This window comes from Algoriphagus halophilus, from assembly GCF_041729275.1.
In the GTDB taxonomy this organism is placed as follows: domain Bacteria; phylum Bacteroidota; class Bacteroidia; order Cytophagales; family Cyclobacteriaceae; genus Algoriphagus; species Algoriphagus halophilus_A.
In genome coordinates, this window is the sequence record NZ_CP146486.1 from 3561175 (window position 1) to 3770000 (window position 208826).

Sequence of the window (208826 nt, forward strand, 5' to 3'; positions counted from 1 at the left end):
AATACCCTCAAAAAAATAAGCGAAATATTTTGTTAAATATTGGCTTGGATCAAACTTTTGGCTACTTTTAAGATAAAGTGGGAAAAAGTGGGGCAAAGTGGTAGAATGTGTATATCATTTTATTACTTTTGTCTTTACTACATACTCAAGAAAATAAGAGCGAAATGTTCAATAGTCAATATGATTGCAAGCTAGATCCCAAAGGACGTCTGGTATTGCCTGCCAAAATCAAGGCGGCGATACCTGAGGCGAATGGGTCTGCGCTTATGCTTCGTATGGCAGAGGATAAATGTTTGGCTCTTTATCCCATGAATGAGTATAAAAAACTGGAAAGCCAGGTAAGATCCCTTTCGATCAACAATGCTGAACAAAGAAAGCTACAGCGTTCATTTTTCATTACCAGTGTAGAAGTGGAGTTAGATAGCTCAGGGCGTCTGTTGATTCCGAAGATATATCAGAGCTATGGTGAGTTGGAGAAAGAAGTGGTAGTCGTCGGAATGGGGAGTAGAATCGAGATTTGGAATCCGGACAAATACTTGCAGAACATCATTTCTGATCCTGCAGACTTGTCTCAATTAATGGAAAAATACCTCTCCTAATAATTATGACAGAGTCTGTTTACCATATCCCAGTGATGCTAGCCCAATGCACTGAAGGCTTGGCTATTAATCCCAATGGAATTTATGTCGACGTTACGTTTGGTGGAGGGGGGCATTCACGTGAAATCCTTAAACACTTGGATCAAGGTCATTTATATGGCTTCGATCAAGATATAGATGCGATGGCAAATATTCCGGAAAATGAGCGTTTCACCTTCGTGGAAGCGAATTTCCGGGACCTGAAACGTTATTTGAGGTTGCATGGCGTTAAGAAGGTGGATGGGATTCTTGCTGATTTGGGGATCAGCTCTCATCAAATTGATGAACCAAGTCGGGGATTTTCTACCCGATTCAGCGGGAGTTTGGATATGAGGATGAATCAATCTGCTGAGTTATCTGCCAAGGAGGTATTGAATACTTATGAAGAATCGAAGCTTCATAAGATTTTTGGCATTTATGGAGAGGTGAAAAATGCCAAGACCTTGGCACAAGCGATTGTTTCTGAGCGAGCTGCTCAGCCATTTGAAACGACAGAAGGCTTTACGTCTTTCTTGAAAAATATGCTCCTAGGGGCAAGGATTATAAATACTATGCTCAGGTTTTTCAAGCCTTGAGAATAGAGGTAAATGATGAAATGGGTGCATTGGAAGAGATGTTGCTTGATGCGGTAGATCTTTTGAACCCAGAAGGAAGGTTGGTAGTGATGAGTTATCATAGCCTGGAGGACCGGTTGGTCAAGAACTTGATCCAGAAAGGGAAATTTCAGGGTGAAGTAGAAAAAGATTTTTATGGCAATCTGCTCAGGCCATTGGACCCAGTGAGTAGGGGTGCTATCGTGGCAGATGAGGAAGAGATTGCTAGAAATCCCAGAGCTAGAAGTGCAAAACTGAGAGTTGCTAAAAAGAGAGGGAAATGAGTCAGAATACATTTAAAAAGAAACTCAAAAAGGAAATACTCCGAAAAGAGGCAATGGTCCTAGAAAAACCATTTTCACCTGGATTGAGGAGAAGTTGAATGTGACCGGATTGCTCGGGGAAGGTGTCCCTGTTCAACTGGTGCCTCCTGTTGGGTTTGTGGTATTATTGGCTTTGATCTATATCTGGAGTAATCACCGTGCTGAAAACATGGTAAGAAAAATAGAGAAAGTGCAGCAAGAAGTAGAAGATCTTCGAGCTGATGTGACTACCCTGGAGGCAGAGTACATGTTGAGTAGCATGCAGTCGGAGGTAGCCAAACGTGTGTCAGAAAAAGGAATAGAAGAATTAAATCAACCACCGATCAAAATCGAGGTAGATAAGTGAATATAAAACGATCCATATTACTCAGAGTGAGGGTGGTTTTCATCCTTGTTGCGCTGGTTGCAGCTGCAATACCTTACCGTATTGCCAAACTGCAATTGGAAGAGGGAGATAAATGGAGAGAAAAAGCAGAAACCATCAACTTCAAGTATAGGGAAGTTCCTGCTACCCGTGGGAATATTTATGCAGGAGATGGCAGCTTGATGGCGACTAGTCTACCTTTTTATAGGGTAGCGATTGATCCTACCATTGTGAAAGAGGATCGCTATAAGGCAAAAATTGACTCTTTGTCCCAAAAATTGTCCGCCTACTATAAAGACAAATCTGCCACTGCCTACAAGAGAATGATCACGGATGCCAGAAAGGACAATAAAAGATACTTGGTATTGAATAGACGTCAAATTGGCTATCAGGATATGCAGATGATGTCCACCTGGCCAATCTTCCGAGGCGGTCGTCTTGGTGGAGGTGTATTATTTGAAAAAGTTGAAAAAAGGTACCGACCGTTTAATTCTCTTGCTAGTAGGACAGTGGGCTTTCTGAATGAAGATGAATATGGTGCTGGAATTGAATACTCCTTTAATGAGTATTTGAAGGGCAAAGATGGAAAGGCTTTATTCCAAAGGCTAGCAGGTGGAAGTTGGAAGCCCGTATTTGATGCAGAAGATGTCAAGCCTGAAAACGGGTTTGATGTAATCACTACCCTGGATGTGAATATCCAAGATGTAGCTGAAACTGCTCTAAGAAGACAATTGGAAGATCGGGATGCAGAATTCGGGTCTGTCATCGTGATGGAAGTAAAGACCGGTCAAATTAAAGCCATTGCCAATCTTCAGAAGAATAAAAAAGGAGTGGGCTATGGTGAAAACTACAATTTCGCGGTAGGGGACCAAGGAAATACAGAGCCAGGTTCTACCTTCAAATTACTATCCATGTTGGCTTTATTGGAAGAAAATAAAATCAGCTTAAATGATAAAGTAGAGACTGGAAATGGAGCCCATAAGTTCTATGACCGCACCATGCGGGATGCGAAGTATGGAGGTTATGGAACCTTGACTATTCGGGAAGCATTTGAAAAATCCTCTAATGTGGCCATATCAAAATTAGTGGATGAATACTTTGGCTCCAGTCCTTCCAAGTTTATGTCCTATGTAGAGAAGGCAGGTTTGAAGGACCCGGTAGGATTCCAACTGGTAGGAGAAGGGAAGCCTTATTTCAAAAAGCCTGGAGATAAAAACTGGTATGGAACTTCCCTGCCTTGGATTTCCATTGGCTACGAAATCAAATTGAATCCGCTTCATACCCTATCCTTATATAATGCAGTGGCCAATGGAGGGAAAATGGTGAAACCTTTTATAGTAAAGGCTATTGCCAAAGGAAATACGATTCATGAGGAGTTTGAAACAGAAGTGATTCGGGATCAAATCGCCTCGGATAAGACTATTAAGCTTTTGCAAGAGCTGTTAGAAGGGGTGGTTGTAAGAGGGACTGCCCGAAATATCGCCAATGCTGATTATAAAATTGCCGGTAAAACCGGTACTGCTCAAAAGCTGATTGATGGTAGATATACCCAAAAATATTACACCAGTTTTGCGGGATATTTTCCAGCAGACAATCCGAAATATTCCATGATTGTGGTGATTGACAGTCCTAAAGGTTTTGCTGCGTATGGAGGTGACGTTTCAGCGCCTGTGTTTAAAGAAATTGCCGATCGAATCTATGCTTTAGACTTGGAGCTCAATCCCTCTAATCAAAATCAGATTTTTCAAGCTGAAAATGTAGCTTCCAAGACTCCATTTATCCGAGCGGGTAGAGGGGAGAGTTAAACGAGATTTTTGAAGAATTGGGGGTTCAAGCCTCTCCTGCCAATGCGGAGGAATGGGTTAGGTCGGTTTCCAACAATGAGAAAATTCAATGGGAAAATAATGAGACAGAAATGCCTCAGGTTCCTGATGTGTCAGGATTACCATTAAGAGATGCGCTTTTTATCCTGGAGAATAAGGGGTTAAAAGTCAATTATTCAGGGAAAGGAATAGTGAAGCAACAATCTATTTCTCCTGGTTCAGAATTAATTAAAAATGCCACGATAAATCTTGTATTAGGCTAAATGAAAGTACTGAAGGACATATTGTACAAAGTTTCTCTGATCAGCACGACCGGTGATATGGAAATGCGGATTCAAAATATTGTCTTTGATAGCCGGAAAGTGGTAGAAAGATCAGTTTTCGTAGCAATTCCAGGTACCCAGGTAGATGGGCATGACTTTATTGAAGTGGCCATTGAAAAAGGTGCCACCGTCATCATATGCGAAAAGCTTCCTGAGCAATTAAAAGACGGAATTGCCTATATCCAAGTCGTGAGCTCCGCTAAAGCAATGGGGATCATGGCTGCAAATTATTTTGATAATCCGTCCGAAAAAATGAAGGTGGTCGCAGTGACTGGCACCAATGGAAAAACCACCACGGTGACTTTACTCCATCAACTTTTTATGGAAATGGGATATAGTGTAGGGTTGCTTTCTACAGTCGAAAATAAAATCAATTCGGAAGTTATTCCTGCTACCCATACTACACCAGATTCGGTAAGTGTTCAAGCATTGCTTCGACAAATGTTGGATGCGGGATGTACCCATTGTTTTATGGAGGCAAGTTCCCATGCAATTGTTCAAGAGAGAATTGCGGGTCTCAAAATGGCTGGGGCGGTATTTACCAATATTTCACATGACCATCTGGATTACCATAAAACCTTTGATGAATACATCAAAGCAAAGAAGAAGCTTTTTGATGAGCTTCCAAAAGATGCATTTGCCTTGGTCAATGCGGATGATAAAAGAGGGATGGTCATGCTTCAAAACTGCAAAGGCACTCACCAAACCTTTGGCTTAAAAACACCGGCAGATTTTAAAGCCAAAATCATCTCCAATACGCTTGAAGGCCTGGAGCTTGAGATAAATAATAAACTGATTTGGTTCCGGATGATTGGGGCTTTCAATGCATACAATCTTCTAGGGGTCATGGGAACAGCAGTGTTGTTAGGCGAGGATGAGGAAGAAGTATTGCGTGAATTGTCTGGTATCAAAGGAGCGAAAGGAAGGTTTGATAGAATTTCAATAGGTGGGATTACGGCCATTGTAGATTATGCACATACACCAGATGCTTTAGACAATGTGTTGAAAACTATCAATGGGGTTCGCACGGGCAACGAGCAATTGATCACGGTGGTAGGTTGTGGGGAAATCGCGATAAGACCAAACGGCCGATCATGGCAAAAATCGCGGTTCAAGAAAGTGATAAAGCCATTTTGACTTCAGATAACCCAAGGTTTGAAAAACCAATGGACATTTTAAAAGACATGTTGGAGGGCGTTAGTCCAACGGAACTAAGAAAGACATTGACCATTGAGGATCGCAAAGAAGCCATTAAAACAGCGTGTATGCTTTCCAATAAGGGAGATATCATTCTTGTAGCTGGAAAAGGCCATGAAGATTATCAAGAAATAGAGGGAGTGAAGCATCACTTCGACGATGCGGAAGTAGTGAAAGAATTATTAACTCAATTTACCCAAAGCTGAGATGTTGTATCCCATTTTTGAATATTTAGATCAAGTCTTGGACATTCCTGGAACAGGTGTGTTTCGATATATCTCATTTCGGGCGGGGATGGCAGCACTCTTTTCTTTGATCATCACCATCACTTTTGGGCAAAATATCATCAACTGGATCAGAAGAAAACAAATTGGAGAAACGGTTCGGGATTTAGGTCTGGAAGGACAAAATCAGAAAAAGGTACTCCTACGATGGGAGGATTGATGATTATTGCAGCAATTCTGATCCCTACATTGTTGTTTGGTGATCTGAATAACATTTACATCATCCTTCTTTTGATTACGACCATTTGGTTGGGAGGAATTGGCTTTTGGATGATTATATCAAAGTCTTTAAAAAGAACAAAGAGGGACTTGCTGGTAAGTTTAAAATCGTTGGGCAAATCGGTATTGGAATAATAGTAGGAACCACACTTTTCTTCAATGAAGATGTGGTGATCCGGGAATTTCAAAATCCAGTTTCCATAGAAGAAGGGGTAGTAGAAACGCCAGCATTCAGAGATGTGAAGGTGGCAAAGACAACCATTCCTTTTGTAAAAAACAATGAGCTGAATTATGAAACGTTGTTGGGCTTCTTAGGCGAGGCAATGACTCCTATTTTATACATTTTTGTAGTGACTTTTATCATTACTGCCGTATCAAACGGTGCAAATATCACAGATGGAATTGATGGTTTGGCTGCGGGCACATCGGCAATAATAGGCTTAACCATAGCCATTTTTGCCTACATCTCAGGAAATGCCATTTTCTCTCAATACCTCAATATCATGTATATCCCTAACTCCGGTGAGTTGGTGATTTTTGCATCTGCATTTATAGGAGCATGCATTGGATTCCTTTGGTATAATGCCTACCCAGCACAGGTATTTATGGGTGATACCGGCAGCCTCATGCTTGGAGGAGTAATTGCCGTTTTGGCTCTGACTTTAAGAAAAGAATTATTGATTCCATTGATGTGTGGAATTTTCGTGGTTGAAAATGCGAGTGTGGTTTTGCAAGTCAGCTACTTCAAATACACGAAAAAGAAATATGGGGAGGGAAGGAGAATATTCCTGATGTCACCTTTGCATCATCATTATCAAAAGAAAAATATTCCTGAGCCAAAGATTGTGACCAGATTTTGGATTGTTGGAATCCTACTGGCAGTGATCACCTTGGCAACATTGAAATTGAGATAAAACGAATATGAAACAAATAGCCATACTTGGTGCAGGCGAAAGCGGATTGGGAGCAGCATTGCTCGCAAAACGGCAGGGCTATGCGGTATGGGTTTCAGATTCAGGCCGCATTAGTGAGGCACGAAAAGAGAAGTTGGAAGTCGAAGAGATTCCGTATGAAGAAGGTCTTCATTCCGAAGCCATCATATTGAATTCGGATTTGATTGTTAAATCTCCCGGTATTCCTGGCAATACCTATATCGTAATGAAAGCGATGGATGAAGGGATTGCAGTAATTGATGAATTGGAGTTTGCCAATCGATTCAGTGCAGGAAAAGTGATTGCTATTTCTGGCACAAATGGGAAAACGACGACGACACTACTGACTTATCATTTGTTGAAAACTGCAGGGTTTGATGTAGGGTTGGCTGGAAATGTAGGGAAGAGCTGGGCAGCACAATTACTGGAAGAAGATCATGATTGGTGGGTGATTGAATGTAGTAGTTTCCAAATCGATGGATTTTTCTGCTTTAGACCATCTATAGCCATTTTGACCAATATTACTCCTGATCACCTGGATCGCTATGATTATCAATTGCAGAATTATGTGCATTCCAAAATGGGGCTGTTCAAAAATATGGGGCCTAGAGATAAAGCTATTTTAAATCTAGACGATCCATTGACTGCTGAAGGTCTTGAAGGAGTAAAGTTCAGACCGGAAAAACTGTGGTTTTCTACCAAGATGCCTCAGAAGCATGGGGGTATTTTGATGGGGAAAATCTAGTGTTGAAAACTGATGAAAAGTCTGTTTCCATTCCTGTAAAAGAGTTTTCTCTTCAAGGGGAACACAATTATATGAATGCCTTAGGCGCAGGAACAGCTTGTTTATTGGCAGGAGTGAATGAAGTGCAATTGAAAGCTGGTTTATCCTCTTTCAAGAATGCCTCTCACCGTATGGAATTGATCAGAGTAATCGATGGAGTCAGCTTTATCAATGATAGTAAAGGAACCAATGTGGAAGCTACAGCCTATGCGTTGGATGCTTTTAAAAATCCATTGATTTGGATTGCTGGGGGAGTAGATAAAGGGAATGACTATCGGACCGTTCAGGGCATGGTAAAAGGGAAAGTGAAAACACTCATTTGCCTGGGTAAGGATAATGAAAAATTGAAAGATGCTTTTCAAAACAGCATTGAAGATATCCGAGAAACGCAGAGTATGAAAGAAGCGGTAAGCTGGGGCAAAATGTTGGCAAAAGCCGGAGACGTGGTACTACTGTCTCCTGCCTGTGCAAGTTTTGACTTGTTTAAAAATTATGAAGATAGGGGAGAACAATTTCGAACCGCAGTAAATGAACTCAAACCAGAAACCATCGCATGAATCAGTTTAAGGCATGGATAGATGAGCACTTTAAGGAGACCCTCTCATTTGGGGGATTGTGATCTTATTGTCTCTTTTCAGTATTCTGGTGGTGTATTCAGCCACGGGATCATTGGCCTATAAATATGCAGGAGGGAATACCGAGGTCTATTTATTCAGGCACTCGTTTTTGGTACTTGTCTCTTTGGTGGTGATGTGGTTTGCACATAAAATTCCATATAGGAATTATGCACTTTACGCCCGGTTGGCCATGTACCTCTCTATTCCATTGTTGTTGTTCACTTATATGTTTGGGTCCAACATCAATGAGGCAAATAGATGGTTGACCATTCCTTTGATTAATCAGGCTTTCCAGCCTTCTGACTTGGCGAAGTTGGCCCTGATTGCGGCCTTGGCAGCGATGCTAGCCAGTAAGCAGAACAATATCAAAGATTTTAAAAACACCTTTGTTCCCATCATTATTGCCATTGGGGTGATCTGTTTATTGATCGCATTGGCGAATATGTCAACGGCAATTCTTCTATTGTTGACTTGCCTGTTGATCATGTTTGTGGGTAGGGTTCCTGTAAAATACCTGGCCATGGTGGTCATGGTAGGAATGCTTGGATTGACGGCAGCAGTGTTCTTGGGACAAAGAGGAGAGACTTTCTTCTCCAGAATTGAAGCATTTATGGATGAGGAGGAAGTGCCTTTCCAAGCAGAACAATCTTATATCGCCATTGCTACTGGAGGAGTTACCGGGAAAGGTCCTGGAAATAGTGAACAGCGAAATTCTTTACCACACCCTTATTCAGATTTTATCTATGCGATCATTATCGAAGAGTATGGATTGGTAGGTGGAGCATCTGTACTGTTTCTGTACTTGGCTTTGCTGTACAGAGGAATGAGAATCGTTGCTAATTCCAATAAGGCATTTGGCGGCTTGTTGTCGGCAGGGCTCAGTTTTGCTTTGGTGATTCAAGCGCTGGTCAATATGGCCGTGGCAGTTGGATTGGGCCCGATTACAGGTTTACCCTTACCCTTACTGAGTATGGGAGGGACTTCATTGGTATTTACAGGGATTTCTCTGGGAATAATTCTGTCGGTAAGTAGAGGGGACCATCAAGATGAAGAAGTAGGTAGCGTGACTGCTACGAATAAATCAAGATTAAAAACAGCTTAGTATCGAAACGAATAGAACATATCGCATCATGATCAGTGGAGGAGGGACAGGGGGACATATCTACCCTGCGATCGCCATTGCCAATGCCTGGAAAGAAGAATTTCCAGACAGTGAGATTCTATTTGTTGGGGCGCTTGGCAAAATGGAAATGCAAAAAGTTCCAGAAGCTGGCTATCAAATTGAAGGTTTGCCAGTAGCAGGATTACAGAGGAGGTTGACTTTGGAAAATCTGAAGTTCCCATTCAAGCTTTTGAATAGCCTGATGCAAGCCAGAAAAATGGTAAAGGAGTTTAAGCCAGATGTGGTGGTAGGGGTAGGAGGATATGCCAGTGGTCCGGTACTATTTGCAGCGCAAAGAATGGGTATTCCCACCTTAGTGCAGGAACAAAATTCTTACGCAGGATTGACCAATAAATTATTGGCCAAAAAAGCCAATAAAATTTGTGTGGCTTACCCTGATATGGAGCGATTCTTTCCAGCTGAAAAAATTGCCTATACAGGAAACCCGGTGCGGAAGGATATTCTGGATTTATCTGGGAAAAAAGAGCAGGCGCTCAAACATTTTAAGCTAGAGGAAGGAAAGAAAACGGTGTTGGTTTTAGGTGGCTCCTTGGGAGCAAGAACTTTAAATCAGGCGGTTTTAAAAGATATGAAATCCTTGGATAAAGAGGGATACCAAGTGCTTTGGCAATCTGGTAAATACTATTTCAAGGACATGCTTGAAAAGACTGAAAAAGCAGGATTGAAAAATATTCATTTAAGGGAATTTATCCGAGAAATGGATTTGGCTTATGCGGTAGCGGATGTGATTGTCTCCAGAGCAGGAGCATTGTCCGTATCTGAATTGTCTTTAGTAGGAAAGCCAGTGATTTTCATTCCGTCTCCCAATGTGGCGGAGGATCATCAGACCAAAAATGCGATGGCTTATGTAAGTCATGATGCGGCTTGGTTACTAAAGGATCAAGAAGCTGTAGGGAAATTAAAATTGAAAGTAGATGAACTGATGGAAGACCCGGCTATTGGGCTTGCATTAGGAATGAATATAAAGAGTTTGGCAAAGCCGGATGCGGCCATTGCCATCAGAAAAGAAATGGAACAATTAGTAGCATGAGCTTCGAAGGAATACATAGGGTTTATTTCCTAGGGATCGGAGGCATTGGCATGAGTGCCCTTGCTCGATGGTTCAACCATGAAGGATATGCAGTGTCTGGATACGACCGTACGCCATCACCTTTAATAGAGAAATTGATTGGCGAAGGCATGACTGTGACATTTGATGACTCTTTAGATAGCATTCCTGAAGCGATCAAGAAGTCTCCAGAATCAAGTCTGATTGTGTGGACTCCGGCGATGCCAAAAGATAGTGTTCAGCTAGCCTATTTCAAGGAGAAAGGCTTCACTTTGAAAAAGAGATCTGAAGTGCTGGGGATGGTGACTGAGAATTTCTATACCATCGCGGTAGCTGGAACTCATGGGAAGACAACCACTTCTTCTTTGATTGCCCATTTGTTCAAGGATGCTGGAAAACCTATTGCTGCTTTCTTGGGAGGCATTACCCAAAACTATCAGAGTAATCTGATTTTGGGTAAAAAGAAATCCAAAAAGCAACGATTTGTTGTGGTGGAAGCTGATGAGTTTGACCGATCATTTATGAGACTTCATCCCAATGAAGCTGTGTTGACTAGTACGGATGCGGATCACCTGGATATTTATGGGGATGAAAGTACCATATTAGATGGCTTTGGGGACTTTGTAAAGCTGATTGACAAAAAGGGCAAACTGTTTATCCAGTTTAATGCCGCAGATAGACTAGGTGTAGATCGCTTACCAAAAGTGATCACCAGAAAATATGGTTTAAGATCCGAAGGAATAAGAGCAGAGAATATCCAAGCTCGACCTGGATCCTTCTTGTTTGATTATGTGGACGGTAAAAAAGTAATTCCTCATTTGGAATTGTATATCCCAGGTTTCCATAATGTGGAAAATGCTTTGGCGGCGATTGCCATTGCTACAGAACATGGAATCACGGATGAGCAAATAAAGAAAGGACTTGCATCTTTCAAAGGGGTGAAAAGGCGATTTGAAATTCATGTCAACCAGAAACACCTGGTTTATATTGATGATTACGCACATCATCCTGAGGAAATCAGAGCATGTTTAAGTTCTGTGATTGCCATGTACGCTACCAGTAAGCTTACCGTGGTGTTTCAACCTCACTTGTATTCAAGAACGAGGGATTTTGCAGATGGATTTTCTGAAAGTCTTTCATTGGCTGATGAAGTGATTTTATTGGATATCTATCCTGCAAGGGAATTGCCTATTGAGGGAGTAAGCTCTGCCATGCTTTTGGAGAAAATTGGGTCAAAAAAGAAGACCTTGGTTAGTAAGGTAGATCTGATGGGCTATTTGGAAAAATCTGCTCCCGAGGTTTTAGTGACCCTTGGAGCTGGAGATATAGATCGTTTGGTTCCGGAATCGCTTCTTGGATGGAGTCTAGACAAAAAATAAACACAGTATGAAAAAGATCAGGATCAAAAAGACGCTTGTTTTTCTGGTGCTATGCCTGGTGCTGGTCGGCTTCATCGGCTTTGTGGAGAAACAAACCTTGTATAAGACTTTTCAAGGTACTGAGATAAATATCGATGGAGTCAGCGGAGTCTACTTTGTGGAGGAGAAAGAAATACAGGAGATCATGCGATCCGCTTTTCCTGAATTAAAAGCAGGCTTAATGTTGGAAGAAGTGAGATTGGAAGAAGTGGAGAAAAGACTGGCAGGTCATCCTTTTATTAAATCAGTGGAAGCTTCCATTGGTCAAAAAGGCATATTGAATCTTAAGATTCAGCAGCACCAACCTATTGCAAGAATTGCGAGGTCCTATGCTGCGGATGGATATATCACGCTGGAGGGTAAAGTAATTCCTACTTCGCCTTCTTATACGAGTAGAGTATTGATTTTGCAAGGCAAACAAGCCGAGCAATTGATGGATAAGGGCGATGTAATGGAACAAATGCCCGAACTAATGGACCTGATCAATTTCATCGTTGAGGATGATTTTTGGTCTGCACAGATTCCGGAATTGGAAGTGAATTCCAAAACGGATATTCGATTGATGCAGCAAGTAGGAAAGCAGGTCATCGAATTCGGAGATGCTAAAGACATCGCTGAGAAATTTAAGAAAATAGAAGTCTTCTATAAGGAGATATTACCGCGAAAAGGCTGGAATGCCTATGAGCGTGTGAGCGTAAAGTTTAAAGATCAAATTGTTTGTGAATAATAGCTTGGGAATGGAAAATGACAGACTAATCGTCGGACTGGATATTGGAACCACCAAAATCTGTGCGATCATCGGCCGAAAAAATGAGTTTGGCAAACTCGAAGTACTCGGAATGGGAAAAGCCGTTTCTGACGGTGTCAATCGGGGTGTTGTCACCAACATCGACAAAACTGTGCATGCTATCCAAAAGGCGGTCGAAGATGCTTCTGAAATGGCTGATGTGGATATTGCAGAAGTCATTGTCGGGATAGCAGGACAGCACATTCAAAGCAAAATCGTGCATGGAAGCATCATGCGAACTCCAACAGAAGATGAGATTACGGTAGAGGACGTAAGGAGACTTTCCAGTGACATGGAGAATATTGTTGTTCCTCCGGGTAACAGCATCATCCATGTGATGCCTCAGGATTACACCGTCGATTATGAAGGCGGGATCAAAGATCCTGTAGGAATGTCCGGAACTCGTCTGGAGGCAGACTTCCATATTATCACCGCACAAACAACCGCTATTAATAATATCAATAGATGTGTTCGAAGAGCCAACCTCACTTCCAAGCAGTTGATTCTCGAGCCATTGGCAAGTTCCCTCTCCGTACTCAGTGATGAGGAAAAAGAAGCAGGGGTTTGCTTGGTGGATATTGGTGGAGGCACTACAGATATTGCCATTTTCTATGAAAATATTATCCGCCATACAGCAGTAATTCCATTGGGCGGAAACATCATTACTACTGATATCAAAGAGGGATGTATGGTGATGCAAAATCAAGCGGAGCTATTGAAAACCAGATTTGGAAAGGCCATTGCCAATGAAGCAAATCCAAATGAAATCGTCTCCATTCCAGGATTAAGAAATAGACCTCCTAAAGAGATATCTATTCGGAATCTGGCTTCGATTATTGAGGCAAGAATGGAAGAAATCATTGAGATCGTCCAGAACGAGATTATGCAATCTGGTCACTATAAGAAGCTTGCAGCAGGGATTGTGTTGACAGGAGGGGGTTCTCAATTACAATTCATCAGTCAGTTATTTGAATACATGACTGGATTGGATACCCGTATCGGTTACCCTAATGAGCATTTAGGAAAGTCAGTGGTAGAAGATGTAAAATCTCCTATGTATGCCACTTCTGTAGGACTTGTTTTAGCGGGCTTTAAATCCCTGGATGACCGGGAAGAAGGATACAAACAAAGACTTGCCAATTCGGGTCCGATCGTGAGGCAAGAAAATAAAGAATTGATTTCAAAAGATATTTTCCGAAGTATCGGTGCCAAGCTGAAAGGGTTGATTACCGATGATATTGGAGATGATATTACCTACTAGGGCTTATGATTGAGGGAGATACTTGGCTTTGCTTTTTATTTCCCCAATTAACCTTTTTACTAACAACTGAAAATAATTCACCAAATAAATAAATATGTCAGATAACATGAAAGATTACAGATTTGATCTTCCAAAAATCAAAAGTCGATTATCAAAGTGATTGGCGTTGGTGGAGGCGGTTCCAATGCCGTGAACCACATGTTCAGCCAAGGAATTAAAGATGTGGAGTTTGTCGTGGTCAACACAGATGCGCAAGCTTTGAAATCCAGTCCGGTTCCTTTGAGACTTCAATTGGGAGCAAACCTTACAGAAGGTTTAGGCGCAGGAGCAAATCCTGAGCAAGGTAAAAATGCAGCGATCGAATCCCAGGATGAGATTCGTGAGCTATTGGCTGATAATACCAAAATGGTATTTATTACAGCAGGAATGGGAGGAGGTACCGGAACAGGTGCAGCTCCAATCATTGCCAAAATTGCAAAAGAATTAAACATACTAACGGTAGGTATCGTAACTGCTCCGTTTATGTTTGAGGGTAAAGAAAATGAACGTTGCGCAGCAAGGGATTGAATCACTACGTGAAAATTGCGATACCGTGCTGGTGATTTTGAACGATAAGCTGAGAGAGATTTATGGAAATCTTGCGATCAGAACTGCTTTTGGAAAAGCGGATGATATCCTAACTACCGCTGCGAAATCAATTGCTGAAATTATTACCATCCATCAAGATGTCAATGTCGATTTTGAGGATGTGAAAACCGTCATGAAAGATGCGGGTGCAGCAGTGATGGGATCTTCCACTGAAGAAGGCGAAGGGAGAGCAATCCGAGCAGCGGGTGCAGCAATTTCTTCTCCACTGTTGAACAACGTGGATATCAAAGGAGCCGAGAAGATTCTTCTTTCCATCATGTCTGGTGAAGATGAAGAATTATCCATGGATGAGTTGAGTGAAATCACTGAATACATTCAAGAGAAAGCCGGAGATAATGCTGAAGTGATTTTTGGTCAGGGTATTGACGTGGAGCTAGGGAAGGCGATTCGTGTAACTGTGATTGCTACTGGTTTTGAAATGGATCGATTGGAAGGGGCAGCTAAAAAAGCAGAGATGAAGACGCCTTTGCCAACGCCTGTGATTGCTCCAAGTGTGGCAGATAAAACTCCAGAGCCTGAAGCTGTAAAGACAGTGATCAATTTGGATTCCGGAAAAAGTGAAAAAGTAAAAGAAGAAGCAGTAGGCAATGGTTCAACCTTCGTGTTTTCTTTCCCAAAAGCAGCTCCTGTGGCCAATAAACCAGCAGAAGAGAAGCCGGCTAAGAAAGTGGAAAATGAAGAAGTGGAACCAGAGTTCAACTTCGAAGTGAAGCCAAAACAAGATGAGAAATCAGAGTTTGAATTTGTGAAGCCTGAGCCAAAGAAAATCGTTCATGATTTATACGAGGAGCAGGAGAAAAGTGAGCCTCAGCCCGAAAAGAAAGAGGAAGAGCCAGAAGCTCCAATGTTCGCAAATGATTACTATGAGCAAATGAAACAAAAGGCGATTCAAAGAGCTCATGAGCGTTTCGAAAAATTAAGAGGTAATAGAACTTTCAATCCAACTCCGGAAGAATTAAAAGAGAAAATGGAAGTTCCTGCTTACCAGCGTAAGAATGTGAAATTGAATGAGCCTCAGCATAGTTCAGAGCAAAATATCAGTAAGTATAACCTGAACGATGATAATGAGATTCTAGGAAATAATAGATTCTTACACGATAATGTGGACTAAATGCTAAAACTCTAGCAGCATGTCTGCCTGGGAATGCAATAAGTCCATGTAAAGCCTGTTGGTGAGCAGGTTATCTGACATATTTTGCTCTATTTTGGCAAGTTTAGGCTTGAGAGCAAGGACATGCATCCCCAAATAATGGAATATATCGGTGAGGTGGCTCAAAGCGATGCCACCTCCCCGATTCCAGAAGAGATGCCCACTAGGGCACTTTTTTTATTTTGGAGAATATTGGGATAAGTCATCCCATCAATAAACGCTTTTAAAATACCTGGAAAGGAACCATTGTATTCCGGGATAATAAATACAAATTTTTCGCCTTCCTTGAATTTGTCATGGAAGAGATTGTAATCCTCATTTTTTCCATTGTTTTCATATAAAGCAGTTTCAATAAAATCAATGGGTAGGTTTTCCAATTCCAGAATTTCAGAGTCAGCTCCTTTTTCCTTTAGAATAGACTGATATAATTCGGCAATAATTTTGGAAATAGAGTTTTTACGGTTGGTTCCTACGATGATTTTGATCATTTCATTTGTTTTTAAGTCAAAACAACAGGCTATATCCATGAAGTGTTCACACAATGGTCAATTTTAATATCTTTACTAATTAAGAATTATGCAGACCATGAACTACTCAGATCAGATTAAAGAAGCTTTTCAATTTATACAAAACCTCCATTCTGAATCCGTGAATATCGGAATTATTCTGGGAACAGGTCTTGGTAAACTAGGAGAGAAAATTCATGTAGATATTGAAATCGATTACAGCGAAATTCCGTATTTCCCGGTTTCTACAGTGGAAAGCCATTCAGGTAAATTGATTTTCGGTACCATTCATGGGAAGAGAGTGGTAGCCATGAAAGGTAGATTTCATTATTATGAAGGCTATTCTATGAAAGAAGTGACTTTTCCGGTTCGAGTGATGAAGCTATTGGGAGTGAGTCAATTATTGGTCTCTAATGCTTCAGGGGATTAAACCCGTCGCAGCACGTAGGAGAGGTAATGATCATCAATGATCATATAGACCTGTTTCCTGAAAACCCTTTGCGGGGAAAGAATTTAGATGAATTTGGGGTACGATTTCCTGATATGAGTGATGCCTATTCAACGCGATTGATTCAATTGGCTGAAGAGATTGCCATTGAGAATAGATTTATGTTTCATACCGGAGTCTATGCAGGAGTACAGGGACCCAATTTGGAAACCCCAGCTGAATATAAATACTTAAGAACCATTGGTGCAGATGCAGTAGGGATGAGTACTGTACCTGAAGTAATTGTGGCAAGACAAATGGGAATAGAAGTATTTGGAATCTCAGCAATTACCGATTTGGGTGTGGAAGGAAAGATAAAAAGAGTAACCATAGCAGAGGTTTTGAAAGCAGCAGCGATGGCAGAGCCGATCATGGCAAAAATTATGGAAGAATTAGTGAAGAGAATGTAGGGATTTGCTGCTCATGTAATTTCAATAGTGAGGTAAACTATGCCACCTTGGTGCTTAGATCAATACTAAAAAAAGCCGCGACTTCTTGTGAAATCGCGGCCTCATTCTTTTAGGGATTTTTATTGCATTCCCATATAGTCTACGACAAAATAGCTCAATGCCCTTACTCCCAAGGTGAACCCACCCTCGTCTATATAGAATCCTGGTGTATGGTGAGAAGGGGTAGTGGTAGGATCTCCACCTTTTTTCATTCCACCCAAATTGATGAATAATCCAGGCTTTTCTCTTTGGAAAAAGCTGAAGTCCTCAGCTCCTGTTACAGGAGGCATTGAAATTACATTTCCTTCACCGGCTGCAGCCTGCAAGGTGGGCAACATAGTCGCAGTCAGGGCAGGATCATTAACTGTAGAAGGATAAAGTTTTTCAATTTTCAAATCAACTTCCGCGCCAGCACTTTCTGCTATATTGGTTACGATTTCTGTAATTCTTTTATGAACTAGCTGTTGTTGTTCATCTCCGAAAGTTCGGATAGTGCCGATCATTTCTACTTGTTCTGGAATGATGTTATGTCTGATTCCACCATGAATGGCGCCGACTGTAACTACCGCAGGATTTTCTGTAATATTAACACTTCTTGACAAGATAGTTTGTAGCCCCATTACGATTTGGGAAGATGTGACGATCGGATCAACACTAGACCAAGGTGAGGCTCCGTGAGCCTGACGACCCTTGAGAGTAATTTCAAGATTATCAACCGCGGCCATTGCAGGCCCAGATCGGTAACCGATTTTTCCTACTTCCATTTGAGAGGCAATGTGAAGACCGAATACGGCATCAACATCTTCCATGACTCCTTCTGCTACCATGAGTTCTGCACCTGCCATTCCCTGTCCATACACTCCCTCTTCAGCAGGTTGGAAAAAGAACTTTACATTTCCTTCTAATTCATCCTTCATACTGGCCAAAACTTCTGCAACACCCATTAAAATAGCCACGTGGGTATCGTGTCCGCAAGCATGCATGACACCGGTTTCCTGACCATTGTAAGTGGCGGTATTTACAGATTTGAATGGAAGATCATTTCTTTCAGTAACAGGAAGGGCATCCATATCGGCTCTTAACGCTACAGTTGGACCGGGTTTTCCTCCTTTTAAAAATCCTACAACACCAGTCACCGCAACCTCCTCAGTTACCTCAATTCCTAAGGACCTCAAATGATCGGCAACTTTTTTAGCAGTTCTAAATTCTTGATTTCCCAATTCGGGATGCATATGGATGTCTCTTCTCCACTCGATCACCTTAGATTCTATAGAGTTCGCCTTGGAGTCTATTTCTGGTCTAAGAGAGGACTGTGCCATGACAGTTCCTGCACCTAGAATTGGTGCCATAAGTAAGGGTAATATTATTTTTTTCATGATTGATGGTTAAATTCTATATGATCAAATTTAGAAAATTACTTGAAGGTTGAGTTTTTCTTTGAAAGAAATCCCATAAATGCTTCTATTTAAAGAACTATTTTCAATTCAAATGTTTTTAATGGTGAACTCAAGAAAATAACGATATGGAATTAAAAGGAAAAATAGCAGTAGTAACAGGAGTAAGTAAAGGAGTAGGTCTGGAAGTGGTGAAGCAATTAGTAGAAAAAGGAACAGTGGTAGCAGGATGGGGGAGAAATGCTCCAGATTTTAAACATGAAAACTTCCACTTTTTTTCTTGCGATGTGGCAAATGAAGAGGCTGTTGAAAATGCATTTCAATCTACCGTAGCAAAGCTTGGGAGTGATATTCGGATTTTGGTGAACAATGCTGGTTTTGGAGTGGCAGGTGACACAGAGACATTTTCTTCGGAGGATTGGAAGGCGATGTTTGATACCAATGTTCACGGAATTTTCTACACAACCAAACGTTTGATCCCTGCCATGAAGGCAGCTGATGAGGGGCACATTTTGAATGTTGCTTCCATCGCTGGATTAAATGGAGTGAACAAATTCGCTGGTTATGTTGGAACCAAGCATGCTGTTCGAGGGATTTCCCATTCCCTATACATGGAATTAAGAGACTTTGGTATCAAAGTTTCTACCATTTATCCAGGGTCCATTCAAACCAATTTCTTTGACGATATTCCGGGAGTGGATGCACATGAACATATGATGAGACCGGTTGATGTGGCTACCACCATGGTTCAAACCTTGGAAACCCACCCTAATTATTTTGTGACAGATGTAGAGTGCAGACCTTTAAGACCAAAAGGGAAAAAGTAAATTTTCTGGCAAGTTCTACAAGAGCCCATTCACCCACGATTTAATTTAATATTGTGGGTGTTTGTTTTTTTAACCAACCTATTTAAAACAAAAGCAAAAGATGCCTATTAGCAAGTGATTAAATTGCTTTCAGCGAGTTTAGTGTTTAATTTGAGCCCTCAATCATTTTGAAATCTTACCATGAAAAAAGTAAATCTGATCGTATTATTTACCTTACTTATGGGATGTACCGCCTATCTGGCATATTCCTCTGACAATGAAAATATCGAGGCATTACCAACCCTTTCTGCTCCGAAGGATTTACCGGATTTCACACTGAATGATATTTATGGAAAAGTAAACTCTATTCATCAACTAGCTCTGAATAAGCCTACGCTCTTTATTTATTTCAACTCTACGTGCCATTTATGTCAGGATGAGTTGGGTAAGATTTCTGAGCGAATAGATGAGTTTAAAGACTATAATCTCATTTTCACGACTGTGCAACCTAAAGAAGAAATGATTGGGTTTGTCGAGGAACTAGGAATCCAAGACAAAAGCTTTGTTCACTTTCTATTAGATGCTGACATGAATGTGGCCAGCTACTATCAAATTAAAAGTGTGCCATCTATTTTTTGTTATAATTCCAGAAAAGAATTGGTGGCAGAATACGTAGGCATCACAAAAATTGACCTGCTATTGGAAAATCTAGGCAGAGGAAAGTAAGTTTCACCCTTAGGTGAAATAAGTAAAGTTTGTTTCCAGTTTTATGCTTTTGGACCGAAAAGCTATCAAATCATGATGAACCTCGGAAACTATAATTTTTGCTTACTTTTGATCTTGTAAATTAAACTCATGTCCTTAGAAGTATCCCAATTATCTAAACTGTACGGAACTCAGAAAGCACTGGATCAAGTGTCTTTCAAAGCCATGCCTGGGAGAATTTTAGGATTTCTTGGTCCCAATGGAGCAGGTAAATCCACTACGATGAAAATCATCACTGGATTTATTCAAGCGGATGCCGGTCAAGTTCAGGTGATGGGGAAAAATGCATTACAAAATCCCAAAGAAGTAAGTCCTTTGATAGGGTATCTTCCAGAGCATAACCCGCTCTATCTGGATATGTATGTAAGGGAATTTCTGGAATTTTCTGCCGGGATTTATGGAGTAAAGGGAAAGAAAAGAACTGTTCGCATTGAGGAACTTCTAAAAAAGACAGGTTTATTACCTGAGCAGCACAAAAAAATAGGTCAGCTTTCCAAAGGATATAGACAGCGAGTGGGCCTGGCAAAAGCATTAATCCATGACCCCCAAGTCATTATTCTGGATGAGCCGACCACAGGTCTGGACCCCAACCAATTGGTAGAAATTAGAAATCTGATCTCTGAAATTGCCAAGGAAAAGACCTTGATCCTCTCTACTCATATCATGCAAGAGGTAGAAGCGATTTGTCATGATGTGGTAATCATCAATAAGGGTAAGATTCTTGCTGCGGAGCCATTGGAAAATTTAACCTCCAAGACATCAGAAGTTCAACTGGAATTAGAAACGGAGGAAGCACTTGAGTTGAGTTGGTTTGAATCCATTGGAACTCCGATCTATGGGAAAAAAGGAAATACTTCACTCTTGATTTCCTGCCAAGATCCTGCAGAGGCTAGGAAGTCAGTCATGAGAATCGTCCAAGAGAAGGACTTGAATTTGATGAGCCTGAACCAGAGTAAAAAGAATTTAGAACAAATTTTCAGAGAGATCACCAAATGAAATCAAGCATAATTAAGAATTTGAACATTGGAGTGGGTATTTGCTATGCGAGATTTTTGAGGACCTTTGATAAACAGTTATAAACCCAATGAAAAGTCTGTTCTTCAAAGAAATAAATGCATTTTTGGAAGTCTCCTAGGCTATCTTGTCCTGGCTTTGTTCCTTATCGCAATAGGGCTGATCGTATGGGTATTTCCAGAAAGTAGTGTGTTGGAATATGGATATGCTGACTTAGAAGCCCTATTTACTTATACTCCTTACGTATTTACATTTTTGGTTCCAGCCATAGCAATGCGGTCCATCGCAGATGAACGAAAAACCGGGACCTGGGAATTGCTTCGTACATCCCCTCTTTCCTTGTTGCAAATCGTGTTTGCCAAGTATTTTGCCTTACTGTTTTTGGTGGTGTTGGCCGTATTACCCACTTTACTCTATTTCTTTAGTATCGTTCAACTGGGAAACCCTGTAGGTAATTTGGACCAGGCAGGTTTCTTTGGATCTTGGATCGGCTTATTGATGATTGGGGCGGTCTTTGCAGCTGTAGGACTTTTTGCTAGTGCACTGACTTCTCAGCAAGTGCTGGCGTTTGTCTTGGGTGTATTCCTCTGTTTTGTCCTGTACTTTGGATTTTCTGCTTTAGCAGATCTTCAGGTAGGTGATTTTGCCTACTGGGTAGAAGAGCTGAGTTTGAGTTTCCACTATATCAATTTGAGTAGGGGAGTGGTCGATTCAAGCGATGTGTTTTTTATGCTAGGAATGGTTTGGTTATTTCTTGGATTGAGTGTTTTGACTTTGAAAAACAAATGAAAAAGTCATCATTAAATAGCGTCAAGTCTTGGCTACTCCTAGTTAGTGGTATTGTAATTTTTGCACTACTCGCTCAATTGCTCAGATTTAGAATTGACTTGACAGAGGAGAAGAGATATTCTTTGCACCCGGCAACGGAAGAGGTCCTTTCTGAGTTGACAGAACCTATTCACGTAGATATTCTTCTGGTGGGAGAAAATCTTCAGAATGAGGAGACTTCAAAAATCCGTAGAGGAGACTGTAAGAACCTTTAATGCCTATAGCCCTGAGAAAATCACCTACTCCTATTTTGACCCATTGACAGTTGCAGAATCGGAGCAAGAGGCTTTTATAGGTTCGCTTACAGCATATGGAATCAATCCTACCAACCTTTATTCACAACAAAATTCTGGACAACAGGTTCAGTTGATATTTCCTGGGATTTTGGTCAGTAATCTAGAGTATGAAACAGGAGCCTTGATTTTGAAAGGGGAACGAGGGATGTCTCCTGATGAGATATTGAATCAATCCATCGAGAATCTGGAGTTTGAGTTGAGTAATGCCATCAAGAAATTGGTGAGTCCGGAGGAATCAGCCATTGCTATGATCATGGGACATGGAGAAATGGCAGAGGATGAAGGGTACGGAATTGTGGAGGCATTGGATGGAGAATTTGAGTTGTTTAAAGTTCCATTGGAACAGGCCAAGTCGCCCGCTGATTTGGAGAATTTTAAAATCATTTTCATAGAAGGGCCAAGAGACATTTATTCTGATCGAGAGGTTTACCTCCTGGATCAATATGTCATGAATGGAGGTAACCTGGTAGTTATGGTGGATGGAGTGGCAGTAGATATTGCAGAAGCTGGTGGAGAGGGGACCTTGGCAATGCCAGTGGACTCAGGACTGGAAAACCTCCTTTTTAAGTATGGTATTCGGGTAAATAAGGACTTAATACAGGATTTGAATTTTGGTTATTTTCCGGTAATGGCCGGGAATTTTGGGAATCAGGATCAAATGGTTCCATTGCCTTGGCCATTTTTTATCCAGGCAGGTGTCATGCAAAGTCATCCGATTACCAAAGGATTGGATGTGGTTTATTATCGTTTTGCAAGTAGTTTGGATACTGTAATGGCAGAGGGAGTAAAAAAGACACCATTGATATTTTCCTCCAATAACTCACGGGTTTTGCCTGCTCCTGTCCGAGTAGCTTTCAGTGATATGGAACAAGAACCTCCGGTAGAGGCTTTCTCTGTTAAGAGTTTACCTTTGGCTTATTTGCTGGAAGGAGAGTTTACTTCCTTGTTTAAGAACAGATTTTTGCCTGAGGGTTTTTCTAAAAGAGATTTTAAAGAGTCTGGCATAGGGAAGGTAGTAGTTTTTGGAGATGGGGATGTATTTCAAAGTCAAAAAGCCTTCAAGATGGAAGCCCATTGGCCTTGGGAGAAGACCCATTCAGTCAAATGACCTTTGCCAATAAATTATTGTTGAGAAATATGGTCAAATACCTGGTAGATCCCGAGGGGATCATTGCCTCTAGGACCAGAACTTTTCAAATCCGACCATTGAATAAGGTAAAAGTTGCCCAACAAAAGACTTTTTGGCAATTAATCAACGTGGTGGCTCCTGTTGTCATTTTGCTTTTGATTGGAGCAATTGTATGGTGGATTCGTCATCAAAAATATTCTAAAAAAATAAACTAGGTAAAAAAGTACATTTTCTTGACATTAATTTCGAGTCTTTACGTTTCGGGTCAGTTCTAAATCAATTTTATTTATAAATTTACCCCATTGCGAGAATTAAAATTAATAAGCCCTTCGATATGAAATTTATTGTTTCCTCTTCTGCCTTACTCAAGCAGCTTTCTGCGATCAACGGTGTGGTGACTACCAACCCTGTTGTTCCAATTTTGGAAAACTTCCTTTTTGAGATAAAAGACAGTGTCTTGACCATTACTGCTTCGGATCTTCAAACTTCGATGATTACCGAAATCGCCGTAGAGGCAAAAGAAGATGGAAATATTGCTGTCCCCGCTCGTATTTTGATCGAAACTTTGAAAAACTTGCCTGAGCAGCCAGTTACTTTCAGTATTGATCATGATACTTATGCTGTTGAAATCAGCTCTGACAATGGTCGATATAGACTTGCGGGAGAAAATGCAACTGATTTCCCTAAGATCCCAACTGTAAGCAATGCTACTACTGTGGACATGTCCACTGAGGTGCTTGCGAGCGCAGTTTCCAATACAATTTTTGCTACCAGCTCAGACGAGTTGAGACCGGCAATGACAGGTGTTTACATTAACCTTAGCCCTACCAATACCACATTCGTGGCCACAGATGGTCATCGATTGGTACGATATAGAAGAGTAGATGTAGCTTCTTCGGATGCTGCAAGTTTGATTATCCCTCGAAAGGCTTTGAACTTACTTAAATCTACTTTACCATCTGAGAATGTGCCTGTATCTGTAGAGTTCAATCAGTCCAATGCCTATTTCAAGTTCAATAGCATCAAGATGATCTGTAGATTGATTGATGAGCGATTCCCGGATTATGAAAATGTAATCCCTGCTGAGAATCCAAACTTGATGACCATTGATCGTTCTGAATTATTAAGTTCTTTGAGACGTATTGCGATCTATGCCAATAAGACCACTCATCAGGTAAGATTGAAGTTGACAGGAAGTGAATTGATGATTTCAGCAGAAGATCTTGATTTCTCCAATGAAGCGAATGAAAGACTTTCTTGCGAACATGATGGAGAGGATATTGAAATCGGATTCAATGCGAAATTCTTGGTAGAAATGTTGAACAACCTTTCTTGCAAAGAAGTGACCTTGAAATTCTCTGCTCCAAATAGAGCTGGTTTGATTTTACCGGCAGAGCAAGACGAAAACGAAGACATCCTAATGCTGGTGATGCCAGTGATGTTAAATAATTACGTATAACAACCACAACCCATAAAGCGAAAAGCCCGGAGAATCCTTTGGGCTTTTTTTATTGGAATTGTATAGGTTATTTTTTCTTGGCATCCCTCAATGACTTGAGGTATAATCCTTCCACACGATCCCGGGCCCAGGGAGTTTTTCTTAAAAATTTTAAACTGGAATTGATCGATGGATCATGGGTAAAACATCGGATGGTAATTCGCTGCCCTAGCTCTTCCCAGCCATAGTAGTTTACCAAATGCTCTACCATATCAACCAGCTTAACGCCATGAAGTGGATTGTTGGGTTGAGATTCAGGGTTAGTAGAGTCGGACATGGATACAAATAATTTTCTTCCAAAAATACACTTTCAATCCGGAAACAAACCTTTCGCGGATCCCACTTTTTTGGGAATTATTCAAGTTTGACTAACTAGATAACGGGTTGAATGAAAAATATATTAGTTTACAGAATTGTTTATCTATTTAACTCGTAGAAATTTTGAAATACTTGGTTTTTTCACTCCTTTTCTTGGTGAATATTTCATGCAATACTAAAGAGTCCAATCAAACCATCCAATGGTCCTTGGTTTCTTCTCCAGATAATATCGCTATTCCATTAAATGATAGCACTGCAAATATCAGTGTGGGACTTCAACATTATTTGGGAGAAAAACCCTATTTATTCAACGCTAATTGGAATACCAATACTCTTCAAATATACGATTAGGAAAAAGAGGCTTTGATCAAGGAATTGACTTTTGAACAGGAGGGAGAGCAAGGATTGAGGATGGATTATTTTCATGTTCAAACCTTAGATAGCATCTTAATTTTTCCTTCCACTGGCAATGAGATTGTTCTTACGGATACTTCTGGTCATGTGAAAAATAAGATAAAAGTAAAGTCTCCTGAAGGCTATGCTGGGTTATTTCTTCATAACAGCTATTATTTATCTCCTCCTCAAATAAGCGGAAATAGATTAATAGGGCGTGTAAGGGGGATGGTTCGACCCAACGAAATAAATCAAGAACAATTGAACTCGATGTCCCTCTTAATGTCTGTTAATCTTAAAGATGAAAGTATAAGTTTATTACCCTTTGGTTTTCCTGAGGATTATTTAGAAAATGGACAAAAGCAGTTGGAATTCAGCATTCTTAAGAATGGCGATCAAACAGTAGTCTCATTCATGGGGGATCATAAAATTTACTTTAAAGGCTCAGAAGAAGAGACTTGGCAATCCAAAATCTGTAAAAGTTCTTTTTTGGATGAAAGTATGCCTACATTTCCCAAGGACATAGATAGTAGAGGCTACAATACCTATGCTTTGGCTACATCAAGGTACGAATCATTGGTTTTTGATCCTTTTAGGAAGGTGTATTACAGATTTGCATATCCCACGATTCAAATAGAAAGTGATGAAAAGTTAAGGTCATTGAGGACTAATCCAGGACCTTTTGTCATTATGGTTATGGATAGAGATTTTAACATCCTGACAGAAAGAAAATTTGATGCAGGAAGGTATTTTCCTAGCAATTACTTTGTAGGTGAAAAAGGATTGTATCTTTCAACCAATCATCCCGAAAACCCAGAGGCGAAAGAGGATTTTCTTAATTTTGAATTATTGGAATTGATTGAAGAATGATCTAAAGGGTTGTTATTATTGACCTAGTATTAGAATAAGTTACTTGCCCGCCATTCTAGCCTCCACTTCTACTTTGGCCCGTTTGGTCAATAGTATGTTTCCAACTGAATCATATTCCAGCTCTATTTTTTTCAAGGCTGGATCTCCACCCTTGCCAGGCAGATCCCAAGCCAAAGAAGTCATTCCATTGGTCAGCACTCCCACCCCTTTGGCATCATATTCTTTTTCTGTACCATCAGCCATAAAGACACGGACTTTTTCAGTTTTACCGTTCCCTGGATACATTTAATCCTGATTTTATCAACTTTCCTCTCTCCTGGCATGGGATTTACCACATCTTTTTCTGCTTTAAAATTGACTGTTTTTTCAGCAATCACCTTCCAGTCTTGACCCTTTACGCTTAAGCTGGCCAGACAGAAAAAGTAAGAAGTACAATGAATAGCTTTTTCATATTATTTTCTGGTTAGTCTCATAATCGCCATATCTCCCATGATCAAGTTCAGGGTATTTCCTTGTTCTGTGACAGAGTAAGAATTCACTTTATTCAAACTCTCTAGAAAAGTGTTTTCTCCCGACATATCTGGACACATTTTCCTGGTGACGGCCAAATTCTCTGGAATAGTAATTTTATTACCGTCCGTCGAAAACGATCCATTGAAATTGTTGCATCCTGCAAATCCCGAAATTGAATTTTCAACAGTTTGAAAGGTCACTGTGGGATTTCCATTTGGGAAGAGTTCCTGCATCCCTTTTGGGGTTCCCATGATGTAATTTGCTTCCCATTCTCCATCTAATAAGTTCGCTTTCATATTGGTGGACGGTTGAGTGGTTTTACATCCTTCTAAAACCATCAAAAAAATAAAAGTAGAACTGAGGTGTAGGATTTCAGCTTCATGATTCTGGTTTTTAAAATCTACTCCAATTTACTAAAAAATCGCTCAAGATCTTTGGGTTGGATAAAATCCCAAAGGTTTCCGTAGAGATCTTTGAATACTGAAACTATCCCAAAATTCTCATTCGAGGGTTCCCGAATAAACTCCACACCTCTGGCTGTATATTTTTTATAGTCCCTCCAAAAATCATCGGTATAAAGAAAGAGAAAAACCCGACCACCAGCTTGGAAGCCTACTTGTGCTTTTTGGGATTCATTTGCAGCCTTTGCTAGGAGCAGATGGCATGATGATCCGGGAGGGGAAACTCTTACCCATCGCTTGGTTTCATTGATTGGTGAGTCTTCCAACAATTCAAAATCCAGGGTTTTGGTATAATAAGCAATGGCTTCATCATAGTCATTGACTAAAAGTGAAATTTGTCCTAATAGTTGTGTCATCCCCTAAAGTTACTAGGTTGAGGGCATAAAAAAAGCCAGATTTTCTCTGGCTTTTTCAGTCTCAATTTTGGCTTAGTTTTCTATTTCCACCAATTCAGGAGCGATCGGAAAATCAATCTCAAAGCCAGTCAAATTATGGATGTAATTAGAAATGATTTTGTCCCCAATCACGATTACAACATCGATCAGATTGGCTTCCGTATAGCCTGCAGCAAAAAAAGCTTCTTTGGCTTTTTGGCTTGCTTTTCCTCTATTGATGGTAACGGATTGGGTAAATGCTGCCAATGCATCCAGCTTTGGATCAAATGTAGCAGAACCTCCTCTTATCTCTAAAATTTGATCTTCAGTGAATCCATTTAATTTCCCTAATGCAGTGTGCGCAGATTGGCAATATCTACATTCATTGACCTGGGAAACCACCAAGTTGATGATTTCTCTTTCTTTTGCTCTTAAGCTTGACTTGCGGTTTTGAAGGGTTAAATAATCCCCTAAGGCGGTTTCGTTTTTGGCAAAGTAAGCATAGAGGTTTGGCACAAATCCTAGACCTTTGTTTAGTTGGTCAAAAATAGACTGGTTAGCTGGGCTAACTTCTTCTCTAGTTGGAACGCTGTAATTTTTCATGTGGTACTGTTTTTTGTGGTTGAAATAAAATAACAGTACAAAGATGCAGGAAGATGAAAGGGCAGGGTTAGTCTATATTTCCCTAGAAGTTGGCAATTTTTCCCTGATTTAAAGATTCCTTGAATTCTGAGGGAGAAATTCCTTCGTTTTTTTGAAAAACCGGCTGAAAGCCTGGATATCTTCAAAACCTAATACATAACCGATTTCTTTGATGGATTTATCGGTATAGCCCAGCAGCCTTCTTGCTTCCAACATGGTTCTGTCATGAATGTAACTCAAAGGTGATTTTGCCCCAGGTTTAGAAAATAGGTTAGCGACAGTTTTGGGTGACTTATTCAATAAATCGGCATATTCAGCGACTGATTTTTTGGTTTTAAAGTGCTTTTCTACCAAGAAATTATACTCTCGAATCAAGTCAGAATGAGGCTGGTCCAATGCACTGAAATTTTTATGATTTTTGAAGATCCGGGTACACAGGATTAATAATCTCTTTAAAAGCATTTGAAGCATTTCAAGTTGAAGTGCATCTTCATTTTCTGATAGTTCCATCAAGAAAATGTTCCACAACGCGTTCAACTTCTCTTGATCCGGTTCAGCCAGTTGAATAATGGGGAGTTGTGAAGAACCAAAAAAAGAATGCCTTTACAACCTACTTCAGAGTCATGATCCAAAATACAGAAAAAGGGCCTGTTGAATCGGATCAACCTTGCTTTTGAAATGGATAGTATTTCCACTTGATGAAATTCTGTCAGACAAATGATTTCATCTTTTTGAAAGGAATATTTTTTTCCGTCTATTCTCAGTTCAGATTCTTCCAATATCCAAATTAGGGTTTGTGCAGAAGGAATTTGTTCTTTGACTAAGTCGCAGTTGTTGGAAGTGATGCATTCAATTCTAAGATACTCTTTGGAAGGGCCCTGGTATAGCATAGAAAAATGGTATTAAACCATTAAATACCAATTTTTAATTGGAAAAGTTCCGAAACGGATTAAACGTCCTCTACAAAAAAGATTGCATTGTTATTCAAATCATATAATCCGAATTCATGTGTTCCCCAGGGGGTATTCTTTCTTAATTTATCTTTTGGAACCACTCCTTTCGCGACCAATGAGTTGAAATAATTGTCAATATTTTTTACAAAAATTCGAACTACAGATCCTCCTAGTAAAGGGTCATCTTCGGTATCTGCATGCCATTGGAGATGTAGCCAAACTGTTTTGAAATGAATGCCTACATACATGGAGTCTCCAAAAATTTTCTTAAAACCTAAATTCTCCTCATACCAACGTAAATCTCTTTCAATATCACTAGAAGGTAGAACTGGAATGGTTGATAAAAATTCTGTTTTCATATTTGGGGTTTAAAAAAAGGATTCAATACCTAATACTGAATCCTTCCCTTTTAGGTTTTACCCTTCCGCTTCCAAGGTTCTTCTTACATCCTCCAAGCCCCTTCTTATTTCAAAAATACTATCCCATTCTCGGCCTTCCACTCCATGTTCTATTCCTACATAGCCATGGAAGTCATGGGCTAATACGATTTTTATCATTCTAGTATAGTCCAATGGATGTTCTCTTCCCTGATCATCCCATACTACTGGTTTGAGACTGACTCCTTTGGCATAGGGCATTAATTCATCTACTCCGCGATAAGAGTCGTAAGAAATATTTTTATCACCCTCAGAGGCAATTCTGAAATTCCCAAAGTCTGGCAAGGTGCCTGCACGGGGATGCCCTGTCTCTTTGATCATTTCCGCCAACCATTTGGCATTGCTTGAAAAGCCTCCATGATTTTCAATGATCACATTGATGTCAAAATCGTCTGCAAATTCACAGAGTTGTCTCAATCCTGAACTGGTAATGTCCATGGCAGTCTTTTCATCTGCAGGATTGGTACTCCATGGCACTGCTGAATAGGCATTGACACGGATGGCATGGCAACCAAGAAACTTGGCTGCTTCTACCCATTTCTTATGATTTTCTACTGTTTGTTTCCTTCCTTCGGAGGTGGCGGCTCCCAACATCCCCTCTCCATCACACATGATGAGGACTGAGGTCACTCCCTCACCATCTGCCCGGGTTTTCATTTCTCTCAAATAGGCCATGTCTTGGGCTTTGTCTTTAAAGAACTGATTTACATATTCCACCGCATCGATCTCATGTTGCTTCGCCAAAATCGGGAAATCCAAATGGTCGATTTTACCTGAAAACAATGCCTTGTTTAATGACCATTCGGCCAATGAGATTTTGAAAAGTGGGTCTGCTGCTTTTTTAGTGGTAAAGGCAAACTGGGGCAGTCCTAGCCCTACGGCAGCACTGGCAAGTCCTGCTGATTTTAAGAATTCTCTTCTGTTTTTCATGGTGTAGATTTTTTGGGTAAAATAAAAATTAAGTGGAAAGTATGATAGTTAAATTTCCCAGCCTTTTCTGTAGGCTCTGGTCATATATTGATTGGCGGATTCGTCATTGGTGATTTTAGGCTCACTGGCATCAAACTCCACTCTTTTGCCAGTTCTAAGCGCTATCGCCCCTAGATTTATGGTATCTGTAATCGTTTTGGCACGGATAAAACTTCCTGGAGTCTGGGTTTTTGATTTCACCGCTTCTACCCACATATCTGTTTTTCTATCTACTTCCCTGGAATTGATTTTTTCGGATGCTGGCCTTAAATCCATTCTGCTTTCAGGAAGTAAAACAGGGTTTTCACCTCTAAAACCTCCTAAGATTTTACCTTTTGTCCCTACTAGCATCAATCCTTCTTCAGGTGTGTCCTTTCCTTCCATTTCCAATTCTTCGGGTGCGAAAGGCTTCATCCCCCCATCGTACCAAAATAGGTCAAAGGAGGGAAGGCCTTTTTGTTTAGGGAATTTCCACTTAATCATACAGCTGGCAGGGAATGCCACATCATTTTCCACCCAATGGTAAACATGGTCGATCTCTTCCCGTGTGGAGGTCCCAAATGCTTTTGCTGCGACGGGGGACTGATCTATTCCCAAGGTTTCAAATAATGGGAAAAGGCTATAATGTCCCATGTCTGCTACTGATCCACCTCCGAAATCGTACCAGCCCCTAAATACATTATTGGTATAATGTGGATGGTAAGGCATGTCAGGAACTGGACCCAACCATAAGTCCCAATTAAATCCATTGGGGATGGGAGGAGTATCAGTGGGTCTTTTGGTCCATTGTTGCCAAACAGGTCGGTAGGACCAGTTATGAATTTCTTTCAAATCTCCAATCAAGCCCTCGTCCATCCAAGCTTTGATCTGACGGTATTCAGGTCGATCTGACCAAGCCAATAAATGCGTGGTTACCCCGGAAGATTTCGCTTGGTCTATGACTTTTCTTCCTTCTATCAATCGATTGGAAATGGGCTTGTGGGTCACCACATGAACCCCATTTTTCAATGCCTCTATGGCAATGGAGGCATGGGTATGATCTGGGGTCATGATTTTTACTACATCGATCCCTTTTTCCTTTGCAAATAGCTCTCTGAAATCCTCATAAGAGGCACAACCAGAATAGGTACCTCCGGGCGTATTCTTGGAATAGTACTTTTCTACATAGGCTTGACCTACTTCTCGACCTCCTGGTATTCCCTTGACATTATTCCACCAGGAATCGTCACCCAATACTTTTCTAATATCATTTCGAATCCCGAATGGAGACCAGTCTATGTAATCTTCCGTGTATTTATTGGAATCACAAACTGCTACCACCCGGATAGCTGGATTGAGTAGTAATCCACCCATCTCTCTTAGTCCCTGAGTGCCGCAACCAATATTGGCAACGGTAATTTGGTCAGATGGTGGGACTTTGCCAAGTCCGGCAATAACATGAGATGGAACAATGGAAAAAGAGGCTGCGATTGAGGCTGCAGTCCCTATAAATTCTCGGCGGTTAAGCTTATCGGTTGGGGACATGAAGAATTGGGTTTTGCGTTTGAATAGGAATTTAAGAAATTCCATTTAAAAAATCGGAATTCGGTACTTTACCTGGACTTGATCAATCTCCAAAACTCCTCTCTCATTTTATCTGCATCGATTTCTGTAAAGACTTGAACAACCCGAGGATTATTTTCCGGAGGGGTCATCACAGAAGAGGTTGTAGCCCACTCAGGGTGCATATAAGCCATTACCAAAGCTAAGTCCCACATGACTCTGGTTTTATCTTGGGGATTGTGGATTTGCCAACGATCCGCCAGGATTTTTTCTATCGTAACATGTTCATCCAGTCTTGAATATGTTTCATCCCGGTCAAACTTTAAGGCAAAGGAAGTGGTCGTGGTCATAATCGTGAAATCTAGTCCTTCCAGATTGAGTAAATAATCAAAGGCGTTGAGGTCGCATCGGATGTTGAATTCACTTTTGTTCCAGGCACGTGTCTGAGGTGTGTACCATGAGCCTAGGGAGAACAGGCGTATTTTATCTTTGATATCCGGAGCCAACATCAATGCGGTAGCGATATTGGTCATGGCACCGAGTGTAACCACATCCAGTTTTTCGTTTCCAACCATAGCTCGAGCAGCTGAAATGATAGCCTGAGCAGCGGGAGAATCTCTTGGGTCTTGCTGCCCCCAAGCCCGACCGATTTGCCGGTCTGCACCGAGTGGATGAGGGATGTCTGTCCGACCCATCGCAGCTAGGATTTCCTCATTGAGAAGTTGACTTTCTTCAACAGGCTTGAGGTTTGCAGTTTCGTATGCATTCCATTTTTCGAAGACATTCAGGTCGGCATTGTTGAAGTGGGCTGAGCTCAGGCCAATCAAGTTAATCCCCTCCACCTTAATCAAATAGGCAATGGCGTAAAGATCATCCATCTCATTACCGGTGTCTGAGTCGAGCCAGACTTTTTGTTGGGCGATGGAAAAGTGTTGAAACAGAAAAAAGAATGCTAAGAGAATGTAAAGAGGTTTTTTCATGGGTTTAAAGAGATTGGCTCCAAGATAAAAAAATCTTTCTTTTCGAGAGGGAGATTTTTAGGAGGTTATATGGAATTAAAGACAGAATGGTTCGACCATATATTACAAACTGCCCAAGGTTCCTAAATCATTTGGCTGAAAGATAAATTGGATTCAACAGGTGATTTAACCTTGCTTTATTTGCTTTTGAAGATTTTTGGAAAAATCCGGATATCCAAATTAAATGATTGTCCGAAATGATTCCAAGTCGTTTATTTTCTTTGGTTTACTAGCTAGAAAACCTCCCGATAGCTACGGGGGACAGGCGACCGAAGTAGTCATAAATTTAAAGTTGAGCTCATTTAATCTTGCATCAATTTCTTTCATGGTATGAAAGCGGATAATTAAATAAAATAATAAGCCAACTTAAATAAAACGGGAGTATGGATTCTTCTATTTCAGGATGGAATAGCCAAAATCCATTTTTGTGGTAGAAGAATTATTGGCTTTTCTTTTAAAAATCCTAACTTAACTTTTCCCTTGTAAAACGGAATCTCCCTATGAAACTATTGAATAGTAGCGCTCTTTTGGCATTTGTGTTGAGTTGTACTTTTTTATTTCCTGCACTGCTCCAGAAGAATCCCAATCTGATAAAAACTACCCTGATCGGCCCAATATCGTATGGATTGTAAATGAGGATATGTCTCCAGAACACTTGGGGGCATATGGAGGGACTGGGGGAAAAACACCGGTATTGGACCAATTCGCCAGCGAAAGTTTAAAGTACACCAATGCCTTTTCAACGGCTGGAGTTTGTGCACCCAGCAGAGCAGCCATCATCACAGGGGCCTATCAAACTTCGATTGGAGCCCATAATATGCGAACCTTGGGAATGTCTGCGAATGCATTAGAGGCCTACCCTGATGGCTTTAAGACCTATTCAACAGTTCTTCCAGATGGAATGCGTGGCTTTCCAGAATACCTTCGGATGATTGGGTATTATACTACCAATAACTCCAAGGAGGATTATCAGTTTGTCGCTCCCAAAACAATGTGGGATGAAAGCAGTAGAACTGCCCATTGGAAAAACAGACCTGATCCAAATCAACCTTTCTTTTCCATTTTTAATTTAACCATCTCCCATGAGTCCCAAGTTTGGGCCAGAGCGGATGAACCTCTATTGGTGGACCCGGATTCAGTGACCATTCCTCCGGTTTATCCCGATGATTCTATTTCAAGACATACCATGGCTCGGTTCATTACGAATGTGATGCGGATGGATACCCAAGTAGGAGAGATTATTCAAGAGTTAAAAGATGCAGGTCTCTATGAAAACACCATCATTTTCTATTACTCTGATCATGGAGATGGAATGCCGTATTTCAAAAGAGAAATTTACGATAGAGGTCTGAAGATTCCACTTTTTATCAAGGCACCTTTCCTTGAGCCTGGATCTGTGACCAATGAGTTGGTGAGTTTTGTGGATTTTGGACCAACCGTATTGTCCTTGGCAGGAGTGAAAATCCCTATTGCCATGCAAGGACAAGCATTTTTAGGACCTCAGAAATCTGCCCCTAGGAAATATGTGTATGCTGCACGAGATCGAATGGATTCCGAATATGATAGAGTTCGAGCGGTGAGCGATGGACGATATAAGTATATTAGAAATTATATGATTGATAGACCCAACTATCAAAACATCCAATATAGACTCAATAACCCTTTGATGATTCATCTATTGGAGCTTCATGAACAAGGGAAGTTAACTCCTGAGCAAGAGCGGTGGTTTAATGAAACAAAGCCCAAAGAGGAGCTTTACGATACACAAGTAGACCCGTGGGAATTCAACAATCTTGCGGGCAATCCGGAATATGATACCAAGTTGGAGGAGTTGCGAAAAGCGCATTTAGATTGGATCGATTACTATGGGGATTTAGGAGCGAAACCAGAAATGGAAATGGTCCGAGAATGGTGGGGAGGAATGGATCAGGCTCCAACCACAGAACCTGCGGCTATTTTATATGAAGATGGACTGGTAGCATTAAAGTCTCCTACACCTAGTGCTTCCATAGGTTATAGAAAATCCATCTCGGACGCTTGGCAGGTGTATACTAAACCATTTGAATGGAATGCCGGAGATTCATTGTATGTGCTGGCCCATCGAATTGGTTATGAACCGACCACCGAGGCAATCATCGTAAAATAAACTTATTGATCTAAGCAGGGGATGCCTCCTTTTGGATAGTTACCGAAGGGAGGCATGATTCTATATTCTTCAATCATTTTTTTGAAATCGTAATTTTCAAATTGATAGTCCGGAGTGTATCGCACTGTATCCCAATAAAGACTTCTGGGTTCTGTAGCTCTTAAATCGCCTGTTTTTTCCATCCAATTTTGGAGTTTCTCTCTCATGTTAGCTTTAACTTCGGAAAAGGTATTATCCTCTGCTAAGTTTATCAATTGGTAAGGATCGTTGACCACATCATACAACTCTTCTTCAGGTCTTTTCTCAAATGCCAATTTGAAATAATCTGGCTGTCCAGGAATGGGGTTTCCTTCCATATTCATGATCAAAAACTTGGTAATGGAGTTATCAATGTCCCCATATTGGCCCACTGATACATGCACACTCGGATCACCTGCCGGGTTTCTTTCAGGCATCATATTTCGGATGTATAAAAACTGATGATCCCTAACCGCTCTCATAGGATAGGATAGATCTCCTTTCCTTACATTAGCATGGCGTTCCCGCTCCAAGTACACTTGACCGCGGTCTTGCTGTTTCCCTGCCAAAAGAGGCCAAAGCGATTGGCCAGTCATGGTTTCCTGCTCTTGTCCGGCAGCTTCTATAAAACTGGGAGCGAAGTCTACAAAATTCACAAACTCGTCAATGACTGTTCCTGCATTTATTTTCTCAGGCCATCTTATCGCGAGCGGCATTCTGGTGCCATAATCATAAAGATTGGCTTTTGCTCTAGGGAAAGGCATTCCGTTGTCACTGGTCATGACAATGATGGTATTGTCCAAAATTCCGGCTTCTTCCAGCAGTTTGATCAAATGACCGCATTCTCTATCAAACCTTTCGACCTCAAAATAATAGTCCAGGATATCATTTCTAACGCAATCATTATCTGGGAAAAACCTGGAACAGTCACGTCTTCAAGATACATTCCTGTTTGGATTCCTGTATTCGGTTCATAGGTTCGGTGGGGGTCTGTACTTCCAAACCAAAAAGTGAATGGTTGATCTTTCGGCTTAGACTTTAAAAATGTCTCGAAATCCTCGAATGACTTACCTGCCGGATTATGGTCCAATCCTCTGACTTTATAGTCTCCTGGTGCCCATCCTTTGCGTGTTGACCCAGTGAAATACCCATCTTTTTCTAGGATAGAAACATAAGTTGGGAATTGTGCTGGAAATTCAGACCAAAGATTTCCCCATCTTCATTTTGATGTGGATAGCGGCCTAAAAGCACAGCGGCTCGCGAAGGAGAACAGGAAGGAGAAGCCGTATAGGCATTGGTAAATAAGGCCCCTTCCCTAGCTAATCGGTCAAAAGTAGGAGTTCGAACGATGGGATCCCCATATACTCCCGCATGGGGAAATGACCAATCATCCGCGATTAGGAATAAAATATTGGGTTTGCTCTTTTGACTGAATGAGTAGGAAGCGAAGGAAAAAAGAAGTGCAAAAAACAGAGATAACTTTTTCATTACTTTGGGTCTAATGAGGAATTTAAGACCTTTTGATTTTTTATCCAATTATCTATTAAACAATTCTTCTTGCATGGATTAAAGCGTAAAAAGTTTAATCCAGGATCAGCGCATCGAGGGTAGTTTTTCCACCTCTTAGAATATTTAGATCCACATTTTCATAAATGCCGTTTAGTCTACCCTTTTCTGAAAATTGCCAAATGACCCAGTATTCACTTTCAGGCTCTTTGATAGGGTTGTAATTTGCTACCCACAAAGGGTAATCTTCAAAGCCCTTTCCAACTAAGACATGTCTATTAAATGCATCTCCAGTATAGATGATGGGTTTTACTCCATAATGCTCTTCTACGATATTTAACCAGTTTTGGATCCCTTCTCTTAATCTGTTTTGGGATTGGATGGTTGAATGTTTTTCTATGTCCAAGATAGGCCGGAGATCTCCTTTTCTTAAGTGAACAGACTTGATGAAATTATGTGCCTGAAGCGTACTGTTTTCATTAGGGCGATAGTAGTGGTAGGCGCCTCTGGCCACATCCATTGTATCCAGAGCATTCCAGTATTCCCGAAACAGCTGATCCTGGTCATCCCCCATGGTAGCCCGGAAAATAAAAAACTCAACGGGTCTATCTTTGATCTGGAGTTCCAGTTGCTCCCAGGTGATTTTCCCTTGATAATGTGACATATCAATTCCTAAAATCCCTTCGGATTGGGTTTTGAATATGTAATCAAATTTTAAGGCCTCCTGTTCTGAGATTGGCTTATTGGCATAGTAAGGTTTCTGATGAAGTTTATTCCAAGTAGTGATCACCAAAAAACCTGCCCCAGACGTCAGTAAAACCAGTAATATGAGTAATCCAAGTGGGGTTCTATTTGACTTTTTTTAGCCATTTATATGAAATTTTATAAAAGCGCTGCGAAACTACAATTTACCTTCGAAAAAGGTAAAACATTAAAGTACTTCTTTAAATCAATTCCTAGTACTCTTTCATAGTGATAGTCACTTTTGAAGCAACAACTCAGCGGAAAGATGCTCCTTTTCCCTCGAGACCATTCAAGTAAGCTGCCACGAATGAAGTATTACAGCAAACTCTACTTCCTGGACCTTCGCATTACATCTCGCCAATCCCTATTTTTTGTATCAGCTTCATGTTTTGTTACTCTACGATTGTTTTCCTTTTCTCTAAACAACAAATCAAGCGTGGATTCTTATTACCAATTTTTTTTTGGGGAGTATGTAAACCATTGACTTGCCTTGCAAGTTATACCACCTGAAATTTGACTCTCTTGGTGTTTTTTTTTGAAATTCTTTTCTTTAATATTTCCTAATCTTCTTTAAAGCAGTAGATTAACTTCCTATCAAATCTTTGAAATAGTATGTGTGTCGATCGAAACCGAAACCGAATTGGTGCTTTTTGTCTTATTACCTTGGCCTTTTTGGTTTGTATTTCTTGCACAAAACCAATCAAATCAGCCCCCGAGGCTACGGTGGTTCAGGTATCGAAAATAGAGAGCCAAGGGTTTCAGCCGGTTTTGAGTCTTGAAGGTGAGCTTGAAGCAATTTCCCGACATGAACTTTCCTTTTTGGTACCTGGTAAACTTATTTCCTTACTTGTAAAGGAAGGGGATAAAGTCAAAAAGGGTCAGCTATTGGCCTCACTTGAAAGTTCTGATTATCAAGAGGCCTTGGCTATAGCAGAAGCAAAATTAGCTGAAGCAAATGATCAATACCAGCGCCTTTCAAACATGTATGCCAGCGGATCCTTGCCTGAGGCTGATTTGAATAAGATCAAATCGCTCAGGAATGAGGCAGAAGCAAATTATAATCTCTATAAAAATAAAAAATCTTATACCGAGCTCAAGGCAGCTTTAAATGGTTCTATTTCGAAAATATGGGCCCGTCAAGGCATGACAGTAGATCAGGGACAGCCTGTCCTTACCCTTTTGAATACGGATGAGCTGGTGGCCAAAGTTGGCGTTCCGGAAAAATCCATCGATTTTATTCAAGTGGGGGAGGAGGCAATGATCCTGATCCCCTCTCTTGGTGACACATTGATGGGTAAGGTCAATTTGATCAACCCGGCAGCTTCAAGGCTCACTCGGACTTTTGAGGTCGAGGTTACCTTACCTTTCCCAGAATGAAAGAATAAAAGATGGTATGCTGTGTGAGGTACGACTTCAAGAGCTACTTCCGCAATCGGAGATTTTGATTCCATTAGGGTTGGTTCATGCGGATGGTGATGGAATTCAATATGTCTTTTTGGCCGAAAAGGGTGTGGCAAAACGACGAAGAGTACTTTTGGGAAAATTAGTAGAAAACCAAGTGGTCGTGGAGAAGGGCTTGTCTCCTGGAGATTTGCTGATCTTAAATCCGGCAATTGACTTATTGGATGGGATGCCTGTAACTTTTTAAGCAATGTCATTTATCAAGAATTCTTTGGATCACAAACAAGTCATTCTGACACTAACAGTTTTAATACTGGTATCTGGCCTTTTTGCATTATTGACCATGCCTAGAAGAGAGGATCCTAAATTCAATATTCGACAGGGCCTGGTTGTCTTGGCCTATCCTGGAGCCAATGCCAGGCAGGTTCAGGATGAAGCGATCGCAAAGGTAGAAGAAGTGCTTTTCAGTTATCAAGAGGTAAGAAAGGATAAAACCTATTCCAATTCTCGTGAAGGTGTGGGATATATTGTCGTGGAACTGGAGTCATTTGTGACCAATGCGGACCTTTTTGGTCAAAACTCCAGCATAAACTGGATCTTTTGAAATTAGCTGAATTGCCACTTGGAGTAATCGGACCCGTGGTGGAATCGGATTTCGGAGACACCATTGCTCTTTTGATTAGTTTCCAGAGCGATTCCAGAGATAGCCGTGAACTCCAAACTTACGTCAAAAGACTGGGAGACCGACTCAGAGAGATCCGGTCGCTCTCCAAAATCAAATATATCGGTGAACAGGAAGAGGCCTTTTATATTGATTTGGACAATAAAAAATTAAGCGCCTACAAACTCTATTTGCCACAGTTATTTCTCGCAATAGGGGAGAAAATAGCATTCATGACGCGGGATCGGTGGAGGTGGACGGGCTTAATGTCTCCTTACTCAATAAAAGTCAATACGTAAGTCGTGAAGATTTAGCCGATCAAGTTATTGGAATGTCTGAAGATGGAAGCCTGGTCAAAATCGAAGATGTTGCCGAAATCGTCAGAAAAGAAAAAGAACCCACAGAACTGATTCGAGTCAATGGATCCCCTAGCATTCTGATGTCCCTTGAGATGCAGAATGGGTTCAATATCGTGGATTTTGGAAAGGAAGTGGACGAGGTGATTTCTTCTTTTACAGAAGAAATTCCGGATGATATTCGAATTATCCAAGTAGTTAATCAGCCACAAAATGTGGCCGAAAGTGTGAATGATTTTATCAGAGAGTTTTTTATAGCGATCGTAGCCGTAGTGATTGTGATCCTGTTACTACTTCCCTTTCGGGTGGCTTTGGTAGCGGCAGCAGCCATTCCCGTGACGGTAGCTTTTACATTTATGTTGATGGATGGTCTAGGGATCCAACTACAGCAGGTTTCATTGGCATCTTTGATAGTGGTATTGGGAATGTTAGTGGATGATGCAATTGTCATTGCTGACAACTATGTGGAGAAACTAGATGAAGGAATAGACAATTATACCGCTGCTTGGCAATCTGCTGACCAACTTAAAATCCCCATGTTCACTGCCGGCCTTACGATTATTGGAGCATTTGCACCCTTGATTTTTCTAACAGGTTACGTAGGAGAGTTTATCGAGTCACTTCCATATACAGTGGCCATTGCTATCAATGCTTCTTTTGTAGTAGCTATGTTTTTAACCCCGTACTTATGCTACACTTTTATCAAAAATGGCCTGGCAAAAAAAGAGGATAAAAAGACTTTTGGACTATCTGGAGGCGGGTTTTAATCGGGCGCTTGATTTCGGTTTCAAGCATCACCGAATAATTTTTTCTTTCGGGATTTTCATCGTTTTTATAGGTGGGCTTTTGTTTATCCCTTTGAAGCAGAAGCTCTTTCCAGCGGCAGAGCGGGATCAGTTTGTAGTAGAAATGCGAGCCAAAGAAGGTACCTCACTCCAAAAAATGGATGAAATGACTCAAAGGGTAGAAGAGAGGATCGCTTCAGAACCTCAAGTGAGAAATTATGCCACCTTTGTAGGTACCTCCGCACCTAGGTTTTATTATAACTATGCTCAGCATTTTCCTCAGTCCAATACCTCCCAGATTTTAGTAAACACAGAGGGAATAGATGAGACCAATGATTTGGTACTGAAATTAGAAACTGAGCTCAATGATGCATATCCCGAAATGGATGTAGTGGTAAAAAAGATGCAGCAGGGGCCCTCGCTGGATGCCCCTATTGAGCTAAGGATTAGTGGTCCTGATATTGTTACCCTGGAAAAACTGGGAGACTCGGTTGCAACTATTCTACGTAAAGCACCTTTGGCATCCCATGTTACTCCCGATTTCTATGGAAAAAAACTAGTGGTCATGATCCAGACAGACCATGCATCAGCTAATCGATTTGGAATCACAGATGCCATGATATCCAGAGAACTGAAATTTGCCTACGATGGAGTTGAGATCGGTCAGATTTGGGAAGCCAAAACTCCGGTAGGAGTGATTGTCAAAGATTTAAAACTAGAGGAAAAGACCTTGGAAAGTCTGAATGATTTTTACATCACTTCGCCTCTCACGGGACTCAGTGTTCCACTTCATGAAATAGCTGAGATAGAAGCCACATGGGTGTCGTCTAATTTAAAGAGAAGGAATGGAGTGAATACGTTGACCATACAGTCTCAAGCTGCAAGTGATGTTTTGCCCTCAGAAATATTAGCCTCAATTAAGGATGAATTAGCACAACTTGAACTACCCAGAGGCTATTTACTCAGTATTGGTGGTGAGGATGAAAATCAACGGGAAACTTTCAGTGAAATGAATAAAGTGATGCTTTTTAGCATTTTTATCATTTTTATCATCATGCTTATCCAATTCAAACAGCTTAACCAAGTTCTCATTGTTCTGGCAGCTATTCCCTTAAGTATTTTTGGAGCCTCATTTGGACTACTTCTGACTGGTTATCCTTTTGGGTTTACAGCTTTTGTGGGACTGGCAAGTTTGATCGGGGTGTCTGTGAGAAATTCCATCATTCTGGTAGATTATGCAAACGAACTGGTAACCAAAGAGCAAATGAGTACAAAAGAAGCTGCTATGCATGCTGGAAAAAGAAGGATTAGACCAATTTTCCTTACTACCATGGCTGCAGCAATTGGGGTTACACCCATGATCATTTCTGGATCTCCACTATGGGCTCCTTTGGCTACCGTACTTGCTGTTGGTTTGGTTTTTTCGATGATTATGACGCTCTTGGTCATCCCTGTACTGTATTGGAAATTTGGCGAACTCAAATTAAAGCCTTTCGTAGCTGCGCCCCTTATTTTGGGTTTGCTATGGCTAGTTCCAAGCGAGTCTAACGGTCAAACGCTTCCCCTTCAAGAGGCTATGGAAATCGCCAAAGAGACGAATCCACAACTTCAACTTTTAGCACTTGAGATCGAAAAAAGCAATTGGAAGTCCAGCAAGTAAAGGCAGATTATCTTCCAAAGGTCATGCTCGATGGAGGCTATTTTTGGTATTACAATACCCAGCGAACTACAGACGTAGAAATTTCCATTAATGATTTACCCTTGATTGGGGGAGTACCGCCAATAGGATTAGGAACCGAATTTTTAATTCCAGAGCAAAATCGCTTTATAGGTGTAGCCAATTTGGGGATTTATCAGCCCATCACTCAGTTTTTTAAAATCGGTTCGGGAGTCAAAGTAAAAGACAAAGAATTAGTAATGTTGGAAAACCAAAAACGGGAAGCCATCAATGAAATCCGTATAGGAATCGCAAAACTTTATGCAGGAATAGCGATCGAAGACATCAAACTAAGTAGTTTGGATTCTCAGATAGTTTTGGTCCAAGAGCAACTCAGACAAGCCGAAAGCGGAATTCTTGAAGGTCAGCTTCTGGAATTGTATTCCATCGGACTCAAAGCAGATCTAATGGATCATCAAACTAAAAAGGAGCAGGCGAAAATTGAGCGGAAAAAATATAGTATGGAACTCAATAAGGTATTGGGATTCCCGACAGATTCACTATGGCAAACAGACAGTTTTCAAGTAGATGAAAGCTTGATTGCCCGACTACTCCAAGAAGCTGAGCAAGACAGTGCTGCTTTTGGAAGTCCCAAGCTTCAAAAAGCCATACTAGAAACTGAAATGGCAGATGCAGGCCTGAGTTTTTATAAGAATGAACTGATTCCCGATATTACTCTTATTGCTGAGGGTTTTTATTTTGAAAATGTGCCCTTAGTGCCAAGAAGCAATGTTTTTGTCGGGGCCGCGCTTAGTTGGCCAATCTTACAATGGGGTAAAAAAGAAAAGATGTTGGAATTTCGTCAATACAACTACGCCAAGCAGAATTACAACGAGATCAAATCGCACAGGAAGTGGAGATTGACCTTCAGACTAGAATTCTTGAACTGAAAAATGCCTTGACTCTTTTGGAGACAGCTAAACAAGGATTAGCATTTCGAAATGAGGAGTATAGAATCAAAAAAGATGCTTTTGATAATGGATTGATCTCCTACAAGGATTTTGCCGAGGTGCAGAAAAAGCGATTAGATACCCAGATTATGCTTACTGAAGCCCAATCCAATATTTTGATTCAGCAATATGGCTTGGAAATCCTATTGAGCCTCAATAAATAGGAGGCCCAAAGGGTTTTGTCTGTGAGGTCGGATATGTTTTTCATCAGAAATATTCATAACCTCCCGTTATCATTTCATTCCAATTAAACGAGATTCCTCCAGTCCTTATTCTCTTTTTGTGTTTACCTTGTTAGCCGGTAAAGGAAAAGCGTACTTCTTTTAATCAATTCTGGATATTCCTTCATATTGATGGTTTCCCCTGGAGCATGTGCACCAGAGCCTGAAGCACCTAAGCCATCCAGACAATCCAAGTATTCTGACACGAAAGATATATCACCAGCACCTCTACTTCCAGGGTCGCCGGGTTTCACTTCTCCCAGCCCCATGTCCTGACTCAGTTGGTTTAATTCTTCTGCCAAAGCATAGTTTCCTGCTGTTGGGATCATAGACGGTAATCCATCTTCAAAAATAATTTCCGCATCTGTTTGATTCAGGTTTCTGTCAACGATTGCCTGCATTTTTTTCTGGCAGCTTCTTTTTGAGCCTCTCCCAAAAACCTCAAATCACCCGTGACCAAAGCCTCTCTTGCGACAATATTCGTTTTCCCCAAAGCCTCGCCTTTGCCGGTCTCTGAATTATAACTGATGTCAGATCCTCCTATGATTTGTCCAGGGTTAAAAGTCAAATATTGCTCTCCGGCTAATTCCTCCTGAAATTCTGTCAAGATTCTCGCAGCTTCATAAATAGCACCGTATCCTACAGATTCTCTAAAAACACCACTCGAATGTGATTGTCTTCCGCTTGTTCTCAATAGCCAGCCACTGCTTCCTCTTCTAGCTACAGTAGCGATCCCAAAACTCTGGGTAGTTTCAAACCCCAGTGCAATGTCATGTTCTTTTGCTCGGGCAATGAAATCACGTCTAGAAATCACTTCGTCCCCAGAACTTTCCTCGTCTCCAGTAAAATAAACAGTGATCGTTCTGTCTTCCAATAAACCCAAATCATGCAATGCTTTGAGGCTGGCAAAGGCCATAACATCTCCACCTTTCATATCATTGACTCCTTGGCCCGTTGCGGTAGAGTCATTTAAAAAGTAAATGGAGTAAAAGGCATATCCTTTTCAAAAACGGTATCCAAATGTCCAATGATAAAGATCTTTTTCCCTTTGCTTCCATTTCGGGTAGCGATAAAATGTCCTGCACGCTTTGCCTCAGGTGGAAGCTTATACCATTCTGTTTCAAATCCTATTTTTTGAAACTCCCGCTCAAATACTTTGGACACAGCTTCTACGCCTTCCAGATTTAGCGAGCCGGAATTAATGTTGGTAACCTCTTCTAATAGGGCGACTGTTTGCTCGTAATTTTTCTCTACTTCGGCAATGAGTTTTTCCTCGATTTTGGAAAGTTTCTGAGCAAAAGTAATCGAATAGAATCCGATCAAAACAAGAGTTAGAATGAGCTTTTTCATAGCTGAAAATTAAGGCAATTGTTGGATAAATGGATTCCGATTGTCAAAAATTGATTCAAAAAAAGATCGGGGATTTATAAGAATTTACGAATACTTAGGATATAGCCCATATGTAAACCCTCATGAAAATTATTGAATTCCAATGCATCTTGCACATTGGCTAAATGGAAGCCCGTCGACGTCTGCCGTTCTTTATAGGTTTTAAATATTCCTTTTTCTAAATCATTTTCTGTCAATATTGTCAGTTCAATCAATAGACTTTTCAATTCATTAACCTCATCTTCGGAAGTGAAGGACTCAGGCTTGGTACCTGGTTTATATTTATTGAACAAATCGTCAGAAATATAGCCTGTCATTCCAGAGGATTTGTACACCAAACCTTGTTGGGCAATTATAATGTGTCCGATATTCCAGATGATATTATTGTTGAATCCCGCAGGAATGGTATTTAGTTTTTCGATGCTGGTTTGTTCTAATAAGTTAAGGAGCAGATTTCTACTGGTTTTCCAGGTTTTAAGAGTGGCGTTCATAGTTTGCTGGTTTTTTGCTAGGGTTATTTTGATGGGATTGTCAGGTAAATCTATTAGGAAACATCCATATTACTAGTTGTTGAGATTTTTTGCCCTTGTTTTTTTTAAGGAATTGCTAACTTATAGCCCAATAAATATAAACCTATGGCCAATTTTAATATTGACGCAAAACAAGAAATGACCTACGATGCGATTGTAATCGGATCGGGGATCAGTGGTGGTTGGGCGGCGAAAGAACTTTGTGAGAAAGGATTGAAAACCCTCGTATTGGAAAGAGGAAGAATTGTAGAACATGTGACAGACTACCCTACCATGAGTTTGGATCCATGGGATACAGAACTCAGAGGAAGTCTCACTCCAGAGCAAAAGCTAGGCATCCCAAAGGAGGCAGATCTGGATTTATTGGGGCTTATAATGAGCATTTTCATGCCAATGATGTAGAAAATCCCTATACTGAAGTCAAACCTTTTATGTGGGTTCGAGCCCATCAAATGGGGGGCCGATCTATTCTTTGGGGTAAGCAATGCTACCGATGGTCTGACTTGGATTTTGAAGCCAATTTAAAAGATGGGCATGGGGTGGACTGGCCAATCCGATATAAGGATTTGGCACCATGGTACACTCATGTGGAGAAATTTGCCGGGATCAGTGGAGAAGCATTGGGTTTACCGCAATTGCCGGATAGTCACTTCCTTCCTCCTATGGAGCTCAATTGTGTAGAGAAACATGTAAAGGAGCGCATAGAAAAGGAATACAATGGGCGAAATATGATCATTGGCCGAGTGGCACATTTGACTGAGCCGATTAATGGTCGTGGAAAATGCCAGTTCAGAAATCGATGTGATCGAGGATGTCCTTATGGAGCCTATTTTAGTAGTAATGCAGTGACCCTTCCAGCAGCCAATGCAACTGGGAACTTAACCATCCGTCCTTTCTCTATCGCACAATCCATTATTTATGATGAGGAAAGTGGGAAAGCTACAGGAGTAAGAATCATTGATTCCGAAACCAGTGAGTTTATGGAGTACCATGCAAAAATCATTTTCTGTAATGCTTCTGCCTTGAGTTCTACTCAAATTTTATTGAATTCCACTTCTGATCGTTTTCCAAATGGTTTAGGGAACGACAGTGGAGAGCTGGGGCATAACCTAATGGATCATACTTATAGAGTAGGGGCCATGGGAAAAGTAGAAGGCTTTGAAGATCAATATTACAAGGGGAGAAGACCGAATGGAATTTATATTCCTAGGTATTATAATTTAGATGAAAGTACCAAAAATGAAAATTTCGTGAGAGGATTCGGATTCCAGGGCAGTGGAGGAAGAGCTGGTTGGAGCGCAGGATCTAACCAGGAAAACTTCGGAGGAGAGTTCAAGGATAGTCTGATGAAGCCGGGGCCTTGGGAATTCTTTATCACTGGGTTTGCGGAATGTCTTCCAGACCATAACAACAAAGTGACCTTGAATAAAGATGTATTGGATAAGTGGGGTCAGCCAACCTTAAGTATCGATGCAGAATGGGGACCCAATGAATTGGCAATGAATAAGCAGATTCGAAAAGATGCCAAGGAAATGTTAGAAAGAGCAGGGTTAACAGAAATCACAGATTTTGATAATGAACATGAAATGGGGTATGGAATCCATGAAATGGGAACCGCAAGAATGGGTAGGGATCCTAAAACTTCCGTACTGAATGGGAATAATCAGGTACATGGAGCCAAAAATGTCTTTGTGACCGATGGAGCTTGTATGACTTCCTCTTCCTGTGTCAACCCATCCTTGACCTATATGGCCTTGACAGCTAGAGCAGCCAATTTTGCAGTATCCGAATTGAAGAAAAATAACCTTTAATGTCATGAACAGAAGAAACGCACTTAGAAGAACCGCATTATTGGCTGGATCGGCGGTGGCAACACCCACCTTGCTTTCCCTGCTTCAATCCTGTAAAGAGCAAAAGCGGGTAGACTGGGTTCCACAGTTTTTATCTCAGGACCAGGCTGTTTTTATTTCCTCATTTGTGGATACGATTTTACCTAAAACCGAGACTCCAGGAGCCTTGGATGTGAAAGTAGATATTTTTATAGATCTGATGTATGCCAAGACTTATGATGAGGGAGCACAGCAATATGTGGTGGCAGAAATTGAAAAGTTCAATACCAATTGCAAAAATGATTTTGGAGATGTCTTTGCGAATTTGAGTCCCGAAGATAAAACGGCGGTATTGAAGAAAGCGGAAGCAGAAACTGCTAAGTTTAACCCTGGAGTTTGGGGTACAGCGGTAGGGGAGCAAAAACCAGTGGCCTACTACCGCCAATTGAAATCTATGGCACTTTGGGCTTATTTCTCATCTGAAGAAGTTGGCAAAAATATTCTGAGTTATGATCCGATTCCGGGTGAATACCTCGGGTGTATTCCACTTTCGGATGTAGGGAACACCTGGAGTTTGTAATTTTGTCTCAGTAAGCAGTCTTAGTAGGCAGTATGGATTTGAATCTTTTAGCCGTAATCGGTTGTCAGCCTGAGCGGAGTCGAAGGTAGGTCGCAGTAGTCAGGGATTTGTGATTAAAGTGAATTATTAGAATAAATTAAGACCCCATCGGGGTCAAAGCATTATAGCCCAGAGTTGAAACCCTGGGCTATAATGAATTAGATTTCTCCAGCGCTGGCCCTAGATTTTCTTGCGGAGTCAGAATCGTTTTGCCAGAAAGATATTTTACAAATCGGATTGGAAATCCCATGATAAAGGTTCGAGATTTCAAATCTCGAACAGCAGCGGCAGTAGGCAGTCTCAGTAAGCAGTTTTCAGTTGGCAGTCGGATTTGAATCTATTAGCCGTAACCGGTTGTCAGCCTGAGCGGAGTCGAAGGCTATATGGGAGCAAATTTGGAGATTTAATCCAAAGGTCCTCGACTCCGCTCGGACTGCACATTTACATTTCTTGGTTAGCCAATTCAGGCAAAAGTGTCGAAATCAAAAAAAATGTCCTTAGACTTTTTGAGTTTCTACTGATGAAAAAAGATCTCTTTACAAAACCTGAAGCGAATTTCCAGAAGCAAAATGAGTCACCGGCATTCCCGAACATTCACTTCAATCCAAGACTTCATAAACTCCGATCCACCTTCCTCACTAGCAGAATGACCAATTACAATCAGCCCCAACTTTTCTCCCATTTCATTGGCATTTCTCACGTACTCCGGAGTTTCCCATTCTGGACTTTCACCACAGATTAGGACATCTGGCTTTTCCTGCATCAGGAGTTCAATTTGTCTTCTTCCTCCGATTGCTCCAGGTAGTAAGAGAATTTTGGAGGCGGATTGATTTAAATCTCCCACATATCGTAAAGCGGGAACTCCCAATTTGGTTTTGACATGGTCGATTAGTTCCCCCAAAGAAGTTTCCGGAAGATTCAAAACGGCGTTCTGTTTGTAATAGGCATTCCAACCCAGTTCATCCACTACTCCCTTTTGGACTCCATCAATCTGTAAGGCATGTACATAGTCATGATTTCTCCATACTGCAATCCCATGTTGATTTAAGAGATCCGCTTTGAATTGGTAAACTGGGTCATTTTTTAACCAGTCCGTTTCGTCTAAGTGATTGTAAAAAGTAGGCTCATGGACGATGATAAAATTAGCCTTCAACTCAATGGCTTTTCGGATCACCGTCAATGTAGCAAACATTGTGGTGATAATGCCTGTGACTTCTTGCTCTCGAGTTCCTGATTTTAAGGTATCCACAGTGGGGCTAAAAGGGGCATTGGGAACTTTGGAAATAAACAGATCCATGATGTCACCCACAGTATAGGTCGCTTTTCCAGAAGCAGAAAAGAGATCCAAAGGATTTAGAAAAATCCCTGTTCCAAGTAGGACAAAGGTTTTTAGGAAATTACGGCGGTTTGGGTTGGGCTTGTTCATAGCTAGATCGATTTAGCTAAAGATAAGGAAGCCTTTTTATTTTGAGTGACTCAAAATCGAAACTATTTAATTGAAATTTGGGGTATTTCATTTTAAAGCTATTTGTAAAAAATAGAACAGCGAATTAAAAAACATGTACAAGAAAAGTATAAAGCTCCATAATTTAATTGCAAGTTTGTTCCAAAAGTAAGTTAATCCATCTTCACCTTCATCTCTTTGGAATTTCTCTCTTAGGCCTGGTTTTCTGAGCCATTTAATAATTGCAATGCTTGAAATCAAAGTTCCAATAGGTTCTAGAAATTGAAAAAGTCCATAGGAAATGAACATTAATGTGTATCCCATGAAGAATACTACAACTCCGATATAAAAAATTAGTCTTGGTGAATTAATCATAAAAGATTTGTGTCGGTTTTAGGTAGGGCTTTGGTTTAGAGCTTTAAAATATCTGATTCAAATGCCCTTAGCAAATTGCTCTTAAGCCTATGGGTTTTTAGCACGAGTTACCTTCATTTTAAGATATCCAGAGTTGATGTTTCTTCTTGAGTTTCCACGTTCCTTCAGTTCGTTCGACAAAGACGAGGTAGCCGTATCCGCAAAGATGTCCACAGAATTCTTTGTAGAAGTAACATGCCTTGGTTCGATCTTCGTTAAAAACGATTCTTGAAAATGTTAAGGTTGCGGCAACACGATCCTTTTCAGTTGTTTCGAAGTCCACTGGGTGAATTTGATAATCTCCTACATTGGTAAGTTTCTCGAGCTTTAAGTATTCATTGTTAAGATCGGTATTAACAAGTTTGATAAGTAGTTGCCTCCACGAATCCTCGAGGTTGATGTTAGCCCGAAATCCTTTTTCAGTTAGTCTGTATTTCAAGTCTAAATTCGGGGCAATCAAAGAATCATAGACTTTTAGTACAACGTTTCGCCTGTCTCTTGTTGGATTATTTAGAAGTTTGATCCATTCGATAGAGTCTTCTTCATATTGCTTCCAATTGAAATTGTGGAATTCTGTTAATAAGCCATCTCGTTCAAGTTCCCATTCTTTGGCTAGAGTTAGGCTGTCATTAGGTTCATAAACCTCCCCATTAAGTTCAAGGGTTAGTTCTATTTCTCCCTCAATTTCATTGTAAATCGAGTCAGGATGATTTGGTTTGTAAGGGGGTGGTGGAAGAGGTTCGTTGTAGTAGTGGGTTCCCACCATATCCATGAATGTTGCATTGATCACTCCCTGTTCAGGAGTTAGTTGTGTTGAGCATCCTGTTAAAACAGTGGCGATTAACAGCAGAAAGTTTCTCATGGGAGGCATTGAAGGTAACGTCTCGGCTATGAAAAGTAGGGCATTTCGGAGCTGCAAACTTGTCCACCGAGACAAAGCATGCTAAGTGCCAAAAACTTGCGGAAACCACTGTCCGCCCTATTTTTTATAGCCATTGTGTGTGCCTTGAATGGTGAATATAGACCAAAAAGATGGTCGTTCCAACGGGTGAAAGTCCCTTAAGCGCGGAGTCGTTACCCTCCGAAGCCAAGCAAGTGGCAAGGTGGTTTACCGCGAGGTATACACTGAAGTAAGCCAGACTGCGGTGTCTGTACTGACGAACAGGAACTCTATACTGAGGCTATGAGGATGGATGAGGTAGCACATCATGCCGAAGTCCAAAGCTCTGGAAACAGAGATAAGCCAAAATAGTAGATAGAGCAGCGATAGGCACAAGGATATTCCACCTTACCGAGGAGGTCTCTAGACGTCTGAACGTCCAAGAGAAGTCAGCCGAGGTCATAGTAGTTATCGGAAACGAGCTGTAAATACTGCAGAGGTCTCACTGATAATGAAGGACTGAACATTGAATCGCGTCTCGGATAGGAATCCCGCACATGCGAGATAGCCTATTCTTAAGCGGACAAGGAGAACAAAGTAATGATAGAAAAGTACTTCCGTCCAAAAACCTTTATAAAGCCTACCGTCAAGTAGGGTAATAAAGGCTCATCGGGAGTGGACGTATGCAGGTGACCGAATTTAAGTCGTTTATCGACCAAGGCAAGACAGCTGTATTAACCGACATCCTGAAAAGGAGGTACGTACCTAAAGCTATCAGAGGGGTTGAAATCCCAAAGAGTAACGGAAAAACCAGATTACTCGGAGTCCCATGCGTAGTGGATAGATGGCTTCAACAGGCAGTTAGCCAGCAATTAGCCACCCGATTCGAATTAACTTTCGAAGAGGAGAGCCACGGTTTTCGACCTGGAAAGAACCTTCACGGAGCAGTAACACAAGCACTGAAAAACATCAATGATGGCTATCAGGATATTGTTGACATTGATCTGAAAGGTTCTTGATGAAGTACAACACTACAAGTTGCTTCAGTTAATCTACAACAGGGTGAAATGTCCCACAACTTTGTGGCTGATCCGAAAAATGGCTGAGAGCACCAATCCAGATCAACGGAAAACTGCACAAACGCCAAGCCGAAAGGGTATGCCACAGGGAAGTCCCTTAGTCCTCTTCTATCCAATATATTATTGGACGAACTGGACAAGTATCTCAAAAAGTAAAGGGTTGAAATTTGTCCGCTATGCCGATGACTTTAGTATCTATACTCAGTCAAAATCAGCTGCCCAAAAAGTAGGAAATGAAGTCTATATGTTCCTGAAGAACAGACTGGACTTGCCTATCAACAGTGGAGAAAAAGCGGAATCCGAAGACCCTCTGACTTTGAGCTTTCGCTAGGTCAGCGGTATTTCGTGCCAACCTACAAAAGGGAAAAGGGTAAATACCAACTGGTAGAAGCAAAGCTGGGAAAACCTGAAGCGTAAGCTCAAAGGAATAACCAAGAAAACCTTACCATACAGCTTTGAAGAGCTCGACTTCAAAAACTCAGAGAGGTATGGATGGGCTGGGTAAACACTATCGACTGGCCAGTATTCAGGCCAAGCTCAAACAACTCGACGAGTGGCTGAGGAACAGACTCAGATATTGCATTTGGCATGACTGGAAAAAGCCTGAGCGAAAACGCAAAACCTAATTAGACTGGGAGTGGATCAAGACCATGCCTACGCATGGAGTAGAACCAGAAAAGGAGGATGGGCTGTAGCTCAGAGTCCCATACTGGTAACAACGATTACACTTTCCAGACTGAAAAGAAAGGGCTATGTAAGTATGCTGGACTATTACTCAAAATCAAAGCCCGAGATTCAATGAACCGCCGTATACGAGACCCGTACGTACGGTGGTGTGAGGCGCACTGCGGGCTTATGGCTCACGGCCGTCTACTCGATGTGTGCCTTGAATGGTGAATATAGACCAAAAGATGGTCGTTCCAACGGGTGAAAGTCCCTTAAGCGCGGAGTCGTTACCCTGAAGCCAAGCAAGTGGCAAGGTGGTTTACCGCGAGGTATACACTGAAGTAAGCCAGACTGCGGTGTCTGTACTGACGAACAGGAACTCTATACTGGCTATGAGGATGGATGAGGTAGCACATCATGCCGAAGTCCAAAGCTCTGGAAACAGAGATAAGCCAAAATAGTAGATAGAGCAGCGATAGTACGCGATGACCACCTTACCGAGGGAGGTCTCTAGACGTCTGGAACGTCCAAGAGAGAAGTCAGCCGAGGTCATAGTAGTTATCGGAAACGAGCTGTAAATATCGCAGAGGTCTCACTGATAATGAAGGACTGAACATTGAATCGCGTCCTAATCTGGATAGGAATCCCGCACATGCGAGATAGCCTATTCTTAAGCGGACAAGGAGAACAAAGTAATGATAGAAAAGTACTAATCCAAAACCTTTATAAAGCCTACCGTCAAAGTAGTGGGTAATAAAGGCTCATCGGGAGTGGACGGTATGCAGGTGACCGAATTGAAGTCGTTTATCGACCAAGGCAAGACAGCTGTATTAACCGACATCCTGAAAAGGAGGTACGTACCTAAAGTTATCAGAGGGGTTGAAATCCCAAAGAGTAACGGAAAAACCAGATTACTCGGAGTCCCATGCGTAGTGGATAGATGGCTTCAACAGGCAGTTAGCCAGCAATTAGCCACCCGATTCGAATTAACTTTCGAAGAGGAGAGCCACGGTTTTCGACCTGGAAAGAACCTTCACGGAGCAGTAACACAAGCACTGAAAACATCAATGATGGCTATCAGGATATTGTTGACATTGATCTGAAAGGTTTTTGATGAAGTACAACACTACAAGTTGCTTCAGTTAATCTACAACAGGGTGAAATGTCCCACAACTTGTGGCTGATCCGAAAATGGCTGAGAGCACCAATCCAGATCAACGGAAAACTGCACAAATGCCGAAAGTGGGTATGCCACAGGGAAGTCCCTTAGTCCTCTATCCAATATATTATTGGACGAACTGGACAAGTATCTCAAAAGTAAAGGGTTGAAATTTGTCCGCTATGCCGATGACTTTAGTATCTATACTCAGTCAAAATCAGCTGCCCAAAAAGGCAGGAAATGAAGTCTATATGTTCCTGGAAGAACAGACTGGACTTCCAGCCTATCAACAGGGAGAAAAGCGGAATCCGAAGACCCTCTGACTTTGAGCTGCTAGGTCATGGCTTCGTGCCAACCTACAAAAAAGGGGGAAAAGGGTAAATACCAACTGGTAGTGAAGAAGCAAAGCTGGGAAAACCTGAAGCGTAAGCTCAAAGGAATAACCAAGAAAACCTTACCATACAGCTTTGAAGAGCTGACTTCAAAAAACTCAGAGAGGTATGGATGGGCTGGGTAAACAATTAATGTGATCGGCCAGTATTCAGGCCAAGCTCAAACAACTCGACGAGTGGCTGAGAACAGACTCAGATATTGCATTCGCATGACTGGAAAAGCCTGAGCGAAACGCAAAAACCTAATTAGACTGGGAGTGGATCAAGACCATGCCTTACGCATGGAGTAGAACCAGAAAGGAGGATGGGCTGTAGCTCAGAGTCCTTGTACATACTGGTAACAACGATTACACTTTCCAGACTGAAAAAGAAAGGGCTATGCAAGTATGCTGACTATTACTCAAAATCAAAGCCCGAGATACCCAATGAACTGCCGTATACGACCCGTACGTACGGTGGTGTGAGAGGCGCGCGCTCGCGGGCTTATGGCTCACGGCCGTCTACTCGGATGTGTGCCTGAATGGTGAATATAGACCAAAAAGATGGTCGTTCCAACGGGTGAAAGTCCCTTAAGCGCGGGAGTCGTTACCCGAAGCCAAGCAAGTGGCAAGGTGGTTTACCGCGAGGTATACACTGAAGTAAGCCAGACTGCGGTGTCTGTACTGACGAACAGGAATCCCATACTGAGGCTATGAGGATGGATGAGGTAGCACATCATGCCGAAGTCCAAAGCTCTGGAAACAGAGATAAGCCAAAATAGTAGATAGAGCAGCGATAGGCACAAGGATATTCACCTTACCGAGTGGAGGTCTGACGTCTGGAACGTCCAAGAGAAGTCAGCCGAGGTCATAGTAGTTATCGGAAACGAGCTGTAAATACTGCAGAGGTCTCACCGATAAATGAAGGACTGAACATTGAATCGCGTCCTAATTCGGATAGGAATCCCGCACATGCGAGATAGCCTATTCTTAAGCGGACAAGGAGAACAAAGTAATGATAGAAAAAGTACTCAACTCAAAAACCTTATAGCCTACCGTCAAGTAGTGGGTAATAAAGGCTCATCGGGAGTGGACGGTATGCAGGTGACCGAATTGAAGTCGTTTATCGACTACAAGATAGCCGTATTAACCGACATCCTGAAAAGGAGTGTACGTACCTAAAGCTATCAGAGGGGCTGAAATCCTTAAAGAGCACACCGAAAACCAGATTACTCGGAGTCCCATGCGTATGGATAGATGGCTTCAACAGGCAGTTAGCCAGCAATTAGCCACCCGATTCGAATTAACTTTCGAAGAGGAGAGCCACGGTTTTCGACCTGGAAAGAAACCTTCACGGAGCAGTAACACAAGCACTGAAAACATCAATGATGCATATCAGGATATTGTTGACATTGATCTGAAAGGTTCTTTTGATGAAGTACAACACTACAAGTTGCTTCAGTTAATCTACAACAGGTGAAATGTCCCACAACTTTGTGGTTGATCCGAAAAATGGGCTGAGAGCACCAATCCAGATCAACGGAACCTGCACAAACGCCGAAAGGGTATGCCACAGGGAAGTCCCCTTAGTCCTCTTCTATCCAATATATTATTGGACGAACTGGACAAGTATCTCAAAAGTAAAGGCTGGAAATTTGTCCGCTATGCCGATGACTTTAGTATCTATACTTCAGTCAAAATCAGCTGCCCAAAAGTAGGAAATGAAGTCATGTTCCTGAAGAACAGACTGGACTTGCCTATCAGGAGAAAAGCGGAATCCGAAGACCCTCTGACTTTGAGCTGCTAGGTCATGGCTTCGTGCCAACCTACAAAAAGGGGGAAAAGGGTAAATACTCAACTGGTAGTGAAGAAGCAAAGCTGGGAAAACCTGAAGCGCGTAAGCTCAAAGGAATAACCAAGAAAACCTTACCATACAGCTTTGAAGAGCGACTTCCAAAAACTCAGAGAGGTATGGATGGGCTGGGTAAACAATTATCGACTGGCCAGTATTCAGGCCAAGCTCAAACAACTCGACGAGTGGCTGAGGAAGACTCCAGATATTGCATTTGGCATGACTTGAAAAAGCCTGAGCGAAAACGCAAAAACCTAATTAGACTGGGAGTGGATCGGAAGATCATGCCTACGCATGAGTAGAACCAGAAAAGGAGGATGGGCTGTAGCTCAGAGTCCTACTGTAACAACGATTACACTTTCCAGACCGAAAAGAAAGGGCTATGTAAGTATGCTGACTATTACTCGCAAATCAAAGCCCGAGATCTGCATGAACTGCCGTATACGAGACCCGTACGTACGGTGGTGTGAGAGGCGCACCGTGGGCTTATGGCTCACGGCCGTCTACTCGATGTGTGCCTTGAATGGTGAATATAGACCAAAAAGATGGTCGTTCCAACGGGTGAAAGTCCCTTAAGCGCGGGAGTCGTTACCCGAAGCCAAGCAAGTGGCAAGCTGGTTTGCCATGAGGCATGCAGTGAAGTAAGCCAGACTGCCGTGTCTGTACTGACAACAGGAACCACATACTGAGGCTATGAGGTGGATGAGGTAACACATGCTGCCGAAGTCCAAAATCCTGAGTAATCAGGAATCACCACCAAAATAGTAGATGTGGCAGCGATAGACACAAGGATATTCACCTTACCGAGGGAGGCTATCTCTAGACGTCTGGAACGTCCAAGAGAAGTCAGCAGAAGTCATAGTAGTTATCGGAAACGAGCTGTAAACACTACAGAGGTCTCACTGATACAATGAAGGACTGAACATTGAATCGCGTCCTAATTCGGATAGGAATCCCGCACAAGCGGAATAGCCTATTCTTAAACGGACAAGGAGAACAAAGTAATGATAGCGAAAGTACTACAATCCAAAAACCTTTATAAAGCCTACCGTCAAGTAGTGGGTAATAAAGGCTCATCGGGAGTGGACGGTATGCAGGTAATCGAACTGAAGTCGTTTATCGACAAACACAGGACAGCTGTATTAACCGACATCCCAGGGAGGCATGTACCAAAAGCTATCAGAGGGGTCGAAATCCCCAAGAGTAACGGAAAAACCAGATTACTCGGAGTCCCATGCGTAGTGGACAGATGGGTTTCAACAGGCGGTTAGCCAGCAACTGGCCAGTCGATTCGAACTAACTTTCAGCGATTAGAGCGGTTTTGGTCGGAAAAGAACCTTCACGGAGCAGTAACACAAGCGCTGAAACACATCAATGATGGCTATCAGATATTGTTGATATCGATCTGAAAGGATTCTTCGATGAGGTACAACACTACAAGCTACTCAGTTAATCTACAACAGGTGAAATGTCCTTAATAACCTCGTGTGTGGCCGATCCGAAAAATGGCTGAGAGCACCGATCCAGATCAACGGAAAGCTGCACAAGCGCAGAAAAGGTGTGCCACAGGGAAGCCCTCAGTCCATTGCTGTCCAATATATTGTTGGATAAATCCGACAAGTATCTCAAAAGCAAGGATTGAAATTCCGTCCGCTGCTGATGACTTTAGTATCTATACTCAGTCCAAAGCAGCTGCCCAAAAGTAGGAAAACGAAGTTTACCTGTTCCTGAAGAACAAACTGACTTGCCTATCAACAGGAGAAAAGCGGAATCCGGAGACCCTCCGACTTTGAGCTCTTAGGTCATGGCTTCGTGCCTATCTACAAAAAGGGAGAAAAGGGCAAATACCAACTGGTAGTGAAGAAGCAGAGCTGGGAAAACCTGAAACGTAAGCTCAAAGGAATCACCAAGAAAACTCCGCTATATAGCTTCTGAAGAGCGACTCCAAAAATTAAGAGAGGTATGGATGGGCTGGATAAACAATTACCGATTGGCCAGTATTCAGGCCAAGCTCAAACAACTCGACGAGTGGCTGAGGAACCGGACTCAGATATTGCATCTGGCATGACTGGAAAGCCTGAGCGAAAACGTAAAAATCTAATCAGACTGGGAGTGGATCTAGACCATGCTTATGCATGGAGCAGAACCAGAAAAGGTGGGTGCGGGCTGTGGCTCAAAGTCTCAATACTGGTGACGACAATCACACTTTCAAGGCTGAGAAGAAAAGGTTATCAAGTATGCTGACTATTACTCTAAATCAAAACCTGAGATTCAGTGAACCGCCGTATACGAGACCCGTACGCGGTGGTGTGAGGCGAACCGTGGGCTTATGGCTCACGGCCGTCTACTCGGATTGGTAGCTGGCTTTTTTCTTGTAATTAAATATATTCCACTCAAAGTTATTCCGATTCCTGCTGTAAAAAGTATCCAAAATCCGTATCCTGTAGAATCATCCTTCTGTTCTTTATTTATGTTTTCGAGACGCAAATATGATTTGCCTTCTTTTCTTAATCCGTTAACAGTGATTTGATTGTAATTAACCGTCTTATCGATAAAGGTCAAATCCTTAGTCTGACTTATTTTCTTGTCATAAGTATCTTTCAGTATGTCTAACTCAATTTGGTCGAAAGCTTTAATTTCAGCCACAATTGCACTTGAGTTAGCAGCATGGAATCGAATACCTGAAATTTTGAAATTAAACTTAGGATATTCTTCAAGCTTCAAATTAATCCATCTCGAACTTTTACGCCTTTCAATTTCTGGAGTCTCTGTAATGGTTGCTTTTAAACTTGTAAGTTGTTCAGGTTGGATTTCTAAATCTTTCTTCGAATAAACTTTCAACATGCCGATAGAAAATAAAAGTCCAATGATTATAAAACCAATACCAAATCGTTTGTTGACATTATAAGACCAAAGACTTTCTGAATATTCATTTCTTTCAAGTCCTTTTGTTAATGCGGATTTAAGTTGATAATAATTTGAAATAGTAGAAGACGAAATTTTTTCCTTTTGTCTATCTGTGAATATCGTGAGGTCTTTCCATTTACCTGACTTATTTTCTTTCTCAATTTCATTGTAGCTTTTAATGTCCCTTACGTATATGACTTTTTTTGGAGTATTAAAAATTGATTTTACAATCAGCTTATCACCGTCAAAGTCATATTTTTTAAGTTGCCAAATTGAGAGAAATGAGAGCAGTCCAAATGCCCCAAAAATAATCCGAGGACAAGTCCTGCGATTTGTGGATATTCTGCTTCAAGAGATTTTGAAGTCAGATAGTATGAAAGAAAACCAAATCCAATTCCGCCCAAGATTAAAATAATCAGAGTCGAGAATTTCGTCTTTGCCTCAATGTTTATTGGTTTCTTCATTTTTTAGCTTGCTGCCAACGTAAAGAGTTTTAAACACATTCCGCCAAAAAATTAACCACACTAGTTAACGTCAACCGGATGTGGTTAAAACCGTGTTGGACCAAGCCGACCTTCTTATGGGCATTGATCTTCACAGGTTTTTGGGGTTTGTCTCTTTTTTTGTTTTTATTCTTTTGGTCCTGGGCTCCAGGTATCTTCTTTTTCCCTTGTCAGCGATTCAATCAGGCATAGGATTCCCCGGGAGTTCTGTACCCAAGATAACAGTTTGAAGCTATTCAAAGAACTTGCATGCCTACTTTATTTAAGAACTGTTCTGATGTATGCTTGGCACCACATAAACCATCCTTCCTTTTCTGCAACAGGGGCATCTGAACATTTCTTCTCCCAAAATACCCACCAACAATTCGTAGGTACTATATCCAAGGTACTCCGACTCTTTTTCCGGCTTTTCAGCAAGGCAAAGCAGTCTATCCTGCTACTTGTTGCCGGGGAAAGGATCCCGTAATACCGGATCTTGTAAAAGCCGGTGGGAAGGATGTGTTGAAGAAACCTTCGGATAAACTCTGTGGTGGACAGCTCCATCAATCCAATCCTGTTGGTCCTGTAATCTTTGTATCGGAACTTCACAGATGTTTTGTCAACCTCTTGGATCCTGCTGTTGCTGATGGCCACCCGATGCGTATATCTTCCCAGGTAACTGACTACCTGCCCCGCTCCCTGAAAGGTCTTTTTGATATAGACATGCCAGTTCTTTTCATAGAGTAGCTTTCTGAGTGCTTTTCTGTCCTCATAAAGCTCCCTTTCCAGATCAGGCAGTGTGAGTTCTCCATTGTTCAGGTGTTTTTCCAGACCGGAAAAAAGCAGGCCCCGGAACACAGATGACAGTGCCTTGACGGGAACGAAAAACTTCCGGTGCGAGTAAACCCACTCCATCCCATCCTGATCCACTCCTCCTGCAGGGATGAGCATATGGATGTGGGGATGGTAAGTCAAAGACTGACCCCAGGTATGCAGTACTGATAAGTTCCCTGTTTGGACTCCCAAAAATGAGGGGTTTGCACCTGTTTTCCTGACCGCCTCGGCAGAGGATGCGAACAACAGGTCATAGCACTTCTTCTGGTTCAGATAGAACAGGGGGCGCAACACCTGGGGGACCGTGAACACCACATGAAAATACCGCACAGGCAGAAGCCTCGACTTAAGCCTTTCCACCCACAGCAACTGCCGCACATACTGGCATTTGGGGCAGTGCCTGTTCCTGCAGCTGTTGTAACAGGTTTTGATGTGATCACAATCCTCACAGATCAACCGATGACTGCCTTGGATACTGGTCCTACAGGTGACTATTGCCCGGAATGCTTTGTGCTGGTCAGCAGTGAGACGGTGCCGGGAAAGATAATCCTGCTGACAGTTCCTGAAAACGTCTGCCAGCTCGGGGCCAGAGGACCGTTTGTTTACCGTTTCCATTTAAAGTCTGTCCAATGGACTTTCTATTTGGGAAGGCTCAAACTTGCACACGTGGAGATAGACCGTAGTGGTCTGCAGGGAACGGTGTCCCAACAGTTCCTGGATCATACGCACATTCACACCCGATTCCAGCAGGTGTGTGGCAAAGGAATGGCGCAGGGTATGGAAGGAAGCATCCTTGGTGATATGGGCTTTCACCATCGCCGCTCTAAGTACCGTCTGGGCACTGGTAAAGCTGTAGGGTTTTCCGGCAAACCTCCCCTCAAACAAAAACTCCTTCGGACGATAGACACGGTAATAGTCCCGGAGTCTGCCCAATAATTCCCGGGGAAGAAGCGTGTACCTCCCCTTGTTGCCTTTTCCTGATCTCACCCGAATCTGCATTCGGTCACTGTCAAGATCATCGGGTCTTAAATGGACCACTTCACTTAACCGAAGCCCAGACCCATAGGTCAAGGCCACCAGACAATAATGCTTCCGGTTCTTCAGGACATCCAATATCCGGCAGATCTCTTCCTTCGAAAAAACAACCGGTATGGGCTTGGGCTTTTTGGGACGTCGGATTTTTAGCTGTTCCCAGTCACTTCCCAGAACCTCCATGGTCAATATCCTAAATGCACTGATGATTAAATTGGTACTGGAGGGAGAAAGCCCTCACTGTCGATCCTCTTGAGCAAATAACCCTTCAGTTCCTCCGAACTGATCAGATCAGGACTTTTGGACAGATTCCTGCTGACCAATGAAATACAACTTAGGTAGGACTTGATCGTCCTGTCCGAATAATTCCGCAAACGCATCGCTTCATACATGCGCTGACGGAGGCTTTTTTTCCATGTTTTTAAAAATTAAAATGAAACATGGATAAAATTAAATGGTACAACCTGATTTACAGGGGATTGATCGATTAAAAAACTACCGACAAAGTCGGTTTAGTTCAACACTTGTATATACGCAACTCCAAAAAGCTATTGCCTATATATCTGCAATATCCACAATGTGTTTTGATGTAACGAGAACTAAATTAAGAATTTCGTCGAGTTGTTCAGAAGTTATTTTTATTTCGGAAAAAAGAGGTTGTTTAAAATGAAGTATTTCAATAATCTCATCGAAATAGTCTTTTTTTTGAGCATAAAAAAAGCCGTCTGAGGGAGTTCAAACGGCTTGAATTCAATTTTTCAGATCTTAATTAACAGAGATATTGGAGATCCAGATAAAGCGTTTGCCATTGGCTCCCATATGATCTTGAGCGAAGGTCAGAGGTCCTATTTGTTTCTCATTTTCCCAAGTCCAAGTAGCTCCTTGTTCCCCGTTTCCTCTTCGGAAAGTCCACTCTAGGATTTTATTGTTCTCATCCAGATATAGATCATACGCATCTCCAGGAGTATAGCCATCATTGGAGTTATAAATGATTGTTAATTTGGTGGAATTGGTTCCCTTCAAAGGCGTGCTTACACCTTCTTCTGTCTCAAAGGTATAGCCAGAATCCCAGCCCAATTGGAAAGGCATCATCGCCCAGTATTTATCATTGATAAAAGCTCTGTCAGCAGGAGGAAGTGAATCTGTCAACAAGCTATACGAATACGTAGTATCAGGATCGGTATAATCTAAGGTTTGATCTTTTCTATTCCAGACATAAGATCGTGAGAGAACATTCACTGAGTCCCTCTGTACGTTCCAAGTGAATCCAATGGTATTAACCTGATGCATTTGATCAAAGCCATAGGCCATGGCCACTTTCATGGGTAGGGTATCGGGTATGGTTTCCTTAGGTTGACAAGAGCTCAGGGCCCATACTAGTAGTATTACAAAGCTGAGTTGTTTCATGGTAGGTTGTTTTTCAAAGCATATAATATACTATGAATTCATTAGGATTGTTATTTTAAGAAGTAAAATATGTTGTGAAACCGGGTTCTGAGGTATAAATATTTTTTTCTGTGGCCTGTGTAACCACAGAGCGAGGATTAGGGAATCTAACTTGATAGTACCGTCTTTGCGAGGACGACGAAGGAGAACGCGGCAATCTAGCTATACAGGACGAGATTGCTTTGTCGTTCCTCCTCGCAATGACGGTAGGAAGGCAATGACCAATGAAATATCAATCGTAAGGAGAGGGACTAATACTGGTCCATCCTCCATCTACCACTAAAGTTTGCCCAGTAATATGCCTGGAGGCATCGGAAACCAAGAAGCCTGCTGCATCTGCAATGTCTTCTGGAGAAGCAGGTTTACCCAATGGCGTTAGTTTTGACCAAGTCGCTTCATAGTCCGGATCCAAAGCGGTTCTGTTCGTTATGGTAGCACCAGGAGCGATGGTGTTCACCCGGATTCCAAAAGGAGCCAGCTCCAATACCAGGTTTTTGGCAAGCATTTCTATGGCTGCTTTACTCATGGCATAAGCTGCTAAATTCTCATGACTTTGATGGGCCGTCACGGAAGAAGTCAATAAGATGGAACCACCTCTGGCCTGGCTTTTCATCACTTTTGCCGCTGCTTGGGTCAGAAAGAACGTTCCTGCCTGATTGACTCTGGTCACCTCCATAAAGTCTTCTCTGGTATATTCCAAAAAATTTCCAAAGAGGGTAATTCCCGCATTAGCAACCACAATATCCAAGGAACCGAAATTAGTAACCGCTTCACGGATCATGTTATTGATCGTTTCCTGATCACTGGAATCTCCAGCAACAGGGATCGCTTTCACGCCATGGGTTTTCGAAATCTGGTCGCATGCATCTTTGATTAATCCTTCCTCTAAATCATTTAGGATTAAATTAACAGATTGAGCGGCAAGTTTCTCGGCAATTGCAAGTCCGATTCCTTGCCCAGCTCCTGTAATAATGGCGGTTTTGTGTTTACTCATCACGCAACATTAATGTGAATCTCGCTTGACTTCAGAGCCCGAACTTCCTTGAAGGAAATCAAAATCAACCCCTTCATGGGCTTGGTTCACTTTATCTAGGAATAGGTTGACATATCCTCGGTCGTATGGAAGCTGGGAGGGTTTAAACTCGGCTCTTCTCTTTTCAAACTCCTCCTCAGAAATCAACAAATTCAAAGTTCTCGCAGGAACATTCAATTCGATTAAATCTCCGGTTTTTACCAATGCAAGTGGTCCACCTATGGCGGATTCAGGAGAAACGTGCAGCACGACCGTACCATATCCGGTTCCGCTCATTCGACCGTCAGAAATCCGAACCATATCTTTAATGCCTTTGTCCAATACTTTTCTTGGCAAGGTCATATTTCCTACTTCCGGCATGCCTGGGTAGCCTTTTGGGCCCACATTTTTCATGACCATGATGGAGTTTTCATCAATGTCCAATTCAGGGTCATCAATTTTTGCCTTGTATTCATCGATGCTTTCAAAAACAACGGCTTTTCCAGTATGGGTCAATAAATGAGGACTGGCAGCCGAAGGCTTGATTACCGCTCCATTGGGACAAAGATTTCCTTTCAATACTGCGATTCCAGAATCCGGTTTGATTGGTTTCTGCATGGTACCGATCAAATCCCGATCATAGCATTCCGCGTTGTGGATATTTTCTCCTATGGTTTTGCCATTGATTGTCAAGGCATCTGTATGCAAATGCTTTTCCAGTTCTTTCATGACCGCTGGCAATCCGCCTGCATAGAACAGGTCCTCTACCCAATGCTCGCCCGAAGGTTGAACGTTGGCGATTAATGGAATTTTAGAAGAAAAATGATCAAAATCCGTCAGATCCAATTCCACTCCAATTCTTTTGGCAATGGCGGTCAGGTGAAGGATAAAATTGGTAGATCCTCCCAAGGCCGCATTGACCATGATGGCATTTTCAAAGGATTTTCTGGTCAGGATTTTACTCATTTTCAAATCTTCGTTGACCATTTCCACGATGCGCATCCCTGCCATATGGGCCAAGACTTTTCTTCTGGAATCAGCAGCAGGAATGGTGGCATTATCCGGTAAAGCCAAACCTAGAGATTCTACCATGGCTGCCATGGTGGAGGCCGTTCCCATTGGAGCACAATGTCCCACAGATCTGGACATGGCCGCTTCTGCCTCTATTAATTCCTCTTGAGTGATTTTTCCTGTTTTAAATTCTTCCGCAAAACGCCATACGTCTGATGTCCCGATTTTCTTTCCTTTAAACCTGCCAACCAGCATCGGGCCTCCTGATACCACCAATGCAGGGATATCCACAGAAGCTGCTCCCATGACTAGGGATGGGGTTGTTTTATCACATCCACACATCAATACCACTCCGTCCATTGGATTGGCTCGGATACTTTCTTCTACATCCATGCTGGCCAAATTTCTAAACAGCATGGCAGTGGGTTTGATGGAACACTCTCCCAAGGACATCACCGGGAATTCCAAAGGAAATCCTCCTGCTTCCCAGATTCCTCTTTTAAGGGCTTCAGCAAGGTCTCTAAAATGGGCATTGCAGGGAGTGAGCTCTGACCAGGTATTACAAATTCCGATCACAGGCTTGTCGCCTTCGAATAGGTGATGAGGAAAACCTTGGTTTTTCATCCAAGATCTATAAATGAAACCGTCTTTTCCGGTTCTACCGTACCATTCTTGGCTGCGGAGTTTTTCTTCTTCATAGGTTATTTTGGCAATTGAGGCTAGAATTTACCAAAAATTTCGAGAAGGATTAGGGCTTAAGAAGAATGATGGGAAATTAATCTTTTAGCTGGTGAATGACTTGGGTCAATGCATCCAGATTTACGGTCATATCTTCTGAATCTGAATTGCCAGTATCTCCTTGATTTTGAGTGTAATAATAATCCAGTCCCAGTGCATTTGCCAGATTATAGTAACACAAGGAATTACTGCTATCCTGATTTCTCAGTTCCAAAACCTGACTGGTCTCTGGGAGAAAAAGCATATTGGTCAGGCCAGTTCCATGGAGTGCAACCAAGGTTTTGGTTTCTGACATTAAAAAGATTTGTTCCTTGAGGCTCAGTTTTTCTGCGTAGACTATCTCAAAGCCTTGCTTTCTCATCAAGAGTTCTACGTCTACCTCATTCAAGGCTTTACCTTTGGGAGCGTATTTGGTACTTAAAAAGACTTTTTTAAAGGCTTCTTTAGGCTGTTTACAGCTCAGCTTTTCTCGGCTCAGCTGAGTAAGTTCCACATTGAAATTAGGGAAGGGAGAAGTTCTTGGCGTCAAAACCAAATCTTCTACATATAGATTTTCATTGGATTGGTAATAGGTTGGCTTGATTTTCAGGATTTCCAAGCTTTGGGAAACATAGGGGAGGTGCCGATAGGAATCGTTCAAAATCACCCGGTCTGAAATGCCGGTATTTAAGCCTATCCAAAGCCTAGGAAGGCAATCCGTCATCCAATGTAGATAATCCGCACTCCATTCATCTTTGATCCAGATACCATGGGGTACTTTCCTCCATTTTTTCAACATACAATGGGCCACTCTTTTTCCCAAAGGGAGAAAGCCGAGTGAGTTTACATGCGTATGACTGGCATAAAAACTCATGTGGGTGGGAGAAAATACGGTGTCTTGAAGGATAAATGAATTTTCTAAATGCAGAATCGGGCTCATTTTATACCTGCACTCGTAAGAATCCTTAAATACCATTTCATCCTCAGGTTGAAGATTCAAAGGTGGATTTCTTTTGATATAAATTTCCTCCATCAAAGTCAAAACAGTCGTATTTAGTAAAACAGCTCCATCCGGACATTGCCGGATGGTTAGGGTTTTATGGGATTCGTTCGATTTCTGCGCCAAGGGCATTTAATCGCTCGTCAATATGCTGATATCCTCTATCGATTTGTTCGATGTTATCGATAATGGAAGTTCCAGTGGCAGACAATGCTGCAATCAACAGGGAAACACCCGCTCTTATATCCGGGGAAGTCATTCTGATTCCTCTCAATGGGTATTTCCTATCCAAACCAATGACTGTTGCTCTATGTGGATCACAAAGAATAATCTGTGCCCCCATATCAATCAATTTATCCACGAAGAATAAACGGCTTTCAAACATTTTTTGGTGTACCAATACGGTTCCTTTTGCTTGGGTAGCGGTAACCAAAACTATGCTCAACAAATCTGGAGTAAATCCCGGCCAAATGGCATCGGCCACGGTCAGGATGGATCCGTCTATAAAGGTTTCGATTTCATAATGTTTTTGGGCTGGAATAAAGATGTCATCTCCTTTGATTTCCAACTTAATTCCCATTCTTCGAAACGTCTCAGGGATAATGCCTAATCGATGAACCTGTGCATCTTTGATCGTGATTTCAGATTGAGTCATAGCTGCTAAGCCAATGAAAGACCCAATTTCAATCATATCAGGAAGCATTTTATGTTCAGTACCTCCAAGTTTTGCTACTCCTTCGATAGTCAGTAAATTGGAGCCAACTCCTGTGATTTTTGCTCCCATGCGGTTCAGCATGTCGCAAAGTTGCTGTAGGTAAGGTTCGCAGGCAGCATTGTAAATAGTGGTGGTGCCTTCTGCCATAACTGCAGCCATGACAATATTGGCCGTTCCGGTTACGGAAGCTTCATCCAATAACATGTAACAGCCTTTTAAACCTTTGCCATCGATATGGAAAATTTCATTTTTGGCATCGTATCGGAATTTTGCACCCAGCTTTTGAAAGCCAAAAAGTGAGTGTCCATTCTTCTTCTTCCAATTTTATCTCCTCCGGGTTTGGAAAGTTTTCCAGTTCCAAATCGAGCCAACAAAGGACCCAAAATCATAACGGAACCACGGAGAGAGGAAGCTTTTTTCAAAAACTCTTCCGTTTCCAGGTAATCCAAGTTGACCTGATCAGCTTTAAAAGAATAGGATTCTGGACCTAATTTGGTCACTTTGACACCCATGTCACCCAGCAATTCGATCAGTTTATTGACATCTCGAATATTTGGGATTTTATGTATGGTGACCTCCTCGGATGTGAGTAGGACAGCACAAAGGATTTGCAAAGCTTCGTTTTTTGCGCCTTGCGGGATAATCTCACCTTTAAGATGATTTCCCCTTAACCCGAAATGAAGCCATTAATTTCTACGTTTTTTGTTGTGGTTGTTGTTGCGACGCTTGTTGGAATGCGAGCGCTTGTTTTTATGGTTGTGTTCGTTTTGTGTTGGAAGTTTGAAATCTCTTCGGGTATTGGATTCAAACAATCCGTTTTCTTTAACCTTCTCCAAGTCAATGTGAAGCTTTCCTTTTGACAAGGTTTTAATGTCATCCAGGATGATGGCATCATCAAAATTGTCTCTGTTCCAAGTAGAATGGAAACTTCTCATCAATTGCCCAATAAAGATGATGGCAGCTTCCTGCTCTTCGTCATTCTCTATTTGAATGGCATTTTCAATGAGTTTTTCTATGTTCCTTCCGTAATGCTTGAACTTAATTTCACCTTTTGGATAGCCAATTGGCTCGGTTTTTTTCCTAAAAGTTCTTTTTCAGGCATTGGAAAAGGACTGTCAACATCCAATTTGAAATCAGACATGATGTATAAATCATCCCAAAGCTTCTGATCATTCTCCTGCTTCAATGGAGGGTTCAGTTGCTTGATGATTTCAATAGCGGTGTAAGCACTAGCGGTGCGCTTATCGCGGTCTTCAATGCCTGTGATATGATCAACCAGGCGTTGAACGTTTTTGCCGTATTCTTTCAAAATAAGTCTTTGTTTGTCAGGTTCAAGTTGCTCCATGTGGCCTCCCTTTTTTGCATAGTAAAAGGTAACAAAAAATTACCAAATGTCAGGAGGGCAGGTGATTAGTCTATAATTCTGAGCTTCGCAAAGCTAAGTAATAAAGTCTTCTCTCCAAAATGTTCGAATTGAATCCTTGCTTTTCTATTAAGTCCTTCAGTCTCAATTTTTTGAACTTTCCCAAAACCAAATTTGGGATGTTCCACCAGTTGTTCTGCTCTTAGGTTATTGGTATTGGAGGGTTTAAAATCAGGGCTGGGGGTATGTACCTTCATGCCACCGGGAACTCTCGATTCTGGCTTTTTCTTGATTCCAATGAAGCCAGAACTAGCCTCAGTATTAGTTGTTCTACCCGGTAATCCTTCTCTTCTAAAAGCTCCCGGCATATCTCTACTGGCCATACTTTTGTTGACTTTGATGCAATTGGGATCTACCTCTTCTAAAACCGGCTAGGCTCACAATTTAACAACCTGCCAAATCTGTAACGTGTCAAGGCATAGGTAAAGTATAATTTATCCATGGCTCTTGTGGTAGCCACGTAAAATAATCTTCTTTCCTCTTCCAAATCCTCTCTGCTTTGCATCATCATTTGGGAAGGAAATAGGTCTTCCTCTAATCCCACCACAAATACTTGCTTAAATTCCAGTCCTTTGGAGGAGTGGATGGTCATTAGAGTAATTGCCTCTGTTTGGTCCTTGTCCTGATCGTTGTCGGTAAGTAAGGCAATCTCCTGTAAAAAGGCTCCTAAACTCTTATCCTCATTTTCAGGATTATCTACATATTCCTTGATGGCGTTCAGGAGTTCCTGAACGTTTTCGTATCGATTGAGCCCTTCAATGGTTTTATCCTCGTAAAGCTCCCGAAGTAAGCCGCTTTGCTTGGCAATATTATTTGCCGCTTCGTAGGCATCTTTGCGCTCCACGTCAATTTGAAAAGCCTTGATCAAGGTGGCAAAATTGTCAACTGCATTGCCAGCCCTTCCTGGTAAAAAGCTATGTGCATTCGTGACTACTTCCCATAAAGGAATATCATGCTCATAAGCTGCTACCAACATTTTCTCTACCGAAGTATCTCCGACTCCTCGTTTAGGATAATTGATGACTCGTTTGAAGGCTTCTTCATCTGCAGGGTTAACGGTGAACCTCATATATGCCATCAAATCCTTGATCTCTTTACGTTGGTAGAAAGAGAGCCCTCCAACAATTTTGTAGGTCAGATTCATCTTTCTCAATGCCTCTTCTATCGAACGAGACTGGGAGTTGGTTCGATACAAAATAGCGAAGTCATTATTGCTGAGCTTTTTGTTGTTCTTTTCTTCGAAAATCGTGTTGGCCACGATCCGCCCCTCCTCATTATCCGAACTGGCTTTGATCAATTCGATTTGATCTCCATCTGGATTAGAAGTCCAGACCACTTTTTCAGCTGGGCTTTATTTTTATCGATGATGGAGTTTGCAGCTTCCACGATGGTTTTTGTGGAACGATAATTTTGCTCCAGTTTCACCACAAAAAGGTCTGGATAGTCCTTTTCAAAATTTAGAATGTTTTGAATGTCGGCTCCTCTGAACGCATAAATACTTTGAGCATCGTCACCTACTACGCAGATGTTTTGGTGTACCGCAGCGAGCTTTTTGGTAATCAGGTACTGTGAAACGTTGGTATCCTGAAACTCATCCACCATGATGTATTTGAAACGCTGTTGGTACTTGTTCAATACGTCCAAATGATCCCTGAACAGGATGTTGGTATTGAAAAGCAAGTCGTCAAAATCCATGGCTCCAGCTTTGAACAAGCGTTCTTGGTAGCGTTGATAAATTTCACCCATTTTGGGCTTCATCGCAGCCTCATCATCCGCTTTGACAAAGGGATCGTTTTGATATGCTTGCCAGGAGATAAGTCGGTTTTTAGCCCCTGAAATTCGGGATAGAACTGTATTGGCTTTATACACTTTATCATCTAGATGCATTCCTTTGACAATGGATCGGATCAAAGATTTGGAATCATCTGTATCATAGATAGTGAAATTGGAAGGGTATCCAATTTTTTCCGATTCTACCCGGAGGATTTTTGCAAAAACCGAGTGGAAGGTTCCCATCCAGGTATTTCTTGCTTCCAAGCCGGCCAAGGATTCGATGCGGTGTTTCATCTCACTTGCGGCCTTGTTGGTAAAAGTTAAAGACAGAATATTGAATGCATCTACACCTTTGGCGTAAATCAAATGTGCGATTCTATAAGTGAGTACCCTAGTTTTACCCGATCCAGCTCCTGCAATAATCATTACAGGGCCATCGGTATGTTCTACAGCTTCTCGTTGGGGTGGGTTTAAACTTTCTAGGTAATCCATTCTAAATCAACTCAATAATATATACCATAATCAAGAGATTTTCCATCTCTTATGGCTCCACAGATAGAGATCTGGTTGCAATTTTATGTTTTCTTCAAGCATCGTGCAAAACTGATCAGTAATGCTGTGCGATTTGTGTGAATTATAAGGAGGTTCGCTCAGTTTGACCATTTCATAGCGATAATACCCCCTTTTTTTCTTTGTCATTTTTCCATAGATGACATGAAGGTCCATCTTTTTGGAAAGAAATTCGGCTCCTTCAAAGAAAACTGCAGGTCTATTTAAGAAATCTCTTTTGTATCTTTTCTCTGAATTTGGAGGCCTTTGATCAGATCCTAATAATACGATTCTGTGGGAATTCTGTAAGGTAAGCATGGTTCTTCGAAATGCCTTCTTTTCTGTTACAATTCCGCCAAAATGTGTCCGAATTGTATGGATTAATTGATTAAAAAATGGATTGTTCACTTTGAGGTAGACTGTTTCCACTTGAGACTTGGTAGCGAGATTAATTCCAGCTACTCCCATTTCCCAATTGAATAAATGGCCTGATACCAATAATACTGAAGTCCCAGTTGATACGGATTCATCAAGAAAGTGGGTGTTGATCATTTCAAACCTCTTTTCAAATTCGCTTTTTGAAATCGTTAATAATTTGATTGTCTCAGCAAAGGAATCTGTGAAATTTCTGTAAAATTGATTCCTAATCTTATTCCTTTCCTTTTCAGTCTTTTCTGGGAAAGCGTGTTTGAGGTTTTCGTCTATGACTGTCTTTCTGTACTTGAGTAAATATCTAGCAATGAAATAAAAGAAGTCAGAAAACAGGTAAAGGATCGATAAATGAAAGTGTGAAACAAGTTTGATAAAGATCATATAAATGCCTTAGGTTATTGGGTTTATTTCCCAAAATAATCGGCAAAATAAAGGAAATCATGAAAACTATTTTAGTCCTTAAGCAAAAAGGCTTCTAATGAAAATTCCAAGATGCGTAGGACCATTTAAAGCTTCCATCTCTTATGACTCCACAAATAAAGATCTGGTTGAGCCCGAATGTTTTCTTCCAGTCTTTTACAAAATTCATCTGTAATGCTATGAGGAGCGTGATCAGCAAAGGGGGACTTGCCAAATTTGAAAATTCAAATGTATAGTGCCCTCTATTGATTTTGGTGATGGTTCCAAAAAACACTGGTAACTCCATATTTTTGGCCATAAATTCTCCCCCTTCGAAAAATAGAGCCGGTCTATTTAAAAATTCCCGTTGGTACCTGCTTTCAGAAACCGGGGGTCTTTGGTCTGCCGCTAGATGGACGATTCTAGGGTTTTTACGCATTTGAATCATACTTTTTCTAAAATCTTTCTTTTCGGTCATGACACCCCCAATCTGGTTCTGATCTCAAGCATCATTTTATTGAAAAAGGCATTGTTTAGCTTCAAATAAATGGTTTCAGCCATGACCTGAGTATTGGAAGCAACTCCCAAAATGGCCATTTCCCAATTGAAGATATGCCCAGCCATCATCAAAGAACTTTTACCACCTAATACAGGAGCATCTACTAATTCTTGGTTGACTACGTGAAAACGTTTCTTCAGTTCTTTTTCAGAAATGGTCAACATTTTGAATGTTTCAGCAAAAAATGCGTCGGTGAAATTTCGATAGAATTTGTTTCGAATGTCTTTTCTCTCTCTCTCGGATTTTTCCGGAAAGGCAAATTTCAAATTTTCATCAATTACTTTTTTACGATACCTGATGATGAAACGCGCTATTAGATATAGGACATCTGAGAACAAATAGAGGACTGGTAATGGTAATCGTGAAAAAAGCCTTAATAAAAACATCCTTAATTAAATTGGAAATACCGAATTTTTAGAGAAGGTTTTAGAACGTATTTTATGCAATATACGTTCGAATTATTCTTATTTTCTAGTTATAATATACCTCAATCATTACTTTTGAGACTTATGTCGGAAGTTCAGCGCAGAAAATATTCTCAAGAGCAAAAAAATGCCATCTTTGATGGAGAGTTTATGCCCAACATAGACTCCATGTATAATTTTGCTTATCGACTCACCTTTGATGAGGATGATGCCAAAGACTTGGTGCAGGATACTTACTTAAAAGCCTACCGTTTTATCAATTCCTTTGAGCAAGGAACCAACGCGAAGGCCTGGTTGTTTCGAATCCTAAAAAACAGCTTCATCAATGAGTACCGTAAAAAAAGTAAGCAACCTGCCAAGGTAGATTATCAGGAAGTTGAAACTTATTACAACTCAGATGATGTTGATTACCAAAGTACTACTGATCTCAGGGCAGAATCAGTTAAAGGAATGCTGGGAGATGAGATCTCCAATGCATTGAATAGCCTTGCAGTGGATTTTCGTACTGTTATAATCCTTTGTGACCTAGAAGGATTTACATATGAAGAAATGGCCAAGATTTTGGATATTCCGATAGGAACTGTGAGATCAAGGCTTCATAGAGCAAGAAATTTACTCAAAGAAAAGCTTAAGGGCTATGCCCAGAATATGGGTTATGACACAGACGAGGAGGAAATTTAAAGAAGATTTAGCATGGATATGAATGAAGAAACATCTGAGTCGCGAAAGTTAAAGTGCGATGATACCAGTAGGTGCTTTCAGCTGTTAGAAAGTATTCTAGATGGTGAAATGGACAATTCCAAAGAAGTACTTAAAGAGAAGTTGGCCAAGTGTCAACCTTGTTTTGAACACTTTCATTTAGAACAAGCAATCCGTGATGTGCTGAAGACCAAATGCACTAAGCAAGAAGTTCCTACCGAATTAGCTGATTGTATCCGCCAAAAAATTCAAGAGATCAAATAAATATGACTCAAGGAAAGGCTATTATTTTTTCCGCTCCCTCAGGTTCGGGCAAAACTTCGTTAGTCAAACACTTAATTCAAAAGATCCCTACTTTGGGATTTTCTATTTCAGCCTGTACTCGAGATAAACGAGGAAGACACGAAGTACATGGCAAAGACTACTATTTTTTATCCCAAGAACAATTCAAGCAGCACATCGATAACGGAGACTTCATTGAATGGGAAGAAGTATATGCGGGTAATTTTTATGGCACCCTCAAAGAAGAAATCCAACGGATCTGGGATGCTGGGAAAACCGTAATTTTTGACGTAGATGTAAAAGGTGGGTTGGCTTTGAAAAAGTATTTTGGAGATCAGGCCTTGGCGATATTCGTAAAAGTCCCTTCCCTGGAAGTTCTCAAGACTCGTTTGAATGATCGAGGTACTGAATCTGAAGAATCTCTTTCCAGAAGAATTTTCAAAGCGGAATTCGAGATGAAATTTGAGCCTCAATTTGACGTGACAATCATCAATGATGATTTTGCGGTTTCTTCCGCGGAGGCGGAAAAATTAGTTAGAGATTTTATAGCCAAGTAGAATTTTGAAAATCGGACTCTATTTCGGCTCCTTCAATCCCATTCATATTGGTCACCTGATCATCGCAGATACCTTGCACGATCAAACAGACTTAGATCAGGTTTGGTTTGTGGTCAGTCCCCAGAATCCCCTAAAGAAAAGGCAGTCCTTGATTCATGAATTTGACCGCTTGAAAATGGTGGAATTGGCAATTCAGGATAATTTTCATTTCAGAGCTTCAGATGTAGAGTTCTCTATGCCAAAGCCTAGCTATACGATCGACACCCTGGCTTACCTAACAGATCAATATCCACAGCATCAGTTCTGTTTATTTTTGGGTTCTGATAATTTGACCCAGCTCAGGCGTTGGAAAAACTATCAGATGATTCTGGATAATCACGAGATTTTTGTGTATCCCAGACCTGGAGAGCTGAAGACCATAGACCATCCCAACATCAAAATGGTGGACGCTCCTTTACTGGATATCTCCGCAACTTTTATCCGAAAATCAATTCTGGAAGGCAAATCTGTTAAATACTTGCTGCCGGATGGGGTAGCAGAATATATTCGGGATAAGAAACTGTATTTATAGAATACTGTTCTTAATCGCATAAACCCTTGCAATAGGGCTTACTTTTTATTTTCTTTAGAAGAAACCCAGAAACCGACTTTTTTCTTTCTTTCAAAGACAAGTTAATGCAAAAACATACGTATGGCAGTGGGCTGATCGGTAACTGTGCTTATATCGCTCATGTAGAACAAGATACCAATATCAGTTGGTTGTGTCTTCCAAGATTTGATTCTGATTTTATTTTCGGAGGCATGTTGGACAGGGAAAAAGGTGGGAAATTCACCATTTTACCAGAGTCTGAAAATTTTGAAACTTCTCAAACGTACTTGGAGAATACGAATATTCTGGAAACGACTGTGACTTATGGAGAAAACAGCTATAAGGTCACAGATTTTGCTCCAAGGTTCAAAAACTTTGACCGGTACTATAAACCATTGATGCTCATCCGGAAAGTGGAATGTCTCTCAGGATCTCCAAGGATTAAAATCACCTGTGAGCCAGTGACAGATTATGGGAATATGGCTTTGACTCCAAGTATAGGAAGTAATCATATACGGTATATGGGCATTGATCAGGAGCTTAGACTGACTACTAATGCTCCCATGTCATACATTGTGGATGACAAGGCATTTGCGATCCATCGTCCAGTTTACTTGGTTTTGACGTATGGAAGACCCTTAGAGGCTCCTATCGAAACAACTTCTGAACGGTTTTTGCATGCTACTGCAGCATATTGGCAGGAATGGGTCAAATCCACCAGTATTCCAAATTTCCATCAGAAGTTAGTTTTACGTTCTGCACTAATTCTGAAAATTCACCAATATGAAGATACGGGGGCAATTATAGCTGCTTCTACCACAAGTTTACCTGAATCTCCGAATTCTACCCGAAACTGGGATTATCGCTATTGCTGGATTCGTGACACCTATTATACTCTGACCTGTTTCAATAGTTTGGGGCACTTTGAGGAGTTGGAAAAATATTTTGAGTTTATTCATAATCTGAGACCTGTAGAAGGTGGTAGATACCAACCTTTATATTCCATAACAGGGGATTCCTTATTGACAGAAGAAATCTCCAATTTGGATGGGTATTTAGGGAATAAACCTGTCCGGTTTGGTAATCAGGCTTATACTCACATCCAAAATGACTTGTATGGGCAGGTGTTGGTATCCTTACTTCCTTTGTATTCTGATCAACGATTTACCGAAGAGGAAAGAAGTTCTTCCAAACCTATGATCATGAACTTGCTCAATAAGATTGAGGCAACCATGCATGAGAAGGATGCAGGACTTTGGGAGTTTAGAAATTTAGCGCAAGAGCATTGCTATACCTTTTTATTCCACTGGGCTGGAGCTTGTGCTGCGGCTAAAATCGGTATCCGATTGAAAAGTGATGACATGTACCAAAAGGCCATCAATCTTCGAGATGAGGCCATCAAAAAAATCGAGTCCTGTTACTTGCCGGAAAGAAAAGCCTATGCACAAGCAGTAGGGTCAACTTACATGGATGCGTCTACTTTACAATTGATAACTATGGGGTATTTTGGGGATGATTTGGAGCGTGCAAATGATCACCTGAAAGCTTTGGAAGAGGAATTACTGGCCAAGGATTTCTTGTTCTACCGCTACAAGCATATGGATGACTTTGGTGTGCCAGAGACAACTTTCCTCATTTGTGCATTTTGGTATATAGAAGCTTTGGCATGTGTGGGAAGAATCAGTGAAGCAGAGGAAGGTTTTGAGACCTTGACCAAGTATTGCAATCATTTAAACCTATTTTCTGAGGATGTAGATCAGAAAACAGGAAGCCAATGGGGAAATTTCCCTCAAGCATATTCCCATGTAGGCTTGATGAACGCAGCATTCCGAATTGGTAAAAAACTGGATAGACCAAACTTCTTGTAAAACAAATCCCGCAGAACATCAGATCTTGCGGGATTTTTTGATTTTACTTAAACTCAATCACATGAGCGGAAGTCGTGATTTGTTTTTTCCAAACGATCAGAAAGAAGGAAGTTTTGGTTTCAAAAGTCTCGTTGATAAGGGCTCTGGATTTGCCATTGAGATCTGCGTTCATATACATGTCCTGTCGAGCCGCATTGAACAATGATTTTTTTCCAATACCTCCAATTCCCAAAACATAAGTTGCTTCAGCCTTTCCTGTAACCTGATCTTTCACTACATAATTGCTTTCAGAAAGGACCACATTAGTTTGGTGGGCATTTAGGTTTCCGGTGTAGGAATTATGCAAGGCACAACTAGAAAAAAGCATAGTTGCAATGGCAACAAAGAATAAATTTTTCATACTAATTGGTTTAATTTTCGGCAAAGATAAAAACTTAGTTTTAATCCTTTTCCATTTTTTCTAGCTCTTAGAATTTGTTTTTCTAAGTGCTTGATCAATAGATTAATAAATTGATGGGTTTGACAACTAAAAATTAAAATGGATGTTTTCGGATGCGTTGATATAATCTTGCTGGCTCTTTTATCAAATACTATGGATATTGCCCGTTAAATTATTTCTAATGGATTGTTTTGTTGAAAACATATTGAAAATGAAGTTTGCTGAAACCTTGTGGACCATCTTTTTGATAGGGTTGTTATTTCTGGTTACTTCCTGTGCCTCTAATCCCTATAAGAAGATTAATAAAGAGCATCGAAAGAGTGTCAAAGAGGTAGCTGAAGCCTATCGAATCATTCCTCCCACAAAAAAAGAACTGGATTATGATACCCTCAGTATCACTGATGAGTGGGTGGGTACTACCAATTTCAGCATCAGAAGGCCCAATTTTGTGATCATTCACCATACGGCTCAGGATTCTTTAGAGCAGACGATTTCAACTTTCACAAAAACCAGCACGCAGGTGAGTTCACATTATGTGATCGGGAAAGATGGAACGATCGTTCAGATGTTGAATGATTATCTCCGTTCATGGCATGCAGGGAGAGGTAAATGGGGGAGCGTTACTGATTTGAATTCAGTATCCATTGGGATTGAATTGGATAATAATGGTTTTGAACCCTTCTCTGAGGAGCAAATCAAAAGTCTATTAGTGCTTTGTAAGCGATTAAAATGGAAGTATGGAATTCCTACAGCCAACTTTATCGGGCATTCGGATATCGCCCCTTCCAGAAAAGTGGATCCTAACAGGTATTTTCCTTGGAAACTACTAGCTGAAGAAGGATATGGGTTTTGGTACGATGAAGAAGTGGTCCAGCCTGCAATTGACCCGATTAATGGGGTAGATCTTATTGAATTAGAAACTACGGATTCTTTACCTCAAGATGCATTTGATCCTATTATAGCGCTAAGAATTATTGGATATGATGTAAGTGATCCCGCATTAGCCATTCAATCATTTAAGCTACATTTTGTGCAAGATGAAGTGGATAGTGAACTCACGGATTTTGATATCCGTGTTCTAAAAAATTTATATAAAAAATACCTGTAACTTTCGATACAGGCATTTTTTTATGTTACTTAACTTTCAGCCAGTTTATGGAGTAGCTGCCTGACTTGTTTCACGGATTTGATATTATAATTTGCCTGTGTATAAGCATAACCTACTCTAATAGAATAGGCATTTTTTGGCATTGCTTTGAACGTGTCCTCATCGGTCCAGTCATCTCCAATCGCCAAAATAAAGTCAAACTCATGCCCTTTCATCAATGAGTTGGCAGCTCTTCCTTTGTTAATGTCCGGTCGTTTAATTTCTAGGACCATATTTCCTTCCAATACCTGCAGATTATGACCTCTGGCCATGTACTTCAAGTGACTGAATAGTTCGCGCATTCTCAAATCTCCCAGTCCACTTTCTACTTTTCTATAATGCCATACCAGCGAGTGGTGTTTTTCTTCAATAAATGCTCCAGGAGTTCTTAGAACGTAGTATTCCATCACTGATCGGATATCATCTTTCCAGCTATCATCCACTTCTGCATATAATTCCCAGTCTTGGGAATGATCTTTTCTATGAACCCAAACTCCATGTTCGGCGATCATGTCAATCTGTTGACCTTTAAACCATTTTCCTAAGGTGTCTTTATCTCGACCAGATATGATGACTACTTGGGCTTTTCCACTAAGTTCTTTAACCAGACTTTTTAATTCTGCATCAGGAACGGCATCTTGAGGATTGGATTTGAACCCAGTCAAGGTACCATCATAGTCTAAAAAGAAAATCGGTGATTTTGCCTTCTTAAAGCTGGACTGAATTTCGTTCATCACTTTGGCATCCACATCTTTAGAGGTAAGCTCAGCCTGCTTTGCTTTGACATGTTCGATTCGATCCATGAATACCTTCACCCATTGGAATACATCGTATTTCTTGAGACTTTCCTGCATGGTGCTAATTCGAAGCTTTTGCTCTTCTTCACTCATGGAAAGTGCCTGGTAGATGGCGTCCACTACCCCTTGTCTGTCATTTGGATTGACCAGGATGGCATCTTGTAATTCCTTGGATGCTCCAGCCATTTCAGATAGGATGAGTACTCCCTTTTCATCATTTTTACTGGCCACGAACTCTTTACAAACGAGGTTCATTCCATCTCTTAATGGAGTGACCAATGCGATGTCAGACATGCTATAAAAAGCACTTAATTCTTCAAATGGGAAACTTCTATAAAAATAGTGAACAGGTACCCAATCTAACGTGGAATATTCACTGTTGATTCTTCCTACCAGTAAGTCAATTTCTTCTTTCAGCTCTTTATAAGATTGAACCCGGTCTCTGGAAGGTACTACTATCATAATCATGGAAACTTTCCCTCGAAGTTCTTTATGTTGTTTCAAAAGCTGATCGAACACATGAATCCTTTGGGGAATTCCTTTGGAATAATCCAAACGGTCAATGGTCAATAGTAGAGTCTGATCTCCGACTTTCTCCCGGAAGTCCTTAACTATATTTTGTGTTTTTCGACTTTTGGCTTGCTTGGCAAATTTGTGGTAATCAATTCCCATCGGGAAAGAATCCACATTGATAATTCGATTCTCTGCTTGGATGTAGCCGCTTTCCCCCGACATACCGGTAATTCTGCCTACAGCACTTAAAAAGTGACGCATATCATCATAAGTATGGAAGCCAATCAAATCTGCTCCACAAACTCCTTCCAGCAGTTCTCTCCTCCATGGAATCATTCGGATAATTTCATAAGAAGGGAATGGGATGTGTTGAAAAAATGCGATGGTAGCATCGGGAAGTATTTCCCGCAACATTTGAGGGAGTAACATCAATTGATAATCGTGAACCCAGATAGTATCGTCGGGATCCGCTTTTTTACAATGGCGTCACAAAACTTCTGGTTTACTCTGACATAGGCTTCCCAATGATCTGGGTTATACACCATGTATTGAGTAAAATAATGAAAAGCTGGCCAAAGTGTCTCATTACTAAACCCCTCGTAAAACTGTTCTACATCCTTCTTTGAAAGAAATACAGGAGCCATTTTTAGCTCATGGAGTTCAAGAATGATTTCTGCTCGTTGTTCGGCATCATCTACCGTATTGCCAGGCCAGCCAATCCAGATATTTTCCCCTGATTTGTATATGGAGTCAAGTCCTGTTGCAAGTCCTCCAGCACTAGGTTTGAATTCGAATTTGCCATTGCGGTGTCGCAAACTAATGGGCAATCTGTTGGATACAATTATGGTTTTTGCCATGGGTGGTTTTAAGTTGAAAAGCGAGAATGAAAAGAATTTTACATCCTAAAAGGCCTATCCGAGAAGATAGGGATAATACCTGTGATTTAAAACAAAAACAGGGCTAAAAGGCCTATTCTTAACGGTTTCTTTGGTTTTTATTAACCTTTCAAATACAAAAAAGCATAAAAAAAGCAGCCTGTTTTGGACTGCTGTTTCTCAGTTGGATTGTGCTAATCTTTCGGGTTTAGTACTGATATTATTCCAGATAAATTCCCCAACAGAAAGGCCTTGAGTTACCCCATAATCAATGGCCGGCATATAGTGTATGCCTCCATAAAAACGGCTGATAGCAGCCTCTTTATAGGCTTGACTGAAAGAATCATATTCTCTGATAGGTAGACCGTAAGCCACTTCTGAACTGTCAACTAAATGAAACTCATCCCCGAATAATTGACCTAAGGTATATCCAGCAGCTGAGGATGCTACGCTATGCCCACTAGTGTGTTCTGGGAAAGGAGGGGTCTGTAAAATCGGCACCCATTCCTCATCGATGTATTGATTGATGTAAGTTTCAGGTCTGATCAAGTTGCTGCGATATTTTTCATCCCAACAGGAAATAAATGCCTCATTTAGGGCAATTCCAGTCAAGGCAAAAGTTTCTGCGGTACCTTTCCAATCTCTTCCTGCCGCTTTGCTGGCTATACCAGCAATGCTCATCCAGTGACCTCCTGGAGTGATTTTTTTCTCAGCAAACATGACATGTCCCTTGACATTCATTTTATAAGGATTGCAATCCCAGAATAAAGCAATGTTTTTTTGTCTTCATCTGCCGTAACAGCTGCATCATATACCTCTTTTGCAGCATTATAAAACTCCGACCCTGGTTCACTTGAAAACGAAGGTGGAGCAAGTGGCTTAAACTGGGCTGCGGAATCCAATACAAATGTTCTGATTTTATTCCAATGAGGCTCAATTGCCTCCATGTAAGCAGGAGGAGTAGGTTCCCAAGTTCCAATTTCTCCTGTTACGGTAAATTTGGGGAATGAACGACTCTGATGATAATTGTCTTTAGAAGAATAGGCTTTGATTACATCACCCACTTCTTTGCCAAAAGCAATAGATGCTTCAAATACATCGTCAGGAATTCCTTTTTCCTTCAGTTCAGCATAGGCTGCATCTCTATGCTCGTTCATCATATCTTCAGAGAAAATTAAACCGGTACCAACATGGTAATATGCTGCAAGGGAAGCAAGCGGCAGGTACACCTCCTCAGAAGGGGTAAAGGTGGTTTTTCTGATCCATTTAGCTGCCCTAATAAGGAAACGTAATTAGGATCGGTAGCTGCAGCAACCTCATAGGCAGCCAAGCTTGAATAGGAATAAATCCTTGCAGCCACTGGGGGTGAAAAGATATCATGAATTATGACCTCAGTAATCCTATCCTGTGCTTTGATTAAATAATGGCCATCAGTAATGGCATTGGAATAATCGACTTGTTTTTGACATGAAAGCATGCTAAAGAGCAGGCCTAGGCCAAGTATGGTTTTAAATAAGCGCATTATGTGATTTTCTAATTGGGAATGTTGGGGTACAAATTTAAGGTAATCAGGAGCCAAGCTCAAGTTTTTTATAAATTCCTCAATCGTATTTAGATGGCAAAACTATTGGAAATAAGGGATTAAGCAAATGGAAAGGCTTAGGTTTTATCCCAATAAACTTTACCTGAATTAGAAGGAGCCAATAAATACTTCTCACTTTGCACCTGAATTGGAGCTATTCTTCTGATTTCTAACTGACTCGGTTCTCAAAAAAACGATATTATTCTGCTCCAAGTTCCATTTTGGTATTTCCATGTTTGATTATAAAGCACGTTATTTTTTCCTAAAATCCTAAAAGCAGTTGATAGACACACTGTTTTTCTGGAGAAAATCAATTAAGAAAGAAGGCAAAAACTGATCGGGATTTTTGATGGGCATCACTCGAAATCCCAAATCTCCGCCTCAGCACTATTTTTTACTACCAGTAGTTTTTTGTTTTCAAGAAGTCCAAAAGCTCGGATATCCCCATCTAGTTTGAGACCATGTGCTGCATTTTTCCAATAATCAAAGGTTCCATCACCTTTACCTAATAAGACCTCACCATAGCTGGCATCATATTTACCTACTTCCGGTTTGGCCTGGGATAGGTTTCCTCCCAAAATCAAATCCAAATTTCCATCCTCATTCAAATCTAAAACCGCAATTGCAAAAACGTAGGAACGTTGAGCTAGGACAGGAAATGGTTTCCAGGAAAAGTTTCCGTTTCCCTCATTCATAAGCACTCCGGATTCTAAGTTGTTTACTTCATTGATAATGGACTGATTGACAATTTCAGAGGGGAAAATATCAGTTAAGGATTCATTATTGTAATTACTATAGCGTATGTATTTCTTTTTGACCGAAGGAATTTGACGCTCTAGTTCATGTTTTAAAGTATAAGGAACTTGCACTCCTCCCACTTCTTGTGTAAAAATTTGTTCGACAGATCCATTTTGATCAAAATCATTTAGAAACATTTTTACCGGTGAATCAGAAGTGATTTTAAATCTTGAATTCAGTCCATTGTTTCCTAGAATTAAATCTGGAAATCCATCGTGATTCAAATCTGCTACTTCCACTGCTCGATACCATCCTTTTAAGGTCTCAAGTTCTGGCATTTCGATTTTTCTAGTCTGCCATTGTTGTTTTTCAGGAAGATTGGAGCAGTCCATTCCCCAACTAAAACCAAATCCTCGTTTCCATCCTGATCCCAATCAAGCACGGTGGCATCGGTTATCATTCCAAGATCTTTGAGGATAGGGGCGCGGGTAGTCGACTCCTCTGTGAAATTTCCCTTTCCGTCATTGATCCACAGTTGACTGCTCGCATATGCGCCATAAGTGAAAGGAACCAGCCTTCCCCCTACAAATAGATCTATTGCACCGTCTTTGTTGATGTCGATTGGTTTGACGGAACTGCTGCTCCCAAAAACGGTAGCAAATCCGGCCGAAGAATTCTTATCGAAATTTCCTTTTCCATCATTTATGTAAAGCCGATCAGCCAGATCTATCGATCCAAAACCAGATTCATTGCCTCCAGATGTTACCATCAAGTCCATGTCACCATCTCCATCTGCATCAAAAAATACCGCATCGGTATCCTCGGATTGTATATCTTTTACAAATGCATCTTGCGGACTTTCATAGTATTTTCCGGAAGAGGAAGCGAGAAAGAGTTTCGCTGAGAAGGTTTTAGCTCCTCCAAAAAGATCCTCCAGCCCATCACCGTTTACATCGGCTTTCGCAAATGCCGGTCCTTCGGTGGAATACATGATATAAGTGAGTCGGTCCCGATCAAAGTCCACGAATGCATTTTCTTCATGAACGAAGCTTAAACCCGGGTTTTCAATTTTATGGAATAGTTGATTGTTAGGCTTTTCAAAGAAGGATTTTTCAGAGGGTATTTCTCCCGCATCTTCCCAATTCAATTTGAGCAACTGATCGACAGCTTGATTTTTTAGTTCTGTGTATTTTCCATCAGGCCAAAGAATTTCAATAGATTCAAGATTGGTCAACTCCCCTAAACCTATGGTGATTTTCGGGTCTACTGAGGATTGAAAACCCCGGTTGGGCATTTGTTCTGCATAGTATATTTCTCCTTCTGCTTTCAGACGGATTTGTGTTCCTATGGCATGGGTGTTTTTCCTTTTCCCTCCAGTTGAATTTGAATAAAGTGATGAGTTGGGTTGATGGATTTCCCCTGATTTTTAAAGATCTGGGAAGGTTGATTGACATTGTTTACCACCAAATCCAGCGTACCGTCGTTGTTTAAGTCTCCGTATGCAGCACCATTTGAATGGATTGCTTTACCAAGTCCCCATTCCTCAGCTTTATTTTCAAATTTCAATTCACCCAAATTACGGAAGGCATAATTTGGTATGGGATTGATTGGTATGGGGTCGACTAATGCTTTAAAATTGACTCCTTCCTGAGAAATGATTTGACTTTTGGTTTTATCGTCGTCAATGAAATTTAAATAATCAAGGTCAGTTATGTCTTGATAGATGCCATTCGCTACAAAAACATCCCTTAATCCATCATTGTCCATGTCAAATATCAGTGCTCCCCAACTCCAATCTGTAGCCTCTACATTACTGAGTCTCCCTATTTCGCTGAATGTACCATCCCCATTGTTAAGGTGGAGCATATTGCGGGAAAGCTGATAGTGATACCCGTAGGTTTTGTTGAATTGGTATTTATCCCAATTCTCAAAAGTAGTGACCTGCTTTAGCCGGGTTTGTGATTCTGGTAGCATGTCAGTCACAAAAATGTCCAAAAGTCCGTCCCCATTGATATCGGCTATGTCCGCCCCCATGGATGCAGCGCTGATAGATCGCATGGACTTTTCCAATGATTCGGTGAAGGTGCCATCTTGATTGTTAATATAGAGGTAGTCCTTTTCGAAGAAATCATTGGAAATGAAAATGTCAGGCCAGGTGTCCTGATTGACATCCCCGATGGTAATACCCAGACCAAAACCGATAACGGACCCATAAATGCCAGCTTCTTCGGATACATCTTGGAATTTTCCATCATCATTCCGATAGAGTTTATCACCTCCAACATTGTCCCGTTTGATCCTTTCGTTCTGCATCTTGTTGAAAGTACCGATCGCTTGGTAAGAATTATTCAGTAAATAGACATCCAGATCCCCATCTTTATCATAATCAAAAAATACTGCATGGGTAGAAAATCCTTGATCTGCCAATCCATAAACCTCGGCCATTTCTTTAAAGGTCCCATCTCCCTGATTGATAAAAAGTTCGTTTTGTTTGTTGTCTCCGGAAATGTCACCTGAGTTGCAAACATAAATATCCAAATATCCATCTCCGTCTACATCAGCCATAGAGACCCCGGTGCTCCATGCACGAGCTCCTGCCACTCCAGCTTGTTCTGTGATGTCTTCAAACTTGAATTCTCCTTTATTGAGATAAAGTTTGTTGGGTCCTAAGTTAGCCGTGAAGTACAGGTCAACTAGCCCATCGTTGTTGATATCACCTATAGCCACTCCACCGCCATTATAGTAGTTCCGGTAGGTGAAAATATTGAAATCTTCACTAAAGCTTAAGTCATTTCGGAAATCAACCCCTGAACTCGTCCTGTCAATTTCCTGAAAAAGGGTAGCTTTTTTTCCGTTTCTTCCTTACAGGAAAAAAGTGAGACTACTAGAATAAGACTTGCAATATGATTCCTCATGAAATACTATTATCCTTTGTTATTTTTCTCTGATGAGAAATCAAAATTCTCAAGACATACATCAGAGTGAAGTTTTTGAAGCTCTAGGTTTGTTGGCGATTGAACATTTTTTCCAATGCCAACAGGTTTCCAATTCCATACTTTAATCCAATTTTAAGTTTTTTCTACTAAGTCTTCCAAAATCAAATTGGAAAAAGAAATGGGGGAAATAAACGGTGGGACTAATCGCGAAATTCAAAAACCAGTGGCACATCATTATTTCGTAATACTACTAAATTTGGTCTATTTTCAAGATTGATTTGAAGAAAATCCCGGATTTCACCAGGGATAAATAAACCGCTTTCTTCCGGGATTAAGGTTTTCCATTCATTTTTTCCATTTGGTTTCAATACCCAGCCATAGCTTCCCATCTGACTGCCCAATTCTGGTTTGATTCTACTTTGATTTCCTCCAATAATCAACAAAGGCTTTCCGGATTCTCTAGTTATAGAAGTGATGGAATAGACAGGAGCAGATTGAATTTCAGGAGGTAAATCAGTTATCTTGAAATTACCTTCTCCGTCATTTAGCCATAAGCTAGTTTCAAGAGTACCGGCTGTTAAAATTAAGGAATTAGCCCAAATAGCTTCGGGGAAAAGATCTTCTAAAGACTTGTTTTGGTAGGATTCGTAAGTCAATAACTGTTTTCTCAAAGAGGGTAGTTGACGTAGTAAAGCAGGCTTGAGCACCCAAGGGATTGTCCTTTGATTTTCAAATTGGGAAAGAATTTGATCCAAGGTTCCATTTTGATCAAAGTCATTCAGGATCATTCGGAGTTGAGAGTTACTATCGCTATGAAGTCGGGAGTTTAAGCCATGATTTCCAGCTAGAATATCAGGATGGCCATCCATATTGACATCTGATACAAATACGCAATTCCAAAGACCACTTGAATTTTCAAAACCAAAATCGGTAGTTTTTTCAATTAATTTATTTCCCTCAAAACTAAATATCCGAATGGACATCCATTCTCCGGCCACAATGATTTCAAGTTTCCCATCACCATCCAAATCTGCCAAATCTCCACTAGTCAGCATTCCTATTTTGGAAAGTTCAGGGTTTAGACTTTGAGAAATTTGCTTAAAACTTCCTGTTCCGTCATTCTCCCATACTTCCAAGCCCGTCGGGATTCCATATCCAAATGGTATTGCTCGGCTACCCACGATCAAATCCTTATCTCCGTCTTCATCAAAATCTAGAGAAAGCAAAAAGGCGGTTGGGTTTGAGGAAAAGAATTGAGGGGACTTTTGGAAGTTTCCAGTCCCATCATTCAGATAAAGTCGGTCCGAATAAGCTGGTGAATTATCACCAAACTCGATTCCTCCACTTCCTACTAGTAAGTCAGGCTTTCCATCACCGTTAGCATCAAAAAAATGAGCAGTTACATCTTCGGAAATTGCATCCGAACCAAAGAGTTCTTCTTGATGGGATATAAATTGCCCTTTTGAATTTTGGATCAGCAAAACAGAGGGTTGTTCTTTTGCCCCTGGAATGAAAATATCATCCAAACCATCTCCATTCACATCTGCTTTTGCAGATTTTGGTCCCTCATTGCTGATCATCCAAAATCGTAAGCGATCACGGTCAAAATCAATAAAGTTGCTCTCCTGATGCTGAAATGGAATTTTTGTGTCTTTTTGAATGAATAGCGTTCCTGGATTTTCCTCTAGGTTCGGATTGATTTTGTCCCCCTCTTTTGGGGTAAGTTTCAGTGCCTGATTGGCTTGAACATCTCTGATAATTTGGATTTTGCCGTCTGGCCAGAAAATTTCTAGTGAATCGAGTTTTTCAATGGTACCCAATCCAAAATGCATCCGAGGATCAACCGAAGACATGTACCCTTTGACAGGTTGAAACTCCTGAATGAATTTTTGATCGGATGCATAGGCGATGATTTTGGTACCAAATTCCTGACCTAGCTCTATGCTTAGGTAGTTGCCGTTATTTTTGTCGGAACTGGTATTTCGGTAAATGAAAGCTCGGTCATTTAAATTATTTATCACTAAGTCAAGATCTCCGTCATTATCTAAATCCCCATAAGCTGATCCAGTGCTGAAAGTAAGCTGATCTAAACCCAAATTTTGAGCAAGGTTTTCAAAGTTCCAGTTGCCTTGATTTTTAAAGAGAAAGTTTTGCTGGGGGGTAGAAGGAAATGCATCAATCATTTTGGTCAAAAGGATGGAGTCTTTCTGAAAACCTTGAATTTTCTCCTGGTTGTTGACATAGAAATCTACAAAATCAAAGTCAGTCAAATCTTTCACAATTCCATTGGTCACTAATATATCCTTCAATCCGTCATTGTCCATGTCGAAAATCAAGGCTCCCCAACTCCAGTCAGTCGCTTCTAATCCGGCCATTCGACTGACTTCTGCAAAAATGGGGATTTGAGTTCCAGGTCTGAATCCCAAGTTTCTCTGAAGGGTATTTCTCGTGAATTGTTGGTGGTATCCAGCTTTGATATTAGATTGGAATTTGTCCCATTCTTCAAAAGGAGTTTTTGTTTTGACCCGGGAAAGTTCCTTTGGAAGCATTTCTGTGACAAAAATATCAGGCCGTGTATCATTGTCCAGATCGGCAATATCAGCTCCCATACTTCCCAGGCTGATCTCAGGCAGAAGATCTGGGAGGACTTCAGAAAATGTCCCATCCTGATTGTTCAGGTAAAGATAGTCCCGTTCAAAAAAATCATTGGAAACGTACAAATCTGGCCAATTATCATCGTTCAAGTCGGCAACTGTGACTCCGAGACCATAGCCGATATTACTCCCGAATATTCCAGCCTCTTCAGATACATCAGTGAAGATATCTCCATCGTTTCTGAATAACTTATTTCCTCCTTCGGGATCACGGATTTCACGCTGACCGACCCTTAGGTCATAAATGCCAATGGATCTTGCCGAATTACTGAGGAGGTACATGTCCAAATCTCCATCTTTGTCAAAATCAAAGAAAACAGCATGCTGGCTCAGTCCTTTTTCAGCAATTCCGTACTCTTCTGATTTTTCTGAAAAAGTAAGGTTATTATTATTGATAAAAAGTTCATTATGGCGTTTATCTCCACCTGGAGGGCCCGATTTGCAAATGTAAAGGTCCAATAAACCATCCCCGTTTACATCAGCCATACTTACCCCTGTAGTCCAATACCCAGTTGAATTTAGCCCAGCTTGGTCAGTTATGTCTTTAAATTTAAGATTCCCTTGGTTCAGGTAAAGCCTGTTTGAAGTTTGATTTCCAGCCAGGAAAATATCAATCAAACCATCATTATTTATATCGCCTAATGCTACTCCTGCTCCGTTGTAAAAATTACGAAAAGTATATGGGTTTACTTTTTCGGTGTAAGTAAGATCATTTCTGAAAGATATCCCTGAATCTTCCTCTGAAAGCAGTTGGAAAAGTACGTCATTACTTTTCTCTTCCTTTTGGCAAGAAATGCAGGAAATAAATAAAATAATAAGGAGGGCTTTTTGCTTCATTGACAATGGTTAGAAAGCGGGAAGTGAACAAAAGAAACGGTCCTTTTTAAAAGAACTCAGATTCTATTGCTTACTTAAGTGTTGGATCAGGTTAGAAATTCATTTTTAATTACCTGGACTTATTTGCTTGATTGCTTTAGTTTTTCATGAATCTACCAGTTTGTTTGATTTTGCCAAAGCGAGAGTAACATTTTACTCGATAAGAAAATTTTTAGAAGATTAATAACAGGTTAGTAAAATCAACTTCTAATCCTTGGAAAAAGATGAAGAGCTATTTTAGCCTTCAATACTTTTAAATACAATGTCAGAATTATTCCCAATGCCAATAATTAGTTGGGGAGTTCTGAGTGTTGTGATTTTGTTTTTTGAAGTTAATTCAGACATCAAAACAACTGGTCTAGAAAGGGTATGAACATTGGAAGAAACAATTTTAGTTTTTTCACTACTTTATTTTCGAGGCCCTTGACTAATTTATTCTAGTTAAGAAGACTAACTATTTTAAACTTATTTATAAATGAAATCAAGATTGTTAAATTTTTTTTAAAAGGGTATTTAGGACGGTTCTATTGTCGATTAAATATTTTTACAATTATCTTTTGTTTTGTTTTAGATATGCGAAATTATTTTTAAAATTGCTTCAAGGCATGTGAACTCAAAACTTCAATAAAAAATTGCCAAAAGCTTTGTTTTAAAGCGGAAATTTTCCCCAGGTTTTGATTTTAAATGATTTAGTTTTTTTGAATTCAGAATTCTTTTTTGATTTCATAAAACCAAAATTAATTGCTTTCAGGCCTTTGGTCTGAGGGTAAGATGCCCACCAGAAAACCAATTTGTTTTACTTATTTATTTCAGGGAAAATTTCTAGAATAGGGAGGTAAAACATAAAATAAGGATTGCTAAAAGAGCTATCAAACAATTAACCATAACCTAAAATCACATGAAAAAACAAGTAAAACTGGTTTTCATGTTATTCTTGTCTTTTGCTTTATGCATATGTCAGGTGACATATGCACAGCAGACTAGGGTAACAGGAAAAGTAACAGATGCTGCCACTGGGGAGGGAATCCCGGGTGTAAGTATTCTGATAAGTGGTACCACGACTGGAGTGGTGACAGATTTAGATGGGAGCTATTCAATCGAGGCTAGTCCAACTGATATTTTACGAATCTCATTTATCGGTTATACCACCGTTGAGGAGGAGGTAGGAAACCGGACTGTTATCGATGTTGCACTAGCTGAAAACATACAAGCGCTTACAGAGGTGGTAGTTGTGGGGTATGGTACCCAAGAAAAGAAAGAGATTACCAGTGCGGTAACTAGCGTCAAATCGGAGGATTTTAATCAAGGTACAGTGAATGACCCCGCACAATTGCTCCAAGGAAAAGTCGCTGGTCTAAACATTGCCAGACCAGGAGGAAATCCTAACTCCGGATTTAATGTACGATTAAGAGGAATCTCCTCAATTGGAGAAAATGCTTCTCCACTTGTAGTTATCGATGGGGTTATTGGAGCCTCCTTGAGCACAGTAGATCCTAATGATATCGAGTCCATGGATGTATTGAAGGATGGATCTGCTGCAGCTATTTACGGTACCAGAGGATCTGCTGGTGTAATCTTGGTAACTACTAAAAAAGGTAGAAAGGGTAGATCAGTCGTGGAATTTAATAGTAGCGTAGCTGTCGAAAATGTAGCTAGGACTATTAGTGTCATGAATGCAGAAGAATACAAAGCGATACCTAACTCCCGAGACCTTGGAGGAAGTACCAACTGGTTAGATGAAGTAACAAATACTGGACTTAGTTTTATTAACAACCTTTCACTTGGAGGTGGTAATGAAAGCACCAGCTACCGAGTTTCTATCAACTCCCGAAATGTGGACGGTGTGGGTATTAATTCTGGTTTTGACCAATTAAATGCCAGGTTGAGTTTGACCCAAAGAGCCTTAAAAGACAAGGCAACATTTACTGTGAATATTTCCAATACACAAGTCAAAAGAGAATTTGGTAACGAAAATGCTTTTAGATATGCGATCATAAGCAATCCTACGCTTCCAGTTTTAGATCCTAATCCACAAAGTCCTGATTTTGGAGGCTATTCAGAGAGAGATATTTTTGACTGGTTCAATCCTGTATCTATCGCAGAGCAAAACATAGCAGATGGTCGAGATAACAGACTTTTAGCCAGTATCCGTGGAGAATACAATTTCACAAGTAAGTTTAGCGGAGCATTATTTTATTCTACTCAGAGAGAAACTGATTGGAGAGGGTCTTATTCCCCAAAGACAGCTAAATTCGGAGGAGGATTCGGTAGAAATGGTTTGGCCACAATTCAAAATAATGAGAGGCTAAATGATCTATTCGAAGCGACATTGAATTATTACGAAAACGTAAATCAACTTGGAATGGCTTTCTTGGCAGGATATTCTTACCAAGAATTCTTTAACCAGGGTGATTTTACTCAAGCGGGTAATTTCTTAACAGACGCATTTACTTATAATAACATCGGGGCGGCACTTGACTTTGCCAATGGATTGGCGACAGTTTCAAGTTATGCCAACTCAAACAAATTGGTGGCATTCTTTGGACGGGCTAACTTCAATTATGATGATACTTACCTGCTATCTCTAAGTGCCAGATATGAAGGTTCCACTAGATTTGGAGCTAACAACAAATGGGGTTTGTTTCCAGCAGTCAGTGTGGGTGTAAACATCGCAAATTTGGTAGATCTTACCGGTGTTAGTTCGATGAAATTCAGAGCCAGTTATGGTAGAACTGGTACACAGCCAGGAGAGTCCTATTTATCCTTGTTAAGATTTGGCCGTCAGGGTAACTTCTTCTATAATGGTCAATTTGTGCCATCATATGGACCGGTATCCAATGCCAACCCAGATTTGTCTTGGGAGACAAAGGATGAGTACAATGTAGGATTGGACTTTGTGATTTTAAATAACAAGTTAGATGGTGCGATTGACTATTATACCAGAGTGACAACAGGTATGATCTTACCAATCAATGTACCAGTACCACCAAACCTTTTCCCTACCACCCAATTGAACATCGGTGAAATGTCCAATTCAGGTTTGGAGGTGATGTTAAATTTTAGAGCCATTCAAAATGCTGATTTCAGATGGACTACAGGAGTCAATTTCTCCACTTTAAAGACAAATCTTAGAAGCTTGTCTGCAGGAGATTTGAGTTTCGGAGAAGTTAATTACCGCTCTAATTTTGGATCTCCAGGTCAAAACCTAACACAATTGATCCGAATTCAAGAAAATGGACCTTTAGGACAAATTTGGGGTCCAATTCAGGTAGGTGTTAGCGATGATGGAAGTCCGATCATGAAAGTGATTGATGGCACAGCTGTAGATGATGAAGGGAACCCTGTTTATTGTAACTGTAACGATGACAGAACTCAATTAGGTACCGCATATCCTACTTTAAATTTTGGTTTCAATAACTCCTTAACTTATAAGAATTGGGATTTGAACTTCTTCTTTAGAGGATCATTTGGTCATTACCTGATCAACAGCTACAGAGGTTTCTATGAAAACACTGAAAGTACAACTGTTCAAAACTGGAATATTGTAAATACTAAATATTTTGATCCGAATATTACCAAAGCAGAATATAACAGCACCCACGTTGAAAAAGCTGATTTTGTGGTGTTAGACAATGCAACCCTTGGCTATAACTTCAATGTACAGCCAGGTAAGGCAGTCGGAAGGATTAGGGCTTATGTTTCAGTACAGAACCCCTTCATGTTTACCGGATATACCGGTGTAGATCCTGAGGTAAGGTATGGAGATTCAGAGCAAAACAATGATCCTCTTGCACCGGGTATTGAAAGAAGGGCAACTTATTTCACCACTACAATCACTACTCTAGGCCTTAATCTAAGTTTCTAAGCTAAAAATAAGATATCATGAAAAAAATAATAAATATTCGATACTTCTTGATTGGCCTGGGAATGAGTTACTTCGCTTCATCCTGCGTAGACTTAGATGAAGAAGTATATAGTGCTGTTACAGCTGATAACTTTTTCCAAACAAATGAAGAGTTTATTTCTGCACTTGGACAAGCATATACATCCCTAGGAGGGCTGGGTAACCACTCCGGACTTTGGTCCATCAATGAAATCGCTTCAGACGAAATTGTTGTTTCTCACAAAGGAGGTGACTGGTTTGACGGAGGAGTTCTTTTGCAATTACACCAGCATGAATTCAAAAGCGATAATCCATTCTTTCAAAATTCTTGGAATTTCCTTTTGGAGGAATCAATACTTGTAATCGATTGATCTTTTCTTTTGAAACACTGGATAATCCTAATTCTGAAGCGTTTATAGCTGAACTCAGGGCCTTACGAGCGCTTTATTATTACTGGGCTCTGGATGCTTTTGGAAATATCCCAATCGTAACAGACTTCACTGATGTGGAAGCTCCTAGTACCAAACCTCGGCAAGAAGTTTATGATTTTGTGTTGAGTGAACTCAATGAAATCATTCCACTGCTTCCAGTTGCCAAAGATGGTACAACTTATGGAAGGATGACCAAATGGAGTGCTTTAATGATTAGAATGAAGCTTTACCTCAATGCAGAGGTATATACAGGTACTCCTCAATGGGCTCTTGCTGCGGCAGATGCTTCCGAAATTATTAACAGTGGTGTTTACAGTTTGATGCCAAATTACAGTAACAATTTTGTAATCAACAACAGTCAATCCACTGAAAATATCTTTGTATATCCTTATGACAAGGTTTTCGCAGGTGGTTTTAACTGGGTAATGATGACATTGCATATTGTAAGTCAATCTACCTTCAATCTTACCCAACAGCCTTGGAATGGCTATCAAACAGTTGAAGAGTTTTATAACTCATATGTTGATCCTGATAAAAATCCAGGTACTCAAGGTCCTGTATGGAAAGGATTGGCTTTGGAACAATCTACAGGAACAATAGACGGAAGATTAAGTAATTTCTTGGTTGGACCTCAATTCAGATCAGATGGAACAGTATTGGAAGATCCAGGAGTTGAGCCAACAGATCCAACAGGAAGAAACGGGGATCCAAATGGCCCACCGCTTACCTTCATGCCTTACCTTAATGAAATTTCCCCTGGAGGGTTGCGTCAAGCAGGAGCCCGAATTGCGAAATATGAATTTGAAATGGGAGGCACTAATAACATGAGCAATGACTTTGTGATTTTCAGACTATCTGATGCTATCCTTTCACTTGCTGAAGCCAAGTTTAGAATGGGAGAAACCACAGAGGCATTAGCCTTGGTGAATCAAATTAGAGCCAGAGCTGGTAACCTAGATCCATTTACTACACTGACCGAAGAAAACCTGTTTGAGGAAAGAGGTAGAGAAATGTTTGTTGAAATGACAAGAAGACAGGATTTAATCCGATTCAAAAAGTATGGAGAAGCTTGGTGGCCTTTTGAAGGAATGAACAGACCTAAGCAAGTACACTCTCCAGGAAGTTACTTGGAGTTGTTCCCAATTCCACAGCCACAAATACTTGCGAATCCAAAATTACAACAAAATCCAGGGTATAATTAATCAGTATTTGATATAGACTAAAAAGCAGGCTGAGGTTTCAGCTTGCTTTTTTTAAAAGCTTGTTAACCAAGTTTGCTTAAAAAAAGATTGTATCATAGATTCAAATTCATTTAATTTCTTCCCCCAGTAAACCACTTGCTTGGAAAAAGTTCCTTAGTTGCTTATTACCGATTTATCAATGCCTAGATATTTAACCAAAGTATTCTCCACTTTAATTCTCATCTTACTCATTCAGAGTTGTGATTCTTCATTCTTTAATTCTTCTGAGGAAAATATATCGGAAACCGATAGTTTGTTTTTAGGCTTTTATTTAGGAATGCCCCAAAAGGACTTTTTGATCACTGTACCGACTTAAACAAACAGCAAAAAATCACTCAAGGACCAGGGGGATCTACCAATGTAGAGTATAGAATTGTGGATGAATATGATAGTGAAGTCAGCATGCGGTTTTTCCCAACCTTCATTGACGAAAAGATATTTGAAATGCCAGTAATCTATTCCTATGTGGCCTGGGCACCTTGGAACAGGCAGTATTGGGCTGAAAACCTCCTTCCTAAAGTTTTGGAAAAATACAAAATGACCTACGGTGATGATTTCCAATTACTCAATCATCCTACCCAAGGGAAAGTATATTATAAAATTGATGGGAAAAGAAGAATTAATTTGTTTGTCAAAGATGAACAATTTGTTCAAGCAGTTTTTACTGATTTGAAGGTAGAAAAGAGACTTAATGAAGAATTTGAAAATAGCCAGTCCCAAGAACAAATTCCATCGAATTAAGCCAATAATAGCTCAAGTTGTGAAGCAATTGTCTGTAGATTGTCCTATGTAAGTAAAATTTGGCTAGGGCATTCCAAGTGGTTGACGATACAAATTATACCCCATGAAAAATGCCTATTTTCATTTTTTGATTTTTACGCTCATTATTCTGACTTCATGTTCAAAAAACCTGATTTACAGGAACAGCAATCACTTTTTGAAAGTCTTCCTCCTCAAAAAACAGGTGTTGATTTTACCAATACCCTGAATGAAACAGAGGAGTTTAATATTATTGAATACCTGTATTTTTACAATGGTGGTGGAGTAGCTGCAGGAGATATTAATAATGATGGGCTGATTGATCTCTATTTTTCTTCTAATCAGGGACCCAATAAACTTTATTTGAATAAAGGGGGATTGTTTTTGAAGATATAACCCTGAAAGCAGGACTGGCATCTGAGGGACCTTGGAAAACGGGGGTTACTATGGCCGATATCAACGGAGATGGACTATTGGATATTTACGTTTCTAGGTTGGGGAATTGGAAAACAGTGGTAGGGAGAAATGAGCTATATATCAACAATGGTGACTTGACTTTTACAGAAAGTGCTGAAGAATATGGTTTGGCTTTCCAAGGTTTTAGCACGCAAGCCGCATTTTTTGATTTCGACAAGGATGGTGATTTGGATATGTACTTGCTCAACCATGCAGTACATACGGAGAGGAGTTATGGAGGGGCTGAATCTAGGTATTTTGACGATGGGTTGGCTGGAGATAGGCTGTATCGAAACAACCTAGAAAGTGGAGAAAAGAAGTTTACAGGAATTACACCACAAGCAGGAATTTTCTCCAGTAAGATCGGATATGGATTGGGAATTGGGATTTCTGATATCAATAATGATAGATGGCCTGATATCTATGTGTCAAATGATTTTAATGAGAATGACTACCTGTATATCAACCAAAAGGATGGAACCTTCAAAGAACAAATTTCTTCTGGTGTCAACTACAGCAGTAGGTTCTCGATGGGGAGTGATTTTTCAGATTTTAATAATGATGGGTGGATTGATTTTATCACCATGGACATGTTGCCTAGGGATGAAATCATTCAAAAAATGTCAGCTGGAGAAGATAGCGAAGAAGTATACCAACTCAAATTAGGGTTTGGATTTGAAAGGCAAGTGTCTAGAAATAGTCTTCAATTAAATAATGCCAATGGTACATTTTCGGAAATTGGGCAATACTCCGGCGTATACGCTACAGATTGGAGTTGGGCAGCATTATTTGGTGATTATGATAATGATGGCTGGAAAGATTTATTTGTTACCAATGGAATAGTTCGTCGACCCAATGACCTGGATTATATGAATTTTGTCACCAATCCAGAAATAGAAGAGGGTTTACAAAACAAGCCGAATATCAGTGATCTTGACCTTGCAGGAAAAATGCCTCCTGGCGATGTCGGTAATTTTATTTTTAGAAATAATGGAGACCTAACATTCAAGGATGTTTCACAAGAATGGGGGCTTTCTGGGAATGGGATCTCTAATGGAGCCATCTATGCAGACTTAGATAATGATGGGGATTTAGATTTGGTAATTAATAATATCAATCAACCTGCTGGAATTTATGAAAATAGATTAGGGCATTTTTCTGACAGTAGTAAAACCGTAAATTATTTAAAAGTGAGGTTTGATGGTCTGGGTTTAAACAAGTTTGGAATTGGGGCAAGAGTTGAGTTATACTATAAAAATAAGATCCAAGTTCAGGAAAATTTTACAAGCAGAGGATTTCAGTCATCCATCGCTCCTGAGGTCCATTTTGGTTTGGATGGTGTGCAGTACCTGGATTCTTTAAAAGTGATTTGGTCGAGCGGAAAATCAGAAACAATCAATAATGTCAAAGCCAATACTACTCTTGTTTTGAATGAATCAGATGCGACCGATCCTTCCACTCCAGCCACAAACACGAAAGAATCACTTTTAAGAATTTTGGATAAAGAGTCTACCGGTATTGATTTCCAACACATTGAAAATGAGTTTAATGATTTTAATACAGAGCCTTTGCTACCACATAAATTGTCTCAGGAGGGGCCAGCTTTAGCGATAGGTGATTTAAATGGAGATGGTCGGGAGGATGTTTTTGTTGGAGGAGCTTCGGGACAGCCTGGAGCTGTTTTTATTCAAAGCAAACAAGGTCGGTTTGATCAAGTGGATCAGCCCTTGTTGGAAGAAGATTCGATTTTGGAGGACGTAAGTGCGGTTTTTTTTGACAGTAATGGAGATGGTTTTTTGGATTTATTGGTAGGAAGGGGAGGGAATATCCAACTCCCAAATGATCAGGGCGAGTCTACTAGAATATATCTTAATGACGGAAAAGGGATTTTTGATCAAAAAGTACAATTATCCTTGGAACCCAATGCCCAAGTCTCGGTGGTAAAAGTGGCTGACTTTAACGGGGACGGAATGGAGGATTTGATGATTGGGGGAAGAAATGTGGCAGGGAAATATGGATATACTCCTAGAAGTTACTTACTACAAAATCAAGGAGGAAATAACTATGCAAACCGAACGAAGGAATTTGCTCCAGATTTGGAATTCATAGGAATGGTGAAAGATGCAGTATGGCAAGATTTAGACCTTGATGGAAACCTGGATTTGATTGTGGTAGGAGAATGGATTCCAATTACCATCTTCATGAATCGAGGAGGTAAATTGAATAATGAAACTAATTTATTTGGTTTGGAAAAATCAAAGGGCTGGTGGAACTCCATTGCTGCTGAAGATCTAAATGGAGATGGTTATCCCGATCTGGTGGTAGGGAATTTGGGTTTGAATAGCCGGTTGAAAGCATCCCAAGAACAGCCAGTAAAAATGATTGTCAATGATTTTGACCAGAATGGGACTTCGGAACAGATTATTTCTTATCCAGTGGATGGGGAATATTATACTGTAGCTACCAAAGATGAACTTGTAAAACAAATGCCAAGCCTCAAAAGAAGTTTTTACGCTACCGGGATTTTGCAGGGAAGGATGTTGAAGAGTTGTTGACTTATTTGAATACGAAAGAGGCGAAATACCTTGAAGCCCATCTTTTTGAATCCATAGTATTGGTAAATCAAAATGGTCTGGATTTTCGTTTACAGAAATTGCCTGCCGAAGCTCAATTTTCTCCAATTGAGGCGATTGAAGTGTTAGACGTGAATCAGGACGGATACCTGGATTTGGTATTAGGAGGGAACAAAACGGGCGCATCTCCTTATTATGGAGCCTATCAAGGGAGTTGGGGGCAGGTTATAATGGGAGACTCTCTTGGGAATTTCAAGACTGATACCCAAAACCGACTTAAAATCCGTGGCGACGTAAGAGGGATTAAGAAAGTGTCTGTCAACGCATTCACTTGGTTGATTTATGCTAAAAATGATGGTGCCCTTGAGGTAGTTCAGATCGATGAAGCAAAACCTTTCGAGTAATTTTTTTATAAAATTGAGGTCCCTTCAAAAGGGCCTTTCTTCGAACTAAATTTTGTAGTTCTTTTGAAGTTAGATTGTTTTTGATCTTTGACACGATTATTCCAAAAAGTACAATCTATCCATTAAATTCTCCTTTTTACTACTAAGGACTTGTCCAAATAAAAGGGAGGTAATGATTAAAAGCGTTTAATTCTTAAATCATATTAATAGGTTATTTTAACCTTTGATAATCAGGTATATTTATTGCCATATGAATATTTATGCGACCCGACTATAAAATTTTTATTCAATCTGTTTTTTTATTACTGATTTCGGTAGTTGTTGGAGGTTCTGTTTTGGCTCAAGGAATACGGGGCAAAGTCGTTTCTTCGGAAGGTGAACTCTTACCATATGCTTCCGTGTATATTCGAAATTTGGGAGACGGTGTTCCTACCAATCAAGATGGGAGGTATGAATATAAATTGGATCCCGGAGTATATGACGTTCTGATCCAATTCTTAGGCTATAAGTCCCAATTGAAAGCAGTAGAGGTGGGAGAGCAATGGGTAGATCTGGATTTTGTACTAGAACCACAAGTTTACACCCTAAGCGAAGTGGAAGTTAGGGCGGGGCAGGAAGATCCAGCTTTGACCATTATGAGGAAAGCCATTTCCAAAGCAAAATTCCACCGTTTACAATTGCAGCAATATAGTATGACGGTTTACCTGAAAGGTACTGGCCAGCTTACTGATGCTCCCTTTTTCCTTAAGAAGACTTTGGAAAAAGAAGGTCTGAAACTCAATGAAGCTTATACCAGTGAATCAGTTTCAAGAATTACCTTCACCCAACCTAATAAAGTGGAGGAAAAAGTGATTTCTATTAGAACCAATGGGGATAATCAATCTACTTCCCCTGCGCCCTACATCCAAACAAGTTTTTATCAGGAAAAAATCAATGATATTATTTCACCCTTGTCAAGGTCCGCATTCACTTATTATCGATTCACATATGAAGGGAGTTTCTTTGATCAGGATGTACTAGTGAATAAAATCAAGGTTACCCCAAGGTCCAGAGGAGAACGGGTATTTGAGGGATATATCTATATCATAGAGGACCTTTGGGCCATCCATTCCCTCAATTTAAAAACCTCCCTTTTGGGTTTTGATATTCAGGCCACTCAACAATATGCTCCTGTGGCTGAAAATGTCTGGATGCCTTTAACGCATACTTATCGATTTGGTGGGAAGTTTTTCGGATTTGAAGGGGAATTCAAATACCTGGCATCTACAAGAGAATATGAAGTCACCTTAAACCCTGATTTGGCCTATGTTCCAGAGATTATAGACGAAAAAGTACAAGAGGTAACCGAAGATGTGGCTGACTTCAAAAAACGGAATCTGCCTTGGAGCAACTGGCCAAAGAGCAACCCACTACTCGAAAAGAATATAGAAAGCTGATCAATGAATATGAAAAAGAATCGCTGAAAGAGCGGGATGAGCCTGATGTGATCCGGGAAAGTTATTTTAGCATAGATTCTCTTGCGAAAAAACGTGATTTATCTTATTGGGATAGCATCAGACCAGTTCCTCTGACCGAGAAAGAAATAGAAGGGTATAAAAGAGATGATAGTCTGGCAGTCATAGAAGCTGCAAAAGTCAGTGAGGTGGATTCGGTGGCAAAAAAAGCGAGAAGGAAGTATAAACCCTTGGATTTCATGAATGGGGCCTCTTACAGTTTTGGGAAAGGCGTTTCGATCGGATTTAAGCAAAATTGGACCAAGATATCATTTAACACAGTGGAAGGTTTTAAGTTCGGTATGGGAATGTTTTACCGAAAATATCAAGAGGAGAAACTTGCCGACTCAATCAATCGAATCCGGAAAAGCTTCAATATTGAGCCGGAGTTGCGATATGGTATTTCAAGTAATCGATTTTATGGAAAAGTGGACTTTCGATGGTCTACCACAAAACCTATCTCAGGAACTACTTTTGGGGTTGAAGGGGGAAGATATATTTATCAATTCAATGGGGAGAGCCTATCAATGAACAGGTAAATGCTTTTTATTCTCTATTGTTTCGTCAGAATTACATGAAGCTTTATGAACAGGATTTTGCCAGGGTTTACTGGGCTCATCGGGTCAATTATGGATTTACCTACCGAGCTAACTTAACCTACGCAGAAAGAGGAGAACTTTTTAATAATTCCAATTATAGCTGGTACAACAAAGAAGAGAGAACCTATACCAGCAACCGGCCAGAAAATGTGGAGGTCGATGAAATGGCCTTTACTGATCATGAAATACTAAAGTTCAATGCGTCTATTGCCTGGAGACCGGGTGTAAAATATGGAATTAGAAATGGTCGTAAATATCCAATTACCAATCGATCTCCTTTGATCAATTTCAATTATACAAAAGCTCTGGGAGGATTGTTAAATGCTGAGACTGCTGCTGATTTTGATCATTTGGAGTTAGGGATAGAGCACTTTTTTGAATTTGGCGTGAGTGGAAAGTTGGACTTTAATGTTTCTGCAGGGGCATTCTTGAGTAATAAGCAAGTCTATTTTCAGGACTACCAGCATTTTGGAGGTAACAGAACTATATTTTCGAATTTTGGACCTGCTTCAAATTACCGATTTATGGATTACTACAAGTACAGCACCAATACCTCCTACGTTTCAGGGATTTTCCATTATCAATTCCGAAAATTTCTGTTGACTCAATTGCCTATGCTCCGGTTTTCAGGGGTGAGGGAAAATCTCTTTTTTAACTATTTAAAGACTGAAAATTCACCAAGTTATTGGGAGGCCGGTTACTCTTTGGATAATTTATTCAGAATCTTCAGATTGGAAATGGGAGCTGGATTTGAGAACGGAAATTTCCTAAGAGGAGGAGTTCGATTTGGTATTGCCACCTTTATCCAAGTGAATTGACGTTGATTTATCAAGAAGCATTTTTCTGATTGAATTGGCTTGAATCAAGTCTTAGTTTTCCGAATAGGTGATCTATTTTAGGATGGGTAATTTTTAACTTTAAGAGGAGTATTTTATTGGTTTTATTGAATTAACTGAGAAAAATAAAGCAAAAAAAACGCTCTGAAATTCATTTTCAGAGCGTTTTTTTTAATGTTTAGGAATGATCAAACTTTCATAATATCAGCTTCTTTCTTAACAAGTAAGTCATCAATTTTTGCAGCATATTGATCTGTTAGCTTCTGAACTACTTCTTCAGCTCTTTTGATTTCGTCTTCAGATGCACCGTCTTTTTGAAGTTTTTTCAAGGAGTCATTGGTGTCTTTTCTGACCGTTCTAATGGAAATTTTACCATTTTCACACTCATTTTTAGCTTGTTTTACCAAGCTGATTCTTCTTTCCTCCGTTAATGCAGGAATAGTCAGAATAACGATCTCTCCATTGTTTTGAGGGGCAAGTCCCAAGTCTGAGTTAATAATTGCTTTTTCTATTTCTCCGATTAAATTCTTTTCCCAAGGTTTAATGCTAAGTGTTCTTGCATCCGGAGTGTTGATCGAAGCAACCTGAGACAAAGGGGTAGGCGCTCCATAATATTGGACCATAATTCCGTCCAAGATATTAGGCATTGCCTTTCCTGCTCTAATTTTTAATAATTCTGAAGCAGTATGGTCCACTGCTTTCTGCATCAATTCTTTTGCTTCGTCTAAGAATAAATCAATTTCTTCCATAATCTTAAGCTTAAAGGGTTGTGATCAATGTTCCAACTTCTTCACCTTCTACTAGTTTACTCAAATTACCTGCCTTATTCATATCAAATACAATAATTGGAAGGTTGTTTTCCTGACAAAGTGTGAAAGCAGTCATATCCATGACATTTAAGTTCTTTTCATACACTTCGTGGAAGGATATAGTTTTGTATTTGGTTGCCGTAGCATCTTTTTCAGGGTCAGCAGTATAAACGCCGTCTACTCTTGTACCCTTTAAGACCACATCTGCCTCTACCTCAATCGCTCTTAAACTGGCTGTGGAATCTGTGGTAAAGTAAGGATTTCCAATTCCAGCACCAAAGATGACAATACGTCCCTTTTCCAGGTGTCGGATTGCTCTTCTTCGAATGAATGGTTCACAAACACTTTCAATTTTTATTCCAGACATCAACCTAGTGAAGAGACCTGCTTTTTCCAAAGCACTTTGAAGAGCCATTGCATTGATCAAGGTGGCTAACATCCCCATGTAATCTCCTTGGACGCGATCGATACCTGATTGAGCAGCTTGAACTCCTCTGAAGATGTTGCCCCCACCAATCACGATAGCAATTTCCACCCCCATATCTTTGACTTTCATGATCTCTTGGGTGTATTGCTGAAGTCTAACAGGGTCGATGCCGTAATTCTTGTCGCCCATTAGTGCTTCTCCGCTTAGTTTGAGCAGTATTCTTTTGTATTTCATAAGTGGATTTATTTGCAAAGGAGTTGCTGAATAAAGTAGTACTAGATTAAATAATCCGACAAATATAATTCCTTCATCTCATTATGCTAGGGCAAATCTCAATTTTGGCTTTTCCTAAATTCTTTTTTTGATCAAAATTGTATCAGGACTTGGTTTTTTCAACACTTTGCTTGAGATTAACTTTGATGGATTTAATAATGCCGTCCCCAGGAGCTTTGATGATATTTTCCATTTTCATGGCCTCTAGAATTAAAACGACATCTCCTTTTTTCACTTCATCTCCGGCCTTTACTTTTAATTCCAGAATTAATCCTGGCATGGGAGCTTTAATGTCCTTGGCTGCTCCAGAATTCAGGTTATTCATCCCCATTTTCTCAAGTAAAAGATCAAATCGGTCCTTGAGTTGTAGCGTAGCCGTTTTTCCTTCCAATCTGATTTGAAGGGTTTTGGTCTCTTTATCCAAGGAAACCAATTCAGCCTCTATGGATTGGTGCTTATGTATAAGATGTATTTTTCTATCGGATATCCATTCCAAATCCCAATCCAAGGATTTATCATTTACGAAAGTGGATTCATCGGTTTTTTCTACCGAATAGGTCTCATTTTGGATAGTTACTGAAAACATTCCTGTTAATTTGGCGCTTGAATTTATTATTTCCGAACAAAAAGCGGTCTTTCTTTTTCCCAAATATGAAACAAATGCTAGCTAAGGCAAAAGATATTTTGCAAAAGTCCTTATTCCCTGGCCTAGGGATTCTGGTTTTATTTGCTTATTCCTGTAAATCAGCAGAGAATATTACAAAAACAGAAGAAGAGTCCCCTGAACAGGAAGTAATAGCCGAACCTACGGCAATAATTCCGCTGGATACTGCCGGGATCATCAAATTAGTCCAAGAGAAAGAGTCTCAACTAGCAAATTACAAGGGAGAGAGAAAGCGGGATTTTGACTTGATCCATACGGATTTGGAGCTAGATTTTGATTATCAAAATCAGTTCGTTTTGGGAAAGGCGGTATTGACATTCAAACCGTTATTTAAGCCACAAAAAGAGTTGATTTTAGATGCTCAGGATTTTGAGTTAGGGAAAGTCTATTTAGTGTATAAGGGAGATAGCGCATCTCTAGGGTATTACTACGATTCCCAGGAACTGAAAATTCCACTTCCGCAGCTGATGACGAAGGAAGATACCTTTGCCATAGCGATGGCATATAAAGCTTTCCCAGAGAAGAACTCAGGGGAGGGAAGTCAGGCCATTACTGACACCAAAGGCCTTTATTTTATTGACCCCTTGAACGTGGATCCCGAAAAGCCAACGATGATTTGGACCCAAGGCGAGACCATGCATAATTCCAAATGGTTTCCAACATTGGATCAACCTAATGAAAAAATGACCCAACTTTTTAAATTGACAGTGCCAGATTCCATGGTGTCCATAGGAAATGGAGAACTAGTTAATCAGGAGGATTTAGGGAATGGCTTTCATCTAGATTATTGGGAAATGAAGTTGCCTCACTCCCCTTATTTGGCCGCATTTGCCATCGGTGATTTTGGAAAAGTACAAGCTACTTGGGAAGGGGTTCCATTAGGGTATTATGTAGAAAAGGGCTACGAGGAAGGAGCCAAAATGGTATTCAAAAATACCCCAGAGATGCTTGGCTTTTTCTCAGAAAAGCTAGGTGTTCGCTATCCTTGGCCTAAATATGACCAAGTTGTGGTACGGGATTTCGTTTCCGGAGCAATGGAAAATACCACGGTTTCCATCTTTATGGAAGAGTTAAGGCTGAATGAAAAAGAAGCCTTGGACTCAGAATGGGATTACATCATTGCACATGAGCTGTTTCACCAATGGTTTGGGGATTATGTCACCACCGAATCCTGGGCAAACCTACCTCTGAATGAAGGATTTGCAAATTACAGTGAGTTTTTGTGGAATGAACACAAGTATGGTATTGACCAAGCCTCCCTCAAACTCGTTGCTGAAATGGAAACCTATTTTGCGGAATCGGCAACCAAACAAGTGAATTTGATCAGGCATTACTATGAGGATTCTGAAGATATGTTTGACTCTCATAGTTATGCCAAGGCAGGAGTGATTATCCATATGCTTAGGAAATATGTGGGGGATGAGGTCTTTTTTGAGGCTCTCCAAAGGTATTTGCAGAAACATGCATTTTCCAATGTTGAAGTGCATGATTTGCGACAGGCTTTTGAAGAAGTAGCAGGGGAGGATTTGAATTGGTTTTTTAACCAGTGGTTTTTAGATAAAGGTCATCCAGAGCTCTTTGTGAAAATTGATTATTCTATTCCGGAAAACATTTTGATTTCTATTACCCAAATACAGGATTTGGAAGAAAACCCACTTTATCAGTTACCTTTTGAAATAAGCTGGTACGATGGAATGGAAAGAAAAGCAAAGAAATTTATGCTGAAAGAGGCATTTCAACAATTCGCTTTAGAGAACGGGAATCCTACAGACTTGGTCTTTTTTGATGAAGGGAAAGATCTTTTGATCAAGAAGAATCAAGTAGTTTCTTCAGACCAATGGTCTCACCAGTATGAAACTTCCAAGTTGGGAATTGCTCGATACGAGGCACTGGATAGCTTAGCCACGAATGATGCAGCCGAGGAGCTTAAACTATTATTGCCAAAAGCCATAAAAGATGATTTTTGGTCAGTAAGGGAGCTTGCTTTAAGTCTATTACAAAGTCATACGGAATGGATTGAAGAGGTAGATGGATTGGAAAATGAGCTTGTTGCATTGATAGATGGGAATGCCAAAAATTCGGTGAAAGCAGGGGCTATTGATGTTTTGGCAGCCTATGACAATGAGAAATATCAGGCCATGTTCTTGAAATTGGTGGAGGAACCATCGGTATTAGTGTCTAGTTCTGCCTTGATGGGACTGACCAACCTAGAGGGGCAGGAATTGGATGAAGAATTGATTGAACGGTTTTCGAAAGAGACCAATTTCCGATATGTGATTCCGGTATCGGAATACTTCATTACCAAGCCTGTGTTAGGGAGGGGATTTGGTTTCATGAAAAAATAAACCAGCTCTCTGGAGAGGGTTTGTATTTCTTTTTGGGGTACTATGGGGAATATTTTAGCAGGTTTCCAGAAGAGGGCAAAGACCTTGCTGTAGAAAATTTAAAAAAATCATGAAGGATGATGCACAAAATTTCATTCGATTAGGAGCATTTCAGGCGATCTTAGCATTTTCTGATGATGCCCAGGTGGTAGAAGCAATATCTGAAATCGCGGCACAAGAGAAAGATCCCGAATTGAAAAGTTACTATGATTACTTCATGGAGGCACTAATTGTGAAAAATTAATTCACTGATTTTAAGTTGTTTGTAGAAATAGTGAATAAAATCTCATGAAATTTGAAATACATCCTTTGAAACTTTAATAAAAGGCTATAATTTTGCCATCCGTTACGATAGATAGGTCATCGAAAAAGACTTTAAAAAGTGACGAATAGTTGGGGGAATACCAAAGCGGCCAACTGGGACGGACTGTAAATCCGTTGACTTATGTCTTCACAGGTTCGAATCCTGTTTCCCCCACAATTGCCGAATGCAAAATTTTTTCCTAGTTTTGCAGGGCTTAAAAGAAATTCGGCTTAGCCGGAATAAAAGCGGGAGTAGCTCAGTTGGTAGAGCGGCAGCCTTCCAAGCTGCAGGTCGCGGGTTCGAGCCTCGTCTCCCGCTCTATACTTTTCTTCGGGAAAGTATCGGGCTCAAGCCGACGTAGCTCAGGGGTAGAGTACTTCCTTGGTAAGGAAGGGGTCACGGGTTCAAATCCCGTCGTTGGCTCATACGGCTTTAATTATTATATCTAAACATATCTTTAAACTTAAACTGAGGATTTTCACGCATGGCAAAAGCACAATTCGACCGTTCCAAGCCGCACGTTAATATCGGTACGATTGGTCACGTAGATCATGGAAAGACCACTTTGACTGCTGCCATCACTACCGTTTTGGCTAGTAAGGGTCTATCTGAATTAAGAGACTTCTCTTCTATAGACAACGCTCCAGAAGAAAAAGAAAGAGGTATTACCATTAACACCTCTCACGTAGAATATCAAACTGCAAAAAGACACTACGCTCACGTAGATTGTCCTGGTCACGCCGATTACGTTAAAAACATGGTAACTGGTGCAGCACAGATGGACGGTGCTATCCTAGTGGTAGCAGCGACTGATGGACCAATGCCTCAAACTAGAGAGCACATCCTATTGGCTCGTCAGGTTGGTGTTCCTGCTCTTGTTGTTTTCATGAACAAGGTAGACATGGTTGACGATCCTGAGCTTCTTGAGTTAGTAGAAATGGAAGTTAGAGAACTTCTTTCTTTCTACGAGTTCGACGGAGATAACATCCCAGTAATCGCTGGTTCTGCACTTGGTGCATTGAACGGTGAAGATAAGTGGGTTGATACTGTAATGCAATTGATGGACGCTGTAGACGAGTACATTCCTCTTCCTGAGCGTGCTGTAGATAAAGATTTCTTGATGCCTGTAGAAGACGTGTTCTCGATCACTGGTCGTGGTACTGTTGCTACCGGTAGAATTGAAAGAGGTGTAATCAACTCTGGTGATCCAGTTGACATCATCGGTATGGGTGCTGAAGGACTTAAGTCTACAGTTACTGGTGTTGAGATGTTCCGTAAGATCCTAGACAGAGGTGAAGCTGGTGATAACGTAGGTCTTTTGTTGAGAGGTATTGAAAAAGCTCAAATCAAGAGAGGTATGATTATCTGTAAGCCAGGTTCTGTGACTCCTCACGCACACTTCAAAGCTGAAGTTTACGTATTGTCAAAAGAAGAAGGTGGACGTCATACTCCATTCTTCAACAAATACAGACCTCAGTTCTACTTAAGAACTACTGACGTAACTGGTGAGATTAAACTTCCAGAAAACGTTGAAATGGTTATGCCAGGTGATAACGTGACTATCGAGGTGAACTTGCTTAATGCAGTTGCTCTTGAAAAAGGACTTCGTTTTGCGATCCGTGAGGGTGGTAGAACAGTAGGTGCTGGTCAGGTTACTGAAATCCTTGACTAATCAATTTCTGATCTAATAAAAACGATGCGATCCTGAATATTTTTGGGATCGCATTTGTTTCTTTAGTCAACAATACCTAATTTTGCGTTCCCATTAGCGGGGCGTTCATTCACACGGGCATAGTTCAATGGCAGAATAGCGGTCTCCAAAACCGTTGATGGGAGTTCGAATCTCTCTGCCCGTGCCAGTAAGTATTACAATATGAATCTAAAAAACTTTGTTCTGGAGTCGTATGATGAAATGAAAAACAAGGTCACTTGGCCTAAGTACTCATTTCTTCAAAATAGTGCAGTGTTGGTGCTAGTAGCTTCTTTGATCTTTGCCTTGTTCATCGGGGTAGTAGACTTAGGGTTCGAAAACATCATGACATGGTTTTATGATTTATTTTAATTGAATTGACATTACAGAATGGCTGAACATAAGTGGTACGTACTCAGGGTAGTAGCTGGGCAGGAAAAGAAGACAAAAACCTATCTGGATAATGAAATTTCCAGACAGAAGATTGACGAATTTATTCCTGAAGTGCTGATACCTTCCGAGAAGGTATATGAGATGCGAAATGGCAAGAAGCGTGTCAGAGAAAGAAATTTCTTTCCCGGATACGTTTTAGTCAATGCAGATCTATCTAATGGTGAGGCCAATCACGTAATAACGAGTATCCCGGGTGTTATCGGTTTCTTAGGATCAAACCAGGGGGAGCTTCCAAAACCCCTGAACCATTACGCCAATCAGAAGTCAACCGTATTTTAGGTAAGGTTGAGGAGATTGATGAGTTTGCAGAGAAACTGGATACGCCATTTATAGTAGGAGAAGCCGTGAAGGTAATGGACGGCCCATTCAGTGGATTTACCGGGACAATAGAGGAGATATTTGATGAGAAGAAGAAATTGAATGTTATGGTCAAGATCTTCGGAAGAAATACTCGGGTAGAGTTAAACTTTATACAAGTAGAAAAACAAGACTAAGCAATGGCTAAGGAAATCACTGGTTATTTAAAACTACAAGTGAAAGGTGGCCAGGCTAACCCGTCGCCTCCAGTAGGTCCAGCTCTTGGTTCCAAGGGTTTGAACATTATGGAGTTTTGTAAGCAATACAATGCACGTACCCAAGATAAAATGGGTCAAGTGCTACCTGTATTGATTACAATTTTCTCGGATAAGTCTTTTGAATTCGTTGTAAAAACTCCTCCTGCAGCAAATATGTTGTTAGAGGCAGCGAAATTGAAAGGCGGTTCTGCAGAACCTAACCGTAAGAAAGTGGGTTCGGTTACCTGGGATCAGGTAAAAGAAATTGCAGAGGTTAAAATGCCTGACCTAAATGCTTTCAAAGTAGAGTCAGCTATGAAAATGATAGCTGGTACAGCTAGAAGCATGGGTATCACAGTATCTGGACAAGCCCCTTGGGAAGTATAAATAAAAAACAATGGCTAAGTTAACAAAAAAGCAAAAAGAAGCTCTTTCTAAATATGACCCAAGCCAAGTGTACTCTCTTGAGGCAGCTTCTTCTATCGTTAAGGAAATTACCAATACCAAATTTGATTCTTCTATCGATCTAGACATTCGTTTGGGTGTGGATCCTAGAAAAGCGGATCAAATGGTAAGAGGCGTCGTAGCCCTTCCGCATGGTACTGGTAAGGATATCAAAGTATTGGTACTTTGTACTCCAGACAAGGCGGCAGAAGCAACTGAAGCGGGTGCAGATTATGTGGGCTTGGATGACTACATCGCTAAAATCGAAGGTGGATGGACTGACATTGATGTCATCATCACAATGCCTAACGTAATGGCGAAGGTAGGTAGATTGGGTAGAGTATTAGGACCAAGAGGTTTGATGCCTAACCCAAAATCCGGAACAGTTACTTTGGATGTAGCTAAAGCTGTTAAAGAGGTGAAGGCTGGTAAGATCGATTTCAAAGTTGATAAATTTGGAATTATCCATGCTAGCGTTGGTAAAGCATCTTTTACACCTGAAAAAATTCAGGACAATGTAAGAGAATTGGTGCTTACTATCTCTAAGCTTAAGCCTAGCTCATCTAAAGGTACATACTTCAAAAGTATTCATTTATCAAGTACAATGTCTCCTGGAATCGCAGTGGACAAGGGTAGTATTCAAGGTATTTAATCATGACTAGAGACGAAAAGAAAGTAATAATCGACGGTCTTACCGAGAAATTCAGAGAAAACCCTTTCTTCTACATCACAGATGCATCAGGTTTTTCCGTTGCTCAAGTGAATGCGTTCAGAAGAACTTGTTTTGAAAAAGGTGTTGAGTACAAAGTATACAAAAATACGCTGATTCAAAAAGCGCTTGAAAACCTTGATGCAGATTATTCTCCATTAAGTGACAAAGCTCTTAAAGGATTCTCTGGAATTATTTTCTCGAAAGAGACAAGTAATTTGCCAGCAAAAGTATTGCTGGATTTCAGAAAGAAAATAGGTAAAAAAGAAACTAGACCAGTTTTTAAAGGTGCTGCTATTGAAACCGATATCATTATCGGTGAAGAGAACCTTGAAATGTTGTCTAAACTTAAATCAAAGCAGGAGCTTTTGGGCGACCTACTCGGATTGCTACAATCTCCAGCTATGAATCTTATCTCTGCTTTGCAAAGTGGTCAGAACAACCTTACAGGTGTGCTTAAGACCCTAGCTGACAAAGAAGAAGCATAAGGACCAAAAAATTAATATTTAAAAAAAACACAAAAAATAAATTTCAAATACAATGGCAGATCTTACGCAACTTGCAGATCAGTTGGTGAACTTGACTGTAAAAGAAGTTAAAGAATTGACAGATATCCTTAAAGATCAGTACGGAATCGAACCTGCTGCTGCTGGTGTAGCAGTTGTAGCTGGTGGTGCTGGTGGAGGAGAAGCTGCTGCAGAAGAAGAGAAAACTTCATTCGACGTTATCTTGAAATCTGCTGGTGCATCTAAATTGGCAGTAGTTAAATTGGTAAAAGAATTGACAGGACTTGGATTGAAAGATGCAAAAGACCTAGTTGATTCTGCTCCTAAAGCCTTGAAAGAAGGTATCGCTAAGGATGAAGCTGAAGGCTTGAAGAAGTCTTTGGAAGAAGCTGGTGCTGAAGTAGAGATCAAATAATTTGCTAAGCCAGAGCCAATAGGTTATGGTTTAGCCATAAGACCTGACTAAATTAGTCAGGTCTTTTCCTGTTTATGCACAGGTATAAAATTGCATTATTTTAAGCGAAAATTGTCGCATTTCGTTATTTAATTTCACTATAAACATATACTACCTTGGCTATCAAGAATCAAACCGAAAGGAAAAGTTTCTCCTCCATTAAGGTGGTCAAAGACTATCCGGATTTTCTAGATATTCAGTTGCAGTCTTTTAAAGACTTTTTTCAATTGGATACTCCTGCAGAAAAGCGCCGGGCAGATGGGTTATTTAAAGTATTTGCCGAAAACTTCCCGATCAGTGATTCCAGAGAAAATTTCACTTTGGAATTCATCGATTACGCAGTAGACCCTCCTAAGTATAGTGTAGGAGAGTGTATTGATAGAGGTTTGACATATTCTGTCCCTTTAAAGGCAAAACTTAGACTTCTTTGTCACGATGAGGATAATGAGGATTTCGAAACCATTGAGCAAGAAGTATTCTTAGGAAACCTTCCGTATATGACGGAGAAAGGTTCCTTCGTCATCAATGGGGCGGAACGAGTAATCGTTTCTCAGTTGCATAGATCTCCAGGTGTATTCTTTGCACAAAGCAAACATACAAATGGTACGAAGTTATATTCAGCTAGAATCATTCCTTTCAAAGGTTCCTGGATCGAGTTTGCTACAGACATCAACAATGTCATGTATGCATACATTGATCGTAAGAAGAAATTCCCTGTTACCACGTTGCTTAGAGCAATTGGCTATGGTTCTGATAAAGATATCTTGGATTTATTCGGATTATCTGAGGAAGTTTCAGCCACTAAAAATGCGCTGAAAAAGGCAGCAGGTAGAAAATTGGCCGCGAGAGTTCTTAGAACTTGGGTAGAAGATTTCGTGGATGAAGATACTGGTGAAGTAGTATCCATCGATCGAAATGAGGTATTGCTAGAGCGTGATACCGTACTTACGGATGAAGATATTTCTATGATTTTGGATTCGGGATCGAAAAGCATCATCCTTCATAGGGAAGATGTAAATATCGCCGATTTCTCTATCGTTTATAATACATTACAGAAAGATAACTCTAACTCTGAAAAAGAAGCAGTAGAAGTTATCTATCGTCAGTTGAGAAACACTGAAGCACCTGATGAGGCGACTGCAAGAGAAGTAATTCATAGCTTATTCTTCTCTGACAAGCGTTATGATTTAGGTGAAGTTGGTCGTTATAGAATCAACAAAAAATTAGGTCTTGACATTGAATCTGAAAAGATTGTCTTGACTAAAGAGGATATCATTTCAATTGTGAAATATCTAATTGGATTGATCAACTCTAAAGCAGTAGTCGATGATATTGACCACTTGAGTAACAGAAGAGTAAGAACTGTAGGTGAACAGCTTTATAGCCAGTTCGGTGTAGGTCTTGCTAGAATGGCTAGAACCATTCGTGAAAGAATGAACGTTCGTGACAATGAAGACTTCAAACCAGTCGACTTGATCAATGCACGTACGCTTTCTTCTGTGATTAACTCATTCTTTGGTACCAACCAACTTTCTCAGTTCATGGATCAAACCAATCCATTGGCGGAGTTGACTCACAAGAGAAGACTTTCTGCATTGGGTCCAGGGGGTCTGTCTAGAGAAAGAGCAGGTTTCGAGGTACGTGACGTTCACTATACTCACTATGGTCGTCTTTGTACTATTGAAACTCCAGAAGGTCCAAACATTGGTTTGATTTCTTCTCTTTGCGTTCATGCTAAGGTGAACTCCATGGGCTTCTTGGAAACTCCTTATAGAAAGGTGAAAGAAGGGAAAGTAAGCATGGATAAGGATGACATCGTATTCCTTACCGCTGAAGAAGAAGATGACAATAACATTGCACAGGCAAATGCACCTTTGGATGAGAAAGGTAATTTCATCAATGAAAAAGTAAAGGCAAGATTTGAAGGTGATTTCCCGGTTCTTGAACCAACTGAAATCAGCTATATGGACGTTGCTCCAAACCAAATTGTGTCAGTAGCTGCTTCTTTGATTCCTTTCTTGGAGCATGATGATGCAAACAGAGCCTTGATGGGATCTAACATGCAGCGTCAGGCAGTTCCATTATTGAAAGCAGAATCTCCTATTGTAGGTACTGGTCTTGAGGCAAAAGCTGCTGTAGATTCAAGATCCTTGATTATTGCAGAAGCAGACGGTGTAGTAGACTATGTAGATGCTAAGAAAATCACCATCAAATACGACCTATCTGATGATGAACTATTAGTAAACTTTACAGACGAATATAAATCTTACGATCTGATTAAGTTCAGAAGAACCAACCAGGATACTACGATCAACTTGACTCCATTGGTGTTGAAAGGTCAGAAAGTAGTGAAAGGCCAGGTTCTTGTAGAAGGTTATTCGACGAACGAAGGTGAGCTTGCTCTAGGTAAGAACTTGAAGGTGGCTTACATGCCATGGCAAGGATATAACTTTGAGGATGCGATTGTAATTTCTGAGCGAGTTGTTCGTGAAGATATCTTTACCTCTATCCACGTTGAAGAATTCCAACTAGAAGTAAGAGATACGAAGCGTGGGGAAGAAGAATTAACTTCTGAAATTCCTAACGTATCTGAAGAGGCTGTGAAGCACTTGGATGAGAATGGTGTGATCAGAATTGGTGCGGAAGTGAAAGAAGGTGATATTATCATCGGTAAGATCACTCCAAAAGGCGAAACTGATCCAACTCCAGAAGAAAAACTATTGAGAGCAATATTTGGGGATAAAGCTGGTGATGTAAAAGATGCATCTTTGAAAGCTTCTCCATCTCTTAATGGTGTGGTTATCGAAACCAAATTGTTCTCTCGTCCTAAAAAGGATAAAGAAGTTAGAGCAAAAGCAAAAGCTGAGGTTGAAAAACTGAAAGCAAAATACTCCAAAGATCTATTGGGTATCAGAGCTCGAATGATCAATAAATTGGTTACGCTATTGGATGGTAAAACATCTTTGGGCGTGAAACACAAGTTTGGAGATGAGATCATCAGCAAGGGTGTTAAATTTAATCTGAAGAATATCGAAAACAACTTGTTCCCTGCGAAGAACCCTTATAGAGACGAAAGTAACTATAACGTTCCAGAAGAAGCAAACTTGATTTCGGATATCATTTTGGATGATTGGACCGATGATCCACATACCAATGATCTGATTGTGAAATTGGTGAAAAACTATACCAATTCCAGAAACGAGATTTCAGGTCTATTCAAGAGAGATCGATTTACTCTTGAAGTTGGAGATGAACTTCCTGCAGGTATTGTTCAGCTTGCTAAGGTTTACGTGGCTAAGAAGCGTAAATTGAAAGTAGGGGATAAGATGGCTGGTCGTCACGGAAACAAAGGTATTGTCGCTAGAATCGTAAGAGACGAAGATATGCCATTCCTAGAGGACGGAACTCCAATGGATATCGTATTGAACCCTCTAGGTGTACCATCTCGTATGAACATTGGTCAGATCTTCGAAACTGTACTTGCTTGGGCAGGTCAGGTATTGGGTAAGAAATATGCTACTCCGATTTTCGATGGAGCTTCTATGGAAGAGGTTTCTGCAGAGTTGGAAGAAGCAGGCGTACCAGCATACGGACGTACGTACCTATATGATGGTCTATCCGGTGTGAAATTTGATCAACCAGTAACCGTAGGTGTGGCTTACATGCTTAAACTGGGTCACTTGGTGGATGATAAGATGCACGCGCGTTCTATTGGTCCATACTCTTTGATTACGCAACAGCCACTGGGTGGTAAAGCACAATTCGGTGGTCAGCGTTTCGGAGAAATGGAAGTGTGGGCACTGGAAGCATTCGGTGCATCCCATGTACTTCAGGAAATCCTGACTGTTAAATCAGATGACGTAATCGGTAGAGCTAAAGCTTACGAAGCGATAGTGAAGGGTGAAAACCTTCCTAAACCTAACATTCCAGAATCATTCAATGTATTGGTTCATGAATTGAGAGGTTTGGCTCTTGAAATTACCCTGGATTAATTTAGCTCATTAGGGCTCGCAAGAGCCCTTTACATATCTTTCAAAAAACTATGGCGTTCAGAAAAAATAAAAAACTTAACATCGACTTTTCCAGAGTCACCGTTAGTTTGGCTTCTCCAGAATCTATTCTGGATAGTTCAAACGGTGAAGTGACACAGCCAGAGACTATCAACTATAGAACTTACAAACCAGAAATGGGTGGTTTGTTCTGTGAGAGAATCTTTGGTCCTGTCAAAGACTGGGAATGTCATTGTGGCAAGTATAAGCGCATCAGGTATAAAGGTATTATCTGTGACCGTTGCGGTGTAGAGGTTACAGAAAAGAAAGTAAGAAGAGAGAGAATGGGGCACATCGAGCTGGTAGTACCAGTTGCTCACATTTGGTATTTCAAATCTCTTCCTAATAAAATCGGTTATCTTCTTGGTCTACCGACTAAGAAGCTTGATCAGATTGTGTATTATGAGCGTTATGCTGTAGTACAACCAGGGATCAAAGCTGAGGACGGAATTCAATACTTGGATTTCCTAACTGAGGATGAGTACCTGGATATCATGGATAAGCTTCCTAAGGAAAATCACATGCTAGATGATGACGATCCAAATAAATTCATCGCCAAAATGGGTGCTGAAGCTTTGGAAATGTTATTGGCTAGAATTGAGTTGGATGATCTTTCTTATGCACTTCGTCACCAAGCTGCAACTGATACTTCTCAGCAGAGAAAAGCAGAAGCATTGAAGAGATTGAAGGTAGTAGAAGCATTCCGTGATGCAAGAACCAGAATTGAAAACCGTCCAGAATGGATGGTAGTAAGAATGGTTCCAGTGATCCCTCCAGAATTGAGACCTTTGGTTCCTTTGGATGGTGGAAGATTCGCTACTTCTGATTTGAATGACCTTTATAGAAGAGTAATTATCAGAAATAACCGATTGAAGAGATTGATCGATATCAAAGCTCCTGAGGTTATTTTGAGAAACGAGAAGAGAATGCTTCAAGAAGCTGTCGATTCTTTGTTCGATAACTCTAGAAAAGTAAATGCGGTAAGATCTGATGGTAACCGTGCTTTGAAATCCCTTTCTGATATGTTGAAAGGTAAGCAAGGTCGTTTCCGTCAAAACTTACTCGGTAAGCGTGTGGATTATTCAGGTCGATCCGTGATCGTGGTAGGTCCTGAATTAAAGCTTCACGAGTGTGGTCTTCCAAAAATATGGCAGCCGAGCTTTTCAAACCATTTATCATCAGAAAACTGATTGAAAGAGGGATTGTAAAGACTGTAAAATCTGCCAAGAAAATTGTGGATCGTAAAGATCCAGTGGTATGGGACATCTTGGAAAATGTATTGAAAGGACACCCTGTTCTTCTAAACCGTGCTCCTACTCTTCACAGACTAGGTATCCAAGCATTCCAGCCTAAATTGATCGAAGGAAAAGCTATCCAGCTTCACCCATTGGTATGTACTGCATTCAACGCCGATTTTGACGGTGACCAGATGGCCGTTCACGTACCGCTTGGCCATGAAGCAATTTTGGAAGCTTCTACTTTAATGCTTTCAGCACATAACATCCTTAACCCTGCTAATGGTGCTCCTATTACTGTACCATCTCAGGATATGGTTTTGGGTCTATATTATGTAACGAAAGGCAAGAAATCTACTCCAGAAGAGCCGGTTCCTGGTGAGGGAATGACCTTCTACAGCACAGAGGAAGTAGTAATTGCATTAAACGAACAAGTGATTTCCAAGCACGCGAACATCAAGTGTAAGGTGAATGTTCGTAAGCCAGATGGCTCTATCGTAGAAGAAATCATCGATACGGTTGCTGGAAGATTGATCTTCAACCAGTTTGTTCCTGAGGAAGTAGGTTATGTAAATGAGCTTCTTACCAAGAAAAAACTACAGCAGATCATTGCTCAGGTAGTCAAAGTATGTGGTATCGCACGTACAGCTAAATTCTTGGATGATATCAAGCATCTAGGTTTCCAAAGTGCTTACCAAGGTGGTTTGTCAATGGGACTAAATGATGTAATTATCCCAGAAGAAAAAGAACCAATGATCACCAAAGCTAAGGAAGAGGTAGATCAGGTTTGGAATAACTACTTGATGGGTCTGATCACTGATAACGAACGTTACAACCAAGTAATTGATATCTGGACTCGTACCAACTCTCATTTGACTAATAATCTAATGAAGCAGATGGAAGAGGATAAGCAAGGTTTCAATGCGATCTACATGATGATGCACTCAGGAGCCCGTGGTTCTAGAGAGCAAATCCGTCAGCTAGGTGGTATGAGAGGTCTAATGGCTAAGCCACAGAAAAACTTGCAAGGTTCAGTAGGAGAGATTATTGAAAACCCTATTCTTTCCAACTTTAAGGAAGGATTGGATGTATTGGAATACTTTATCTCTACGCACGGTGCACGTAAAGGTCTTGCCGATACTGCATTGAAAACTGCCGATGCGGGTTACTTAACTCGTCGTTTGGTAGACGTTGCTCAGGATATGATTGTGACTGAAGAGGACTGCGGTACTTTGAGAGGTTTGAATGTTCTTCCATTGAAAGACAATGATGAGATCGTCGAGCCATTATCTGAAAGAATCCTAGGTAGAGTTTCTGTTCACGATGTATATGATCCTGTTACGGATGAGTTGATCATCCCTGCAGGAATTGAAATTACAGATGAAATCGCTGCTAAAGTGGATGAGTCTGCGATTGAAGAGGTTGAAATCAGATCCGTATTGACTTGTGAAACCCGTAGAGGTGTTTGTTCTAAGTGTTATGGTAGAAACCTTGCAACGGGTTATATGGTACAATCCGGTGAGTCTGTGGGTGTAATCGCTGCACAGTCTATCGGTGAACCAGGTACTCAGTTGACATTGAGAACGTTCCACGTAGGTGGTACTGCATCTAACATGGCTGTTGAAGCGAGCATCACGGCTAAATTTGAAGGTATTGTTGAGTTTGATGAGGAGTTGAGAACGTTGGAAACTACCAACAAGGATGGAGAACCTGTAACAGTAGTAATGGGTAGATCCGGAGAGATAAAAATCAACGATCCTAAGTCTGGCAAAACTTTAGTTTCTAACCATGTTCCTTATGGTGCATTATTAGAAGTGAAGGATGGTCAGAAGATCAGCAAAAATGGCGCACTATGTAAGTGGGATCCATACAATGCGGTAATCCTTTCAGAATACGATGGTTCCATCGACTTTGAGGCAATCGTTGAAGGAATTACTTACAAAGAGGTAGCCGATGATCAAACTGGTTTCCGTGAAAAAGTAATTATCGATACTAAGGATAGAACCAAAAACCCTGCGATCATTGTAAACTATGGTGATGAGTCTAAGTCTTACAATATTCCTGTGGGAGCGCACTTGGCAGTAGAAATTGGCGAGAAAGTCAAAGCTGGTCAGGTGTTGGTTAAAATCCCAAGATCTGTTGGTAAAACAAGAGATATTACCGGTGGTCTACCAAGAGTAACAGAATTGTTTGAGGCTAGAAACCCATCTAACCCAGCAGTAGTTTCTGAAATCGACGGAGTAGTAACCTATGGTGGTATCAAGCGTGGTAACAGAGAGATTTTGATCGAATCTAAAGATGGAGTGATTAAGAAATACATGGTATCTCTTTCTAAGCATATCTTGGTTCAGGAGAATGACTTTATCCGTGCAGGTGAGCCTTTATCAGATGGAGCAATTACTCCAAATGATATCTTGGCGATCAAGGGCCCTACAGCTGTTCAGGAATATTTGGTAAATGAAATTCAGGAAGTATATAGACTTCAAGGTGTAAAAATCAATGACAAGCATATTGAGGTGATCGTATCTCAAATGATGCAGAAAGTTGAGATCTTGGATGCTGGTGACACTGGGTTCCTTCAAAACCAAGTAGTGGACAAGTGGGCATTCAGAGAGGAAAATGATAATATCCTTGACAAGAAAGTGGTAATGGACGCAGGTGATTCTTCTACTTTGAAGCCAGGTATGATTATTACCGCTAGAAGATTGAGAGACGAGAACTCAAGCTTGAAGCGTAAGGATCTTAAGTTGGTACAAGTTAGAGATGCTGAAACTGCAGTTTCTAAGCCAACCTTACAAGGTATTACTGCCGCTTCTTTGGGTACAGAAAGCTTCCTTTCTGCTGCTTCATTCCAGGAAACTACCAAAGTTCTTTCTGAGGCAGCCATCAGAGGTAAGCGTGATGAATTGTTAGGATTGAAAGAGAACGTATTGGTTGGACACTTGATCCCAGCGGGTACTGGACAAAGAAGAATCCAGAACATCATCGTTGGTTCCAAAGAGGAATACGATAAGCTTTCTGATAGCATGGATCATGTATCCACTAAGAAATCAAGCGAAGCCATTCTATAATGGTATGAATTAATAACTAACAAAAGGCCTGTATTCGTACAGGCCTTTTTTAATCCATCAATAATGCAAGACGAAAAAGGGAAAAGACCTGATCAACAGATCAATGTAGAACTATCGGAGGAAGTAGCTGAAGGAGTTTATGCAAATTTGGCGATGATCGCACACTCCAATTCTGAATTTGTGATTGATTTTATCCGATTAATGCCAGGAGTTCCAAAAGCAAAAGTGAAATCTAGAATTATTGTGACTCCGGAGCATGCAAAACGTTTATTAGCAGCTTTAAAAGACAATATTGACAAGTATGAAGATGCTTTTGGGAAAATAAATCAGGGTGGGGGAGCCCCACAATTCCCGATCAGCTTTGGTACTCCAGGTGAGGCGTAACAAAAATATAACTACTTAATTTTGTTCATCTTATTACTTTGGTTACCTTTGCAGTCCAAAATTTAACAGTTTACAGGAAAACTAAATTTTATCAGTTAATGCCTACTATTCAACAGTTAGTAAGAAAAGGTAGAACTACACTGGAGACCAAATCAAAATCAAGAGCTTTGGATGCATGTCCTCAGCGAAGAGGTGTTTGTACCAGGGTATACACTACAACCCCTAAGAAGCCTAACTCAGCAATGAGAAAAGTGGCGAGGGTGAGATTGACAAATGGAAAAGAAGTGAATGCTTACATTCCAGGGGAAGGTCACAATCTACAAGAGCACTCAATCGTATTGATTAGAGGTGGTCGTGTGAAAGATCTACCAGGTGTAAGATATCACATCATCCGTGGTGCACTTGATACCGCAGGAGTTAAGGACCGTAAACAAGGTCGCTCTAAGTATGGTGCTAAAAGACCGAAGGCAGGAAAAGCCCCGGCAAAGAAATAATACTTTATAACATTTAGAAAAAATGAGAAAAGCGAAACCAAAGAAGAGATATATTCTTCCTGATCCTAAGTTCAATGATACCTTGGTTACCAAGTTTGTGAACTGTCTAATGGTAGATGGGAAGAAGAGTATTGCTTACAGAATTTTCTACGATGCAGTAGAAAAAGTTGAGGAAAAAGTAGGTGAGAATGGTCTTGAAGTTTGGAAAAAGCGCTTAACAATATTGCTCCATCCGTAGAGGTGAAGAGTCGTAGAGTTGGTGGTGCTACGTTCCAGGTTCCAATGGAAGTTCGTCCGGAAAGAAAGCTCTCTCTAGGTATTAAGTGGATGATCACTTATGCTAGAAGAAGAGGAGAGAAAACAATGATGGACAGACTTGCTGGTGAGATCATAGCTGCTTCCAAAGGCGAGGGTGCCGGAGTGAAGAAAAAAGATGATACACACAGAATGGCCGAGGCTAACAAAGCATTCTCCCACTTTAGATTTTAATTAGGATGGCTAAAAGAGATTTAAAATATACCAGAAACATCGGTATTGCTGCTCACATCGATGCTGGTAAGACAACTACTACTGAGCGAATTCTTTTTACTCTGGGGTATCCCACAAAATCGGAGAGGTGCATGATGGTGCTGCTACGATGGACTGGATGGCGCAGGAGCAGGAGAGAGGTATTACTATTACTTCTGCTGCTACTACCGTATTCTGGAACTACAGAGATCAAAAATATCAAATTAACATCATTGATACTCCTGGACACGTTGACTTTACTGTAGAAGTAAACCGTTCCTTAAGAGTATTGGATGGTTTAGTTTTCCTATTCAGTGCTGTGGATGGTGTTGAACCACAGTCTGAGACTAACTGGCGATTAGCTGATAATTATAAAGTCGCTCGTATCGGATTCGTTAACAAAATGGACCGTGCTGGCGCAAACTTCCTTGAGGTTTGTAAGCAAGTGAAGGAAATGCTTGGTAGCTATGCAGTGCCATTGCAGATTCCTATCGGAGCTGAAGACAAATTCAAAGGTGTTGTTGATTTGATCAACAACAGAGCCATTGTATGGAATGAGGAAGATATGGGAATGACCTTTGAGGAAGTTCCTATTCCAGAAGACATGTTGGAAGATGTAGAGAAGTGGAGAGAGCATTTACTTGAAGCTGTTGCTGAGTACGACGAGTCTTTGATGGAGAAATTCTTTGATGATCCAGACTCTATCACAGAAGAAGAAATTCTTTCTGCATTGAGACAAGCAACCATCGACATGAAAATTGTTCCTATGGTTTGTGGATCTTCTTTCAAAAACAAAGGTGTTCAGACCATGCTTGACTTGGTAATGGAATTGCTTCCATCTCCATTGGACAAGGATGATATCATTGCTCACGATTTGAATGATGAGGAGAAAGATGTTAGAATCGCTCCAAATGAAGATGAGCCATTTGCTGGCTTGGCATTCAAAATCGCAACTGACCCATTCGTGGGTAGATTATGTTTCGTAAGAGCATACTCTGGTATTTTGGATTCTGGATCTTATGTATTCAATAGCCGTTCTGGAAACAAAGAGCGTATTTCACGTGTGTTCCAGATGCATGCCAACAAGCAAAACCAAATCGATGCGTTAAGAGCTGGGGATATTGGAGCTGTAGTTGGATTTAAAGACATCAAGACAGGAGATACTCTATGTTCTGAAAGCCGCAAGGTTGTTCTTGAGTCTATGATTTTCCCAGAGCCAGTTATCGGTTATGCAATTGAGCCTAAGACTCAAGCTGACGTAGATAAATTGGGTATGGCGATTGCTAAGCTTGTAGAAGAGGATCCTACACTTCAAGTAAATACTGATCACGAAACTGGTCAGACCATCTTGAGAGGTATGGGTGAGCTTCACTTAGATATTATTATCGACCGTCTGAAGAGAGAATTTAAGGTTGAAATCAACCAAGGTGCTCCTCAGGTTGCTTACAAAGAAGCTTTGTTTGGTTCTGTTGAGCACAAAGAAGTTTACAAGAAGCAGTCAGGTGGTAAAGGTAAATTTGCGGATATCGTGTTCGAACTTGGACCTAAAGATCCTGATCCAGAAACTGGAGAGGTGAAGCCAGGACTTGAGTTTGTCAATGGTATCGTAGGTGGTGTAATTCCAAAAGAATTTATTCCAGCGATCCAGAAAGGTTTTACGGAATCTATGAAGAATGGACCTCTTGCTGGTTACCCAGTAGAGTCTATGAAAGTTAGATTGTTCCACGGATCTTTCCACGATGTCGATTCTGATGCTCTTTCTTTTGAATTGGCAGCTAGAATAGGTTTCAAAGAAGCAGCTAAGAAATGTAAGCCTCAATTATTGGAGCCTATCATGTCTGTAGATGTAGTTTCTCCTGACGAATACACTGGTCCTATTACCGGTGATTTGAACAGAAGAAGAGGTTTGATGAAAGGAATGGATACCAAAGGTACTTCCTCAGTAATCAAAGCATCTGTACCATTGTCTGAATTGTTTGGCTACATCACTGACCTAAGAACAATTTCTTCTGGTAGAGCTACTGCTTCCTTGACATTCTCTCACTATGAGCCTGTGCCTAATAACATAGCAGAGGGCGTAATTGCTAACGTAAAAGGTCAGAAAGACTAATCAATATTTGCGATGAATCAGAAAATCAGAATAAAACTAAAATCATACGATCACAGCCTGGTGGATAAGTCATCAGAGAAAATCGTAAAGGCTGTAAAAGCCACTGGCGCAGTAGTAGTGGGACCTATTCCATTGCCTACTAAGAAGGAGAAGTTCACGGTGTTGAAGTCTCCACACGTAAGTAAAAAAGCGAGAGATCAATACCAACTTTGTACTTACAAGAGATTGGTTGATATCTACTCTAACAGCTCTAAAACTGTTGATGCTTTGATGAAAATCGAGCTACCAAGTGGAGTTGATGTAGAGATCAAAGTTTGATCTGCTCTTAAATATTTCATAAAAAAGGCCTGCGTTCACGCGCAGGTCTTTTTATATATTCACCATTTCGACGATTCTAAAGTGCTTTCTTTTGTTTAGCAGTAGTAAAAATGTTGCTAAATGTTTGAAAATATACGAGTTGGCATTTGTTGCAGAATTTTATTTCAGTAACTTTGCAGTCCTTTAAAAGGGCTCATGCGTATAAGCGCTTGTGAATTATCAAATTATCTTATTATAGATGTCTGGTATTATAGGTAAAAAAGTAGGAATGACTAGCATTTTCAGTGCCGATGGACGTAATGTCGCATGCACGCTAATAGAAGCTGGTCCTTGCGTAGTGACGCAAGTAAAAAACGTTGAAACAGACGGGTACAACGCAGTGCAGTTGGCATATGGCGAGCGTAAAGAGAAAAATACGCCAAAGCCATTGATCGGTCACTTTAAAAAGGCCGGTACTACGCCAAAGCAAAAAGTTGTTGAGTTCAGAGAATTCGGGTCGAATTTGAAGGCCAGGTAGATCTAGGGGCTACTGTGAAGGCTGGTGAAGTGTTTGTCGAAGGTGACTTCGTAGATGCGATCGGTACTTCTAAAGGTAAAGGATTCCAAGGTGTAGTAAAACGTCACGGTTTTGGTGGTGTGGGTGGACAAACTCACGGTCAGCACAACAGACAAAGACACCCAGGTTCCATTGGTGCTTGTTCTTGGCCATCAAGAGTATTCAAGGGAATGCGTATGGCAGGAAGAACCGGCGGTGATAGAGTGAAGGTAATCAACCTAAGAGTGTTGAAGATTTATCCTGAGCAAAACCTGCTGTTGGTTTCTGGTTCAGTACCAGGTCCTAAAAATTCTTTCGTTATTCTAGAGAAATAAGTCCATGGAATTAGCAGTAATAAATCATAAAGGAGAAGATACTGGAAGAAAGGTAAACCTTTCTGATGAAATCTTCGGAATTGAGCCAAATGATCACGCGATCTATTTGGACGTGAAACAGTACTTGGCGAACCAAAGACAAGGTACTCACAAGTCAAAGGAAAGAAATGAAATCGCTGGTTCTACTAAAAAGATCAAAAAGCAAAAAGGTACTGGTAGTGCTAGAGCTGGATCTTTGAAGTCCCCGCTTTTCAGAGGTGGAGGTAGAGTATTTGGTCCTAAGCCAAGAAACTATTCCTTCAAGTTGAATAAAAAATTAAAGCAGTTGGCTAGAAAGTCTGCACTTGCTTATAAAGTGAAAGACAATAGCTTGGTCGTATTGGAAAATCTTTCTTTTGAGGCTCCAAAGACTAAGAGCTATTTAGCTTTGATGAACGGTTTGTCTTTAGCAGATAAGAAAACATTGGTTGTTCTTCCAGAAGAAAACAAGAATGTATACTTGTCCAGCAGAAACTTACCTAAGTCAAAAGTTGTGACTGTAAATGATGTAAATACTTACCAGGTTCTTAACGCTGACCACTTAGTGATTTGTGAAGGTTCTGTAAGTATGTTGGAAACCATTTTATCGAAATAAGACAATGGATATTCTAAAGCAGCCTTTAATTACTGAGAAAGTCTCTGCCATGAACGAAAAAGGAGTTTATGGATTTATCGTAGAGAAAACTGCGAAAAAGCCAGAGATTAAGAATGCAGTTGAAAAAACATATGGTGTGGATGTGGTTTCTATCAGAACCATGAGATATGCTGCAAAGCATAAGACTAGATACACCAAAAACAAAGTGGTATCAGGCTTTACCAATGCTTTCAAGAAAGCGATTGTTGAAGTAGCTGATGGACAGGTAATTGATTTTTACGGAGAAATTTAATTGAATCAATATCATGGCAATTAAAAAATTGAAGCCTGTTACTCCAGGGACAAGATTCAGAGTAGCTCCAGCTTTTGACGAGATTACAAAGTCAAAGCCAGAGAAGTCTCTTCTTGCTCCTTTGAAGAAATCAGGCGGAAGAAATAATGAAGGCAAAATGACTGCCCGTTACATTGGTGGTGGTCATAAGAGAAGACTAAGAATAGTAGACTTCCAAAGAAATAAGTTTGGTGTACCTGCGACCGTAAAGGCGATTGAGTATGATCCAAACAGAACTGCACGTCTTGCCCTGCTATATTACGCAGACGGTGCAAAGGCCTACATTATCGCCCCGGAAGGTTTGACAGTAGGACAAACAGTGATTTCCGGTGAGCAAGTTGCTCCAGAAGTAGGAAATGCGATGCCATTGGCTAACATTCCTCTTGGTACAATTGTACATAATGTAGAATTGAAGCCAGGTAAAGGTGGAGTAATGGCCAGAAGTGCTGGTGGATATGCACAGATCGTTGCCCGTGAGGGTAAGTACGTGACTATCAAACTTCCTTCCGGTGAAATGAGACTAGTTCTTGGTGTTTGTATGGCAACTATCGGTACTGTTTCCAATGCAGATCACATGAACGTAGTTCTTGGAAAAGCTGGTCGTAAGAGATGGTTAGGTGTAAGACCTCGTACTAGAGGTGTTGCGATGAACCCAGTAGATCACCCTATGGGTGGTGGTGAAGGTCGTTCTTCCGGTGGACATCCAAGATCTAGAAAGGGTCTTCTGTCTAAAGGTAAGAAAACCAGATCACCTAAGAAGTATTCAAACAAGTTCATCATCAGCAAAAGATCTAAATAATTATGGCACGTTCATTAAAAAAAGGTCCTTATATCGAACATCACCTGGTGAAGAAAGTGGATGTTATGAACGAGTCCGGCAAGAAATCTGTCATCAAGACTTGGTCAAGAAGATCTATGATTTCTCCAGACTTCGTAGGACATACCTTCGCAGTGCATAATGGAAATAAATTCATCCCTGTATTTGTGACTGACAACATGGTAGGTCATAAGTTAGGTGAATTTGCTCCAACCAGAAATTTCAGAGGCCACATTGCCAAAAAAGATAAAGGAAAGAGATAATCATGGAAGCTATCGCAAGATTAAATAATGTTCCTACTTCTCCGCGTAAGATGCGCCTTGTGGCTGACCTTGTCAGAGGCAAGAGAGTTGGGAATGCACTTAGTATTTTAAAGTTTACTCCAAATCACGGAGCTTTGAAATTGGAAAAGTTATTGCTTTCTGCCGTTGCCAACTGGCAGGCAAAGAATCCTGACGCTAAACTTGAAGAAGCTGATTTGTTTGTGAAAACCATCATGGTGGACGAAGGCAGATCTCTCAAAAGATTGAGACCAGCTCCTCAAGGTAGAGGCCACAGAATCCGCAAGAGATCAAATCATGTAACTCTCGTGATCGATTCATTCGACGCAGGTGATGTTACCGCTGATGTAGTAGAAACAAACGAAAAGGCAAATTAAGAACAGACTATGGGACAAAAGATCAACCCAATAGGATTTAGACTTGGTGTAGTCAAAGGCTGGGATTCCAACTGGTATGGTGGGAAAGACTTCGCTGAAAAACTATACGAAGATCAGCAAATCCGTAAGTACGTCCTTGCCAGAATTCCTAAAGGTGGGATTGCTAAGGTGATCATTGAGCGTACGCTTAAGAGAATCACGCTTACCATTCATACTGCCAGACCAGGTGTTGTAATTGGTAAAGGTGGAGCCGAAGTAGATAAGCTGAAAGAAGAACTTAAGAAGATCACTAGCAAAGATATTCAAATCAATATCTTCGAAATTAAGCGACCTGAATTGGACGCGAAATTGGTAGGTGAATCTATCGCTCAGCAACTTCAAGCTAGAATTTCCTTCAGAAGAGCAATGAAACAAGCCATTGCAGCATCCATGAGAGTGGGAGCAGAAGGAATCAAAGTAAAACTTTCTGGTCGTCTGGGTGGAGCCGAGATGGCAAGATCCGAAATGTACAAAGAAGGAAGAATTCCTCTTCATACATTGAGAGCAGACATTGATTACGCACTTTCTGAAGCACTAACTGTGTACGGAATCATCGGAATCAAAGTATGGATCTTCAAAGGTGAAGTGTACGGTAAAAGAGACCTTTCTCCAAATCAGGGAGCTGCAAACGAGCCGAAAGGTTCTCGTCATTCAGGTCCTAAGAGAAACGACGGTCCAAGACGCAGAAAAAGAAATAACTAATTTTCACCGACTAAGTGAGAACGCATGTTACAGCCAAAAAGAACTAAATATAGGAAAATGCAAAAGGGCCGTGTCAAAGGCATTGCACAAAGAGGGCATACGCTTTCTTTCGGCAACTTTGGCATCAAATCCCTGGAAGCAGGATGGATTACTTCTCGTCAGATCGAGGCAGCTCGTATCGCGATGACAAGAGCCATGAAAAGAGAAGGACAGGTTTGGATCAGAATTTTTCCTGACAAACCAGTTACTAAGAAGCCCGCAGAGGTTCGTATGGGTAAGGGTAAAGGTGCTCCAGAATATTGGGTAGCTGTTATCAAACCAGGAACGATCCTTTTCGAAGCTACAGGCGTGAGCCTGGAGACTGCTAAAGAGGCGTTAAGATTAGCTCAACAGAAGCTACCAGTAAGTACCAATTTTATCGTTCGTAGAGACTACGTAGAATAGAATGACAATGAAAAATACTGAGATCCAATCACTTTCCGCAAGTGAAATCGCCGAGCGAATTGTCGCAGAGAAGGGGAATCTGACCAAACTTAAGTTTGCGCACACGATATCTCCTATAGAGAATCCTAATAGAATCCGCGAGACCAAGCGTCTGATCGCAAGATTGAAGACTGCATTGGCTGCCAAATAACTAGCTAACAGAAAAAGAAATGGCTACGATTGAGAGAAATCTTCGAAAAGAAAGAGTTGGTAAAGTGGTAAGTAACAAGATGGACAAGTCCATTACCGTTGCAGTTGAGCGTCGCGTAAAGCATGCCATGTACGGTAAGTTTGTTGCTAAAACAACCAAATTTATGGCTCATGACGAGAAAAACGAGTGTAACCCAGGTGACCTCGTTAAAATCAGTGAAACTCGTCCGCTGAGTAAGAACAAACGTTGGAGAGTAGTTGAAATTATTGAAAGGGCTAAATAATCATGATACAACAAGAATCCAGACTAAGTGTGGCGGACAATTCCGGTGCCAAAGAGGTATTGGTGATCCGTGTATTGGGAGGAACCAAGAAGCGTTATGCTTCTATTGGTGATAAAGTAGTCGTGACTGTAAAGTCAGCCCTATCTTCCAGCAACATGAAAAAAGGTACCGTTTCAAGAGCGGTAATCGTGCGAACCAGAAAAGAAGTAAGAAGAAAAGACGGTTCTTATATCCGATTTGAGGACAACGCTGCTGTATTGTTGAACAACAACGATGAGCCTAGAGGCACTCGTATTTTCGGCCCAGTTGCTAGAGAATTGAGAGAGAAGCAGTTTATGAAAATCGTTTCTTTGGCCCCTGAAGTATTGTAATCATGGAAAGAAAATTCAATAAGCAGCCTAAGCTGCATATCAAAACTGGTGACACTGTGAAAGTGATTGCTGGGGATGACAAAGGCAAATCAGGCAAAGTACTTTCTGTAGATACAGCAAAAAGAAAAGCTTTCGTAGAAGGAATCAACATGATCACCAAACACGTAAAGCCAACTGCTGCAAAACCACAAGGTGGTATCGAGAAGAAAGAAGCTGCTTTGCACATTAGTAACTTGATGCTTGTAGATCCTAAAACTGGTGAAGCTACCAGAACTGGTCGTAAAGCTGGTGAAAATGGGAAATTAGTGAGATACTCTAAGAAAACTGGGGAGGTGATCAATGGCTAATCCAAGAATCAAACAAAAATATGTGGACGACATCGTCCCTGCTTTGAAAGAAAAATTCCAATATTCTTCTGTGATGCAGGTACCTAAGCTTTCAAAAATTGTTTTGAATAAAGGTATCGGTGCTGCAGTAGCTGATAAGAAATTGGTAGACCAAGGTGTTGAAGAGCTTTCTTTAATCACTGGTCAAAGAGCAGTTGCTACTAAAGCAAAGACTTCTGTGTCTAACTTTAAGCTAAGAGAAGGAATGCCTATCGGAGCTAAAGTGACTTTAAGAGGTCAAAAAATGTATGAATTCCTTGACAGATTGATGACTGTTGCTCTTCCTCGTGTAAGAGACTTCAAAGGTATTTCTGACAAAGGATTCGATGGTAGAGGGAACTACACTTTAGGTGTAACAGAACAAATTATCTTCCCTGAGATCAGCATCGAAAAGGTGAACAGAATCTCTGGTATGGATATCACTTTTGTGACTTCTGCTAAAACAGATGAGGAAAGCTTCGCATTGTTGAAGGCTTTCGGAATGCCTTTCGTTAACAAAAATAAAGAAGAATAGTCATGGCAAAAGAGTCCATCAAAGCTCGTGAGAGAAAAAGAGAACGTCTGGTAGCCAAGTATGCTAAAAAAGAGCTGAGCTGAAAGCAGCTGGTGATTATGAAGCACTTGACAAATTGCCAAAGAACGCTTCCCCGGTTAGACTTCACAATAGATGTAAACTAACTGGTCGTCCAAAAGGCTACATGAGAAAATTTGGTATCAACAGGGTAACCTTCAGGGAAATGGCCTCTTCAGGCAAAATTCCTGGAGTGACTAAGTCCAGCTGGTAAAATAACGACAGTAGTTTTTATTCTAAAAATCAATTCGTAACTTTGCACGCCCAATTAGGGTGGAGCTAGACTTATAAAACATCATGACTGATCCAATAGCTGATTATCTGACTAGGTTGAGAAACGCCATCAAGGCTTCTCACCGAATCGTAGAGATACCTGCTTCTAACATTAAGAAGGAGATTACAAAAGTATTGCACGACAAAGGATATATCCAGAATTACAAATTCGAAGAGAATGGTCCTCAGGGAACTATCAAAATCGCTTTGAAATTCAATCCTACTACCAAGCAAAATGCAATTGTTAATCTAACAAGAGTAAGTACTCCAGGTTTGAGAAAATATGCTAAGCATGACTCTCTTCCAAGAGTAATCAATGGTTTAGGTATCGCCATTATTTCCACCTCTAAAGGTGTAATGACTGACAAAGAAGCCCGCGTTGAAGGCGTTGGAGGCGAAGTACTTTGCTACGTATATTAATTTACTATCATGTCTAGAATAGGTAAAAAACCAATAAATCTACCTGGCGGTGTTACTGTAGACGTGTCAGCTCACGGGCTGGTCACTGTTAAAGGTCCAAAAGGTACACTCACTCAGGATGTGAATCCCGATATTGAGGTAAAAGTGGAAGACAATTCAGTTGTCGTTTCCAGACCTACCGATTCCAAAAGACACAAGTCTATGCACGGACTTTACAGATCTTTGATCAATAACATGGTCATTGGTGTATCTGAAGGTTACAAAAAGACTTGGAGCTTGTTGGTGTAGGTTACAAGGCTACGAATCAAGGACAAGTGTTAGAACTTTCCCTTGGTTATTCTCACAACATCTTCTTTGCATTGCCTTCTGAGGTGAGTGTAAAGACAGAGACTCCTAAAGGTAAAAACCCGATCATTACTTTGGAGGCAATTGACAAGGAATTGATCGGACAAGTTGCTGCCAAAATCAAAGGACTTCGTAAAGTTGAGCCTTACAAAGGTAAAGGTGTGCGCTTCGTGGGTGAACAAATTAGACGTAAGGCTGGTAAAACTGCCGGTAAAAAATAATAGGTTATGGCATTTAATAAGAATTCCAGAAGACTTAGAATCAAGCAGGGTATCAGAAGAAAGATTTCTGGTACTGATTCCAGACCTCGTTTGTCAGTTTTCAAAAGTAATACTGGCATGTATGCCCAGCTTGTGGATGACCTTAAAGGTCAAACATTGGCTCAGGCATCTTCCAAAGAATTGGGAGCGAAAGAGAACACCAACATTGCAATTGCTACTGAGGTAGGTAAGAAATTAGCTGAAAGAGCTGTTGCAAACGGAGTTAGCGAAGTAGTATTCGATAGAAACGGCTATTTGTACCATGGCAAAGTGAAAGCTTTGGCTGATGGAGCAAGAGAAGGAGGCCTTAAATTTTAATCAACTATGTCTCAACTAAGAAAAAAGCCTATTAGGGCTACAGATACAGAACTTAAAGAAAAGGTAGTTGCTATTAACAGAGTAGCCAAAGTGGTGAAAGGTGGTAGAAGATTCTCTTTTTCTGCAATAGTTGTCGTAGGTGACGGTGCTGGTGTAGTTGGTTACGGTTTAGGTAAAGCTAACGAAGTAACTGACGCGATCACTAAAGGCATTGAAGATGCTAAGAAAAACTTGGTGAAAGTACCAGTTTTGAAAGGAACCATCCCTCATGAGCAAATTGGTAAGTTTGGTGGAGGTTTTGTATTGATCAAACCAGCTGCGGCAGGTACCGGTGTTATCGCTGGTGGTGCGATGCGTGCTGTTTTAGAAAGTGCTGGCGTTACTGACGTATTGGCAAAATCTAAAGGATCTTCAAATCCTCACAACGTGGTGAAAGCAACAATTGATGCTTTGACTCAATTAAGAGATGCGATTGCTGTATCTCAGCAAAGAGGTGTGAAAATGTCTAAAGTCTTTAACGGATAATCATCATGGGAAAGATCAAAATCACACAAACTAAAAGTACTATCGACCGTCCGAAGGATCAAAAAGCTACCATTACTGCTTTGGGTCTAGGAAGAATCAGTAAATCTGTAGTAGTTGAAAATACTCCACAGATCGCTGGTATGGTTAATAAAGTTAATCACCTTGTAAAAGTGGAGGAAGCTTAATTATGAAACTGCATACATTAAAACCAGCAGAAGGGTCTACAAAAACTCGTAAAAGAATCGGTAGAGGTACAGGTTCCGGTAGAGGTGGAACTTCTACAAGAGGTCATAAAGGTGCTAAATCCAGATCTGGATATAAGTCTAAGGCTGGATTTGAAGGTGGTCAAATGCCACTTCAAAGAAGAGTTCCTAAATTTGGCTTCAAAAGCTTGAATAAGGTTGAGTTCAAACCAGTAAATTTGGATACCTTGCAAGTTCTTGCTGAGGAGTACAACTTAGCAGCGATCGACATGGAGGCTCTAGTAGCTCATGGAGTAGCTTCTAAGAATGACAAAATCAAAATCCTCGGTGGAGGTGAATTGAAGGCCAAATTAGACGTAACTGCTCATCATTTCTCTGCTTCTGCAACTGCAGCTATTGAGAAAAACGGTGGTTCTGTAAACAAGATTTAAGTAAATGAAAAAGTTTATTTCGACGGTTAAGAATATTTTCTCTATCGAAGATCTGAGAGTTAGGATCCTGAATACAGTCGGGTTCCTAATTATCTTCAGATTGGGATCCTTTATCGTTCTTCCTGGTGTAGACCCAGCTCGTTTGGGTGATGCTCCAGAAGGGATTTTTGGATTGATAGATACTTTCCTAGGTGGTGCATTTAGTAATGCCTCCATCTTTGGACTAGGCATTATGCCATATATTTCTGCTTCAATTGTGTTGCAGCTATTGACTGTCGGAGTACCTTACTTTCAAAAATGCAGAAAGAAGGGGAGTCTGGAAGAAAAAGAATCAACCAGATTACTCGAGTATTAACCATCTTGATTACCATCGCGCAGGGTATTGGTTACGTAAGTGCCACTATTCTTCCAACCGGTGCTGTGATGGTTAGTACATCCCTTTTCATGTTTAGTTCTTTAGTATTATTATCTGCTGGTACCATGTTCTGTATGTGGTTGGGAGAGAAAATTACTGAAAAAGGTATCGGAAACGGTATCTCTATGCTAATCATGATTGGTATCATTTCTAGGTTCCCCGGTGCGATCATCGCGGAAACCTTAGAAAAAGGGACTTCTGGCATGTTGCTTTTGATTATTGAAGCAGTCGTATTATTCTTTATCGTAGTCGGAGTAGTTGCTCTGACAGAAGCGACAAGAAGAATCCCTGTTCAATATGCGAAGCAAGTAGTAGGAGGTAAAGTTTACGGCGGCCAGAGACAATATATTCCTATCAAGGTGAATGCTTCTGGAGTAATGCCTATTATCTTTGCACAATCGTTGATGTTCCTTCCTGCTTTGATCGCTCAGATCTGGGCTTCGGAAAGTGATGTTGCGAATTACATTGGTAATACGTTCAGTGACTTTACTTCTTGGCAATATAATCTGCTTTTCGCATCCTTGATTATCATCTTCACTTTCTTCTATACTGCCATCACGGTTAATCCAGAGCAGATAGCTGAAGACATGAAGAGAAACGGTGGATTTGTACCAGGTATTAAGCCAGGTGCTCCAACCTCTGAGTTTATTGATGGTATCATCTCTAAAATCACGTTACCAGGATCCATTTTGCTTGCAGCTGTAGCGATTTTACCTGCCTTGGCAATTATTGCAGGAGTAGGTGGAGAGTTTGCTCAATTCTATGGAGGTACTTCACTATTGATTATGGTGGGTGTAATCCTAGATACCTTGAGACAAATTGAAAGCTATTTGTTAATGCGTCATTACGAAGGAATGATGAAAAGCGGTAATATGAAGAATAATCCTTCTAATTACCAAGTAGCTTAATATGATTCATTATAAGACTTCAGAAGAAGTTGATATAATTAAAGAAAGTGCCGACATACTTGGCAGAGCCCATGGGGAAGTAGCAAAGTATGTCAAGGAAGGGGTAAAGACCTCATTCTTAGATAAAATAGCTGAAGAGTATATTAGAGATCACCAAGGAGTTCCTTCTTTTAAAGGATACAATGGTTTCCCTGCTGCTCTATGTATTTCTGTGAATGAAGTAGTTGTTCATGGATTTCCCAGCGATTATGAATTGAAAGATGGCGATATAATCTCAGTAGATTGTGGAGTCTTTCACCAAGGTTTTCATAGCGATTCCGCTTATACGTATCCTATTGGTGAGGTCTCTCCTTCTGTCTTGGCATTACTTAAGGCCACCAAAGATTCATTATATCTAGGTATTGAAAAAGCTGTTTTTGGAAACAGGTTGGGTGATGTAGGAAATACGATCCAAAAGTTTGTGGAAGCCAAGGGCTACACAGTAGTCCGAGAATTAGTCGGACATGGAATCGGTCGTAATCTTCACGAATCCCCGGAAGTTCCTAATTATGGCAAAAAAGGAAGTGGTCCCCTGCTAAAAGCAGGAATGGTGATTGCAATTGAGCCTATGGTGAATCTGGGTACACGAAATATTGTACAAGAGAGAGATGGTTGGACGATCCGCACTGCAGATCGGAAGCCTTCCGCCCACTATGAGCACACAGTGGCAATATTTGAAGATAAAACAGAGGTTTTGACAACCCATAAATACATAGAAGAGAATTTCAAATTCTAATATGGCTAAACAGACATCTATAGAACAAGACGGTACCATTATCGAAGCATTGTCTAATGCAATGTTTAAAGTGGAACTAGAAAATGGACATCAGTTGATTGCGCATATTTCTGGAAAGATGAGAATGAACTACATCAAAATTCTTCCTGGAGATCGTGTAAAATTAGAGTTGTCTCCCTATGATTTATCAAAAGGTAGAATTGTATATCGTTATAAATAGACTGATATGAAAGTAAAGGCATCTATTAAGAAGAGAAGTGCTGACTGTAAGTTGATAAGAAGAAACGGAAAACTTTACGTCATCAACAAGAAGAATCCTAAGTTTAAACAAAGACAAGGTTAAGATTATGGCTAGAATTGCAGGTGTAGACATACCAGACAATAAGCGTGGCGAAATCGGGCTTACATATATCTTCGGAATTGGAAGAAGCTCCGCCAAGGCGATCCTGAGCAAGGCCGGTATCTCCTTCGACAAAAAAGCAGGTGAGTGGGATGACGATGAGTCAACCGCCATCCGTAACATTATTGCCGAAGAATTCAGAACCGAAGGTGTTCTGAAATCAGAGATCCAATTGAACATCAAGCGACTAATGGATATTGGTTGTTACAGAGGTTTGAGACACAGAAAAGGACTTCCAGTTCGTGGTCAGCATACCAAGAACAACGCCAGAACAAGGAAGGGTAAGAGAAAGACAGTTGCTAACAAGAAAAAGGCAACTAAATAAAACCTGATTAGATTATGGCTCAGAAAAGAAACGATAAAGCAAAAGGTAAAAAAGAGTTGTTAAGGTAGAAGCTGTAGGACAAGTTCACATCAGAGCTTCCTTCAACAATATCATCATCTCTATTACCAATAATGCAGGTCAAGTAATCTCTTGGGCTTCTGCCGGTAAAATGGGTTTCAGAGGTTCAAAGAAAAATACTCCTTACGCTGCACAGATGGCTGCGCAAAACTGCGGACAAGTGGCTTATGACTTAGGTTTGAGAAAAATCGAAGTTTTTGTAAAAGGTCCAGGATCTGGTCGTGAATCAGCGATCAGAACATTGCAAAATGTAGGATTGGATGTAACGACTATCACAGACGTAACTCCTATGCCGCATAATGGTTGTCGTCCTCCAAAGCGTAGAAGAGTTTAATTTTAAATTTGTAATAGAATGGCTAGATATACAGGTCCTAAAGCAAAGATCGCCAGAAAGTTTGGCGAGCCTATCGAAGGGCATAGCAAAGCGCTTCAAAAGAAAAACTATCCTCCAGGACAACATGGTAGAGGTAGAAGAAAGAAGCAATCAGAATATGCTATTCAGCTTGCTGAAAAACAAAAAGCGAAATACATCTACGGAGTGTTGGAAAGACAATTCGCTAAGATGTTTGATATTGCTTCCAGAAAATCTGGAATTACAGGTGAAAACCTTCTTCAGCTTCTAGAAGCTAGATTGGATAACACCGTATATAGAATGGGAATTGCTCCAACTAGAAGAGGCGCCAGACAATTGGTTTCTCATAAGCATGTGCTTGTTAATGGTGAAGTAGTAAATATTCCTTCCTATTCTTTGAAGCCTGGTGATATTGTTTCCGTTAGAGAGAGATCTAAGTCTTTGGAAGCTATTACCAATAGTTTGGCTGGTAGAGGTGCTAATAAATATTCCTGGTTAGAGTGGGATAGCGCTTCATTGTCCGGCAAATTCGTCAGTGTGCCTTCCAGAGATGATATTCCTGAGAATGTCAAGGAACAACTCATTGTCGAACTTTACTCTAAGTAATTTTACTATTTTCAGCTTTTAAAAAAGAACAAGATATATGTCCATACTAGCATTTCAAATGCCCGAAAAAGTGGTGATGGAAAAGGCCGATGACTTCCATGGCTTGTTTACTTTCAAACCACTAGAAAAAGGCTATGGAGTTACTATCGGTAACGCCCTAAGAAGAATTTTGCTTTCTTCGCTGGAGGGTTATGCCATCACATCCATTAAGATTCCTGGAGTGGTGCATGAGTTTTCTACCATCGAAGGTGTTGTTGAAGACGTGACCGATATTATTTTGAATTTAAAGCAGGTGAGATTCAAGAAAGTTCATGAGGCTTTCGATGGTAAAATCACTGTGGAAATCAAAAATCAGTCTGTGTTCACTGCAGGGGACATTGCTAAGTTCACTTCTTCTTTCGAAATCTTAAATCCAGATTTGGTGATTTGTCACATCGACGAGTCTAAAAACTTTGAGATTGAGATCATGGTCGAAAAAGGAAGAGGATATCTACCAGCTGAAGAATCCAAACCAAAAGAGCAGGTATTCGGGCAAATTGCCATCGATGCGATCTTTACTCCTATCAAGAATGTAAAGTACAGCGTTGAGAATACCCGTGTTGAACAGAAAACTGACTTTGAAAAGTTGATCTTGGAAGTATCTACTGATGGCTCTATCCACCCGGAAAAAGCACTTCAGGAGTCTGCTAAAATCCTGATCCAACACTTTATGTTGTTCTCTGATCAAACTATGGTACTTGACTCTACAGGAGTTGCTGAACCAGAGCCAATTGACGAGGAGTTCTTGCACATGAGAAAATTGTTGAAGACATCTTTGGGCGATCTAGATCTTTCTGTTCGTGCATTCAACTGTCTGAAAGCTGCTGATGTGAAGACTCTTGGAGATCTTGCCAAACTTGAAATTTCGGATATGATGAAATTCAGAAACTTTGGTAAGAAATCTCTCGCAGAGCTTGAGCAACTTATCCAAGAGAAAGGTCTGACCTTCGGGATGGATATTTCTAAGTATAAACTTGATGAAGAATAAATAACGATGAGACACGGTAAGAAATTTAACCACCTTGGTAGGAAAGCCGCTCACAGGAAGGCTATGCTTTCCAACATGGCTACTTCCCTGATTCTTCACAAGCGTATTTCAACTACGCTTGCCAAGGCTAAAGAATTGAAGAAATATGTGGAGCCATTGGTTTCAAGAGCCAAAGAAGACACTACTCATAACAGAAGAATTGCATTCTCTTACCTGAAAAGCAAAGATGCTATCATCGCTCTTTTCGGTGAAATCAGTTCTAAAGTTGGTACACGTCCAGGAGGATATACTCGTATTATCAAAACTGGATTCCGTCTAGGCGATAATGCTGAGATGTGTATCATTGAGCTAGTTGACTTCAACGAATTAATGTTGAAGGATGCGAAACCAGCTAAGAAGACTACTAGAAGATCTCGTAGAGGTTCTGGTAAATCTGCTGCTGATGCTCCTGCTACTCCAGCTGTTGAAGCTAAATCTGAAGAGCCAAAGGCTCCAGAAGCTTCTGCTGATGCAACTGAAGGTGAAACTGAAGAAAAATAAGTTGATCAACGACTTTGACAATAAAAAAGGATTGGACTTTCGTTCAATCCTTTTTTTATACCCCATCCATTTATTTTCCTTACCAATAAATCTTTAACTTTGGGCAACTTTCTAGAAAATGATTAGACAAAAAGCGACTTTACTCTTAGCAGACGGAACAGTGTTCCATGGCACACTTATCGGAAACGCCGGTACCAATGGCGGCGAAATTTGCTTTAACACTGGTATGACTGGATATCAGGAGATTTACACCGATCCATCCTATACTGGACAGATTGTGGTTACTACCACTCCGCATATAGGAAATTACGGGGTGATAGATTCAGAGGTTGAATCCGATTTCCCAACAGTAGCGGGGATTGTAGTCAATAATTTCTCTGATATCTATTCAAGAATTGATGCTTCTGGTTCTTTACAGGACTACCTCGTTGAAAATAAAATCACTGGAATCGCAGACGTAGATACCAGAAAATTGGTAAGACACCTTCGTTCCAAAGGAGCGATGAATGCGATTATCAGTTCAGAATTTGAAGGAGACCTAGAAGGTTTACAGGCTGAATTGGAGAAAGTGCCTAATATGGATGGTTTAGAGCTTTCCTCTCAAGTTTGTACCCAAGAGCCCTATTTTGTTGGGGATGAAAACTCCGAAATCAAAGTAGCCTGCCTCGACTTTGGAATCAAGAAAAACATTCTAAGAAATCTTTCTGATCGTGGTGTTTACTGCAAAGTATTCCCAGCCAAGACTAAATTGGAAGAAATGGAAGCCTGGAAACCTAATGCCTATTTCCTTTCTAATGGGCCTGGTGATCCTGCTGTAATGGAATATGCAGTGGAAACCACAAAAGATATTCTAAATACTGGAAAACCTGTTTTTGGAATTTGTTTGGGACATCAAATCTTGGCAGAGTCAGTAGGGATTTCCACCTATAAAATGCACCATGGACATAGAGGTCTAAACCACCCTATTAAAAACCTGAATACAGGGAAAAGTGAAATTACTTCTCAAAATCATGGATTTAATATATCCAGAGAAGACTCTGAGAGTAATCCAGAAGTGGAAATCACGCACGTTCATTTGAATGACAATACCGTAGCAGGAATCAGACTTAAAAATAAGCCGGCTTTTTCCGTGCAATATCACCCAGAGTCCTCTCCAGGACCTCATGATTCGCGCTACCTTTTTGACGACTTTATTTCTTTAATAAACAAAAATTAAATCTCAATAACCTTTTATACTATGACGTTGATACAAGCAATTCATGCGAGACAAATTTTAGATTCCAGAGGAAACCCTACTATTGAAGTAGATGTACTTACAGACTCTGGTGCTTTTGGCCGTGCAGCAGTACCAAGTGGTGCTTCTACGGGAGTTAATGAGGCCGTAGAGCTTCGTGACGGCGACAAAAGTAAATACCTTGGAAAAGGTGTTTTGAAAGCAGTCGAAAATGTGAATGAAATTATCCAATCTGAATTGATCGGAGAATCAGTTTTTGATCAAAGAGGTATCGATAATTTGATGATCAAATTGGATGGAACTGATACGAAATCAAAACTAGGTGCAAATGCGATCCTGGGAGTTTCCTTGGCCGTAGCTAAAGCTGCAGCTGACGATTTAGGGATTCCTTTGTTCAGATATGTAGGCGGAGTAAATGCCAAAACTCTTCCTGTTCCAATGATGAACATCATCAATGGTGGATCTCACTCTGATGCTCCTATTGCATTTCAGGAGTTCATGATTCGTCCTGTAGGAGCTCCAACCTTCTCTGAAGCGATGAGAATGGGTGCTGAGATCTTCCATAATTTAAAGAAGATTCTTCACGACAAAGGTTTGAGTACTGCAGTAGGGGATGAAGGTGGATTTGCTCCAAATTTCTCGGGAGGTACTGAAGAAGCACTAGGCTGTATCTTGGATGCGATCGAAAAAGCGGGCTACAAAGCGGGGTCTGATATTACCATTGCACTTGATTGCGCATCTTCTGAATTCTTTGAAGATGGTGTTTACAACTATAAAAAATTCGAGGGAGATACTGGAAAAGCTAGATCTAGAGCTGAGCAAGTGGATTATTTGGCTGAATTGACTGAGAAATATCCAATTGATTCTATAGAAGATGGATGTGCCGAGGAAGATTGGGAAGGATGGGCCATGTTGACTGCTAAAATTGGAGATAAAGTTCAGTTGGTAGGGGACGATTTATTTGTAACCAACGTGAAGTTCTTGAAGCGTGGTATTGAAGAAAAATCTGCAAACTCTATCTTGATCAAAGTAAATCAAATTGGTACATTGACAGAAACTTTAGACGCAATTGATTTGGCTCATAAAGCAGGGTTTACTGCGGTAATGTCCCATAGATCTGGTGAAACTGAAGATTCTACCATTGCGGACTTGGCAGTAGCTTGTAATTGCGGTCAAATCAAAACTGGTTCAGCTTCCCGTTCTGATAGAATGGCGAAATACAATCAGTTGTTGAGAATCGAAGAATTGCTTGCTGATACAGCATATTTCCCTAAAAAGAAATAAGTATTCTATAAACTACAGAAAGCAGTCCTCTTGGGGACTGCTTTTTTTTTGCATCATTTTTGTACCTTGTTAAAAATAATTCTTCAATAAATTAGACCATGAGTAAATATTTCAAATACACGAAAAATTTTTATGTGCTCGGAATGCTCTTTTTTATTTTTTGGATGTTTTTTATCGATTCTAACAATGTGGTTAATCAATTCAGGTTGAGCGGAAAGCTGAATGAATTGAACGAGCAAAAGGAGTTTTATCAAGAAAGAAAAGAGATAATTAAAGCGGAACGTGAGGAGTTAATGAGTAATCCTGAACTTTTAGAGAAGTTTGCACGTGAAAAATATCTCATGAAAAAGAAGACTGAAGATCTCTATGTCATTGTTGAAAAATAAAATACTGCTCGCATTTATTCTGGTTTTTTCATTGCATTTTGCTGCCAGTGCCCAGCGTGAAATATATCAAGACTCCATTCCTTTCAAAGATAGATTATACTTTGGAGGTAATTTCGGGATGCAGTTTGGTTCAGTTACCCTACTTGACTTATCTCCCTTAGTTGGAGTGATGATCACTCCTAGATTTTCATCTGGGGTTGGAGTTACCTATCAGTATTTTAATGATAAAAGATACATTGGAGGAGAAACCTCATCGTATGGTGGAAGAGTATTTTCAAGATATAATGTGCTGCCAAATATTTTCACTCAGGCAGAATTTGAATCTATCAATTTTGATAATTATAATATTCTCCAAGACCGCTTTGAAAGAATTTGGGCAAACTCTCTTTTCTTAGGAGGAGGATACTTTGCACCTTTTGGTCCAAGAGGAGGAGCAAACTTTACTTTTCTTTATAATGTCCTTCATGACAACTTAAGGTCACCCTATGGTGAACCTTATGTAATTAGGGTTGGTTTTGTACTCTAAACAAGTGGACTAAATCAAATTCTATGGAATCCTTCATTTCAAAAATTTTCGAGGCTAATAAAAAGTGCTCTGATTGTCCATCTCCAAAGGCAATTCAGGAATTTTTCAGAGAGTTATTGGGCCTTTTGTTTCCAGAATTTGCCCATACAAGGTTCAAAGAAGAGATTGAAATCGCTGCCAAATTTTCGATCCTGGAAAGGTCTTTGGCATCCATTTTATCTAGAAACAATAATTTGCATTCTGGAGATGGAGACCAGATTGCTCATGAATTTTTTCAGGTCTTTAAATACTGTTTATGATTATCTCCATGAAGATGTAGATGCCATATACGTAGGTGATCCTGCAGCAAAATCCAGAACGGAAATCTTAAGAAGCTACCCGGGTTTTTATGCCATAGCAGCTTATAGAATTGCTAACCTATTACACAAATTAGGAGTTTCCTTGATCCCTAGGATGATTACTGAGTATGCCCATAGCAAAACTGGGATAGAAATTCACCCTGGAGCAACCATTGGGCAACACTTCTGCATTGACCATGGTACTGGAGTGGTGATAGGAGAAACCACCATTATTGGTGATCATGTGAAGATTTACCAAGGAGTTACTTTAGGAGCACTGAGCGTGAATAAGGAAGATGCGGATAAGAAACGGCATCCCACCATCGAAGATCATGTAATTATTTATTCTGGAGCCACAATTTTAGGAGGGAAAACTATTATTGGAGCAAATAGTGTAATTGGTGGAAATGTGTGGCTTACTAAAAGCGTTCCAGCAGGAAGCAAAGTATATTACCAGACCCAGATGTACCATACTGGCAGTGAAGTGACAGATATGTATGTCTTCAAAAATGATAACAATGAAGTTATTTGAATTAGTAGGAAATACCCCTTTAATAGAGCTTCAGGCTATTCCAACTAACCCCAAAGTAAAAATCTTATGTAAGCTGGAAGGACAAAACCCCGGAGGGAGCGTGAAGGATCGTGCGGCTTACAATATGATCAAATCGGCATTGGATCGAGGAGATATCAAAAAAGGAGATAAGCTAGTAGAGGCCACCAGTGGAAATACAGGGATTGCTTTGGCAATGATTGCCAAGGTGATGGGCCTGGAAATGACTTTGATAATGCCTGATAACTCGACTCGAGAACGAGTACTTTCTATGGAAGCGTATGGAGCTCGTGTAATCTTGACTCCAGCTGCTCAAACCATTGAGTATTCCAGAACTCTTGCTGAAAAAATGAGCGTGGAAGAAGGATATTATATGCTGAATCAATTTGGGAACAAGGATAATTACCTAGCACATTATAAAACCACTGGGCCTGAAATCTGGAAGGATACCCAAGGGAAAATCACCCATTTTGTTTCGGCAATGGGGACTACTGGCACTATCATGGGAGTTTCTATGTATCTAAAAGAGCAAAATCCCAAGGTACAAATTGTAGGAACCCAACCCACAGATGGATCCAGTATACCTGGGATCAGAAGATGGTCTCCAGAATTTTTGCCAGCTATATTTGATTCCTCTAGAGTGGATCAGGTAATCGATGTAAGTCAAGATCAAGCCACTGAAATGACCAGAAGAATGGCCAAAGAAGAGGCGATCTTAGCTGGTATGAGTAGTGGTGGCGCATTACACGCCGCCATCGAACTATCTAAAACCTTGGAAGAAGGAGTAATCGTTTGTATTACCTGTGACCGGGGAGATCGTTATCTAAGCTCGGACTTGTTTGGTTAACCAAAGATTTTTTTGGTCTTTTCTAATCCTGTTTTGGCAACAAGTAAAGCATCTTGTTGATAATAGCTGGGGTTGAATAGTTCCAAGGAAAGAATTTTAGTACCCCCATTGAATCTAAAGTGGAATAAATTTCCGAATAAGGGGCTATTCCGTCCCCAGGATACACTCGGTCTTTATCCTGCAATTCTTCCCTTGCTTTTCCAGATGGAATGTCATTGACATGGATTATATCAAAAGCATCAGGTCCAAGTAACTTCAATCCGTTATAGCCAGAGCCACCTCTATACAAGTGATATACATCAGGTAATATTTTAGCATCAGGATCATTGGCAGCTGCTGCTACAGAAAGGCATTGGCTTAGGTTATGAAAAGGTCCGAATGCTCCCCAGAATTCTAATTGAGGCATAACTCCTGTTTTTCTACCCAATTCAATTAATTGAGCATATTTTTCAGCAGATTGCTGCACGTCAATGGTTCCCTCAGCGCCGATAGCAGGAGCAGCTACTCTGGTACAACCGAGTTCAGAAAGCATATTCATTTCTTTCTCCATTTGTAGAAAACCTTGTTTGGATTTTTCGGCATCCTGAGCCATCCAAGGAGCAAAACCAATGGCATTAAAAGCAATCTGCTTAGAATCTTTTAAAAGAGAATTCAACGATGAAAGACTGTTTCCTTCCTTCAAATAACCTTCAATATCTGATATCCATATTTCTATCCCTTCAAACCCAGCTCTTGCCGAAGTCTCAATGGTTTCTTTTAAACTTAATTTTTGACCACGTATAGTACTCGTGTTTAAACAATAGTTAAATGTTGTTTTTTGATTTTATCGGTTTTAGCCTGGGTTGCAGTGGTGGATAGAACTGCTGGTGCAAGGGCCAAGGTTTTGAGAAGGTTTCGTCTATTCATTTTAGGCTTATCTTTAATTCTTTAATTAATCCGTTTATCTTTCCTTTTTACCGTCTGTTAGATTCCCTACAAAATAGAATCTAATTGGATTTAGTATCGTATTGAACTTATGCTAAAAATAAAATTTTTTATTCCATTCGTCTTACTTTTTATGTGGGCTGCAAAAATTTCTGCCCAGACACAATCATTTATTTCACTGTATAAAGAGCAACTGCCCTATTTCCAAGAATTAATAACAGGAGGACAATATGGAGAATCTCCACTGAATTATGAGGGACATCCTTATTTTGAGAGAAGGAATTTTGAAGAGGGAGTATTATCCATCAATCAAATCAACTATACTGATGTGCAACTGCTCTATGATGAGACAGCAGATGAAGTGGTGACTTTTCACCCTATTTATAAACAAAAAATATTGATCAAAGCTGAAAAGATTCAAGAGTTTCAGTTAGATCAAGATCATCTTTTAGAAGGTTTGAAGGAAATGAAAAATATACCTATCACAGGAATGGATTTTATCAAGTTTTGAAAGATGGCAAAGTTAAAGTGCTCATCAAACATTATAAAACCATAGAACCCACCAAGGAAGTAGGGAAATATCCTTATAAATACGTGGAGGATCAGGAATACTTTTATTGGTACAATGATGATTTTGTGTCTATTAGAAAGAAAAAACAAGCCATACAAAGTCTAGGACTTCAAAAAAAAGAAGTGAAAAAATATATGAAAGCAAAGGACTTGTTTTTTGCCTTGGAGAAGGAACGATATATTCTTGAATTGGCGAACTTAAGAGAAAATAAGTCAGAAGGTTTTAATGTATTGCTTAAATGAAGAAAATCTACTTTGCCCTTTTGATACTTTTTATTTCATGGAATGTCCAGTCCCAAACAAATCAAGCTGTAAAATTGACGGGAATATATTTGGGAATGTCCTTTGACACATTTGTAGAGAAAATAGAAGCAGAGACCCCTTATACATTTTATTATAAGAAGGCAGATGTAACAGATATTCAAATTAACCTTCAGGTTACCGATACAGAGGTTCGGTTGGTTCTAGATGAAATTTTTTTGAATACTGGATTAACTTATTCCATTGATCGTTCAAACAGGATTTGGGTAACAAAAGGCAGTCGGATTTTGATAGATTTTCCTAGTGAATACTTTAATATCCAAGACCGACAAGATCGTATAGTCAATGCTGGCGATTCTTTAGGTGAATTCGATAAGAATAAATTATTTGTAATAGGGAAGGCTACTGATAATCCTGAATCCAGCACAGCCACACTTTCTGGTGTAGTAACCAGTATTGAATCTGGAAACCCTATGAACGGGGCAATTGTTCTTGAAAAAGTTGATTTTACCCAAGTTGCCACGGATAGAAATGGGAAGTACCAACTTACTTTGCCAAAGGGTCGACATACCATATGGGTACAAAATATCGGAGGATTTCAAGAGCAAAGGCAAATTGACCTGAAAGGGGATGGGGTGCTAAACATGAGTATTGAAGAAACCATTCTTTCTTTAGATGAGGTGGTTGTCAGTTCAGGAGCATTATCCAATATCAATAAATTAGATATGGGAGTTCAATCCATTAGCATTGCTGATGTCAAGCGTTTGCCAGCAGTGATGGGAGAAGTGGATGTGTTAAGAGGGGTGTTGACGATGCCAGGCGTAAATACAGTAGGTGAAGCTACTACCGGTTTTAATGTTCGTGGTGGCGCTGCAGATCAAAATCTAATACTTTATGGGAATTCTACGATTTTTAATCCAACTCATGCATTTGGATTCTTTTCTGCCTTCAATGCTGATGTGGTGTCAGGAGTGGAATTATACAAAGGCTCCATTCCAGTAAACTATGGAGGGAGGCTTTCTTCTGTCCTGCAAGTGGATCCCAAATACGGTCGAAAAGATAAAATTGGTGGCTCTGGAGGGATTGGAATATTGACCAGTAGGTTAAGCTTGGAGGGTCCAATAAATGAGAAAACGACTTTTATCCTAGGAGGGAGAACAACATATTCTGATTGGGCATTGAAACTATTGGAAGAGGAAGCCGATTTCAATGATAGCAAAATTTCTTTCTATGATATCAATGCTAATATCCAGCATGAAGTAAACGATAAGAATTTCATAGAATTTACAGGGTATATCAGTCAAGATGATTTTAGGTTTGACCCAGATACTACCTATTCCTATCAGAATTTAAACCTTTCTCTAGGGTGGAGACATTATTTTAATGATCATCTGGAAGGTCGATTTACGATTGGTACGGATCGATATGATTTTGGAATTATTGGACAGGACAATCCATTAAACGCCTTTGATTACAGCTTCGATATCAATCAATTGTATTTAAAGGCCGACTTCGAGTCCAGGAAGAATGAAAGCCATATTTTAAAATATGGGATCCATGCGATTCAGTTCTCCATTAATCCAGGAATCAATCAACCATATGGAGAAGAGTCTATCGTCATATTAGATGAATTAGAAGCAGAGAATGCGAGAGAGCTTTCCGTCTATTTTGGGGATGAATTTACTGTCAATGAAAAGCTATCACTGAGTTATGGCGGTAGGTACATGTTCTATCAGTTGCTGGGGCCTTTGAGCATCAATGAATATGTTGAGGGAGCACCTATCACCGAAAGCAATGTGATTGGAGAAAAGACCTATGGAAGTGGAGAAAATGTAAAAACATACCATGGTCCTGAGTTTCGGGTTTCAGCTAGGTATATCTTGGACAACAGATCTTCGGTTAAGCTAGGCATTAACACCATGAGACAAAATATTCATTTGTTGTCCAATTCTTCTGCTATATCCCCGACTGATTCCTGGAAATTAAGTGATCCTTTTATTAAGCCGCAAACAGGAGGTCAGGGCTCAGTTGGCTATTATAGAAATCTACTAAATAATAAGCTGGAATTCTCCACAGAAGTGTACTATCGATATATGAATAATTTATTGGATTATAGGTCCGGAGCTAAAATTGTCTTTAATCATTCCGTCGAACAGGACGTCTTGAATTCCAATGGTAAAGCTTATGGGGTGGAGTTTCTTTTAAAGAAAAATACCGGTGATTTAAAAGGTACATTGGCTTATACCTATGCTAGGTCATTGTTAAGGACCTCTGATGAACCAAGTGTGGAAAAAATAAATAATGGAGATTTTTACTCTAGCAATTTTGATCAACCCCATCATTTGGTTTTGGTAGCAAATTATGAGTTAAGCAAAAGGATCAATACTTCCCTAAATCTAAATTATAGTACAGGAAGACCGATCACCTTGCCAATTTCCAAATTTGATTACGCAGGTTCAGAGCGAGTATATTTCTCCGAAAGAAATGCCTACAGAATACCTGACTATTTCAGGATGGATTTTTCAGTCAATTTGGAGGGAAACCATAAGGTAAATAAACTGGCACATGCGTCTTGGTCATTTGGCGTGTATAACCTGTTAGGAAGAAGTAATCCGTATTCGGTGTATTATGTACCAGAAGGTGGAAAATTGAGAGGATATCAGCTTTCTATTTTCGCAAAACCAATTCCATTTATCACTTATAATTTCAGGTTTTGATGAAAAATAATATCCATATAATTCTGGTTTTATTAATGCTCGTGGTGGGGTGTAGAGAACCCTACGATCCTGAAATTGAGCCTACGGACATCAAAGTTTTGGTGGTAGAGGGGTATTTGGATACGGAAGGGTTGCCAAGCTTGTTGAATTTAAGCTACACTAGGAATATTCAATCAGATGAAGATTCCAACCAGATTGTTTTTCCTTCTGGAGAGGTGTTTTTAGAGTCAGAAGGAGGAGAACAGTTTCCCTTAAACTCCTTGGGAGAGGGGACTTTTGAATTTGCCTATGATATTCCTGAAGATAGAAATTATAGGCTGAGAATCTTTACCACTGACGGGAATAGTTATTCTTCTGAATGGATTAAACCGATTTTGACCCCAGAGATTATTGATGTGGGATTTGATAAATATGAACAAGGAGTGGAGGTATTTCTCACTACCAAAGGGGATGAGAATGCGGATGATTTTCTTTGGACCTTTGAAGAGACTTATGCTTTCCGTCCTAAACTCACAACTGCCTATCGATATGATCCTGAATTGAAAACAGTAGTTTTGGCATCCAATGATTTAAGAACAGATTTATGCTATCGAGAATTGAGGAATGCTGATTTGATTTTGGAAACCTCTTCTCGCTTTGAGGATCAGTTTGTGTTCAGACAAACGATCAATCAGATTCCGACGGGGATGAACGATTAACAGTGAGGTATAGCATTTTGATTTCCCAAAAGGCTTTGGACAAAGGCGCTTCTGATTTTTGGGAAATCATGAGAAAAAATACCGATGACTTGGGTTCCATCTTTAGCCCTTTGCCTTCGAATATCGGTGGGAATATTAAGAATGATCAAAACCCAAATGCCCCAGTAGTAGGATATTTAAGTTTAGGCACAGTAAAGCAAAGAAGATTGTTTATTGGGTTTCAAGATATTCTACCTTGGCCTAGATTAGATGTTCCTGAGTACTTTGGTTGCATCGCAGAGCAGGATACGATTCTTGTTGAGGAATATGAGTCTGCGTTTATGTCAGGGGGTATACACCAGCAATTCCGATTTTTTGTGAAAATTGTTATGATCCAATTGGTTTTAGAAAAGCAGAACGAAGATGCACGGATTGTACCTTGAGAGGAACCAATGTTAAGCCAGATTTTTGGGATGAATAAGTTGAAAATAGTCAAAATAGGGATTATTCTGGTACTATGGTTCGCCCTAGGATCGGTAAAAATTTATGCCCAATCAGGAAGAGAACAGGTTCATTTTTCAATTCCAAAAAACATTTACTTCGGGGGAGAAAGAATTTGGGTATCTAGTAAAGTGGAGAAAGGAAATGAAGAGGTAGAATCACAAATTATTTATGCGGAATTGCTCAACCGATACAATGAATCCGTCGCAATAGCCAAAATGCCATTGGAGAAAGGAACAAGCTTTAATTTTTTAAAGCTCCCGCAAAATTTACCTTCCGATCATTATTTACTTAGGGTTTTTACAAGAGTTAGCCCTTACCAGGATTTAGACTCCGGAATGTCTCAGCAGTTGGTCACTGTATTTAATAGATTAGCTCCTCCCGCAGTGGTGGAGAAAAGATCAGAATCTATGTTATTTCAAACTAAGGGCGGGGATCGGATACGCCTCTCATCGAATGAGATGAGTCCTAGACGAAAAATTTCGGTCAAGTTAGAAGGTAATGAAAACGTAAGAGAGGTGAGTGTGGCGGTGATTAATCCATTTTTATCAATCCAACGTCAATTAAAGTCTTCTGAAATATATGAATCCATAGAGCCAAAATTGATGGTTCCAGAGCTGTTTGGACATATAATCGAAGCCAAAGTAGAACTGGATCAAGTAGATACTACTCAGCTCTATTATATCTCTGTACACGGAAACAAATCTGCTTTATTTACAGATAGGCCTGATCCTGATGGAAGGATGTTTTTTGATGCAGGAGGAATGCAGAACTGGGATTATTTGGTAGCCCAAGCCAATGGAAATAAGAGCTTGCTGGATTTCACGATTGTATCTCCAGCGCCTAGAACTCATTTCAAGAAAAGTTTTGAGTTTCCAGTTTTGGAAATTACTCCTTCAGATGAATCCTACTTAATGGAATTGCTAAAAGGTGGCCAAGTTGAGGGGTATTTTTCTCATGAGTTTAATTCTTCAGATGCACCGGTAGTGACTGGATTTGTGGAGGATCGGGTTTATCAGCTGGACGATTATACCCGTTTTGAAACTGTGGAGACAGTTATAAAAGAATATGTTCCAGAAATCTCAGTAAAAACCGTACAAAAAAAGAAAGAATTTAGATCAATTAATGAAATCAGATCATTTGCTTTTGATTCCAATCCACTCATGTTGGTTGATGCCATGCCAGTATTTGACTCTGATCAACTCGCTGCTTTTGATCCAAAAGGATTTAAAACATTGGAGATTTTATCGAGGACCTTTTATTTGAATGAGGAGGAATTTCCAGGGGTGATGAGCTTTTCTTCCTACAAGAATGATTTTGGAGGTTACCCAATTCCAACTAATGGTATTTTGTTAGAGTATGCAGGGATTCAACCAAAAATAACTTCAGCCATAAGTTTGTTTGAGCCTTCCAATGAAGCAAATGAAATGATGGATTGGCGGACGGTTCTTTATTGGTCCGAAGTCCCTCAACTTTCAAGCTCCAATGAAGAGGTAGAAATAGTTATTCCTGAATTAAAAGGAAGTTTTCTAGTTACTATCAAGACCGATCAGGGCACTTACACAAAAGTGCTTGAAGTCAATTGATCGGTAGAATTAGATTTAATTTTCTTTTTTCTCAATTCCTTTTGCATGAACTGACCGAGTTTTGCCTGGTAACTCTTGATGTCTGAATCGTAATCAGGAGAAAGACTCTTTTTCTCTGGAAAGGTTTCCATATGAACAGTCTGAGTAGGGAATGCAAATCTTACCTCCAAGGTTTCAGCAAGCTTCATTATCTGAATTAATATTTCATGTCTGCATTCTAATTCCTCGGCCCATGTAGGAACTTCAAAGAAAATGTAAAACATAATGTCCAAACTAAAAGAGGACAAGTTGTTGAAATAGACATGGAAGGTGTCTTTTCTTGTTTTCGGATGAGAGGTGACGATCGCACGAAGCCCTTTTACAAATTCCTCTACTAATTCAGGAGGGGTGTCATAGGTGATTGTAATGGTTGTATAGAAACGTCTGTACTGTCGTAAACCATGGTTGTCTATCGTGGCATCTGCAATTTTTCCATTGGGAATATACATTACAGAATTACGGAAGGTCCTTACTCGAGTAGATCTAAACCCAACTTCTTCTACCGTTCCATCTAAGTCACCTGAAGTAATCCAATCACCTACCTGAAAAGGCCTATCCAAAAAGATCATCACCGAACCAAAGAAGTTCTTTATGGTATCCTGAGCAGCCAAAGCAATGGCCACACCACCAATAGAAAGTCCTGTTAGGAATGGAATGATGTCAAGGTTGAGACCTTCTTTTAAAACGAAGAGCGTACCAATGATAATCACAAAAGCCTTTAGGGTCTTTCTGATCAAAGGCACTAATTGATCATCAAGAGTAGACTCTGTCCTTTCTGCCAGTTTTGAGAAATAGGCAGCGATTACATCTACAATTTTGTAGAAAATTACGGTGATTAAGAGAGGTTTTAGGGTATTGATGATCACAATAATCCATGCCCATATTTCAGTAGGCAACTGTAATACTGGAAGGAATAGCGCCAACAAAAGCACGATAAAATAGAAACTGGTAATCCTCGCGATGGGCAAGAGGTAGTTTTCACCGATATACCCATACCCCAGGCGTTTTAGAACATACAGTAGTCCCTTGTCGACTAAAAATGTGAACACCAAATGGCTGAGAAATACCAGGAATATTAAGATTAGGAATCCGACCAATTGCCACAGGTGAAATCCTAAATATTCTTCATTCCCAATTTTTGGAAGTAAGTCTAATAATTTAGCAGTTCCATAAGGATAAGTTTCTCTATGTAGGCTATTGATTTGGCCTACCGTGAAGGAAGAAAACATCCATTGATTGCCTGTTTTCTCTAAAAAGCCCCTGGTAGTTTTGTCCTGTCAAAGTAAAAGATCTGATCTGAACCGGATAAGGTGTCTCTATAGTTTTGCTCATTAGGGATGCTACTAGTTCTGATGATGACCCTTTTCCCTCAAAAATCTGCTTCAGCTTTACGCTAAGTTGGTTTCCGTTTAAAGTTTCAGCACCTTTCAGATTAAGGGTTTTGGCGGCTTTATCTGGATGAAAGTTTTCCTCTTCCAAATTGTAAAAAAAGTCAAAGTCGTATGATAAGGGGAGCTTAAGTTCACCTCATCGGAAACTTCCATCAAATCTTTTTGCTCCGTTATTAACTGGCCAAATGAATAAGTGGATGCCAGGAAAGATATCCAGAGTAACAAGAAATACTTTTTAATCATGTTTTGAGATTTTTTGCAAGTTAGCCATTCATTATTCCTAGCCCAAGCTTTTCAAAAGAGCTTAATCTGAAAGTAAAAATTCTGTAATCCTGGATCCGCTGATCGTTCTGATCAGGTATTGACCTTTTGACGATTGGTAGGTGATTTGAACTGAACTGCTACTTTCCAGTGGCATGGTAGTCATTAGATTACCTTCCATATCATATAAATAACAGAATTCTTGTGTAAGGTCAGTCAATGCAAAAATCTGTCTGTCAGCCCCAAAATCAAAGTATTGATAGATTAAATCATCACCTGAAACCCGAATATTCATTAGTTGTTTTTCTGATTTATCAAGAACGGTAACTTCATTGTATTGTCTAGAAATAAAGACAAAATCATTTTCCTTTTGATCTGGGACCAACATGAATTCACTATCCCGATCATCCTTGATCAACTGGTTCCTATAGCCAATTTCCCCATCAAAATTGGAGTGGATTATTTCCCCATTGGAAGTGACGGTAACAAATTTGAATGATCTTGAACTTGGATCTCTCCAAACTATGCCTCGGGATTTAATGGCATCACCAAGTTTCAATGGGCTTGCTGCCAGTTTTTCACCTCTTCTGTTGAAAATAAACAGGTTTCCTTTTTCACTGAGTGCAGCCATATAATCACCTTTTCCTGGGATTCTGTAATGAGCAGGTGCTCCTGTGGTTTTTTCCTGTATTGTTAATGGGTTCCAGCCATCTAATTGTTGACCGGTTTTGTCTAAAAGGAAAAGGTTTCCTTCTTCTGTACTAATAAAATAGCGGTATTCTTTAGTATTTGAATAGTCTACCAAATTTAGATGCGAGATCCACTGGTTGCCCAAGCTAAATGGGTACCGAGGCAGTAGGTTGCCAAGGCGGTCTATTCCGTAAATTTTGTTTTTGGTGGCTAAAAGAATCTGAAGTTTTCCGTTTTTGTAATAGTCCACCTGAAAGATATCCGAAACGATAGGTCCGTCTAAAGGATAAGAATAGACTTCTTCACCGATTTCGTTGAATAGGTGCATGACGTTATTTTCATCTTGCACTAATATATCTTGGGTATTGTCTTGGTAATTAATAACAGTAGCAGGACCGTAAATCAGTTTTTGATCAAGTACAATACTTTTATTAGGCTGTAGGCTAATGGCGCCTGATTGCTTGATTTCAGGAGTATAATCGCTCTTGTATGGAAACCTTAAGGTAGCTTCTGTTCTATCAGGGAGTTTGTTGATATGAAGGGAAATCCAAGGAAAAGAGCGGAAGCTGCTGGTATACCTTTGTAAAAAAGAACTCCAAGAAGGATTAGAATATTTAGTCCATTTGGACCATATCTCATCGATCAGGTAAATTCTTGAAAACCCAGAAGCGGAATTCAATTCTGATTTGGCGTCAGGTGCATTGGAAGAATTTCTCCAGGTGTTGTTGGAAGTAAAATCATCCAATATCAATTTCATTGCCTGCTGGGAATTAGCAAAGATCAAAATGTCATTTACTGAAGTGATAAATGTTTGTCCAAAACCATGGAATTTTCCTTGAAATAAGTGAGCAGGAAACTCTTCTTCAGGAACAAACAAGATTTCATAATCTAAGTAGAAGTCGGAGTTTTCTTCACTTTCAGATTTTTGAAAATCTTTAAGGAGGGACAAGGCTGGTGCTGCATCCACAGTTCTAGCAAGTAAAGCTAGATTTTGGTCAGATCCGCCAAACTTCTCTAAATCCAGCAAATAAAGTTCACCCGAAAAATTATCAAAAAAACCTCGGTCCGTCAGTGTTCTTTGGATTTCTCCTACCAGAGTGGACCTAAAAGGGAATGCTCTATTTTCTATTTTTTGAGTTTCAAAAATGCTTTCTAGATTGTATTGAGTTAAAGACAGCGTACTGTTTGAAATCAGGGACTCTATCGCTGTTAAGTTGGCTCGAATAGAAGGCGTAAAATTAATAGGGTCTGGATAAAAAACCGGTCCGGTGAATTCAAGTAGGCCCTCCTTGAAAGAGAGATTTAAAGCCAAGGCCGCATTCATGATTTCTAAATTTGAAATGGCTTGATTTTCTCTATCTCCAGCCACTCCCTTAAGTAAGGAAGCCATTCCTTTTCCGGATAATAAAAGTCTTCCTGGTGAGTTTCGATCTAATTCAGTGTTTTGAATTAATTTTGAAAAGCCTTCCTGATTTTCATTTAGGTAATATCTAATCGCTTGCTCTACCAGAAAGGAAGAGGAAGAAAATGCTACCAGATCTCCTAAAATGGCAATAGACCAAACTCGGTTATTTTCTTGGTTATAATATTCTACCACTTCCTGATCAGAATACATTCGGGTCTGAAACCTTGATCCCTCAGGGATTTTTGATTTAAAGTCTTCGAGAAGTCCAGAGGTTTTCGATGGACTTAGGTTTAAGGTATATAGTAACTCGAAGTTTTCGATGCCAGTAGCATGGAGGCTAATAGATAGTTGTTCTTTTTGTACTAATTTGGCGATTTGACCGCTTTCACCAGTAAGACTATCCAAGGTGATCAGTTGACTGGATAATTTTTCAAATGCAGGAAAGGTTTTGAAGATCCCCCAGGCAGGATCATTCACCAGAGAATTCCATGTTTCTGCACCTTGGTAGGTATCAAACACAAAAACAGCATCTTGACTGATTAGGTCTAAACTATTGACTTTTCGGGCTGAAAAATATTGTTGATAAACCCAAAAACCTCCTCCTGCTAAAAGGATCACAAATAATAGTACAAGAAGGCTTTTCCAGATTTTCACGATTCTTTGTCTGATTCAGAAAGTAGATCACAAAAATTAGACCTAAGAATTCAGAGTACAAACTCTAAACTCTTAGGTCTCTATCTATCAAACAAGTAGGATTACTTGCCTAACTTATTTAAAACTTCCATTACTTCTTTTACATGACCTCTAGAAGTCTCTAGCAATGCTTTCTCCTCCTCATTCAAGTCAAGTTCAAGAACTTTCTCGATGCCATTTTTACCTAATATGACAGGTACACCAAGGTAGCAATCGTCGATTCCATATTCACCTTCCAGTTTGATACAAACAGGGAATACTCTTCTTTGATTTTTCAAGATAGCTTCCACCATTTGAGCAGCTGCTGAACCTGGAGCATACCAAGCAGAAGTACCCATTAATTTTACTAATTCACCACCACCGAATTTGGTTCTTTCGATAATCGCATCCAATTTCTCTGCGTCGATCAATTCAGTCACAGGAATACCAGCTACTGTGGTGTATCTTGGAAGTGGAACCATTGTATCACCATGTCCACCCATTAGAATTGCTTGGATTTCTTTTGGAGAAACATTCAATTCAGAAGCAATAAACGCTCTGTATCTAGCGGTATCCAAAATTCCAGCCATACCCATTACTCTCGTTCTTGGTAATTTAGAAGAAAGATGAGCTTGGTAAGTCATCACGTCAAGTGGGTTGGATACCACAATGATGATTGCATCTGGAGAATATTTTATAACATTTTCTGTTACGGACTTAACGATTCCAGCATTGGTTTCAATTAAGTCGTCACGAGTCATTCCAGGTTTACGAGGAAGACCAGAGGTAATCACGACTACATCAGAGTTAGCTGTTTTGCTGTAATCATTTGTGCTTCCTACAGTACGGCTGTCATACTGATTGATTGGAGCTTTCTGCCAAATGTCAAGGGCTTTGCCTTCAGCAACACCTTCTTTGATGTCAACTAGAACTATTTCTTCTGCGATTTCGCGATAAGCCAATACATCGGCACAGGTAGCACCCACGTTACCTGCCCCTACTACGGTTACTTTGCTCATGAGATTATATTGATTTTATTTTTATTACTGCCTTAAAAAAAGCGTCGCTAAGTTATTAAACTATGCCTAGGAATAGAAACAAGGAAGTGAATACTTTACCTTGAAAGGCAGATTTTTGATGAATGAATGAGGAATTAGATAAGATGTCTTATTCAAACATCTGACGGAGACTGAAAAACCCAAAGGATTCTCTGTAGGATCTGAAAAGCCGCTGATTATTTTCGTTATAATATTCAGCTAAAGAGGTCATCATCTTTGCCTTGATCTTAGGATTGCTGGAAAAGATTTCTTGGATTGCATAATATGGAATCACTATCAAATCCGCTTCTTCAGAAACAATAATGGCAGTGTAAGTCCTTTTTACATTTTCTAATAAGGAGTTTTCTCCAAATGCCTCACCCTTATTGATTTCCAAGATTGTTTCAAATGTATCCCTGACGTCAATGGTCAAGGTGATTTGTCCTCTTTTGACTAAGTATAAAGCCTGACTGGGGTCTTTACTGAAAAAACTACTTCATCCCTTTTGTAGGTGCGGTGATGCATGGCTGGAAGAAACCTTGCCATCTCCTTGTTTTTCATGCTTTCGAAAAACTTGATCTGGGAAAGGAAATCAAACATCTCATGATCTTCAGGCGAGTAGGTCTTGGAAAATGGATTTCTCATATCACCGTTTTTTCAGGTATAAAGTTTTTCTAGTAGCAGCAGTGCATTTTGCCCATTCCGCAATTCTTAAGCCGAGGATCCAGGCAATTTTCCCTCCGGAAACTAAGACTTTTGTCCTTTGCTTCTGCACCAAGGGTATTTTCAAATCTATCAAAAAATCACTGATTTTTTTGCTGTTTTTCATCCCCAATGGAATAAACTTATCTCCTTCATTCCAATTACGAATGGTTAATGGGAATTCCAATTGGTCCAAATCCAACATTGCATTGGCTTTATTTCGATCTATTTCTGAAACATCTTCCAATTTGAGCATCTCGTAATTCCCCTCAGGCAGAGTAAATCCTAAGTCATTTTTCGTGAGTTCAATTTCATCAAAAATCTGGGCTTTAGGAGAAAGGATGATTTGTTGCCTATCTATATTGATGAGATAATCTGTAGAGGTAAAGATTTTTCCTGACTCTTGATAGGTGCAGGTTTCAAATATTTCTTTGGCTTGATCTGAATTGAATCCATACGACCTCAACCAAAAATAGAGCAAGGTGGTCGCACCTTCCATGTGAAGAAAATCTTGGAACTGAAGGATTTGAAGATCTTCTTTCTCCTGAATGCTTTTAGACTTCCATAAATCAAAAAGTCCTGAAAATGCCTTTCCGGTATCCTTAAGTCGTTCGGAACTTGTCAGTAGATTTTCTTTGGTGTTTTCGGTGGTTTCATACAATGCCGGTAAGGCTACCAATCGAAGTTTATTTCTTTTGTAATCTGTCTTGTTATTAGAACTATCCTCTCTCCAGTGGATGGGATTTTTTGCTGCAAACTCCTTGATTTGGTCTCTTGAAAATGGAAGTAAAGGGCGAATCAGCCAACCTCTTTTGTCTGCCATTCCGTATACCCCTTCTATGCCGGTACCTCTGGTCAAGTTTAAAAAGATCGTTTCTATTTGATCATCTTTATGATGCGCCAATACAATTCCATCCAGATTTCTTGTTTTCCGGATTTCTTCAAACCAATCATATCGAATTTCCCTTGCGGCCATTTGGGTGGAAATGTGTTTTTCTTCTACCGTTTGGGCAGTTTGTGCATGATGAATATGAAACTTCTTTCCCCAAGAGGCAGCTAGCTCTTTTACAAATACCTCATCCCCATCACTTTCAGAACCTCGTAAATGAAAATTCACATGAGCCACTTCAAAGGGAATCTTTGCGTGATACATCAAGGTTCCAAGACATACACTATCTAATCCGCCACTGCAGGCTAATAGATAGTTCTTTTCGGTGTCCAATAGGGACTTCTTCTTGATATGCTGGATAAAAGCTTCGATCATTGATCAAAAATATCATTTTCTGCTAATTTTGCCGACATCTTAGAATTTATGAATAGTCTACACCCTCGTCTTTATCTGATCCTATCCTTCGTTCTCCTTTTGGTAAGGCAAGCCTCAGCTCAAGGTTCATCTACCTTGGAAATCAATAAAGCTGGAGAGTTGATCGGGGAGAGCGGATTTGAAAGGTTAATTGGGGATGTGGAGATGAGGCATCAAAACTCGCTGATTTATTGTGACTCTGCCTATTTTTATAGAGCAACCAATCAGGCAAGATTGTTTGGAAATGTACGGATAGTGGATCAAGAGGACCCAATCAGGACTACCAGTGCATATGCCGAATATGACGGAAATAAAAAATTGGCCAAGCTCAGAGACAACGTGGTTTTTACAAATCAAGAAACCACCCTGTACACCGATTACCTGGATTACGACCGGGAATTGAATATAGCTTACTACTTTAATGAGGGTAAAGTGGTAGATTCTGTGAATGTGTTGACTAGTGAAAAGGGACGTTATGAAGTAAGTATAGAACGGATCACTTTTGAGGATGATGTGGTTCTGGTAAACCCTGATTATACCATGAAAACCAATGATCTGGTATACCTAACCATTCCCAAATCAGCAGAGACAAAAGGCTTGACAAATTTAATCTCTAAAGAAGGGAATACGCTGGACGCACAGAATGGAAGTTTTTATGATACCCAAAATAAACAATTTCAATTTTTTGATGGAGTGGTGGAGACGGAAACCAGTAGGGTCAAAGCCATAGAGCTTTTTTATGATGAAAACCTAGCTTACTATGAGGGTAAAAATGATGTTAGGGTATTCAATAAAGAAAGGAATGTGGAGGTCTTTGGGGATGTAGGGAAATATTGGGAAGATAGAAAATATAGTTTAGTGTATGGGAATGCCTTGGTCAGAAAATATTTCGAACAAGACACCTTGTTCATGACTGCAGATTCGTTGATTTCACAAGACAATGAGTTGGATTCAGCAAAATTTTTACTGGCTTTCAATTCGGTCAATATTGTAAAGCAAGACCTTTCGGGAAAAGCTGACTCCTTGGTATACAATTACAATGATTCCTCTATTCAACTTTTTAATGATCCCGTCATGTGGAACCAGAAAAGTCAGATTTCTTCCGATAGCATGACTTTTTATATCGTCAATGAAAATTTGGATAGGGTTTATCTGAAGGACAATGCATTCATTATCACCCAGGATACAATCCTGAATTTCAATCAAATGAAAGGAAGGAAGATGATGGGTTATTTTAGTGAAGGGCAAATTTCGAAAATGGATATCGATGGGAATGGGGAGTCGCTTTACTTTGTATTGGAAGCTGACACTGCTTCTCAAGGTGTCAATATGACGAAAAGCGCTACCATCAAGTTGGGATTTAATGAAGGAGCAATTCAGACAGTCAATTATGGCATTAAACCTGATGGGAGGTTTATCCCATTTCAAAATTTAGACGAGGACAATTCCAAGCTTTCAGGGTTTAATTGGAGGTTTGAAGAAAGGCCGGATATGGATGCAATTATGAAGTGGAGGACTCCAGTTGAGATTGATCCTGATTTGAAAAATTTATTTAATGTCCCTCAAGTAGAAATCAGAATGCCAACCGATGAAGAGATAGAGGAAGAGCTAAAAAAGCGAGGAGCAATGCCTGTAAAGCGGGTTTTTGAACAAAAGAAAAGTCCAATAAAAAGCGCTAACGTACAATCCTAGAAAAAATTTTATCAAGGTTAACAAGAATTAACCCATTTTTTCTGTGTTCTGATTAACATCGAACTAATTTTGTGCGTATATTGAATACTGTGAAAACAGAACTGTCGCTTATTGATTAGAACTTTACATGAATAATTTCCTCAAACTTTTTATGTGGCTTTGCCTAATGTTTCCGCTATTTGCGGGAGCACAGCAAACTCGCGTGTTGAGTGAAAACTTAGGGTTTACCGGAGATTTAAGCACAACCCAACGAAAAACGGTAATTCTTCAAAACGAATCAAATCAATCCAAAACATACTTTCTGAAAAATATTAATGGAAACATCGGGTCTTCCCAACATGTGAAAATTTGTATTGGGGATGAATGTTTTGACCCCAAAAAGGATTTGGCGAAAATAAAGATTACCCTGGCTCCTGGGGAAGTGATGACAGATTTGTATCTGGATTTTGATATGGGGATTGTGGAGACTAAAGGGAATTTCGATCTAAACTTCGTGAATCTTGAAAATATCAGGGAGTCATTTGTAGTAGAGGCACGTTACGATGTTTCCAATCCCAATAAAAAAGTGGATGAATTCGATTACAAAGAATTAACATTAAGTGATATTTATCCGAATCCAAGTAACCGAATCGCCCAATTGGATTACCAGTTAAAATATCCTAATGTTCAGGCAAAAATCGCTATAAATAGCTTTATTGGGAATCCAGTCGCTGAATATCAGTTGGACCCCGAAAGAAATTCTTTGGTGATCAACATTTCTGATTTCAATCCTGGCGTTTATTTCTACACGCTTTTTGTGGACAATAAAAATATTGTGACCAAGAAGCTCGTTGTCAAGAAGTAAGAAGCAATCTCTCTTTCAGTTACCATTTGAATCCGAATAATTATCCCGTATATTTGCGGTCTTGAAAATGAAAATGCGCGTACACAACATTATCGTTCTAGTAATATTAATTGCAGTAAGTGCCTGTGGTCCTTTCAACAAGCTTGAAAAAGCACAAACTGGGAGGAATTATACGAAGGAGCCAATAAGTATTACCAAGAAGGAGAATATAATAAAGCGATCATCCTTTATGATAAGGTTTTACCTGTAATTAGAGGAAGCGAAAAAGCCGAATTAGCTGATTACAATTATGCCAACTGTCATTTTAAGACAAAAAGGTATATTGAAGCTGCTGGTTACTTTAATAACTTCTTTAGAACCTACAATAGAAGCCCTTTGGCAGAAGAAGCATTATTTATGCATGCTTATTCTTTGTACCTTGATGCTCCTGATTATAATCTGGATCAACAAAGTAGTCAAGAGGCTGTTTCCGCAATCCAACAATTTGTAACAAGATTTCCAGGATCTTCCAGTTATGAAAGAGCCATGGAAATGTTGAGTGATTTGGAAACAAGATTTGAAGAAAAGGCATATCAGGAATCTTCCATGTACTACAGACTGAAAGATGGTTTGTACCCGGGAGATTTTCTTAGAGCTTGCATCGTGAACTTTCAGAATTTCGCCAAAGACTACCCAGAAAGTAAGTACAATGAAGAGTTGGCTTACAAATTAGTAGAGGTGTCCACAGAGTATGCAAAAAATTCTGCGTACCTGAAGAAGGAAGAACGATTGACTGATGCGTTAAGATTTGCAGGGGATTTCTATAGGAAATATCCGCAAAGTGGATACACTGCAGAAGTTAAGACCTTTGAGGAAGAAGCAAGAGAAGAAATGCAAGATCACCTAGATTTGAAGAAGCGTGTAGCTGAAAGAGCAGCGGCTCAAGAGGCAGAGAGAAAAGCTACTCTAGGTACAATTGATAATAATAATTAAACGAAACTTAAATAGATCAAAATATGGCAATTAATCCGTCAATTATTACTCGTGATTTGGATAAAATCGCAGATAAGACTGGAAACCTTTATGAGTCTCTTCATATTGTAGGTCAAAGAGCTAAACAAATTTCTTCTTCTTTGAAAGAAGAGTTGAATAATAAGCTTTCTGAGTTTGCATCTACAGTAGACAATCTAGAAGAAGTTTTCGAAAATAAAGAGCAGATTGAAATTTCTAAGTTTTACGAAAGAATGCCTAAGCCTTCTACCATAGCTATGGAAGAGTTTATGGAAGATAAGGTATACTTTAGATACCCTTCTGAAGAAGCAGGAGAGTAATTCTTATGGACCTCAAGGGTAAGAAAATAATATTGGGAGTAACCGGTAGTATTGCCGCTTACAAATCAGCCCATCTTACTCGTTTATTAATCAAGTCTGGAGCAGAAGTGCAAATAATTATGAGCACTTCTGCTCTTGATTTTATTACCCCACTGACTTTAGCAACCCTTTCCAAAAATCCCGTTTTAGTCGAATTTCAAAAGGATGAGACCGGAGAATGGAATAACCACGTGGAGTTGGGTTTGTGGGCGGATTTACTTTTAGTGGCACCAATCAGCGCCAATACAATTGCCAAGTTTGCAAATGGGCTTTGCGACAATTTACTTACTGCAACCTACCTTTCCGCTAGGTGTCCTGTCATGATTGCACCTGCGATGGACTTGGATATGTATCAGCACCAGCTGTTCGCCATAATTTGGAGAAGCTGGTTTCTTTTGGGAATCATTTGCTAGCATCTGAAATTGGCGAATTAGCAAGTGGTTTATCCGGGCAAGGGAGAATGATGGAGCCAGAATCGATCTTGGATCAGGTCGTGCAATTTTTTCATACTCAATCAGATTACCAAAACAAAAAAGTGTTGATTACCATGGGGCCTACACAGGAGGCTATGGATCCTGTTCGATTTATCAGTAATCACTCCAGCGGTAAAATGGGTTATGCCTTGGCTAAAGCCTTTCAGGCTAGAGGAGCAGAAGTTTATGTGATCTCAGGACCTATCTCCTTGAATGTTGATAAATCTGAGTTTCATTGGACTGATGTGAAGTCAGCCAAGGAAATGTATCATGCTGCTCATAAGCTTCATGGTTTAATGGATATTTGTGTGTTTGCAGCTGCAGTAGCTGATTATGCACCCGCTGAAGTAGCTCCCGAGAAAATCAAAAAGAGTGAAGCAGATTTGTCCTTGAAAATGGTGAAGAATGTAGATATAGCCTTTGAACTAGGGAAGTTGAAGCACCCGGGACAATTACATATTGGCTTTGCTTTGGAAACTCAAAATGAGTCTGAAAATGCAAAGGCAAAACTGGATAAGAAAAACTTTGATCTTATCGTTTTAAATTCAATGAGGGAGACTGGTGCAGGATTTAAAGTAGATACCAATAAAGTTCATATTTATCAGTCTTCTGGTCATTCAGTAAGTTCAGAAGTAGATACCAAGGCTAAAATTGCTGAATTGATTTTGGATCAGATCAAATTGGTTCCAATTGGGGTGTGAACTTGAATATTTCATTATTTTTAAATCTATGAAGAAAGCGACATTAGGTTTGTTTTTAATTTTTTTGAGCCATTTAGGCTTCTCTCAAGAACTCAATTTTACCGTCATCATCAATAGTGACCGGGCAAGAATCCAGAATACAACGGTTTTCAATACTATGAAAACCAGTTTCGAGCAATTCTTAAATGGGAGGTCCTGGACCACGGATGAATTTCGACCAGAGGAACGTATTAAAGGAAATTTATTGATTACCATCAACGATGTACCACAAGTAGGAGTGTATAATGCGACGGTCCAGATTCAGACTGTTCGTCCCATTTATGGGACGAATTACGAAAGTCTGCTTTTTAATTTTGCGGACAGAAATTGGAATTTCGAATACATAGAATCTCAACCCCTGGAATTTAATCGGTTTAATTTTCTGAATAATATCAGCTCTTTGTTAGGCTATTATGCGCACATCGCCTTAGGGATAGACTATGATAGTTTTTCGAGCAAAGGAGGCGAGGATTTCTTTGAAGTAGCAAATGATATTGTAAACAATGCCCAACAATCCGGTAGGCCAGGCTGGGTTCAAAGCCCAACAGATAGAAGAAACAGGTATTGGTTGATCAATGATTTGTACACTTCCTCTGTTTATGCTCCAATACGTGAGGCTTATTATTTATATCACCGTCAAGGATTAGATATTTTACAAATTGAGCCTGAAAAAGCTTATGAAAATATGTTGGAGGCAATTCGTTTGGTAGCCGAAGCGAACAAGGCCCAGCCGAACGGAATATTGACAATTACCTTTATGGATGCCAAGGGGGATGAGATTGCCCAAGTATTTAAAAATGCTTCCCTGGAAATCCGAACAGAATTAGTGGAGCTTTTATTGGAAGTGGATCCCAATAATGCCAGAAAATACAATGAGTTGACGAAAAGCTAATCGCGATTTATAACTTTGTGCTTTTCCCAATAATTACCCATGCTTACATCACTGAGTATTCAAAATTATGCCCTCATAGACCAACTGCTGATGAAACCCAGCAGTGGATTAAATATGATTACTGGGGAGACTGGTGCAGGTAAATCCATCATGCTTGGTGCTGTGGGGCTCCTTTTAGGAAATAGGGCCGACACCAAAGTCCTTCTTTTTGAAGACAAGAAATGTATCGTGGAAGGGGTATTTGAAATTGGAGAATATGGGCTAAATGAATTTTTTGAGCAGCAGGATTTAGATTATGAATCCACCTGCATTATCAGAAGGGAAATCAGCCCCAGTGGAAAATCCCGTTCCTTTATTAATGATACGCCAGTTCTTCTCGATTCTCTGAAATCTCTGGGTTCGAATCTAATGGATGTGCATTCCCAGCATGACACCTTACAGCTAGGTTCTGGATCTTATCAACTCAGTTTGATTGATGCCTTTTCCCAGAGTCAAGCGGAATTAAATTCTTACCAGGAGGACTTTAAAAAGTTTAAGAAGCTTCAAAAGGAATTTCAGGAGATTCAATATAAAGCACAAGAGTTACAGAAAGAGGCTGATTTTAACCAATTTCAATTAGAGGAGCTAAGTAGCTTGAGCCTTGAGGAAGGGGAGCAGGATGAACTGGAATCCAGCCAAGAGGTACTTGAGAATGCAGAGGAAATCAAAATGAAAATCAATGAAATGCTAAATCTTTTTGAAGATGAGCAGTTCGGGATTATTCAGGGATTGACACAGGTGAAACATGGATTGGAATCTTTGGAAAAGCTAGCTCACAAGTTTGCTCCACTAAAAGAACGATTCCAAAGCCTTTTCATTGATTTGAAGGATTTATCAGAAACCCTAAGTGATGAAGAAGCTGGGGTGGAAGTAGATTTTGACCGACTGGAGGAAACAAGAGATAGGCTAAGTAAGATTTATCAGCTTCAAAAGAAGCATGGCCTTCCTACTGTAGAGGATTTGATGGCATTGGAAAGAGAACTTGCAGATAAGGTCTTCCAATTTCAAAATTTGGACGAGACATTAGAGGCTGCTAAGAATAATTTAAAGTTGGCGGAAGAAGCTGTTCTGAAATCAGGAAAAGCATTAACCAAAAAGAGAGGTGCTTGCTTTGCTACATTTCAAAAAAGATGGAAGCACTTTTGGTGGAGTTGGGAATGGAAAATTCAAAGCTACAAGTCGAGTTAAACTCGATCGCTCCAACTTCCAATGGGATGGATGAGGTCGAGTTATTGTTTTCCGCAAATAAAGGGACTTCCTTACAACCTCTTAAAAAAGTTGCCTCAGGAGGAGAGTTTTCAAGATTATTATTTGCCATTAAATACTTAATGGCGGATAAAATGGCGATGCCTACTTTAATCTTTGATGAAATTGATACAGGGATATCAGGTGAGGTTGCCCTACAGATGGTCAGAATGATGAAAGAAATTTCTGGGAAACACCAAGTGATTTGTATTACCCATTTGCCTCAAGTGGCAGGAAAAGGCGATGTTCATTATTTCGTTTACAAGGATAATTCTTCTCATAAAACCATCAGTAAAATCAAGGAATTAAGTGCTGATGAAAGAGTTTTGGAGCTTGCCAAGATGATTGGTGGGGCGAATCCGAGTGACTCTGCGTTGAAGAGTGCCAAGGAACTATTAAGGGTATAAGAGATAGTAAGCGCTATACAGTAGGGACTGAATGCCAAATTTTCTCTATTTTTACGCATATTTTTGAAATTAATCCAATAGTATATATGCCAGAAAATTTGCTGAAAGGAAAGCTAGGTATCATCACTGGTGCCCTAGACGAGAATTCCATTGCATGGAAGACTGCTCTTAAAGCTAAAGAACAGGGAGCTCGATTTGTATTGACCAATGCACCAATTGCTATGAGAATGGGTGCCATCAATGATCTCGCAAAAGAATGTGATACCATTGTTATTCCCGCTGATGCCACTAGTGTAGAAGATATTGAGAAGCTCTATACCGAGGCAAAAGAATATTTGGGAGGTGACTTTGACTTTATTTTACATTCTATCGGAATGTCTCCTAATATTAGAAAAGGTCGCTCTTATGGTGATTTGAATTATGATTGGGCGATGAAGTCTTATGATGTTTCTGCCATTTCTTTCCATAAGATGATGCATGTAGCGGAAAAAATGGATGTAATGAAGGAATGGGGTTCCATCGTGGGGCTCTCTTACATTGCAGCACAAAGAGTTTTTCCTTTCTATACAGATATGGCAGATGCCAAATCTCTTCTAGAAAGTATAGCTAGAGGTTATGGTTATAGATTCGGAAAATTGAAAAATGTTCGTGTCAATACCATTTCCCAATCTCCTACCAAAACCACTGCAGGTACAGGAATTGGAGGTTTTGACTCTTTCTATAATTTTGCGGATGCTTTGTCTCCATTAGGAAATGCTTCAGCAGAAAGCTGTGCAGATTATATTGTAACCATGTTCTCAGATTTGACTAGAATGGTAACGATGCAGAACCTGTTTCATGATGGAGGATATTCGTTCACTGGAATTTCTGAAGAGATCATGGAAAAATTCAAAGATCTTTAAGTAAGAGGAAGTTTATAGAAAAAGCCTTTTGGGAAACCAAAAGGCTTTTTTTAGTATAAAGCTGTTCATCTAAAACTGATTTTTTGTTCTTGCATTTTGCATTATCTTATTGCTCGTTATTAATTAAACCATCAACCATGAAAAAATCTTTACTACTAATTGCATTTTTCTGGGCCATGATCTCGGCATCAGTTTATGCACAAATTGAACCTGCTCCAGAACGGACAGAGGGTGACGGACAATATGGTCGCCTTATTTTACGCGGGGTCACCTTAATAGACGGAACTGGGGCACCTCCAATTGGCCCGGTCGATATTGTGGTAGAGAAAAATAGGATTGCTCAAATCCAAGTTGTTGGTTATCCAGGCCTACCAATTAATGAAAACAGGAGGCCAAAAGCTGGAGAGAACGATAAAGAATATGACTTGGAAGGTCATTATTTAATGCCAGGTTTTGTGGACTCTCATGCGCATATTGGCGGAAGGGGGCAAGGTACGCCTGCGGAATATGTATTTAAACTTTGGCTTGCCCACGGGATCACCACCATTCGAGACCCTTCTACAGGGAATGGTTTGGATTGGGTGTTGGACCAAAAAGAAAAATCGGCAGCGAACGAGATTACCGCACCTAGGATTTTGGCATATACTGCATTTGGTCAAGGAGCTGAAAGTACAATCACAAACGCAGAAGAAGCGAAAGCATGGGTGAATTCCAATAAAGCAAAAGGTGCTGATGGGATTAAATTTTTTGGGGCAAAACCAGAAGTAATGCAAGCTGCAATTTCCGAGAATAAAAGAATTGGATTACGATCTGCCATGCACCATGCACAAGTGGATGTAGCAAGATGGAATGTTTTAAATTCTGCTAGAGCTGGACTTACTTCCATGGAACATTGGTATGGACTTCCTGAGGCATTGTTTTCTGATAGGACAGTTCAGGATTTCCCTGTTGAATATAACTATCAAAATGAGCAGCATAGATTTTCTGAAGCTGGGAAGCTTTGGGAACAGGCTGCTGAACCGTATTCGGAGCATTGGAATAACGTGATGAATGAACTGTTGGAGTTGGATTTTACATTAGACCCTACCTTCAATATTTATGAAGCGAACCGTGATTTAATGCGAGCTCAGAGAGCAGAATGGCATGAGACCTATACACTTCCTTCTCTTTGGAAATTTTACGAACCTAGCAGACAATCCCATGGCTCTTATTGGTTTGATTGGACCACTGCCATGGAAATCCAATGGAAGAAGAACTATAGGCTTTGGATGACCTTTGTAAATGAATACAAAAACCGTGGAGGCAGAGTTACTGCAGGATCTGATTCTGGATTTATTTACCAATTGTATGGATTTGCTTATATCCGAGAGTTGGAGTTGCTTCAGGAAGCAGGCTTCCATCCACTGGAGGTGATCCGATCAGCTACTATGTATGGTGCTGAATTAATGGGAATGGAGAAGGAAATCGGTACGGTGGAAGTTGGGAAATTAGCTGATTTCGTAATTGTAGAAGAGAATCCACTTCAAAATTTGAAGGTCCTTTATGGAACTGGTGCCATTAGAATCGATGAAAACAACATAGCAATTAGAGTAGGCGGAGTGAAGTACACTGTCAAAGATGGGATTGTTTATGATGCCAAAAAGCTGTTGGAAGATGTGAAAAATATGGTGGATAAGGCAAAAGCTGAAGAAGGAAGTACACCAATTCATCAACCAGGATTGGACTGGTAATCAAAAATTTGTAAAACCTAGTCCCGGGGTATGCTGTTATATCAATTACAGTATATCCCGGTTCATTTTTAATACTAAAAACGATGCCCCATATTAAAGTAAATGAAGTCACTTTATTTTATTCTGATCAAGGCGTAGGAGACGAGACCATTGTTTTTTCACATGGACTCCTTTGGAGCCATAAAATGTTTGCAGAGCAAATAGAGTTTTTAAGTGCAAGGTTTAGGGTGATTTCCTATGATCATAGAGGGCAGGGGGAGAGCGAAGTTAAAGGTCCTTATGATATGGATACCTTAACCAATGATGCATTTTTATTAATAAAATCTCTATGTAAGGGACCAGTGCATTTTGCAGGATTATCCATGGGAGGATTCGTGGGAATGAGATTAGCTGCAAGGCATCCGGAAATAGTGAAAAGTTTGATATTGATGGAAACTTCAGCCAATTCAGAGCCGGTTGAAAATATACCCAAATACAAGACCCTGAATGGAATAGTGAAGTGGTTTGGAGTCCTTGGCCCAGTGGCAAACAAGGTAATGCCCATTATGTTTGCAGAAAGCTGGCTTACCAATCCTTTGAATAAGGACAAAGTGGAATTCTGGAAGAAAGAAATGACGTCTAACAAAAGATCCATCACTGGACCCGTTGATGGAGTGATTTATAGAAATGGAATTGAAGAGGAACTCAAATTTATTTCTTGCCCCACTATGGTAATTGTAGGGGATGAGGATATTGCCACCAAACCTGTTAAGGCGAAGTTTATTCAGATGGGGATTGCTAATGCAAAGTTGCACCGAATACCTGGGGCTGGGCATAGCAGCTGTATCGAAAAGCCCAGAGAGGTTAATAGGTTGATTGGGGATTGGTTAATTGAAAATAGTTAATTCGAAAAAATAATTTTTTAGCACCCGCCTAGAAATCCCTTAATACAGCCAATAGAGCTTGTTTTTTGAAGAAAACAATCCAATTCGAAATATTTTTTTGAATTTTTGAAACCTTTTGATACATTTACATGTATATACATTAAATACAATTGCAAAGAAATGGTGAAGATAGAAGAAGCAATACAGCAGAAAGAGTTTAAAGATCCTTTCAATAAGGCTGTAGTGAATTTATTGTATACCCATAGTTATTTGGTAACTAGTCAAAATGCGCTATTCAAGCCATATGGTATTTCACCCGAGCAATACAATGTATTGAGGATTTTAAGAGGCCAAAATGGAGTGCCTACAACGGTTTCATCAATTCAGGACAGAATGTTGAATAAGATGTCAAACGCCTCCAGATTAGTTGAAAAATTGAAAGTAAAAGGTTTAGTAAAACGTTCCGAGTGTCCAAATGATCGAAGACAGGTAGATGTTTTGATTACAGAAAAGGGTTTGGAACTACTTGCTGAATTACAAATTCGAGTGGAAAAAGGCAATATAGACTTTGTTCATTTGAATTTGGATGAAGTGAATAAGCTAAATGAATTGCTGGATAAATTGCGTGGCTAAAAAATTTGATTATATATATGTATAGACATATAATGTGATAACCTAAAAATAATACAACAACTTAAACAAAAACAATTATGGCAACTACTAAATGGATTATCGACCCTACACACTCTGAAGTTTCATTCAAAGTAAAACACTTGGTGATTTCAACAGTGACAGGATATTTTAGAAAGTTTGAAGGAAGTGCAGAAAGTGCATCTGATAATTTTGAAGGAGCAACGGTTTCTTTCTCAGCTGATATCGACAGCATTGATACTAACCAAACTGATCGTGACAATCATTTGAAGTCTGCAGATTTCTTTGATGCCGAAAATCATCCTAAATTGACATTTGCTGGAAAAATCTCCCAAGTGGATGGAGAGTATAAATTGATTGGTGACTTAACGATGAGAGAAACTACCAAGCAAGTAGAACTGGATGTTGATTTTGGAGGAGTAGCTGGAGATCCTTACGGACAAACTAAAGCTGGATTTGAAATTGAAGGAAAAGTTAATAGAAAAGAATTTGGGCTAGCTTGGTCTGCTGTGACTGAGGCTGGATCTGTTGTCGTGAGTGACCAAGTAAAATTGATCCTTAGCGTACAGCTTGTTAAGCAAGAGAAAGAAGTTTTGGCTGACTAAGCCATTTAATAACTACCACCAATGATCGAGCTAAAAGGTTTTGCCCTTTTAGCTCGATTTTATAAACTTTACCCAATACAACCATGAAACCATTAATCAGCGGAATACACCATATCACAGCAATCGCTGGAAATCCTCAAGCCAATATTGATTTTTACTCTGGTATTTTAGGATTGAGATTGGTGAAGAAGACCATCAATTTTGATGCGCCTGATGTATATCATTTCTATTTTGGAGATGAGCTGGGGCAGCCTGGTACGGTGTTCACTACTTTTCCTTTTACGGGAGCTAGAAAAGGAGTGAAAGGAACAGGTGAATTGACCTATACTGCATTTTCAATTCCAAAAGGTTCCTTAGATTATTGGATAGAAAGGTTGAAAAAGTTTGGGATTCCGGTTTCTGATAAATTAACCCGGTTTGGTCATGAATTAATCAGGTTTGAAGACCATGATAGCATGGGAATAGAACTGATAGCAAATGACCAAGACGATAGAGCTGGATGGACCTATGGTCAAATCCCTTTGGAACATAGTATCAAGGGCTTTTATGGAGCTACCTTGAATCTTCGGTCCAATGAACTGACAGCACAACTTTTGACCAATCACATGGATTACCATTTTATAGGTCAAGAAGGTGATCGATATCGATATGGAACAGAAGGAAAACCAGGAGATATCGTAGATATCGTGGTGAATCCTAATGGGCACAGAGGTATGCAAAGTGCTGGAACGGTCCATCATATTGCTTTCCGAACTGCGAATAAATCAACCCAATTGGAAGTTCAGAGGATTCTAATGGATAATGGATATCAGGTGACTGAGGTGAAAGATAGAAATTACTTCAACTCCATCTATTTCAGAGAACCAGGAGGAGTTTTATTTGAGGTAGCGACGGATGAGCCAGGCTTCGCAATAGATGAGGACGAAGCACATTTGGGAGAATTGATCAAATTACCTGAATGGGCTGAGCCAAGTAGAAAAGAAATTGAGAAGAATTTAATTCCGGTCACTTTAAAAACGGAGGATTATGCCTGAGGTAAAAAATGCAGGATTGCCAATAGGGAAAGCCCAAAAAGCTGCCATATTAATTCATGGTAGAGGAGCGTCTGCCTCAAGTATATTGTCACTTAGTAATTACCTAAACTTAGATGATTTTGCTTTGTTGGCTCCCCAGGCTGAAGGAAATACTTGGTACCCTTATAGTTTTATGGCTCCAGACCTACAGAACAGGACAGCTCTTGAAAAATCAATTTCTACCTTGCAGTTTTCCTGGGATCAGATAATTTCAGCAGGTATTAAACCTGAGAATATTTACCTGATCGGCTTTTCCCAAGGTGCATGTTTGAGTTTAGAATTTGCATCCAGAAATGCCCAAAAGTTAGGAGGGGTGATTGCCTTTACCGGTGGCCTAATCGGAGAGAAGTTACTTCCTGAAAAGTACAAAGGTGATTTCCAAGGAACCCCGATCTTTATTGGGAGTAGTGATCGAGACTTTCATGTTCCTGCTACTCGAATAAAAGAATCGGCAGAATTAATGACAAAAATGGGAGCAGATGTTAAAACCTTGCTCTTTGATGATCCAGAACATACAATTCGTCAAGAAGAGATTGAATGGGTCAATAAAAATATTTTAATGTGATTTTCTTATGGAAAAAATCCCCGACTCTGACGGGGAATTTTTTTAATACGAATAGGTTACCTGCGAACCGTTTTCTGGGTCCAGTTCTACTTGGGCATACACTCCAATCTCTTGTTGCAATTCTTCCACATGGGAAATAATCCCCACAATTCTGTTTTCATGCCGCAAAGATTTCAAGGTTTCGAAAACCACCCGTAATGCATTTCTATCCAATGCACCAAAGCCTTCATCCAAGAAAAAGAAACTTTGATCTGCTTGGTTTAAGGCCTTTACTTTTTCTGCCAATGCCAATGCCAAGCATAAGGAAGCCTGAAATGTCTGGCCACCAGAGAGAGTTTTAAGTAGCCTTCTTTTCCCGCCGTTGAGGTAATCAATCACCCAAAATGTATTGTCATCATCTATTTCTAAACTCATACTGTTTTTACAGAGTTTCATGAATCTCACATTGGCAGTATTGCAAAGCTCCTTGAGGTAAATGGAGCTGACAAATTTTACGAAACCGCTGCCCTTGAATAATTTTTCTAACTCTTTTAAGCTGCTTTCCCGGTTTTCTAATTTTCCAAAAGTCTCTAACAAGGACTTCTTGTTCTCGAGTTGGGCCTCTATGGTTTTAATTTCTTCCGACAATAGCAACAAGCTGTTCTGTGCAGCTTCTACTTTGGATTTTAATTCTAGAACAGAATTCTTTAAGTTCAAGAAGCTTTCTTCTTCAAATTCCAGCACTCCTTTTTCTGCCCTAAGTTCTTTGACTCGGTCTTCAGTAATTGCGATTTTTTGATCGAAACTTCGAATTTCTAAATCTACTTTTTCTGCATCCAATGAATGCTCAAACAACCGTATCAATGCTTCATCATCCCGAAAACCATGACTTTCTTTTAGCCTTTCAAACTCTAGGTGGAGTTTTTCCAGTTTGGAAGCGGCTTCTTCTTTGAGCAACTTAAAATTCTTCAGGCTACTTAGATTGGAGGCTTGAGCTTCCCGTTTTTCCCGAAGAGCCTTTTGCTTTCCATCCAAAAGTTGAAGAGCTCTCTCAATATCCTGCTCAACATTTTCGATGGTGGAATAAATTTCTTCTACTTGTTTACTAAAGAAAGGCTTACAAAAAGTGGGATCTTTGATCTCTTCTTTTTTGAAGAAATTGCTGAATAAACCGTATTTTGATTGAGTTGAGCCGTTTGAAAGGCTTTTTCAATTTCACCCAATTCCATTCTCTTTTCGTTCCAAGATTGACGCTGAGATTTAATTTCAGAAAGCATTTTTTCCTTGGCCTTTCCCGCTTGGACCATGGAATCCACTTTGGCTTTTAACTCTTTTTCGTTTTTGATTCCATAATTTGAAATCAAACGGTGAATACCCTTCAAAGATTGATTGAGTTTCTCCAATTCGCCCTCTTTGAAATGAATGTTTTTTGGTGATTTCCTAAATGGATTTGATTCTCTTTCTCCTTTTGGATTAAGGTGAGTATCGTCTCCAGCTTGTTTTTTCTTGGTTTATTTCCTCGTTTTTAAGTTTAAGCTCTGCCTTCTCAGTCTCGGTTTTCAATGGGTTTGGATGCTCCAATGATCCACAAAGTGGACAGGGGCTTCCATCTTCCAACATATGTGCATGAGCAGTCAATCCTTGTTTTTGAAGAATCTTGTCCCGCTGACTTTCCAATTCCAGGATTAATTTCTTTTGGCTTTTTTGCCAAGTCTCAAGATTATTTTCAGAGGAAGGTATTCGAGATAGGATTTGCTTTAAGTCGTTTTCAACGGAAGTGATTTCCTCCTTCAGTTGATCTCGATCCTGAATTAGGTTCTTTTTATCTTCTTCCCAAGACGCCCAATCTCTTGAAGCAGTTTGGAGTTCGGACAACTCACTTACCTCTGGACTTGCCAGTGTTTCAGCTTGTTTCTCCAATGCGGAAATTTGGGATTCTAATTGATCCTGGGATGCACGCCTACTTTCAATGTTTGGTTTCAAGGTTTCCAGTTTTTGGTTTGCCTCTTCCAGTCTAACCTGAAGCTGTTTGATTTCCAGAACTTTTTTTAAGTCTCTAATTTTGGCTTCCCTTTGAGGCCTTTCTTGGTTTTTCTTTTTTAGCTTGGTCTCTTGTTCCTCCAATTCCTCAATTTCTCCTTCGTAACGAGTTTTAAATCGTTCACAATCGATGAAACTGGTAGTGTATTTCTCCAGTTCCTTTTTGGTATCCTGAATCTGGTTCCAAATGGGTTTGATGTAGGTCTTAGCAGTGATAAATTCCTTATGTAACTTTCTCTTTTCCTCGATCTCAGGTTTTCTAAGCAAAAGCTCCTGATAGGTTTGTTCAAACTGCAAAAGTTGCAAAGCCTTTTGTTGAATTGCCTCCTCTAGTTTTAGTTTTGTTTCCTCTTGTTGAAGTTTATGAGTCAGTTCATCCGCTTCTTTTTTCTGGGTTTGATGGAGGGCTGATTTTTCTTTGAGAATTTCAGAAGTGTAACTTTCCAATCCCGAGAGCTGGGTTACTAATCTGATTTTTTCTTCCCGAACCGCCTTTAACAGCGATCCTGTTTTAGCTGAAAGATCAAATCGTTCTAAACCAAACAACTCTTTCATCATTTCCGCTCTAGGGCCAGGAGTCAGGTCAATAAATTCCCTAAACTTTCCCTGAGGGATGATCACCGTCTGCTTGAAATGCTCTTTTTTCATGCCGATAATTTCCTCGGCTCTTAATGAAATCGGTTCCCAGTTTCCTGCTACCTTCTCATAAAACGTATGTTCGGCGGGTTTTACTTCCTCGAATCTTTTTGGGTTTCTTTTAGCTGAATACCTTCCTAAATAGCTTTGTGTATTGTTCTTTCCAGACTGAAACTCAAAATTGATCAATAAGGCTTCACTTTGAAGATTGAGCATGGAGTTTTTCTCTCCTCGATCTGAAAGCCTTTCAGTACTTCCATAAAGAGCTAGAAGAATTGCTTCCAAAATAGAGGACTTGCCACTGCCAACCGCACCAAAAATCCCAAATAATCCCGCTGCTGTCAACTGAGCAAACTCTATGGTTTGCTTTTCTTTATAGGAGTAAAGTCCTTGTATTTCCAGTTTAATGGGGATCATAATTCGTTGTTTTGGCTGATGACTTCTCTAAAAATCTCCATCAATTCCTCATTAGGCTCTTGTCCTTTTTCACTTTGATAAAAAAGCTGAAATAAACTACTCATGTCTTTTCCCAGATCCTCTACTTTCAAACTATAATTCTCTTGACCTGATGGATTTTTGATCTGGGGTATCAGGTTGACAATACCATCGTGTGACTTCATTATGGCTTTTCTGGTGGCTGCATCAATGGAGTGCTGAGTGATATAGGTTATTTCTACAAAACAATAAGGATTTGCCTCCAGCCAAGAAATGGTGTCTGGAAGGTTTTCAAATGTTTTTCTGTACAAAGGTCGTCCTTGGGTCAGCCCAATCGCTTTGTATTGAACCTGCTGGTTGGGTAGTGCTTTCAAAATCACCACTTTCTTTTCTTGATCAGCCTCACTAAAGGAATAGGCTAATGGTGAACTGGCATAAACGACTGGTGTTGGATCTTTGCTTATAGCATGATAGCGGTGCAGATGTCCCAAGGCTGCATATTGAATCTGGGAGGGGATGTTTTTGGTATATAGAGCCTGAGTTCCTCCTACATGAAGAATGGGTCTTTCTGATTCTGGTTCGGCTTCGGGTTTTTCGCCTTCCTTCATAAAAAAGAAATGACCGACAAATAGGTTTACCCCCATTTCATCACAATAGGAATTTGCAATGTCCTGCCATTTATTCTGAAGGATTTGCCTGAATTCCTCCTCTCTGTCCCCTTCCCCCAAATATGTTTTCAATAAAGACTCATTGGCATAAGGAGCCAAAACAAGCCGGATTGGAAATTCAAATTTAGGTAGCTTTAACTCCAGAAAGCCTGAAGTGGACTGGGTAATTTCAATTCCGGAATCTAAAATACCTGTAGGAATAATGCTGTCATATCTGGAGTAAAACAGGATACCTAGTTCTCTTGCCAAAGGATCTGGCGCTTCTACAAATTGGGTGCTGTCATGATTTCCAGAAATGGCAATGACCGGCCTATCTCCGTTTTTAGAAAGTTTTCGAAGTGTTTTATAGAGTAATTCAACTGCTTCATGGTTGGGGTTAAAGGTGTCGAAGATATCCCCAGCCAAGAGTACCAAGTCTACATGTTCCTGATCTGCGATTTGGATAATTTCTTCTAAAACGAGCTTTTGTTCATCAATTCTAGAGAACTCCTGAAGTCTTTTGCCTAGATGCCAATCGGCTGTATGTAAGATTTTGATCATGGATGATTGGAAAAAGAAAAAACTAAGTTAATCTTATGTAGTGCTGCTTGCAAACTAAATAAAATCAATGACAGCAATTGGCATTTTTATTGACTAGCACCTTTCGATGAAATTTGACTACCTAAGAAAGTGGATGTTGCTGGTTTTTGGTCTCTTGGCTGTTTCTTTTGCAGAGGCTTCTACCCAAGGAGATTCTCTCTTGATTCAAGAGGGAGTGGCTAGCTTTTATGGTAAACGGTTTCATCTAAGAAAGACTTCAAATGGGGAGATTTTTCATATGGACAGCCTGACAGCAGCTCATAAAACCTTACCCTTTGGAACGGTATTGAAAGTGACTCGAATGGATACGGGTACTTCGGTAAGGGTTAAAATAAATGACCGACTTCCTAAATACTCCAAGAGGATTATCGATCTTTCACGGGCAGCGGCAAGTGAACTGGATATGATTCATGATGGTATTACGATGGTAAAATTAGAAGTGATTGAGCCCGAGGTGATTGAGACTCTCATCGATTATTATGGAGAAGAGAAGCCTTTAAGGATTCGCCTTCGGCCCATTGCCTTTGCAATAAATTATACTAAGCCAAGTCCAGATTGGTTAAAACTCCCTGAATTGACATTTATTAACAGCCCCTTTTGAAAAAATCTTTGAGATTGAATAATTTCTTAGTTTATTAAATTCGAAATTATTTAGCTCCATGATAAAGTTTAGATGTATTCTCCTTGGTTTTTTAGCGCTTTCATTTTTTTCATGTAAAAACGACGAAGAAAAAGTCGAAGAAGCTCCCACAGAATCTTTTCGAAATGAAGTTGCAGCCACCGAAGTTCGTGTGGCAATAGCGGAAGTGAAAAGCTTTGATTACCTCATCAATGCCATTGGCAAATTAGAGGCAGCAAGCCAGGTAACAGCTGTGATCGAACAAGCTGGTTTTTTGATCGAATTAAATGTGACAGAAGGCCAGTCAGTCGAAAAGGGTGAAGTGATCGCTCGTTTGGATCCTACTGAAGCTCAGTTGAGATTGGATAAAGCCGAAATTTCTCTTCGAAATGCTAACGCAGAATATGAGTCCATGAAATTGGGCTATGAGACTATTTTTAATTCCGGAGACGAAGCACAAAAAAATGCAATTGAGGAACAGCTGAAAGCAAAGAGCGGTCTATTTATGGCAGAGGTAGAATTGAAAGAAGCCATGTTGAATAGAGCTAGATGTGAATTGAAAGCGCCCATTTCAGGGAAGATAGCGGATCTAAAATTCAAAGAAGGAAGCTTGGTCGGTGCCAATCAGGAACTTTGTGAGATTTTGGGCAGCAAGCAGATGATTTTAAAAGTTAAAGTCCTGGAATCAGATATTTCTCTAATCAGCCCTAATCAAAAAGCGGAAGTATACTCTATCTCCAATTCACAAAATACCATTGAAGGCCGAGTGATAGGAATCAATCCAAAAGTGGATGAAAATGGATTGGTTCAAGTTTCTGTAGCGATCAACTCTACCGCAAATTTATTACCCGGCATGAATGCCCGGGCAATCATTCGTGCTCCTCAAAATAATAGCTTGGTAGTACCCAAAGATGCGTTAGTTTATCGGTCTGGAAGGGCTGTAGTTTTCTCTATTGAAAATGAAGAATCCAAATGGAACTATGTGGAAGTAGGGAAAGACAATGGAGAGGAAGTAGAAATTTTAGAAGGCTTGGAGCCCAATAGCACGGTGATCACCTCAAATAATCTACAGCTGGCACATCAGGCACCTGTCCAAATTGTAAAAGATTAAGCCATGGTTAGATTTTTATTGGCCAGGCCTATTGCTGTTTTTATGACTTTTATGGCTTTGATCGTGTTTTCGATTATTGCCTTACGCCTTCTTCCTATTTCTTTATTACCGCCGATAGATGTGCCACAAATCGTGGTCAAAGTGAATTATCCCAATGCATCTCCAGAAGCCATCGAACAAAATGTTCTTCGCCCTATTCGAGAGGGGATGGTGACTTTAAATGGCTTGGAAGATATGGACTCCAAAGCGGGTTCAGAAGTGGGAACAATTCGGTTGACATTTGATTATAGCACTCGAATGGAATTGGCTTACATTGATGTCAATGAGAAGATTGATCGCCTGACAAATAGTTTTCCGCAGGATTTGGGACGACCTGAGGTGATTCGGATTAATACATCAGATATTCCTGTGGCTCGGGTACAAGTCATTCCAAAAGAAGGGATTGATGAAGTGGAAGTCAGCCTTCTTTCCGAAAATGTGCTAAAAAAGCGGATCGAGCAATTGCCTGGGGTTTCTTTGGTGGATATCAATGGCAAGAAGGAGCGGATCATCACCGTTTCCCCGAATGCCGATGTATTAAACTCCTTGGGATTGACTCAGGAAAATTTAACCCAGGCGATTAGTTCTGGAAATTCAGATCTCAGTGGGATTTCAGTAAAAGATGGACAGTTTAGGTACTATTTACGGCTAGCCACCCGTGTGAATTCACCTTCAGATATTGAACAATTACCAGTAAGAGCGCCCTCTGGAGCCATTATCCCTTTAGGGAAATTGGCAGAAGTGAAGTATGAAACCAAGGAAATGCTTGGCTACCATTTATATGGGGAGCAGGAGGGATTGGTCATTACAGTTCATAAACAGGCGTCTGCCAAGATGAATGAACTAATGCCGGAATTGAAAGCTGCATTGGAGCTTTTTAGAACGGATTATCCCCAGGTAAATTTTGAGCTGACTCAAGATCAATCCAATCTTCTCAATGCAGCTATTTCCAATTTGGAAACCAGTTTGCTTTTTGGGGGATATTTGCATTTGCGGTATTGTTTTTATTTATGAAGGATTATCGATTGCCGCTGATTATTGGAGTGAGTTTGCCCTCTTCCTTGGTCATTAGCTTTTTGGTATTCTACTTTTTTGACCTTTCCATCAATATCATTTCATTGTCCGGACTTGCGCTTGGAATTGGGATGTTGATTGATAATGCCATCATCGTGCTTGATAACATTACTAGAAAAAGAGATGCTGGATTGTCGATTTTTGACGCCTGTGTGGATGGTGTAAATGAAGTGATGGGAGCCTTGATCAGTTCGGTGATGACCACATTGGCGGTATTTGTTCCCTTGGTATTTCTAAGTGGAATTTCTGGAGCCTTGTTTTTTGACCAGGCGGTAGCGGTTACGGCGATCCTTTCGGTATCCTTGGCTGTTGCATTTATTCTGTTGCCCATGCTCTACCTTTTTCTGTTCGGTAGGAGCAAGAAAGCGATGGATAAAGAAGAAGGACCTTTCTTCCGTGGGGTTTTAAAAGTCTATGAATCAGGGTATCGTCGGATTACAAAAAACCGAAAATTGGCATTTCTGTTTTTTGCCATATTGATACCCCTTGGATTGGGAATCAGTCAGATGTTAGAAACTGAAGGTTTGCCTGAAATTGAAAAATTGGATGCAACACTGGAAGTAGATTGGAATGAACCCATTTCCGCCATAGAGAACAGAGATAGGGTATTAACCATGGTCAAGCAACTCAATGGGAAGTATGAACAGGTGGAGTCAGATATCGGCGTTCGTCAGTTTTTGTTATTTGATGGGGAAAACTCTATCCAACAAGCATTTCTTTATTTCTTATTTCCCGATCAGGAATCCAAGTCCAATCAAATGGAGTCTTTAAGGACTTTTCTTAAAGAAAACTATCCGGTAGCAACTTTTACATTGGGGGATGCTCCCAACGCCTTTGATCAGCTTTTTAATTCAAGTCTACCCTACTATGAGGTACGATGGAAAGATCTTGCATCCAAAAAGCCGGTAGAAGAAACGAAGATGGATCCATGGCTTAGTCAGTTCCCAACAGAAAATTGGGAAAGAGGTCCAGGTTTGCAAAAAGAATCCTCTGTCGTGTTTACACTTCGAGCAGATAAGTTAGCTATCTATCAGATTCCAGTGAGTTCTGTCCAGGATCAAATTTCCAAGCTTTTCGGAAGTTACACGATCACAGATATCAAACGATTTGGTGAAATCACTCCTATTAAACTTAAAGAGCCCAATGCACGATTTGAGGACTTGCTTAGAACTACGAGAATTTCAGCATCTGACAGTGCTTCCTATACCTTAGGAGAGTTCATAGAATATGAATACGAGGATCATTATAAATATGTAACTGCAGGCAAAGGAGGGATTTATCAGTCTGTGTATCTAAATGGAGCTAATCCCGAACGGCTTCAAAGTTCGATTTTCCAATGGGGAGTGCAAAAGAACTTGAGTATTGAAATGGCTGGGCAGTATTTTAAGGATAGAGAAAACCTTATCCAGTTGATTTCAATATTGTTGATTTCTGTGTTGCTACTGTATTTTATTTTGGCAGCACAATTTGAAAGCTTTATTCAACCACTTATCGTGGTATTTACGTTGCCTTTGGGCATAGGAGGGGCGTTTTTGTGCTTTGGGTTTTTGGAGGATCTTTAAATGTTATGTCCGCCATAGGCTTAGTGGTGATGTTGGGCATTATGGTCAATGATGCCATTTTAAAGATTGATACCATCAATAGGCTTCGAGCAAACTATCATGCGGATGATTCCTTAACGGAAGAGGAAAGTCTGGAAAAAGCCTTGCATGAGGCAGGTCAGATCAGGTTGAAACCGATTATGATGACTTCGATTACGACAATTCTGGCCTTGATCCCTATTGTATTTAGCAGTGGTTTGGGAGCCGATTTACAAAGACCATTGGTTTTTGCAGTAATCGGAGGCTTGACTATCGGGACTATTACTGCCCTATATTTTGTGCCTTTGGCTTATTGGTTTTTTGTGCCTAAAAAGAAGAAAACGGTAAACGCATGACCCCATTTAGGATCATCATCGTATTTGTGTTGCTTTCCATCATGGGCTTTGCCGTGGTGCCTTTATTATCTGTGGATTTGGTTCCCAGAGAACGGGCTCCTGTTTTATCAGTACGATTTAATGTCCGAAATGCACCCCCGAAATTGTAGAGAAATTAGCGACGTCCCCTTTGGAAGGAGCACTTTCCAGGCTCTCTGAATTAAAGAAAATCACTTCCGTATCTAACTATAACTCAGGGTTTATTCAATTGGATTTTGATAAAAAATCCGATATGGAAATGAAGAAGTTTGAGGTGTCATCCATCATCCGACAGGTGTATCCCCAATTGGATCCATTAGTGGGATATCCTTTGGTATATCAAAGCGGAGAGCAGAGAGATGAGGAGAAATCTCCCATTTTGACTTACAGTGTCAATGGTCCATTTGCTTCTTTTGAAATCAAGAAAATAACAGAGGATGTATTAAAACCGGCTTTGACCAAATTTGAAGAGGTGGAGGAAGTGACGGTCAGTGGAGCGAATGATTTGCAGGTGTATATTACTTTTAACATCCAAAAATTGCAGGCCTACGGAATTTCTGGCAGTCAATTAAGAAACTCTATTAATCAGGCCTTTGGAAGAAATTATCCAGGATCAGTCATCAACTCCAAAGGGGAAACGCTGTTCGTTCAAGTAGACAGGTCCCTGAAGGAACTTGACCAGTTGGAGAACCTTCGAGTGCATCAAGTAGATGGAAAGGATGTTTACCTAAGAGATGTCGCAAAATTGACCTTGGAGGAATCTGAACCCATGAGTTATTACCGGATTAATGGGAATAATTCAGTAACCCTGTCCATTTCCAGTCGGGAGGGAGTGAATAAGGTGCTCTTGGCTCAAAACCTAAAGAATTCTCTTGAAGATGCAAAGACCTTATTGCCTCCAGGTTTTGAGGTGAGGATGGAAACTGATGATACCGAATATCTGGAAAAAGAGCTCAACAAAATCTACAAAAGATCAGGTCTATCTATCTTGATATTGATCATTTTCATTTTTTTGATCAACAGAAATCTCAAGTACTTGTCCATCTTATTTGTGGGGATTGTAGCTAATATCAGTTTGTCAGCGATGATTCTTTACTTTTTGAAAGTGGATATTCATTTGTATACAATTGCAGGATTGACCATTAGCTTTGGACTGATCGTGGATAATGCGATCATTATGATTGATCATTTGCATAAGCATAGAAATCGAAAAGTCTTTTTAGCCTTATTAGCAGCATCTCTAACCACCATTTTGGCCTTGATGATCGTCTTCTTTTTACCCGAAGAAGACAGGAATAACCTCACGGAATTTTCAATAGCTGTTTCAGTAATGTTGGGAATTTCCTTACTGATTGCATTATTTTTTACTCCGGCATTTTATCAGCTTCTTTTTAAGGAAAAGGTTAAAGAAGGAAGAAGGTTGACCATTCCAAAATTGAGGGATCGAGTAAAATACCTTCGCTGGTACCAATCGGGAATTGCATGGACAGCCCATTATAGGAAGACCTTTGTTTTTGGGATCATTTTGTTATTTGGAACGCCCATCTTTTTCTCCCCGCAAAATGGGATGAGCATGAATGGTATAACAAGACAATAGGAAATACCTTTTATCAGGAAGAAATCAGACCTTATGTAGATAAAGCTTTAGGAGGATCTCTTCGAATGTTTGTTCGTGGTACTTATGAAAAATCCAGCTATCGGGAACCTGCAAAAACCAGGTTGTATGTTTCTGCAAGACTCCCTTTTGGGAATACGCTGGAGCAAATGGATTTCATCATGAGGGAATTCGAATCCTACCTCAAAGGGGTGGAAGGAATCGATAAGTTTGTGACTTCAGTACAGTCAGGACAAAGAGCCAATATCCAAATTACATTTAAAGAAGCCTATGAAAATGGAGCACTTCCCTATCAGCTAAAAGGGAAGTTAACCGTGAAATCAACTGATTGGAGTGGGGCAAATTGGCAGATTTATGGAGTAGGTCAAGGCTTTTATACAGGCCCTGGAGGAGAGCAAATTCCTTCATTTACGGTGGAGATGAAGGGGTATAATTTTGATGAATTAGAGCGGCAAGCAAATGTATTGGCAGAGAAATTACTTGCTCATAAACGAATCCAAGAAGTCAATACCAATGAACGACGATATTATGAACAAAAGACAGAGGAGTTTGTCCTTCGCCTAGATCAGAACCAAATAGCCTTGGGAGGTACTAATCAATATGAAATAATCAATGCGCTACAAGAGCTTTCTAAACCCCAAGGTGCAAATGGACTTCTTACCATAGAGAATAAGAATTATCCCTTATTGGTACGGGAAAAAGAATCCCCTTCCTTTAGCCGATTCGATTTGGAGAATAAAGGATTGATTAGCGGTGAAAATAAAATTTTAAAAATATCCGATTTCGGAACCCTTGAAAAAGAAACGACCACCAGCGCCCTAAACAAAGTGGACAGGCAGTATGTCCGAATTGTTCCCTTTGAATATATGGGCTCATACAAATTTGGGGATGAGTATTTGGAAGAGGTGCTTGAGGAAATGAAACAAGTCATGCCTATTGGGTATGAGGCTAAAAAGGATAGTAGATACTTCAGTTTTGAAAGGGAAAAGCGAAAGTATAGCCTTTTGGGCTTTTTGATTATCGGAATCTTTATGATTTGCTCAGTGCTCTTTGAAAATCTGAAACAACCCATTTACATCATTGTAATCATACCGATCAGTTTTATAGGGTTGTTTTTAATATTTTCTCTCTTCGATTTCTATTTTGATCAAGGGGGATATGCCGCCTTTGTTATGCTGGGAGGACTGGCTGTAAATGCAGGGATATTTGTGATCAATGATTTAAACAATAGGCAAAAGGGGCTTTACAATAGAAACGTGCTGAAGTCTGTTGCGGGAAAAGCCATTCCGATCTTATTGACTGTATTGTCCACTTGTTTTGGATTGATTCCATTTGTCATTGAAGGTCAGAATGAGATCTTCTGGTTCTCATTAGCTATCGGAACAATCGGCGGACTTACATTTAGTATGTTGGGTGTGTTTTGGGTGCTACCAGTATTGCTTTGGAAACGGTCCATACCCATTCGAAATAGTAAGAAAATTGCTTCGGATGAAGTAGAAGCACAGCCCAAAAAGAAAAGGCCAAGGTTTAAAATTGGAAAATTCTGGAAAAGGAAATAAAAAAGTAAAAAAGGGCCGCATCAAGGATATAACAAATAGCCTTTTCTCATCTTTTTATAGTTACTTAAACCCGGTTCCCAACTGGCTCTGATTTCTTCTTCAGAAGCACCTGAAATAATCTGTTGACGAAAAAGGCCTGACCCGATTAATTTTTCTATGGTGCCCATTTGATTGCTAAGACTGGAATCAAAGAATTTCTCTTTATGGGGATGGATCTTATAAAGGTCCATAATCCAGGTTAGATTGATTTGTCCTCTTTTTCTTAATTCATCTGTATCTACTTTTCTCAAATCAATCCCATAACAGACTTGATCCATGAATAAGGGCGTTTCAGCCATTCCTTTGATTCCAGTAGGGGTGTAGGAAAATTCATAAATCCCTTTTAATTCCGGGCTACCTAATACAGTGAAAGGGAAATACGTTCCTCTTCCGTGATTCAGGTAGACCCCCTCAAACATACAGGTAGAGGGATATAAAAGTACGGCTTGCTGGGTATTCAAATTCGGTGAAGGTGGCACGGGAAGAGTATATTCCATGTCATGATTATAATTGGCAACCTTGATGATTTTTAATTTGCATTGAACACCATTGGTCAACCAGCCTTCTCCATTTGCCATTTGAGCAAATTCAGCTACCGTCAACCCATGAGACATGGGAAGAGGGAACATCCCAATTCCTGACTTATACTTCATATCCAAAATAGGGCCGTCAATAAGATAGGCATTGGGGTTCGGGCGATCCAAAATCATGAGTTCCTTTCCATTTTCTGAACAAGCCTCCATTAACCGGGAAAGGGCGTTGATATTGGTATAGAACCTTACTCCAACATCCTGTAAATCATAGATCATAATATCCACATCAGCCAAATCCTCTTTGGAAGGTTTGTTTTTCTTGCCATAGAGAGAAATGATCGGAATACCAGTTTCCTGATCTATTTCATCACTCACCTTAGCTCCAGCACTGACATTGCCTCTAAATCCATGTTCCGGTCCAAATACCTTTACCACTTTCACCCCCAAGCTCATCAAAGTATCGACCAAGTGGGTTTTTCCAATAATGGCCGTTTGATTCGCCATGATCGCCACTCTTTTTCCTTTTAAGTATGGGACATATAGATCTGTTTGTTCTGCTCCGGTTTTGATTGCTTGAGATTGCCCTATTAAGGCTAATGGAAAAAGCATTATAAAAATTAAAAAGATTAAGATTCTAGAGATCAATGAGATGGCCAAAGCTTGACGATCGAAATGACGGGTAGTGTTCAAGGAGGTTGTATTAAAATGAAAAGTTAAAATAATGACAAATGATAATGTTTGTCCAGGTAATTTGAATTTCCTTAAAAATTAATTCATTAGTATGTCCTATATTTTTCTTTTTTTGAGACTAACTAGTACATGCTACTTTACAGTTTTTTATATGAAAAATCAATTTGCCATTCTACACTTTGTTTTCCTTTTTCTATTTTTTTCTTGTTCGGGGTCATCTGAGGAAGAAACGATTACGGAAGAAAATTACCTTCGTGAATTTCGGTTTGAAGTAGTAGACTCTGTAATGGTTGATGCATTGGAAGTTTTAGTTGCATTGGATTATGATCAGGAAAGTGATCGTTTCTTGCTTAAAAACCAGCGTGAAGGGAAAGTATATGTGGTCGATTCCAAAGGAGAAATTCTTCAAACAGCCGATTTGGGAGGAGAAGGGCCAAATCAGGTTGGGGCTTTCACAGACGGCCAATTTTTAGGCTCAAATGGCTATGTTTTTAAGGAGTTTTCTCCGACGATGGATTTTCATCAGTATGACTTTGATTTTCAAAAAGTAAAAGTTCATACAGGTGCTGCGGTAGGAATCAATGCGTTGGTAATCAACTTTTATAGACAAACTTTTGACGCGCTAACCATAAATGGAGAACCGTATTTATTAGGAGAAGAAATCAATGCCTATGATGCCGGTGAGATTAACGGAAATAAAATTGGATCCGCATTTTATGAAAGAGCAACTACGGGGTTTCTTATAAATTTGAATCAAGACTCTATTCAAAGAATTAACCTTTTTACGGAAGGTTGGAAGCCAAGGCAGGAAAAAATATGGGTAGGGAATAGTTTGCCAAGTATTGCCTCAGACCCCAAATCACATACTGCATTCGTAGTTCCTACAAAAGGCAATCAATTGAGTTTTTTTAAGGTGAACACCAGTGGTTTGGAGTTCCAAAATAGCATTGAATTGATTCACCCGGCACGTGAAGATGCAGAAATTCATGCGGACCAAGATGACTTGACCTACCCTGGATTTGATAATGTTAGAAATTTGGGAGAATACCAGTTGGTATCTTTCAATACAGCCATTCCAGAAGATGTTTTGAATGGGATCAAAGCTAGAGCTGGCGAAAATTATTATAGTGACCCTGAATTTAAAGAGGCTATGGATTTGTTTAGAAATCCAAAGTATATCCTAATCAAAAATGGAAAACAGGTAGGTGTGATTAATGAGGAGCCTCAAGAAGGAACGATCAACTTGGGCCTTCCCGATGGGACTGTGCTAGTCAAAGCGGCAGATGGTGAAATTGAGCGAGATTACAATTTATTTTATAAAATGAAGGTGGTAGAGAAATAGAAGGAGGAAATTCCAGCCAAAGCAAGGTTAAAAATAAACTTAACTCCCATCATATTACCGGAAAGCATCATATACTACGACCCCGATTGATGCATTGATGAGCTGAAGTGGACTATAGCGAGTATGGTATTCAAACTCTCCATTTCCTTTTGTAGGGATATATTCTGTATCTCCTTTGGTAAGAAACCTCATGGATTCCCCATCCTGATAATTGATTCTGAAATCAAGTTTTATAAATTCTGAGCCGGGAATTGGTATAAGAAGGCCTCCTCCAACTTTATAGCCAAGTCCCCAATCTTCCATATCCTTACCTACTTCAACTTTTTCCTCAAAAGAGAAGGGCGGATTTTGAATCTAGAGTAAAGGTAATTCGCACCGACTTGTATTTCTAGGTAAGGGGTAAGTTTGCTGCTTGTTGAGGGTAGAAATCGGAAAACTGCCATTCCTGATAAATAATTGTTATTTCTCCTTAGCCTGAATTCATCATTAAAACCAGGATAAAGGTCATCCCTTTTTCTAGTTTAGAGCCATAAACTCCATATCCCAGTTCGAATCCTGCTTGAAAAGGCTGATTGTAAAACTCATAAAGGACTATACCTGAAATAGAAGGAAACATCACTCGGTCCACCTCTGACTTCAGTTTTGAAGTAGGGAAACCACCATTCAAATGAACTCCACCAATGAAAAATTGAGCTTTTAAACTTGTACTACTAATTAAAAAGAAGAGGATAAGTAATGTTTTTCGCATAGGGATTAATACGGAACATAGTAGTCGGTTTGTTTAAATTACTCAAAATCAGAACTATGTTTTTTGATTTGATAAGTACTTAAATGGACTTTAGTATCTTAAGTTTCCAATAACAATTCAAGGTATGTACAGCTCAGATTCCCGAAGAGACTTTTTAAAAAATCCATGGCCATAGGTTCTGGTATTGGTTTAATGGGTGGAGTCCCTATGCAGGCAATAGCAGAAATGACCAAACCAAAAAATAAACTTCCAGCATGGAAAGGGTTCAACCTTTTGGACTTCTTTTCAGATCACCCGGATCGTGGAAGGCCTACCAAACCAGAATATATTCAATGGATTGCAGATTGGGGTTTTGATTTTGTACGGATTCCTATTTCTTACCCCAGCTATTTATCCATTGATAGGAGCAGAGCAATTCGCCCGGATGAAGTTTTAAATTTTGATGAAAGCCGCTTGGAAAAAGTAGACGAACTAGTGGAAAGGTGCCTTGATCATGGTTTGCATGTTAGTTTGAATCTTCATAGAGCACCTGGGTTTTGCATCAATGCAGGATTTGTGGAACCCTTTAATCTCTGGAAGGATCAAGAAGCATTGGATGCATTTTGTGCTCACTGGGAAATGTGGGCTAAACGATATCGAGGGATATCCAAAAAGAAGTTAAGTTTTGATTTGGTTAACGAGCCATTTCAGCGTGAAGATCCCAATGATCAACATAGTCCCGGTGGTCCCGTCAATGTGGAGGATTATCATAGAGTAGCAGAAGCGGCTTTAGCAACTATACAATCTGTAAAAAGATCACGATTAGTAATTGCAGACGGGAATGGGGGAGGAGGAATTGCCGTACCGGAACTTGGGGATTTAGGTTTGGCACAAAGTTGCCGGGGATATCATCCCTTTCCTATTTCCCATTATAAAGCAAGTTGGGTGTATAAGGACCCAGAAAATGTTCCACCGGTAGATTGGCCATTAAACCAAGGGGATAAAGTGTGGACGATTGATTCAATTCGGGAATACTATGCGCCTTGGAAATCACTGATCGAACAGGGAATTGGTGTCCATTGTGGGGAATGTGGAGGCTATAACAAAACACCCCATGATGTTTTTCTCAGTTGGTTTGGAGATGTGTTGACCGTATTAGGTGAAAACCAGATTGGTTTTGGGATTTGGGAATTCTCAGGCGCTTTTGGTGTGATAAATTCCGGAAGGGAAGATGTGGAGTATGAAGATTGGTTTGGAGAAAAGTTGGATAGGAAGTTTCTTGAATTATTGAGATCTCAAATTTGAATGCAATTTAAAATCTTCGTTACTGTTTCTTGTAAAGAGGGACTTTTAAACCTATATAGAGGTCTGTACTACTGGAAGTCTTACTCATTAAATTGGTAAAAATTGAGCCCGACCCCAAAATTACCGGACCTGCTCTCAATCCAAGTCCCCACGATACTTGGGAATTGTATTCTCGAAAACCTATAGGTGAATACACACTTAACCATTTGGCTTCAAATCGAGGAGTAATCGTTAATGTGTTGATGATTTTGCTGACTGGGATTTCACCATCTTTTAAAATGGCGATGGAGCCATGGGCACTGACATAAAATTTATTGTTTATTGCATAGTCCCCAAATACCTGAAGGGCGGTGGGTAAACTTAATTTTACTTTATCTAATGTTTCAACGCTGGAAAAATTATCCTCCAACACTTGCTCAAGGCTCTTGTTTTCAAATTCAATTGCGTTGATGGTGGCATTTAAATTATACAAAAAACGAGGGAGGTTTCATACTTAATATTACCTAAATCTGAAACAGATGCTCCTATTTTCAGTTTGTATGGAGAACTTTTATACCATTATTTTCACCTTTTCGAAATTCATAAACAAATCCAATATCCGCTCCAAAGCCTGAAGTGATTTCAGAAAAACTTGTCTCCTCTGAATCAAATCCTGCGGTGTATCCAAAATTCATGTTGCCCGAAGTTGTCAATGACCTTACACCTGCTTCGAATTGCGCACTTAGTGTATTACTACTTCCATAAATTCCACCTGCACCAAAGAGGTACTTTAAAGTAATTCCCCCCTTTAAAAGATGATTTTTATCTTCCCAAATTATTCTCCCATAAGTACCTCCAATTTCACCCCAAGCATGAACAATCCCTGAAAGATTATTCATATCTACGTTAAAGCTTTCTTCAGTTTCGCCTGTAGTACTGATTTTATATAAATCTCCACCAATATTATGGAGGTTGAAAAATGCTCGTGCCCTAGTGGTTAACGCAATACTATTTTTTCCACTTTTTCCGATATTCAATTGAAATGAGGGGCCAAGAAGGTCAATGTTTCCAAAAAATTGTTGTCATCCTGAGGAGAAGTGGAGACATCGGTTTCTAAATAAAAACCATCTTTGAATTTTTCAATGTCACTAAAATTGACATTCAGGTAATCACTCCCAACAAAACCACTTCCTGATAAAATATTGATGTCTAAGCCCATTTTGGAGCCGGCTACATTGGCAGGATTAAAAATAACAGATTGAATTCCTGCTCGATTATCGATCTGACTTCCAATAAATGACTGTGCTTGGGTCTTTGAATAAACACAAAGAACACCCATCATTATAATTGCTTTTAAAAACCGACTGGACATCATAGAATAATTGCTCAAAAAGATAAATATCCTTAGATTCAACGAACTAGAAAAGGGAATTCAACTAAAATGTAATCAGGTCATTTAATTTTTTCCTAAATCTCTCTACTGGCAAAAACTGTTTTTCAAGATTAGGAGAAAAAGGAACAGGAGTATCCAAGCTTCCCTCCCGCATAACTGGGGCATCTAAATAGGTGAAACAATGCTCAGAAATCCATGCACAAATCTCTGCTCCTATGCCACCCGTCAAACAATCTTCCTGCAAGAAGATTACTTTGCCTGTCTTTTTTACAGTTTCTCTCACTGCTTCTTTATCCCAAGGCAAAAGCGTTCTGAGGTCTAAAATATCTGCATCTATTTCTAGTTCAGAAACGGCTGCTGTTGCCCAATGGACCCCCATACCATAAGTAATAATAGAAACTTGGTCTCCTTTCTTGATAAGGTTCGCTTTTCCAATTTCTACTGTATAATACTCATCAGGTATGGATTCACTGATGGATCGGTAAAGTCCTTTATGCTCAAAATACAAATATGGATTTGGGTCTTCGAAAGCAGCATTGAGTAGACCTTTGGCATCGTATGGATTGGAAGGGTACACGATCTTTAAGCCAGGTGTATGAAAAAACCAAGCTTCATTGGATTGGCTATGAAATGGCCCTGCCGCCATTCCTGCGCCTGTAGGCATTCGGACTACCACATCCGCTTGTTGCCCCCATCGGTAATGTATTTTTGCCAAATTGTTGACAATTTGGTTGAATCCTACAGAGACAAAGTCCGCAAACTGCATTTCCACCATGGCTTTGTATCCATTGATAGCCAATCCTAAGCCTGCTCCAATAATAGCGCTTTCGCACAAAGGTGTGTTTCTGACACGTTCTGCTCCAAACTCTTTTTAAAACCATCTGTGATTTTGAAAACACCTCCATATTCTCCAATATCTTGACCCATTAAAATTAGTTTTGGGAATTTTATCATGGATTCACGAAGACTGTCACTGATCGCATCAACCAATCTTTTTCGGAGGTAGGAGCTCCTTTTTTAGGATTTACAACTTCTTGAATAAAGGGAGCATAGACATCCTGTAATTCAAATTCCAAAGAAGGCGAAATCGGAGCTTCTTCAAAAGCGATTTCCAGTGCATCGTTGATCTCCTTTTTTACTTTTTTATTGATTTGATCTTTGACCTTCTCAGATAGGATTCCAGTTTCCTCGAGATAGTTTTCGTAATTTTCTACCGGATCCAATTTGCTCCAATTCTCCATCAGTTGAGAGGGGACATATTTGGTTCCAGAGGCCTCTTCATGCCCACGCATCCGGAAAGTGATTGCTTCTACTAAAATTGGTCTTGGGTTTTTCCGTATATCCTCCGCAAGCTTTAGGATGGTGTCGTAAACTTCCAAAACATTATTTCCCTGTACTCGAATGGCCTCCATTCCATAACCTGGTCCCTTTTCAGTAAAATTCTTAAAGGCAAACTGCTCTTCGCTCGGCGTTGATAATCCATATCCATTATGTTCTACCAAGAAGATGACCGGGAGTTTCCATACTGCAGCTACATTCAAGCCTTCATGAAAATCACCTTCCGAACTTGCTCCATCTCCTGTAAACACGAGGGTGACTTTCGGTTCATCCGAGAGCTTATGCGCCAGCGCAATTCCATCGGCAATCGCCATTTGAGGCCCTAAATGAGAAATCATACCTACGATGTGATGATCTAAGCTTCCAAAGTGAAAGGAACGATCACGCCCCTTAGTAAAGCCAGAAAGCTTCCCTTGAAATTGGGCGAATAGTCTTTCCAAAGGGATGTCTCTCCCAGTAAAAATACCCAAGTTTCGGTGCATGGGCAAAATGAACTCCTGAGAATCAAGTGCATGGACAGCCCCTATAGAAATAGCTTCTTGTCCCCAGCCACTAAACCATTTGGAGATTTTTCCTTGGCGAAGAAGAATGAGCATTTTTTCTTCAATCCTTCTAGGTTTGATTAAAGATTCATAGAGTGAAAGGAGAAATTCGTCAGAATAGTTTTTCTTGTCAAAAGTCAGGCAAGGTGCTTGATTGGTTGCTGTTTCCATGGTCATTGGATTTCCTATCTAAGGTACAGGATGGCATGAATTCACCAAAGTTTCTTTCCAAGCATTTGCATAAAAAATGCCCCGAAAATTATTCGGGGCATAAAAAATAAATGCAAGGAGTTAAAAAGTGTTTGCTGTATGTTTCAAAATTAGGAAATGGATTTCTCCTACTACGAAATGATGCGTTAAGGTTCTTTTATCAAAAAGTTAAATCCGTAATTTATGGGTAATATTGGGGCGGTTTTAATAGTGATTATTGGGTAAATTCCTGAATTTGAGCTGTAGAATAAAGTGATAACAGATAACATAAGGATAAATCCCGCTCAGAAGCATTGTTGCGGACTTTGCATTTTTGAATTATCTTAAATCCATGAGAATCAACCTGACCCTACTTAGCATCTTTTTATTGTCCATTTTCTCAGTTTGTTCTTTTGCTCAGTCAACGAGGAATACCAAGGTGGAAATAAAAGGAAATCAATTTTTGATCAATGATCAGCCCACCTATCCAGGAAGAGTTTGGAAAGGAAATAAAATAGAAGGCTTACTGATGAACTCAAGAATGGTTCAAGGAGTATTTGATGACCTCAATCCAGAAACCATCGAAAACTGGGAATATCCTGATACTCAAATTTGGGATCCGGATAGAAATACTCGGGAGTTCGTAGAACAGATGCCCATTTGGAAATCCTATGGTCTTCTTTCCTTTACGATCAATCTACAGGGGGAGTCCATTTGGGTATTCGCAAAACCAACCTTGGATCAATTCGGCATTTACGGAAAAAGGAGAATTAAGAGAAGCCTATTTCAATCGATTGGAAAAAATACTGGACAAAGCCGATGAACTGGAAATGGTACCCATTGTGGGATTATTTTACTTCGGTCAGGATGAAGGTCTTCAGGATGAACAAGCGGTAATTCATGCCGTGGAAAATGCGGTGGACTGGATTTTGAAAAAGGCTATCAAAATGTGTTAATTGAAGTCAATAATGAATGCAATGTCAGGTATGACCATGAAATCCTACAGCCCGACCGAGTTCATGAATTGATTGATTTGGTGAAAAATAGGAGGTGGAATGGACGCCGATTACTAGTGAGTACCAGTTATGGGGGAGGTACGGTGCCAAAAGAAAATGTGGTCCAGTCAGCCGATTTTATTTTGCTTCATGGGAATGGGGTGAAAGATCCTAAAAACATTACCGCCCAAGTGGAAGCCACAAGAAAGGTAAAGGGGTATGCCAACCAGCCTATTGTATACAATGAAGATGATCATTTTGAATTTGATCAGGAACTGAACAACTTTACCGCTGCTACCGCTGCTTATGCTTCTTGGGGATTTTTGATTATCGGATGAAGGATGAGGGATTTGAAGCAGGTTACCAAAGCGTACCAGTTGATTGGGGAATCAACTCCGAACGGAAAAAGAATTTTTGAGCTACTCAAAGAGATCACAGGGTATTGAATGAATTTAAAATAGATAATTAAAAATCAGTACCCTGGACTTCTTACAAGTTAAGTGCTTCAAGCTTAAGTTCATTTGATTGCTCAAATTCTTAAATTTTAAATTCAAAAAAGTACAGAGCTACTTTTTTGCCTACCTTTGCAGCTTCAAAAATGAAGGAAATCCGTGAAAGCTAGAACTCTTAAAAAAGACAAGGTTAATATCATTACCATGGGTTGCTCCAAGAATCTGGTAGATTCGGAAGTGCTACTCACCCAACTCAAAGGGAATGGGATCAATGCAAGTCATGAATCCAATGCCGATGATAATAATATTGTCATCATCAACACCTGTGGGTTTATTGACAATGCAAAGCAGGAGTCGATTGATACGATTTTACAGTATGTCGATGCCAAAGAGCAAGGCTTAGTGGATAAAGTATATGTAACGGGATGTCTTTCTCAGCGCTACAAAGATGATTTGGAGAAAGAGATTCCTCAAGTGGATGCATTTTTTGGAACCCGTGATCTTCCAGCCATATTGAAGAAGTTCAAAGCAGATTACAAGCATGAATTGGTAGGGGAGAGATTATTGACTCATTCGTCTCATTATGCCTACATGAAGATTTCTGAAGGCTGTGATAGACCGTGTTCTTTTTGCGCGATTCCATTAATGCGTGGTGGTCATATTTCAAGACCGATTGAGGAATTAGTAAAAGAGGCGGAGCACAAAGCGGCTGGAGGCACAAAGGAATTACTACTGATAGCACAGGATTCAACCTATTATGGTTTGGATCTGTATAAAAAGAGAAATCTAGCAGAATTGATGCGCAGGCTTTCTGATGTGAATGGTATTGATTGGATTCGACTTCATTATGCCTATCCAACAGGCTTCCCGATGGACGTCATCGAAGTGATGAAAGAGCGTGATAATATTTGTAATTACCTAGATATTCCGCTTCAACATGGCTCTACAGAGGTATTGAAAGCCATGCGCAGAGGTACCACACGTCAGAAGCAAGAGGATTTGATTCATAGTATTCGTGATATTCTTCCTGATATCGCAATTCGAACTACCCTAATTGCTGGCCATCCAGGAGAGGGAGAGAAAGAATACCAAGAAATGGTGGATTTTGTCGAGCGAATGAAATTTGAACGCTTAGGAGTCTTTACCTATTCTCATGAAGAGAATACGCATGCCTTCTCTATGGAGGATAATATTCCGCAGGAAGTGAAGCAAGAGCGGGCAAACCACCTGATGGAGATTCAGGAGCAAATATCTTTTGAATTGAATCAGGATAAAGTCGGAAAGACGTTCAAAGTTCTAATAGATAAGAAAGAAGGCGGGCATTTCGTAGGCCGTACAGAATATGATTCAGTAGAAGTGGATAATGAAGTCCTGATCGATGCATCGAAACATTATTGCCGAGTGGGAGATTTTGTCCATGTGAAAATCAACGAGGCGACAGAGTTTGATTTGTATGGAGATGTAGTCGAATAGGCAGAATCCCGCTTCCTAAAAAACGGGGTAATAATTGTTATGCTGCTTCTCTAGAAGCAGCATTTTTAGTTTTTAGTTAAATTGTAATTTTCTCCAAAAGCAGCAGGAAAAATAAATTATGTTGATTTTAGTCGGATTAATCCTAATTGGAATAGGTGTTTATTTATACCGAAAGGTTATTCTTCCAGATAAAGTGGGCTTTCACAAGTTTAATTACGGGCATAAATTCAAGAGAAATACTATTATCTACTGCTTAATGACATTAGGTGGGATCACAGTAATAAGAGAAATAATCATTTGGATTTGGTTTTAGCTTCATTTTAGCCTTGGTTTTGTAGAAGCAGCATAACGTGTAGTAGAAAACCTTCATAGAGAAATGTCGTAACTTATTAACATTAAGGTGTTTTAAATACTGAAAAGAGTTTTTTAATTTAAATCTTTTTAAAACCTTATCCCCATGGTAAACATAGTTCTTTCCATCCTTTTGAGTTTCTTATTACAGACTCCAGAGGAGCAAGCATATTTTTATTTCGGGAATGATAATCTCATTGGAGTAGGTAATCTGGTCGAGGGAAAAAATCAGGAGAATGGAAAGTTTATTCCAAAGCCAACCCAGTTTTATCCAATGATTCTAATTTTAACGAAGCGGATCCTGATGTCTTCAAAAATATTTCAATCAGGAGATGCCTGCTTATGTAATCAATTTTATAAATGATGTCCCTGATGGGATTTTTCAGGAAAATTATCCTAGTGGAGCGATTAAAACCCTTGGCATATTTGAAAATGGAGTATTGACAAAGGAATTCAAGGAATTTTATGAAAATGGCGAGCTGGAATACGCCGGGAGATTGGAAAGAGGAAAAAAGGAAGGGGAGTGGCATGAGTATTATGAGAATGGTCAAGTGAAATCATCTATTTCCTATGTTGAAGGATTGGCTGAGGGTGAAGCAGTTTATTATGATTCAGATGGGCGGATAGAGTCGAAACTTTCTTTCTCAAATGGCAAAAAAGAAGGAGTCTATCAATCATTTTTTCAGGATGGTGAACTAAAGGAAAAGGGAACCTTTCAAGATGATGTTCCAACAGGGGAATGGGTATCCTTTGATCCTGATAAAAACATTGAATTCCGTGGAAATCTTGAAGAGGGGTTCGGAATGGGGAATGGATTGAGGAATTAGAGGTTATGATAGGATATTACAGGAAGGGGAATTATGAAAAAGGCCTGAAAGAAGGAAGGTGGTTAGTGAGCGATACCGCAGGAAACCAAGTGCAAGTTGAAAATTATAAAGGAGGAAAGCTTATTTCTGTAATAGCACTCCAGCAAGGAGCAGGGCTTAAAAATGAATATTTGGTCAAGAAGGGGAACGGGCAACTTATTTTTTATGATGATCAAGGCTTTATTAAAGCGAAAGGAAAAGTGTCGAAAGGAGAAATAAATGGAAGGTGGAGCTTCTATTTCCCTGGTTCAGATAGACTTTCCTCCTCAGGAAGAATCGAATCATCGGAACGAATAGGAACTTGGAACTTCTACAGTTTTGAAGGTGAAATCATTGATCAAATAGTATATAAACCAGAATCAAAATTTGTAACTGGTACTAATACAGCAGAGGCTCTTCGAACCAATCATTCAATCCTAAAAAATGGTAATGATGCTCTCGGGACGGCTTATAGCAAGTTCTCAATGTTTGCTCCCTTGAGAACTGTTTATTGATAGTGATTATTTTCGCGATTTGATGGTTCTCCTGAAGCAGCTTTTAAAACATATATGGGTGTCGATTTTAGTTGGATTTGGTTCTTGATTCATTTGTTCCTTCTTCTGGAGAAGCAAGACTGCGAGTCAGGTTATACTACTTCTCCAAAAGCAGTATGACATTTGATTTTTTGCCCTTTCACCTGATCTAGCTAATTTAGCAGACTAAAATCACCTGAATGAAGTTAATCGAAGTAACCACTGCAGCCCATCAAAAGGAATTTATTGCGATGGCTGTAAGGCTTTATAAAAACGAAAAAAACTGGATTAGGCCACTGGATGCTGATATTGAAGGACTTTTTCATCCTGAAACAAACAAACTATTTAGGAAAGGAGCTAAAGCTAAAAGGTGGCTTTTGGAGGATGAAAAAGGGCATACTATAGGAAGGGTTGCCGCTTTCATCAATCCAAAGATGAAAGAAAAACAGCCTACAGGTGGTTTGGGATTTTTCGAATGTATTCAAAACCAAGAGGCTGCATTTTTACTTTTTGACACAGCAAAAGCTTGGTTGGAAAGTGAAGGAATGGAAGCCATGGATGGGCCGATCAATTTTGGGGAGCGAGATAAATGGTGGGGGCTTTTGGTGGATGGATTTTCTGAACCAAACTATAACATGCCTTGGAATTTTGCCTATTATCAGGAATTTTTGAGAATTACGGCTTTCAGATTTATTTCAAGCAATACACCTATATGAGGCCAGTTCAGAATCTTGGTTTTGATGATAAAATGATCAAAAGGGCCAACCAGATCATTGCGGATCCAGATTATGAATTCAGATACATTAAGGGGAAGGAGCTTCAGGAAAAAGCCCCCGAATACTTTAACACAGTGTATAATAAAGCTTGGGCTCGACATATGGGAAAGACCCTTGCTTTAAAAGAAACACAACTGATGTTCTCTAAAATGAAACCTATTTTAGATCCCAAGTTGATCTATTTTGGATTTTACAAAGGAGAACCGGTTTCAATGTTCATCCAAATTCCTGAAATCAACCAGATTTTTAAACATGTTAACGGGAAAATGGATTTACTGGGAAAATTGAAATTCCTTTGGTATAAAACATTCTCTCCACCCAATAAAATGCTGGGTTTGGTATTTGGAGTAGTTCCAGAACATCAAGGTAAAGGGGTAGAAAGTGCGATGATCATTGCTTATGATAAAATGAGCAATCAGCCTTCATTCCCTTATAAGACCATTGAGATGAATTGGATAGGTGACTTCAACCCTAAGATGATGCGTGTTTGTGAACAGTTATTGGCTGAAATCTATAAAACACATCATACTTATCGATATTTGTTTGATAGAACAAAGCCATTTGAACGACATAAGATATTTGATTGATTGCCTCTAGGAATCAAAAAGAAAAGCAACTCGTGAGCTTTGACTGTAGAAGCTCATCAAACTTGAAATTCAAAAAAACTTTCCAACTATAATAATGAAGAAATACGACGTGACGGGCATAGGAAATGCCTTAGTAGATATTGAGTTTAAGGTAACCGACCAATTTTTTGAAGCCAATGGGGTGGAAAAAGGATTGATGACCCTGGTGGATGAGGATAGACAAAATGAACTCATGCAGGTAATTGACACCCAACAAGCAAAAAAGCAATGTGGAGGATCTGCTGGTAATACAGTGATCGCAATTAGTCAATTTGGCGGAAAGAGTTATTATTCATGCAAAGTCGCCAATGATGAGTTGGGGCATTTTTATATGAATGACATGAAAAATGCGGGGGTCAACCATAACCTCAATGAAAGCAATCTAGTGGAAGGGATCACAGGGAAATGTTTGGTGATGGTTACGGAAGACGCGGAGCGTACGATGAACACCTTCTTGGGCATTACGCAGACTTATTCGAAAGAGGATGTGAATGAATCGGCAATTAAAGATCGAAATACCTTTATATAGAAGGTTATTTGATCACTTCCGAAAATGGAAAGCAAGCGATGAAACATGCTAAGAAAATCGCGGAGGAAAATGGTGTGAAGGTGGCTTTGACTTTTTCTGATCCTGCTATGGTCAAGTATTTTAAAGAGCCTATGACTGAGGTGATTGGTGCGAGTGTAGATATGCTTTTCACCAATGAAGAAGAAGCCATGATTTTTACGGGGAAGGATAATCTTTTGGAAGCCAGGGAAGAGTTGAAAAAAGTGGCTAAACACTTTGTGATTACCCAAGGTAAAAATGGAGCCATGATTTTTGACGGTGATACCTTCATTGATATTGAACCCTATGAAACTACGGCAATAGATACCAATGGAGCCGGAGATATGTTTGCGGGGGCATTTATGTATGGTATTACCAATGGACATAGTTATGCTTCCTCTGGTAAATTAGCTTCTATGGCCAGCTCAAAAATTGTAAGCCAATTTGGTCCAAGACTTGAATGGCATCAAGCAAAGGATATTCTGAATCGCTTGAATCCTTGAAAATACAGACCGGGTTATGTTTTTTGACCCGGTTTTTTTATTATTCTTTAACACCAGATGTTTCAAGAATTCAACTATATCTTATTTTTTAGTAGAATGTTTTAAATTAGGGAGCCCTGACAAGAAAATATCCATTTTAGTGTTCGCATTTGAACATTTAAACCTTTTTAATTAAAACTCGATTGAAACAATACACAGAATTTAATAACCCCATCTTTTTACAATGAGAAAATTTACCGCTTTAGGCATGTTGGCCGGAATTCTGAGTATTCCTGCTTTTGCCCAAAACAAAATTGAATTCAAAGAATTTGATTTAGAGAATGGATTGCACGTGATCATGCATCAGGATCAAAGTACACCTATTGTGGTGACTTCCGTTTTGTATCATGTAGGATCCAAAAATGAAAATCCAGAACGAACAGGCTTTGCTCACTTCTTTGAACACCTCATGTTTGAAGGATCTGAAAACATCGAGCGTGGCCAATATATGAATATCATCCAAGGAAGAGGAGGAACCTTGAATGCCTACACATCCAATGATATTACGTATTACTATGAATCTTTACCTTCCAATGAACTGGAACTCGCTTTATATATGGAAAGTGAGCGAATGCTTCATTCAAAAGTGGATGAGACAGGAGTAGAGACTCAACGTGAAGTTGTAAAGGAAGAAAGACGGCAGCGATATGAGAACCAACCATACGGTACGATTCTTCCAGAAACCTTGAAAAGGGCCTATTCCAAGCACCCTTACCAATGGGCACCAATTGGATCTATGGAGCATTTGAATGCTGCTTCCATTGAGGAATTCCAACAGTTTTACAAAGATTTTTATGTTCCTAATAATGCCATATTAACCATTGCAGGGGATATTGATTACAAACAGACAGAGGACTGGGTGAGAAAGTATTTCTCAGAAATCCCTATGGGAAAGAAAGAGATTTATAGGCCTAATGTAAAAGAGCCGAAGAAGACAGAAGAAATCCGAGATGTGATTTATGACAATATTCAGATTCCAGCAGTAATTCAAGCTTATAATCTTCCTCCTAAGACAGATGAAGATTCCTATGCATTATCTATGCTATCTACCTATTTGACTGGAGGAGCCTCTTCTTTGATGACCAAAGAGTTGGTGGATAAGCAACAAAAAGCGTTGGTAGTAGCTGCAATTCCTTTGGAATTGGAAGATGGTGGAATTTTCATCATGTATAGCATTGCGAATATGGGAGTGGAACCTAAAGACCTAGAGTCGGAAATAGATAAATTGATTTTACAAGTTCAAGAAGAAGGATTAAGCGACCAGGATTTCACGAAGCTGAAAAATATTATGGAAAACAATATTGTAAGTAGTAATTCTTCCATGGCAGGTATTGCGGAAAATCTTGCAGAGGCACATGCCATTTATGGAGATGCTAATTATATCAACAAAGTGATGGATGCTTACAGTAAGGTGACGAAAGAAGATATTCAACGTGTAGCGAAGGAGTATCTGGACCTAAAGGGAAGAGTGGTTTTGTATTATCTGCCAAAGGCTCAACAACCAGCTCAATAATTGTTTCACCTAATTACTCCAATTGACATGAAAAAAATAGCAATATCTTTTGTATTAAGTTTTATGATAGCTGCGGTGAGTTTTGCTCAGCTAGATAGAAGCCAATTTCCTAAATCAGGACCTGCGCCGGAGATTAAAATAGGAGAGGCTGAAACCTTCACTTTGAACAATGGACTAAAAGTCTTCGTCGTTCAAAATGATAAACTTCCTCGAGTAGCATTTACACTGGTATTAGAAAGAGATCCTTTATTGGAAGGGGACAAGGCCGGGCTTACGGGTTTTGTGGGAGATATGATGACGGGAGGTACGACCACAAGAACCAAAGACCAGTTGGATGAGGAAGTCGACTTTATTGGTGGAAGTTTGTCAGCAGGTTCTACTTCTATTTTTGCATCTTCCTTGAAAAAGCATCAGTCAAAAATTTTGGAATTAATGGCCGATGTGCTTTATAATCCAGTTTTTCCACAGGAGGAACTTGATAAATTAAAAAAACAATCCCTTACTGCCTTGGCAACCAGCAAAGATGATCCTGGTGCTATTTCTTCAAGGTTGGTCAATGCTATGATATATGGTAAAGATCACCCATATGGTGAAGTGACCACTGAAGAAACCATCAATAATATTACTGTTGAGGATATTAAGAAATACTACGAAACTTTCTTCAAGCCCAATATTGCCTATTTGGCTATTGTAGGAGATATGGATAAGGCTGAAGCTGAAAAAGTAGTGAATGAGTTTTTTGCAAAATGGGAGCCAGGAGATGTTCCAACATTTACTTATAAGACGCCAGAAAGACCGGAAGAAAATGTGGTAGGGTTAGTGGATAGAAGTTCCTCTGTACAAACTAATATCAATATAGTACAGCCTGTGAATTTGAAAATCGGAGATGAGAATTACATTTCAAGTAGACTGGTAAACCAGATTTTGGGAGGCGGATCTTCCTCTAGACTATTTATGAACCTAAGAGAGGATAAGGGCTATACATATGGTGCTTATTCCTCTATTTCCTCAGATAAATTAATCGGGGAGATTTCTGCGAATGCTGCTGTAAGGACAGAGGTAACGGACTCCGCTGTGGTACAATTTATTTATGAATTGGATAGGTTGGTTAAAAGTGGGGTTACAGAAGAGGAATTGGAAAAAGCGAAGTCTAATTTGGCAGGCTCCTTTGGCCGTTCATTGGAGAGTCCTTCGACCATTGCCAATTTTGCATTGAACACAGAGCGTTATAATCTTCCAAAAGATTATTATGCAACCTACCTTCAAAAAATGAACTCCTACACGGTGGAGGATATCAATAAAGCAGCGGTGGATTTAATTCAGCCCGATAAAATGTATATCACAGCCGTAGGGAATGGTTCCGAGATTAAAGACAAACTTGCTCAGTTTGGAGAAGTAAGGATGTATGATAACATGGGAGATCCAGCCAAAGAAATTGAGATGGCTGATGCCAGCATGACTGCTGAAAAAGTGTTGGAAAACTATATTTCTGCTATTGGAGGAGAAGAGGCAGTTTCCCAAATCAAAGCGGCAAAATTAGTGATGGCTGCAGATGTCATGGGCAATGCAGTACAAATAGCGATGACTTTTGATGATGCCAATATGAGATTTGGCCAAAAAACCATGGTGATGGGTAATGTCATGCAAAGTTCTACCATGATGGATGGAAAAGGCTCTATCTCTGCTCAGGGTCAAACGATAGAAATGACAGATGAACAATATGAAGAAGCGAAAATGAATGCCTTTTTTATTCCTGAACTACATTATGCTGCAATGGGATATGCTATCCAATTGGATGGTGTGAAGGATGTGGATGGTACTCCTGCATATAAAGTGATCATATCAAATCCATCTGGAGCCAAAGTGATCAACTATTATTCTGTGGATTCTGGTTTGAAAATCAAAAATGAAAATGAAAAAGCCGGTGATACATTCTATTCCGACTACCAAGAAAAGAATGGTGTATTAATACCGATGTCCTGGACGATGAAATCGCCAATGCTTCCAGTGCCTTTGGAAGCTAAAATTGAAACTTTGCAAATCAATCCTCCGCTGACTGAGACTGACTTTTAATTAATTAAAAAAAGGGCCGAATCAATTCGGCCCTTTTTTTAGTTCATCCATTTTTTCTGATATCAGTCTCTTCAGCTATAGCTAAATTGATTTGAGGAAAATACCTCTCCGTAGACTCAAATGTGAATTCATATTGATTTCCATTCGTACGTTCAACCTTAACTTCAAGGTGAGATACTGATTCTTCAAATGAAATTTGATCTCCTATCATCAGTTTATCAAATGCCGGAGACTCTGGATGGACTTTGACGATTTTATGGTCGTTGGTTAAAACCCCTAGTTTTCCGGCCAAGTGGTCTGGATTTGGTCTTTGGACATATTCTATTCCTAAACAGGTGATTTTTTCTGAGAAGTATGATAATAGATCCTCGTTTCCAGAGATATAACGTTCATAGAAAGTTTTGAAAACTTCCGGTTTTGAAGTTTGGCTTAGGATTAAGTTCCAAAATTCAGGTTGACTGTACCCTTTTCTTGGTTTTCCGAATTGTTGCCAAGCCAATTTCATGACTTGAGGAAAACTGCTTCCCCCTCGATCAGCAGTAAATCCAAACAAAAACAGATCAAGCTTCCGTGTGTATAGATGTTTACTTTTCGGTCGGGGATTCCTGGTTGATAGCCATCTAGCCATAGATCAAAGCTGGATTCTAGGATATTTTGATTCTTCCAACCCAAGTTGTTGACCTCCCTTTGTAAGGTGCTTTCAATCTGTTTCAAAAATACCTCCAGGGAATATACTCCTGATTTCAGCAGGTATAAATCACCCATATAGGTGGTAATTCCTTCTAAGAGCCAACCGGCTTGGGTATAAGTTTCCTTCGAAAAGTCGTAGGGTAAAAGTTCTTTTGGACGGATTCTACAGACATTCCAAGCATGATAAAGCTCATGAGAACTGACTCCTAAAAGATCTTCCATTTTCAGATTTTCTACAAGATCTTTTGCAGGGCCTAACGTAATAACGGTTCCTTTCTGGTGTTCTACCCCATGATAATGTTTATAGGGGAGCAATTGAAAAATAAAATGGTACTGTGATTCGGGGAATTCACCGAAATCCTTGATTTGGGTATCTGTGAATTTTTGAAAATTGTCCAGGAAAGCCTTGATGTCAAAATGAATGGTTCCTTGAATCCAAATATGGAATAATGAACCAGTGCTTACATAAGTCCAATGTTGCACATTATTCGATGCCAATAGGGTAGAATCTACTAGCATTTGGAAGTTTTCAGCGATCCGTTTTCCTTCTTTGTTTTTAGGTATGGTACATACGATTTTTTGAAAGGATGGTAGGTTTAACTCTAATTCAATGAGGTTTTGTGCATGGCTTTTTACTTCAAAACAACTGTTTATGAAATTGAGATATACTTGCTCTTCATCCACCCAGGCCCCACCTGCATCCATTCTTGCGCAGAAAAATTCATATTCCACGAGGTAAGTATGATTTTTTCGGATTGAAAGGCCCAACAATCTTTACTCAGTTTTTGAAATTGGATGTTTTCTTGATTCTGATTTTTGATTTGAAAACTTCGAACGTATTGCGCATAATTGGCCAGTTGATACCGCCCTGCGCGCCATGCGGGCAGTTGAAGCTCAATAGTTTGACTTGAATGGGCTTTAACTTCAAGTTGAATTAATATAAACTGGGAGGCTGGATTGGGACAACTTATTGTATATTTGCACATAATTACCTGGTTAGAGTCTAACAAATGTATAGGGTAGGTTTGTATTTCAAAAAATGCTACTTATCTTTGCAGTCCTTTTTGAGACCTATTCCTCAGAGAGGATATTCAGGAAGCAAATAGATAAAGATATTCGATCATGAAAAGAACATTCCAGCCTTCTCGCAGAAAAAGAAAAAATAAGCACGGCTTTAGAGAAAGAATGTCTTCTGCTAACGGTAGAAGAGTATTGAAAGCCAGAAGAGCAAAAGGAAGACACAAATTATCTGTGTCATCTGAAAAGACATTGAAGAAGTAATTCTTTGAGGTAGTTTTCGTATGTTCACATACGGTTTTACTCCTTGTGATGAATTATAAACTTCCAAAAAGCGAACGGCTTTATGCCGAAAAAGAAATCAAGGAACTTTTTAACGAAGGTTCCTCTTTTTTTATTCCCATTTAAAGTCCAATTTTTTGTTAAAAAGCAGGGGGAACATGGAACCCCAAAGGTACTTTTCTCCGTTTCCAAGAAGAAAATCAAAAAGGCCGTAGATAGGAATTTCATCAAAAGAAGGATGAAAGAAGCCTACAGGCTGAATAAACACCTGCTTTCGACTTTAGATAATAAAGCATTAATTTTAGGATTGATATATGTAGGTCCCAAGGATATGGGATTCCACGATATCCAAGCTAAAACCATCCTAATACTTCACAGATTAGTCAAAGAGCTAAACGCTAACCATTCAGGACATGAATAAAACGCTTAAAAAATCATTACTCGTATTCTTATTGGGTGCAATTGTCCTTTCAGGATTTTTGCATTTACAACCAAGAACGATAAGTTGTTTGCGATCGCAAAGAACATAGATATTTTCGCTACCATGGTTCGGGAATTGGATTCTTATTACGTGGATGAAATTGATCCAGATGAGCTAGTGACTATTGGTATCAATGCGATGTTGGAGGAGTTGGATCCTTATACGACATATATTCCTGAAGAGGAATCCGATGATTTCAGAATGATGACTACCGGCGAATATGGAGGAGTTGGCGCTTTGATCGGCAATAGAGGAGAAGGGAATATTGTCATTATGCCCTATACAGGTTTTCCTGCTCAGTCTGTAGGGATGAAAATTGCTGATCAATTGCTGAAGGTGGATACTGTAGCAGTATCGGATATCCCTACTTCCGAAGTTTCATCTTTATTAAAAGGGCCGGCCAATACAGAAGTATTCGTGCAAGTTAAAAGAGGAGATGATACCCTGAATTTTAATCTGACCAGAAGAAAAATTGTGATCAAGAATGTGCCTTTTTATGGGAAGGTGGATGAGCACACAGGATATATTAAGTTATCTGATTTCACTACCAATGCTTCTAACGAGGTAAGAAATGCATTGTTGGATTTGAAAGGTCAAGGCGTAGATCGTTTGATTTTAGATTTGAGAGACAATCCAGGAGGTTTGGTGAATGAGGCCGCAGAAATTGTCAACTTATTTATTCCAAAAGGGAAAGACATCGTAAAGACAATAGGTAAGCTTGAGAACGTAAACTACACCTATAAAACCAATAAGACTCCGTTGGATAAGGATATTCCATTGGTGGTGTTGATAAATGAAAATTCCGCTTCCGCTTCAGAAATCGTAGCAGGAGCGCTACAGGATTATGATAGAGCAGTGTTGATCGGGAGAAAATCATTTGGTAAGGGGTTAGTGCAAACCACCATACCGCTTTCTTATAATTCCCAAATGAAAATCACTACTGCCAAATATTATATTCCAAGTGGAAGATGTATACAGGCAATAGACTATGCTCAAACAAGGGAAAATGGGGAGATTACTACTGTGCCTGATTCTTTGAGAAAAGAGTTTAAGACCAAAAATGGCAGGGTAGTATTGGACGGAGCAGGTATTGAGCCAGATGAGTTAATTGAAAAAGTGAAATATGCTCCTATTTCATATAGCCTAGTAGCAAGAAGTCACATATTTGATTATGCTACCCAATACGCCCGTTCTCATCCAGAGATTTCAAACCCCTCAGACTTTTCAATATCTGATGAAGAATATGAGCAGTTTGTGAAATGGCTAGATGGTAAAGAGTATGATTATACAACTTATCTGGAAAAATCGGTCGAGGATTTAATTGAGTTGGCAGAAAAGGAGACTTACTATGATGAAATTAAAGCCCAGATAGAAGCCATAAATACGAAAGTGCACCATAGCAAAGAGCAGGACTTAATCAATCATCAAAAGGAAATCAGAAAGATTTTGACTGAGGAAATTGTATCGCGTTATTATTTCCAAGAGGGAATGATTGAAGCGAGCTTGAATGATGATCCTGCAGTGAAAGAGGCTGTAAATTTTCTGTCCATTCCTGAAAAGTACCAGCAGACCTTGACTGCTTCGGCGAAGTAATGATGGCTTTGATTTTATCCATAGAAACATCGACTCCTGTTTGTTCGGTTGCCTTGCATGCGGATGGCGTGTTGCAAGGACTGAAAGAAGTAGATTTACCTGGAGCACATTCTGAGCGCCTCTTAGGTTTGATAGAAGGATTATTGGAGACCTGCCAGGTGAAACTTGAAGAAGTAAACGCAGTGGCAGTGTCAGAAGGGCCTGGGTCGTATACGGGATTAAGAATTGGAGTGTCTACTGCAAAAGGTTTATGTTTTGCAGGTAACAAATCTTTAATAGGAGTAAATACCCTGGCAGCTTTGGCTAGAGGAGCCATGAATGATCTGGATTCCTCAGCAGTGGTGATTTCTATGTTGGATGCTCGGAGGATGGAGGTATATAGGGAGGTGTTTGATGCCGAGATGAATTCTATTGAAAAGTTGGATGCCGAAGTAATTGATGAGTCTTCTTTTAAAAAATATTTAGAAAGAGCTCCAGTATATTTTATAGGAGATGCTGTTGCTAAGGTAAAGGAGGTGATTTCTCATCCCAATGCAGTCTTTTTAGAGAATAGAATTTCGGCCAAACAAGTGGGAGAAATAGCTTGGGAAAAGTTTCAAAAGAATGAGCTGGAAGATCTGGCTTATTTTGTTCCAAACTATTTGAAAGAATTTAAAGTGTTGAAGTCAAAAAAGAATCCATTGTTAATGTCATGAGTGAAATTGTAAACAGGGTAGCACAAAGTACAATTGTGTCTTTGGATTTGGAAGAGTTTTATCCTCGGGAAGAGCGCGTGATTTTTGACTTAAAGCCTTTTTGTATCAAGAATTGGTTTTAAGAGAAAAGGAATTTCGTGCCGCGCTGAAGGAGCTGGATTGGTCCCAGTATCAGGATAAGTGGGTTGCCATACTCTGTTCGGCGGATGCAATTGTTCCAAATTGGGCATTTATGTTAGTGTCTACCTACCTGACTCCGGTTTCAAAAGGATATGCAGTTGGAGACTTAGATGCTTTGGAAGTGATGATTTCTGAAAAATGTTTGGGAGAGTTGGACTTAGATAGGTTTCAGGATAAGCCCGTAATTGTAAAAGGTTGTTCCGATTTTCCTATTCCACTTTTTGCTTATGGGCGGATTGTTTCCTTGGTTCAAAGCAGGGCAAAGACCATTATGTATGGGGAGCCTTGTAGCACGGTTCCGCTTTATAAAAAAGCAAAGTCCTGATTTTTAATTCACTGCAAAAAATATTGTAAAAGTTTGAATTTTTCTTGGGTTCAATGCTTGTGAATTTAGGGAAACAGCGCTATGTTTGCACTCCCAATTGAGAAAAGACTCAACGGAAATTGAAATAAAAAGCAAAGGCGAAAAATAATTTAAAAATTTTTTCAAAGAGGTTATGCGGATTAAAAAAAGCTTCTTACCTTTTGCACTCCTT

190 protein-coding genes, 4 tRNA genes and 37 pseudogenes are annotated in these 208826 nt (G+C 40.0%); 163 read left to right on the plus strand and 68 right to left on the minus strand.

The window, feature by feature from the left end:
- Window positions 1-164 precede the first annotated feature (164 nt).
- The 14 genes and pseudogenes from mraZ (at window position 165) to ftsZ (ending at window position 15553) form a co-directional block, all read left to right on the plus strand.
- Window positions 165-599: a division/cell wall cluster transcriptional repressor MraZ gene (gene mraZ / locus V8V91_RS19040; protein ID WP_074226793.1), complete on the plus strand. Its 435-nt coding sequence runs from the start codon at window positions 165-167 to the stop codon at window positions 597-599.
- A 5-nt stretch (window positions 600-604) separates the two neighbouring features.
- Window positions 605-1515 (plus strand): annotated as a pseudogene (gene rsmH, locus V8V91_RS19045) (16S rRNA (cytosine(1402)-N(4))-methyltransferase RsmH).
- Window positions 1512-1900 (plus strand): annotated as a pseudogene (locus tag V8V91_RS19050) (FtsL-like putative cell division protein). Before rsmH ends, V8V91_RS19050 begins: the two co-directional pseudogenes overlap by 4 nt.
- Window positions 1897-4004, plus strand: a pseudogene (locus V8V91_RS19055) (penicillin-binding protein). Before V8V91_RS19050 ends, V8V91_RS19055 begins: the two co-directional pseudogenes overlap by 4 nt.
- Window positions 4005-5467 (plus strand): annotated as a pseudogene (locus V8V91_RS19060) (UDP-N-acetylmuramoyl-L-alanyl-D-glutamate--2,6-diaminopimelate ligase).
- A gap of 1 nt (window position 5468) precedes the next feature.
- A pseudogene (gene mraY, locus V8V91_RS19065) lies at window positions 5469-6678 on the plus strand (phospho-N-acetylmuramoyl-pentapeptide-transferase).
- A 7-nt stretch (window positions 6679-6685) separates the two neighbouring features.
- Window positions 6686-7441 (plus strand): Mur ligase family protein, encoded by a 756-nt coding sequence (locus V8V91_RS19070; protein ID WP_373396800.1) that lies wholly within the window; start codon window positions 6686-6688, stop codon window positions 7439-7441.
- A gap of 2 nt (window positions 7442-7443) precedes the next feature.
- A complete protein-coding gene (murD, locus tag V8V91_RS19075; protein ID WP_373396801.1) occupies window positions 7444-8037 on the plus strand; it encodes a Mur ligase family protein in 594 nt (197 codons plus the stop codon).
- A pseudogene (locus V8V91_RS19080) lies at window positions 8034-9199 on the plus strand (FtsW/RodA/SpoVE family cell cycle protein). The gene murD and the pseudogene V8V91_RS19080 overlap by 4 nt, the downstream one beginning before the upstream one ends.
- Before the next feature lie 28 nt (window positions 9200-9227).
- Window positions 9228-10310: an undecaprenyldiphospho-muramoylpentapeptide beta-N-acetylglucosaminyltransferase gene (gene murG, locus V8V91_RS19085; RefSeq protein WP_373396802.1), complete on the plus strand. Its 1083-nt coding sequence runs from the start codon at window positions 9228-9230 to the stop codon at window positions 10308-10310.
- On the plus strand, window positions 10307-11707 hold the full coding sequence (gene murC / locus V8V91_RS19090; RefSeq protein ID WP_373396803.1) for a UDP-N-acetylmuramate--L-alanine ligase: 1401 nt from the start codon (window positions 10307-10309) through the stop codon (window positions 11705-11707). Before murG ends, murC begins: the two co-directional genes overlap by 4 nt.
- Before the next feature lie 7 nt (window positions 11708-11714).
- Window positions 11715-12473 carry a cell division protein FtsQ/DivIB gene (locus V8V91_RS19095; RefSeq protein ID WP_373396804.1) on the plus strand — a complete coding sequence of 253 codons (759 nt, stop codon included), beginning with the start codon at window positions 11715-11717 and terminating at the stop codon, window positions 12471-12473.
- 10 nt (window positions 12474-12483) lie between these two features.
- Window positions 12484-13794 carry a cell division protein FtsA gene (gene ftsA, locus V8V91_RS19100; protein ID WP_074226964.1) on the plus strand — a complete coding sequence of 437 codons (1311 nt, stop codon included), beginning with the start codon at window positions 12484-12486 and terminating at the stop codon, window positions 13792-13794.
- Between the two features lie 106 nt (window positions 13795-13900).
- A pseudogene (ftsZ, locus tag V8V91_RS19105) lies at window positions 13901-15553 on the plus strand (cell division protein FtsZ).
- Between the two features lie 3 nt (window positions 15554-15556).
- On the opposite strand, the pseudogene V8V91_RS19110 reads toward ftsZ, so the two are convergent.
- A pseudogene (locus V8V91_RS19110) lies at window positions 15557-16080 on the minus strand (NADPH-dependent FMN reductase).
- A gap of 97 nt (window positions 16081-16177) precedes the next feature.
- On the opposite strand from V8V91_RS19110, the pseudogene V8V91_RS19115 reads away from it, so the two are divergent.
- Window positions 16178-16995, plus strand: a pseudogene (locus V8V91_RS19115) (purine-nucleoside phosphorylase).
- Between the two features lie 119 nt (window positions 16996-17114).
- Here the strand turns inward: V8V91_RS19115 and V8V91_RS19120 are convergent.
- Window positions 17115-18410 carry an amidohydrolase gene (locus V8V91_RS19120; RefSeq protein ID WP_373396805.1) on the minus strand — a complete coding sequence of 432 codons (1296 nt, stop codon included), beginning with the start codon at window positions 18408-18410 and terminating at the stop codon, window positions 17115-17117.
- A 146-nt stretch (window positions 18411-18556) separates the two neighbouring features.
- Between V8V91_RS19120 and V8V91_RS19125 the strand changes: the two genes are divergently transcribed.
- The 8 genes from V8V91_RS19125 (at window position 18557) to dnaN (ending at window position 24725) form a co-directional block, all read left to right on the plus strand.
- The gene (locus V8V91_RS19125) at window positions 18557-19255 is read left to right on the plus strand and encodes an SDR family oxidoreductase (RefSeq protein ID WP_373396806.1); all 699 of its coding nucleotides are present in this window, start codon (window positions 18557-18559) and stop codon (window positions 19253-19255) included.
- Window positions 19256-19435: 180 nt separating this feature from the next.
- Window positions 19436-19960, plus strand: a complete 525-nt coding sequence (locus tag V8V91_RS19130) for a peroxiredoxin family protein (protein ID WP_373396807.1) — start codon at window positions 19436-19438, stop codon at window positions 19958-19960.
- A gap of 129 nt (window positions 19961-20089) precedes the next feature.
- Window positions 20090-20995, plus strand: a complete 906-nt coding sequence (gene gldA, locus V8V91_RS19135; RefSeq protein WP_373396808.1) for a gliding motility-associated ABC transporter ATP-binding subunit GldA — start codon at window positions 20090-20092, stop codon at window positions 20993-20995.
- Window positions 20996-21151: 156 nt separating this feature from the next.
- Window positions 21152-21802, plus strand: coding sequence for a gliding motility-associated ABC transporter permease subunit GldF (gldF, locus tag V8V91_RS19140; protein ID WP_373396809.1), 651 nt, complete (start codon window positions 21152-21154; stop codon window positions 21800-21802).
- Window positions 21799-22056: a Gldg family protein gene (locus tag V8V91_RS19145; protein WP_373396810.1), complete on the plus strand. Its 258-nt coding sequence runs from the start codon at window positions 21799-21801 to the stop codon at window positions 22054-22056. Before gldF ends, V8V91_RS19145 begins: the two co-directional genes overlap by 4 nt.
- The gene (gene gldG, locus V8V91_RS19150; protein WP_373396811.1) at window positions 22010-23245 is read left to right on the plus strand and encodes a gliding motility-associated ABC transporter substrate-binding protein GldG; all 1236 of its coding nucleotides are present in this window, start codon (window positions 22010-22012) and stop codon (window positions 23243-23245) included. The genes V8V91_RS19145 and gldG overlap by 47 nt, the downstream gene beginning before the upstream one ends.
- Window positions 23218-23481, plus strand: a complete 264-nt coding sequence (locus V8V91_RS19155) for a hypothetical protein (RefSeq protein ID WP_373396812.1) — start codon at window positions 23218-23220, stop codon at window positions 23479-23481. The genes gldG and V8V91_RS19155 overlap by 28 nt, the downstream gene beginning before the upstream one ends.
- 119 nt (window positions 23482-23600) lie before the next feature.
- A complete protein-coding gene (dnaN, locus tag V8V91_RS19160; protein ID WP_074226811.1) occupies window positions 23601-24725 on the plus strand; it encodes a DNA polymerase III subunit beta in 1125 nt (374 codons plus the stop codon).
- A 67-nt stretch (window positions 24726-24792) separates the two neighbouring features.
- Here the strand turns inward: dnaN and V8V91_RS19165 are convergent, their stop codons facing one another.
- Entirely contained in the window at window positions 24793-25041 is a 249-nt protein-coding gene (locus V8V91_RS19165; RefSeq protein WP_373396813.1) for a VF530 family DNA-binding protein, read from the minus strand.
- 164 nt (window positions 25042-25205) lie between these two features.
- Here V8V91_RS19165 and V8V91_RS19170 point away from each other — a divergent pair, with 164 nt between their 5' ends.
- Window positions 25206-25433, plus strand: a complete 228-nt coding sequence (locus tag V8V91_RS19170) for a hypothetical protein (protein ID WP_373396814.1) — start codon at window positions 25206-25208, stop codon at window positions 25431-25433.
- A gap of 12 nt (window positions 25434-25445) precedes the next feature.
- Window positions 25446-26345, plus strand: a complete 900-nt coding sequence (locus tag V8V91_RS19175; RefSeq protein WP_373396815.1) for a DUF4221 family protein — start codon at window positions 25446-25448, stop codon at window positions 26343-26345.
- A 39-nt stretch (window positions 26346-26384) separates the two neighbouring features.
- On the opposite strand, the gene V8V91_RS19180 is transcribed toward V8V91_RS19175, so the two are convergent.
- The 10 genes from V8V91_RS19180 to V8V91_RS19225 all read right to left on the minus strand — a co-directional run bounded on the left by V8V91_RS19180 (window position 26385) and on the right by V8V91_RS19225 (window position 33216).
- Complete coding sequence (locus V8V91_RS19180) at window positions 26385-26630, minus strand: hypothetical protein (protein WP_373396816.1); 246 nt, start codon at window positions 26628-26630, stop codon at window positions 26385-26387.
- A gap of 167 nt (window positions 26631-26797) precedes the next feature.
- Window positions 26798-27154, minus strand: coding sequence for an META domain-containing protein (locus V8V91_RS19185; protein WP_373396817.1), 357 nt, complete (start codon window positions 27152-27154; stop codon window positions 26798-26800).
- Between the two features lie 104 nt (window positions 27155-27258).
- Window positions 27259-27675 (minus strand): VOC family protein, encoded by a 417-nt coding sequence (locus V8V91_RS19190; protein ID WP_373396818.1) that lies wholly within the window; start codon window positions 27673-27675, stop codon window positions 27259-27261.
- Window positions 27676-27747: 72 nt separating this feature from the next.
- Complete coding sequence (locus V8V91_RS19195; protein WP_373396819.1) at window positions 27748-28296, minus strand: carboxymuconolactone decarboxylase family protein; 549 nt, start codon at window positions 28294-28296, stop codon at window positions 27748-27750.
- 108 nt (window positions 28297-28404) lie between these two features.
- Window positions 28405-28845: a helix-turn-helix domain-containing protein gene (locus tag V8V91_RS19200; protein ID WP_373400755.1), complete on the minus strand. Its 441-nt coding sequence runs from the start codon at window positions 28843-28845 to the stop codon at window positions 28405-28407.
- A gap of 23 nt (window positions 28846-28868) precedes the next feature.
- Entirely contained in the window at window positions 28869-29225 is a 357-nt protein-coding gene (locus tag V8V91_RS19205) for a hypothetical protein (RefSeq protein ID WP_373396820.1), read from the minus strand.
- A gap of 59 nt (window positions 29226-29284) precedes the next feature.
- A complete protein-coding gene (locus V8V91_RS19210) occupies window positions 29285-29647 on the minus strand; it encodes a glyoxalase/bleomycin resistance/extradiol dioxygenase family protein (RefSeq protein ID WP_373396821.1) in 363 nt (120 codons plus the stop codon).
- Between the two features lie 57 nt (window positions 29648-29704).
- Window positions 29705-30655, minus strand: a complete 951-nt coding sequence (locus tag V8V91_RS19215; protein WP_373396822.1) for a TIM barrel protein — start codon at window positions 30653-30655, stop codon at window positions 29705-29707.
- 48 nt (window positions 30656-30703) lie between these two features.
- Entirely contained in the window at window positions 30704-32218 is a 1515-nt protein-coding gene (locus V8V91_RS19220) for a Gfo/Idh/MocA family protein (protein WP_373396823.1), read from the minus strand.
- Window positions 32219-32286: 68 nt separating this feature from the next.
- Window positions 32287-33216 (minus strand): nucleoside hydrolase, encoded by a 930-nt coding sequence (locus V8V91_RS19225; RefSeq protein ID WP_373396824.1) that lies wholly within the window; start codon window positions 33214-33216, stop codon window positions 32287-32289.
- 583 nt (window positions 33217-33799) lie between these two features.
- On the opposite strand from V8V91_RS19225, the gene V8V91_RS19230 reads away from it, so the two are divergent.
- Window positions 33800-35401 carry a sulfatase gene (locus V8V91_RS19230; RefSeq protein WP_373396825.1) on the plus strand — a complete coding sequence of 534 codons (1602 nt, stop codon included), beginning with the start codon at window positions 33800-33802 and terminating at the stop codon, window positions 35399-35401.
- A 2-nt stretch (window positions 35402-35403) separates the two neighbouring features.
- Here V8V91_RS19230 and V8V91_RS19235 read toward each other — a convergent pair whose 3' ends face one another.
- The 4 genes from V8V91_RS19235 to V8V91_RS19250 all read right to left on the minus strand — a co-directional run bounded on the left by V8V91_RS19235 (window position 35404) and on the right by V8V91_RS19250 (window position 37715).
- A complete protein-coding gene (locus V8V91_RS19235) occupies window positions 35404-36252 on the minus strand; it encodes a sulfatase/phosphatase domain-containing protein (protein ID WP_373396826.1) in 849 nt (282 codons plus the stop codon).
- Window positions 36249-36509: a hypothetical protein gene (locus V8V91_RS19240; RefSeq protein ID WP_373396827.1), complete on the minus strand. Its 261-nt coding sequence runs from the start codon at window positions 36507-36509 to the stop codon at window positions 36249-36251. The genes V8V91_RS19235 and V8V91_RS19240 overlap by 4 nt, the downstream gene beginning before the upstream one ends.
- A gap of 68 nt (window positions 36510-36577) precedes the next feature.
- Window positions 36578-36907: a sulfatase gene (locus tag V8V91_RS19245; protein WP_373396828.1), complete on the minus strand. Its 330-nt coding sequence runs from the start codon at window positions 36905-36907 to the stop codon at window positions 36578-36580.
- Window positions 36908-37001: 94 nt separating this feature from the next.
- Complete coding sequence (locus V8V91_RS19250) at window positions 37002-37715, minus strand: glycoside hydrolase family 25 protein (RefSeq protein WP_373396829.1); 714 nt, start codon at window positions 37713-37715, stop codon at window positions 37002-37004.
- 566 nt (window positions 37716-38281) lie between these two features.
- Between V8V91_RS19250 and V8V91_RS19255 the strand changes: the two genes are divergently transcribed.
- The 7 genes and pseudogenes from V8V91_RS19255 (at window position 38282) to V8V91_RS19285 (ending at window position 43703) form a co-directional block, all read left to right on the plus strand.
- A complete protein-coding gene (locus V8V91_RS19255; RefSeq protein WP_373396830.1) occupies window positions 38282-39046 on the plus strand; it encodes an efflux RND transporter periplasmic adaptor subunit in 765 nt (254 codons plus the stop codon).
- A 16-nt stretch (window positions 39047-39062) separates the two neighbouring features.
- Complete coding sequence (locus V8V91_RS19260; RefSeq protein ID WP_373396831.1) at window positions 39063-39317, plus strand: hypothetical protein; 255 nt, start codon at window positions 39063-39065, stop codon at window positions 39315-39317.
- Between the two features lie 3 nt (window positions 39318-39320).
- Window positions 39321-39674, plus strand: a complete 354-nt coding sequence (locus tag V8V91_RS19265) for an efflux RND transporter permease subunit (RefSeq protein ID WP_373396832.1) — start codon at window positions 39321-39323, stop codon at window positions 39672-39674.
- Window positions 39671-40030: a hypothetical protein gene (locus V8V91_RS19270; RefSeq protein WP_373396833.1), complete on the plus strand. Its 360-nt coding sequence runs from the start codon at window positions 39671-39673 to the stop codon at window positions 40028-40030. The genes V8V91_RS19265 and V8V91_RS19270 overlap by 4 nt, the downstream gene beginning before the upstream one ends.
- The gene (locus tag V8V91_RS19275; RefSeq protein ID WP_373400756.1) at window positions 39961-40854 is read left to right on the plus strand and encodes an efflux RND transporter permease subunit; all 894 of its coding nucleotides are present in this window, start codon (window positions 39961-39963) and stop codon (window positions 40852-40854) included. The genes V8V91_RS19270 and V8V91_RS19275 overlap by 70 nt, the downstream gene beginning before the upstream one ends.
- Complete coding sequence (locus V8V91_RS19280; RefSeq protein ID WP_373396834.1) at window positions 40796-42532, plus strand: efflux RND transporter permease subunit; 1737 nt, start codon at window positions 40796-40798, stop codon at window positions 42530-42532. Before V8V91_RS19275 ends, V8V91_RS19280 begins: the two co-directional genes overlap by 59 nt.
- A 23-nt stretch (window positions 42533-42555) precedes the next feature.
- A pseudogene (locus tag V8V91_RS19285) lies at window positions 42556-43703 on the plus strand (TolC family protein).
- A gap of 122 nt (window positions 43704-43825) precedes the next feature.
- Here the strand turns inward: V8V91_RS19285 and V8V91_RS19290 are convergent.
- The 4 genes from V8V91_RS19290 to V8V91_RS19305 all read right to left on the minus strand — a co-directional run bounded on the left by V8V91_RS19290 (window position 43826) and on the right by V8V91_RS19305 (window position 45640).
- Window positions 43826-44161: a hypothetical protein gene (locus tag V8V91_RS19290; protein ID WP_373396835.1), complete on the minus strand. Its 336-nt coding sequence runs from the start codon at window positions 44159-44161 to the stop codon at window positions 43826-43828.
- Window positions 44134-44694 (minus strand): M20/M25/M40 family metallo-hydrolase, encoded by a 561-nt coding sequence (locus V8V91_RS19295; RefSeq protein WP_373396836.1) that lies wholly within the window; start codon window positions 44692-44694, stop codon window positions 44134-44136. Before V8V91_RS19295 ends, V8V91_RS19290 begins: the two co-directional genes overlap by 28 nt.
- A 35-nt stretch (window positions 44695-44729) precedes the next feature.
- On the minus strand, window positions 44730-45110 hold the full coding sequence (locus V8V91_RS19300; RefSeq protein ID WP_373396837.1) for a hypothetical protein: 381 nt from the start codon (window positions 45108-45110) through the stop codon (window positions 44730-44732).
- Between the two features lie 74 nt (window positions 45111-45184).
- Entirely contained in the window at window positions 45185-45640 is a 456-nt protein-coding gene (locus V8V91_RS19305; protein ID WP_373396838.1) for a DinB family protein, read from the minus strand.
- A 144-nt stretch (window positions 45641-45784) separates the two neighbouring features.
- Here V8V91_RS19305 and V8V91_RS19310 point away from each other — a divergent pair.
- Window positions 45785-47490, plus strand: a pseudogene (locus V8V91_RS19310) (GMC oxidoreductase).
- 4 nt (window positions 47491-47494) lie between these two features.
- A complete protein-coding gene (locus V8V91_RS19315) occupies window positions 47495-48088 on the plus strand; it encodes a gluconate 2-dehydrogenase subunit 3 family protein (protein WP_373396839.1) in 594 nt (197 codons plus the stop codon).
- A gap of 613 nt (window positions 48089-48701) precedes the next feature.
- Here V8V91_RS19315 and V8V91_RS19320 read toward each other — a convergent pair.
- Both V8V91_RS19320 and V8V91_RS19325 read right to left on the minus strand, forming a co-directional pair.
- A complete protein-coding gene (locus tag V8V91_RS19320) occupies window positions 48702-49553 on the minus strand; it encodes a Nif3-like dinuclear metal center hexameric protein (RefSeq protein WP_373396840.1) in 852 nt (283 codons plus the stop codon).
- A gap of 511 nt (window positions 49554-50064) precedes the next feature.
- A complete protein-coding gene (locus V8V91_RS19325) occupies window positions 50065-50847 on the minus strand; it encodes a hypothetical protein (protein ID WP_373396841.1) in 783 nt (260 codons plus the stop codon).
- 701 nt (window positions 50848-51548) lie between these two features.
- On the opposite strand from V8V91_RS19325, the gene V8V91_RS19330 reads away from it, so the two are divergent.
- The 14 genes from V8V91_RS19330 to V8V91_RS19395 all read left to right on the plus strand — a co-directional run bounded on the left by V8V91_RS19330 (window position 51549) and on the right by V8V91_RS19395 (window position 58059).
- Window positions 51549-51884: a reverse transcriptase domain-containing protein gene (locus V8V91_RS19330; RefSeq protein WP_373396842.1), complete on the plus strand. Its 336-nt coding sequence runs from the start codon at window positions 51549-51551 to the stop codon at window positions 51882-51884.
- A gap of 43 nt (window positions 51885-51927) precedes the next feature.
- Window positions 51928-52275, plus strand: a complete 348-nt coding sequence (locus V8V91_RS19335; protein ID WP_373396843.1) for a reverse transcriptase domain-containing protein — start codon at window positions 51928-51930, stop codon at window positions 52273-52275.
- 157 nt (window positions 52276-52432) lie between these two features.
- Window positions 52433-52570, plus strand: coding sequence for a group II intron maturase-specific domain-containing protein (locus V8V91_RS19340; RefSeq protein ID WP_373400757.1), 138 nt, complete (start codon window positions 52433-52435; stop codon window positions 52568-52570).
- A gap of 11 nt (window positions 52571-52581) precedes the next feature.
- Window positions 52582-52746, plus strand: coding sequence for a hypothetical protein (locus tag V8V91_RS19345; RefSeq protein WP_373396844.1), 165 nt, complete (start codon window positions 52582-52584; stop codon window positions 52744-52746).
- Between the two features lie 178 nt (window positions 52747-52924).
- Window positions 52925-53071: a hypothetical protein gene (locus V8V91_RS19350; protein ID WP_373396845.1), complete on the plus strand. Its 147-nt coding sequence runs from the start codon at window positions 52925-52927 to the stop codon at window positions 53069-53071.
- Between the two features lie 285 nt (window positions 53072-53356).
- A complete protein-coding gene (locus tag V8V91_RS19355; RefSeq protein ID WP_373396846.1) occupies window positions 53357-53713 on the plus strand; it encodes a hypothetical protein in 357 nt (118 codons plus the stop codon).
- A gap of 73 nt (window positions 53714-53786) precedes the next feature.
- Complete coding sequence (locus V8V91_RS19360) at window positions 53787-53939, plus strand: hypothetical protein (RefSeq protein WP_373396847.1); 153 nt, start codon at window positions 53787-53789, stop codon at window positions 53937-53939.
- 70 nt (window positions 53940-54009) lie between these two features.
- The gene (locus V8V91_RS19365) at window positions 54010-54150 is read left to right on the plus strand and encodes a hypothetical protein (RefSeq protein ID WP_373396848.1); all 141 of its coding nucleotides are present in this window, start codon (window positions 54010-54012) and stop codon (window positions 54148-54150) included.
- A gap of 961 nt (window positions 54151-55111) precedes the next feature.
- Window positions 55112-55321 carry a hypothetical protein gene (locus tag V8V91_RS19370; protein ID WP_373396849.1) on the plus strand — a complete coding sequence of 70 codons (210 nt, stop codon included), beginning with the start codon at window positions 55112-55114 and terminating at the stop codon, window positions 55319-55321.
- Window positions 55308-55619 carry a hypothetical protein gene (locus V8V91_RS19375; protein ID WP_373396850.1) on the plus strand — a complete coding sequence of 104 codons (312 nt, stop codon included), beginning with the start codon at window positions 55308-55310 and terminating at the stop codon, window positions 55617-55619. The genes V8V91_RS19370 and V8V91_RS19375 overlap by 14 nt, the downstream gene beginning before the upstream one ends.
- Window positions 55620-55706: 87 nt before the next feature.
- Window positions 55707-55946 (plus strand): reverse transcriptase domain-containing protein, encoded by a 240-nt coding sequence (locus V8V91_RS19380; protein ID WP_373396851.1) that lies wholly within the window; start codon window positions 55707-55709, stop codon window positions 55944-55946.
- An 11-nt stretch (window positions 55947-55957) separates the two neighbouring features.
- Window positions 55958-56293: a hypothetical protein gene (locus tag V8V91_RS19385; RefSeq protein ID WP_373396852.1), complete on the plus strand. Its 336-nt coding sequence runs from the start codon at window positions 55958-55960 to the stop codon at window positions 56291-56293.
- A gap of 702 nt (window positions 56294-56995) precedes the next feature.
- Complete coding sequence (locus tag V8V91_RS19390; RefSeq protein ID WP_373396853.1) at window positions 56996-57262, plus strand: hypothetical protein; 267 nt, start codon at window positions 56996-56998, stop codon at window positions 57260-57262.
- Window positions 57263-57957: 695 nt separating this feature from the next.
- On the plus strand, window positions 57958-58059 hold the full coding sequence (locus V8V91_RS19395) for a hypothetical protein (protein WP_373396854.1): 102 nt from the start codon (window positions 57958-57960) through the stop codon (window positions 58057-58059).
- A gap of 266 nt (window positions 58060-58325) precedes the next feature.
- Here V8V91_RS19395 and V8V91_RS19400 read toward each other — a convergent pair whose 3' ends face one another.
- From V8V91_RS19400 to V8V91_RS19465, 14 genes and pseudogenes are all read right to left on the minus strand, one after another.
- Window positions 58326-58835: a hypothetical protein gene (locus V8V91_RS19400; RefSeq protein ID WP_373396855.1), complete on the minus strand. Its 510-nt coding sequence runs from the start codon at window positions 58833-58835 to the stop codon at window positions 58326-58328.
- Window positions 58836-59659: 824 nt separating this feature from the next.
- A complete protein-coding gene (locus V8V91_RS19405) occupies window positions 59660-60829 on the minus strand; it encodes an IS91 family transposase (protein WP_373396856.1) in 1170 nt (389 codons plus the stop codon).
- Window positions 60830-61429, minus strand: coding sequence for a tyrosine-type recombinase/integrase (locus V8V91_RS19410; RefSeq protein WP_373396857.1), 600 nt, complete (start codon window positions 61427-61429; stop codon window positions 60830-60832). It abuts the gene before it with no gap.
- 26 nt (window positions 61430-61455) lie between these two features.
- Complete coding sequence (locus V8V91_RS19415; RefSeq protein WP_373396858.1) at window positions 61456-61638, minus strand: phage integrase N-terminal SAM-like domain-containing protein; 183 nt, start codon at window positions 61636-61638, stop codon at window positions 61456-61458.
- A gap of 373 nt (window positions 61639-62011) precedes the next feature.
- Entirely contained in the window at window positions 62012-62653 is a 642-nt protein-coding gene (locus tag V8V91_RS19420) for a hypothetical protein (protein ID WP_373396859.1), read from the minus strand.
- A 271-nt stretch (window positions 62654-62924) separates the two neighbouring features.
- Entirely contained in the window at window positions 62925-63686 is a 762-nt protein-coding gene (locus V8V91_RS19425; RefSeq protein ID WP_373396860.1) for an SDR family NAD(P)-dependent oxidoreductase, read from the minus strand.
- A 9-nt stretch (window positions 63687-63695) separates the two neighbouring features.
- Entirely contained in the window at window positions 63696-65420 is a 1725-nt protein-coding gene (locus V8V91_RS19430; RefSeq protein ID WP_373400758.1) for an IlvD/Edd family dehydratase, read from the minus strand.
- A 70-nt stretch (window positions 65421-65490) separates the two neighbouring features.
- Entirely contained in the window at window positions 65491-66558 is a 1068-nt protein-coding gene (locus tag V8V91_RS19435; protein WP_373396861.1) for a DUF563 domain-containing protein, read from the minus strand.
- Window positions 66530-67834 (minus strand): annotated as a pseudogene (murA, locus tag V8V91_RS19440) (UDP-N-acetylglucosamine 1-carboxyvinyltransferase). Before murA ends, V8V91_RS19435 begins: the two are co-directional and overlap by 29 nt.
- Window positions 67834-68492: pseudogene (locus V8V91_RS19445) on the minus strand (DUF4290 domain-containing protein). Before V8V91_RS19445 ends, murA begins: the two co-directional pseudogenes overlap by 1 nt.
- Before the next feature lie 65 nt (window positions 68493-68557).
- Window positions 68558-70835, minus strand: a pseudogene (locus tag V8V91_RS19450) (ATP-dependent helicase).
- A 30-nt stretch (window positions 70836-70865) separates the two neighbouring features.
- Window positions 70866-71705 carry a lysophospholipid acyltransferase family protein gene (locus V8V91_RS19455; protein ID WP_373396862.1) on the minus strand — a complete coding sequence of 280 codons (840 nt, stop codon included), beginning with the start codon at window positions 71703-71705 and terminating at the stop codon, window positions 70866-70868.
- A 125-nt stretch (window positions 71706-71830) separates the two neighbouring features.
- Window positions 71831-71968: a hypothetical protein gene (locus V8V91_RS19460; RefSeq protein ID WP_373400759.1), complete on the minus strand. Its 138-nt coding sequence runs from the start codon at window positions 71966-71968 to the stop codon at window positions 71831-71833.
- A 229-nt stretch (window positions 71969-72197) separates the two neighbouring features.
- Window positions 72198-72668: a lysophospholipid acyltransferase family protein gene (locus V8V91_RS19465; protein WP_373396863.1), complete on the minus strand. Its 471-nt coding sequence runs from the start codon at window positions 72666-72668 to the stop codon at window positions 72198-72200.
- Between the two features lie 123 nt (window positions 72669-72791).
- Between V8V91_RS19465 and V8V91_RS19470 the strand changes: the two genes are divergently transcribed.
- The 5 genes from V8V91_RS19470 (at window position 72792) to V8V91_RS19490 (ending at window position 76702) form a co-directional block, all read left to right on the plus strand.
- Window positions 72792-73388, plus strand: coding sequence for a sigma-70 family RNA polymerase sigma factor (locus V8V91_RS19470; protein WP_074226843.1), 597 nt, complete (start codon window positions 72792-72794; stop codon window positions 73386-73388).
- A 12-nt stretch (window positions 73389-73400) separates the two neighbouring features.
- A complete protein-coding gene (locus V8V91_RS19475; RefSeq protein WP_373396864.1) occupies window positions 73401-73670 on the plus strand; it encodes an anti-sigma factor in 270 nt (89 codons plus the stop codon).
- 2 nt (window positions 73671-73672) lie between these two features.
- On the plus strand, window positions 73673-74245 hold the full coding sequence (gene gmk / locus V8V91_RS19480; protein ID WP_373396865.1) for a guanylate kinase: 573 nt from the start codon (window positions 73673-73675) through the stop codon (window positions 74243-74245).
- A 4-nt stretch (window positions 74246-74249) separates the two neighbouring features.
- Complete coding sequence (gene nadD, locus V8V91_RS19485; protein WP_373396866.1) at window positions 74250-74816, plus strand: nicotinate (nicotinamide) nucleotide adenylyltransferase; 567 nt, start codon at window positions 74250-74252, stop codon at window positions 74814-74816.
- 104 nt (window positions 74817-74920) lie between these two features.
- A complete protein-coding gene (locus tag V8V91_RS19490) occupies window positions 74921-76702 on the plus strand; it encodes a glycoside hydrolase family 15 protein (protein ID WP_373396867.1) in 1782 nt (593 codons plus the stop codon).
- 43 nt (window positions 76703-76745) lie between these two features.
- Here the strand turns inward: V8V91_RS19490 and V8V91_RS19495 are convergent, their stop codons facing one another.
- A complete protein-coding gene (locus V8V91_RS19495) occupies window positions 76746-77102 on the minus strand; it encodes a DUF6567 family protein (protein WP_373396868.1) in 357 nt (118 codons plus the stop codon).
- A gap of 250 nt (window positions 77103-77352) precedes the next feature.
- Between V8V91_RS19495 and V8V91_RS19500 the strand changes: the two genes are divergently transcribed.
- Window positions 77353-78249 carry an N-acetylmuramoyl-L-alanine amidase gene (locus tag V8V91_RS19500; RefSeq protein ID WP_373396869.1) on the plus strand — a complete coding sequence of 299 codons (897 nt, stop codon included), beginning with the start codon at window positions 77353-77355 and terminating at the stop codon, window positions 78247-78249.
- A 29-nt stretch (window positions 78250-78278) separates the two neighbouring features.
- On the opposite strand, the pseudogene V8V91_RS19505 reads toward V8V91_RS19500, so the two are convergent.
- The 6 genes and pseudogenes from V8V91_RS19505 to V8V91_RS19530 all read right to left on the minus strand — a co-directional run bounded on the left by V8V91_RS19505 (window position 78279) and on the right by V8V91_RS19530 (window position 89220).
- Window positions 78279-80455, minus strand: a pseudogene (locus tag V8V91_RS19505) (bifunctional alpha,alpha-trehalose-phosphate synthase (UDP-forming)/trehalose-phosphatase).
- A gap of 198 nt (window positions 80456-80653) precedes the next feature.
- A complete protein-coding gene (locus V8V91_RS19510; protein ID WP_373396870.1) occupies window positions 80654-81214 on the minus strand; it encodes a vanadium-dependent haloperoxidase in 561 nt (186 codons plus the stop codon).
- Window positions 81211-81633 (minus strand): hypothetical protein, encoded by a 423-nt coding sequence (locus V8V91_RS19515; RefSeq protein WP_373396871.1) that lies wholly within the window; start codon window positions 81631-81633, stop codon window positions 81211-81213. Before V8V91_RS19515 ends, V8V91_RS19510 begins: the two co-directional genes overlap by 4 nt.
- 14 nt (window positions 81634-81647) lie before the next feature.
- On the minus strand, window positions 81648-81995 hold the full coding sequence (locus V8V91_RS19520; RefSeq protein ID WP_373396872.1) for a hypothetical protein: 348 nt from the start codon (window positions 81993-81995) through the stop codon (window positions 81648-81650).
- A 416-nt stretch (window positions 81996-82411) separates the two neighbouring features.
- Window positions 82412-85708, minus strand: a pseudogene (locus V8V91_RS19525) (VCBS repeat-containing protein).
- Window positions 85709-85929: 221 nt separating this feature from the next.
- The gene (locus V8V91_RS19530) at window positions 85930-89220 is read right to left on the minus strand and encodes a VCBS repeat-containing protein (RefSeq protein ID WP_373396873.1); all 3291 of its coding nucleotides are present in this window, start codon (window positions 89218-89220) and stop codon (window positions 85930-85932) included.
- Window positions 89221-90157: 937 nt separating this feature from the next.
- Between V8V91_RS19530 and V8V91_RS19535 the strand changes: the two genes are divergently transcribed.
- The 9 genes and pseudogenes from V8V91_RS19535 (at window position 90158) to V8V91_RS19575 (ending at window position 101916) form a co-directional block, all read left to right on the plus strand.
- Window positions 90158-93124, plus strand: a complete 2967-nt coding sequence (locus tag V8V91_RS19535; protein WP_373396874.1) for a SusC/RagA family TonB-linked outer membrane protein — start codon at window positions 90158-90160, stop codon at window positions 93122-93124.
- Between the two features lie 17 nt (window positions 93125-93141).
- Window positions 93142-93513, plus strand: coding sequence for a hypothetical protein (locus V8V91_RS19540; protein WP_373396875.1), 372 nt, complete (start codon window positions 93142-93144; stop codon window positions 93511-93513).
- Complete coding sequence (locus tag V8V91_RS19545; RefSeq protein ID WP_373396876.1) at window positions 93471-94775, plus strand: RagB/SusD family nutrient uptake outer membrane protein; 1305 nt, start codon at window positions 93471-93473, stop codon at window positions 94773-94775. The genes V8V91_RS19540 and V8V91_RS19545 overlap by 43 nt, the downstream gene beginning before the upstream one ends.
- A gap of 414 nt (window positions 94776-95189) precedes the next feature.
- Window positions 95190-95555: a hypothetical protein gene (locus tag V8V91_RS19550; RefSeq protein ID WP_373396877.1), complete on the plus strand. Its 366-nt coding sequence runs from the start codon at window positions 95190-95192 to the stop codon at window positions 95553-95555.
- 156 nt (window positions 95556-95711) lie between these two features.
- Window positions 95712-95969, plus strand: coding sequence for a hypothetical protein (locus V8V91_RS19555; RefSeq protein ID WP_373396878.1), 258 nt, complete (start codon window positions 95712-95714; stop codon window positions 95967-95969).
- A gap of 50 nt (window positions 95970-96019) precedes the next feature.
- Window positions 96020-98584, plus strand: a complete 2565-nt coding sequence (locus V8V91_RS19560; RefSeq protein ID WP_373396879.1) for an FG-GAP-like repeat-containing protein — start codon at window positions 96020-96022, stop codon at window positions 98582-98584.
- A complete protein-coding gene (locus tag V8V91_RS19565; protein ID WP_373396880.1) occupies window positions 98581-99006 on the plus strand; it encodes a hypothetical protein in 426 nt (141 codons plus the stop codon). Before V8V91_RS19560 ends, V8V91_RS19565 begins: the two co-directional genes overlap by 4 nt.
- A 260-nt stretch (window positions 99007-99266) precedes the next feature.
- A complete protein-coding gene (locus V8V91_RS19570) occupies window positions 99267-100442 on the plus strand; it encodes a DUF5686 family protein (protein ID WP_373396881.1) in 1176 nt (391 codons plus the stop codon).
- Between the two features lie 47 nt (window positions 100443-100489).
- Window positions 100490-101916, plus strand: a pseudogene (locus V8V91_RS19575) (DUF5686 family protein).
- A 206-nt stretch (window positions 101917-102122) separates the two neighbouring features.
- Here the strand turns inward: V8V91_RS19575 and frr are convergent.
- The 3 genes from frr to V8V91_RS19590 form a co-directional block, all read right to left on the minus strand.
- A complete protein-coding gene (gene frr / locus V8V91_RS19580; RefSeq protein ID WP_373396882.1) occupies window positions 102123-102683 on the minus strand; it encodes a ribosome recycling factor in 561 nt (186 codons plus the stop codon).
- Between the two features lie 10 nt (window positions 102684-102693).
- Window positions 102694-103404 carry a UMP kinase gene (gene pyrH / locus V8V91_RS19585; RefSeq protein ID WP_074226861.1) on the minus strand — a complete coding sequence of 237 codons (711 nt, stop codon included), beginning with the start codon at window positions 103402-103404 and terminating at the stop codon, window positions 102694-102696.
- Window positions 103405-103546: 142 nt separating this feature from the next.
- Complete coding sequence (locus V8V91_RS19590; protein ID WP_373396883.1) at window positions 103547-104029, minus strand: biotin/lipoyl-containing protein; 483 nt, start codon at window positions 104027-104029, stop codon at window positions 103547-103549.
- Between the two features lie 74 nt (window positions 104030-104103).
- Between V8V91_RS19590 and V8V91_RS19595 the strand changes: the two genes are divergently transcribed.
- The 55 genes and pseudogenes from V8V91_RS19595 (at window position 104104) to cysM (ending at window position 143435) form a co-directional block, all read left to right on the plus strand.
- The gene (locus tag V8V91_RS19595; protein ID WP_373396884.1) at window positions 104104-106452 is read left to right on the plus strand and encodes a M1 family aminopeptidase; all 2349 of its coding nucleotides are present in this window, start codon (window positions 104104-104106) and stop codon (window positions 106450-106452) included.
- A 109-nt stretch (window positions 106453-106561) separates the two neighbouring features.
- Window positions 106562-106735, plus strand: coding sequence for a hypothetical protein (locus V8V91_RS19600; protein WP_373396885.1), 174 nt, complete (start codon window positions 106562-106564; stop codon window positions 106733-106735).
- A gap of 151 nt (window positions 106736-106886) precedes the next feature.
- A tRNA-Tyr gene (locus V8V91_RS19605) sits at window positions 106887-106969 on the plus strand.
- Window positions 106970-107040: 71 nt separating this feature from the next.
- Window positions 107041-107113, plus strand: a tRNA-Gly gene (locus V8V91_RS19610).
- Between the two features lie 33 nt (window positions 107114-107146).
- Window positions 107147-107218 (plus strand) — tRNA-Thr (locus V8V91_RS19615).
- A gap of 61 nt (window positions 107219-107279) precedes the next feature.
- A complete protein-coding gene (tuf, locus tag V8V91_RS19620; protein ID WP_373396886.1) occupies window positions 107280-108467 on the plus strand; it encodes an elongation factor Tu in 1188 nt (395 codons plus the stop codon).
- 113 nt (window positions 108468-108580) lie between these two features.
- Window positions 108581-108654: transfer RNA gene (locus V8V91_RS19625), tRNA-Trp, on the plus strand.
- Window positions 108655-108668: 14 nt separating this feature from the next.
- Entirely contained in the window at window positions 108669-108857 is a 189-nt protein-coding gene (secE, locus tag V8V91_RS19630; protein WP_008203051.1) for a preprotein translocase subunit SecE, read from the plus strand.
- Between the two features lie 18 nt (window positions 108858-108875).
- A pseudogene (gene nusG / locus V8V91_RS19635) lies at window positions 108876-109432 on the plus strand (transcription termination/antitermination protein NusG).
- 3 nt (window positions 109433-109435) lie between these two features.
- Window positions 109436-109879: a 50S ribosomal protein L11 gene (gene rplK, locus V8V91_RS19640; RefSeq protein ID WP_074226865.1), complete on the plus strand. Its 444-nt coding sequence runs from the start codon at window positions 109436-109438 to the stop codon at window positions 109877-109879.
- Between the two features lie 10 nt (window positions 109880-109889).
- Complete coding sequence (gene rplA, locus V8V91_RS19645) at window positions 109890-110588, plus strand: 50S ribosomal protein L1 (protein ID WP_373396887.1); 699 nt, start codon at window positions 109890-109892, stop codon at window positions 110586-110588.
- Between the two features lie 2 nt (window positions 110589-110590).
- On the plus strand, window positions 110591-111133 hold the full coding sequence (gene rplJ, locus V8V91_RS19650) for a 50S ribosomal protein L10 (protein ID WP_074226867.1): 543 nt from the start codon (window positions 110591-110593) through the stop codon (window positions 111131-111133).
- Between the two features lie 52 nt (window positions 111134-111185).
- Window positions 111186-111566, plus strand: a complete 381-nt coding sequence (gene rplL / locus V8V91_RS19655; protein WP_074226868.1) for a 50S ribosomal protein L7/L12 — start codon at window positions 111186-111188, stop codon at window positions 111564-111566.
- Between the two features lie 155 nt (window positions 111567-111721).
- The gene (gene rpoB, locus V8V91_RS19660) at window positions 111722-115597 is read left to right on the plus strand and encodes a DNA-directed RNA polymerase subunit beta (protein ID WP_373396888.1); all 3876 of its coding nucleotides are present in this window, start codon (window positions 111722-111724) and stop codon (window positions 115595-115597) included.
- A 50-nt stretch (window positions 115598-115647) separates the two neighbouring features.
- Window positions 115648-119960, plus strand: a pseudogene (gene rpoC / locus V8V91_RS19665) (DNA-directed RNA polymerase subunit beta').
- A 63-nt stretch (window positions 119961-120023) separates the two neighbouring features.
- Window positions 120024-120344, plus strand: coding sequence for a DUF3467 domain-containing protein (locus V8V91_RS19670; RefSeq protein ID WP_074226871.1), 321 nt, complete (start codon window positions 120024-120026; stop codon window positions 120342-120344).
- Window positions 120345-120442: 98 nt separating this feature from the next.
- Complete coding sequence (gene rpsL / locus V8V91_RS19675; RefSeq protein WP_074226872.1) at window positions 120443-120838, plus strand: 30S ribosomal protein S12; 396 nt, start codon at window positions 120443-120445, stop codon at window positions 120836-120838.
- Between the two features lie 22 nt (window positions 120839-120860).
- Window positions 120861-121327 (plus strand): annotated as a pseudogene (gene rpsG / locus V8V91_RS19680) (30S ribosomal protein S7).
- A 5-nt stretch (window positions 121328-121332) separates the two neighbouring features.
- A pseudogene (fusA, locus tag V8V91_RS19685) lies at window positions 121333-123455 on the plus strand (elongation factor G).
- A 12-nt stretch (window positions 123456-123467) separates the two neighbouring features.
- Window positions 123468-123773 (plus strand): 30S ribosomal protein S10, encoded by a 306-nt coding sequence (rpsJ, locus tag V8V91_RS19690; RefSeq protein WP_008203035.1) that lies wholly within the window; start codon window positions 123468-123470, stop codon window positions 123771-123773.
- 238 nt (window positions 123774-124011) lie between these two features.
- Window positions 124012-124643 (plus strand): annotated as a pseudogene (rplC, locus tag V8V91_RS19695) (50S ribosomal protein L3).
- 4 nt (window positions 124644-124647) lie between these two features.
- On the plus strand, window positions 124648-125277 hold the full coding sequence (gene rplD, locus V8V91_RS19700) for a 50S ribosomal protein L4 (protein ID WP_205646560.1): 630 nt from the start codon (window positions 124648-124650) through the stop codon (window positions 125275-125277).
- A 4-nt stretch (window positions 125278-125281) separates the two neighbouring features.
- Complete coding sequence (rplW, locus tag V8V91_RS19705; RefSeq protein ID WP_074226877.1) at window positions 125282-125569, plus strand: 50S ribosomal protein L23; 288 nt, start codon at window positions 125282-125284, stop codon at window positions 125567-125569.
- A gap of 13 nt (window positions 125570-125582) precedes the next feature.
- Window positions 125583-126407 carry a 50S ribosomal protein L2 gene (gene rplB / locus V8V91_RS19710; RefSeq protein WP_074226878.1) on the plus strand — a complete coding sequence of 275 codons (825 nt, stop codon included), beginning with the start codon at window positions 125583-125585 and terminating at the stop codon, window positions 126405-126407.
- A gap of 2 nt (window positions 126408-126409) precedes the next feature.
- Entirely contained in the window at window positions 126410-126688 is a 279-nt protein-coding gene (gene rpsS / locus V8V91_RS19715) for a 30S ribosomal protein S19 (protein WP_074226879.1), read from the plus strand.
- 2 nt (window positions 126689-126690) lie between these two features.
- Entirely contained in the window at window positions 126691-127083 is a 393-nt protein-coding gene (rplV, locus tag V8V91_RS19720) for a 50S ribosomal protein L22 (protein WP_074226880.1), read from the plus strand.
- Between the two features lie 9 nt (window positions 127084-127092).
- A complete protein-coding gene (gene rpsC / locus V8V91_RS19725) occupies window positions 127093-127824 on the plus strand; it encodes a 30S ribosomal protein S3 (protein ID WP_074226881.1) in 732 nt (243 codons plus the stop codon).
- Between the two features lie 24 nt (window positions 127825-127848).
- Window positions 127849-128268, plus strand: coding sequence for a 50S ribosomal protein L16 (gene rplP / locus V8V91_RS19730; RefSeq protein ID WP_074226882.1), 420 nt, complete (start codon window positions 127849-127851; stop codon window positions 128266-128268).
- 7 nt (window positions 128269-128275) lie between these two features.
- Window positions 128276-128458, plus strand: coding sequence for a 50S ribosomal protein L29 (gene rpmC, locus V8V91_RS19735; RefSeq protein ID WP_074226971.1), 183 nt, complete (start codon window positions 128276-128278; stop codon window positions 128456-128458).
- Window positions 128459-128477: 19 nt separating this feature from the next.
- On the plus strand, window positions 128478-128741 hold the full coding sequence (gene rpsQ, locus V8V91_RS19740; RefSeq protein WP_074226883.1) for a 30S ribosomal protein S17: 264 nt from the start codon (window positions 128478-128480) through the stop codon (window positions 128739-128741).
- 2 nt (window positions 128742-128743) lie between these two features.
- Window positions 128744-129112, plus strand: a complete 369-nt coding sequence (gene rplN, locus V8V91_RS19745; RefSeq protein ID WP_008203017.1) for a 50S ribosomal protein L14 — start codon at window positions 128744-128746, stop codon at window positions 129110-129112.
- Window positions 129113-129114: 2 nt separating this feature from the next.
- Window positions 129115-129459: a 50S ribosomal protein L24 gene (rplX, locus tag V8V91_RS19750; protein WP_074226884.1), complete on the plus strand. Its 345-nt coding sequence runs from the start codon at window positions 129115-129117 to the stop codon at window positions 129457-129459.
- On the plus strand, window positions 129452-130012 hold the full coding sequence (rplE, locus tag V8V91_RS19755; protein ID WP_074226885.1) for a 50S ribosomal protein L5: 561 nt from the start codon (window positions 129452-129454) through the stop codon (window positions 130010-130012). The genes rplX and rplE overlap by 8 nt, the downstream gene beginning before the upstream one ends.
- 2 nt (window positions 130013-130014) lie before the next feature.
- Window positions 130015-130283 (plus strand): annotated as a pseudogene (rpsN, locus tag V8V91_RS19760) (30S ribosomal protein S14).
- An 83-nt stretch (window positions 130284-130366) separates the two neighbouring features.
- Window positions 130367-130762, plus strand: a complete 396-nt coding sequence (gene rpsH, locus V8V91_RS19765) for a 30S ribosomal protein S8 (RefSeq protein ID WP_074226886.1) — start codon at window positions 130367-130369, stop codon at window positions 130760-130762.
- Between the two features lie 9 nt (window positions 130763-130771).
- Window positions 130772-131328 (plus strand): annotated as a pseudogene (gene rplF, locus V8V91_RS19770) (50S ribosomal protein L6).
- Between the two features lie 6 nt (window positions 131329-131334).
- The gene (gene rplR, locus V8V91_RS19775; RefSeq protein WP_074226888.1) at window positions 131335-131685 is read left to right on the plus strand and encodes a 50S ribosomal protein L18; all 351 of its coding nucleotides are present in this window, start codon (window positions 131335-131337) and stop codon (window positions 131683-131685) included.
- A 6-nt stretch (window positions 131686-131691) separates the two neighbouring features.
- A complete protein-coding gene (gene rpsE / locus V8V91_RS19780) occupies window positions 131692-132210 on the plus strand; it encodes a 30S ribosomal protein S5 (protein ID WP_074226889.1) in 519 nt (172 codons plus the stop codon).
- 5 nt (window positions 132211-132215) lie between these two features.
- Window positions 132216-132395 carry a 50S ribosomal protein L30 gene (rpmD, locus tag V8V91_RS19785; RefSeq protein WP_074226890.1) on the plus strand — a complete coding sequence of 60 codons (180 nt, stop codon included), beginning with the start codon at window positions 132216-132218 and terminating at the stop codon, window positions 132393-132395.
- Between the two features lie 2 nt (window positions 132396-132397).
- Window positions 132398-132844, plus strand: a complete 447-nt coding sequence (gene rplO / locus V8V91_RS19790) for a 50S ribosomal protein L15 (protein ID WP_074226891.1) — start codon at window positions 132398-132400, stop codon at window positions 132842-132844.
- 4 nt (window positions 132845-132848) lie between these two features.
- Window positions 132849-134167, plus strand: a pseudogene (secY, locus tag V8V91_RS19795) (preprotein translocase subunit SecY).
- A gap of 1 nt (window position 134168) precedes the next feature.
- Window positions 134169-134942 carry a type I methionyl aminopeptidase gene (gene map, locus V8V91_RS19800; protein WP_074226893.1) on the plus strand — a complete coding sequence of 258 codons (774 nt, stop codon included), beginning with the start codon at window positions 134169-134171 and terminating at the stop codon, window positions 134940-134942.
- A 1-nt stretch (window position 134943) separates the two neighbouring features.
- Window positions 134944-135162, plus strand: a complete 219-nt coding sequence (gene infA, locus V8V91_RS19805) for a translation initiation factor IF-1 (RefSeq protein WP_008202999.1) — start codon at window positions 134944-134946, stop codon at window positions 135160-135162.
- A gap of 6 nt (window positions 135163-135168) precedes the next feature.
- Window positions 135169-135285 (plus strand): 50S ribosomal protein L36, encoded by a 117-nt coding sequence (gene rpmJ, locus V8V91_RS19810; protein ID WP_074226894.1) that lies wholly within the window; start codon window positions 135169-135171, stop codon window positions 135283-135285.
- Between the two features lie 4 nt (window positions 135286-135289).
- Window positions 135290-135667 carry a 30S ribosomal protein S13 gene (gene rpsM, locus V8V91_RS19815; protein WP_008202997.1) on the plus strand — a complete coding sequence of 126 codons (378 nt, stop codon included), beginning with the start codon at window positions 135290-135292 and terminating at the stop codon, window positions 135665-135667.
- A 14-nt stretch (window positions 135668-135681) separates the two neighbouring features.
- Window positions 135682-136079 (plus strand): annotated as a pseudogene (rpsK, locus tag V8V91_RS19820) (30S ribosomal protein S11).
- Window positions 136080-136097: 18 nt separating this feature from the next.
- On the plus strand, window positions 136098-136703 hold the full coding sequence (gene rpsD / locus V8V91_RS19825) for a 30S ribosomal protein S4 (protein WP_074226896.1): 606 nt from the start codon (window positions 136098-136100) through the stop codon (window positions 136701-136703).
- A gap of 37 nt (window positions 136704-136740) precedes the next feature.
- Entirely contained in the window at window positions 136741-137730 is a 990-nt protein-coding gene (locus V8V91_RS19830; protein ID WP_074226897.1) for a DNA-directed RNA polymerase subunit alpha, read from the plus strand.
- A 6-nt stretch (window positions 137731-137736) separates the two neighbouring features.
- Window positions 137737-138270 carry a 50S ribosomal protein L17 gene (gene rplQ / locus V8V91_RS19835; protein WP_373396889.1) on the plus strand — a complete coding sequence of 178 codons (534 nt, stop codon included), beginning with the start codon at window positions 137737-137739 and terminating at the stop codon, window positions 138268-138270.
- A gap of 118 nt (window positions 138271-138388) precedes the next feature.
- Window positions 138389-139486 carry a glutamine-hydrolyzing carbamoyl-phosphate synthase small subunit gene (gene carA / locus V8V91_RS19840; RefSeq protein WP_373396890.1) on the plus strand — a complete coding sequence of 366 codons (1098 nt, stop codon included), beginning with the start codon at window positions 138389-138391 and terminating at the stop codon, window positions 139484-139486.
- Between the two features lie 21 nt (window positions 139487-139507).
- Window positions 139508-140788 carry a phosphopyruvate hydratase gene (gene eno, locus V8V91_RS19845; RefSeq protein ID WP_074226900.1) on the plus strand — a complete coding sequence of 427 codons (1281 nt, stop codon included), beginning with the start codon at window positions 139508-139510 and terminating at the stop codon, window positions 140786-140788.
- A 98-nt stretch (window positions 140789-140886) separates the two neighbouring features.
- Window positions 140887-141174 carry a septum formation initiator family protein gene (locus V8V91_RS19850; RefSeq protein WP_074226901.1) on the plus strand — a complete coding sequence of 96 codons (288 nt, stop codon included), beginning with the start codon at window positions 140887-140889 and terminating at the stop codon, window positions 141172-141174.
- Window positions 141155-141700 carry a hypothetical protein gene (locus V8V91_RS19855; protein WP_373396891.1) on the plus strand — a complete coding sequence of 182 codons (546 nt, stop codon included), beginning with the start codon at window positions 141155-141157 and terminating at the stop codon, window positions 141698-141700. Before V8V91_RS19850 ends, V8V91_RS19855 begins: the two co-directional genes overlap by 20 nt.
- A 23-nt stretch (window positions 141701-141723) precedes the next feature.
- Window positions 141724-142570, plus strand: a pseudogene (gene epsC, locus V8V91_RS19860) (serine O-acetyltransferase EpsC).
- On the plus strand, window positions 142557-143435 hold the full coding sequence (cysM, locus tag V8V91_RS19865; protein ID WP_373396892.1) for a cysteine synthase CysM: 879 nt from the start codon (window positions 142557-142559) through the stop codon (window positions 143433-143435). The pseudogene epsC and the gene cysM overlap by 14 nt, the downstream one beginning before the upstream one ends.
- 22 nt (window positions 143436-143457) lie before the next feature.
- Here cysM and V8V91_RS19870 read toward each other — a convergent pair whose 3' ends face one another.
- Window positions 143458-144117, minus strand: coding sequence for a TIM barrel protein (locus V8V91_RS19870; protein WP_373396893.1), 660 nt, complete (start codon window positions 144115-144117; stop codon window positions 143458-143460).
- 333 nt (window positions 144118-144450) lie between these two features.
- Between V8V91_RS19870 and V8V91_RS19875 the strand changes: the two genes are divergently transcribed.
- From V8V91_RS19875 to V8V91_RS19900, 6 genes are read left to right on the plus strand one after another with little or no spacing between them, the layout of a single operon-like run.
- A complete protein-coding gene (locus V8V91_RS19875; RefSeq protein ID WP_373396894.1) occupies window positions 144451-144870 on the plus strand; it encodes a hypothetical protein in 420 nt (139 codons plus the stop codon).
- On the plus strand, window positions 144867-145172 hold the full coding sequence (locus V8V91_RS19880) for a hypothetical protein (RefSeq protein ID WP_373396895.1): 306 nt from the start codon (window positions 144867-144869) through the stop codon (window positions 145170-145172). Before V8V91_RS19875 ends, V8V91_RS19880 begins: the two co-directional genes overlap by 4 nt.
- On the plus strand, window positions 145169-147907 hold the full coding sequence (locus V8V91_RS19885) for a carboxypeptidase-like regulatory domain-containing protein (protein WP_373396896.1): 2739 nt from the start codon (window positions 145169-145171) through the stop codon (window positions 147905-147907). Before V8V91_RS19880 ends, V8V91_RS19885 begins: the two co-directional genes overlap by 4 nt.
- Window positions 147907-148605, plus strand: a complete 699-nt coding sequence (locus V8V91_RS19890) for a DUF4249 family protein (RefSeq protein ID WP_373396897.1) — start codon at window positions 147907-147909, stop codon at window positions 148603-148605. The genes V8V91_RS19885 and V8V91_RS19890 overlap by 1 nt, the downstream gene beginning before the upstream one ends.
- A gap of 2 nt (window positions 148606-148607) precedes the next feature.
- Window positions 148608-149027 (plus strand): DUF4249 family protein, encoded by a 420-nt coding sequence (locus V8V91_RS19895; RefSeq protein ID WP_373396898.1) that lies wholly within the window; start codon window positions 148608-148610, stop codon window positions 149025-149027.
- 39 nt (window positions 149028-149066) lie between these two features.
- Window positions 149067-150671, plus strand: a complete 1605-nt coding sequence (locus V8V91_RS19900; protein WP_373396899.1) for a hypothetical protein — start codon at window positions 149067-149069, stop codon at window positions 150669-150671.
- On the opposite strand, the gene V8V91_RS19905 is transcribed toward V8V91_RS19900, so the two are convergent.
- The 6 genes and pseudogenes from V8V91_RS19905 to tilS form a co-directional block, all read right to left on the minus strand.
- Complete coding sequence (locus V8V91_RS19905; RefSeq protein ID WP_373396900.1) at window positions 150644-151939, minus strand: mechanosensitive ion channel family protein; 1296 nt, start codon at window positions 151937-151939, stop codon at window positions 150644-150646. The genes V8V91_RS19900 and V8V91_RS19905 overlap by 28 nt on opposite strands.
- Window positions 151905-152189, minus strand: coding sequence for a hypothetical protein (locus tag V8V91_RS19910; protein WP_373396901.1), 285 nt, complete (start codon window positions 152187-152189; stop codon window positions 151905-151907). The genes V8V91_RS19905 and V8V91_RS19910 overlap by 35 nt, the downstream gene beginning before the upstream one ends.
- 216 nt (window positions 152190-152405) lie before the next feature.
- Window positions 152406-155111, minus strand: a complete 2706-nt coding sequence (locus tag V8V91_RS19915) for a hypothetical protein (RefSeq protein WP_373396902.1) — start codon at window positions 155109-155111, stop codon at window positions 152406-152408.
- Window positions 155112-155212: 101 nt separating this feature from the next.
- Window positions 155213-156148, minus strand: a complete 936-nt coding sequence (gene mdh, locus V8V91_RS19920; protein ID WP_074226912.1) for a malate dehydrogenase — start codon at window positions 156146-156148, stop codon at window positions 155213-155215.
- Window positions 156149-156296: 148 nt separating this feature from the next.
- Window positions 156297-156811 (minus strand): annotated as a pseudogene (locus V8V91_RS19925) (Crp/Fnr family transcriptional regulator).
- A 1-nt stretch (window position 156812) separates the two neighbouring features.
- The gene (gene tilS, locus V8V91_RS19930; RefSeq protein WP_373396903.1) at window positions 156813-158132 is read right to left on the minus strand and encodes a tRNA lysidine(34) synthetase TilS; all 1320 of its coding nucleotides are present in this window, start codon (window positions 158130-158132) and stop codon (window positions 156813-156815) included.
- Window positions 158133-158180: 48 nt separating this feature from the next.
- Here tilS and V8V91_RS19935 point away from each other — a divergent pair, with 48 nt between their 5' ends.
- The 15 genes and pseudogenes from V8V91_RS19935 (at window position 158181) to V8V91_RS20005 (ending at window position 172241) form a co-directional block, all read left to right on the plus strand.
- Window positions 158181-159863 (plus strand): OstA-like protein, encoded by a 1683-nt coding sequence (locus tag V8V91_RS19935; protein WP_373396904.1) that lies wholly within the window; start codon window positions 158181-158183, stop codon window positions 159861-159863.
- Between the two features lie 127 nt (window positions 159864-159990).
- Window positions 159991-160707, plus strand: coding sequence for a T9SS type A sorting domain-containing protein (locus tag V8V91_RS19940; protein WP_373396905.1), 717 nt, complete (start codon window positions 159991-159993; stop codon window positions 160705-160707).
- Window positions 160708-160774: 67 nt separating this feature from the next.
- Window positions 160775-161679, plus strand: a pseudogene (locus V8V91_RS19945) (outer membrane protein assembly factor BamD).
- A 23-nt stretch (window positions 161680-161702) separates the two neighbouring features.
- The gene (locus tag V8V91_RS19950) at window positions 161703-162017 is read left to right on the plus strand and encodes a DNA-directed RNA polymerase subunit omega (protein WP_074226918.1); all 315 of its coding nucleotides are present in this window, start codon (window positions 161703-161705) and stop codon (window positions 162015-162017) included.
- A 5-nt stretch (window positions 162018-162022) separates the two neighbouring features.
- Window positions 162023-163230, plus strand: a pseudogene (gene coaBC, locus V8V91_RS19955) (bifunctional phosphopantothenoylcysteine decarboxylase/phosphopantothenate--cysteine ligase CoaBC).
- 28 nt (window positions 163231-163258) lie between these two features.
- Window positions 163259-164161, plus strand: a complete 903-nt coding sequence (locus V8V91_RS19960) for a DUF4835 family protein (RefSeq protein WP_074226920.1) — start codon at window positions 163259-163261, stop codon at window positions 164159-164161.
- Between the two features lie 39 nt (window positions 164162-164200).
- Window positions 164201-165388, plus strand: coding sequence for a DNA repair protein RecN (locus V8V91_RS19965; protein ID WP_373396906.1), 1188 nt, complete (start codon window positions 164201-164203; stop codon window positions 165386-165388).
- Entirely contained in the window at window positions 165331-165852 is a 522-nt protein-coding gene (locus V8V91_RS19970) for a hypothetical protein (protein ID WP_373396907.1), read from the plus strand. Before V8V91_RS19965 ends, V8V91_RS19970 begins: the two co-directional genes overlap by 58 nt.
- 86 nt (window positions 165853-165938) lie before the next feature.
- Window positions 165939-166754 (plus strand): enoyl-ACP reductase, encoded by an 816-nt coding sequence (locus V8V91_RS19975; protein ID WP_074226922.1) that lies wholly within the window; start codon window positions 165939-165941, stop codon window positions 166752-166754.
- A 137-nt stretch (window positions 166755-166891) separates the two neighbouring features.
- Window positions 166892-168484, plus strand: a complete 1593-nt coding sequence (locus tag V8V91_RS19980; protein WP_373396908.1) for an amidohydrolase family protein — start codon at window positions 166892-166894, stop codon at window positions 168482-168484.
- A gap of 83 nt (window positions 168485-168567) precedes the next feature.
- Window positions 168568-169368: an alpha/beta fold hydrolase gene (locus V8V91_RS19985; RefSeq protein ID WP_373396909.1), complete on the plus strand. Its 801-nt coding sequence runs from the start codon at window positions 168568-168570 to the stop codon at window positions 169366-169368.
- A gap of 159 nt (window positions 169369-169527) precedes the next feature.
- The gene (locus V8V91_RS19990; protein ID WP_074226972.1) at window positions 169528-169980 is read left to right on the plus strand and encodes a MarR family winged helix-turn-helix transcriptional regulator; all 453 of its coding nucleotides are present in this window, start codon (window positions 169528-169530) and stop codon (window positions 169978-169980) included.
- Between the two features lie 77 nt (window positions 169981-170057).
- Window positions 170058-170603, plus strand: a complete 546-nt coding sequence (locus V8V91_RS19995) for a YceI family protein (RefSeq protein ID WP_373396910.1) — start codon at window positions 170058-170060, stop codon at window positions 170601-170603.
- Between the two features lie 83 nt (window positions 170604-170686).
- A complete protein-coding gene (locus tag V8V91_RS20000; protein ID WP_373396911.1) occupies window positions 170687-171637 on the plus strand; it encodes a ring-cleaving dioxygenase in 951 nt (316 codons plus the stop codon).
- Window positions 171630-172241, plus strand: coding sequence for an alpha/beta hydrolase (locus tag V8V91_RS20005; RefSeq protein WP_373396912.1), 612 nt, complete (start codon window positions 171630-171632; stop codon window positions 172239-172241). Before V8V91_RS20000 ends, V8V91_RS20005 begins: the two co-directional genes overlap by 8 nt.
- Before the next feature lie 42 nt (window positions 172242-172283).
- Here the strand turns inward: V8V91_RS20005 and V8V91_RS20010 are convergent, their stop codons facing one another.
- The 4 genes from V8V91_RS20010 to V8V91_RS20025 form a co-directional block, all read right to left on the minus strand.
- Window positions 172284-173255, minus strand: a complete 972-nt coding sequence (locus V8V91_RS20010; protein ID WP_373396913.1) for an SbcC/MukB-like Walker B domain-containing protein — start codon at window positions 173253-173255, stop codon at window positions 172284-172286.
- 59 nt (window positions 173256-173314) lie between these two features.
- Window positions 173315-173623: a hypothetical protein gene (locus V8V91_RS20015; protein ID WP_373396914.1), complete on the minus strand. Its 309-nt coding sequence runs from the start codon at window positions 173621-173623 to the stop codon at window positions 173315-173317.
- Window positions 173624-173693: 70 nt separating this feature from the next.
- Window positions 173694-175313, minus strand: coding sequence for a hypothetical protein (locus V8V91_RS20020; RefSeq protein ID WP_373396915.1), 1620 nt, complete (start codon window positions 175311-175313; stop codon window positions 173694-173696).
- Complete coding sequence (locus V8V91_RS20025) at window positions 175310-176539, minus strand: exonuclease SbcCD subunit D (RefSeq protein WP_373396916.1); 1230 nt, start codon at window positions 176537-176539, stop codon at window positions 175310-175312. The genes V8V91_RS20020 and V8V91_RS20025 overlap by 4 nt, the downstream gene beginning before the upstream one ends.
- A 106-nt stretch (window positions 176540-176645) precedes the next feature.
- Here V8V91_RS20025 and V8V91_RS20030 point away from each other — a divergent pair, with 106 nt between their 5' ends.
- The 5 genes and pseudogenes from V8V91_RS20030 (at window position 176646) to V8V91_RS20050 (ending at window position 184549) form a co-directional block, all read left to right on the plus strand.
- Window positions 176646-177179, plus strand: a complete 534-nt coding sequence (locus V8V91_RS20030) for a septal ring lytic transglycosylase RlpA family protein (protein ID WP_373396917.1) — start codon at window positions 176646-176648, stop codon at window positions 177177-177179.
- A 58-nt stretch (window positions 177180-177237) separates the two neighbouring features.
- On the plus strand, window positions 177238-178308 hold the full coding sequence (locus V8V91_RS20035; protein WP_074226931.1) for an efflux RND transporter periplasmic adaptor subunit: 1071 nt from the start codon (window positions 177238-177240) through the stop codon (window positions 178306-178308).
- A 3-nt stretch (window positions 178309-178311) separates the two neighbouring features.
- Entirely contained in the window at window positions 178312-179361 is a 1050-nt protein-coding gene (locus V8V91_RS20040) for an efflux RND transporter permease subunit (protein ID WP_373396918.1), read from the plus strand.
- Window positions 179358-181357, plus strand: a pseudogene (locus V8V91_RS20045) (efflux RND transporter permease subunit). Before V8V91_RS20040 ends, V8V91_RS20045 begins: the two are co-directional and overlap by 4 nt.
- Window positions 181354-184549 (plus strand): annotated as a pseudogene (locus V8V91_RS20050) (efflux RND transporter permease subunit). The pseudogenes V8V91_RS20045 and V8V91_RS20050 overlap by 4 nt, the downstream one beginning before the upstream one ends.
- A 20-nt stretch (window positions 184550-184569) precedes the next feature.
- On the opposite strand, the gene V8V91_RS20055 reads toward V8V91_RS20050, so the two are convergent.
- Window positions 184570-185730, minus strand: a complete 1161-nt coding sequence (locus tag V8V91_RS20055) for an exo-beta-N-acetylmuramidase NamZ domain-containing protein (RefSeq protein WP_373400760.1) — start codon at window positions 185728-185730, stop codon at window positions 184570-184572.
- A 232-nt stretch (window positions 185731-185962) separates the two neighbouring features.
- Here V8V91_RS20055 and V8V91_RS20060 point away from each other — a divergent pair, with 232 nt between their 5' ends.
- Window positions 185963-187153 (plus strand): hypothetical protein, encoded by a 1191-nt coding sequence (locus tag V8V91_RS20060; RefSeq protein ID WP_373396919.1) that lies wholly within the window; start codon window positions 185963-185965, stop codon window positions 187151-187153.
- Between the two features lie 54 nt (window positions 187154-187207).
- On the opposite strand, the gene V8V91_RS20065 is transcribed toward V8V91_RS20060, so the two are convergent.
- Window positions 187208-187456: a hypothetical protein gene (locus V8V91_RS20065; RefSeq protein ID WP_373396920.1), complete on the minus strand. Its 249-nt coding sequence runs from the start codon at window positions 187454-187456 to the stop codon at window positions 187208-187210.
- Window positions 187457-187622: 166 nt separating this feature from the next.
- The gene (locus tag V8V91_RS20070; RefSeq protein WP_373396921.1) at window positions 187623-187901 is read right to left on the minus strand and encodes a hypothetical protein; all 279 of its coding nucleotides are present in this window, start codon (window positions 187899-187901) and stop codon (window positions 187623-187625) included.
- Between the two features lie 165 nt (window positions 187902-188066).
- Here V8V91_RS20070 and V8V91_RS20075 point away from each other — a divergent pair, with 165 nt between their 5' ends.
- Complete coding sequence (locus V8V91_RS20075) at window positions 188067-189185, plus strand: glycoside hydrolase family 5 protein (RefSeq protein WP_373396922.1); 1119 nt, start codon at window positions 188067-188069, stop codon at window positions 189183-189185.
- 19 nt (window positions 189186-189204) lie between these two features.
- Here the strand turns inward: V8V91_RS20075 and V8V91_RS20080 are convergent, their stop codons facing one another.
- The 4 genes and pseudogenes from V8V91_RS20080 to V8V91_RS20095 all read right to left on the minus strand — a co-directional run bounded on the left by V8V91_RS20080 (window position 189205) and on the right by V8V91_RS20095 (window position 192608).
- Window positions 189205-189657, minus strand: a complete 453-nt coding sequence (locus V8V91_RS20080; RefSeq protein WP_373396923.1) for a hypothetical protein — start codon at window positions 189655-189657, stop codon at window positions 189205-189207.
- 58 nt (window positions 189658-189715) lie between these two features.
- On the minus strand, window positions 189716-190201 hold the full coding sequence (locus tag V8V91_RS20085; RefSeq protein ID WP_373396924.1) for a DUF5723 family protein: 486 nt from the start codon (window positions 190199-190201) through the stop codon (window positions 189716-189718).
- The gene (locus V8V91_RS20090) at window positions 190198-190554 is read right to left on the minus strand and encodes a hypothetical protein (protein WP_373396925.1); all 357 of its coding nucleotides are present in this window, start codon (window positions 190552-190554) and stop codon (window positions 190198-190200) included. The genes V8V91_RS20085 and V8V91_RS20090 overlap by 4 nt, the downstream gene beginning before the upstream one ends.
- Window positions 190555-190600: 46 nt before the next feature.
- Window positions 190601-192608: pseudogene (locus V8V91_RS20095) on the minus strand (thiamine pyrophosphate-dependent enzyme).
- Between the two features lie 370 nt (window positions 192609-192978).
- On the opposite strand from V8V91_RS20095, the gene V8V91_RS20100 reads away from it, so the two are divergent.
- The 11 genes and pseudogenes from V8V91_RS20100 to V8V91_RS20150 all read left to right on the plus strand — a co-directional run bounded on the left by V8V91_RS20100 (window position 192979) and on the right by V8V91_RS20150 (window position 203352).
- Window positions 192979-193449: a hypothetical protein gene (locus V8V91_RS20100; RefSeq protein ID WP_373396926.1), complete on the plus strand. Its 471-nt coding sequence runs from the start codon at window positions 192979-192981 to the stop codon at window positions 193447-193449.
- On the plus strand, window positions 193421-193582 hold the full coding sequence (locus V8V91_RS20105; RefSeq protein ID WP_373396927.1) for a hypothetical protein: 162 nt from the start codon (window positions 193421-193423) through the stop codon (window positions 193580-193582). Before V8V91_RS20100 ends, V8V91_RS20105 begins: the two co-directional genes overlap by 29 nt.
- Entirely contained in the window at window positions 193576-193959 is a 384-nt protein-coding gene (locus V8V91_RS20110; protein WP_373396928.1) for a hypothetical protein, read from the plus strand. The genes V8V91_RS20105 and V8V91_RS20110 overlap by 7 nt, the downstream gene beginning before the upstream one ends.
- A 273-nt stretch (window positions 193960-194232) precedes the next feature.
- Window positions 194233-195546 (plus strand): 30S ribosomal protein S12 methylthiotransferase RimO, encoded by a 1314-nt coding sequence (rimO, locus tag V8V91_RS20115; protein ID WP_373396929.1) that lies wholly within the window; start codon window positions 194233-194235, stop codon window positions 195544-195546.
- A 457-nt stretch (window positions 195547-196003) separates the two neighbouring features.
- Entirely contained in the window at window positions 196004-196261 is a 258-nt protein-coding gene (locus V8V91_RS20120) for a hypothetical protein (RefSeq protein WP_373396930.1), read from the plus strand.
- The gene (locus tag V8V91_RS20125; protein ID WP_373396931.1) at window positions 196230-196724 is read left to right on the plus strand and encodes a hypothetical protein; all 495 of its coding nucleotides are present in this window, start codon (window positions 196230-196232) and stop codon (window positions 196722-196724) included. Before V8V91_RS20120 ends, V8V91_RS20125 begins: the two co-directional genes overlap by 32 nt.
- A gap of 5 nt (window positions 196725-196729) precedes the next feature.
- On the plus strand, window positions 196730-197257 hold the full coding sequence (locus V8V91_RS20130) for a hypothetical protein (RefSeq protein ID WP_373396932.1): 528 nt from the start codon (window positions 196730-196732) through the stop codon (window positions 197255-197257).
- Between the two features lie 218 nt (window positions 197258-197475).
- Window positions 197476-198638: pseudogene (locus V8V91_RS20135) on the plus strand (hypothetical protein).
- 94 nt (window positions 198639-198732) lie between these two features.
- Window positions 198733-199727: pseudogene (locus tag V8V91_RS20140) on the plus strand (adenosine kinase).
- 223 nt (window positions 199728-199950) lie between these two features.
- Window positions 199951-201279 carry a M16 family metallopeptidase gene (locus tag V8V91_RS20145; RefSeq protein WP_373396933.1) on the plus strand — a complete coding sequence of 443 codons (1329 nt, stop codon included), beginning with the start codon at window positions 199951-199953 and terminating at the stop codon, window positions 201277-201279.
- A gap of 27 nt (window positions 201280-201306) precedes the next feature.
- A complete protein-coding gene (locus tag V8V91_RS20150) occupies window positions 201307-203352 on the plus strand; it encodes a M16 family metallopeptidase (protein ID WP_373396934.1) in 2046 nt (681 codons plus the stop codon).
- A 43-nt stretch (window positions 203353-203395) separates the two neighbouring features.
- On the opposite strand, the gene V8V91_RS20155 is transcribed toward V8V91_RS20150, so the two are convergent.
- From V8V91_RS20155 to V8V91_RS20165, 3 genes and pseudogenes are all read right to left on the minus strand, one after another.
- Window positions 203396-203857: a hypothetical protein gene (locus V8V91_RS20155; protein WP_373396935.1), complete on the minus strand. Its 462-nt coding sequence runs from the start codon at window positions 203855-203857 to the stop codon at window positions 203396-203398.
- Window positions 203854-204561, minus strand: a complete 708-nt coding sequence (locus tag V8V91_RS20160; RefSeq protein ID WP_373400761.1) for a hypothetical protein — start codon at window positions 204559-204561, stop codon at window positions 203854-203856. The genes V8V91_RS20155 and V8V91_RS20160 overlap by 4 nt, the downstream gene beginning before the upstream one ends.
- Before the next feature lie 30 nt (window positions 204562-204591).
- Window positions 204592-205028: pseudogene (locus V8V91_RS20165) on the minus strand (M61 family peptidase); the annotation flags it as partial.
- Between the two features lie 136 nt (window positions 205029-205164).
- Between V8V91_RS20165 and rpmH the strand changes: the two are divergent.
- The 5 genes and pseudogenes from rpmH to V8V91_RS20190 all read left to right on the plus strand — a co-directional run bounded on the left by rpmH (window position 205165) and on the right by V8V91_RS20190 (window position 208615).
- Entirely contained in the window at window positions 205165-205323 is a 159-nt protein-coding gene (gene rpmH / locus V8V91_RS20170) for a 50S ribosomal protein L34 (RefSeq protein WP_074226946.1), read from the plus strand.
- Between the two features lie 82 nt (window positions 205324-205405).
- Complete coding sequence (gene rnpA, locus V8V91_RS20175; RefSeq protein WP_373396936.1) at window positions 205406-205762, plus strand: ribonuclease P protein component; 357 nt, start codon at window positions 205406-205408, stop codon at window positions 205760-205762.
- An 84-nt stretch (window positions 205763-205846) separates the two neighbouring features.
- Window positions 205847-207415 (plus strand): S41 family peptidase, encoded by a 1569-nt coding sequence (locus V8V91_RS20180; RefSeq protein WP_373396937.1) that lies wholly within the window; start codon window positions 205847-205849, stop codon window positions 207413-207415.
- Complete coding sequence (tsaB, locus tag V8V91_RS20185) at window positions 207415-208110, plus strand: tRNA (adenosine(37)-N6)-threonylcarbamoyltransferase complex dimerization subunit type 1 TsaB (RefSeq protein WP_373396938.1); 696 nt, start codon at window positions 207415-207417, stop codon at window positions 208108-208110. The genes V8V91_RS20180 and tsaB overlap by 1 nt, the downstream gene beginning before the upstream one ends.
- Window positions 208107-208615: pseudogene (locus tag V8V91_RS20190) on the plus strand (DUF2480 family protein). The gene tsaB and the pseudogene V8V91_RS20190 overlap by 4 nt, the downstream one beginning before the upstream one ends.
- Window positions 208616-208826 lie beyond the last annotated feature (211 nt).

What these genes read in the sequence shown, in the direction of transcription:
- mraZ (WP_074226793.1), top strand. Translation starts at nt 165, where the DNA reads ATGTTCAATAGTCAATATGATTGCAAGCTAGATCCCAAAGGACGTCTG.
- V8V91_RS19070 (WP_373396800.1), top strand. Translation starts at nt 6,686, where the DNA reads ATGAAACAAATAGCCATACTTGGTGCAGGCGAAAGCGGATTGGGAGCA.
- murG (WP_373396802.1), top strand. Translation starts at nt 9,228, where the DNA reads ATGATCAGTGGAGGAGGGACAGGGGGACATATCTACCCTGCGATCGCC.
- murC (WP_373396803.1), top strand. Translation starts at nt 10,307, where the DNA reads ATGAGCTTCGAAGGAATACATAGGGTTTATTTCCTAGGGATCGGAGGC.
- V8V91_RS19095 (WP_373396804.1), top strand. Translation starts at nt 11,715, where the DNA reads ATGAAAAAGATCAGGATCAAAAAGACGCTTGTTTTTCTGGTGCTATGC.
- ftsA (WP_074226964.1), top strand. Translation starts at nt 12,484, where the DNA reads ATGGAAAATGACAGACTAATCGTCGGACTGGATATTGGAACCACCAAA.
- V8V91_RS19120 (WP_373396805.1), bottom strand. Translation starts at nt 18,410, where the DNA reads ATGAAAAAAATAATATTACCCTTACTTATGGCACCAATTCTAGGTGCA.
- V8V91_RS19125 (WP_373396806.1), top strand. Translation starts at nt 18,557, where the DNA reads ATGGAATTAAAAGGAAAAATAGCAGTAGTAACAGGAGTAAGTAAAGGA.
- V8V91_RS19130 (WP_373396807.1), top strand. Translation starts at nt 19,436, where the DNA reads ATGAAAAAAGTAAATCTGATCGTATTATTTACCTTACTTATGGGATGT.
- gldA (WP_373396808.1), top strand. Translation starts at nt 20,090, where the DNA reads ATGTCCTTAGAAGTATCCCAATTATCTAAACTGTACGGAACTCAGAAA.
- V8V91_RS19145 (WP_373396810.1), top strand. Translation starts at nt 21,799, where the DNA reads ATGAAAAAGTCATCATTAAATAGCGTCAAGTCTTGGCTACTCCTAGTT.
- gldG (WP_373396811.1), top strand. Translation starts at nt 22,010, where the DNA reads ATGAGGAGACTTCAAAAATCCGTAGAGGAGACTGTAAGAACCTTTAAT.
- dnaN (WP_074226811.1), top strand. Translation starts at nt 23,601, where the DNA reads ATGAAATTTATTGTTTCCTCTTCTGCCTTACTCAAGCAGCTTTCTGCG.
- V8V91_RS19165 (WP_373396813.1), bottom strand. Translation starts at nt 25,041, where the DNA reads ATGTCCGACTCTACTAACCCTGAATCTCAACCCAACAATCCACTTCAT.
- V8V91_RS19180 (WP_373396816.1), bottom strand. Translation starts at nt 26,630, where the DNA reads ATGTATCCAGGGAACGGTAAAACTGAAAAAGTCCGTGTCTTTATGGCT.
- V8V91_RS19185 (WP_373396817.1), bottom strand. Translation starts at nt 27,154, where the DNA reads ATGAAAGCGAACTTATTAGATGGAGAATGGGAAGCAAATTACATCATG.
- V8V91_RS19190 (WP_373396818.1), bottom strand. Translation starts at nt 27,675, where the DNA reads ATGACACAACTATTAGGACAAATTTCACTTTTAGTCAATGACTATGAT.
- V8V91_RS19195 (WP_373396819.1), bottom strand. Translation starts at nt 28,296, where the DNA reads ATGAAAAATTACAGCGTTCCAACTAGAGAAGAAGTTAGCCCAGCTAAC.
- V8V91_RS19200 (WP_373400755.1), bottom strand. Translation starts at nt 28,845, where the DNA reads ATGGAACTATCAGAAAATGAAGATGCACTTCAACTTGAAATGCTTCAA.
- V8V91_RS19205 (WP_373396820.1), bottom strand. Translation starts at nt 29,225, where the DNA reads ATGCTATACCAGGGCCCTTCCAAAGAGTATCTTAGAATTGAATGCATC.
- V8V91_RS19210 (WP_373396821.1), bottom strand. Translation starts at nt 29,647, where the DNA reads ATGAAAACAGAATTTTTATCAACCATTCCAGTTCTACCTTCTAGTGAT.
- V8V91_RS19215 (WP_373396822.1), bottom strand. Translation starts at nt 30,655, where the DNA reads ATGAAAAACAGAAGAGAATTCTTAAAATCAGCAGGACTTGCCAGTGCT.
- V8V91_RS19220 (WP_373396823.1), bottom strand. Translation starts at nt 32,218, where the DNA reads ATGTCCCCAACCGATAAGCTTAACCGCCGAGAATTTATAGGGACTGCA.
- V8V91_RS19225 (WP_373396824.1), bottom strand. Translation starts at nt 33,216, where the DNA reads ATGAAAAAACCTCTTTACATTCTCTTAGCATTCTTTTTTCTGTTTCAA.
- V8V91_RS19245 (WP_373396828.1), bottom strand. Translation starts at nt 36,907, where the DNA reads ATGAAAAAGTTATCTCTGTTTTTTGCACTTCTTTTTTCCTTCGCTTCC.
- V8V91_RS19255 (WP_373396830.1), top strand. Translation starts at nt 38,282, where the DNA reads ATGTGTGTCGATCGAAACCGAAACCGAATTGGTGCTTTTTGTCTTATT.
- V8V91_RS19260 (WP_373396831.1), top strand. Translation starts at nt 39,063, where the DNA reads ATGCTGTGTGAGGTACGACTTCAAGAGCTACTTCCGCAATCGGAGATT.
- V8V91_RS19265 (WP_373396832.1), top strand. Translation starts at nt 39,321, where the DNA reads ATGTCATTTATCAAGAATTCTTTGGATCACAAACAAGTCATTCTGACA.
- V8V91_RS19280 (WP_373396834.1), top strand. Translation starts at nt 40,796, where the DNA reads ATGGCCTGGCAAAAAAAGAGGATAAAAAGACTTTTGGACTATCTGGAG.
- V8V91_RS19290 (WP_373396835.1), bottom strand. Translation starts at nt 44,161, where the DNA reads ATGCAGGCAATCGTTGACAGAAACCTGAATCAAACAGATGCGGAAATT.
- V8V91_RS19295 (WP_373396836.1), bottom strand. Translation starts at nt 44,694, where the DNA reads ATGAAAGGTGGAGATGTTATGGCCTTTGCCAGCCTCAAAGCATTGCAT.
- V8V91_RS19300 (WP_373396837.1), bottom strand. Translation starts at nt 45,110, where the DNA reads ATGAAAAAGCTCATTCTAACTCTTGTTTTGATCGGATTCTATTCGATT.
- V8V91_RS19305 (WP_373396838.1), bottom strand. Translation starts at nt 45,640, where the DNA reads ATGAACGCCACTCTTAAAACCTGGAAAACCAGTAGAAATCTGCTCCTT.
- V8V91_RS19315 (WP_373396839.1), top strand. Translation starts at nt 47,495, where the DNA reads ATGAACAGAAGAAACGCACTTAGAAGAACCGCATTATTGGCTGGATCG.
- V8V91_RS19320 (WP_373396840.1), bottom strand. Translation starts at nt 49,553, where the DNA reads ATGAACAAGCCCAACCCAAACCGCCGTAATTTCCTAAAAACCTTTGTC.
- V8V91_RS19325 (WP_373396841.1), bottom strand. Translation starts at nt 50,847, where the DNA reads ATGAGAAACTTTCTGCTGTTAATCGCCACTGTTTTAACAGGATGCTCA.
- V8V91_RS19330 (WP_373396842.1), top strand. Translation starts at nt 51,549, where the DNA reads ATGCAGGTGACCGAATTTAAGTCGTTTATCGACCAAGGCAAGACAGCT.
- V8V91_RS19340 (WP_373400757.1), top strand. Translation starts at nt 52,433, where the DNA reads ATGGATGGGCTGGGTAAACACTATCGACTGGCCAGTATTCAGGCCAAG.
- V8V91_RS19365 (WP_373396848.1), top strand. Translation starts at nt 54,010, where the DNA reads ATGAAGTCTATATGTTCCTGGAAGAACAGACTGGACTTCCAGCCTATC.
- V8V91_RS19370 (WP_373396849.1), top strand. Translation starts at nt 55,112, where the DNA reads ATGCGAGATAGCCTATTCTTAAGCGGACAAGGAGAACAAAGTAATGAT.
- V8V91_RS19380 (WP_373396851.1), top strand. Translation starts at nt 55,707, where the DNA reads ATGCCACAGGGAAGTCCCCTTAGTCCTCTTCTATCCAATATATTATTG.
- V8V91_RS19390 (WP_373396853.1), top strand. Translation starts at nt 56,996, where the DNA reads ATGATAGCGAAAGTACTACAATCCAAAAACCTTTATAAAGCCTACCGT.
- V8V91_RS19395 (WP_373396854.1), top strand. Translation starts at nt 57,958, where the DNA reads ATGGGCTGGATAAACAATTACCGATTGGCCAGTATTCAGGCCAAGCTC.
- V8V91_RS19400 (WP_373396855.1), bottom strand. Translation starts at nt 58,835, where the DNA reads ATGTTGAAAGTTTATTCGAAGAAAGATTTAGAAATCCAACCTGAACAA.
- V8V91_RS19405 (WP_373396856.1), bottom strand. Translation starts at nt 60,829, where the DNA reads ATGGAAACGGTAAACAAACGGTCCTCTGGCCCCGAGCTGGCAGACGTT.
- V8V91_RS19410 (WP_373396857.1), bottom strand. Translation starts at nt 61,429, where the DNA reads ATGGAGGTTCTGGGAAGTGACTGGGAACAGCTAAAAATCCGACGTCCC.
- V8V91_RS19415 (WP_373396858.1), bottom strand. Translation starts at nt 61,638, where the DNA reads ATGTATGAAGCGATGCGTTTGCGGAATTATTCGGACAGGACGATCAAG.
- V8V91_RS19420 (WP_373396859.1), bottom strand. Translation starts at nt 62,653, where the DNA reads ATGAAACAACTCAGCTTTGTAATACTACTAGTATGGGCCCTGAGCTCT.
- V8V91_RS19425 (WP_373396860.1), bottom strand. Translation starts at nt 63,686, where the DNA reads ATGAGTAAACACAAAACCGCCATTATTACAGGAGCTGGGCAAGGAATC.
- V8V91_RS19455 (WP_373396862.1), bottom strand. Translation starts at nt 71,705, where the DNA reads ATGATCTTTATCAAACTTGTTTCACACTTTCATTTATCGATCCTTTAC.
- V8V91_RS19465 (WP_373396863.1), bottom strand. Translation starts at nt 72,668, where the DNA reads ATGTTTTTATTAAGGCTTTTTTCACGATTACCATTACCAGTCCTCTAT.
- V8V91_RS19470 (WP_074226843.1), top strand. Translation starts at nt 72,792, where the DNA reads ATGTCGGAAGTTCAGCGCAGAAAATATTCTCAAGAGCAAAAAAATGCC.
- V8V91_RS19475 (WP_373396864.1), top strand. Translation starts at nt 73,401, where the DNA reads ATGGATATGAATGAAGAAACATCTGAGTCGCGAAAGTTAAAGTGCGAT.
- gmk (WP_373396865.1), top strand. Translation starts at nt 73,673, where the DNA reads ATGACTCAAGGAAAGGCTATTATTTTTTCCGCTCCCTCAGGTTCGGGC.
- V8V91_RS19490 (WP_373396867.1), top strand. Translation starts at nt 74,921, where the DNA reads ATGCAAAAACATACGTATGGCAGTGGGCTGATCGGTAACTGTGCTTAT.
- V8V91_RS19495 (WP_373396868.1), bottom strand. Translation starts at nt 77,102, where the DNA reads ATGAAAAATTTATTCTTTGTTGCCATTGCAACTATGCTTTTTTCTAGT.
- V8V91_RS19500 (WP_373396869.1), top strand. Translation starts at nt 77,353, where the DNA reads ATGAAGTTTGCTGAAACCTTGTGGACCATCTTTTTGATAGGGTTGTTA.
- V8V91_RS19510 (WP_373396870.1), bottom strand. Translation starts at nt 81,214, where the DNA reads ATGAATGTCAAGGGACATGTCATGTTTGCTGAGAAAAAAATCACTCCA.
- V8V91_RS19515 (WP_373396871.1), bottom strand. Translation starts at nt 81,633, where the DNA reads ATGATGAACGAGCATAGAGATGCAGCCTATGCTGAACTGAAGGAAAAA.
- V8V91_RS19520 (WP_373396872.1), bottom strand. Translation starts at nt 81,995, where the DNA reads ATGCGCTTATTTAAAACCATACTTGGCCTAGGCCTGCTCTTTAGCATG.
- V8V91_RS19530 (WP_373396873.1), bottom strand. Translation starts at nt 89,220, where the DNA reads ATGAAGCAAAAAGCCCTCCTTATTATTTTATTTATTTCCTGCATTTCT.
- V8V91_RS19535 (WP_373396874.1), top strand. Translation starts at nt 90,158, where the DNA reads ATGAAAAAACAAGTAAAACTGGTTTTCATGTTATTCTTGTCTTTTGCT.
- V8V91_RS19540 (WP_373396875.1), top strand. Translation starts at nt 93,142, where the DNA reads ATGAAAAAAATAATAAATATTCGATACTTCTTGATTGGCCTGGGAATG.
- V8V91_RS19555 (WP_373396878.1), top strand. Translation starts at nt 95,712, where the DNA reads ATGTTCAAAAAACCTGATTTACAGGAACAGCAATCACTTTTTGAAAGT.
- V8V91_RS19560 (WP_373396879.1), top strand. Translation starts at nt 96,020, where the DNA reads ATGGCCGATATCAACGGAGATGGACTATTGGATATTTACGTTTCTAGG.
- V8V91_RS19570 (WP_373396881.1), top strand. Translation starts at nt 99,267, where the DNA reads ATGCGACCCGACTATAAAATTTTTATTCAATCTGTTTTTTTATTACTG.
- frr (WP_373396882.1), bottom strand. Translation starts at nt 102,683, where the DNA reads ATGGAAGAAATTGATTTATTCTTAGACGAAGCAAAAGAATTGATGCAG.
- pyrH (WP_074226861.1), bottom strand. Translation starts at nt 103,404, where the DNA reads ATGAAATACAAAAGAATACTGCTCAAACTAAGCGGAGAAGCACTAATG.
- V8V91_RS19590 (WP_373396883.1), bottom strand. Translation starts at nt 104,029, where the DNA reads ATGTTTTCAGTAACTATCCAAAATGAGACCTATTCGGTAGAAAAAACC.
- V8V91_RS19595 (WP_373396884.1), top strand. Translation starts at nt 104,104, where the DNA reads ATGCTAGCTAAGGCAAAAGATATTTTGCAAAAGTCCTTATTCCCTGGC.
- V8V91_RS19600 (WP_373396885.1), top strand. Translation starts at nt 106,562, where the DNA reads ATGAAGGATGATGCACAAAATTTCATTCGATTAGGAGCATTTCAGGCG.
- tuf (WP_373396886.1), top strand. Translation starts at nt 107,280, where the DNA reads ATGGCAAAAGCACAATTCGACCGTTCCAAGCCGCACGTTAATATCGGT.
- secE (WP_008203051.1), top strand. Translation starts at nt 108,669, where the DNA reads ATGAATCTAAAAAACTTTGTTCTGGAGTCGTATGATGAAATGAAAAAC.
- rplK (WP_074226865.1), top strand. Translation starts at nt 109,436, where the DNA reads ATGGCTAAGGAAATCACTGGTTATTTAAAACTACAAGTGAAAGGTGGC.
- rplA (WP_373396887.1), top strand. Translation starts at nt 109,890, where the DNA reads ATGGCTAAGTTAACAAAAAAGCAAAAAGAAGCTCTTTCTAAATATGAC.
- rplJ (WP_074226867.1), top strand. Translation starts at nt 110,591, where the DNA reads ATGACTAGAGACGAAAAGAAAGTAATAATCGACGGTCTTACCGAGAAA.
- rplL (WP_074226868.1), top strand. Translation starts at nt 111,186, where the DNA reads ATGGCAGATCTTACGCAACTTGCAGATCAGTTGGTGAACTTGACTGTA.
- V8V91_RS19670 (WP_074226871.1), top strand. Translation starts at nt 120,024, where the DNA reads ATGCAAGACGAAAAAGGGAAAAGACCTGATCAACAGATCAATGTAGAA.
- rpsL (WP_074226872.1), top strand. Translation starts at nt 120,443, where the DNA reads ATGCCTACTATTCAACAGTTAGTAAGAAAAGGTAGAACTACACTGGAG.
- rpsJ (WP_008203035.1), top strand. Translation starts at nt 123,468, where the DNA reads ATGAATCAGAAAATCAGAATAAAACTAAAATCATACGATCACAGCCTG.
- rplD (WP_205646560.1), top strand. Translation starts at nt 124,648, where the DNA reads ATGGAATTAGCAGTAATAAATCATAAAGGAGAAGATACTGGAAGAAAG.
- rplW (WP_074226877.1), top strand. Translation starts at nt 125,282, where the DNA reads ATGGATATTCTAAAGCAGCCTTTAATTACTGAGAAAGTCTCTGCCATG.
- rplB (WP_074226878.1), top strand. Translation starts at nt 125,583, where the DNA reads ATGGCAATTAAAAAATTGAAGCCTGTTACTCCAGGGACAAGATTCAGA.
- rpsS (WP_074226879.1), top strand. Translation starts at nt 126,410, where the DNA reads ATGGCACGTTCATTAAAAAAAGGTCCTTATATCGAACATCACCTGGTG.
- rplV (WP_074226880.1), top strand. Translation starts at nt 126,691, where the DNA reads ATGGAAGCTATCGCAAGATTAAATAATGTTCCTACTTCTCCGCGTAAG.
- rpsC (WP_074226881.1), top strand. Translation starts at nt 127,093, where the DNA reads ATGGGACAAAAGATCAACCCAATAGGATTTAGACTTGGTGTAGTCAAA.
- rplP (WP_074226882.1), top strand. Translation starts at nt 127,849, where the DNA reads ATGTTACAGCCAAAAAGAACTAAATATAGGAAAATGCAAAAGGGCCGT.
- rpmC (WP_074226971.1), top strand. Translation starts at nt 128,276, where the DNA reads ATGAAAAATACTGAGATCCAATCACTTTCCGCAAGTGAAATCGCCGAG.
- rpsQ (WP_074226883.1), top strand. Translation starts at nt 128,478, where the DNA reads ATGGCTACGATTGAGAGAAATCTTCGAAAAGAAAGAGTTGGTAAAGTG.
- rplN (WP_008203017.1), top strand. Translation starts at nt 128,744, where the DNA reads ATGATACAACAAGAATCCAGACTAAGTGTGGCGGACAATTCCGGTGCC.
- rplX (WP_074226884.1), top strand. Translation starts at nt 129,115, where the DNA reads ATGGAAAGAAAATTCAATAAGCAGCCTAAGCTGCATATCAAAACTGGT.
- rplE (WP_074226885.1), top strand. Translation starts at nt 129,452, where the DNA reads ATGGCTAATCCAAGAATCAAACAAAAATATGTGGACGACATCGTCCCT.
- rpsH (WP_074226886.1), top strand. Translation starts at nt 130,367, where the DNA reads ATGACTGATCCAATAGCTGATTATCTGACTAGGTTGAGAAACGCCATC.
- rplR (WP_074226888.1), top strand. Translation starts at nt 131,335, where the DNA reads ATGGCATTTAATAAGAATTCCAGAAGACTTAGAATCAAGCAGGGTATC.
- rpsE (WP_074226889.1), top strand. Translation starts at nt 131,692, where the DNA reads ATGTCTCAACTAAGAAAAAAGCCTATTAGGGCTACAGATACAGAACTT.
- rpmD (WP_074226890.1), top strand. Translation starts at nt 132,216, where the DNA reads ATGGGAAAGATCAAAATCACACAAACTAAAAGTACTATCGACCGTCCG.
- rplO (WP_074226891.1), top strand. Translation starts at nt 132,398, where the DNA reads ATGAAACTGCATACATTAAAACCAGCAGAAGGGTCTACAAAAACTCGT.
- map (WP_074226893.1), top strand. Translation starts at nt 134,169, where the DNA reads ATGATTCATTATAAGACTTCAGAAGAAGTTGATATAATTAAAGAAAGT.
- infA (WP_008202999.1), top strand. Translation starts at nt 134,944, where the DNA reads ATGGCTAAACAGACATCTATAGAACAAGACGGTACCATTATCGAAGCA.
- rpmJ (WP_074226894.1), top strand. Translation starts at nt 135,169, where the DNA reads ATGAAAGTAAAGGCATCTATTAAGAAGAGAAGTGCTGACTGTAAGTTG.
- rpsM (WP_008202997.1), top strand. Translation starts at nt 135,290, where the DNA reads ATGGCTAGAATTGCAGGTGTAGACATACCAGACAATAAGCGTGGCGAA.
- rpsD (WP_074226896.1), top strand. Translation starts at nt 136,098, where the DNA reads ATGGCTAGATATACAGGTCCTAAAGCAAAGATCGCCAGAAAGTTTGGC.
- V8V91_RS19830 (WP_074226897.1), top strand. Translation starts at nt 136,741, where the DNA reads ATGTCCATACTAGCATTTCAAATGCCCGAAAAAGTGGTGATGGAAAAG.
- rplQ (WP_373396889.1), top strand. Translation starts at nt 137,737, where the DNA reads ATGAGACACGGTAAGAAATTTAACCACCTTGGTAGGAAAGCCGCTCAC.
- carA (WP_373396890.1), top strand. Translation starts at nt 138,389, where the DNA reads ATGATTAGACAAAAAGCGACTTTACTCTTAGCAGACGGAACAGTGTTC.
- eno (WP_074226900.1), top strand. Translation starts at nt 139,508, where the DNA reads ATGACGTTGATACAAGCAATTCATGCGAGACAAATTTTAGATTCCAGA.
- V8V91_RS19850 (WP_074226901.1), top strand. Translation starts at nt 140,887, where the DNA reads ATGAGTAAATATTTCAAATACACGAAAAATTTTTATGTGCTCGGAATG.
- V8V91_RS19855 (WP_373396891.1), top strand. Translation starts at nt 141,155, where the DNA reads ATGTCATTGTTGAAAAATAAAATACTGCTCGCATTTATTCTGGTTTTT.
- cysM (WP_373396892.1), top strand. Translation starts at nt 142,557, where the DNA reads ATGAAGTTATTTGAATTAGTAGGAAATACCCCTTTAATAGAGCTTCAG.
- V8V91_RS19875 (WP_373396894.1), top strand. Translation starts at nt 144,451, where the DNA reads ATGCTAAAAATAAAATTTTTTATTCCATTCGTCTTACTTTTTATGTGG.
- V8V91_RS19885 (WP_373396896.1), top strand. Translation starts at nt 145,169, where the DNA reads ATGAAGAAAATCTACTTTGCCCTTTTGATACTTTTTATTTCATGGAAT.
- V8V91_RS19890 (WP_373396897.1), top strand. Translation starts at nt 147,907, where the DNA reads ATGAAAAATAATATCCATATAATTCTGGTTTTATTAATGCTCGTGGTG.
- V8V91_RS19905 (WP_373396900.1), bottom strand. Translation starts at nt 151,939, where the DNA reads ATGTTTTCTTCCTTCACGGTAGGCCAAATCAATAGCCTACATAGAGAA.
- mdh (WP_074226912.1), bottom strand. Translation starts at nt 156,148, where the DNA reads ATGAGCAAAGTAACCGTAGTAGGGGCAGGTAACGTGGGTGCTACCTGT.
- tilS (WP_373396903.1), bottom strand. Translation starts at nt 158,132, where the DNA reads ATGATCGAAGCTTTTATCCAGCATATCAAGAAGAAGTCCCTATTGGAC.
- V8V91_RS19935 (WP_373396904.1), top strand. Translation starts at nt 158,181, where the DNA reads ATGAATAGTCTACACCCTCGTCTTTATCTGATCCTATCCTTCGTTCTC.
- V8V91_RS19940 (WP_373396905.1), top strand. Translation starts at nt 159,991, where the DNA reads ATGAATAATTTCCTCAAACTTTTTATGTGGCTTTGCCTAATGTTTCCG.
- V8V91_RS19950 (WP_074226918.1), top strand. Translation starts at nt 161,703, where the DNA reads ATGGCAATTAATCCGTCAATTATTACTCGTGATTTGGATAAAATCGCA.
- V8V91_RS19960 (WP_074226920.1), top strand. Translation starts at nt 163,259, where the DNA reads ATGAAGAAAGCGACATTAGGTTTGTTTTTAATTTTTTTGAGCCATTTA.
- V8V91_RS19965 (WP_373396906.1), top strand. Translation starts at nt 164,201, where the DNA reads ATGCTTACATCACTGAGTATTCAAAATTATGCCCTCATAGACCAACTG.
- V8V91_RS19970 (WP_373396907.1), top strand. Translation starts at nt 165,331, where the DNA reads ATGGAAGCACTTTTGGTGGAGTTGGGAATGGAAAATTCAAAGCTACAA.
- V8V91_RS19975 (WP_074226922.1), top strand. Translation starts at nt 165,939, where the DNA reads ATGCCAGAAAATTTGCTGAAAGGAAAGCTAGGTATCATCACTGGTGCC.
- V8V91_RS19980 (WP_373396908.1), top strand. Translation starts at nt 166,892, where the DNA reads ATGAAAAAATCTTTACTACTAATTGCATTTTTCTGGGCCATGATCTCG.
- V8V91_RS19985 (WP_373396909.1), top strand. Translation starts at nt 168,568, where the DNA reads ATGCCCCATATTAAAGTAAATGAAGTCACTTTATTTTATTCTGATCAA.
- V8V91_RS19990 (WP_074226972.1), top strand. Translation starts at nt 169,528, where the DNA reads ATGGTGAAGATAGAAGAAGCAATACAGCAGAAAGAGTTTAAAGATCCT.
- V8V91_RS19995 (WP_373396910.1), top strand. Translation starts at nt 170,058, where the DNA reads ATGGCAACTACTAAATGGATTATCGACCCTACACACTCTGAAGTTTCA.
- V8V91_RS20000 (WP_373396911.1), top strand. Translation starts at nt 170,687, where the DNA reads ATGAAACCATTAATCAGCGGAATACACCATATCACAGCAATCGCTGGA.
- V8V91_RS20005 (WP_373396912.1), top strand. Translation starts at nt 171,630, where the DNA reads ATGCCTGAGGTAAAAAATGCAGGATTGCCAATAGGGAAAGCCCAAAAA.
- V8V91_RS20020 (WP_373396915.1), bottom strand. Translation starts at nt 175,313, where the DNA reads ATGATCCCCATTAAACTGGAAATACAAGGACTTTACTCCTATAAAGAA.
- V8V91_RS20025 (WP_373396916.1), bottom strand. Translation starts at nt 176,539, where the DNA reads ATGATCAAAATCTTACATACAGCCGATTGGCATCTAGGCAAAAGACTT.
- V8V91_RS20030 (WP_373396917.1), top strand. Translation starts at nt 176,646, where the DNA reads ATGAAATTTGACTACCTAAGAAAGTGGATGTTGCTGGTTTTTGGTCTC.
- V8V91_RS20035 (WP_074226931.1), top strand. Translation starts at nt 177,238, where the DNA reads ATGATAAAGTTTAGATGTATTCTCCTTGGTTTTTTAGCGCTTTCATTT.
- V8V91_RS20040 (WP_373396918.1), top strand. Translation starts at nt 178,312, where the DNA reads ATGGTTAGATTTTTATTGGCCAGGCCTATTGCTGTTTTTATGACTTTT.
- V8V91_RS20055 (WP_373400760.1), bottom strand. Translation starts at nt 185,730, where the DNA reads ATGCTTTTTCCATTAGCCTTAATAGGGCAATCTCAAGCAATCAAAACC.
- V8V91_RS20060 (WP_373396919.1), top strand. Translation starts at nt 185,963, where the DNA reads ATGAAAAATCAATTTGCCATTCTACACTTTGTTTTCCTTTTTCTATTT.
- V8V91_RS20065 (WP_373396920.1), bottom strand. Translation starts at nt 187,456, where the DNA reads ATGGAAGATTGGGGACTTGGCTATAAAGTTGGAGGAGGCCTTCTTATA.
- V8V91_RS20070 (WP_373396921.1), bottom strand. Translation starts at nt 187,901, where the DNA reads ATGCGAAAAACATTACTTATCCTCTTCTTTTTAATTAGTAGTACAAGT.
- V8V91_RS20075 (WP_373396922.1), top strand. Translation starts at nt 188,067, where the DNA reads ATGGCCATAGGTTCTGGTATTGGTTTAATGGGTGGAGTCCCTATGCAG.
- V8V91_RS20100 (WP_373396926.1), top strand. Translation starts at nt 192,979, where the DNA reads ATGAGAATCAACCTGACCCTACTTAGCATCTTTTTATTGTCCATTTTC.
- V8V91_RS20120 (WP_373396930.1), top strand. Translation starts at nt 196,004, where the DNA reads ATGGTAAACATAGTTCTTTCCATCCTTTTGAGTTTCTTATTACAGACT.
- V8V91_RS20125 (WP_373396931.1), top strand. Translation starts at nt 196,230, where the DNA reads ATGCCTGCTTATGTAATCAATTTTATAAATGATGTCCCTGATGGGATT.
- V8V91_RS20130 (WP_373396932.1), top strand. Translation starts at nt 196,730, where the DNA reads ATGATAGGATATTACAGGAAGGGGAATTATGAAAAAGGCCTGAAAGAA.
- V8V91_RS20145 (WP_373396933.1), top strand. Translation starts at nt 199,951, where the DNA reads ATGAGAAAATTTACCGCTTTAGGCATGTTGGCCGGAATTCTGAGTATT.
- V8V91_RS20150 (WP_373396934.1), top strand. Translation starts at nt 201,307, where the DNA reads ATGAAAAAAATAGCAATATCTTTTGTATTAAGTTTTATGATAGCTGCG.
- V8V91_RS20155 (WP_373396935.1), bottom strand. Translation starts at nt 203,857, where the DNA reads ATGAAATTGGCTTGGCAACAATTCGGAAAACCAAGAAAAGGGTACAGT.
- V8V91_RS20160 (WP_373400761.1), bottom strand. Translation starts at nt 204,561, where the DNA reads ATGCTAGTAGATTCTACCCTATTGGCATCGAATAATGTGCAACATTGG.
- rpmH (WP_074226946.1), top strand. Translation starts at nt 205,165, where the DNA reads ATGAAAAGAACATTCCAGCCTTCTCGCAGAAAAAGAAAAAATAAGCAC.
- rnpA (WP_373396936.1), top strand. Translation starts at nt 205,406, where the DNA reads ATGCCGAAAAAGAAATCAAGGAACTTTTTAACGAAGGTTCCTCTTTTT.
- tsaB (WP_373396938.1), top strand. Translation starts at nt 207,415, where the DNA reads ATGATGGCTTTGATTTTATCCATAGAAACATCGACTCCTGTTTGTTCG.